Source organism: Pseudomonas sp. PSKL.D1, from assembly GCF_028898945.1.
In the GTDB taxonomy this organism is placed as follows: Bacteria; Pseudomonadota; Gammaproteobacteria; order Pseudomonadales; family Pseudomonadaceae; genus Aquipseudomonas.
Window position 1 is genome coordinate 4,216,839 of sequence record NZ_CP118607.1, and the last position, 224,597, is coordinate 4,441,435.

Here is a 224,597-nt window from a genome sequence, read left to right on the forward strand (position 1 = left end):
GCACAGCTCGATGGCGCGATCGACAGCGCCTTTGTTACCGGCAATAACTACCTGGCCTGGCGAGTTGAAGTTGACGGCGCTGACCACTTCGTCTTCGGCCGCTTCGGCACAGATTTCAACGACTACGGCGTCGTCCAGGCCGAGAATGGCCGCCATGGCGCCATGACCGGCCGGCACGGCCTCCTGCATCAACTGGCCACGGCGCTCGACCAGGCGAACGGCGTCTTTAAGGCTGATGCTGCCAGCGGCAACCAGCGCGCTGTATTCGCCCAGGCTATGGCCGGAGACGTAGGCTGGCTTGGCACCGCCCTCCTCCAGCCACAGGCGCCACAAGGCGATGGAGGCAGTCAGGATTGCAGGCTGAGTCTTGTCGGTTTGATTGAGCTTTTCTTCCGGCCCATTCTGAACCAGAGCCCACAGGTCGTAGCCCAGAGCTTCGGAGGCCTCCTTGAAGGTCTCGACGATCACTGGCTTTTCCGCGCCGAGCTCGGCGAGCATGCCCAGCGACTGGGAACCTTGACCAGGGAAGACGAATGCGAGGGATGCAGACATTGAACAAGCCCTTATGATCTTGTCATCGGATAGGGTGCGCCGAGCCATTGGCTGGGCACAGAATCTGAATGCTTGGATGAAGACGCAGACCAAGCGGTCACATTTAAGCACTTCATGGGCAAAATGCCTAAGGCAACAAATCTTCGAGGCGGCCATGCAGCCGCTGGGGCAGGTTTTCCTGAATCTCGATCAGCGCCCGCTGAATCGCACTCTGAAAGCCTTGCACCCCCGCCGAACCGTGGCTTTTGATGACGATGCCCTGCAACCCGAGAAAGCTCGCACCATTGTGCCGGGCCGGCGCCAGGTCGGCCTGCAGGCGCTTGAGCAGCGGCATGGCAACAGCCCCGGCAACACGTGACAAAGCGCCGCCCTTGAACAGTTTCTCAATGCGCGCGCCAATCATGGTCGCCAGACCTTCACTGGATTTGAGCAGGATATTGCCGACAAAACCGTCGCACACCACCACGTCGGCCTCACCCCGATACAGCCCGTCACCCTCGACGAAACCGATGTAATTGAGGCCGCGCGCGTTCTGCAGCAGCGTGGCAGCCAACTTGACCTGCTGGTTACCCTTGATGTCCTCGGTACCGATATTGAGCAGCGCCACACGCGGCCGCTGGACACCCAACGCCTGAGCCGCTACCGAGCCCATTACAGCAAACTGATAGAGGTTTTCGGCACTGCAATCGACATTGGCGCCCAAATCGAGCAACTGGCAGTAACCCGCCTGCGTCGGAATAGCCGCCACCATGGCAGGGCGGTCGATACCCGGCAACGTCTTGAGCACAAAACGCGACAACGCCATCAATGCCCCGGTATTACCGGCACTAACGCAGGCCTGAGCCCTGCCATCACGCACCAGTTCAAGGGCGATGCGCATCGACGAATCCGGCTTGCCCCGCAACGCCTGCGACGGCCGCTCATCCATCCCGACCACTTCACTGGCAGCCACAATTTGCAGGCGCGCGCGATCCGCAGCTGAAACGCCGCTAATCAGGTCTTCTAGAAGAGAGGGCTGACCGACGAGGGCCAAATGCAACGAGGGGGTAGCGGAAAGGCAGGCAATGCTAGCCTGAACAATGCTGCGGGGACCGAAGTCCCCGCCCATTGCGTCGATCGCGATGATCTGAGCGGACAAGGATTACTCGTCAGCGCCCTTGTCGACCACTTTGCGACCACGGTATACGCCTTCTGGCGAAACGTGGTGGCGCAGGTGTACTTCACCGGTGGTTTTCTCAACCGACAGTGCGTTTTCCGACAGAGCGTCGTGCGAACGACGCATGTCACGGGCAGAGCGGGATTTTTTGTTCTGCTGAACAGCCATAATTGATTAACTCCTAAACGTTTGGGTCACGCTTTAACTGCGCCAAAACACTGAACGGGTTGGACCGCGATACCTCGTCCTTGCTCGAGTCGGGCTCGTCTGCGCCCGCCGGCTGCTGGCATTCTTCCGGATGATGAGCAGGCACAATGGGCAAGGCGAGCAAAAGCTCCTCCTCGATCAAGGCCTGCAGATCCAAAGGATCTTCGCCCAGTTCCAGCACGTCATAGCCTTTCGGCAACGACTGGGTATTCGCACCCTCCTTCACCACGGCGTAAGTACATTCGCTGTGGATCGGCAGGGTGACCAGCTCAAGACAACGCTGGCAAACCATTTTGACTTCAACGTCCAGCTCGCTGTGGATAACCACCACGTGCTGTTCATCTCGTTCAAAATCGAACTTCGCCTGCACCGTACCGACATTGTCGGAAAGCGGGTCGCAGAGTCTTTCCAAATCAGCGAGTTGCAGCGAACCGTTAAGGGTTACGCCACGATCGGCTAATTTGCGCGGGTCAACGTGAGGTGGAATCGGGTCATTCAACATAGGCGCAGCATTCTAGGGATGCCCCCCGCCCCTGTCAAAGGAAATTCGGCGGCATCTCGCATGTTAGAATCGGGTTCAACTGATCAGGAGTCTACCATGCTTCCCTTGTTACTGGCTTCGAGCTCTGCTTATCGCCGCGAACTGCTGGCGCGACTGCGCCTGCCCTTCACCTGGGCAAGCCCCGACTTAGACGAGCGGCGGCTGGGTGACGAGCCGGCAGTGGAGCTCGTGCGCCGGCTGGCCAGGCAAAAGGCAGAGGCACTCGCAGCAACCCACCCCGAGCACCTGATCATCGGCTCCGACCAGGTTGCGGTGCTGGGCGAACAGATACTCGGCAAGCCACACACATTCGAACGGGCATGCGAGCAATTGCTGGAAGCCAGCGGGCAGCAGGTAACCTTCCTGACCGGGCTGGCACTGCTAAACACCGCCACTGGGCAGTGCCAGGTCGATTGCGTGCCGTTTACGGTGAATATGCGCGAGCTGAGCCGGGAGCAAGTGGAACGGTATGTGGCGGCCGAGCAGCCGCTGGATTGCGCCGGGAGCTTCAAGGCAGAGGGACTGGGGGTGAGTTTGTTTCAGAGCACCCACGGGAGTGATGCGACGAGCCTGATCGGGCTACCGCTGATTCGGTTGGTGGATATGCTGATGAAGGAGGGAGTGAGCATCCCTTAGCCAGACTTGAGATTTTTATTGCCCATGAGACCGAGCGCCGCCCACGCGGCGCATCGCGGTTAAATCCGCTCCTACAACGAAACGCGAACCCTGTAGGAGCGGATTTATCCGCGATGCGCCGCGTGGGCGGCGCTCGATCTCACAGACGACAAATACCTCAAGCCAAACTCAGCGCAACTGCGGCCCCTGGAACCCCATCCACATGGCAAGGTGCTCGGCCACACTCGCACCAATGCGCTTGGAGAACCGGTCAAAAGGCGACTCCTGGACGGTGTAGTCCACCAGGTCCTTCTCGCCGACAATCTCACGCGCCACGTAGCTGGCACTGCCCAGACCATCAACCAGGCCAAGCGCCTTGGCCTGCTCGCCCGACCAGATCAGACCACTGAACAGCTCCGGGTGCTCCTTGTCCTTCAGGCGCTCACCCCGCCCCTGCTTGACCATGGCGATGAACTGCTGATGGGTAGTATTCAGCACACCCTGCCAAAAGGCCTTTTCTTCAGGCTTTTCCGGCGAGAACGGGTCAAGGAATGCCTTGTGCTCACCGGCCGTATAGGTACGCCGCTCAACACCCAGCTTCTCCATCGAGCCAACAAAGCCATAGCCTGCCGCCGTCACACCAATGGAGCCGACCAGGCTTGCCTTGTCGGCGTAGATTTCGTCCGCGGCGCTGGCAATGTAGTAAGCGCCTGACGCCCCCAGGTCGGCAATCACCGCATAGAGCTTCTTGTCCGGGTACTCGCCACGCAGGCGGCGGATTTCGTCATACACATAACCCGCCTGCACCGGGCTACCGCCCGGGCTGTTGATGCGCAACACCACCGCCTTGGTTTTCGGGTCCTTGAAGGCTTCGCGCAGGCTCTTGACCAGATTGTCGGCACTGGCGGCCTCCTGGTCGGCGATCACCCCACGCACTTCCACCAGCGCGGTATGGCTACCACTGCGCGACGCAGCCTTGTCCATGTCCATCAACGGCGAGAACAAGGCCAGAACACCGAACAGGTAGACGAAGGTCAGCAGCTTGAAGAAGATCCCCCAACGCCGCGCGCGGCGCTGCTCCTGAACCCCCGCCAGCAAGGTCTTTTCCAGGAGTTTCCAGCTTTTGCGCTCTTCGCGCTCATCCGGCTCGGATTCTGGTGCTTTCCACTCGTCAGCCATGCTCACCTACCTTGGAATTGGAATTACGAATTACCCGCCAACCACTCGCGCAACTGGGAGAAATGATCAATACAAACCTGCGGGCCGAATTCGGCCAACGCCTGCAGCGACATGGCACCATAGCCCACCGCCACCGAATGCATGCCGGCATTGCTGGCCATCTGCAAATCGAACGCCGAGTCACCCACCATCAGCGCACGCTCAGGGCCGACACCACAATGCGCGAGGATTTCCTCCAGCATCAGCGGGTGCGGCTTACCCCGCGTTTCGTCGGCGGCACGGGTGATGTCGAAGAACTGCTCCCAGCCATTGGCTTTGAGCACCCGATCCAGCCCACGCCGCGCCTTGCCAGTCGCCACCGCCAAGCGATAACCCTGGGCGCGGAACGCATCCAGCGACTCAATCACGCCCTCGAACAAAGGCGAAGGCTGCTGATCAAGCGCCACATACACATCGGCATAGTGCTGACGAAAGGCTACAAGCTGAACAGGGTCAAGGTGCGGGTAGAGGGTTGAAATGGCCTCATCCAGCGCCAGGCCGATGATGCCCTTGATGGCACCCTCGTCGCTCGGCGCCTCACCCGCACGCGCCGCCGCAGCATTCATCGCCTCGACGATACGACCGATGGAATCGGCCAGGGTGCCATCCCAATCGAAGATCAACAGGTCATAGTTACTGTGGCGCACTCAAACGCTCCACTGTCTTGGCCCATACTTCGTCCACTGGCGCTTCCAGCTTGAGCTCGCCACCATCGGGCAACGGCACTGTCAGGGCGTAGGCGTGCAGGAACAGGCGCTTGCCGCCCAGCTCGCGAATCTCGCGGCTGAAGTCCTCGTCGCCATATTTGCTGTCACCGGCAATCATGTGCCCGGCATGCAACGCATGCACACGGATCTGGTGAGTGCGGCCGGTAATCGGACGCGCCTCGACAATGGTGGCGAACTCGCCGAAGCGGCGCAGTACGCGGAACAAGGTCAGCGCCTCCTTGCCCTCGTCATTGACCTCGACCATGCGCTCGCCGGAGCGCAGGTTACTTTTGAGCAACGGCGCATTGACCTGCTTCTTGGCGGTTGGCCAGTGGCCGCGCACCAGCGCCATGTAGCGCTTGTCCACGCCATCGCCGCGCAGGGCCGCATGCAGGTGGCGCAGCATGCTGCGCTTTTTGGCGATCATCAGCAGGCCTGATGTATCACGGTCCAGACGGTGCACCAGCTCGAGCTCCTTGGCATCCGGGCGCAACTGGCGCAGCGCCTCGATCACACCAAAGCTCAGGCCGCTGCCACCGTGCACGGCAATGCCGGAGGGCTTGTTCATCACGATCAGCGCCTTGTCTTCGTAGACGATGGCGGCCTCCAGGCGCTGCAACAGCCCCTGGGCAACAGGCGCAGGCTCGTCGCGCTCAGGCAGGCGCACCGGCGGCACCCGCACGATGTCGCCGGCCTGAAGCTTGTACTCGGGCTTGATACGGCCTTTGTTAACCCGCACCTCGCCTTTTCGCAGGATGCGGTACACCAGCGTCTTGGGCACGCCCTTGAGCGCCGTGATGAGGAAATTGTCGATGCGTTGGCCGGCAAGCTCCGGCGCGACTTCGATCAGCTGAACGCCGGAAGTCGGAGGGGTATTGGTCGTCATGGCGGGATCATAACAATTTTTTATGGAATTGAAGCACTTAATCATTGCTGCTATAGTCGCGAACGCCGCCAAAAGCGGCAGGCCAGCGGCACCAGGCCCTTAGCCGGTCCCTGACCAACGCAATTCTGCAGGACGCGAGGCCGTCCTACGGGGTTTTCGCCAGTTTACCGAATTGCCTGGAATCGCCACCAGCGCTGTGTAGAGAAGATCGAAAAAAAACGACAAGTGCGGTGTTTCACCTGCTTACCCGCTTCTTTTTGGCCCTCCTCTGCCCGCCCGTCGCTTCCACGCAACGCACGGCGAATGCTTCGGAAATACCTGCCTTGGACATGAATGGCGCCAGTGCGGTATCCGCGCTGGCGAAAAATGCAACCCGTTGCGGATTCAGCGCGCGGCAGCACCCGAATTATCAGGGATACGTGCAGGGTGGAGATGCACAGCCCTCGGTCCGTGTAGCAGATGCCCCAAAGCGTCCACGGCCGACGGTTGATTCCTCCTCCTGACTGAGTGCACGAGGCCCGCTTGGTTGATTCGGATTCCAATTCGAAACCACCGGGGCCTGGTAGGCACCGCAGCAAACAGGACGCGTCGTCGCGACAACGGCAGGCTGGGCAACCGGCTGGTGCCGAACGTTCTTCGACACGGGGGTGGCCCGGCCACCCTTTGCGCACCTTGGCACCGACCATGAGACGTCGTGTGTGCCGAACGCCGTTTCCGGCAGCCCGGAAACCGACGGTACAACATGAAAAGAATGCTGATTAACGCAACTCAGCCCGAAGAGTTGCGTGTAGCCCTGGTGGACGGCCAACGTCTGTACGACCTGGACATCGAGTCCGGCGCGCGTGAGCAGAAAAAGGCCAACATCTACAAAGGCAAGATCACCCGGATCGAGCCCAGCCTTGAAGCGGCCTTCGTCGACTTCGGCTCCGAACGTCACGGCTTCCTGCCGCTGAAAGAAATTTCCCGCGAGTACTTCAAGAAGGCGCCCGAAGGCCGCGTCAACATCAAGGAAGTGCTGAGCGAAGGCCAGGAAGTCATCGTCCAGGTCGAGAAGGAAGAGCGCGGCAACAAAGGCGCCGCCCTGACCACCTTCATCAGCCTGGCCGGCCGTTACCTGGTGCTGATGCCCAATAACCCGCGTGCCGGCGGCATCTCCCGCCGTATCGAAGGCGAAGAGCGCAACGAACTGCGCGAAGCCCTGAACGGCCTGACCGTACCGGGCGACATGGGCCTGATCGTGCGCACTGCCGGCCTTGGCCGCAGCAGCGAAGAAATGCAGTGGGACCTCGACTACCTGCTGCAGCTGTGGACCGCCATCAAGGACGCCTCCCAGGACCGCGCCGCGCCTTTCCTGATCTACCAGGAAAGCAACGTCATCATCCGCGCCATCCGCGACTACCTGCGCCAGGACATCGGCGAAGTGCTGATCGACAGCATCGATGCCCAGGAAGAAGCCCTGACCTTCATCCGCCAGGTGATGCCGCAGTACGCCAGCAAGGTCAAGCTGTACGAAGACAGCGTACCGCTGTTCAACCGCTTCCAGATCGAGAGCCAGATCGAGACCGCCTTCCAGCGCGTCGTCGACCTGCCATCCGGCGGCTCGATCGTCATCGACCCGACCGAAGCCCTGGTTTCCATCGACATCAACTCGGCGCGCGCCACCAAAGGCAGCGACATCGAGGAAACCGCCCTGCAGACCAACCTGGAAGCGGCTGAAGAAATCGCCCGCCAGCTGCGCCTGCGCGACATCGGCGGCCTGATCGTCATCGACTTCATCGACATGACCCCGGCCAAGAATCAGCGCGCCGTCGAAGAACGCGTGCGCGAGTGCCTTGAAGCCGACCGCGCCCGCGTTCAGGTTGGCCGCATCTCGCGCTTCGGCCTGCTGGAGATGTCCCGCCAGCGCCTGCGCCCTTCGCTGGGCGAAAGCAGCGGCATCGTCTGCCCGCGCTGCTCGGGCACCGGCATCATCCGCGACGTCGAATCGCTGTCGCTGGCCATTCTGCGCCTGATCGAAGAAGAGGCCCTGAAGGACCGCACCGCCGAAGTTCGTGCCCAGGTGCCGATCCCGGTCGCCGCGTTCCTGCTGAACGAAAAACGCAACTCGATCACCAAGATCGAGCTGCGCACCCGTGCACGCATCATCATCCTGCCGAACGACCACCTGGAAACCCCGCACTTCGAAGTCCAGCGCCTGCGCGACGACAACCCGGAAGTGCTGAACAACCAGTCCAGCTACGAAATCGCCGCAGCCGAAGCCGAAGAGGCGCCGCAGCCGACCGCCACCCGCACCCTGGTACGCCAGGAAGCCGCGGTAAAAACCGCACCGGCCCGCACCAACGCCCCGGCACCGGCCGCAGCCGAAGAGCAGGCACCTGTTGCCCAGCCGGCACCCGCGCCGAGCGTACCGGAGCCGAGCCTGTTCAAAGGCCTGGTGAAGTCGCTGGTGAGCCTGTTCGCAGGTAAAGAAGAGCCTGTCGCCGCCCAACCGGTTGCCGCCGAGAAGCCTGCCGCCGAGCGCACCCAGCGCAACGAAGAGCGCCGTAATGGTCGCCAGCAGAGCCGCAACCGCAATGGCCGCCGCGATGAAGAGCGCAAGCCGCGTGAAGAGCGTGCCGAGCGCGCGCCACGTGAAGAGCGCCAGCCTCGCGAAGAACGTGCTCCGCGTGAAGAACGCGCACCACGTGAAGAGCGCGCACCGCGCCAGCCACGCGAAGACCGCCGCGGCAACCGCGACGAGCGCCCTGTACGCGAACTGCGTGACCCACTGGACGCCGCTCCAGTCGCCCGCGAAGAGCGCCAGCCTCGTGAAGAACGCGCACCACGTGAAGAACGTGCTCCGCGTGAAGAGCGCGCACCTCGCGAAGAACGTGCTCCGCGTGAAGAGCGCGCACCTCGCGAAGAACGTGCTCCGCGTGAAGAGCGCGCACCTCGCGAAGAACGTGCTCCGCGTGAAGAGCGCGCTCCACGTGAAGAACGTGCCCCTCGTGAAGAACGTGCTCCACGTGAAGAACGCGCACCTCGTGAAGAGCGTCAACCGCGCCCACCACGCGAAGAGCGCCAGCCTCGCCCAGCCGAGGAGGCCGCCGAACAAGCTGCCGAGCTGGCCGAAGAGCAACTGCCGAACGAAGAGCTGCTGCAGGACGAGCAGGAAGGTGCCGATGGCGAACGCCCACGCCGCCGCTCCCGCGGCCAGCGTCGCCGCAGCAACCGTCGCGAGCGTCAGCGCAACGCCAATGGCGAGCTGATCGACGGTGGCGATGAAGACGGCAGCGACGAGCAACCACAACAGCACCAGGCTTCCGAGCTGGGCGCTGAACTGGCTGCCGGCCTAGCCGTAACCGCCGCTGTTGCCAGCAGCAACATCAGCGCCAATGCCGAAGCGCAGGCCAACCAGCAAGCCGAACGCGCCAATGCTGAAGCCACTGTTACTGAAACCCCTGAAGCCGCCCCGGCGGTTGAGCGGGTCGAAGTGGCCGAAGTCATCACCCAAGCCGAGGAAGTGGCCATTGCCCCTGCCGTTGAGCAGCCGGTGAGCGAGCCGGTGGTGGTCGCTGAAGCCACTGCAGAGCCTGTGGTAGAAATTGCACCACAGCCGGTTGTCGAAGAAGCCCCGGCCGCTGAGCCAGCAGCTGTAGAAACCCCAGTGGTAGCGCCAGCAGTAGAAGCCGCGCCGGTGGTTGTAGAAGCTGCGCCAGTCGTTGAGCAACCTGAAGCGGCGGTTGAAGCACAGCCAGAAGTGGTTGCAGCACCCGTGGTCGCCGAACCTGCACCGGTTGAAGCACCAGCCGTTGTGGAAGAAGCCGCCACCGTAATGCTGCCAAATGGCCGTGCACCTAACGACCCGCGTGAAGTGCGCCGCCGCAAGCGTGAAGCAGAAGCCGCAGCAGCTGCCAAGGCTGCCCAGGAAGCTGCCGAAGCGGCCAGCGAGCCAGCCCTGGAAACCGCCGATGAGCACAAGCCTCATCACGGTTGATCGCCAAGGCTGAATGAAAAAGCCCCGCCAGTTCACACTGGCGGGGCTTTTTCTTGGCCGGCTTTTTTGCTGATACCCGGATCCGCTCAGACCCAGCAGCGCGGCAATCAGTACAGGTTAGGCTCCATTTCCAGCTCAACGCCGAACCGCGCCCGGATGTCAGCCTGTATCCGCTGCGCAAGGCCGTGCAACTGCGCCCCGCTCGCCTGCCCATAATTGACCAGCACAAGCGACTGCAACCGATGCACCCCGGCATCGCCATCCCGATAACCTTTCCAGCCTGCCTGCTCGATCAGCCAGCCCGCTGCCAGCTTGACCTGGCCATCTGCCTGCGGGTATGCCACCACGTTCGGATAATGCGCGCGAATCTGCTCGGCCAGCGCAGCAGGCACCACCGGATTCTTGAAAAAGCTCCCGGCATTGCCCAACTCTGCAGGGTCCGGGAGTTTTTCCCGGCGAATGCTGCAGATCGCGTCGCTGATCGCTTGCGCGGTGGGCTGCTCAACGCCCTGCTCCAGCAGCCGCTGGCGCACCGGCCCGTAGTCCAGGTGTGCTTGCAAGGTGCGGCTCAAGGCAAAACGAACGCGCAGGATCAACCAGCGGCCCGGGTTTTGCTTGAACAGGCTGTCGCGGTAGCCGAACGCGCACGCTTGCAGGTCGAATTCACGCAGCTCACCGGTCTGGCGGTCCAACGCGGTCAAACCGGCGAACACATCCTTTATCTCGACACCGTAGGCGCCGACATTCTGCATGGGCGCTGCCCCGACCGTACCCGGGATCAAGCTGAGGTTTTCCAGGCCGCACAAGCCCTGCCCCAACGACCACTGCACAAACGGGTGCCAAGGCTCACCCGCCTCAGCCTCGACCACCACATGGCCATCCACGTCGCTGAGCACCTGGCAGCCACGGCTGGCCATCTGCAGCACCAGCGCATCGACGTCACGGGTCAGCAGCAGGTTGCTGCCACCGCCAATCACCAGCACCGGCAAATCACGCTCGGCCGCTTGCGCCAACGCCTCACGCACATCGGCATCCGTGTGCGCCTGGACGAAGTACCGTGCCTTAACATCGATGCCAAACGTGTTGTAGGGCTTGAGCGAGACATGCTCCTGCCAACGCACTGTCATAGCCGCCCCTTGATTTCCACGACCAGGTCACGGCAAGCCGCCTCGATCAGGTCCAATACCTGCTCGAAACCGTCTGCGCCGCCGTAGTACGGGTCGGGCACTTCATCAAGGGCCGCACCGTAGCGACGCAGGAACAGATCCAGCTCGCCTTTGGCCGCATGCGGGCGCATGGCCCGCAAGTTGGAAAGATTGCTCTCGTCCATGGCCAGGATCAGGTCGTATTCGGCGAAGTGCGCTGCCTTCACCTGCTGGGCACGCTGCTTCGTCAGGTCATAGCCGCGCGCCAGTGCCGCCTTGCAGGTGCGGCTGTCCGGCGCCTCGCCGACATGCCAGTCGCCGGTGCCGGCCGACGCTACATGCACGCGATCAGCCAAGCCCGCAGCCAGCAACTGATGGCGTAACACGCCTTCGGCGGTCGGCGAACGGCAGATGTTGCCCAGGCACACGAACAGAACGCGCATCAGGCCTCCAGCAAGCGCCGAACGCGCTCCAGGTCTTCAGGGGTATCGACGCCTACAGCCGGCGCCTCGATGGCGTCTTCCACATGGATGCGTACGCCGTGCCAAAGGGCCCGCAGCTGCTCCAGCGCTTCGGTCTGCTCCAGCCAGCAGGGGCCCCAGCTTACGAAGTCCTGCAGGAAGCCGGCGCGGTAAGCGTACATGCCGATATGGCGGCGGTACGGCACACCCTCAGGCAACTGGCTGCGGTCTTTGGCGAACACGTCGCGCGCCCAGGGCAGCGGTGCACGGCTGAAGCTCAGGGCCAGGCCGTGCTTGTCGCTGACTACCTTGACGGCGTTCGGGTTGAACACTGTTTCCGGCTCATGGATGGCTTCAGCCAAGGTAGCAATGCCGGCTTCAGGGTGGGCTGCCAGGTTGGCAGCCACCTGGTCGATGATCACAGGTGGAATAAGCGGCTCGTCACCCTGCACATTGACCACGATGGCATCCGCCGCCAAACCCAGCTTGGCAGCCACTTCAGCCAGGCGGTCCGTGCCCGACTCGTGGTCGGCACGGGTCATCAGCACTTCAGCGCCAAAGCCCTCACAGGCCTCGACAATGCTGGCATCGTCGGTGGCAATGACCACGCGGCTGGCGCCGCTCTTGCGCGCCTGCTCCCACACGTGCTGGACCATCGGCTTGCCGGCAATCAGTTGCAACGGTTTGCCCGGCAGACGCGTGGAGCGCAGCCGGGCGGGAATGACCACGGTGTAGTTCACGCTCATTTGTCCAGGCGCTCGTCGTCGGTCAGGGTGCGCGCTTCGCTTTCCAGCATCACCGGGATGCCGTCGCGGATAGGGTACGCCAGGCCCGCGCCCTTGCTGATCAGCTCGGTCTTGTCGGCGCTGAGCTTGAGCGGGCCTTTGGTGATCGGGCAGGCCAGGATGTCGAGCAGTTTGGTGTCCATGGGAGCTTCCTTGAGGCCAGATGGCCGGCAAATGAAAACGGGCTCAGGGCGTGCGATGCCCTGGCAGCAAGCGTTGCAACTGGTTGTCGAACCAATCGCTGAAGGCGGGTGTGGGCTGCGCGTCGACCGCCAGGTACCACCAGTCATCGCCTGCGAAGGCCCGGCATTTCACCGCGTCCTTTTCAGTCATGACCAGCGGCAGCGGCGGGCTGAACGCCAGGTTCTCGGCGCTGAACTGCGCATGGTCGGCAAACGGATGCGGCACCGGCTGCCAGTTTAGCCCTTGCAGGGTATTGAAGAAACGTTGCGGGTTACCGATGCCGGCCACCGCATGCAGGCGCTGGCCGGCCGGGAAGAAATCAAGGCCTTGGCGCTCACCGCTGCGCAGGTTGACCAATGCCGACGGCTGCAGGCCAAAGGCGAAGCCATCCGCGCGGTCGGCACTGGCGCCATTGAACAGCACCGCGTCCGCCTCTTGCAGGCGCTGCGCCGGTTCGCGCAACGGGCCGGCAGGCAGGCAACGGCCATTACCCAGGCCGCGGGCAGCGTCGATCAGTACTAGCTCAAGGTCCCGGGCCAGCCGGTAATGCTGCATGCCGTCGTCGCACAGGATCAGGTCCAGCGGCTCACTGGCCAGCAGTGCCTGCACGGCGCGTGAGCGGTCGGGGTCGATCATCAGTGGTACGCCGGTGCGCTGGACGATCAGCAAAGGCTCATCACCGGCCTGCCCGGCACTGTGCTGCGCCTCTACCCGCCAAGGCAACTGCGGCGGCTTGGCGCCATACCCGCGGCTGACCACCCCTACCTTCAGCCCCCGACTGCGACAGTGCTCGATCAACCACAGGATCATCGGCGTCTTGCCGGTGCCACCAATGGTGATATTGCCCACCACGATCACCGGCACCGGCGCGCGATAACTGGCGCTCTCACCACTGAGAAAACGCGCACGCTTGCGCAACACCACACGCCGGTACAAGGCTTCCAGCGGGCGTAACAGGGCCAGGGCCGGGTGGCCGGCATACCAGGCCGCCAGCAGGCGATCGCCCAGGGCCATCAAGGCGTCCCCTGCGCGGCCTCGACGGTGGTCATGCGCAGGTGGCTGAAGCCGAGCTTGCCGGCGGCATCCATTGCAGTGATCACCGCCTGGTGCGGGGTCTTGCCGTCTGCACTAATGGCCAGCGGCAGCGTATTGTCGCCACCGGACTCACGCTCGATGGCCTCGCTCAGGGTCGCCAGATCGCTCTTGGGCAGCAGGTGGTTGTTCACCGAGTACACGCCATCGGCGCTGATGGTGACTTCCACCAGCTTGTCCTGGTCCGCAGGTGGCTGCTCGGCACTGGCGGCCTCTGGCAGCTCGACGCGCAGCTGGGTTTCGCGCGTGAAGGTGGTGGTGACCACGAAGAACAGCAGCAGGACGAATACCACGTCGATCAACGACGCCAGGTTGATGTCGACGTTCTCCCGCTGGCGATTGCGCCGGAACTTCACGCCTTGCCTCCGGCCACTTCCACTTCACGGTCGCCCTGGATCACTTCCACCAGCTTGATGGCTTCCTGCTCCATGCCCACCACCAGTTCATCGATGCGGCGCAGCAGGAAACGGTGGAAGAACACCGCCGGAATACCAACCATCAGGCCGGCCGCCGTGGTCACCAGGGCCTTGGAAATACCGCCGGCCAACACGGCTGCGTTGGCGGTCATTTGCGACCCCATGAAGGCGCTGAAGATGTCGATCATGCCCAACACCGTACCCAGCAGGCCGAGTAGCGGGGCCATGGCGGCAATGGTGCCCAGGGTGCTGATATAGCGCTCCAGCTCGTGGATCACGCGCGAGGCGGCTTCTTCGATGCACTCTTTCATGATTTCGCGGCCATGACGCGAGTTGGCAAGGCCGGCGGCGAGGATTTCACCCAGCGGCGAGTCGGCGCGCAGGGCCTTGAGCTTGTCACTGGTGAGTTGCTTGTCCTTGATCCACATCCAGACCTGGCCCAGCAGGTGCGGCGGGGTCACGCGGCTGGCGCGCAGGGTCCACAGGCGCTCGACGACGATAGCCATGGCAGCGATGGAGCTCAGAATGATCGGCAGCATCATCCAACCACCGGACTTGACCAATTCCCACACAGTAAGCGCCCCTCTGAAAAATGGCCGCCACTCTACCATAGGCGCGCGGAGGGCTCATCTGCCGGAGGTCAGGGAATTACCGCTCGCGCCAGAAGCGTGCTTTGCCGCGCATGCCTTCCACACCCCCCTGGGCACCGAGCACCAAGCGCAACGCCCCCTGCTGCGCCGTGTCGTGAACCATCAGCCCATGGCGGCGGTAGCGCTCGATAACCTGTGCATGCGGGTGCCCGAAACCGTTGTTGCGCCCTCGCGAGATCATCACGCCACGCGGGGCAAGGGCGCCGATGAACGCCTCGGTGGAAGAGCTGCGGCTGCCATGGTGTGGGGCCTGCAACCAGTCGGCCGTCAACCCCGCGTTGGCAGCCAGCCAGGCACGCTCTGCACCCGCTTCCATGTCGCCCGCCAGCAACAGTCGCTCGCCCCGGGCCTCGACCATCAGCACGCAGGAGCGGTCATTGCTGCCCTGCCCCGCTGGCCACTGCCACAGCGAAAAAGACACCCCGTCCCATTCCCAACGTTGCCCACTCAGGCAAGGCTCGGCCAACGGCAGCGCCTGCGGCTCCCCCGCCAGCACCTGACGCACAGGCAACCCTTGGCGGATAGCCTCGGCACCACCCGCATGATCAGCGTGGGCATGACTGATCAACAGCACATCCAGCGCACCTACGCCAAGTTTGCGCAGGGTCGGCAGCACCACCCGCTCCCCCAGATCGTTACCACCGCGTGCGGGGCCTGCGTCGTAGAGCATGGCGTGATGGCGCGTACGCAGCAGGACCGCCAGCCCTTGGCCGACATCCAGGTGCCAGACCTCCACCTGCCCTTGCCCCACCGGCGCTTTGGGCACCCACAAGGCCAGCAGCATGACCCCACCCAGCCAGCGTAACGGTACGCCGGCAGGCAACAACAGCAACAGCGCGCCGAGACACACCAGCAGCCAGGCGCCCAACGGCAGAACCGGCGGCACCCAGGCAGGCTGCCATTGCGCCAAGACGGCCAGCACCCGAAACAGCACATCCAGCAGGCCACCCGCCACCCACAGCAGGCTGTCGCCAACCGGCGCCAGCGGCAACAACACCGTCCCCAGCAATGCCAAAGGCAACACCGCCAGGCTGACCCACGGCACCGCCAACAGGTTCGCAAAGGGAGCACTCAGGCTAACCGGCAACCCGGTCGCCAGCAGCACGGGCAGCAGGCCCACCGCGATTACCCACTGGGCACGCGTCCACACCTGCCAGGGCCGCCAGCCACCCAGCCGCGCACTGAAGCTGTAGAGCAGAATCGCCACTGCCGCGAACGACAGCCAAAACCCCGGCAGCAGCGCAGCCAGCGGTTCGGCGATCAATACGGCATTGAGCGCGAGCAACAACGGGACAACCGCCCCCACATGCCGAAACCGCAATCGCCAGGCCAGTACCACGGCCAGCATCAGGCAGGCGCGCTGCACCGGCACACCGCCACCGGCCAGCCAACCGTAAGCCAATGCCGCACTCATCGCCAAAGCGCAGGCACAAGGCAGCCACGGCAAGCCACGCGGCCACAGCCCCCAACGCGCCAAACCGGCAACCAGGCCATAAAGCAGGCCGGCGACAAGGCCGATGTGCTGCCCGGAAATCACCAGCAAATGCACCGTGCCGGTGGCCTGCAGCACTTGCCAGTCCTCCCGTGGTAACCCCGCACCGTCCCCCAGCACCAGCGCCGCGAGCGCCGCCTCACGCCCATGGGCATCAACCTGCGACAGGCGCTGGCGCAGGGCATCGCGTACGCCCGGTGACGCGGCGTCCAGCACCTGCCCGGCCTTCACCGTGCCGGTTGCGCCTGTGCGGCGAGCCAGCAATTGGGCCTCACGGTCCGGCCCATGCGGGTTAAGCAAACCTGCCGGGCGATGCAGCGTCACGGCCAGGCTCCAACGCTCGCCCGTGCGCACAGGCGGGCCGTCAAACCAGTTCAACAGCAGGCGTTGCGGCAGTGCGGCACGGCGCGAACTCGGGCCTTCCAGCTCAAAACGCATACCCTGCCCCGTTTGCGTCGGCAGGCCTGCCACCCGCCCCTCCAGCCACAGCGTTCGGCCATCCAGCTCGGCTGACAAGCGGTCGCTCAGCGCCTGCTGCGCCGACCAGCAGGCCCAGCAAAGGCCCAATACGAACAAACCGATCAGCCGCAGCCGCGTGAACAGGCAAAGCAGCCCGCCAGCCAGCAGCAAAGTCAGCCATCCGACCGATGGCAACGACGGCAAAAGCCCCAGGCTCAACAGCCCGAGTGCCAGCGCAAGCATCCCTGTGCGCATGAGATAGAGCTCCAGAAGCAGGATCGCTTACTGAGGCTTAGCGCAAATGGCGCCCAGGCTTGCTCAACAATTGTCACAAACTCTGAACGAGCCTGAGATGGAATCAAGGCATACTGCCCTGATCACTGCTCCGGGAGCCTACATGCCGCGCCGAATTTTCAAACGCTACATGCCGGACCCGACCAGCATTCGGGAACATAAGTCCTTACGCTTTTTCGGCAAGTTGCTACACGACCCCAATCTCTGGCACCTGAACCGCCATTCGGTGGCGCGGGCCATGGGCGTGGGCCTGTTCGCGGCGTTGATCCCCATCCCCATGCAGATGCTGCTGGCGGCGGCGCTGGCGATCCCGGTGCGGGGCAACCTGCCGATCGCCGTCAGCCTGGTGTGGCTGACCAACCCGCTGACCATGCCGCCGGTGTTTTTCGTCACTTACATGACCGGTGCCTGGCTGATGCAAATCCCGCCGCGCACACTGCCCGACGAATTGACCTTCGAATGGATCACCGACCAGCTCGCCACAGTGTGGCAGCCGTTTTTGCTTGGGTCGGTGGTGTGCGGGGTGGTGCTGGGCGTCGCGGCCTACTTCACCACCCTGTTGTACTGGCGCTGGTGGATTGGCCGGCAATGGCGCCGGCGCAAGCAAAGGGTTTCAGGCGCGCATGCCGCGGCCGCTGACCAGCAGGCGAACGCACACCAGGTAGAGCACCGCGGTGGCCACCAGCATGAAAGTGATCGCCGTACCAATGCTGATATCCGACACCCCTAGGATGCCGTAGCGGAACGAGTTGACCATGTGCAGCACCGGGTTGGCCAACGACACGGTCTGCCAGAACGGCGGCAACAGGTTGATCGAGTAGAACACCCCGCCCAGGTAGGTCAGCGGGGTGAGCACGAACGTCGGTATGATGGAAATATCATCGAAGTTGCGCGCGAACACCGCATTGACGAAGCCCAGCAGCGAGAAGATGGTCGCGGTCAGCAGCACCACCACAACGGTCACGCCCAGGTGATGCACCTGCAAATGGGTGAAGAACAGCGACAGCAAGGTCACGATCACCCCCACCGCCAAACCGCGCAGCACACCGCCCAGCACATAACCGACCAGGATGATATGTGGCGAAACGGGCGACACCATCAACTCTTCGATCGAGCGCTGGAACTTGCTGCCGAAGAAGCTCGACACCACGTTGCCGTACGAGTTGGTGATTACCGACATCATGATCAGGCCGGGGACGATGTACTCCATGTAGGTGAAGCCGCCCATGTCGCCGATCTGCCGGCCGATCAGGTTACCGAAGATGACGAAGTACAGGACCATGGTGATGGCCGGCGGCAGCAGCGTCTGCGGCCAGATCCGCAAGAAGCGCCGCACTTCGCGGTAGACGATTGTATTCAGGGCGACCCAGTTGGTGCGCAGTTCCACACTCATACGGCCACCTTTGACAGGTTCTTTTCCACCAGAGACACGAACAGCTCCTCGAGTCGGTTGGTCTTGTTGCGCAGGCTCTGCACTTCAATGTTCTGCAAGGCCAGTTGGCCGAACAGCGCGGTGATGCCGATGTCCTTGTCCACCTGCACCTCAAGGGTGTGCGGGGTCAGCAGGCGGCACGGGTAACCCTGCAGGGTCGGGGCCTGGGCCAGGTCCTGCTTCAGGTCAAGGACGAAGGTTTCGACGTGCAGCTTGCCCAGCAGCTTGCGCATGCTGGTGTTCTCGACGATGGTGCCGTGGTCGATGATGCCGATGTTGCGGCACAGCTGCTCGGCCTCTTCCAGGTAGTGCGTGGTCAGGATGATGGTGATGCCTTTCTGGTTGAGCTCGGTGAGGAAGCTCCACATCGAACGGCGCAGCTCGATGTCGACGCCAGCGGTGGGCTCGTCGAGAATCAGCAGGCGTGGCTCGTGGATCAGCGCACGGGCAATCATCAAACGGCGCTTCATGCCGCCGGACAGCGAACGCGACTGCACGTCACGCTTGTCCCACAGGCCCAACTGGGTCAGGTACTGCTCGGCGCGCTCTTTTGCCAGCTTGGGCGGGATGCCGTAATAGCCGGCCTGGGTCACGACGATGTCGAAGGTTTTTTCGAACTGGTTGAAGTTGAACTCCTGGGGCACCACGCCCAGGCAGCGCTTGAGGGCTGCCGGCTCGCGGTCCAGGTCATGGCCGAACACGTTCACCGTGCCACTGGTCTTGTTCACCAGGGTGGAAAGGATGCCGATGGTGGTGGATTTGCCAGCGCCATTGGGGCCCAGCAAGGCAAAGAAGTCACCTTCGGAAACGTCCAGGTCAATGCCCTTGAGGGCCTGGAAACCGTTGCCGTAGGTTTTGGTCAGCTGTCGGATGGACAGAGCGGAACTCATAGCGGGTCACGTACCGATTGGAAATGGTTCAGGACACGCCAGGCAAAGTCACTGGCGCAGTGAGTGCGGCCATGGTGCAAGGCCAGGCCGCACAAGTACAGTCACATCTATTGATAATGACTATCGAAGCAGGGTCAGGTGAGCGCGGTCATCACCGCCGCCTGGTAGGCAGGGCGCGCTTTCAGGCGCTCGTACCAGGCTTGTAGATGGTACATGGCCGGGCGCTCGATGGGCATTTCGTACCAGGCGTAGATGAAACTTCCCAGTGGGATGTCACCCATGCCGATCTGGTCACCGGAAAGGTACGGCTGCTTTGCCAGGCTTGCGTCGGCCATGGCCAGCAATTCGGCGCATTGCTTGTGTGCGGCGTTGATTGCCACCCAGTCTCGCTGGTCTTCGGGTGTACGCAGAAGGCCCCAGAACAGTGGGCGGAACGGGGCGGCAAACGATGAGGTGGTCCAGTCCATCCACTTGTCGGCCTGGGCACGCTGGCGCGGGTCGTCGATGTACCAGCCTTGCTCCTGGCCATACGCGGCGCACAGGTAGCGGACAATGGCATTGGATTCCCACAAGGTCAGGTCGCCATCTTCGATCATGGGCACCAGGCCGTTGGGGTTGCGGGCACGGTATTCGGGGTCGTTGACCACGCCGAACGCGCCGCCGGCGTCGATCGACTTGAAGTCCAGGCCCAGCTCGTGGGCGACCCACAGCGCCTTGCGCACATTGCTTGAATTCTTGCGGCCCCAGATCGTCAGCATGGCAATATCCTTATGAATGCGGAGGGGGTGAGTCTACTCCAGAGCTGTGTTGCCTGTACTGGCCTCATCGCGGCTAAAGCCGCTCCTACGGGCCTGAGCGGGTTCTGTAGGAGCGGCTTTAGCCGCGATGAGGCCGGTACTGCCAATACAAAAACATGCCCTGACAAATCCGCGCGAACTCCAACCACCCCAGCCTGTCACTGAAAAAGATGCCGTCTAAGCTCTGTGGGTCGGCTGTTCAAGCCCTTGGTTCCAAGGAGGACCGATTATGTTGCTGTTGTGGTTGGTGGTGCTGGTGATCGGCGCGGCGTACCTCACGCACCGGCGCCTGGCGCCGTTGCAGATACTGGGCATCATGGCGGCCTATGTGCTGCTGATGGGCATTTTCAGTAGCGCGCCGGGCTGGCTGCTGACGTTGATCTGGCTTGTGCTGGGGGTGAAGATCGCCCTGGTGGCGTTGCCGGAATGGCGGCGCAAGGTATTCACCGGGCGGGTGTTCCACTGGTTCCAGCGCACCCTGCCGCCCATGTCGCAGACCGAGCGTGAAGCCATTGAGGCCGGCACTGTGTGGTGGGACGGCGAACTGTTCAGCGGGCGCCCGGACTGGCGCACCCTGCTCGATTACCCCGCCCCCAAGCTGACCGATGAGGAACAGGCCTTCATCGATGGCCCGACCGAACAACTGTGCGCCATGGTCAGCGATTGGCAGATTGGCCAGGACCTGGACCTGCCACCGCAGGCCTGGGCGTTCATCAAAGAGCACGGCTTTTTTGCCCTGATCATTCCCAAAGAATATGGCGGTAAGGGCTTCTCGGCCTACGCCCACTCCCAGGTGGCGATGAAGCTGGCCACCCGCAGCGGTGACTTGGCCTCCACGGTGATGGTGCCCAACTCCCTCGGCCCCGCCGAGCTGCTGCTGCATTACGGCACCGACGAGCAGCGCAATCATTACCTGCCGCGCCTGGCCCGTGGCGAGGATATCCCCTGCTTCGCCCTGACCGGCCCGCTGGCGGGGTCGGATGCGGGCGCCATGCCGGATACCGGTATCATCTGCAAAGGCCAATGGCAGGGCGAAGAAGTCATCGGCCTGCGCCTGAACTGGGAAAAACGCTATATCACACTCGGCCCGGTCGCCACCTTGCTGGGCCTGGCGTTCAAGGCCTACGACCCCGACCATCTACTGGGCGATGAAGAAGAGCTGGGCGTCAGCCTGGCGCTGATCCCCACCAACACACCCGGCGTCGAGATCGGCAAGCGCCACCTCCCACTGGGCGCTGCGTTCATGAACGGCCCCAACAGCGGCAAAGACGTGTTCGTACCGCTGAGCTTCCTCATCGGTGGCCAGGCCATGCTCGGCAAGGGCTGGATGATGCTGATGAACTGCCTGTCGGTGGGCCGTTCGATATCCCTGCCTGCAGTGGGTACCGGCGCTGCCAAGTACACCAGCCTGGTGACCGGCCAGTATGCGAACATTCGCGAGCAGTTCAACGTGCCGTTGGCAGCTTTCGAAGGCATTCAGGAATCCCTGGCCCGCATTGGCGGTAACGCATGGCTGATGGACAGTGCCCGCCTGCTGACCGCAAAAGCCGTGGACCTGGGCGAAAAACCCTCGGTGCTGTCGGCGATTCTCAAGTACCACCTCACCGAACGCGGCCGCGAGTGCATTCAGCATGCCATGGACGTGCACGGCGGCAAGGGCATCATCATGGGCCCGAACAATTACCTGGGCCGCAACTGGCAGGGGGCGCCGATCTTCATCACGGTCGAGGGCGCCAACATTCTCTCGCGTAACCTGATGATCTTCGGCCAGGGCGCTATCCGCTGCCACCCGTTCGTGCTCAAGGAAATGGCCTTGGCCGGGCGCGAGGACCATCAGCAAGCGCTCACTGAATTCGACGACCTGCTGATGCGGCACATCATGTTCGCTGCCGGCAACGCGGCCAGTACGCTGATTTACAACCTGGGGCTTGGCCGCTTCGAGAAAGAGCCCGGTGATGCCTTGAGCCAGGGCTACTTCCGCGCCCTCAACCGCCAGGCTTCGGCCTTTGCCCTGCTGGCCGACCTGTCGATGATGCTGCTGGGCGGTGCCCTCAAGCGCCGAGAGCGGTTGAGCGCAAGGCTTGGCGATGTGCTCAGCTACTTGTACCTGAGTTCTGCCGCACTCAAGCGCTACCACGACCTGGGCTCACCCGAGCACATGCGCCCCCTGCTGCGCTGGGCGCTGGAAGAAAGCCTCGGCCAGGCAGAAAAAGCCCTCGACCGCCTGCTCGACAACTTCCCCAACCGTTTCGTCGGCTGTGCGCTGCGCGTGCTGGTGTTCCCGTTTGGCCGGCGCCATACCGGCCCCAGCGATGAACTGGACGCCGAAGTGGCCGCATTGATCGGCCGCAGCAAGGGCGACCCGGCGCTGGAAGAGTTGCTGGCCGGCTGCTTCAGGCCGCAGGCGGAAGGCGACCCGGTGGCCGCATTGCAACGGGCCAGCGACCTGCTGGATGAAGCCGTGCCGTTGCACAAGGCAGTGCATCAGGCGGCCAAGGAAGGCCGTTTGCAACCGGCACCGGGGCAATCTGTGATTGAGGCGGCAGTTGAAGTCGGCGTTCTGCAACCGGGCGAGGGACAACGGCTGCATGACGCGGAAAAAGCCCGGCGGGCAGTCATCGATGTGGATGCATTCGACAAGGCGCAACTGCTGCCTGAGCAGGGCAAAGTACGCTGAGTGAGGGCCTGGGTGGGGGCATGCCCCTCACCCCCTAACCGGCGTATACTCCGCCCCCGTTTCAACCACCTCGAGGACCGCCACCATGGCCAACCCCCATCTGGAATACCACCTGCAACTGCTCCACCACCTGCGCACCATTCTGGCAGCGCTGGGGGAAGCCGAGCAGGTACCGGAGGAAAGCCACGCCCTGTTCCTCGAACGCTTCGACGAACTGCTGACCCTGCTGCCGCAAGACCCACTGCAAAGCCAGTACCTGGGCCAGGACCTGATCTGCCAGGTGATTCAGCGCTACCCGCAAATCGCTCACCTGGTGCCCCGCGACCTGTTGTGGTTCTTTGGTGGCGATTGCCTGCACTTCATGCCCGACGATGAGCTGGACATGTACCAGCAGCTGGAAGAACGCCGCTATGAAGCCGAGCAAAATGGCGAGCCGTTCGACTGGAACATGGAGAAGCGTTTGCTGAGCGCGCAAGGCCCGGAAAGCACGCACTGACGGGCAGCAGTGAGAGAAAGTTGCGAGGAAGCAATCGCAACTTTCTCACCGCCGCCAGATAATTAACTGTTATTTGCAAACTCCCAAATCCCTACACAACAAAAAGAAACTTCCTACAAATACGCACTACACCTCTACAGGCGCAAAGCCTGACCAAATAAAAATCCAACACGCCAACACCCAAACCTACCCGCGAATAAAAAACATCCCCTTACATATCCGCACTCGACGCGCGACTGATTTTGCGCGCATGGTTTTTATCGGATGGCACCGAGCAAAACCTAAAAAACTAACATGTAGGACCGATCCTACAAAACAAACCCCCTCATTAAACACGCAATAAACATCACACTTACAAAGGACCACTAAAAACAACAACAAGGAGGCCAACACTCATGTCAAAAAGCACACACGACACTGAGCCCATGAGCACGTTATCGCTGAGAATCGTCAACCCCGACCAATTGCAACATGGCAGCCGTGCACGGCACCGCTTCGATCAAAGGGGCGGCACCATCGGCAGCGACAAAGCCTGCTGGCGCCTCATTGATCACGACAGGCAAATTGCCCCCATCCATTGCGAGATCCGCTGGATAGAGGGCCGGTTCTGTGTCATCGACCACAGTAACCAGACCTACCTCAATGATGAACGTCAAAGCCTTGGCCCGAGAAATCCAAGGAGCCTGCGCAATGGTGACCGGTTGCAACTCGGCAGTTGTTGCGTACAGGTACGTTTCGAACAAGGCCCGCCTCCAGAGCTGGCATTGAGGGCACTTCTAAACGCGCAGCCCAACGCGCTCGATGCCCTGTTGGCCGAGCCTGCTGCCGGCACTTGGCAACCAGACGCCTCCGACGCGCAACCCATCGCCGATATCTGCAGCGTATTCACTTCGCAAACCGAGCGCGACCCTCTGAAAGCGCTGGACGCAGCAACCGCTGGAGAGGCTTCGCAACAAGATCCGCTGCAATGCCTGATTACAGGAAAGCAGCCATGAGTCCCCTTACCTGATCAACGCCGAAGTTTCGCCCCCCCAAGATGCGTCCTCCAGCAATAGTTTGACGTCCGCATATTTATGCAGACTTTCGATGATGCACAAGGAACACCTATGCCTAACCAGTCTGATTTGCGATATAGCCTTCAACCCTTGGTGGGCAAGGCTGACTTCGAAGTCGTGTCGTTCAAGCTCGAAGAAACCTTGAGCCAGCCCTTTGTACTGGACCTGGTGCTGATCAGTTACACACACGAGGTGGACTTCGGCCACCTGCCCCGAGCCGAGGAGCACGCATGAGCATCAGCCAACTGATCGCCACCACCGTGGCCGAAGTCGCCCTGCCCCTCGACCAGTGCAATGCCTGTGAACGCCAGGGCTTGCCGATTCTGCCGCTGCGCAAGGCCCTGGTACCGTTCGCCAACCCGGCCGACAACGCCCGCATCGACACCCGCCTGGGCCTGCGCACCCTGCGCATGGGCTACCTCTACGTGTTGCTCGACCAAAGCATCTGGCAGGCCTACGAAGTCACCGAACACGGCCACCTGCGCCGCTTCAACCCCTACCAACCGCCGCCCGGCCCGCCACCCGCCCTGCCCGAACGGTGCGTGAATCAGGACCATGACGTACCGTCCTGCTTCCTCAACATCGACACCGCCACCTACGGCTCGGCCTGGGTCGCCTTCTCCAGCGATGCCTGGCCCGTCAGCGTGCTGGACGCCTACAAGAACGGCGCAGCCCCCGCTCACCGCTTCGAAGGGCTGGACCTGATTCAGGCCCGTAACAACCCTGAACTGCTGGGCATGGCCATGACCCCGGACAACCTGCAGGTTGACCGGCAGGTGTTCGAATACGCCCAGCAATTACCCGGCCCGTTCGACAGCGCGCACGGCTTCCACAGCCGGCTGCTGCGCAAGACCGCCTTGCGTGGTTTCGTGGTCAACGCCATGGCCGCGCACCAACTGGAGAACGGTGTGCTGGCCATCGTGCTCGACGACACCGTGGGCCTGGCACAGGAATACAACCATCAGCGCCTGCACGAGGTGGTCCAACGCCAGACCTGGCGCGAAGACCCCATGCGCGCCTACCAACTGCAAACGTCGCAGATCCTGCAGATCATCCGTGCAACCCACCGCGAGTGGGCGGCGCAGAAAATTATTCCCAGGCACGAGCCGCACACCGGCGATGGCCCACCCATGTTCAAAGGCGCGAGCGAAGAGTACCAACGCATGGTCGATGCCGCCCAGCAGGACAGCGACGACAGGCTGGAAGAGCGCTATGACGAACCCCGCCGCGCTGCCTTTCAGGCCGAGTACGAGCAGCAGGAGGCGGTATTCCAACAACGTATCGATCAGCAGGCACGGGCCTATGTGGCCCTCTGCGAAAGCCCCGCCTTCAGGCTGATCGAACAATACGACTATGACGGTACGAACCGTGATTCAGGCATCGCCTACAGCAAGACTATGGCCACCTGCCTGGCGGGGGGTGTCACTGAAGCACCGAGCGCGGAGCCCCGCCCGCCTGCACCGGGCACCACCGAAGCGCTCTGGCTGAAGTGGTTGCAGGATCCGGACAGCCCAGCCTACCGCGCCGTACTGATGCGCGATCGCCCCCTGCTGGAGGCGTTCCTGCCCAGCTTCTCCAGCACCGAACCCGTCAACTGGAATGACAGCGAAAAACTGTACACGGCGGTGAGCAAAATCATCACCAGTGATGACGTCGGCGTGCAGTTTCGCAACCAGCTCAGGCAGGCAGTTGCCGAAACCCTGGGGGCACTCAACGGTGCCAGTCAACGCCTGCAAGCCCAACTTGCCCCCGGCATTCAACAGGCCGTACGGCGCCTGAACAGTGCCACCCAGTTGCTCTACAACGGCGTGCACCTGGTAGAGCTGCAGGTGCAGATGAAAGTCAGCGAATACTACGCCCTGCAAAGCGCGTACCTACGCAAGATGCAGAACCAGGCCAGCCAGGCCATGGCCAAGGCCCGGGAACGGCTGATGCCCAGCCTGGATGACCTGAATGACGACCTGCTGCGTAGCGCGCGCAAGGTGACCCCGATCATTCAGACCGGGTTACTGAGCCTGGCCGTGCTCGATCCAAAGGTGGCGCACACCGTGATCAATGTCAGCCTCTGGGTCGAGGGCAAGGCCGTGGACCTGCATGAGCGGCTGACCAGGGAAGTGAAGCTCAACGTCAATCAGATGAGCCATGCGGCGCAATTGACTCTTGTCGATCTGAGTGTGGCTGCCGGTACATTGGAACCCGGCGCACGGCGGATGCTGGAGGGCATGAAGATCAGCGCTCAGCAGGCCTCACAATTGGTGCAGGAGAGTTTCACCGGGTTGCGCGGGGCGGCGGGGAGTTGGCAGTTCTTGCTGACGTTGGGAGGGATGTACCTGCTCAGTGACAGTCTTGGGAAGAACATGAAGAAGGCTGAGGAGGAGATCGGTCAGAAATCGCTTGAGGCAGTGATGGCGCTCTTTGGTTCGAGCCTGGGGATATTGGGCGGCGGGGTAGAGGTGGCTGGATTAATTATAAGAAACACCAAACCGAGCCTTTTCACGCGAGGCGAAAAAATAGTTAGGCTAGGTGCTGTAATTAGCGCTGCAGTTGGCGCCATTGACGTAATTCAGTCACTGATCGCTGCCAATCGCACACGTGCATCAGGAGATAAAACAGCATCCGAGTATTACATCTACGCTGCGATTGCGTCTTTATCAAGCACAGTCGCCGCATTAGTTGCAGTATCCGGAGCGGTAGTTCTAGGTTCATTGGGCTTTGCGATAGGCTTTGGGCTTGTGGCGTTCGGCTTTATCAAACTTGCTGAGCACAGCGAATCCAAACCGCTTGAGCGTTGGGCAATCCGTTGTCACTTTGGCAACGCCAATGAGACGCCTCGCATCCACTGGCCGTCGCCAGAATTTGCTGACATTGCAATTGCAGAATTGAATGCGGCAACGCTCGGTGTTTCAGGAGTTCTTGGTTTTCACGCCACCAGGCTGGATGCAAAGTCTATGATAGGCGGCATTGCCACCCAGGAGACGACACAATGGTTGGAATTTAGGTTCATACTTCCAAGCTTTAGTGAAGCGACCTCCAGCTACCACTGGACGTTAGTCGTTCACCGGCAGGGCGACGGAGAATTACCAGATCCCATCGGAGGCGAAATTGTCATAGATGAACGTATGCGCCCCCCGCCTACTGCAACGAGAACGTACAGCTCGACAGCGTTTACAACATCCCGCCCATCTCACCACAGTGATTACAGACCAGAAAGCCTGACTATCAACGTCGCCAACCAAACGGACAAAACTAGCAAAGAAAAAATAATCCACAAGGTTTTCACCGGAAAAATCGAGCTCGTACCGGACCCAGGAAAGCACAACATTTTAGCTGCTTCGCTGTACGTTTCATACTGGCCAAATCGAGACTTACCAGAATCTCATGCCGAGCTCGTTATTCAGGAATACAACAAATGACATCCCAACAGAAAGAGATCGGCTGGAAACATGACTTACCAAAGCTTGATAAAGCTTCCGAGCCCAGCAAATATATCAACCAAGCTTATCCACCACCCGACCATATCGACACAGTCTACATTGAATTTCCTCGCTCAACACTCAAGATAAGAGGACTTGCAATCATTGGATTTGGCATTGCATTATTACTTCTTTCTGCCAACCTAATACGCACGCTCACCGATGACTGGTTCTGGCGCGACTTAGAGCGCGCCTTTTTCATTACAGCCTTCTCCTTATTAGCCTATTTCTTGATCACCCCATACATTCGCATCGATATCGAACTACCCCGCAACGAACCGATACGATTCAACAGAGCCCGCAAGAAAGTCTATTTTTACCAATATCGATATGATCGCCTCAACCCATTAGGTCGCAAAAACTGGGGTATAAAGCCTGTAGCCTATAACTGGGACAACATCACTGCCGAAGTCTACCGCTTGGGCTATGGAGGAGACCGACATGAATCGATACGGCTGTCGATTCACGACCCCATAACGGACAAAATAATCGACCGCGTCTATTTCTCCGGCAACATAGAAGAAGGTAAAAAATGCTGGGAAGTCGTCCAGCTTTTCATGCAAAAAGGCCCCGAAGCTCTTCCAGAATTCATCTACGCCGCCAACGACTGGAGCAAGGAACCCTCCAACCCCTTCGAACGCATTGCTCCAAAAGTCCAATGGCCCATCGAAATGGACCTCGAATCCCGCACCGCCCCCTCCCCCGGAGAACACCCATGAGACCCGTCATCCTCGTAGGCCACACCCACGATTGCCCGATCCATGGTCAAAACTTCGTAGAAACCGGCAGCCCCCATTACACATTCAATGGCAAAGCCGTCGCCAGAGTCGGCGACCGCACCCGTTGCGATGCAGTCATTATCAGTGGATCCCCGGCGTTTCACATTAAGGGGGAAAGCTGTCGCCAGGCAAGGCGACCACACTGACCACGGTGGCACATTGAGCGAAGGGGAAGAGAGTTGGCTGCTGGAATGCCCCTGGCTAACCACAAGGATTTTTTAGTGGCCAGTTCCGATGCTCCACTCAATACCCGTTACGACGTAACCGAGCACAATGCCCATGGGTTGCCGGAAAACGGTGAAAAGATCTTCAAACTGCTAACGCGCCTCGAGCAGGAGCCAAAGCGGTTTCAGGATTCGTTGGAGTTCATCTACATCTGCCTATGCATGGGGCTGAGGGGCAAATATGCACTGAAAGCCAAAGGTGACGAACATCTGCAAGCAATGACTGAGGAACTGAGCGTCATCATCAGCGAACTACGCGGCCCTCCCCCCCGACCTGTTCCCCGACACGCTGCACAGTGTAATGTCTGACAAACCCCACTCACGCCGCATCTGGCCATGGTGGAGTCCACTAATGGTTGCAGCAGGGTTCATCAACTTAAATGCATTTCCGATGGACGAAAAAAAACGCCACCTCGTTAGAGATGGCGTTTTTCGATTTGGAGCGGGAAACGAGACTCGAACTCGCGACCCCGACCTTGGCAAGGTCGTGCTCTACCAACTGAGCTATTCCCGCAATTTGAAGCTTTACCGCTAATCGGCGTGAAGCGCCTTTACGACCTTCACCACCACTGCACCGTGCGAACGCCACAGTATTTAAACTGGAGCGGGAAACGAGACTCGAACTCGCGACCCCGACCTTGGCAAGGTCGTGCTCTACCAACTGAGCTATTCCCGCAAATGGCGTCCCCTAGGGGACTCGAACCCCTGTTACCGCCGTGAAAGGGCGGTGTCCTAGGCCACTAGACGAAGGGGACACACAACACTTTTCAGTGCACCAGCACATGAACCTCACGATTCAGACTGGATTTTCTTTTCCTGCCCCGCCGTTAAGCGCTGCCGGAGAAACTGGAGCGGGAAACGAGACTCGAACTCGCGACCCCGACCTTGGCAAGGTCGTGCTCTACCAACTGAGCTATTCCCGCATTGGCGTCCCCTAGGGGACTCGAACCCCTGTTACCGCCGTGAAAGGGCGGTGTCCTAGGCCACTAGACGAAGGGGACACGCTACAAGCATTACTGCCTGCTTTCACTCCCTGCCGCGTTTCGCTGTGTGCTTTACGCTGCAAGTGGCGCGCATTCTATGGATGGTTAGGGGAGGCGTCAACCCCTTTGTAGAAATTTATTTAAATCAATGACTTCGGCCCGTCTGCTTACCTTGCGAAAGCAGCGCCCAAGGTTTGGCGTTGCTTTTCTGACACACCCAACGCAAAGTGCCATCACTGGAGAAAATCCCCGCCGCGCCGACACAGTGCAACAAGGCGGGCCGGCGAGCCCTCTCCTACTACACTCTTCTATGTAAACCATTCTGATGAGGCGTTAACGGTGACACCACTTCTGATCACACTGCTCATCGTGGCGGGTATCGCGTTGCTGATCGTGATCGGCTACCTCAACAACGTGGTCGAGAACGGCAAGCTGGAACGCGCTCGGCTAAAGATAGAGCTGGCCGACCGCGTGCGCCGCTGTGGCGAAATCACCGAAACCTTCCCCGGGCAGTTCATGACCCCGGCGCTCAAGCTGCTGCTGGCGCGCCTGGAGCTGAACCTCAACCAGCGCCAGCTGGCGCTGGACAAGAACAATGCCGACCTTAAGGCGCGCATCGCCGAGCTGGAAGGCCAGATCGCCCAGGGCGACAAGATCCCGGTGAACAACCCGCCATCCCCCATACAGACCGAGGCCAAAGCCAAGGATGTGCGCTTCCTGCTGGAGGCGCTGCACGCACAGATCGTCAAAGGCACCCAGGAGAATGTCCTGCAAACGGCCGAAGGCAAGCACTGGGTGAAGGAAATCCGCCATATCCTGGTGCTGCTGCATATCGAGTTCTTCAACAACCTTGGCCAACAGGCCCTGCAACAGGAGCAGCCCGGCCAGGCGCGGCTGGCGTTCGAGCGCGGCGTGCAGTATCTGCGCAAACAGCCAGAGCCAAAAGTGTATGAAGAGCAGCTGACCTACCTGGAAAAACTGCTGGCGCGGGCGAATGCCCAAGTGCTGGACCAGATGGAACCGGCCGAGAATGAAGAGAACGAACTGACCCAAGGCCTCAAAACCGATGAGGACGAGACCTGGAAGAAACGCGTGATTTACGATTGACTCAGACCGGCCTCATCGCGGATGAATCCGCTCGTGCGTGAGCGAACCCATCCGCGATGACAGCAATCAGCAGTCAGTCAATTCCAGAAACACCGCCGCCAACCGCTCCAGCCCCACCTGATCCGCCTCGCTGAAGCGCGCCAGCTTCGGGCTGTCCAGGTCGAGCACGCCAATCAGCCTGCCCTCCTTCACCAGCGGGATCACCAGCTCACTGTTGGACGCGCTGTCACAGGCAATGTGCCCCGGGAACGCATGCACATCCTCAACCCGCTGGGTTTGTCGGGTAGCCGCCGCCGCGCCGCACACGCCCCTGCTGAAGGGGATGCGCACACACGCCACCTGGCCCTGGAACGGGCCCAGCACCAGCTCTTCGTTGCGGTTGAGGTAGAATCCCGCCCAGTTCAGGTCGTCCACCTGGTTGTACAAAAACGCCGAAAACTGCGCGGCATTGGCGATGAAGTCACGCTCGTCGGCAAACAGCGCCTGTACTTGCGCGGCCAGCAGGTCATAGCCGTCGAGGCCGGCGCCACTGGCATTAAGGTCGATCATTTATTTCTGCTCCAGCAATTGCAGCCCGACCCAGTAGCGGGCGAACTGATAGGCACAACGGCCATTACGGTTACCGCGGCCGGTGGCCCAGCGCACGGCAAGGATGTCGAGCTGTTCGTCACGTTGCCAGTTCAGGCCGGCAGGCCGGGCAAGCTGGCTGATCCAGTGCTCGACCACGTTCAGATAATGCTCTTGGTTGAAGGGGTAGAACGACAGCCACAGGCCAAAACGGTCAGACAAGGCAATTTTGTCTTCCACCGCTTCGTTGGGGTGCAGTTCGCCGTCGACCATCTTCCAGTTTTCATTGTCGCTCTGTTTTTCCGGCACCAGGTGGCGGCGGTTGGAGGTGGCATACAGCAACACGTTATCCGGCGCCTGCTCCAGCGAGCCGTCAAGCACGCTCTTCAGCACCCGGTAGTCGCCCTCCCCGGCTTCGAACGACAGATCATCACAGAACAGGATGAAGCGCTGGGGCAGCTTCTGCAGCTGCTCCACGACGCGCGGCAGGTCGGCCAGGTGGTCGCGCTCGATTTCAATCAGGCGCAGGCCGGCGGCGGCGTGTTCGGCCAGCAAGGCACGCACCAGCGACGATTTGCCGGTGCCGCGCGAGCCCCACAGCAACGCATGGTTGGCCGGCAGCCCATTGATGAACTGGTGGGTGTTGCGGCCCAGCTGATCGCGCTGCTGATCCACGCCTATCAGGTCGGACAGGCGAATGTCCAGGCTGACCTCCAGCGGCATCAGGTAACCGCTGCGGCCATCGCGCTGCCAGCGGGCGGCCAGGGTGGTGGCCCAATCGATCTGCGGACGGGGCGCCGGCAACAGGGGTTCGAGACGCGCCAGCACGGATTCGGCGCGTTCCAGGAAAGCATTCAAGCGAGCGTCCATGACGACTCCTACACATCAGATTCCAGGTGGCTGTGCCGGCCTCTTCGCGGCTAAAGCCGCTCCTACAGGGACTGCGCAATCCTGTAGGAGCGGCTTTAGCCGCGAAGAGGCCGGCACTGGCAATTGAGCATTCAAGGCTGAATGTTTGACAGACCCGCCAGCAGCCGAGATTGATCGGCTATGCTTGCGCAGCGCAAGGAACATGAAACCGGCTTGGGACTCATGGATATCAAGTTCACCAATCGCCTGTCATACAAGCAAGCCCGGTTGACAGTCCTGGTCGGCTTCATACTGGGAACATTGCTCAGTCTCATCCAGATCGGCATCGATTATGCCAGCGAAGACGCGTCCATCAACCGCGAAGTGCAGGCGTTGCTGCAAATCAGCCACAACCCGGCCTCGCGCATCGCCTACAACATCGATTCGGAGCTGGCGCTGGAGCTGACCCGGGGCCTGCTGCAATCACCGGCCATCTTCCGCGCGCGGCTGATCGACAACAATGAAACCGTGCTCGCCGACGTAGAGCGCGCCCGCGTGCAGGACCGCTACCGGCCACTGAGCGACTTTCTGTTCGGCGAGCACCGCCAGTTTCACGAACGCCTGCACCTGACGCACATGCCCGAGGAATACCTCGGCACCCTGTACCTGGACGTTGATACCTACGCCTTCGGCAGCCGCTTTCTGGACCGCGCCGGCGTCACGCTGCTCAATGGCTTTGCCCGCAGCCTGGTGCTCACGGGCATTCTGCTGGCACTGTTCTACATGATGCTGACCAAGCCTCTGGTCACCGTGATCGGCGCACTGAGCGGGCGCGACCCGCGTCAGCCCGGGCTGACCCGCCTGGACTGCCCCCATGGCCACGAACTGGATGAAATCGGCGTGCTGGTCAAGGTTGCCAACCAGCAGTTCGTCAGCATGGCCACCGAAATTCAGCAGCGGCGCAGTGCCGAAAACCGCCTTACGCACTACCTTAACGAGCTCGAAGACATCGTTTCGGCCCGTACCGACGAGCTAAAAGCCAGCAACAGCCGCCTCAGCCAGTCCAACCAGGAGCTGGACGAAGCCCGCCAGCGCGCCCTGGACATGGCCCAGGCACGTGCCGCCTTCCTGGCCAACATGAGCCACGAAATCCGCACCCCGCTTAATGGCATGCTGGGCATGATCGCCCTGGCGCTGGACAGCCCGCTGGCCAGCGAACAGCGCCAGCAGCTGTCTATCGCCCATGACTCGGGCAAGGTGCTGGTGGAATTGCTCAACGATATTCTCGACCTGTCCAAATTCGATGCCGGCCAGCTAGAGCTGGAACGCATTGCCTTCGACATGGGCGCCATGGTCGAGGACACCGCCAACCTGCTGTCACAGAACGCCGCGCAAAGCGTCGAACTGACCTGCCTGATCGCCGACAACTTCCCAAGCTCCGTACTGGGCGACCCCACTCGCGTGCGCCAGGTGGTGAGCAACTTGCTGTCCAACGCATTGAAATTCACCCGCTTCGGCCGCGTGGACGTATGCCTGGTCAGCATTGTCGGCGGTGTACGGCTGGAGGTGCGCGACACTGGCATTGGCATCCCCGAAGAAGCACAGACGCGGATTTTCCAGCCCTTTACCCAGGCCGGCGCTGGCATTACCCGCCAGTACGGCGGCACCGGCCTGGGCCTGGCCCTCACGCGTAACCTGTGCAAGGCGATGCGGGGCCACCTGCGTATTCACTCCGAGCCTGGCTTCGGCAGCCGCTTCACCGCCGAACTGCCCTTGCCCCCGCACACCGAAGCGATCGCGCCGCTACCCCTGCAGGGCCAGGTGGTGGCCTTGAGCAACGCCGGCAGTGGCCTGCACGAACTGCTGCAAGGCCTGCTGCCCGGTTGGGGGCTTGGTTACCAGCGCCATGACGACATCGGCACACTCGATGCCAATGCCATCGATTTGCTGATTACCGACGACCTGGATCACCTGTTCCAGATACGCCCATCACTGCAAGTCCCGATCCTGCTGGTAACCGCCTATGGCAATTTCCTGCCCGCGGAGCAATCCGCGCAACTGGCGCCGTTGCACCAGCTGGCTCGCCCGCTGGCACGCAACGCTTTGTACCAGACGCTACGCCGCACCTTGCAGGGCCACGCGCCCGAGCACCCGCTGGCCACCCCGCCCCTCAGCGCTGCCGAAAACCGGGCCCGTATCCTGTTGGTGGAAGACAACCCGGTGAACCAGATGGTGGCCAAAGGCATGCTGGCCAAGCTCGGCTGCCAGGTGCAACTGGCCACCCAGGGTGTGGAAGCGCTGGACTGGCTGGAGCAGGAAGACTTCGACATGGTGCTGATGGACTGCAACATGCCGGTGATGGACGGCTACGAAACCAGCCGGCGGATTCGCCAAAGCGGCCGCTGGCCAGAGCTGCCAATCGTGGCACTGACCGCCAACGCCATGCCCGAAGAGCGCGAACGCTGCCGGGCAGCTGGCATGAACGACTACCTGGCCAAGCCGTTTCGCCGTGAAGAGTTGCTGGCGCTGATCGACCACTGGGTGCCGCTTAGCGGCTGAGCAAGCGCTCGATATCGCCTTCCAGCGCCTGGGGCTTGGTGGTGGGCGCATAGCGCTTGACCGTGCCACTGGCCGGGTCGAGCAGAAACTTGGTGAAGTTCCACTTGATCTTCTGCGAGCCCAGCAGGCCCGGCGCACGCTGTTTGAGCTCGACAAACAGCGGGTGGGCGCCCGGGCCATTGACCTCGACCTTGCGGAACAGCGGGAAGGTCACGCCAAAATTGCGCTCGCAGAACTGCGCGATTTCGCGGGCCTCACCGGGCTCCTGCTTGCCGAACTGATTGCAAGGGAACCCCAGCACCACCAGCCCTCGTGCCTGATAGGCCTGCCACAGTTGCTCCAGCCCCTTGTACTGCGGGGTAAAACCGCACTGGCTGGCGGTATTGACCACCAGCACGGCCTTGCCGGCGAAATCGCCGAGCTTCTTGTGCTCGCCCGCCAGGGTGACGCACGGGATATCCAGCATCGATCCGGCCATCTCAGGCTCCGTCAGCGGGTTTGAAATCAAGGCACACCGAATTGATGCAGTAACGCAGGCCGGTGGGCGGCGGGCCATCAGGGAACACATGCCCCAGGTGGGCATCGCATTGTGCACAGGTGACTTCGGTGCGGATCATGCCGTGGGAGGTGTCGCGGATCTCGATCATCGCGCTTTCATCGATCGGTGCGTAGAAGCTTGGCCAGCCGCAACCGGAATCAAACTTGGTGCGCGCATCGAACAGCGGCAGGTCGCAGCAGATGCAATGGAAGATACCCGCGCGCTTTTCGCTGTTGTATTTGCCGCTGAACGGCCGCTCGGTGCCCTTGAGGCGGCACACCTGGTACTGCTCGGGGTCGAGCATTGCGCGCCATTCATCAAGTGTCTTGTCGATCTTTTGCATGGGTGGACCTCGGCAGGCTGAATTTCACCTCGCGCCGTCTTTTTTATAGCGCGGGTGGCACGTATATTAGTTGGCTTCGTGTGCAAGGCAGCAAGTCTGGCACCCGCGCCCCGCCCTTTCAAACCTTTCGACGGTGGCGCACCGCGTATTCTCAATCGGGATCACATCATGCAGTTCAGCAAATCGAACAAGCTCGCCAATGTCTGCTACGACATTCGCGGCCCGGTGCTCAAGCACGCCAAACGCCTGGAAGAGGAAGGCCACCGCATCCTCAAGCTGAACATCGGCAACCCGGCGCCGTTTGGCTTCGAGGCGCCGGATGAAATCCTTCAGGATGTGATCCGCAACCTGCCCACCGCCCAGGGGTACAGCGACTCCAAAGGCCTGTTCAGCGCGCGCAAGGCAGTGATGCAGTACTGCCAGCAAAAAGAAATCGAAGGCGTCACCATCGAGGACATCTACCTGGGCAACGGTGTGTCCGAGCTGATCGTCATGTCGATGCAGGCGCTGCTCAACAATGGCGACGAAGTGCTGATCCCCGCGCCGGACTACCCGCTGTGGACCGCTGCCGTGAGCCTGGCCGGCGGCAAGCCGGTGCACTACCTGTGCGACGAGCAGGCCGACTGGTTCCCCGACCTTGAAGACATCAAGGCCAAGATCACCCCGAACACCAAGGCCCTGGTGATCATCAACCCGAACAACCCCACCGGCGCCGTGTACTCCAAAGAGCTGCTGCTGGGCATGCTGGAGCTGGCGCGCCAGCACAACCTGGTGGTGTTTTCCGACGAGATCTACGACAAGATCCTCTACGACGAAGCCGTGCACATCAGCACCGCTTCGCTGGCCCCCGACCTGCTATGCCTGACCTTCAACGGCCTGTCCAAGTCCTACCGCGTGGCGGGCTTCCGTTCCGGCTGGCTGATCATCTCCGGGCCGAAGCACCACGCCCAGAGCTACATCGAAGGCATCGACATGCTGGCCAACATGCGCCTGTGCGCCAACGTACCGGCCCAGCACGCCATCCAGACCGCCTTGGGCGGCTACCAGAGCATCAACGACCTGGTGCTGCCACCCGGCCGCCTGCTGGAGCAGCGCAACCGCACGTATGAGTTGCTGAATGCAATCCCGGGCGTAAGCTGCGTGAAGCCGATGGGTGCGCTGTATGCCTTCCCGCGCATCGACCCGAAGGTGTGCCCGATTCTGAACGACGAGAAGTTCGCACTCGACCTGTTGCTGTCGGAAAAGCTGCTGATCGTTCAGGGTACGGCGTTCAACTGGCCATGGCCGGACCACTTCCGCGTGGTTACCTTGCCGCGGGTGGATGACCTGGAGGCGGCGATCGGGCGGATCGGGAACTTCCTGCGCACCTATACGCAGTGACTCTGGTCTGAGCGCCGCTCGCGCGGCGCATCGCGGATGAATCCGCTCCTACAGGCTTTTGTAGGAGCGGCTTCAGCCGTGATGGGCTGCACAGCAGCCCCGCTCACTTACATCCTGCAACGCTCTACCGCACAGCCCCCGCCAAATCCTCTGCCATACTCCGCCGTACACAGTTTGAAATAGTCGCCCGATTGAATCGGCACGCCAAGCCCCTTATATACCCCGCATACGCAACAAACCCATCCGTCAGGAGAACGTAACAACCATGATGCGCATTCTGTTGTTTGTAGCCACCAACCTTGCGGTGGTGCTGGTTGCAAGCATTACCCTGAGCCTGTTCGGCTTCAACGGGTTCATGGCCGCCAACGGGGTTGACCTCAACCTCAGCAGCCTGCTGGTCTTCTGCGCCGTGTTCGGCTTCGCAGGGTCCCTGGTTTCGCTGTTCATCTCCAAGTGGATGGCGAAGATGAGCACCGGCACCCAGATCATCACCCAGCCGCGTACTCGCCATGAGCAGTGGCTGCTGCAAACGGTCGAGGAGCTGTCCCGCGAGGCTGGCATCAAAATGCCCGAAGTGGGTATTTTCCCGGCTTACGAGGCCAACGCCTTCGCCACCGGCTGGAACCGCAACGACGCCCTGGTGGCTGTTTCCCAAGGCCTGCTGGAGCGTTTCTCGCCCGATGAAGTGCGCGCCGTACTGGCCCACGAAATCGGCCATGTGGCCAACGGTGACATGGTCACACTGGCACTGGTGCAGGGCGTTGTGAACACCTTCGTGATGTTCTTCGCCCGCATCATCGGCAACTTTGTCGACAAGGTAATCTTCAAGAACGAAGAAGGCCAGGGCATTGCCTATTACGTGGCGACCATCGTTGCCGAACTGATCCTGGGCATTCTGGCCAGCATGATCGTCATGTGGTTCTCGCGCCGCCGCGAGTACCGTGCCGACGAGGCCGGTGCACGGCTGGCCGGCACCCAGGCAATGATCGGCGCCCTGCAGCGCCTGCGCGTGGAGCAAGGCCTGCCGGTGCACATGCCGGACACCATGAAGGCCTTTGGCATCAACGGCGGCCTCAAGCACGGCCTGGCTGGCCTGCTGATGAGCCACCCGCCGCTGGAAGAGCGCATCGAGGCGTTGCAGCGCCGCGGTTGATAGCTGAACAGCAAGAAGGGCGACGTAAGTCGCCCTTTTTGTTTGCCTGTATCGGCCTCTTCGCGGGTATCGCAGTGCCTGTGGGAGCGGGTTTACCCGCGAAGAGGCCGGCAAAGGCTGTACAGCAATCAGAACTGCACGCGATATACCCGTTCAACCAGGCTGTTTACGCCCGCCTCAACAAATTTCGGACTCTCTGCGACAATCTCCTTCTCTTGTAATACATGCACCTCCCAGCCGGAAAAGTCTCGTACCTCTCCATCCCCCACGGAGAACGGCGGGCCAGCCATCATCGCCTGGTCATAGTCCAGGGTCACCAACAACCCTTGAACCCCGCCCGGCAGCACCTGCCCCAGTAACTTCATGTACTGCGCCCGCATCTGCGGTGGCAAGGCAATCAGCGCAGCACGGTCATAAACTCCCGTGCAATCGGCCAAATCCTCTGCCCGCAAGGCAAAAAAATCGCCACACCACAGTTCGATGTCACCACTGCGCCAGGCTTCGAATGCTCCCCGCTGCGTGACCTGCGCCTTCAGCCCCTGCTCACGGAAAAAGGCCTCCACCGCCCGCCGCGACAGTTCCACCCCCAACACCCGGTGCCCCTGCCCCGCCAACCACACCATGTCCAGGCTTTTGCCGCACAACGGCACCAGAACGCGGCTGCCCGCCGGCAAACCCAAGGCCGGCCAGTGCTGTTGCAGGTAAGGGTTGGCATTGGCCTGATGAAACCCGATCTGGTTATCCGCCCACTTGCGGTGCCAAAACGCCGCGTCCATGTTCACTCCTGATTTTTCGATAATTCGGGTATAAAACTTATATTGGATATCGATCGTTAACTGATCGAAGATGACTGCATCTTAACCCTCAGGACGCCACCATGCTGCCCAGCCTGTTCATTTCCCACGGTTCCCCCATGCTCGCCCTGCAGCCCGGCGCCAGCGGGCCAGCATTGGCCGCATTGGCCAATGCGCTGCCGCGCCCCAAGGCAATCGTTGTGGTATCGGCGCACTGGGAAAGCCGTGAGCTGCTGGTGACCGCAGGGGAGCACCCTGAAACCTGGCATGACTTTTACGGCTTTCCGGCTGCGCTGTATGCGGTGAAGTATCCGGCGCCGGGTGAACCGCAACTGGCTGCACAGGTTGGCGCGTTGTTGACGGCAGCAGGCCTGCCCGCGCGCCTGGACGCCCAGCGGCCCTTCGACCACGGCGCTTGGGTACCGCTCTCATTGATGTACCCGGACGCGGGCATTCCGGTGATTCAGGTTTCGCTGCCCAGTCAGGCCGGCCCTGCACTGCAGATCAAGGTGGGCGAGGCACTGGCGGCGTTGCGTGAGGAAGGCATCTTGCTGGTTGGGTCCGGCAGCATCACGCATAACCTGGGTGAGCTGGACTGGCACGCCGGGCCGGATGTGATTGAGCCTTGGGCGTTGGCGTTTCGGGATTGGGTGGTAGAGCGGCTGGGCGAGGATGATCGGGTGGCGTTGCTGGATTATCGGCAGTTGGCGCCGTTTGCGGTGCGTAACCATCCCAGTGATGAGCATTTGTTGCCGTTGTTTTTTGCCTTGGGAGCCGGAGGTAAATTTGGGGTGGTGCACCAGGGGTTCACCTTAGGGGCACTGGGGATGGATATTTACCGGTTCGACTGAAGATTGCCGGGGGCGCTTCGCGCCCCTTTCCGACCGGTCCGGCGTCCCGGCAAGGCCGCTCCCACAAGAGATCGCGCAGCTACAACTTCGCACAGGCAAAAAAATCCCCGACCTAAGCCGGGGATTTTTTATTGCAGCAAGATCAATCTTCGCGGTAGCGACGCAGCTTCAGCTGCTTGCCAGCAACGCGAGTGTCCTTGAGCTTGGTCAGCAGACGCTCCAGGCCATCTTCCGGCAGCTCGATCAGGCTGAAGCTGTCGCGCACCTGGATGCGGCCGATGGCATCACGCGCCAGGCCACCTTCGTTCAGGATCGCGCCCAGCAGGTTCTTGGCAGCGATACCGTCACGGGCACCCAAGGCAGTGCGGCAACGCACACGGCCTTCAGCCAGCGGCATCGGGGCACGGCGCTCGCGGTCACCACCACGGTCACCACGGTCGCTGCGCTCACCACGCTCAGGGCGCTCGCCACGCGGGGCAAAGCTCGGTACCAGCGGTTGCTCGCGCTCAACGGTCGCCAGGTCCAGCGCCTGGCCATTGGTGGCCTTGCGCAGCAGAGCGGCAGACAGGGCACGAGCGCTGCAGCCCAGGTCGGCAGTCAGGCGGTCGAACAGGTCGCCATGGGTGGCTTCCGCTTCGGCTACCAGCGGCGCCAGGCTGGTGGTCAGCTTCTTGATGCGGGCATCCAGCACAGCCTGGGCGTTAGGCAGACGCGCTTCGGCAACTTTCTGACCGGTAACGCGCTCGATCACTTGCAGCATGCGGCGCTCACGCGGGGTGACCAGCAGCAGCGCACGGCCATCGCGACCGGCACGGCCGGTACGGCCGATACGGTGCACGTAGGACTCCGGGTCGTACGGCATGTCGACGTTGAACACGTGGGTGATACGCGGTACGTCCAGGCCACGGGCAGCGACGTCGGTAGCGACGACGATGTCCAGGCGGCCATCCTTGAGCGAGTCGATCACGCGCTCACGCTGGTTCTGGGCGATGTCACCGTTCAGCGCGGCAGCCTTGTAACCTTTGGCTTCCAGTGCGGCGGCCAGGTCCAGGGTGGCTTGCTTGGTACGCACGAAGGCGATCAGCGCGTCGAACTCTTCCACTTCCAGCAAACGCAGAACAGCCGGGATCTTCTGGTCGGCGTGGACCATCAGGTGGGCCTGCTCGATCGCGGTAACGGTCTGGGTTTTGCTCTGGATCTTGACGTGCTTCGGCTCGCGCAGGTGACGCTCGGCGATGGAACGGATCGAAGACGGCAGGGTGGCCGAGAACAGCACGGTCTGGCGGGTGGCAGGGATGGCGTCGAAGATCACTTCGAGGTCGTCCATGAAGCCCAGCTTGAGCATTTCGTCGGCTTCGTCCAGTACCAGGTACTGCACGGTGGACAGGACTTTTTCGTCACGACGCAGGTGGTCGCACAGGCGGCCCGGCGTAGCGACGACGATTTGCGCGCCGTTGCGAATGGCACGCAGTTGTGGGCCCATCGGGGCACCACCGTAAACGGCCACCACGTTAACGCCCGGCATTTGCTTGGCGTAGGTTTCGAAAGCGGTGGCTACTTGCAGCGCCAACTCACGGGTTGGCGCCAGGATCAGGGCTTGCGGTTCGCGCTTGCTCACATCGATCTTGTTGAGGATCGGCAGGGCGAAGGCAGCGGTCTTGCCGGTGCCAGTCTGCGCCTGGCCGATCATGTCGTGACCGGCGAGGATGATCGGGATCGATTGTTGCTGGATGGCCGACGGCTCTTCGTAGCCGGTAGCCAGCACGGCAGCAACAATGTTCGGATTAAGATCGAGAGCGGCGAAGCCGCCGGTTTCCTGGGTCATGGGTCTGCCTCTAGGTGCATCCGCAAAGACCCATGCTCCAAAGCTGCACATGCCTTGAAAGACCGGAAGGTCACCCAGGCAGCTTTGGCGGCGGGGATTTGCGAAAACGATTGAATAAAGAAAACGTGGGAATGTCCGCCTAGCGGACCTGCAGCCGAAGCTGGACTCGGAGGATTTGCACCACCTGATTTTGCGGCCCGCTAAAAGACCGGCGCGTACTATACCCGAATTAACGGCGGGGAGTGAGTAATATTTTCTGATCCGACAGCCAGTATTCGGCCATCAAGCGGCGCCGGCTGAATCGTTTTTCCACCGACGCCCTGCCATGATCAAGTCGCTGGCCGAATCTGCCCGATCAACCCTTCAAGGCTGTAACCCAAACGCGGCGCCAACGCCTCGGCCCGTGCCCGCAAGCCATCCACGTCCAGCACCTGATCCAGGTCCGCCGGCACCAGCAGGATCACATTGCCCTCCTTCACCGGCAACTCCCAGTAATGCCGGTGGTACAACCCGCGCAACAGCGCCGCCCCCAGCGGTTTGCCGTCATCGGTGGCCCACTGGTTGATCACCAGCCAGCCACCAGGGTTGAGCTGCTTCTGGCAGTTGTCCAGGAAGTTCCACGCCAGGTGCGCCACCCCGGGCCCATGGTCGGTGTACAGGTCAACAAACAGCAAGTCGGCCCTTTCAGCGGTGGGCAACAGTTCAATGGCATCACCTACACGCACATAAAGCCGCGGGTCGTCGTCCAGCCCCAGGTATTGCATGGCCAGGCGCGGCACGTCCGGGCGCAACTCGATGGCTTCGATGTCATCCAGCGGCAAGAACTTCATGCACGCCTGGGTCAGTGTGCCGGCCCCCAGCCCCAGGAACAGCGCACTTTCAGGCTGCGCATGGCACAGCGCGCCCACCAGCATGGCGCGCGTGTAGTCGTATTCCAGCCAGCTGGGGTCTGCGGTGAACACGCAGCTCTGCTCGATGGCATCACCGAACTCGAGGAAGCGGTAATCCTCCACCTCGTACACGCTGATCACGCCAAAGGCGTCCTCGACCCGGGCCAACAGCCGCTCTTCCCGCTCCGTCGCCATGTACCTGCCACCTGCCCGCGCAAAAACGCGCATTGTCCGCCAACACCCCCGATGCAACAAGCGCGGCGCCACCTGATACCATGACAGGCAGCCCAAACCCCAACAATACCGAGCCTGTGATGAACCGACCGTGGAGCCCTGACAGCTGGCGTGCCCTGCCGATCCAGCAGCAACCGACCTACCCCGACGCCGCGCACCTGCTGAAGGTCGAGCAGACCCTGGCCAGCTACCCGCCGCTGGTGTTCGCCGGGGAAGCGCGCGAGTTGCGCCGGCAGTTTGCCGAGGTCACCGAGGGCCGCGCCTTTTTGCTGCAGGGTGGCGACTGCGCCGAAAGCTTTGCCGAGTTCTCCGCCGCGAAAATCCGCGACACCTTCAAGGTGCTGCTGCAAATGGCCATCGTCATGACCTTTGCCGCCGGCTGCCCGGTGGTCAAGGTCGGGCGCATGGCCGGGCAGTTCGCCAAGCCGCGCTCTTCAGGCGACGAAACCATCGGCAACGTCACCCTGCCCGCCTACCGGGGCGATATCGTCAACGGCATCGGCTTTGACGAAAAAAGCCGCATACCCGACCCGGACCGCCTGCTGCAGGCCTACCACCAGGCCACCGCCAGCCTCAACTTGCTGCGCGCCTTTGCCCAAGGCGGCTTTGCCGACCTGCATCAGGTGCACAAATGGAACCTGGACTTCATCGCCAACTCCGCGCTGGCCGACAAGTACCACCAGTTGGCCAACCGCATCGACGAGACCCTGGCGTTCATGCGTGCCTGCGGCCTGGACAGCGCCCCGCAACTGCGCGAAACAAGCTTCTTTACCGCTCACGAAGCCCTGCTGCTCAACTATGAAGAAGCCTTCGTGCGCCAGGACAGCCTGACCGGCGATTACTACGACTGCTCGGCGCACATGCTGTGGATCGGCGACCGCACCCGCCAGCTCGACGGTGCCCACGTCGAGTTCCTGCGCGGTGTGCACAACCCGATCGGCGTCAAGGTCGGCCCAAGCATGAACCCCGAAGAGTTGATCCGCCTGATCGACACCCTCAACCCCGCCAACGACCCGGGCCGCCTGAACCTGATCGTGCGCATGGGTGCCGGCAAGGTCGGTGCCCATCTGCCGGGGCTGATCCGTACCGTGGAGCGCGAGGGGCGCAAGGTGCTGTGGAGCTCCGACCCGATGCACGGCAACACCATCAAGGCCAGCAGCGGCTACAAGACCCGCGACTTCGCGCAAATCCTTGATGAGGTAAAGCAGTTCTTCCAGGTGCACCAGGCCGAAGGCAGCCACGCCGGCGGCATCCACATCGAAATGACCGGGCAGAATGTCACCGAATGCATCGGCGGCGCCCGGCCGATTACCGAGGACGCCCTGTCCGACCGCTACCACACCCATTGCGACCCCCGCATGAACGCTGATCAGTCGCTGGAGCTGGCCTTCCTGATCGCCGAAACCCTCAAACAAGTGCGGCGCTGAGCAATGCCCGGCGCAGCTGGCTGCCCTCTTCGCGGGGGCAGTTCAGTTGCACCCGTTCAAGCCCCAGCCACCCGGCCAGGCGCAGCAGGTTGACGGCCAGGGCGTGATAGCCCGCTTCATCCAGTGGCTGCGCTTCGGCATGCACCGCATGAACCGCCAATTGCCCTTGGGCGCGCTCAGCGCGCAGGTCCAGCCGGGCAGCGATGCGTTCGTTGTAGAGAAATGGCAGCACGTAGTAGCCATACACCCGCTTGTGGGCGGGGGTGTAGATTTCCAGGCGGTAGTGAAAGTCGAACAGCCGCTCGGTTCGATCGCGCTCCCACACCAGTGAGTCGAACGGCGACAACAGCGCACTGGCCTCGATACGCCGAGGGATGCGCGGCGTGCCAACGCAGTAGGCGGGCTGCTTCCAGCCTTGCACCTGTGCCACCTGCACACGGCCATCTGCCACCAGCTCGGCCAGCGCCGCCCTGCCCTGCGCCGGCTCCAGGCGAAAGTAGTCGCGCAGGTCACGTTCCGTAGCCACGCCCAAGGCGGTAGCGGCATGCAGCATCAGCCCCTGTTGGGCTTCAGCTTCGCTTGGCCGGGGCTGATCAAGGATGGCGCGTGGCAACACCTTTTCCGGCACGTCGTAAAGGCGCTCAAAGCCGCGCCGCCCGGCCACCGTGACCTCCCCGGCGGCAAACAGCCATTCCAGGGCGTGCTTTTCCTCGCTCCAGTCCCACCAGGGGCCGGCCCGCTCCTGGCGCGTGGACAAGCTACCAGCGCCCAATGCGCCTTGCTCGCGCACGGCCGCCAGCACGCGGGCGATGACATCCGGGCGCTCGCGGCCAAACTGTGCGAGCTGGCGGTAGATGCCACGGCCGTCGGCGGCGTGGGCCATGCGCCAGCGCAGCAGTGGGTAGAGGTTAAGTGGCAGCAGCGAAGCTTCGTGGCCCCAGTACTCGAACAGCTGGCGCCGTCGCCCCCATGCCAGCTGGTCGAGGGTGGCAGGGTCGTAATGGCCCAGGCGGGAGAACAGCGGCAGGTAGTGGGAGCGCACCACGGCGTTGACCGAATCGATCTGTACCACCCCCAGGCGTTGCAGCGTGCGTTTGACTGCGGACAGGGTCGGGTGAGATTGGGTTTGCTTGCCAAATCCTTGAGCGGACAAGGCCAGGCGACGGGCCTGGGTGATGGATAACTTGAGGGGCAAGCCTGGTCTCCTTGTATGGGTTGATCTGGCCTCATCGCGGCTGAAGCCGCTCCTACAGGGGTACACGATCACCTGTAGGAGCGGCTTCAGCCGCGATGGGGCCGGCAGATCCACACACTAACCTAGCTCATTTACGCAACGGATCATCCCAAAAATGCCGCTCGGCCTCTTGCTGGATATCCGCCCTACTCAACCCCAGGTCGTGCAATGTCGCATCACTAAGGCGGGCCAGTTCCTGGCGCTGGCGGTACAGTTCGTACCAGCGCACTGGCCGTTCGATGGCAGCGTGCCACAGCTGGTTCAGTGAAATGGCAGGTTGCTGGATGCTGCTGATATGACCTTTCATCGTGAAGCCCTCCGTGTTGATGGCTCCAGTGTCCCGCCAGGCTTAAGATCAATCCAACGAATGTTTCTGATGCCATGCATCTCGGAGATTGATGCAATGTCCCAGTACCAGAGCCTTGATGCCGACGTGCTGCGCACCTTCGTCGCCATTGCCGAACAGGGCGGTTTCACCCGCGCCGGGGAAGTAGTGAATCGCACCCAATCGGCGGTGAGCATGCAGATGAAACGGCTGGAGGAAGACATCCTGCAGCGTCAGCTGTTCGAGCGCGACGGGCGCCAGGTGCGCCTGACCGCCGAGGGCCAGGTGTTGCTCGGTTACGCCCGGCGCATCCTCAAGCTGCATGGCGAGGTGTTCAATACGTTGCGCATGCCGCATATGGTCGGCATGGTGCGCATCGGCACGCCAGACGACTACGCCATGCGCTACCTGCCGACCATTCTGTCGAGCTTTGCCCAGGCCTACCCGTTGGTGCAGGTGGAGGTGCATTGTGACTCGTCCAAACAACTGATGATGCGCACGGACCTGGACCTGACCATCGTCACCCGTGAGCCGGGCAACGAGGTCGGCCAGTTGCTGCGCCAGGAGCGGCTGGTGTGGGCCGCTGCAGAGGGGTTCTGCCCCCAGGAGCAACGGCCTGTGCCGCTGGCGTTGTTCAATACGGAGTGCTTCTGCCGCGCCTGGGCCTGCAATGCCCTTGAAGCACAGGGCATCGACTACCGCATTGCCTACACCAGCCCAAGCCTGGCGGCGATCTTTGCCATCGTCAGCGCGGGGCTGGCGGTGACGGCGCAGTTGCAGAGCGTGCTGACCAGCAACCTGCGTATCGTCAGCAAGAACGAAGGGCTGCCGCAGCTGCCAGTGGCCAATGTGATGCTATTGCGCAATGACCAGCAGCAATCGCCGATTACCGACTGCATGGCGGGCTACATCGTGGAGGGGTTCAAGTGAGCTGAGAGCGCTGTCCGCCCTTTTCCGACCGGTCCGGCGCCCCGGCAAGGCCGCTCCCACAGTGATCGCGCCAGCTTTGAGGTTTTATGCAAGACAGTTGCTCCACCACTGTGGGAGCGGCCTCGTGTCGCGAAAGGGCCGCAGCGCGGCCCCAGGTTTCTAAAGCTCAAACCCCAGCATCACCGCACACACCACCAGAAACACACAGAACATCGCCCGCAGTACTTTTTCCGGCAGGGCATGGGCCAATTTCACACCCCAGCTGATGCTCAGCAGGCCACCTACGGCCAGAGGTATGCCCACGCTCCAGTCAACACTGTGGTGCACGCCATAGGTGAGCAACGTCACCGCCGTACTCGGCGCCGCCAAGGCCAGCGACAGCCCCTGCGCCACCACCTGCGTGGTGCCGAACACGCTGGTCAGAATCGGCGTGGCCACTACCGCCCCGCCAACTCCGAACAACCCGCCCATGGTGCCGGCAAACCCGCCCAGCACACCCAACCATGGCCACGGATAACGCAGTTCGGCGCTAGGCGGTGACACCTTGAGGAACATGCGCGCCACGTTCCAGATGGCCAGCGCCACCAGAAACCCGACAAACCCCAGGCGCATGGACTGCGCATCGATGCCCACCGCCCAGATCGACCCCAGCCAGGCAAACAGCAGGCTGCACAGCGACAGCGGCAACGCGTGGCGCAGTTCGATGCGGTTGCGCTGGTGATAGCGCCACAGCGCCAGCAGCACGTTCGGCACCACCATCACCAAGGCCGTGCCTTGTGCCAACTGCTGATCCAGCCCGAACAACACACCCAGTGCCGGGATCGCAATCAACCCGCCACCGATGCCAAACAGCCCTCCCATGGTGCCCAACGCGGCGCCCAGCACGATATACAACAACCACTCGATCATCAGGGCCTCATCCGCCTGCGTTAACAATCCGAGCATGCTAACGATTGAAGGCTGGCGGGGAAACGCACAGCAACGCACAATGGCTGTGCGTTTTCCGCAAAAGCAAAGCCGCCATGAGCCCCGACATTCTTACTGATCAACTCAGCCTGTTTCTCGATGTGCTGGAAACCGGCAGTTTCTCCGCCGCCGCCCGCCGCCACCCACTGACGCCGTCCGCTGTGGCACGGCGCATCGACAACCTCGAAAGCGCCGTGGGTAGCCGCCTCTTCACCCGCAGCACTCATGCCGTGCGCGCCACGCCCGCAGGCAACGCCTTTGCCGAGCGCGCACGGCGCATCATCGAAGAACTGCGCCTGGCACGGGCCGAGGCGGTGTCGCTGAGCAGCGCGCCTGAAGGGCTGATTCGCATCGATGCGCCCGCTGCCTTCGGCCGCCGCCACCTGGCACCGGCCATCGCCGATTTTTTGGTGGCCTACCCTGGGCTGGACGTGCACTTGCGGCTGATCGACAGCTTTGTCGACCTGCACGGTAGCCACCTGGGCGAGGTCGACCTGGTGCTGCGCGCCGGCCCCCTGGCCGACACCCGCCTGGTCGCAACGCCGCTGGCGTACATGGTTCGCATCGCCTGCGCCAGCCCCGCGTACCTGGCCAGCCGCGGCATGCCCACGTGCCCGAGCGAGCTGCCCGGCCACGACGGCCTGGACTGGGACGGCCTCGCCCCGCCTTTCGCCTGGCGCTTCGAAGTGGCCGGCCAACCCCGCCTGTACCGCCCGTCACGCATGCGCATGGCCGCCAACAACGCCGAAACGCTGCTGTTCGGTGCCTTGGCCGGCCTGGGGATCGCCCACCTGCCTACCTGGCTGATCAGCGACTACCTGCTGCGCGGCGAACTGGTACCGCTGTTTTGCGACCACGGCCTGCCGCAGCCAGAAAGCAGTGGTATTTATGCACTGCGCCTGTCACATGAAACGAACTCTCGCAGCCGCTTGCTGCTCGAATTCCTCAAGAGCCGCTTCAGCCCCATCCCACCTTGGGACCTGGCGCTGCGCAGCGAGCTGCGCTGGCAATGAGCGCGCCAACCATCAGCGTGCTAAATTTCTTCATCACCGATATTCAAGGACCTGCATGAACGCCAACACCCAAGCCTCCTGCGACGAGCTGCTGCTGGACAACCAGGTCTGCTTTGCCCTGCACTCGACCTCGTTGCTGATGACCAAGGTCTACAAACCCCTGCTGCAGGCCCTCGGCCTGACCTACCCGCAATACCTGGCCATGCTCGTGCTGTGGGAGCGTGACGGCCTGACCGTGGGCGAAATCAGTCAGCACCTGCTCACCGACCCCGGCTCGCTCACCCCGCTGCTCAAGCGCCTGGAAAGCGAAGGCCTGCTCAAGCGCAACCGCAGCCGCGAAGACGAACGGGTGGTGCTCGTGCAGCTGACCGAAAAGGGTCGCACCCTGCAGCAACAGGCCAGAGAGGTGCCGCAATGCATCCTCAAGGCCAGTGGCATGGACCTGTCGCAACTGCAAAAACTGCAAACCGACCTGCTGAACCTGCGCGACAACCTGCAAAAAAACCTCTGATGGCTACGCTGTGAGATGCCCGTTCGGACGAGCGGTGAAAATTTATCTTGCGCGCAAACTAATTGAGCGCTAATTTAAATCCCACATCCACCGCGCCACAGGCGCACAGCACAATCGCGAGGTTCATCATGCAAAAGGTCACTCCCCTGTACATCGCAGAAGCCACCTCCACTGGCGGCCGCGACGGCAAGTCCCGCTCCAGCGACGGCAAGCTGGAAGTCAAGCTGAGCACCCCTAAGGAACTGGGCGGCGCTGGTGGTGAAGGCACCAACCCTGAACAAATGTTCGCCGCCGGTTACTCGGCCTGCTTCATCGGCGCACTGAAGTTCGTGGCCGGCCAGGAGAAAAAAGCCCTGCCCGCCGACGCGTCGATCACCGCCAAGGTGGGCATTGGCCAGATCCCGGGTGGTTTCGGCCTGGACATCGACCTGCACATCAACCTGCCAGGCCTGGCCCAGGCAGACGCCGAAGGGCTGGTGGAAAAGGCACACAAGGTTTGCCCGTACTCCAACGCCACCCGCGGCAACGTGGATGTGCGGTTGCATGTGACCGTGTAAGGCACGGCATTCAACAGGCATAAAAAAACCCGGCCAAGGCCGGGTTTTTTGTGCGCATCACAAGAAGAATTACTTCTTGGAACGGCCCTTGAAGGTGTTGTCGCGAGTGTCGATGTCGATCCACTCGTCGATCTGGATGAAGTCGGCAACCGAAATCTCGGTACCGTTCTTCAGTTTGGCAGGCTTCATGACCTTGCCCGAGGTGTCGCCGCGCGCAGCGTTCTCGGTGTAGACAACCTGACGGCTGATGGTGGTCGGCAGTTCAACCGATACCAGGCGGCCTTCGAAGAAGACGGCTTCGCAGATGTCTTCCATGCCTTCTTCGATGTACGGCAGAACGGCGTCGATGTCTTCGGCGTTCAGTTCGTACATGGTGTAGTCGGTGGTGTCCATGAAGGTGTACGAGTCACCGCTGATGAACGACAGGGTCGCTTCTTTGCGATCCAGGATCACGTCGTCCAGCTTGTCGTCCGCACCGTAAACGGTTTCGGTCTTGTAGCCGGTCAGCAGGTTTTTCAGCTTGGTCTTCATGATCGCGCTGTTGCGACCCGACTTGGTGAACTCGGCTTTCTGAACCAGCCACGGGTCATTGTCGATCCGCAGTACGGTACCGGGTTTCAGTTCTTTACCAGTTTTCATTACGAAGTATCCGAATCTGGATGGATTTATAAAAATCGAGGCCGCGTATCATAGCGAATTTCGGTAAAAGTGTACTAGCGCCTTGGCAAGGTCCGGCCGAGCGGCCTGCCGGGCAGCCCAATCTTCGGCATGCTGCTGCAGTTGCGCCCAATGTTTACGGGCCCCTTGCCAGGCCTGGCACATGTCCAGGTTCATGTTCCAGGCACGCCACAAAGCCAGCATCGCCTCTGCGGCGTCGTCCGACAGGCCCTGTCGATAATGGCTGAGGAACGCTTCGAGCTTTTCCCAGTGGGCATTTTCATCCTGGATGTAGATATGCCACAGCATGGGCTGCGCTGCCCACTGGGCGCGGACAAATGAATCTTCACCCCGCACCGCGTTGAAATCACAGCTCCACAGCAGGCGGTCGTAATCGTCCTGGCTGACGAACGGCAGTACCTGCACCGTCAGCGTGCCCCGCTGGTACACATCCCCCACGCTCAACGCCGCCTCGCCCAGCCAAGCCCCCAGGTCGGCAAGAATGCGCCCCTGCGGCACCAGCAAGTGGATGGGGCAGGTATCGGCCGCCAACGCATCCAGCCAGCTGCCCAACTGCGGGTTTTCGTAGGCAAACAGCGATATCAGCTGCGCATCGGGCACGGGGTGAACGCCAAGGCCCTGCAAAAAATCGGCGCGGGCCTGCCGGCATTGTTGAAACGCCTGACGCTGTGGCAGCAACGACGCCTCGCGCAAAAGCCCACCGGTTTTTTCAGTGAACCCCGGGAAGAAAAATACCTTGCGCAGGCCATTGGGCTGCGGCGATGGCAGGCCATGGCAACCTTCAACCCAGTCTTCGGCACTGAGGTAGTCGAGGTTCAGCCAAAGCGGCGCGGTTGCACGGGCACGCATGGCGTCGACATAGGCCGCCGGCAGTTGGCAGGCAAACGCGCCGATCACCAGGTCGCCTGGCTCCACCGGTTGCCAGTTGGCCGGCCAGTGGCGCACATCGACGCCCTGTTGCCACTGCCGGGCGGCCGAAGCATCGGCACCGGGGCACAGGCGCACAAAGGCATGCAGGTCATCCACCCACAGGCGCACCGCCAGGCCATGCTCGGCCACCAGCTGACGGGCCAGGCGCCAGGTCACGCCGATGTCGCCATAGTTGTCGACGACGGTACAGAAGATGTCCCAGGTGGCTTTCATACGCCTCACCTTGCCCGCGAAAAACCGCGAATTGTGCGCATTAATTGTCGCCGACAAAAGCACCTACGCTGAAAATCTGCCCGGTGCCATGCGACAATGCCCCCTCGCCCCACCCTGCCAGGAGGCTGCCATGCCCCGCCACCGTGAATTGAAGATCACCCTCAAACCGCTGCAGTTGATCCTCTGCGTGGCCTTTGGCCTGTGGTTGGGCGCAGTGGCGATTGCCTTGAGCCTGTGGCTGGCACTGCGCCTGTGGCCCGAGCAGGTGCAACCGGTGGCCCAGGCTGTGGCACCGGCCATCACCCAGCCGCCCGCCGCACCGGCGCCACCCACCGATGCGCAGGCCGAGATGTTTGAGCGGTACAAAGCGATTTTGCACAAACAGGAAGCCCAACAGGCCGCCGACGCCGCCCAGGGCAACCCCCGTAACCTGAACAGCCCCAAATGCCAGTTCTGGCTGTCGCAAAACCGCACCGCCCCTACCGACAAGAGCCAGGCCAACGTGCTGGAATTTTGCTACTGACCATGAACAAGACCGACCTGCTGCGCCGCATTGTCACCACGCTGGAAGCCGACATGGAGGTGCTGCGCCGCGCCGCCCAGACCGCCTACGAAGCCGCCACCGCCGAAGAGAACATTGCCGAGAACAAGTACGACACGCTAGGCCTTGAGGCATCGTACCTGGCAACTGGCCAGGCCAGGCGCACGGCGGAGATTCGCCAGGCGCTGCTGACCTACCAGCAGCTTTTGCTACGCGATTACGACCCGGCGCGCGGGGTGCAGGTGAGCAACCTGGTGACGCTTGAGGATGAGGACGGTGGGCAGCGGCGGCTGTTTCTGGGGCCTGAGGCGGCCGGCTTGAAGGTTGGCGAGGGCGATGGGCTGGTGACCGTGATCACGCCCAGGTCGCCACTGGGCCAGCAGCTGCTTGGCAAGAAGGTCGATGATGAGGTGAAGCTGGGGGCGCAGGTGCTCTTTGTGATCGAGGTTGCCTGAGAGGGCCTCTCGCGGATAAATCCGCTCCTACAGGTTATGCGGATAACCTGTAGGAGCGGATTTATCCGCGAGAGGCCCTCTCAGGCAACCTCTACCCCCCAGCCAACGCATCAAACCGCCGCGCCAGCCCCCGCTCTGCAAACTGCTCCACCACAAAATCAATAAACGCCCGGGTCTTGCCCGGCAACAGTTTGTGCTCGGCGTAATACAGGCTGATGTGCCCATCATCCACATACCAGTCCGGCAACACCCGCTGCAGGTGCCCCGCTTCCAGATAGGGCACGGCAAACGGCAAGCTCACCAAGGCAATGCCCAAGCCCTGCTGGGCCACCGCGCAGGCGGCGTCGGAATCGCTCATGGTCATTGCCTGGCGCAACACCAGCGGTTGCTGCGCCTGCCAGCGGCTGGTCAACGGCCACGAGCGCACTCGCCCGGTTTGCGGCGAGCGGATCAGAATCCCGTCATGGCGCTGCAGCGCCTCTGGGCCCTCAATCGGCGCATGCCGCTGCAGGTAACCCGGCGCTGCCACCAACACCCGGTGCGCCACCGTAAGCTTGCGCGCCACCACCCCGAGCGGCAGCTCGAAACCACCCCCAATGGCCGCATCGAAGCCTTGGCCGATCAGGTCCACCTGGCGGTTATCAAAGTGCCAGTCCGGCGTAATGGCCGGGTAACGTCGCAAAAACTCAGCCAGCAACGGCAGCACATACAGCCGCCCGAACACCGTGCCCATGCTTACGCGTAGCAACCCCGCCGGCTGCCCTTCGGCGCTGGCCAGGTTGGCGACTGCGTACTGGATGGTGCGAAAGCTGTCACTCACCTCGCCCAGAAAACGCTGCCCCGCTTCAGTCAAGGTGAGCTTGCGCGTACTACGCTGGAACAGCCTTACCCCAAGGCGCGCTTCCAGTTGGGCCACATGCTTGCCCACTGCGGCTGGGGTCAGGCTCAGGCGCCGGGCGGCTTCGGCAAAGCTGCCGACTTCGGCGCTGCGGATAAAACACTCAAGGGCGTTGAACGATTCGGTGGCCATGATTCACAACCAATAGTTCACTCTGCTGATAGTGATTGCCATCTTATCAGCAGGTAATCAACGGCCGATACTGCGCCCATCCAAGGCATTTGGCCTTGCTTCCAGCAGGAGATCAGCATGTCCAAGCAACTTACTCTCGAAGGCAAAGTCGCGCTCGTACAGGGCGGTTCCCGTGGCATTGGGGCTGCGATCGTACGGCGCCTGGCGCAAGAAGGCGCGAAAGTGGCCTTTACCTACGTCAGCTCCGCAGGCCCGGCCGAAGCGCTGGCCGAAGAGGTGAAAGCCGCCGGTGGCCACGCCCTTGCCCTGCGCGCCGACAGCGCAGAAGCCACCGCCGTGCAACTGGCCGTGGATGACACCGTGAAGGCCTTCGGCCGCCTCGACATCCTCGTCAACAATGCCGGCGTTCTGGCCGTGGCACCGGTGGCCGAGTTCGACCTGGCAGACTTCGACCGCATTCTGGCCGTTAACGTGCGCAGCGTGTTCGTCGCCAGCCAGGCCGCCGCCCGTTACATGGGCAAGGGCGGGCGCATCATCAACATTGGCAGCACCAATGCCGAACGCATGCCGTTTGCCGGGGGTGCCCCGTACGCCATGAGCAAGTCGGCACTGGTTGGCCTGACCCGTGGCATGGCGCGCGACCTGGGGCCACAGGGCATCACCGTGAACAACGTGCAGCCAGGGCCGGTGGACACCGACATGAACCCGGCCAGCGGCGAATTTGCCGAAAGCCTGATTCCGCTGATGGCCATCGGGCGGTATGGGCAGGCGGATGAAATTGCCAGCTTCGTGGCGTACCTGGCCGGGCCTGAGGCGGGGTACATCACCGGGGCCAGCCTGACCGCCGATGGTGGGTTTGCGGCCTGATTCACGTATTGTTTCGGCCTGTTGCGGCCCTATCGCGGATAAATCCGCTCCTACACAAATCCTGTAGGAGCGGATTTATCCGCGATAGGGCCCGTACAGGCTGCCCCCACTGCCAAGGACTGTAAATGACCACCCCCACCCTAAGCCGCGCCCTGATCCTGCTGATGGCCGCCGCCACCGGCCTGGCCGTGGCCAGCAACTATTACGCCCAGCCCCTGCTGCACAGCATCGCCGAGCAATTCGGCCTTACCACCGCCAGCGCCGGCGCCATCGTGATTGCCGCCCAGCTCAGCTACGGCGCCGGCCTGCTGTTGCTGGCCCCGCTGGGCGACCTGTTCGAACAACGCCGCTTGATCGTTGTAATGTCGGCCATCGCCACCCTGGGCCTGATCATCAGCGCCTGCGCCCCCAGCCTGCCCTGGCTGATTCTGGGCACCACGCTCACTGGCGTGTTCTCGGTGGTGGCGCAAATTCTGGTGCCCATGGCGGCCTCGCTGAGCGAGCCGCATCAACGTGGCCGGGCGGTAGGCACCCTCATGAGCGGCCTGCTGCTGGGCATTCTGCTGGCACGCACCGCCGCAGGCTTCATGGCCGAACTCGGCGGCTGGCGCGCTATCTATGTGCTGGCTGCCATCCTGATGGCCCTGACCGCCCTCGCCCTGTACCGCAACCTGCCCAAGCACCACAGCCATGCCGGCATGCAATACCCGGCGCTGATCGGCTCGGTGTTCCGCCTGTTCATCGAAGAGCCCGTGTTGCGCCTGCGCTCGCTGCTCGGCCTGCTGGCATTCAGCCTGTTCGGGCTGTTCTGGACCCCACTGGCCTTCTTGCTGGCACGCGAGCCTTACCACTATTCCGACGCAGTTATCGGCCTGTTTGGCTTGGCCGGGGCGGCGGGCGCGCTGTCGGCAAACTGGGCCGGGCGCCTGGCAGACCGTGGCAAAGGCCCGCTGGGCACAACCGTGGGCCTGGTCGCCCTGCTGCTGGCCTGGGTGCCCCTGGGTTTTGCCGAAACCTCGCTGCCAGCGTTGCTGGCAGGCGTGCTGGTGCTGGACCTGGCCGTGCAACTGGTGCATGTGAGCAACCAGAACGCGGTGATTGCCCTGCGCCCTGAAGCCCGTACACGCCTGAATGCCGGTTACATCACCTGCTACTTCATCGGCGGTGCGCTAGGCTCGTTGCTGGGCACGCAATTGTTCCAGCATCAGGGCTGGATGGGCATCGTGGTGGCGGGCTTGATGATCGGCATGTTGGCGCTGGTGGTTTGGGGGCTGGCCAGCCGATCGCGACCGTTCACCACATACCCTCCGTCGCCTGCTCGTTGACTTGCCCGCCCCCAGCGGCGCTCAGTAGGCGCTGACCAATGCCCTTCTTCGACAGGACGACTCGATGACAAGACTCACGGTGCAATCCGGCGATTTCTTGCAAGGTGAAGGCGAGTTTCGCAATGGATCGCTCACACTCAAGACCCCCCGCAGCCCTTCGCCCGGCGAGCGGATTTCCCTTGCCCGCATCACCGACCTGCAGCTGGCCAGCCTGGAATCCAGCCGCAACCTGGGCAGCGCGCTTGGCTGGGGCGTGGCCGGCGCCCTGGTGGCCGGGCCCTTCGGTTTGCTGGCCGGGCTTTGGCTGGGCGGCAAGGAAGAGGAAGCAACCTTCCTGGCTACGTTCAAAGATGGCCGCAAGCTGATGGCCATCACTGACGGCAAGACCTGGTCGAAAATTGATGACAGCTGGCGGCAACATAAGCATCCGGGGAACACGGACAGAGGGTAGACTGGCGCCTTTTTGTCGGCCCTTACCGCCCCATCGCGGGGCGGTACGGGCGTGCCCAAGGACCCCAGCATGCCCCTGCCCCACCCCCGCCTGCCCCTGAGCCTGCTCAGCCTGGGCCTGGCCCTGCACAGCGCCCACAGCCCGGCTGAAGACAGCATCTCGCTGGCGCCGGTGCAGATCAACGACACCTACAACACCGAGGGTTACCTGGCGCGTGAGGCTGCGGTAGGCGGCTTCCAGCCCGCGCCGCTGCTCGACACCCCGGCGTCCATCAGCGTGTTCAGCCAGCCCCTGCTTGAAGACCGCCAGGTGCGCCTGCTCAGCGAAGTGCTGCAAAGCGACGCCTCGGTTGGCGAAAGCTATGCCCCCATCGGCTATTACGAAAACTTCAATGTGCGCGGCTTCGAGCTCAACGCCGCCAGCAGCTACCGCATCAATGGCCAGACCATTGCCGGCGAACAGAACGTGGCGCTGGAGAACAAACAGCAGGTCGAACTGCTCAAGGGCCTGGCCGGATTGCAAAGCGGCGTATCGGAGCCCGGCGGGCTGATCAACTATGTAACCAAGCGCGCAGAGGACGTACATAGCGTCACACTGGCCACCAACGAACAAGGCGAGCGCTACCTGGCCACCGACCTGGGCGGCTGGTTCGGCAGCGAACGGCAGTTTGGCCTGCGCGTGAACCTGGCCCATGAGGACATCCGCTCCTACGTCGACCACGCCGACGGCAAACGCGATTTCGCCTCGCTGGCCTTCGACTGGCAGATCAGCCCCGACGCCACCCTGCAACTGGATGCCGAATACCAGCACCGCGAACAGCGCTCGGTGCCCGGCTATCAGCTGCTCGGCGGCAGCCAGGTGCCCCACGGCATCGACCCGGATGACCGGCTGGCCTACCAAAGCTGGGCCAAGCCCGTGCAAACCGACGCGCTGAACCTGGGCGGGCGCTTCGCCTACCGCTTCAACGACAGCTGGACCGGCACCTTGAGCGCCTCGCGCAGCCAAGTGGTGATCGACGACTACAGCGCCTTTGCCTGGGGCTCCAGCGAAGGCGCCTACTTCGGCAGCAACGGCGACTACGACATCTACGACTTCCGCAGCCCCGACGACACCCGCCGCACCGACGAAGCCCAAGCCATGCTTGATGGCCACATTGACGCCCTGGGCGTAGGCCACGACCTGACGGTAGGCGCCAGCGCCCAACGCCGCACCCTCGACCAGCGGCCCTACTACAACGAGTGGCTGGGCACCGGCAACATCTACACCGGCGCACCGGCGCTGGAGCCTTCGGACAAAGCGATCGACGCCAGCGAACGCCGCCTCGACAGCCGCCAGTACGGCCTGTTCATCAGCGACCGCATCACCTTCAACGAGCAATGGCAAACCGTGCTTGGCGCCCGCGAAGTGCGCCTGGACGAGCAAACCTGGGATGAAACCGGCCTTGCCGGGCGCCACACCCGCCAGTACCAGCTGCTGCCCAATGCCGCGCTCATCTACAAACCGCGCACCGACACCACGCTGTACGCCAGCTATGCCAAAGGCCTGTCGGCCGGGGGCACGGCCCCGTGGTACGCCAACAACGCGGCCGAAATCCTCGCCCCCACCCTGTCACACCAACTGGAACTCGGCATCAAACGCGATTGGCAAGGCATGAGCTTCAGCGCCGCACTGTTCCAGATCCGCCAGGCGTACCAGTACGCACGCCCCGAAGACGATGGCACCTTCACCTACGTGCAGCAGGGCCAGCAAAAGAACATCGGCCTGGAGCTGGGTGCCAGCGGCCAGGTGACCTCCAACCTGCAGTTGCAGGCCAGCGCAGCGGCAATACGTGCCCGGGTGAAAAACAGTGGCACCGACGCCTATGAAGACCACCAGGCCATCAACGTGCCACGGCTGCGCGCAGCGCTTTACGCCGACTACAGCTTGCCGGTGCCAGGCCTGGCGCTGCTGGGCGGCGCGCGTTACAGCGCCAGCAAGTACGCGAGCCAGTCGGGCAACGTAGAGGTGGGTGGTTATACCGTGTTCGATATCGGCAGCCGTTACCGCACGCGCATTGGCGGTTACGACACCGTACTGCGTCTGACCGTGGACAACGTCTTCGACAAGCGCTACTGGCGGGATGTGGGGGATTACCTGGGCGACAATTACCTGTTCCAGGGCGCGCCGCGTACGGCGCGGTTGTCGGCTTCGGTGAGTTTCTAAGCCGTTCACCGCACTCTGTAGGAGCGGATTTATCCGCGAACCAGCCGGTGCGGTGCTTGGCACCGGCTTTGCCGGTGATCGCGGATAAATCCGCTCCTACAATGGCCAGCGTAGCCTGCAAGATTTGAAGCCACTCAAAAGCAAAAAGCCCCTGCGCTTTTCAGCACAGGGGCTTTTCGGAATGTGGCGGTGAAGAAGGGATTTGAACCCTTGATACGATTTCTCGTATACACACTTTCCAGGCGTGCTCCTTCGACCACTCGGACACTTCACCGTTTTCTCTTCAAGCTGTTCAGCCTGTCGAGGCGCGCTAATTTAGTAGAAGACCTTTTCCTTGGCAAGCATTTTTTTCAGTTTTTTCATGTATTTATGCCAACCCACTGAAAATCCGGGGTTAGCAGGGCAATGCTGCCAATCTCTACTTCGCTTTTACCGGCCCCAGCCCCCCTGCCCCGACAATGCAAGGCATGGCGCCCGCCCGCTGACTGGCTGGTCAGCCTTGCTGCTTTACCTGGCCTGCCGCGCTGGGTAACGTCATCGCCACGCCACCCAAAGGACTCTGTCATGAGCGAGCTCATCACCTACCACGCCGAAGACGGCATCGCCACCCTGACCCTCAATAACGGCAAGGTCAACGCCATCTCGCCCGACGTGATCACCGCCTTCAATGCCGCCCTCGACCGTGCAGCGCAAGAGCGCGCGGTGGTGATCATCACCGGCCAGCCGGGCATCCTCTCCGGCGGGTACGACCTCAAGGTGATGACCGCCGGGCCCAAAGAAGCAGTCAGCCTGGTCACCGCCGGTTCAACCCTGGCCCGCCGCCTGCTCTCGCACCCGTTCCCGGTGATCGTCGCCTGCCCGGGCAACGCCGTGGCCAAAGGGGCCTTCCTGCTGCTGTCGGCGGACTACCGCATCGGCGTCGAGGGGCCGTACAAAATCTGCCTGAATGAAGTGCAGATCGGCATGACCATGCACCACGCCGGTATCGAACTGGCCCGCGACCGCCTCACCCGCGCTGCATTCCAGCGTTCGGTGAACAATGCCGAGGTGTTCGACCCGCACGGTGCGCTTGAGGCTGGCTTCCTCGACAAGGTGGTCCCGGCCGAACAACTGCACGAAGCTGCCCTGGCGGCTGCGCGCGAATTGAAAAAGCTGAACATGCTGGCGCACAAGAACACCAAGCTTAAAGTGCGCAAAGGCCTGCTGGACAAGCTGGAAGAGGCGATTGTGCTGGATCAGGGGCATATGGGTTGATTCTGGATCGTAGAGCGCCGCTTGCGCGGCGCATCGCGGATGAATCCGCTCCTACAAGGGCAGTGCATCACCTGTAGGAGCGGATTTATCCGCGATGCGCCGCGCAAGCGGCGCCCAATGGTTTGCCCCACACAGTGCACAGCCGTACACTGCGCCGCGACTGTCTGGTGTGAGTCGTACCATGCTTTACTCGCTTCGCATGCTCCTGCTGGCCCTGCACTTCTTGCTGGCAAGCGCCTTTGGCCTGCTGATCGGCCTGCTGCGCCCTTTCAACCGTGACAATAGCCGCATTTTTGCCCGCCTCTACAGCCTGCCGGCCACCTGGCTGATGCGCATCAAGGTCAAGGCTGAAGTCGGCCCGCTGGCCGACCAGCCCCCGGGCTGCGTGATCGTCGCCAACCACCAGTCCAACTTCGACCTGTTCATCCTCGGCCGCGTGGTGCCGCAACGCACCGTGGCGATCGGCAAAAAGAGCCTGGGCTGGATCCCGCTGTTCGGGCAGCTGTTCTGGCTGGGTGGCAACGTGCTGATCGACCGCCAGAATGCCTACCAGGCGCGCAGGGCCATGCAGCAAACCACCCGCACGCTGCAGGCCGACACCTCGATCTGGATTTTCCCGGAAGGCACGCGCAACCCCTCGGAGCAACTGCTGCCGTTCAAGAAAGGTGCGTTCCACATGGCCATCGAAGCCGGGGTACCGATCGTGCCGGTGTGCGTCAGCCGCTACACCCACCGCCTGAGCCTGAACAGCTGGCGCCAGCGCACGGTGATCGTGCGCTCGCTGCCACCTATTGCCACCACCGGCCTGAGCCTGCAAGACCTGCCGGCACTGATCGAGCAATGCCGCACGCAGATGCAGCATTGCATCGACCGCATGGAACATGAATTGCCCACTCCATAGGTTGCCCTCACGCCGTTGACCGCCCAAGCTGTAACCCGTGTACAACCGAACAAGTGGATAACCATGGGTCGAGTCGTGGCATCAGCGGTGTATGCCGCAGGCAGAAAAGTTACCAACATCAGCATCGATGAAGGCAGCGAATGGGCGCGCAAGCCGGGGCATTTCGTGTGGATCGGCCTGGAAGAGCCCAACGCCGAGGAACTGGCCAACCTGCAGTGCCAGTTCAACCTGCACGAGCTGGCCATCGAAGACGCGCTGGAGAAGCACAGCCGGCCCAAGCTGGAAACCTTCGGTGACGCGCTGTTCATCGTCACGTATTCGCCGGTGCGCCACGAGGGCAAGCTGGAGTTCATCGAAACCCACATCTTTGCCGGCAACGGCTACATCATCACCTGCCGCAATGGCCATTCCAAATCCTATGCATTGGTGCGCCAGCGCTGCGAAGCGCGGCCGCTGCTGTTGGAGCATGGCGAAGATTTCGTGCTGTATGCGCTGCTGGATTTCGTGACCGAAAACTACCAGCCGGTCAGCGAGGCGATTCATGGCGAAATCGAAGAGCTGGAGCAGAGCGTGCTGGGCGGTTCGCTGCAGGACGAAGACATCCGTCGGCTGCACAGCCTGCGCCGCGACATCCTGCGCTTGCGCCGCTACGTGGCACCGATGCAGGAGGTCAGCGAAGAGCTGCAACGCCTGAGCTTCCCGTTCATCGACAAGAACATGCGCCCTTACTTTCGTGACGTGCAAATCCACGTGACGCGGCAAATGGAAGACCTGGCAGGCATTCGCGACATCGCCAGCCAGACCATCGAAATCGGCATGCTGCTGGAGTCGTCACGGCAAAGCATCGTGCAGCGCAAATTTGCTGCGTGGGCGGCGATCCTGGCGCTCCCTACGGCGATTGCGGGGGTTTACGGGATGAACTTCCAGAACATGCCGGAATTGACCTGGCACTACGGGTATTTTGCGGTGCTGGGGGTGATTGGGTTGGGGTGTGCGGGGTTGTTTGCCAGCTTCAAGAGGTCGGGTTGGCTTTAGAATGCCGGGGCCTGCTGCGCAGGCCCCGGGGTAATCACGCCGCCGGTTGCTGGATAAACCGCATCATCCACTCGCCCACCAAATCCCCCTGGTGCTCACTGGCCAGGCTGGCGACGGCCTTGTGGTACACCTCATCCCCCAAGAACTCTTGGCGCGCATCCAGCAGCGCCCGCGAATACTCATGCACGAACTCCGGGTGGCCCTGGAAACACAGCACCTGGTCGCGAATGTGGTACGCCGCATTCGGGCAGAAGTCGCTGGAGGCGATCACCGTGGCCCCCTCCGGCAACGCGGTCACCTGGTCCTGATGGCTGATCAGCAAGGTCAGCTCGGACACTTCAGGGTCCATCCACGGCGCATGCGCCGCCAGCGAGTAGCGGTGGATGCCCACGCCCCAGCCCTTGTCGGCCCGTTCTGCTTTGCCGCCCAGGGTCAGCGCCAGCAACTGATGGCCGAAACACACGCCCAGCAGCTTTTCGCCACGCTCGTAAAGTTTGAGCAAGTAGGCCTTCAGCGTCTGAATCCAGGGGTCGGTGCCAAACGAGTCCGCCTTGCTGCCGGTGACCAGGTACGCATCGAAACGCTCGCCATCCGGGGGGTAGTCGCCGTTCATGACGTTGTACACACGAAATTCAGCTGCGATCGGCTGACGCGAGAAGAGCTGCTCGAACATCCTCCCGTAGCCCTGGTACTGCGCGGTCAACTCCGGTCGCAGGACATCGGTTTCAAGGATGCAGATGCGTAACGACATAGGGATAGTCCTGAACGACATGGGTGGAAATCTGATGTAGAGACTGACGCGAAAGCCACGTACAAGCAAGTAGGCTGCACTGACGAACGGTCACATTTTGTCGGACTGCGCCCTGTAAACACAAAGCGGTCTAGGAAGCGGTTGCGAATCTAATGGCCCATGGCCTCATAGCCGAAAACACGGAATTTGTTACATGCATAGAAGAAAGCGTTCTGAAACAGTGATGACGCACCCCCTACTGTTGGTTGTATACGCACTAACAAGAGGCAATCACAACAACCAGTAACAGGTACCACTGTGATCGACCCGAAACGCGACAGGGAAGCCAACGGGTATTCAGGAATAACAACAAGAAGGCGGTCCGCCATGTTCAGACAATCGAAACTTCGCCAAGCTGGGCTCATTCTTTTTGCCACGACTTTGCTGCTGATCTTGCCGAACCTGACACGTTTGTTCGGATGACAGTAGCGGTGGCCTCAACGGGCAGCGCACAGGTAACCTTCCAGCCCTGATGGTTGGAGATTGCCCATGCGCCACTGCCTGGCCCTGTTAGCCCTTTTACTGAGCTTGCCGCTATCGGCGGCGCAACTGCAGCTGGAGTTGGGCGATGGCACACGCCAATTCGACAGCGCGACCCTGCTCAACCACCCACAAGCCCGCGATATCAGCATCGAGCAGGACGTGGCCTACAAACGGCCCATGCATTACCGCGCCGTGCCGTTGGCCGCCCTGCTCCCCGGCATCAAGGCAGACGACCACCTGCAGGCGGTGGCGCTGGACGGCTTTGCGGCAGAAATGCCCGCCGGGCCACTGTTGCAGGCTGGCCCTGCGCAAGCCTGGCTGGCGGTTGAAGACCCAGCCAAGCCGTGGCCTGCGCTAGGCAACGGCAAGCCCGGCGCGGGGCCGTTCTACCTGGTGTGGACCAACCCGCAAAGCAGCGGCATCCGCCCGGAACAATGGCCCTTCCAGATCGCCACGATTCGCCGCCTGGCCCCCGTGGAACAACGCTTCCCGGCACTGTTGCCAGCCCCGGAACTTCCCGCCACTGACCCCGTACGGCAAGGGTTTGCGCTGTTTCAGCAAAACTGCCTGGTGTGCCACCGGTTGAACGGCGCGGGGGATGCGCAGTTCGGGCCGGATTTAAACGTGCCGCATAACCCGACCGAGTATTTTCAGCCAGCCTTCCTGCGCCAGTACATTCGCGACCCGCAAAGCCTGCGGCAATGGCCGCAGGCGCGGATGCCGGGGTTTGCCGAAAGTGTGTTGAGCGAACAGGAGCTGGATGCGTTGTTGGCGTATCTGGCGCATATGGCTGGGCGTAAGCCTTGAGATTGGGGTGGCTGCATCGCGGATAAATCCGCTCCTACAAGCACGGGTTCATCCGCGATGACCGCGATGACTACCCTGTAGGAGCGGACTCATCCGCGATAAACCCAACACAAATCCGTCAGGCAATCGGCCGCTCATGCTTCACGCCCCACCCTTCCACCTCACCACCACACGGCAGCACCACCTGCTCAAACGCCTCTTCAAAGTCGCCAATCCCACCGTAGGTGGCATACATGACCTTGCTCAGCTCCAGGTGCCACCCGCCATCGTCCATTTCCCACACCTGGGCATTGAGCGATTCGCCACGAAACTGCCCGGCTGCCCGTCGTGCCCCGGCTTCGTCCGGGAACACGGCATAGAACTCGATGGGGTGAATGCGGGTGAAATCAAAACCGCCAGCTTTCATCTGGCGCAGGACATTGCTGCTGATATCGTCGTTCTGGCTGCTCATGAATCGTCCTCCCGAATAATGCGATGGATAGACTTTCCGTGCACTACGCACCTGCCCACAAACAGGCAGATCGAGCTGATGCAAGACGCGAATTGAACAGGTACAGGCCCGCAGAAAAGGCCAGTGCCTCCCACCAGCGTAGTGCCTGGCATGGCACTACGCCAACCTGTGGGTCAGGAAGCTTCCTGAATACGGGTGATGACCACGCCGTTCTGCTCCTTCAGCCAGCGTGCCGTGGGGGATGGCGCTCGGTCCTGGAAGTCGTTGAGGTCCAGCTCGTCCATGACCGGAAACAGATGCGAACGAATGGCGCGTGCCGCGTCCTCTTCGCTGGGGCACTGTTCGCTGTGCAGCAGCAATGTGGTTGGCTCGCCCTTCTGGTCGGCAAAAATGACTTCCCACTCTTTCATTGAATAGCCCTCAATCAAAGAACATCGGGTGTGTGTTGCGCCTGTAAATGCTTGACCATTGGGCTGGGGGTTTGTTCAGTCTGTGAGGGCCTGTCGCAGATAAATCCGCTCCTGTAGGAGCGGATTCATCCGCGATAGGCCGTCACACAATTACTTCGGCGTACCGTGCACCACGCCAGCGGTGTTATCCAGCAAGCTCTTGGTCGCCGTCTGGATATACGCCTCAAGCTGCTTGAGCATCTGCGGCTGGTCCGGGCTTTCGATCAGCTCGGCCTTGAACTCGCTGCCCAGCTGGTAGCGGTACAGGCGCGGGGTCATGTCCTTGGATTCGATCAGGATGCGGTCACCCTGCACCAGGCCCACGATCTGCTCGCTGCCCGACGGCTTGATCATGCCCACGCCCTGGTCACCCTCAGGCAGGTTGAGCAGGTCGCGGCCCCAGCACTGGTGGCGAACCTGGCCACCCAGGCGGCCCATGATGGTCGGCACGATGTCGACCTGGGTACCCACGGTGTGGTTGACCGCGCCGAACTTCTCCTGAATGCCCGGGGCAATCAGCAGCAGCGGCACGTTGAAGCGGCCCAGGTCCAGCTCGGTGACCTGCTGGTGGTTGCCGAAGCCATGGTCGCCGACGATGACGAACAGGGTGTCCTTGAAGTACGGCTCCTTGCGCGCCTTCTCGAAGAACTGGCCCAGCGCCCAGTCGGAATAGCGCATGGCGGTCAGGTGCTCGTCCAGGCGGCCCTGGCCGGTGACCTTCTCGACCGGCAGGTCTTTGGGCAACGCATACGGCGTGTGGTTGGACAGCGTCTGCAGCAGCGCGTAGATCGGCTTCTTGCCGTCGTGCTTGGCCAGTTCCTGGTTGCCACGGTCGAACATGTCCTGGTCGGACACGCCCCAGGTCGGGTCGGAGAACACCGGGTCGACGAAGTCGTTGCGGCCAATGAACGTGGTCATGCCCTGGTTGCCGAAGAACCCGGACTGGTTGTCCCAGGCGAAGTCGCCGTTGTACACGTACACATCGTCGTAGTCACGGGCGCTGAGCAGCGCCGGCAGGCCCGACAGCTTGTGGCCACCTTCCGGGGTCTGCATCAGGTATTCGAAGCCCGGCAGGTTCGGGAAGCAGGCCATGGTGGCGAACATACCCTGGTGGGTATGGGTGCCGTTGGAGAAGAAGCGGTCGAACAACAGCCCTTCCTTGGCCAGCTTGTCGAAATACGGGGTGATGTTGTTCGGGCTGCCCAGTGCGCCTACCGAGTGGCCGGCGAAGCTTTCCATCAGGATTACAACGACGTTCTTGATCGGCAGAGTGCGCTCGGCCGGCGGCACGAAGTCGCGGCGGATGGCGGCCTCGTCGGCATCGACCAGGGTGTCGTGCGGCGTCAGCACCTGCTCGCGCACGGTCTGGGTGGCCAGGTTTTGCTCCAGCACCGGCTTCCACAGGTTGGCGCGGTCTTCACCGAAGCGGCTCTTGGCGGCGTCGATCAGGGTCAGCGTGCCGTTCAGGCCCAACTGGTTGACGAAGTTGGAATCGGTAGTGAAGGCATCACCCCAGCGCATCGGCGGGCCCTGGCGCAGGGTGCCACGGGCGGCGACCACGGCCACCAGCAAAATCACCATGAACACCGCCAGGCGGTTGTACCACGGGGCAACCTGTTGCACGCCGTTGCCACGGGTCAGGCGGTCGATGCCCTTGAACAGCAGGCTCAGCAGCCAGGTGCCGACCAGCCACGCCAGGATATAGCGCACCACCGGGAAACCGTACCAGAGCATGCTCATCACGGTTTTCGGGTCTTCCTTGATGTACTGGAAGACCAGGCCGTTCAGGCGCTGGTGGAATTCGCGGTAGAAGTCCATCTCCATCAGGCCCAGGAACATCACCACGCTGGCGGTGAGGGTGAGCCAGAAGCGGAAGAACCCGCGCCGGGCCATGGCCCACGGGCTGAGAATGGCCAGCAACAGCGGAATGCTGATGTACACCACTACCCGCAGGTCGAAGCGCAGGCCGTTGAAGAAGCCCTCGGCGACGGTGGAGTAAGGGGTGTCGCCGATCATGTCGCTGTTGTAGACCAGCAGCGCAAGGCGCACCAGGCTGAGCATCAACATGATCACCAGGCCGCTGAGCAGCGTGTAGGCCAGGTGCGATTTCAAGGTCGGCGTATAAGCTCGCGCGCCCTGTTGCTTCAAGGCATCCGTGTTAGCCATGAATGGAGAGGTCCTAGGATTGCGGTTTGCGGGGTGGCGCTGGGCATAGACCAACGCAGCATTGTGCGGGTGCGGATTCTGTTTAAACCAATGTGAAAATTTTGTCACGAGGCTATTGCGACGTTTTTCCGCTCAACTGCGCTGGTTGCCACGGGGGCCGGCGATGGCCCAGATAATCAGGCCTACCACCGGGAACAACGCGATCAGCAAAATCCACACGAGCTTGATGGCGACCGCGCTGGCGCTCTTGATTACCTGCAAGGCCGCCCAGATCATCAGGGCCAGGAGCGCCAGGCCGACCACGCTGTTAAAGGTTGAACCCATGGCAAACACCTCGCATAGCCCTGTGGGAGCGGCCTTGTGTCGCGAAAGGGCTGCGCAGCAGCCCCGGCAATGTTGTGTCAAAGCCGAAATCCTGGGGCCGCTCCGCAGCCCTATCGCGACACAAGGCCGCTCCCACAGGGATCGCGCCAGCTTTTAGAAATTGAGTAAGACAGCTGCTCCCACAGGGCAGTGTGCGATGCTCAGACGTGCACCGCGACCTTCAAGGCCTCCAGCGCCGGCTCCGCCTTGATGCCCACCTCGGCAGCCAACTCCAGCACCCGCGCCAGGTCGTGCTGCCCCACCATCACCATCTGCAGCTCGTCATCCAGCAACTGGCTGAAGTTAAGCAGTACATAGCCGCCCGCCTCCTTGTTCAGCGCGCCCATCTGCACCTGGATGCGGTTGAGCGCCGTCAGCGGCTCGGTACGCGCCAGTTGCTTGGGCTTGAGGGTAAACGGCACGCTCTTGTCGAACGAATCGCTGATTTGCTGGAACAGGTCCTGGTAGCTGTCGGCCTGGAATACCACGGTGTCCGGCAGGCTGCCGAGCACCACCCACTCACCCAGCGGGATCGGGAAGCTGTCGTCGTAATTGACGTCGGGGTTGGCGGCCAGGAAGGCGGCCGGGTCGGCGTAGGCCTGCGCGGCCTCGTCGGCGATGCGCTCGATGTCCTCGTCACGCATGCAGCCAGCGGCGATGAGGCGGATGAATTCGAGCAACTGGTTTTTCATGAACGGGGCCTGCGGCAGGTGAAAAGGCGCCAAGAATAGCCGCAAATGCCCCCGGGTGGTTAGCCGGCCAACGCTTGCAGGCGGGCCGAAGTGTCTACCGCGCCCATGGTTTGCGCCGCCATCAGCGCGGTGGCGCCACGGGCATCCTGATGCGCCGGGTCGGCGCCCTGAGCCAGCAGGTAGTCAAGGATTTCGCTGCGATTGAACATGGCCGCCAGCATCAGCGCGGTACGCCCGTCCTGCGCGGCAGCGTCCACCGGCACGCCGTTTTCCAGCAGCAGGCGGATCATCGCCAGGTCGCCCTTGAAGGCGGCACCGGCTATCGGCAACTGGCCATTGTCGTTGGCAATCAGCGGGTCGGCACCGTGGGCCAGCAGCACGCTCACGGCGTCGTGGTGGCCATGGTAGCTGGCCAGCATCAGCAGGGTGTCGCCCTTGTGGTTGCGCAGGTTCACCGGCAGGCCGCTGGCCAGCAGGCGCCCGAGCATTTCGGCATCGCCCTGGCGCGCCCGCTCGAACACTTGCTCGGCAAAGGCCGCGGTTTCGTCGTCGGTCATGGTTGGCATCTTGAACCTCCTGGCATTAAAAGTTGCCCAAGTGTTTGTCAGGCAAGGCCAGCGGGTCAAAGGTTCAGAATCTATCGGGGCGATAGACCGTGCAAAATGCACTGTGCAAAATGCCCGACCTTGCAGGCTGCACGATGCCGCTTCTGCAAAACGCAGGCAAACCCCTGTATTTATTGAGTTTTTCAGCCACCGAGGTTCTGGCACGGTCACTGCAACCATCAACTCACGTCTGCCCAAACAACAGCCAGGAGTTGCTATGGACCTCATTCAGGAAAAATTCGTCTCGGTGTTCTCGGCTTACAAGGTGGCCACCCAGGCCCGCCCGGATGGTGGCGTGCTGCTGACCTTGCGTGCTGCCGACGGCAAGGTGACCCGCCGGGTGCTGACCTACCAGCAACTGCACAGTGCCGAGCAATTGTCCTGGGCGATCAGTGCCATTCGCCGCGACCTGGCGGAACAGGCCAGTGAGCTGCCTGTGATTGGCATGCTGCAGAGCCAGCAGCGGTTTGCGTTGCCTACCTATCGCTGAGTTTTTCTGTACCGGCCTTATCGCGGATAAATCCGCTCCTACAGGGGGACTGTTGTAGGAGCGGATTTATCCGCGATGAGGCCGGCACAGCCATTAAAATTCGTCGATCCCGGCAAACAACCGCGCCGTTTCATCCCCGGTAAACCGCACGCGCTGGTCATTGCCAAACACGCGCAACGCCACGCAGAACGGGTTATCCCCAAACTCCACCCAACGCCGCACACCCGCCGGTACCACCAGCTGGTCACCCTTCTCACACAGCACCGTATACACGTAATCCCCCAACCGCAGCCCAACCTGGGCACGGCCACTGACCACCGCAAACACTTCCTGCGCGTCGTACACATGCTCATCGCGCATATCCACTGGCTCTGCCTCGCCCCCGTCGCGGTTGAGCACGGTATACGCCTGGCTGCCATGGGCCGTCATCAGTTGGTCGAGGTAAGCACGGCATGCGCCCAGCACGTCGTCTTCGGCACTGCCCGGCCGCACACGCACTTCAAGCGGCGCATGTTCAAGCTGTACACCCTGCTCGGCCAAGGTAGCGGCGATGTCGTCGTGGTGAGTCAGCACCTTGTTCGGCAAGGCCGGGCTGGACGGGTGAAATACACAAAGGATGCTCATCTGCGGCGTGTCCTGGTCGAATTCGAACAAATGGCAATGATAACGGCTGCCGCCAGCGCTGCGGCACTGGCCATACCAAAGGTGAAGGATGGCCCCAGCAGTTTCCAGCTGTAGCCCGAATACAAGGCCCCCAATGCCCCGCCGGTGCCCGACAGCGCCGCGTACAGCGCCTGGCCCTGGCCCTGCTGACGGGCGCCGAAGCTGCTTTGCACAAAGGCGATGGAAGCGGCGTGGAAGCAGCCAAACGTGGCGGCGTGCAGCAACTGTGCGCCCACCAGCACCGCCGGGTCACCGGCCAGGTTACCCAGCAACAGCCAGCGCAGGCCCGCCAACAGGAAGCTGACCAGCAACACGCGCTCCACGCTGAACCGCGCAAACACCCGGCTCATGGCCATGAACATCAGCACTTCGGCCACCACACCCAGCGCCCACAGCAAGCCGATGGCCCCCCGGGCGTAACCCAGGTGCTCCAGGTGCAGGGTGAGGAAGGTGTAATACGGCCCGTGGCTCAGTTGCATCAGCGCCACACACACGTAAAAGGCAATAACCCCCGGCGCCCGCAACTGGCGCAAAAAGCCGCCGGCATCTGCCCGCTCGCCCTGCTCCACCGGCTGGGCATTGGGCACCCACAGGCTGGCGGCCACGATACCGCCCATGATTGCTACCAGCGCCACCGGGTAGATGTCCAGGCTTAGCCATTCGAACAACCGCCCCAGGCCGACCACGGTGAGGATGAAGCCAATCGAGCCCCACAGGCGCACCTGGCTGTAGCGGGACGTTTGCCCGTGCAGGTGGGCCAGCGTGATCACTTCAAATTGTGGCAGTACCGCATGCCAGAAGAAGGCGTGCAGGGCCATTACCAGCGCCAGCCAGGCGTAGCTCTTGCCGAAGAAGATCAGCGAAAACGTGGCCAGCGTGCACAGCGCGCCCAAACGCACGATCAGCAGGCGCTGGCCAGTGCGGTCACCCAGCCAGCCCCACAGGTTGGGGGCCACGCAGCGCATCAGCATGGGGATGGCCACCAGCTCGCCAATGCGCGCCGGGGGGAAGCCCAGGTGGTCGAAGTACAGCGCCAGAAACGGGGCGGTGGAGCCCAGCAGGGCGAAGTAGAAGAGGTAGAAGCTGGACAGGCGCCAGTAGGGGATTGGGGGCATCAGGGGGCCTTTGGGGGGCTTGTGCGGGCCTCATCACGGCTGAAGCCGCTCCTGCAGGGGCGTGCGAAAACCTGTAGGAGCGGCTTTAGCCGCGAAGAATGCGAATCAGAGCTGGCCCAACACCGGGGTATTCACCTTCACATCGGCATTCTGCGCACGGTGGCGCAGCAGGTGGTCCATCAGCACGATGGCCATCATCGCCTCGGCAATCGGCGTGGCACGGATGCCTACGCACGGGTCGTGACGGCCCTTGGTGATCACCTCCACAGGGTTGCCGTCCACGTCAATGGAGCGGCCCGGGGTGGTGATGCTGGAGGTTGGCTTCAGCGCCAGGTGCGCAACAATCGGCTGGCCCGAGCTGATGCCGCCCAGAATGCCGCCGGCGTTGTTGCTGAGGAAGCCTTCCGGGGTCAGTTCGTCACGGTGCTCGGTGCCACGCTGGGCAACGCTGGCAAAGCCCGCACCAATTTCCACGCCCTTGACCGCGTTGATGCTCATCAGCGCATGGGCCAGTTCGGCGTCCAGGCGGTCGAAGATCGGCTCGCCCAGGCCCGGCATCACGCCTTCGGCCACCACGGTGATCTTGGCGCCCACCGAGTCCTGGTCGCGGCGCAGTTGGTCCATGTAGGCCTCAAGTTCCGCCACTTTGCCCGGGTTGGGGCTGAAGAAGGCGTTTTCTTCCACCGAGTCCCAGGTCTGGAACGGGATTTCGATCGGGCCAAGCTGGCTCATGTAGCCACGTACGCGGATACCCTGGGTAGCCAGGAACTTCTTGGCAATGGCACCGGCCGCCACGCGCATGGCGGTTTCGCGCGCCGAGCTGCGGCCACCACCGCGGTAGTCGCGGGTGCCGTACTTGTGGTGGTAGGTGTAGTCGGCGTGGGCCGGGCGGAACAGGTCCTTGATGGCCGAGTAGTCCTTGGACTTCTGGTCGGTGTTGCGGATCAGCAGGCCGATGGAGCACCCGGTGGTGCGGCCTTCGAACACGCCGGAAAGGATCTCCACTTCGTCCGGTTCCTGGCGCTGGGTGGTGTGCCGGCTGGTGCCGGGCTTGCGCCGGTCAAGGTCGAGCTGCAGGTCGGCCAGCGAAATTTCCAGGCCGGGCGGGCACCCATCGACAATGGCGACCAACGCCGGGCCATGGCTTTCGCCAGCGGTGGTGACAGTGAACAGCTTGCCGTAGGTATTGCCGGACATGGACGCTCCGCGAGTCTGCCTGAATTGAACGAAAGCACGCAGTATACAGATGCTTTGGCTGCCTGTGCGGGCCTGAGCGAACCTTCCCGTAAACATTGGGTCAAACCGGTCATCTCCCCCATGCAGTACCCCATGATGTCGCGCCTAGCCGCCCTCTTCTTCCTGCTGTTCACCAGCCTGGCCCACGCCGCCGCCCCCACCGTGCTGCAACGCCCCATCGACCTGGACACCGGCCAGGGCGTGCTGCACGGCAGCCTGCTGTTGCCGCAACAGGCCACCCCGCCCCCGGTGGTGCTGATCATCGCTGGCTCCGGCCCCACCGACCGCGACGGCAACAACCCGGCCGCCGGGCGCATCGACAACCTCAAACGCCTGGCCCTGCTGCTGGCCAACGAGCACATTGCCAGCGTGCGCTACGACAAGCGCGGCGTGGCTGCCAGCCAGCCCGCCACCCCCGACGAACGCGACCTCAGCGTTGAGCAGTACGTTGCCGACGTGGTGGCCTGGAGCCACAAACTCAAGGCCGACCCACGCTTCGGCCCGTTGATTCTGGTGGGCCACAGCGAAGGCGCGCTGATCGCCAGCCTCGCCGCGCAGCAAGCCGGCGCCAGCGCAGTGATCACCCTGGCCGGCAGTGGCCGCCCGCTGGCCGACGTGATCCACGAGCAACTGGCCCGACGCTTGCCCCCGGCACAACTGGCCCGCAGCAGCGCCCTGCTTGAGCGCCTGCAGGCCGGGCAAACCAGCCTGGACGTACCTGCGCCGCTGCGCCAGGTGTTCCGCCCCAGCGTGCAGCCCTACCTGATTTCGCTGCTGCGCCAGGACCCGGCCAAAGCCTTCGCCCGTCTGCCCATGCCGGCGTTGATCGTGCAGGGCCGCAACGATGTGCAGGTGGACGTGGCCGATGCCCAGCTGCTCAAGGCTGCCAAGCCCGATGCGCAGCTGGTGCTGATTGACGGCATGAACCACATGCTGCGCATCAGCCCCAAGGAAATGCGCCTGCAACGCGACAGCTACCTCAACCCCGAGCTGCCGCTGGCCCGCGAGCTGGGTGAGCGCATCGTCACCTTCATCCACCAGTTGCCATCCGCCTGAGGGGCAACGCACACGGGGGCTCACGTACCGGCCAAGGCTGCCGATACGCTCGGTAATGGCCCGCATGTGAGACCCCCTGATGACCGAAACCTCCGCCGCCGTCGAGCCGGCCGAAGAGCCGCAAGCCCCGGAAAGCGTCGCCCTGCCCTGGGACGACCTGGCTGTCGAACACTTCCAGCTGCTGCGCCTGGCGGCCCTGCCCACCGACCGCAACAGTGGCGCCCGCCCATTGCGTTTTGTCGAGTTCGGCTATGCCGAACGCCACGACAAGGCCCACAGCCTGCTGCGCATGGAAATCCGCCTGCCCGGGCAAAAAGTGCGCAAGGAACAAAACCTGCTGGACATTCGCGTTGACCATGCCGAACGGCGGGTGCGCATCGGCAGCGACAGCGGCCTGCAACTGGAGCCGCTCAACCGTGGCCTGGGCCGCTTCCTGATGGGCCAGGCGGTGCAATGGCTGCAGCGGCGGTGGTCGCATTACCACCTTGAAGGCATGGCGCTGCCCAACAAGGACGCGCTGAACGAGGACACCCGCCTGCGCCGTGACCGCTTCCTGAGCGCTACCGGCATCGAGGTGGAATATGCCGACCCGCAACACCTGAAGGGGCGCACGGTTGAAGCCACCGTGGGCCAGCTCAAGGGCGGCTGGAACACCGAGAAAGTGCAGCGGGTGGATATGCTGGAGGCGGCGGGCATGCTGCAGCAGGCCGAGCAGCATTTGCTGGAGAAAGAGGCGCAGTTGCGCGAGCGGGACGAGCGTGTGGCCAAGTACCGGCGCGAGGACAGCGGGCTGCGGTTTACCATCACCTGTTTGGTGGCGTTTGCGGTGTTTCAGGCGGGGTTGTTGATCTGGATTGCTACGCGGTAGGCAGGAGCAACTGTCTTGTATAAAACCTAAAAGCTGACGCGATCACTGTGGGAGCGGCCTTGTGTCGCGAAAGGGCCGCGCAGCGGCCCCGGCAATATCTGCTGCGAAGCTGCAATCGATGGGGGCGCTACGCACCCCTTTCGCGACACAAGGCCGCTCCCACAGGGCCGGCGCTACATCAGAGGGTCACACCCTGGCCTTGAACAATTCCTGATGCTGCCGGCACTGCTCGGCCGTCAGCATGAACACCCCGTGCCCGCCGCGCTCGAACTCCAGCCAGGCAAAGTCCACTTCCGGGTACAACGCCTCAACGTGCACCTGGCTGTTGCCCACTTCAACAATCAGCAAGCCCTTGTCGGTCAGGTGGTCGGCCGCTTCGGCCAGCATGCGCCGCACCAGGTCCAGGCCGTCGTTGCCGCAAGCCAGGCCCATTTCCGGCTCGTGGTGGTACTCGGCCGGCATGTCGCCGAAGTCTTCGGCATCCACATACGGCGGGTTGGACAGGATCAAATCGAACCGCTGCCCCGGCAAACCGGCAAAACCATCGCCCTGCACGGTGTACACGCGTTCTTCAAGGCCATGGCGCTCGATGTTCTGGTTGGCAACTTCAAGCGCCTCGAACGACAGGTCCGCCAGCACCACTTCAGCCTCCTGGAACACTTCGGCCGCGACGATGCCAATGCAACCCGAACCGGTGCACAGGTCCAGAATGCGCGCAGGCTCGGCACCCAGCCACGGCTCGAAGCGTTTCTCGATCAGCTCGCCAATCGGCGAGCGCGGCACCAGCACGCGTTCGTCCACGATGAACGACATGCCGCAGAACCACGCCTCGCCCAGCAGGTACGCAGTGGGCACGCGGTCTTCGATGCGGCGTTTTAGCAGGTGCTGCAGGCGCACGCGCTCGTCGTCTTCGAGCTGGCAGTCCAGGTAGCTGTCGGCCACCTCCCATGGCAGGTGCACCGCACCCAGCACCAGCAGGCGGGCTTCGTCCCAGGCATTGTCGGCACCGTGGCCAAAAAACAGCTCGTGCTCGTGGAAGCGGCTGACCGCCCAGCGGATATGGTCGCGCAAGGTGCGCAGACGGGATGTGATCACGGGGTACTCCTATTCAGACTGTACAAAAGTCTAACAGCCCAACCCGCATATTTGTTCGCCGTCGGCACCCTGCAGCCCGCCACAGGCCAATAACCACGCTGCTTGCGATGTCAACCATTCCCATTGGCGCCAAGGCAAGGGAGAATAGGTATACAAAAGCCCTACCCAAGGAGCCATTGATGTCCGTTCCAACCACGATGTTCCGCCTCACTGGCCGCGACTACCCGCCGGCCAAGCTGAGCCAAGCCAGCCTGATTGTCATCGATGCGCAAAAAGAGTACCTCAGCGGTCCGCTCGCGCTGTCGGGCATGGACGAGGCCGTGGCCAACATCGCCAGGTTGCTCGACGCCGCCCGCAAGGCGGGCCGCCCGATCATCCACGTCCGCCACCTCGGTACCGTTGGCGGCCGCTTCGACCCGCAGGGCCCGGCAGGTGAGTTCATCCCTGGCGTAGAGCCACGCGACGGTGAAATCGTCATCGAAAAGCGCATGCCCAACGCTTTCAAGAACACCAAGCTGCACGAAACCCTGCAAGAGCTGGGGCACCTGGACCTGATCGTCTGCGGCTTCATGAGCCACTCCAGCGTCAGCACCACCGTGCGCCGAGCCAAGGACTATGGTTATCGTTGCACCCTGGTGGAAGACGCCTCGGCGACCCGCGACCTGGCCCTGAAAGACCGCGTGATCCCGGCTGCGCAGATCCACGAATGTGAAATGGCCGTGATGGCCGACAACTTCGCCTGTGTCGCCCCCACCGCCAGCCTGATCTGAGCTGGCGGAACCACAGGGCACGGCGCAGGTCCTATTCCGGCTACCCACAGAGGACATCGGAATGAAGCTCAAAGGCAGTTTCGACGCCAAGCGCCTGCGCCCGCGCCAACCGCGCAACTGGGGCGCGCGGCTGGCGGCCGGCCTGTCGGCGCTGCTCGCCACCCTGGGCGTGCTGTTGACCATGGCAGGCGTTGCCGGCCTGCTGGGCAACTACGCCGCCCTGGCCGAACTCAATGCCAACCGCCCACTTGCCGCCACCTTCACGGTGGGCGGTTTGCTGTTGCTGTACTTAGGCGTGCGCTTCTGGCGGCGCAGCCGCATTCGCCTGCGCCGCGGGCGTGAGCTTAACCTGTCGCCGCATTTGATGAAGAAGCATGACTGACAATCTCATCGCGGATAAATCCGCTCCTACAGGCCACACTAATACCCTGTAGGAGCGGATTCATCCGCGATGAGGCCGGCCCAGACAACACAAAGCCCCCCCACTCGCGTAAACTCCGCCCCCCACGTGGAGGCAACATGCAAGACGACGACTTTTCCCTGTTCAGTGCCGAAGTGCGCGGCGTCAAGCCGATCAAGCACGACCGTGCCGACGTCGGCAAACCCAAGGCCGACCGCAAAAAACTGGCCGGCCTGCGCCAGAACGCCACGGTGCGCAGTGACCAGACGCTGGTGATCGACGGCCTGTCCGACCAGTTTGTCATCGACGTGGGCGCCGAAGACGAGTTGATGTGGCGCCGCGACGGCGTGCAGGAAACCCAGATTCGCAAACTCAAGCTCGGCCAGATTGCCTTTGAAGGCAGCCTCGACCTGCATGGCATGAGCGTGGAAAAGGCCCGCGAAACCCTGTGGGCCTTCATTGCCGAGGCCACAAGCCTTGAAGTGCGCTGCGTGCGCGTCACCCACGGCAAGGCCGCGCGCCTGGACGGCAAGCGCCCGATGATCAAGAGCCACGTCAACACCTGGCTGCGCCAGCACCCGCAAGTGCTCGGTTTTACCTCCTGCCAGGCCCGCCACGGCGGCACCGGCGCGGTGTACGTAATGCTCAAACGAACCATGATGGAAGGCCGCGACGAATAACGCCGCGCTTGCAGCGCAGGCGTTGCCGCCGTAACCTTCCTTTTTTGCGATTTTACCCACAGGTAGATACATGTCCCTGGAACAGAACTACACCGAGATCCTCAGCCAGCTTGGCGAGGACGTCTCCCGTGAGGGCCTGCTCGACACGCCCAAGCGGGCTGCAAAGGCCATGAAATACCTTTGCCGCGGTTACGAGCAGACGCTGGAAGAAGTGACCAACGGCGCCCTGTTCACCTCCGACAACAGCGAGATGGTGCTGGTCCGGGACATCGAGCTGTACTCGATGTGCGAACACCACATGCTGCCGTTCATCGGCAAGGCCCATGTGGCCTACCTGCCCCAGGGCAAGGTGCTGGGCCTGTCGAAGGTCGCGCGCATCGTCGACATGTTCGCCCGCCGCCTGCAAATTCAGGAAAACCTCAGCCGCCAGATCGCCGAGGCCGTGCAGCAGGTTACCGGTGCCGCCGGTGTGGCCGTGGTGATCGAAGCCAAGCACATGTGCATGATGATGCGCGGTGTCGAGAAGCAGAACTCGACCATGCTCACCTCGGTGATGCTGGGCCAGTTCCGCGAGAACGCCGCCACCCGTGCCGAGTTCCTCAGCCTGATCAAGTGATCGGCGCGTGACACAAGCCGGCCCATCGTGGTCGGCTTTTTATTTTCAGGAGTTGCCCATGATCGTCAAAGCCTTGCGGGTCGGCCTCGGCCAGCTCATCGTGTTCGGCGACTGGATCAGCCGCCCGGCCAAGCGCAAGCGCGATGCCGCCGCCCAGGCACGCGTCGAGCAAGAAGCCAAGGGCCTTGCGCTGTACCAGTTTCATGCCTGCCCGTTTTGCGTGAAAACCCGGCGTACCCTGCACCGGCTGAATGTGCCGGTGGCGCTGCGTGATGCCAAGAACGACCCGGTGCACCGCCAGGCGCTGCTGGAAGGTGGTGGGCGGGTGAAAGTGCCGTGCCTGCGCATTGAAGAGGCAGGTGAAGTGACCTGGATGTATGAGTCCAAGGCGATTATTGCCTACCTGGACAAGCGCTTCGCCTGAACACGCGTTGTTGTGTGTGTATGTGTGTGGGAGCGGCCTTGCGTCGCGAAAGGGGTGCGAAGCGCCCCCAGTTTTCAGCTTCGCAGCAGAGATTGCCGGGGCCGCTTCGCGGCCCTTTCGCGACACAAGGCCGCTCCCACACACAAGCAAGCAAACAGCGCGCCTGGCTGATTATTCCACCATCGGCACATGCCGCGGATGGCTGGCCACACGCTCCAGCCAAGCCTGCACCGCCGGATAATCCTTCAACTCAAACCCACCTTGCTGCGCCACGTGGGTATAGGCATACAACGCCACATCGGCAATCGAATACTGCTCCCCCACCAGGTACGGCGTCATCGTCAACTGCCGCTCCATCACCTTCAGCGCCTTGTACCCGCCTTTGTGCAGCTTGCGGTACTCCTCCACGCGCTCGTCCGGCAGCCCCAGGTAAAACTGGATGAACCGCGCCACGGCAATGTACGGCTCATGGCTGTACTGCTCGAAAAACTGCCACTGCAGCACCTGGGTGCGCAAACGTGGCTCGCTGGGCAGGAACTCGCTGCCATCGGCCAAATAGTTGAGGATGGCGTTGGACTCCCACAGGTAGCTGCCGTCTTCAAGCTGCAGCACCGGCACCTTGCCATTGGGGTTCATGGCCAGGAACTCGGGCGTTTCGGTCTCGCCCTTGAGGATGTCCACCGGGTGCCATTCATACGGCCGGCCCAACAGGCTCAGCATCAATTTGACCTTGTAGCAGTTGCCCGACTGATAGTCGCCATACACCTTGTACATCGCCCCTCCCTCCCGTGCAGTTGCACTTGCCTGCCCAATAGTTGGCGACTGTACGGCTAAAAGCAATGCCTGCTGTATGGCAAGGATCAAGCCGGGCCGCGTTAGGCTGAAAAAAATGCTTACACATGGACAAGGACTCACCCCATGACCGATGCCACCTCCGCACGCCTGCGGCCCCTGGCAGACACCTCCCCGTCGGCGGTGGTCGCCGGCTTCATCGCCATGCTCACCGGCTACACCAGCTCGCTGGTGCTGATGTTTCAGGCCGGCCAGGCGGCGGGCCTGACCACGGCGCAAATTTCATCGTGGATCTGGGCGCTGTCCATCGGCATGGCGGTGTGCAGCATCGGCCTGTCCTTGCGCTACCGCACCCCGATCACCGTGGCCTGGTCCACGCCTGGCGCGGCGCTGCTGATCACCAGTCTGGGCGGCGTGAGTTATGGCGAGGCCATCGGCGCCTACATCACCTGTGCCGTGCTGGTGCTCATCTGTGGGCTCACCGGCAGCTTCGAGCGCCTGGTCAGGCGTATTCCGGCCTCGCTGGCGTCTGCACTGCTGGCCGGCATCCTGTTCAAGATCGGCAGTGAAATCTTCGTGGCAGCCCAGCACCGCACCCTGCTGGTGTTGGGCATGTTCTTCAGTTACCTGCTGGTCAAGCGCCTGTCGCCGCGCTACTGCGTGCTGGCCGCCTTGCTGGTAGGCACGGCGCTCAGCGGTGCGCTGGGCCTGCTGGACTTCAGCCACTTCCAGCTGGAAGTGGCCACCCCGGTATGGACCACGCCCAGCTTCTCGCTGGCGGCCACCATCAGTATCGGCATTCCGCTGTTCGTGGTGGCCATGACCTCGCAGAACATGCCCGGCGTGGCGGTGCTGCGCGCCGACGGCTACCAGGTGCCTGCCTCGCCGCTGATTTCGGCCACCGGCTTTGCCTCGCTGCTGCTGGCGCCGTTTGGCTCGCACGGGGTCAACCTGGCGGCGATCAGCGCGGCCATCTGCACCGGGCCGCATGCCCATGAAGACCCGGCCAAGCGCTATACAGCGGCCGTGTGGTGCGGGATTTTCTACGGGGTTGCCGGGGTGTTTGGCGCCACGCTGGCGGCGTTGTTTGCGGCGCTGCCGAAAGAGCTGGTGCTGTCGATTGCCGCACTGGCGTTGTTCGGGTCGATCATGAACGGGCTGAGCGTGGCCATGGGCGAGGCGCGGGAGCGGGAGGCGGCGTTGATTACCTTTATGGTAACGGCTTCCGGGTTTACCTTGTTTTCCATCGGGTCGGCGTTCTGGGGGATTGTGGCGGGGGTGTTGACCCTGCTGATCCTGAATCCACGCCGCTAGTGGTTAACCTGTGCGGGCCTCATCGCGGATAAATCCGCTCCTACACACCGATCCCCTGTAGGAGCGGATTTATCCGCGATGAGGCCCGCACAGGCCACCTCACAACCGGAAATGCCCCACCATGCCCTTCAAATCACTGCCCAACTGCGCCAGCTCGATACTCGACCGGGCATTGTCCTGCATCGCCAACGCCGCCTGATCAGCACTGCCGCGAATTTGCGTAACGCTGCGGCTGATCTCTTCCGCCACCGAACTTTGCTGTTCCGCCGCTGCCGCAATTTGCTGGTTCATTTGCTGAATCAACCCCACCGCCACGGCAATGCTGCCCAATGCACTTTCGGTTTGCAGCGCATCAGCCACCGCCAGGCGCACCAGCTCGGTACTGCCGCGAATCTGCGCCACTGACTGCTGGGCATTGCCGCGCAGGCTGGCCACCAACCGCTCGATCTCTTCGGTGGACTGGCGAGTGCGCCGCGCCAAGGCCCGCACCTCGTCAGCCACCACCGCAAAGCCCCGCCCCTGCTCCCCCGCCCGCGCCGCCTCGATGGCAGCATTGAGCGCCAGCAGGTTGGTTTGCTCGGCCACGCTCTTGATCACCTCCAGCACGTCGCCGATGGTGTGGATTTCGGCACTCAGGCTGTCGATACCGGCGCTGGCCGTTTCCGCCGCCTCGGCCAATTGCTCGATGCGCTGCATGCTCTGGCGCACCACCTGCTGGCCCGATTCCACCTTGCCGTCGGCCGCTTGCGCCGCCTGGGCGGCTTCTTCAGCATTGCGCGCCACGTCATGCACGGTAGCGGTCATCTGCTGCATGGCGGTGGCCACTTGCTCGGTTTCTTCCTTCTGGCTGCCCACTTCGCGGTTGGTCTGCTCGGTCACCGCCGACAGGGCCTGGGCGCTGCCCGCCAGTTGCTCGATACCCTGCTGCAAGCCGCTGACCACGCCCGAAAGCCCCGCAGCCATCTGCTGCATGGCGTGCATCAACTGGCCCACTTCGTCCTTGCGCTGGGCGTCTGCCTCCAGGCTCAGCTCACCGGCTGCAATGCGCTGGGCCCGGCTGATAACCCGCTTGAGCGGGCCGACCACGGCGCGGGTGATCAACCAGGCCGCCAGCACGCCCGCCAGCAACGCCAGGGCAGTGGCCACGGCGATGGCAGCGGTGTTACGCGCCAACTCACCCTGCATGGCCTGCTGCCGGGCAGCGTAGGCTTCGTTCACCTGCTGGGTAACCTGCTCGGCACGGGCCTGCAACTGGGCTTTGATGCCTTGCTCCTTGCCTAGCAAATCGGTGTACTCGTTCAGCTTTTCAGAGAAGCTGCCAATGTGCCCGGCCACCTCGCCCAGCACACTCTGGTAACCGGCATCAGTGACGCTTGCCTTGAGTTGCTCCACCAGCTCGGCGGCTTCCACGGTCTGGGCAATACGCCCCTGGCTGGCGCCCTCTTCGCCCTTGCGGCTTTTGTCCAGGCGCACCCGCGCTTCGTCCATGGCCTGCAGCATCAGCCGCGACACCTGCGCCACCTGCCCGGCCTGGTCGAGAAATTCGCTGCCTTGCTGGCCTTGTGACTGCTTGAGGGTGTAGGCGCCGTCATCGGCCAGCCCGGCCTGCAGCACATCCAGGTTGTTGGCCACGCTGGACACCGACCAACTGGCCATATCCAGCGCCAGCTCCTTGGCCTGCACGGCCTCCACAAACGCATCGAACGCCTGGCCATACGCGGCAAGGTCATCCTCGGTGGCTGCCAGTGCGGGTAGCCCTTTGGCGCGCTCGTTCAGGTTTTGCAGGCCCGCGCGCAAGGCCTCGGCCTCCTTGATATCAGAGCGCAAGGCAAACGCCTGTTCATGCTGGCGCAACCTCAGCAGGTCGGTGTTGAACTGGCTCAGTTCACGCAAGCCATCAAAGCGCTGGCCCACCCCCTGCAACGCTGCCACGCCAATGGCCGCTACCGCCAAGGTCAGCAGCAGCACCAGGGCAAAGCCCAGCCCCAGCTTGCGGGCCATGCCCAGGTTGGCCAGCACACCTTGCCTGGTCGCACTCATCGCCTATCCCCCTTCACCTTGCAAGGTTTACCCGAGGGCCAAGCGTGGCAACGTTGCCAGCCTGCTAACAAGAGGTTGACGCCAGAATGGTGTCAATTGGCTATGTGCGTGTCGCTTTCAGGCCGATGGAGGTCGCCCTGCGTGCTGAAGAAAGGCCTGCGCCCGGTGGTCCTGCCCGTAGGCGACATTGATGCGCAGCCATTCACTGCTGGCGCCCTGGTAATCGAAGGCGCTGCCCGGGGTCAGCAACACGCCGTGCTCCACCGCCAGCCGCTCCAGGCTGGCAAAGTCGCGCCCCGGCACCCGCGCCCAGACGAACATGCCGCCGTAAGGTTCGCAGAACACCTGCCAACCGTACTGCTCCAGTTGCCCAAGCAGTTTGGCCATGTGTTGCGCCAAGCGCACCCGCAAGCGTTGCACGCTTTTGCGGTAGCTGCCGTTGGCCAGCATCTGCCCCACCACCTGCTCCACGAAGCGCGACGTGCCAATGCCGCTGACCATCTTCAGTTCGGCCAGCCGCGCCAGCAGCGGCGCATCGGCCACCACGTAGCCCACCCGCAGCGAGCTGCTGAGGGTTTTGGAAAAACTGGCCATGTAAATCACCTGTTGCGCGCTGTCGAGGGTGGCCAGGCGCGTGGCCGGGCCGTCCTGAAAATCGGCATAAATATCGTCTTCGATGATGCGCAAGCCGTGTTCGCGGGCCAGTTCCAGCAGGCGGTAGGCAACCTGGGGCGACATGCTGGTGCCGGTGGGGTTCTGGTACAGGCTGTTGATGAACAGGCAGCGCGGGCGGTGCTCGGCCAGCAGGCGTTCGAGCACCTGCAGGTCGGGCCCGGTTTGTGTGCGCGGCACCGGCAGCATATGCACCTGGTGCTGGCGCAGCAGGTTGTACAGGTTGTAGTAGCCCGGGTTTTCCACCAGCACCGTGTCGCCCGGGTTTAGCAGCGCACGCACCAGCAGGTCTAGGGCGTGGCTGGCGCCGTGGGTGGTGAGGATGCGCTCGGGGCCGGCGTTGATGCCCAGTTGCACCAGGCGCTTGTAAATGTGCTGGCGCAGGCTGGCCAGGCCCAGCGGCGGGCAGTAGTCGAACAGGTCTTGCGGGTTGCCACGGCTGACCTGGCGGATGGCATGGGCCAGGTCGGTGTCGGCGCGCCAATTGCTGGGTAGCCAGCCGCAGCCAAGTTTGAGCAGGTTGTCGTGGCCTTCGCGAAACTGCCGCCAAGTGCCGTCGCCGGCCTCGCCCCACACCGGCTGGTCTTGCTGGGCCAGGCCGGGTTTGCGCTCGGCGACGAAAAAGCCGGTGCCATGACGCGCCTCCAGCCAGCCGCTGGCGACCAGGCGGTCGTAGGCTTCGATCACGCAGGACGCGCTGATGGCCTGGTCGCGTGCCAGGGTGCGGATGGACGGCAGCCGGGTGCCGGGGCGCAGGCGCTGGTGTTCGATCCAGGTTTGCAGCTGGTTGGTGAGTTGCTGCACCAAGGGGGTGGGGCTTTGGCGGTCCAGGGTGAGGTGCATGGCGTTAGGTGTTTGGTGGTTTTGAGCGAACAGTTAAGCTTAAATGGGGGTGGGGGTGTTTCTTGTTGCGGGGGTGGGCTGAATTGGATGATGGCTGTGCGGGCCCTATCGCGGATAAATCCGCTCCTACAAAGACCCGTGTAGGAGCGGATTTATCCGCGATGAGGCCGGCCCTGAAAACACACAAACCCCAGGACCACCCACCATGCTCAAACTGGCCTTCGCCCTGTGCCTGATCACCTTGGCCGTCAACCTGCAGGCCCCGCTGTACACCGCCTACGCCGACCTGTCCGGCCACGGCGCCGCCGCCACCGCGGTGGCCTTCTCCGCTTACGTACTGGGCGTACTGCCCGTATTGCTGGCCCTGGGCGGCCTGGCCGACCGCGTTGGCCGGCGCCCGCTGATTTGCGCCGCGCTGGTGCTGTCGATGGTCGCCACCAGCCTTACCCTGCTCGTGCCCAGCCTGCAAACACTAGCGTTCGCCCGCCTGCTGCTGGGCCTGGGCACCGGCCTTGCCACCGCCACCGCAACGGCCTACATGGGCGAGCTGATGGGCGAAGGCAGCGTCGCCCGCGCCGCCAACTGGGTTACCGCCAGCACCTCGCTGGGCTTTGGCCTGGGCGCTGCGCTGACCAGCCTGTTTTTGCTGCCAGGCCCCAGCCTGACGCCTGGCAGCCTGCCCTTGCACCTGCTGCTGGCCATTGCCGCGCTGCTGTTGGTGTGGCGGCTGCCCGACCCACGCCCCAAACAGCGCAGTCCCATGCTGCGCCTGCCCTGCTACCCGCGTGGCAGCCTGCCGTACGGGCTGGCCATTTTGCTGGCGTGGGCCTGCACCGGGCTAGTCATTGCCCTGCTGCCCGGCATCTTGCGCCAGCATGGCATGAGTGAATGGTCAGGGTTTTCGACCTTTTGCGTCACCAGTTGCGGGTTGCTGTTCCAGCCGCTTGCCCGGCGCATGCACCGGGTGAAGGCGGTGCTGCTGGGGTTGGCGATTTTGCCGTGCAGTTACGGGCTGTTGGCCTGGGGGGCGGATCAGGGGCAGTTGGCCCTGGTGTTGCTGGGCGCGGTGGCGGCCAGCAGCGCTTGCTATGGGTTTATCTACCTGGGGGGGCTGGCAGCGGTGAACGAGCTGGCGGGCAGTGAAAAAACGCGGGGCAGTGCCGGGTTCTTTCTGCTGGCGTATCTGGGGTTCAGCTTGCCGGTGATTGTGACGGGGGTGTTGAGTGACCGGTTGGGGACGCAGATGGCGCTGCTGCTGTTTGGCGGGGTTTTGCTGCTGGGGTGTGTGGCGGTTGCTTTGGGATTGATGGTGGCTGGGCGGGCCTCATCGCGGATGAATCCGCTCCTACAGGAGTCCAGCCTGTAGGAGCGGATTTATCCGCGATGAGGCCCTCAGCTCAAATCGCCGTAGCCCCGCCATCCACCGCCAAACTGTGCCCGGTGGTAAACGCCGCCCCGTCACTGCACAGGTACAACACCGCGCTGGCAATTTCCTCGACCTTGCCGATGCGCCCCACCGGGTGCATGGCAGCGGCGAACTCCGCCTTGCGCGGGTCAGCCTCGTAGGCGCGGCGGAACATGTCGGTGTCGATCACGGCCGGGCACACGGCATTCACCCGGATGCCCTTTTTTGCGTACTCGATGGCCGCCGATTTGGTCAGGCCAATCACCGCATGCTTGGACGCGGCGTAAATGCTCATTTTCGGCGCCGCCCCCAGCCCCGCCACCGACGCGGTGTTGACGATCGCCCCGCCGCCCTGGGCCAGCAGCAGCGGCAACTGGTACTTCATGCACAACCACACACCCTTCACGTTCACGCCCATGATGGCGTCAAATTCCGCTTCGCTGCCCTCCGCCAGGCGGCCCTGCTCGATCTCGATGCCGGCATTGTTGAAGGCGTAATCCAGGCGGCCGAAGGTTGCGATCACCTGCTCGTGCAAGCGGCGCACCTCGGCGTCGCGGGTCACGTCGCAGGCCACGAACAAGCCTTCGCCACCCGCTTCACGGATCAACGCCAACGTGGCTTCGCCGCCGGCTGTATCAAGGTCGGCCACGACCACTTTCAGGCCTTCACGGGCAAAAGCCAGCGCGGTGGCGCGGCCGATGCCGGCGGCGGCGCCGGTGACCAGGGCTACCTGGCCAGAGAAGGTCATGCTCATGCTGTGTGCTCCTGACAGTAATGGCGAAAGAGTGTAGTCAGGCCGCCATGGCGCTGGGCAGCATCATCAAGGCAACGGTTGGGCTACCATGCTTACCAGTGATTTTGCGGACCCGCGCCCATCAGCGCGCTAAATTAACCCACCGCCTACCGCCAAAAGGAACTGCCATGAGCCACCCCAACCGCCGCTTCCTGCTCACCCAACGCCCGGTCGGCGCCGTGCGCCGCGACAACTTCACCTTCGAAACCGTACCCGCCGCCGAGCCTGCCGACGGCCAGATCCTGGTACACAACAAGTACCTGTCGCTGGACCCGGCCATGCGCGGCTGGATGAACGAAGGCAAGTCCTACATCCCGCCCGTGGGTTTGGGTGAAGTCATGCGCGCCTTGGGCGTAGGCGAAGTGGTCGCATCCAACCACCCGGACTACAAGCCAGGCGACCATGTGAGCGGCGCCCTGGGTGTGCAGGACTACTTCACCGGCACGCCCCAGGGCCTGCACAAGATCGACCCCAACCTCGCCCCCCTGCCCCGCTACCTCTCGGCACTGGGCATGACCGGCATGACCGCCTATTTCGCCCTGCTGGACGTTGGCCAGCCCAAGGCCGGCGACACCGTGGTCATCTCTGGCGCCGCCGGTGCCGTGGGCAGCATCGTCGGGCAAATTGCCAAACTTAAAGGCTGCCACGTGGTCGGCATTGCCGGTGGCGCGCAAAAGTGCCAGTACTTGAAGGACGAGCTCGGCTTCGACGGTGTGATCGACTACAAGGCCGAAGACGTGCTGGCCGGCCTGAAACGCGAATGCCCCAAAGGCGTGGACGTGTACTTCGACAACGTCGGCGGCGACATCCTTGATGCCGTGCTTACCCGCATCAACTTCAAGGCCCGCATCGTGATTTGCGGCGCCATCAGCCAGTACAACAACAAAGAAGCGGTCAAAGGCCCGGCCAACTACCTGGCCCTGCTGGTTAACCGCGCGCGCATGGAAGGCTTTGTGGTGATGGACCACGCCAAGGACTACGGCAAGGCCGCGCAGGAAATTGCCGGCTGGCTGGCCACGGGCAAGGTCAAGAGCAAGGAAGACGTGGTGGAGGGGCTGGAGACATTCCCCGAGACATTGCTGAAGCTGTTTAGCGGGGAAAACTTCGGCAAGTTGGTGCTGAAGGTGTAATCAGGCCACACGCCCTCCTGTAGGAGCGGATTTATCCGCGAAGCAGCCGACGCGGTGATGGCACCGGCTGCGCCGGTGTTCGCGGAAAAATCCGCTCCTACAGGTAATGCGTCCGCGCCAAGCACTGCCACTGCAAATCTTGTAAGATTCCCCTTCGCGCCTCAAAGGATTTGCAGAAAAGACCATGATCAAGATCACCCCGACCATCGAGTGCTCCAACACCGCCCCGTTCGTACTGTTCGGCGGCATCAACGTACTCGAGTCCGAAGACCTCGCCCTCAAGGCCTGCGAAGAATACGTGCGCGTCACCCAGAAGCTGGGCATCCCCTACGTGTTCAAGGCCAGCTTCGACAAGGCCAACCGCTCGTCCATCCACTCCTACCGTGGCCCGGGCATGGAAGAAGGCCTGCGCATCTTCGAAAAGGTTAAAGCCACCTTCGGCGTCCCGATCATCACCGACGTGCACGAAATCCACCAGTGCGCCCCGGTGGCCGAAGTGGTCGACGTGCTGCAACTGCCCGCCTTCCTGGCCCGCCAGACCGACCTGGTCGTAGCCCTGGCCAAAACCGGCAAGCCGGTGAACATCAAGAAGCCGCAGTTCCTCAGCCCGTCGCAAATGCAAAACATCGTGCACAAGTTCAACGAAGCCGGTAACGACCAGCTGATTCTGTGCGACCGCGGCACCTGCATGGGCTACGACAACCTCGTGGTCGACATGCTCGGCTTTGGCGTGATGAAAAAAACCTGCAACAACCTGCCGATCATCTTCGACGTGACCCACGCCCTGCAAAACCGCGACCCGTCCGGCGCTGCCTCCGGTGGCCGCCGCGAGCAAGTGGTCGACCTGGCCCGCGCCGGCATGGCCGTTGGTTTGGCTGGCCTGTTCCTGGAAGCCCACCCCAACCCGGACCAAGCCAAGTGCGACGGCCCAAGCGCCCTGCCGCTGGACAAGCTGGAGCCGTTTTTGGCCCAGATCAAAGCGCTGGACGACCTGGTCAAAGGCTTCCAGCCGCTGGTGATCGCGTAAGGCCAACGCCAGTGAAAGGGGCCGGTTCAGGATCGTATCCGGCTCCTTGTGTTGCAGGGTCCAACCAAGCAGCTATACCTGTAAAAAGCCAGCGCTTCCACGCCCCAGAGTCGCCTCAAACCCTCTGTTTGCCGGCCGGAAGCCTGCGCCGTAGTGCTACGGATAGCCGTTTGCCAGATGGATCACTCCTTTCAACTGAAAACCCTGCTTACGAAGAAAACCAGACAGTGCAAAAGTAGGCGTGCCACACACGCATTACATGAAACGATTTCCAGCTAGGGGTTATCCATGCCTGCTCCGAGTCACGAAGTTACCGACACTCCGCTGGTAACAGTGATCATCGCATCCTACAACCACGCACGTTACATCGAGGCCAGCATCAACAGCGTCCTCAACCAGACCTACAAGCACATCGAACTGCTGGTGATTGACGACGGCTCGAAAGACGATAGCCCCGCCGTGCTCAAGCGCCTGCAGGCGCAACACGGGTTCGACCTGCACTTTCAGGCCAACCAGGGCCTGGCCCGCACACTCAATGACGCGATCGCCCGCGCCAAGGGCAGCCTGATCGTGCCGTTCGGCTCCGATGACATCATGCTGCCCCACCGTATTGCCACCCAGGTGGCGTACATGAACGGCAAGCCCGAAGTGGGCGTTTGCTCGGCCAACATCGAAACCATCGACCAGGATGGCAAGGTGATGGGCGCACGCGAGCAGCGTGGCCGCAACTTGCCGTTCCGCCGCCTGGACTTCGATGACTTGTTCCTGGACCGCAAGCCGGGCCCCATGGCTGCAACCCTGATGCTGCGCCGCGAAGCGCTGGAGAAAGTGGGCGGCTTCAATGCCGACATCCGCCTGGAAGACGTGTATATCGAACTGTCGATCGCACGGGCCGGCTACTTCATCGATGTGCTGGGTGAGGTGCTGGCGCAATACCGCGACCATCCCACCAACACCTTCAAAAACGGCCGTTTCATGGTGGATAACGTGCTGCGAACCCTGGCCGTGTTCCAGGACCACCCGCAGTACGAACAGGTGTGCATGAAGTTTCGTAACTCCATGATGCTGAAGTACGCCAACCGCGACAAAGCCCTGGCCCGGGAATTACTGGGGGCAATCCCCCTCAAGTACTGGAACCGTAAGACCTTGCGCGGTATCTGGCGGCTGATCAGCTCTTAAACGGCTTGCCCTCGTTTGCCGAGGGCCAACCATTGGCCATACACCAGGGCCATCGGGATCCAGATCAGGAACCAATGCTCCTTGGGGCGTGACATGAAGGCATTGCCCTCTGTAAGGCCCGAGGCAAAACCGAAGACCAGCCAGGCACCCGCAAGCACCACACCCGGGTGCTTGCGATAGGCCCAGCAGAAGTACATGGCCAACCCATACAAGGCCATCCACAACACCAAACCAACAACCCCACCTGCATACAGCACACCCAACTCGATGTTGTGCGGGTCGGCCAGTGTGCGCTCCATCCCCGGTACCACCACCGTCATGGCCGTGTCGTAGCCATGGCCAAACCAAGGGTGCTCACCTATCTGGCGCAGCGATTCCATCCAGATGGCAGGGCGATAGGACACGCCACGCTGGGTGATGGCTTCGGGGTAGACCAACGCCACGGCAACCACTGCAATGGCAATGGTGCCGACAGCAAGCAAACCACGCCGGCGATCACCCACGATCAGCAACCATCCCAGTGCAGCCGACAGGCCGACCAGCGGGGTTCTGGAGCCCGTTGCCAAAATGGCGGCGCCCAGTACAAACAGGCAGGCCAGCGCAACCGGGTTCAGCGCACGCTGGCCCTGAAACCAGAACACCAACCACACCGCCGCGAACGCCCCCAGCACATGCGCCGTGAGCAATGGGTTGTACAACGCGCCAAAACCGTCCAGGCGCATGGCACCCGCAGGCAGCAAAACAGCCACGAAGTAGATGAGCGAAATACCCGCCGCCGTTGCTGCCACCAACGCTGCCAGGCGCACGCACTGGGTAAGGGTGACCGAGGCATGCAGGGCGATGATCCCCGCCGAAAGCAGCAGCATGGTGATGTACAACGGCCGCTTCAGCAAACTGCCCACTGAGTTTTCAGTGTCGGACCAGGCAATGGTCAGCATCGTGTAGGCACTGAACACAAGAAAGGCCATGAACAAGGGGTTGTTCGCCAGGTCTTTGAGCATTCTGGGTTGCAGCAACAGCGCCACCAGGGTCGGGGCCGCCAGCAACACATAAAACAGCTTGTGGTACAGGGTACGGTCCCAGGCCCAGAACATGCCTGTGAGGATGACCAACCAGCCCAGCGGCAGGATATAGCTGTTGATGACGCGCGCCACCTGACGTGACGGAGACCTTACGGATACATCGGCGGACATCTAACGCCCTCTGGCAATGAATACATGCAACCCCAGCCCGCGAATTCGCATCGAACCCGCGAGCCCTTTCTTCATATCACCAATTTGCACCTAGTGGCATGACAGCCGTCGAAACAGCTCAGCCCTGGATCTCGGCCACTACCGCCGCCAGTGCCTTGGCAGGGTCTGCTGCCTGGCTGATCGGGCGCCCGATTACCAGGTAATCCGAGCCAGCGTCCAGAGCCTGGCGTGGGGTGAGGATACGGCGCTGATCGTCCTGGGCGCTGCCTGCCGGGCGGATGCCTGGGGTAACCAGCTGCAGCGACGGGTGCGCGGCTTTGAGCGCCGGTGCCTCCAGGGCCGAGCACACCAACCCGTCCATGCCCGCCTTCTGGGCCAGTGCCGCCAGGCGCAGCACCTGCTCTTGTGGGTCTACATCCAGGCCAATGCCGGCCAGGTCTTCACGCTCCATGCTGGTAAGCACGGTCACGCCAATCAGCAACGGCTGCGGGCCGCTGCGCTTGGCCAGCTCTTCACGGCACGCCGCCATCATGCGCAGGCCGCCGGAGCAGTGCACGTTGACCATCCACACGCCCATTTCGGCCGCGGCCTTAACCGCCATGGCGGTGGTGTTGGGGATGTCGTGGAATTTAAGGTCCAGAAACACCTCGAAGCCCTTGGCGCACAGGGTTTCGACAATGCCCGACGCGCTGCTGGTGAACAGCTCCTTGCCCACCTTTACCCGGCACAGGGCAGGGTCGAGCTGGTCGGCCAGTTGCAGGGCGGCTTCACGGGTAGGAAAATCCAGGGCGACGATCAGGGGCGTCTGGCAGGCGGACATGGGCGAGGGTCTCTGTGGCAAGTCGAAAACGGCGCGCATTGTAAACGAAGTGGCACAGGCTTTGGGCACCGCTCCTATAATTGAACCAACGGATACGGCATTTGCTCAAAATGTGTACAAACCCCGAAGGAGAACGACAATGCCCTGGTATGCCTGGCTGATACTGATAATAGCCCTCGGCTCGATTGTCGGCGGGTTGATGATGCTGCGGGACACGGCCAAAAAGCTGCCGCTGACCGAAGAGCAATTGCGCAAGGTGCATGAACGTAACGCCGAGGCCGATGCCAAGGATGCGCAAGACCGTTGAGGCACGATCGCGGGCGGTGCGCTGCCCGCGAACAGGCGCCCGGCCCGATTACTCCACCATCACCTTGGCGCGGTTACGTTCCAGTAATGCGTTGCCAATCCCCTTTATCTCCAGCAATTCATCCACCGTTTGAAACGGCCCGTGAGCCTCGCGGTAAGCCACGATCGCTTCGGCCTTGGCCTTGCCGATGCCGTTGAGCTCCCGCTGCAAGGTTGCCGCATCGGCCGTGTTCAGGTTAAGCCGAGCATCCGCTGCCTCCATCTGGCTTACCACCGGCACCGGCTCCTTCACCGCCTCTGGCGTGGCATGCACGGCAAACGAAATCCCCGCGAACAACGGCAACAGCAGGTAATTGAGTACGGTATTGCGCATAACGGTCACTCCTGTGAGTTGGGTTTGCTTGCAGCGGTTTCCGTCGCTGCACCCTCACGCTAGCCGCTAAGGCCCAACCTTCCCACCCCGCAATCGTTACCGAATCTGAAAAGATCGAGCACCGCTGTGCGGCGCATCGCGGATAAATCCGCTCCTACAGCCATGCGCGCCACCTGGTAGGAGCGGATTTATCCGCGATGCACCGCACAGCGGTGCCCCTCTCAACACTTCCCCCCAAAACCCGACATACGGCATCTCCCACAAAAACCCCCGCTCCAACTCCAACATGAAACACGATCAACGGCGAAAACCCCCGCATAACCGGCAGGAACTTTCTGCCCGAATCATGGTATTGCCTTGACGCTTATGCCATGCGGCGCTTAACCTCGCGTGCCTTAGAACATGGAAGTCTCCGGAACACACCCGGGCAAATTGCCTACGGGTTCGGGCCTTTCCTGAAGATGAATCCGGCGTGCCTAGGCGCGCTGCTTTGCTTTGCGGTAAACATCTTGAAGCCTCGTTCCTCCCTCCAGATCCAAAAGTCGGTCATCTTCGCCCTCGTGCTGCGTGAAGCCCGCTCCCGCCTCGGCGACCGCCGCATGGGCGCCGTGTGGCTGCTGCTCGAACCCATCGTGCACCTGCTGATCTTCTCGTTGCTGTTCGGCTTGCTGCGCGGGCGCACCGTTTCGGGCGTGGAATACCCGGTGTTCATCCTGGTGGGCATGGCGCCGTTCCTGCTTTACCGCAACACCGCCCTGCGCCTGATGGACAGCCTGCGCGAAAACCGCTCGCTGTTTGGCTACAAGCAGATCAAACCCCTCGACACCTACGTGGCCCGGGTGATCGTCGAAACCTGCATCGCCGCTACCGTGTACGCCATCCTGGTGTTCGGTTTTGCCTGGTACGGCTTCGACATGTCCATCCACAGCCCGCTGCAATGGGTAGCCACGCTGGCGCTGGGCCTGTTGTTCGCCTTCGGCCTGGGCATGCTGCTGGCGCTGGTCACCCACGCCCTGCCCAGCCTGAAAATCGTCATCCGCATGGCGTTTTTCCCGCTGTACTTCATTTCGGGCGTGCTGATGCCAGCCGCCTACCTGCCCCAGGCCATGATGCCGGTGCTGCTGCTCAACCCCTTCCTGCACATCCTCGAGCTGATTCGCGCCGAGGTGCTGCCGCACTACACCCCGGTCGATGGCGTGTCCGTTACCTACGTAGTCGCCTTCACCCTGGTGCTGCTGTTCCTTTCGCTGGGTGCCTACCGCGCCCGCAGGATGCACCTGATTTCCACCAAGAACGGTTAACGGCAGGCCACCCGTGTTCGAGCTTAGAAACGTTACCAAGTCGTACCTCACGCCCAATGGCCGGCGGTATGTGTTCCGCAACCTGTCGCTGGCCATCCCGCCCGGCAAGAACATCGGCCTTATCGGGCGCAACGGTGCTGGCAAGTCCACCCTCATGCGCCTGCTGGGCGGTGCAGACGTGCCCGACTCCGGCACCATCGTCACCGACCGCAGCATCTCGTGGCCGGTGGGTTTGGCTGGTGGCTTCCAGGGCAGCATGACAGGGCGCGACAACATCAAGTTCGTGTGCCGCGTGTACGGCGCCACCGGCGAGGCCATGCGCGAAAAAATCCGCTACGTGCAGGAATTTGCCGAAATCGGCGACTGGATCGACGAACCCATCAAAACCTACTCCTCCGGCATGCGCTCACGCGTGGCCTTTGGCCTGAGCATGGCGTTCGACTTCGATTACTACCTCATCGACGAAGTGATGTCGGTGGGTGATGCCCAGTTCAAGCGCAAGTGCGCCGACGTGTTCAAAGAGAAGTTGCAAAAGTCCAACGTGGTGCTGGTAACCCACTCCATGCCGGAAGTCGAAAAACTCTGCGACATCGTGCTGCTGGTGCGTGACGGCGCCATCCAGGTGTACGAAGACGTCGCCGAAGGCATCAAGGCCTACAACAGCTGACCCACCCTCTTCCACTTACAGCAGCACCGTTCCACATCAAGGATGCATCCAATATGAGCAGTACGGGTAACAAGAAGGGCTGGCGCCTGGCGTTGGCCATGGTGGTCCTGCCAATGATCCTGGCGGGCGTTTACTACGGCGTGTTTGCCGTTGACCGTTTTGTAAGCTCCGCCCAGGTGGTGGTGCGCCAGGACGGCAACAACCAGGGCGCCCAGGTGCCCGGCCTGGCCACCCTGCTGACCGGCGCCAACCCCGCCTCGCGTGAAGAAACCCTGTACCTGCGCGAATACATCACGTCGATGGACATGATGCTGCTGCTGGAAAACAAACTGCACTGGATTGAGCAATACGCCGCCCAGCGCAGCGACGTGTTCTTCTGGCTGGACAAAGACGCCCCGCGCGAAGACCTGCTTGAGTACTACCAGCGCATGGTCAGCGCCCACTACGACGAAACCACCGGCCTGCTGCGTGTAGAGGTGCAAGCCTTTACCCCGGAGCTTTCCGAGCAGATTTTGCGCGTAATCCTGCAGGCCAGTGAGCACTTCGTGAACGAAGTGAGCCACAACATTGCCCGCGAGCAAATGAAGTTTGCCCAAGGCGAACTGGAAAACGCCCGCCAGAACTACGCCAAGCGCAAAACCCAGCTGCTGACCTTCCAGAACGACAACAAGGTACTGGACGGCGGCAACACCGCGCAAAGCCGCGCCACCATCATTGCCGACCTTGAAGGCCAGTACACCAAAGAGCAGGCCGCCCTGACCGAAATCAGCTTCAAGCTGCGCGCCGATGCACCACAAGTGCGCCAGCAAAAGCAAAAGGTAGAGGCCATTACCCAACAGCTGGCCAAAGAAAAACGCCTGCTGGTGTCGTCGCCGCAAGGTTCGCAGCTGAACGTGGTTGCCTCGCGCTACCAGCAGCTCACCCTGGACGCCGGCATTGCCGAAGAAACCTACAAAACCGCCGTGGCCGCGCTGGACAACGCCCGCATCGAAGCGAGCAAAAAAATCCGCACGCTGGTCACCGTGGTTAGCCCCAACACCCCGCAACTGGCCCTGTACCCAGAGCGTTGGTACAACCTGGCAACCATTTTGCTGGGCCTGCTGATGCTGTACGGCATCACCCGCTTCATTCTGGCTTCGATCGAGGATCATCGTGATTAAATCCCTGGCTGTGTCCAAACGCGTCAACCTCAAACTGGCCGCACTGGCCCTGGCCACCCTGGGCCTGGCCGGCTGCGGCGGCACCCTGTCCGGTGCCGGCCCGTACAAGGGCGAGATCGAGAGCAAGAACGAGGCGTACAACCTCGTCGACATCAACGCCACCACCATTGCCCCGTACATGTTCGGTGCAGCCCGCCCTGCCCTGGCCACCGTCACCAAGCCGGTATCGGCCGAAGTGCGCCTGGCCTCGGGTGACGTGCTGAACGTGCTGATTGCCGACACCGCGCCAGAAGGCTCCGCCCTGTTCGCCCCCCTGGCCACCGGCGGCACCCAGCTGAAAACCCGCGTCGACACCCAAGGCATGATTTCGCTGCCGTACGTGGGCCGCCAGTTTGTGGCCGGCATGACGCTGAACCAGGTTGAGCAGATGATCCGCGCCAAGCTCAAAGGCATCACCACCGACGTGCAAACGCACGTAGAGCTGGTGGGTGACCTGTCTGGCTCGGTGCTGGTAGCCGGCGCGGTGAAAACCCCGGGCCGTTTCAGCACCCTGCAAGGGCCGCTGACCCTGCTGGACGCTGTTAACCAGGCAGGCGGGCCGGTGCTGGAGCCGCACCTGGTGAACGTGACCGTGCGTACCGGTAGCCAGGTGCAGCAGTTCAACTATGAGGACGTGCTGGCCGGCAACAACATGGTGCTGCGCCCGAACTCCGAAGTGGTGCTGGACCGTGCGCGTCAGCGGTTTGTGGCGATGGGGGCTGTGGGTGAGCCTGGGTTGAAAGACCTGCCGAGCCAGAACACCAGCCTGCTGGATGCGCTGGGTAGCGTAGGTGGGTTGCGTGAGCAGAATGCGAACCCTGAAGGGGTGTTTGTGTTCCGCATGGCGGATGCGGCTAATGGCAAGCCTACTGTGCTGCGGCTGAACATGCGTGATCCGGCGGCGATTTTCTATGCGCGGCAGATTGCGGTTAAGCCGGATGACACGATTTATGTGACCAACGCGGCGGTGTATGAGTGGCAGAAGGTTATTTCGCCGATTGTACAGACGATGTTGCTTGGTCGCGCCACTGGCGCTTATAACTGATCAATTACTCACTGAGTATTCAACGGATTAGCCAGCCTCCTACATGAGGCTGGCCAGAAGCTGCAGGGACTTCCAGGTGCTAAACCAAATTTATCTGACCGCCGATTTCCTCGCCACCAAGGAAAGCGAACAGTCAAACAATATTCGCTGGTTCATCGACATTCTCAAACGTCCACTTCAACAAGCGACTGGCCTGAATGGCCAAGAGTTTAAGAGTGCGATCTCAGAAAAAAATGGCTTTGTCAGAAGCCGATTTTTTGATGAGTCCGGCATTCAGTTTGACCCTAGCGAAATGCAGTTTGACTATAACGCTGAAATTGTCAGCGACCAGTCCATTAGCTACCTCAAAGAATTTATTTCGGAACAAACGCTTGTAATTGGCTACGAACTCTCGCATGCCACTCGCACAGTTCTCGATCGCGCAAATATCACTTACATAGATATTTGGCTCCACCCAGTTCGCTACTTGGATGATGTGCTCTTTGCCTTCTTCTCCAATAATGAAGCAATAAACTCTTCGCTCAAAAGCTTCAACATGAGCGAGAACACATACTACTCGTATGCTGATCGACTTCGCGTTCAAAACTATCGTGGCTTCAGACGCGCCAAGCTTGACCTGCAAGACAACTCTGCATTGTTTGTAGGGCAAACGCTGTATGACAAGGCCATTTCTCTTAACGGCCGTATGCTTTCGCTTTTAGATTTCAAAGAGAAATTCTCTGAGCTCTGCAGCACACATGATCACGTCTACTACAGCAGACACCCTTTCGTTAAATCTGGCGATGAAGAAGTCATTTCATTCATTCAAAGATACAACAACGTTACAATCACTGAGGCACCTACATACTTCCTGCTCGCATCTGACGAAATTAAAACCGTAGCATCAATCTCTTCGTCGGTTGTTCATGAAGCGAAGTATTTTTCAAAAAACACTGAATTCTACTTTAGACCCGTAATCAAAATCGGCAATGAAGAAGACTGCTACTCATCTATATTCCAAGCATTCATGTTTGCACACTTCTGGGCTGATATCCTTTCCCCAGTGCTCAGTGTAAATTCTGTAGAAAAAACCGAGTACAACGATAGCAAAGATAAAATCCGGGATATGCTATCGTTCTACTGGGGATACAGAAATATTGACAAACTAGAAAGCTTGAAGCAGACCGTAGGTGCCCTCTACGAAAAAAAAAATAATGTAACCCCTATCAAGTCGATTGCTGCGGCCACCGACTGGCGCGCAGCAATCGATAAGGCCAGCGTAGTATCGTTCGATATTTTCGATACGCTAATCACTCGTAAGTACTACTTCCCGACTGATGTTTTCGCGTTCGCTGAAAATGATGCGCGCAAAGTAACCAACGGTAAAGTAAGAAACTTCCGAAACAATCGAATCTCCACTGAAACGAAGGTCAGAGAAGCCAAGCGACTATTGACAGGCGCTCAAGAAGTCACCACCGCCGAAGTCTATGTCGAGTTGCAACGCACCTATGACCTGACAGACAGCGAGCGAGACGATCTTCTCAAGCTGGAGTTGGCGCATGAGTTCCAGATCAGCACTAGACGAGATGCTGGCTGGAGGATGTACAAGTATGCTCAAAAAATGGGCAAAGAAATAATTGCAGTGTCTGACATGACACATGACCATCAATTTATCTGCTCACTGCTAGACAAAAGCGGATATACAGGACTCACTAAAGTCTATGTGTCATCTGATTATGGACTCAGAAAACATGAAGGCGAACTTTTTGACCACGTCATTACTGATCTAAAGGTCGGGCGCAGCGATGTAGTCCACATCGGTGACAATCCTCACGGAGACCTGAAATCAGCAGCAGAAAAAGGCCTCAATAGCATTCTGCTCCCTAGGTCAAGCGTGAACCTTGAAAAAGCAGCAGGTTATACGCATTTTATTCAAGAATTGAAAAGCTCTAAGACCGAGTTTGACTGTATACTTTTCTCAAAAATTGCGAGAAAGTTTTATGACAATTCCGCAACAGAAGTAAAACCTAAAACGCTGTTCAGCGGAAGCGCTTTTAACCTCGGCTTCGTCGGCATGGGCCCTGCTATTACAGGCTTTGCAACTTGGATTTATTCTCAAGCGAAGTCTGCCGGAATCTCCGACATTTACTTCTTGTCCCGCGATGGTTTGATCGCGAAAAAAGTTTACGACACGCTATTCTCAGACCAACTGGACGCTCCTAAATCGCACTACATCTATGCATCGAGACGTGCCGCAAGGGTTTCCTCAATATATTGTCTTGCAGACATCTACGAAATTGCCAGCAAGCACATTTACGCCACAACGATCGGTCAATACCTATGGAGCAGGTTCGGGCTAGTAGAAGGGTCCGTTATCGCAGAAACACTTCAACAGTTTGGCTTCACTGATGAGTCTCACCCAATCGGTGCCAAATCAGACAAAAGTGCAATTCAGGATCTCTTAACTTTCCTGGCAAACGATATTTTGCTAGCTGCAAAGACCGAACGAGAAAACTATATTCGCTATCTGAATGACAACGGCGTTAGCGCCTCTAAGTCTTGCGCATTGGTAGATATTGGATATGCAGGCTCTATGCAGGCGGCCCTCCAGCGCATCACAGGAAAGGACTTCCTCGGTCTATATTTCGCCACTTTTTCCACAGCAAGAAATGAAGCGCTAGATGTATCCAGCATGAAAGGGTACGTAACCAACCTTTCCCCTGCTAATGGAACCGCCCATGGCATTCAAACTCATAGGTTCATCTATGAGTCTTTGTTCTGCGCGTCTCATGGATCGTTTGTCTGCATCAAAGAAAACAACTCTCAGCTTGAGCCTGTATTTGATGACGGCGACAAAGATGAAGTACGCGACCGACTCATCACTCAAGTACACGGCGGCATTGAAGCATTTGCCTACAACCTTAAACTTGAAACCTCAGATATTTCGGCTTTAAAAATCGAGCCAGAATCTGCCACACGAATTTTTGATTACTGGTTGAAGTCCCCTACAATCGATGATGCACTCATTCTTGAGGGGCTACGCTTCCACGACCCTATCGCACCGAACTTAGAGCGCTTTGTAGTTCCAATGCGGGAGGACAGAGCTGCCCCTAATATTGGTAAGGTTTGTGTCTGGCCTGAGGGCTTAAGAGCTATTCAGCGTTTAAAAGGGCCGAGCACGTCAAACGCTGGAGTCACAAATTCCGCAGCTCCGAAAGCGGCTACATCCAAAATCGCCACGACCGACACCCTGCAGAACGAAGTCGGCATAGACAGAAAAGCATTGCGGCCGACTAAACGAAATCTGGTCACTTGGCTGATTCACCCGATTGAATCACGAATCATCCTAAAAACTTGCTCCACGAAAAAAGTAGAGAAGTATATTCGAGATCGAAAAAAATTCTTTGAGGACGCTAAAAAGCCCCTCGTCAGAAAATACGGAAGATATTCCACGCCATTCTTCTCATAATAATTAAACCTTACTAATCGGGAGAGTGAATTCTCTCCCGCTCGAGGTAGCGATGAGTAGCTTTTCAAAAATCACCGGCATCGAAAATAACTCAATCTCCGTTGGATCCTCATCTAAAATCCATGTTGATTGCGCAGTGGAGTTCAAAAAATTCCATAATGGCAGCGGCGGAGATAACAACCTCGTCCAGATTGGCGACAACTGCAATATCCGACTTTTAAAAGTCTCAATCCAGGGCATAGGAAACAAGCTTATAATTGGGGATAACTGCAAGCTTAATGGCGCGTTAAACATCGGAATAATTGGAACAAATAGAACGGTAACCATTGGCAGCAATTGCACCATCAACGGTGCATTTATAAACTGCAGAGATGAAGACATAGTCATTGGCAATGACTGCCTCTTCTCCAACGAAATTAAAATCCGCTCTTCGGACGCACACAAGATTTTTGACGCAGCTACGAAAGAACAAATCAACTCCCCTAAATCCCCGGTAACTATCGGAAACCATGTTTGGGTCGGCCAAGGTGTTTTTATTGGAAAAAATGCCGCCATTCCTGACGGATGTGTAGTGGGCACTCGCGCAGTTATCACCAAAAAATTCGAAGAACCCAACTGCATTATTGGTGGAATCGGTGGTCGAGTAATACGGCAAGGCATTTACTGGGAACAGTAAACGCTAATAGATTTCGCTTATTAAATTTGTAGGCAGCAGCTTTTTGAAAATCACTCCAGAAATTCAGTGCTCCAACTCCACCCCCTTCGTCCTGTTCGGCGGCATCAACGTGCTCGAGTCCGAAGACCTCGCCCTCAAGGCCTGCGAAGAATACGTGCGCGTCACCCAGAAACTGGGCATCCCCTACGTGTTCAAGGCCAGCTTCGACAAGGCCAACCGCTCGTCCATCCACTCCTACCGTGGCCCGGGCATGGAAGAAGGCCTGCGCATCTTCGAAAAGGTTAAAGCCACCTTCGGCGTCCCGATCATCACCGACGTGCACGAAATCCACCAGTGCGCCCCGGTGGCCGAAGTGGTCGACGTGCTGCAGTTGCCCGCCTTCCTGGCCCGCCAGACCGACCTGGTCGTAGCCCTGGCCAAAACCGGCAAGCCGGTGAACATCAAGAAGCCGCAGTTCCTCAGCCCGTCGCAAATGCAAAACATCGTGCACAAGTTCAACGAAGCCGGTAACGACCAGCTGATTCTGTGCGACCGCGGCACCTGCATGGGCTACGACAACCTCGTGGTCGACATGCTCGGCTTTGGCGTGATGAAAAAAACCTGCAACAACCTGCCGATCATCTTCGACGTCACCCACGCCCTGCAAAACCGCGACCCGTCCGGCGCTGCCTCCGGTGGCCGCCGCGAGCAAGTGGTCGACCTGGCCCGCGCCGGCATGGCCGTTGGTTTGGCTGGCCTGTTCCTGGAAGCCCACCCCAACCCGGACCAAGCCAAGTGCGACGGCCCAAGCGCCCTGCCGCTGGACAAGCTGGAGCCGTTTTTGGCCCAGATCAAAGCGCTGGACGACCTGGTCAAAGGCTTCCAGCCGCTGGTGATTTCGTAAGTTTTGGCATCAAGGACCGTGAACATGGCAGCTTCTGAACAACGGGTCGCAATCGTCATTCCGGCACGCTTCGGCTCTACCCGCCTGCCGGGTAAACCGCTGGCCGATATTGCTGGCAAGCCAATGGTGCAGCACGTTTACGAGCGTGCGCTTCAAGTGGGTAACGCACAGGTGGTGGTTGTCGCCACCGATGATGAACGCGTTGCCGAGGCAGTGAAGGGTTTTGGTGGTGTATGCGTGATGACCTCGCCAAACCACCCTTCCGGCACCGACCGCCTTGCAGAAGTGATGGCGCAGGTTGAGGCGGACATCTACATCAACCTGCAAGGTGATGAACCGCTGGTGCGCCCTGCCGATATCGAAGCACTGGCAGCCGGCATGCTGGCGGATGCCAGCGTCAATGTGGGCACCCTGTGCCACCCCATCGACGCGCACGAAGCAACCAACCCCAACACCGTGAAAGTGGTGCTGGCGGGCAATGGCAATGCCCTGTACTTCAGCCGCTCGCCCATCCCCTACCCTCGCGACAGTGAAGCGGCCACTTACCTCAAGCATGTGGGCGTGTACGCCTACCGCCGCGAAGTGCTGGCCGAGTACGCCAACCTGCCGCAGCCGATGATGGAGCATGCCGAGAAGCTGGAGCAACTGCGCCTGATGGCGGCGGGTTACTGCATCCGCGCCTACGTAGTCGAGCCAACTGGCCCGGGTGTTGATACACCAGAGTGCCTGGAGCAAGTGCGTGCGCTGATGACTGGCCAAACCCCTGCGCCGAAGCCAACGCTGGCGGACATTTGCTTGGTGATTACCGATGTGGATGGCGTGCTGACTGATGGCGGCATCTACTACGACGCGACCGGTGAATGCCTCAAGCGCTTCCATGTGCGTGACGGCATGGGCATGCGCTTGCTGGAAGAGAATGGCGTGCGGGTGGCGGTGCTGTCCGGGCGGGATTCGGCGACCCTGCGCAAGCGTGTGGCGGACCTGGGTGTCACGCTTTGCCAGTTTGGTGTGAAGGACAAGCTTGCGGCGTGTAACCAACTGATGGCCGAGGCTGGGGTTACGGCGGAGCAAACGGCCTGCATTGGCGACGACTGTATCGACCTGCCTGCATTTGCGGCTTGCGGGATGGCGTTTGCCGTGGCGGATGCGCCGGTTTACGTCAAGGCGGCTGCGACGCAAACCCTGACGTCTGCAGGTGGCACTGGAGCGTTCCGCGAGGTGGCTGATGCCATTCTGGTTGCCCAAGGTAAGGAGGCGGTGCTGGGTAGCGCTGCGGGCTACGCCAAAGTGATGGCGAAGATGGCGCAGTAGCTTGCCTACACCCCGACCATGTTCGGGTTGGAATGCCCCGCAGCCGGCCAAGTGATACCACTTGGCCGGTTTTTTATAGGGTATTTCCGGCAAGCCGCAAGCCATTTCGGATAATTTTGCACCTTGGAAAATATGCTCACAATTGAAGCTCAAACAGCAGCCCTCTAACAGGTGACAAGGCACACTCACACCCTTAATGTATGGCCTTCGATATCACTCAGTAAACGGGAGCATCCCATGATTCAATTTGAAGAGGCCATAGGAGTGGCCAGGGAGAACGTGACAAAGCTCGTAAGAAGCGCAATTAATATTGAGCTGGAGGGCGCGATAATTTCTGATGATGCGAAACAGTACGAAATCACTTTCAGCTATGACTTGAACACTTCGAATGATAACCCTATCGCCAGCGGCTTCAAGGAAAGCAACCTTAGAACGCTCGCCGATTTGTTGAGCAAACGCAAAGAATACAAGGTGTTTCTTGTAGACAGCCAATCGGGAAGCTTCAAAGGTTTCAAAAGCCAGAAAGAGGCCTGACCCATGAGCAATGGCAAGCTGATAGTCGATACCAACCTACTGCTGCTACTGGTGATTGGCGCTGTAGAAGGTGGTAGGCACATAAAGCGCTCAGGCAGACTTAATGCTTACACCGAGTCCGACTTTCAAAACATTACCGAAGTGATGAAAGGCTTCAACGACATCTACATCACACCCTACATTGCCACTGAAGTCTCCAATCTTATCGATCTCAGTGGCCGTGCTTATGAAGCAGCACTGGACATTGCCAGAGCATTATTCAGAAGCTTCAAGAAACTAGATTGCGACATTGATAAAGACTGCGCTCCGTCAATTTTCCTACGCTACGGGATTACCGATACGTCGCTAACAATTCTCGCCAGTGATTTCACGATATTGACGAATGATTCGAGGCTGCTTGATCCGTTGTATACGGCATGCCCGGATAACGTATTGCCCTATGCTTTCGTCAAAGCCAGCCGGTCCAGACGCTGAGCAGTAGCGTTTGGACCAGCCTTGGCCATTTGGCTCTTCAGTGAATCAGTCGAAAATCTCGACCACCCCGACCACAGCCCCGTCAGCATCCGTCACCGCCAACGCCCGAATCTTGTTATCGAGCATATAAGCCTCAGCCTCCGAAAGCTGCGCGTCTTCCAGAATGGTATGCGGCGTAGCCGTCATAAACTGCGCAACCGTCTCACCCACCACCGCTTTGTTATCCACCAAAGCACGGCGCAGGTCACCGTCGGTCACGATGCCAACCAGTTTGTCGTCATCCATCACCACCGTCAGGCCCAAGCGGCTGCGGGTCATCACCAGCAGGCAATCATGGAAGCTGGTGCTCGGCGAAACCACAGGCGCCGGCGAGTGCATCACGTCACGCACGCGGGTGAGCAGTTTGCGGCCGAGGCTGCCGCCGGGGTGGTAGCGTGCGAAGTCCATGGGTTTGAACTGGATGGCTTCGATCAGCGCTACGGCCAGTGCGTCGCCCATGGCCATGGTGGCCAGGGTGGAGGTGGTAGGTGCCAGGTTGTTCGGGCAGACCTCGCGCTCTACCGAGATGTCCAGCCAGATGTCTGCGTGCTTGGCCAGCGTGGACTTGCCGTTGCCGGTCATGGCGATGATTTTGTTGCCGAACGAGCGCAGGCTTGGGATGAGCTTGATCAGCTCTTCGGTTTCGCCGCTGTAGCTGATGAGAATCAGCACGTCGATGGGCTTGAGCATGCCGAGGTCGCCGTGGAAGGCTTCGGCGGGGTGCAGGAAGAAGCTTGGGGTGCCGGTGGAGGCGAAGGTGGCAACCATCTTCTGGCCGATGAGGCCGGATTTGCCCATGCCGCAAACGACGGTGCGGCCTTGGCAGCCGAGGATGAGTTCTACAGCGCTCTGGAACTCGCCGTCGAGGCGGTCGGCGAGGTGGGTTACGGCCTGTGCCTGGGCGATTAGGGCTTCTTTGGCGATGGTGAGGTGATTCATTTTCGTCCCTGACGACAGCAATAAATGCGAAGCGGCGAATGTTACGGTTTTTGGGTGGTGAAGCAAAGCGGTGGTGGGTGGGTTTGGGCGGTTTGTGACCGGTGGGTTTTGGACGGGGCCTTGGGTGTGGCACCGGCTTTGCAGGTGATCGCGGATGAATCCGCTCTCATGGAACTGCACATAACGTATTGAACTAGCAGGGGACATGTGGGAGCGGCCTTGTGTCGCGAAAGGGCTGCGAAGCAGCCCCGGCAATTTATGCTTTTGTGCCGACATTTCGGGGCTGCTTTGCAGCCCTTTCGCGACACAAGGCCGCTCCCACAGGATGCGCGACACACATGCGGCCCCAGTTCTTTCTGCGACAGCGCAGCCCGGATGGGCTGGGTAATTTCCTACAGGGGGCGCGGCGATGCCGCTCGGTGAGTATTCCTGCGTGATCCTCGGACATTTCCTACAAGTCTGGGGTGGAGGTAACGATTGCAGGGAAATATCCTACGGCATCTGTCGACAGGCGTCTGATTGTTCCGGGGAAGCCCGCCCTTTAGGCTTTTGCAGGTCGCTGGTGGTTCAGCGATCGGGTGTGGAAACCCGTACAAGCATTTTGGATTCTGTCGTTAATGGCGGCTGTACGCGGGAGGCCTCGTGCCTACCGAGTTTTCCTGAATGCACTCGGGTTTCCACCCCGCGTACCGCTGCCACCCTTCCTGTGGAACGGAGGGGTGGCGTGCATAAGCGTTCAGGAGTTGCTATGAAAAAGATCGTCCCCGATCCCCCTCACCTTTTCGAATTACCCACCGGTAAATCCCTCTCCAACGCCATCAGCGAAGGCATCGTTCCGATGGAGCACGTGCTGGCCAACGCCGCCCACTACCTGATGTTCGCCTACAGCGACTGCCGCGCGGCCCTGCATCATTTGAACGAAGAAAGCGCCCCCGAAACGCTGATGAGCGGCCTGCGCGCCATCCAGATTGCCTGGGGGCAGGTGGATGCGCTGGAGATGGCAGTGCAGCGGACTACCGAACTGCAATGAACAGGGGTGGCAACATGAGTAATGACGAAAACAAACCCGCCACCACTGTTGGCAAAACCCAGTTTTACCAAGGGCCGGGGCTTAGCCAGCCGCTGTTTTGCATTGCGCCGGGCATCCCTTGCCAGCATGCGCGGGAACAGGCCTCGGAATTGCTGGGGTATGTGCGGGACATGATCTTGACCGGGGTAATGGAAGAAGACCCGCAGTTGCTCTGGGCTTCACATTATTTGAGCGCGATGGCCAAGGCGTTGCTGGATGATGCTGAGTTGGGGATGAAGAAAGGGTAATGGTGTTTGCTGCTTGGGGCGCTCCTACACCAAGCCCTTCGGCTGAATGACCACAACGTCCGTGGCTTCTAACTCGCCGGTTATGCCCACCTTGGGTTCGTAATGCACTTGCTGCCCAACCTTCAGCGTCCGTGTGCCAGACCTGAGGCCCATGGGCAGCACCCACAGTTCTTTGCCGTGTGGCACGCTGATCGAGCCACAATGTTTTACTTCATCGAAGTACTTCACCGTTCCGATAGGCATGCGTGCACCTGGGCATTGCGGACGTCTGCTGCTTGCAGGCCTTTGTACCAAGGCACTATCTCAAAACACACCCACTGCCCTGGCTTCAGAACCCTGGGTTCTATCTGGATGGCGGTGTATTGCACGAAGATATCTTCGTAACCTTCGCTCGGTGCGATAAATCCAAAGCCTTTGGCGGCATCAAACATTTTTACTTGCCCGTTAGCCACGATTTCCACCTCGGTTGGTGCTCCTTCTGGCCTATCTTCGCCAAGTGTGAATAACCGCGAAACTGGCATTTTTATCAGGTTGACTAACGCGGGCGTGTTTATGGGAACGTCGAACTGCGGCCTGTAGTGCAACGCGGGGGTGGCACCGGCTTTGCCGGTGATCGCGGCTGAAGCCGCTCCTACACGAGATGGGGTTGAGTTATTGGCGAGGATTCCTGCGATGGCCTCAGACGTTTCCTACAGGCTTGGGGTGGAGGTATCGATGGCAGGGAAATATCCTACGGCGTCTGTCGATAGGCGTCTGATTGTTACGGGGAAGCCAGGCCTCTAGGATTTCCGGGTCGCTGGTGGTTCAGCGATCGGGGTGTGGAAACCTTGTGCAGTACATATGGTTGCCGTCGATATGACAGCTGTACGCGGGAGGCCTTCTGGCCTACCGGGTTTGCCATATGCCTGGTTTTCCACCCCGTGTGCAGCTGTCACCCTAATGTGTGGAAACGGATGGGTGGCACTTAATCAATATGGTGCCAACTATGAAAAAGATCGTCCCCGATCCCCCTCACCTTTTCGAACTACCCACCGGTAAATCCCTCTCCAACGCCATCAGCGAAGGCATCGTGCCGATGGAGCACGTGCTGGCCAACGCCGCCCACTACCTGATGTTCGCCTACAGCGATTGCCGCATGGCCCTGCATCATCTGAACGAAGAAAGCGCACCCGAAACGCTGATGAGCGGCCTGCGTGCCATCCAGATTGCCTGGGGGCAGGTGGATGCGCTGGAGATGGCGGTGCAGCGGACTACCGAACTGCAATGAACGGGGGTGGCAACATGATTACTGACGAGGACATACCTGCCACCACTGTCGGCAAAACCCAGTTTTACCAAGGGCCGGGGATGAGCCAGCCGCTGTTTTGCATTGCGCCGGGCATCCCTTGCCAGCATGCGCGGGAACAGGCCTCGGAATTGCTGGGGTATGTGCGGGACATGATCTTGACCGGGGTAATGGAAGAAGACCAGCAATTGCTCTGGGCTTCGCATTATTTAAGCGCGATGGCCAAGGCGTTGCTGGATGATGCGGAGTTGGGGATGAAAACAGGGTAAAGCGCCTGCATTGGTGTTTGCTGCATGGGCGCCGCTTGCGCGGCGCATCGCGGCGGCGATCAGGCGTCAGCCAAGGAACACATCAGGATTGACACCGAAGCGGTCCGCCAGCGCCCGGATCTGGCGAACGTTGAGTTTGCGCTTGCCCGACAGCAGCTGGGAGACGGTCGACTGGCTACCGACCTCGGGCAGGTCGCGCTGGCTGACCCCGTGCTCATCCATCAGGGAACGCAGCACCCCAATACCGGAGGCCTCGGGGATGGGAAAGTGCTTCTTATCGAAGTCGCTGATCAGGTTGGCCATGCACTGCACCAAGCCATCCAGCGGGTGCCCTTCGTCATAACCGGTAATCTCTTGCAGCTCGTCGAGCGTAGCCACCAGCTTGTCGTAGGCAGCCTCATCTTTTGGCGGGCTGAGCAGAGGCGCCACGAAGGCCCAGTGGTCGATGGCAGTTTTTACCAGAGTACTCATATTCAATCCTCACTTGGCCACCACTTCCACGATGCGCTTGTCTGTCACCATGCGCATGCAAGCTCCTTGATTCGTTTTTGCAATTTAGCAAAGGCTACAGTTGATCTCGGGTGATTGAAAATTCGGATACAAGGCGGGCAAGTGTCGCACGCTGACGACCAGTTGTTACCGACCTGTGCCCGTCGCGGCTGTCCAACGTTGCGGTGGACCCGCACTCATAGAACAAATGTGATTTCACGATGCGTCTGTAGGAGCGGCCGAGGCTCTCAGCGAGATAGGCGGTTTGGCCAGTTAGATGTTAGCGGGCTGGGCGTAGTGGGAAATGATGAGCGCAGCGAACAACAAGATGTGAATGACCAACTGGGTTACCAGTAACCGTTTCAACCGGGGCGGGAAGCGTTTTACTTCGTCCAGGTCAATCAAGCCTCTGCGCATGAACACACCGGGCATGGCCAACACCATGGAGATCAAGCCCGTGCGCATCACCTTGCCCATCAAACCGGCGTACTGAAAAGTAGTTTTGTTGCCGGTCACGAAGGCGCAATTAGCCAGCAACGCTTCAAAGCGCTCGGTGTACTTGTGCGCCACATAGGCTTGCACGATCAGGGCTATCACCATGGGTACGATGATCAGCCCTGCAATCAGCCCTGGGTGGATGCCATTCACGCTGCTACCTCATGCCAAGAAGGGCCTTGTTCCCTATAGGGTGCAATTTTTCGTTGTACATCAGCAAGCTATCCCGCAGCATACCCCTCCCCCACAGCTAAAAATGGACACACGGCTGCTGCCCGTTCGGATGCCATGACTGCCCCTTCCAGCCCGCCCGCTACGAGCAAAACGCTCTACCGCTGGCAACGGGCCCCACTCGCACACCACCTGCACGCGCTGATGCCCCAATGGGCCGGTCAGGCGCTGGATATCAGCAGCCAGGACTTGGCGTCCAATGCCTCGTTCGTGAATTACGTGCGCCATCACCGCTTCACCTGCCCGAGCACCGGGCAGCCGGTGGAGGTGGTGGAAAAGTCGATTCGCAAGGTGGCCTTTCTGGGTAGCCAGGAGGCGCGTTTTCACCGGGCCGAAGGGTTGCTGGCGGGCAGCACGCAATTCCGTTACCCGGCGTGCCTTGGGGTGGTAGAAACGCCCTGGGAAAGTTTGATCTTCACCGAATTCGTGCGCGGCAAGCCGCCGCGCATGCATGCCATTGCCCGGCAACTGGCGCTGGGCATCGCCGAGCTGGAAGGGCTTGGGCATGCCTGGCTGCAGGCGCAGCCGGCGGGCAAGGCGCCGCTTTTGTGGAGCATGGACTTCTTCCGGCCGTGGTTTTTACTGCGCCCGCGCTTCAACTTTGCCCGGTGCCTGCCGGGGCTGGCGCAGCTTGGGCGCCAAGACGCGCGCTTTGCCGGGTTGGCGGAGCGGTTTGCGGTGTTCGGGCCGTTAACCCGCAAACTGGCCGCCGAGGCCAAACGCAGCCCGCGGTGCATCAGCCATATGGATTACCTGCGCAAAAACCTGTTCGTCGACAAGGGGCAACTGCACCTTATCGACTGGAGCGAGGTGAAGGTCGGGCGGGTCGGGTTTGACGGTGGCGCGTACCTGGGCAGTTTGTTCCGGCGCAAGGACACGGCGGTGTTCCTGGCGGCGCAGCAGGAGTTTGTAACGGCGTACCGCGAGGCGCTGGGGCCGCAGTTTGATGGCGAACAGGCGCTGGGCAATTTGCGCTACGTGTTTTTGCTGACGGCGCTGTACCACTGCTTGCGGCCGGAAACGGTTGCGGAATACCGCGAGCGGGAGCGGATGGGGTTGCTGCGCGAAAAATACGAGTATTTGCTGGAGTTGGCGAATACCTAGCGCCACCCGGCAGGCGCCTGGCCAGGCAAAAAAAAGCCCGGCCGCAAAGGCCGGGCACACACACCCAAAGGAGCAACAAACAGGTGTCAGGGTTGGGAATGCTTTGACGCTCAGGCCACTGCCGCCAGCTTGGCCTTGGCCTGGTTCAGGCCCTTCTCGAAAAAGTCACCGCTCATGTTCAGGCCTTCGGCGTGGATGAAGTTCACATCGTGAATGCCGATAAAGGCCATCACCTGGCGCAGGTACGGTTCCTGGTGGTCGCTGCTGGCACCGGCGTGGATGCCGCCACGGGCAGTCAGCACGATGGCGCGCTTGCCGGCCAGCAGGCCTTGCGGGCCGGTTGGGGTGTACTTGAAGGTGATGCCGGCACGCAGCACGTGGTCCAGCCAGGCCTTGAGGGTGCTGGGGATGGTGAAGTTGTACATCGGCGCTGCCATCACCAGCACGTCGGCAGCCAGCAATTCATCAGTCAATTCGTTGGAACGTGCCAGCGCTTCAAGCTCGGCGGCGCTGCGCTGCTCTTCGGGCTTCATCCAGCCACCCAGCAGGTCGGCATCCAGGTGAGGCACCGGGTTTACCGCCAGGTCGCGCACGGTGATTTCATCGGCCGGGTGCGCCGCTTGCCACTGCTGGATAAAGTCACGGGTCAGTTGACGGGAAACGGAATCCTGCTGGCGGGCGCTGCTTTCGATGATCAGTACGCGGGACATGGGGTGCCTCCATCGGCAAAAAGGGTTGCGATTCGATGGAGGTGAGATTAAGGCTTGACCTATCGATAAAAAAGCGTAAAAAGTGGGTTCAATCTATCGATTAATCCGTTTTATTCCGCTTTGCAGTCCAGCGCGATGCGCAGCTTGAGGATCTGCCGGTTGAATTTGGCGGTTACGTCTACGCTCTTGCCCGCCGGCACATTCACCCGGCGTACCCGTGGTGCTTCGGGGCCGTTGCGGAATGTGACCTTGCAGGCCGCCGGCACTTGCCCGTAGTTGTTCAGGGTAATGGCACCAATATCGTAGGACGTGTCGTAAGCGTTGTAGTCCAGCTTGACCCCGGTCAGTTCCTTCTCCACATCGATGGGGTAAGCCATGGCCCCTAGGGGCAGGCACATCAGTATTGCCGCACAACATTTCTTCATGGGGCGCTCTCCTTGAAAGAGCGCAGCTTAGGACAACAGGAGCCAAAGATGAAAGCGCCGCGCGTAACCCTGGATCAGTGGCGAACCCTGCAGGCAGTGGTCGATCACGGGGGGTTTGCCCAGGCTGCCGAGGCCTTGCACCGGTCGCAGTCATCGGTCAGCTACACGGTGGCGCGCATGCAGGAGCAACTGGGCGTGCCGCTGCTGCGCATCGACGGGCGCAAGGCGGTGCTCACCGAAGCCGGCAACGTGCTGCTGCGCCGCTCGCGGCACCTGGTGAAGCAAGCCAGCCAGCTGGAAGACCTGGCCCACCACATGGAGCAAGGCTGGGAGGCCGAGGTGCGCGTGGTGGTCGATGCCGCCTACCCCAGCGCCCGCCTGGTGCGCGCCCTGGCGGCGTTCATGCCGCAAAGCCGGGGTTGCCGGGTGCGCCTGCGTGAAGAGGTGTTGTCAGGCGTGGAAGAGGTGATGCACGAAGGCATTGCCGACCTTGCCATCAGCAGCTACAGCATCGGCGGCTACCTGGGCACCGAGCTGAGCGCAGTGGAGTTCGTCGCCGTGGCCCACCCCGAGCACAGCCTGCACCGCCTGGGCCGGGAGCTGACCTTTCAGGACCTGGAAAGCCAGTTGCAAGTGGTCATCCGCGACTCGGGCCGCTCGCAGCCCCGCGACGTGGGCTGGCTAGGTGCCGAACAGCGCTGGACCGTCGGCAGCCTGGGCACCGCCACCACCTTTGTCAGCAGTGGCCTGGGCTTTGCCTGGCTGCCCCGGCACATGATCGAACGCGAGCTGCGCGAAGGCGTGCTCAAGCCCCTGCCGCTGGACCAGGGTGGCAGCCGCCACCCACTGTTCTACCTTTATTCGAGCAAAGAGAAGACCCTGGGCCCGGCCACACAGATCCTCATCGACCTGCTGCGCAATTTTGACACCGCGCCGCTGGACGTGCCCTTCGCAGCCCCCCCACAAGCCTGAGAGGACCGCGCCCATGGCCTATTTCGAACACGAAGGATGCGCGCTGCATTACGAGGAATATGGCCAGGGCGAGCCCCTGGTGTTGCTGCATGGCCTTGGCTCCAGTTGCCAGGACTGGGAGCTGCAGGTGCCCGAGCTAAGCCGTCATTACCGGGTGATTTTGATGGACATCCGTGGCCACGGCCGCTCCGACAAGCCCCGCGACGGCTACCACATCGCCACCTTCAGCGCAGACCTGCTGGCCCTGCTGGAGCATTTGCAAACCGGGCCGGTGCATTTCGTGGGCCTGTCGATGGGTGGCATGGTGGGTTTTCAGTTCGCCGTTGACCACCCGCAGTGGCTGCGCAGTTTGTGCATCGTCAACAGCGCCCCCGAGGTGAAGCGCCGCACCCGCAGCGACTGGCTGTGGTGGCTCAAGCGTTGGGGCCTGGCGCGCATCCTGAGCGTTGAAACGGTCGGCAAGGGGTTGGCCGAGCGCCTGTTCCCAAAACCCGGCCAAGCGGACCTGCGCGTGAAGATGGCCCAGCGCTGGGCGCGCAACGACAAACGCGCCTACCTCAAAAGCTTCGACGCCATCGTCGACTGGGGCGTGCAGGAACGCATCGGGCAAATCCGCTGTCCCACGCTGGTGATCGCCGCCGACCACGATTACACCCCGATACAACTGAAAGAGCGCTATGTGGCCCTGATGCCCAATGCCAGGCTGGTAGTCATCGACGATTCCCGGCACGCTACGCCCCTCGATCAACCCGAGGTTTTCAACCAGACTTTGCTGCAGTTTCTGGCAGCCGCCTCCACCTCTCAAGGATCTTTGAGCCCATGCTGAAAAAACTCCTGCTCACCGCCTGCTCGGTTGCCTTCGCCACCAGCGTCATGGCCTCCGACAAGACCCCGCACGTATTGCTGGACACCAGCTTCGGCCAGGTCGAAATCGAGCTCAATGCCGAGAAGGCGCCGGTCAGTACCAAAAACTTCCTTGAGTACGTTGACAGCGGCTTCTACAACAACACCATTTTCCACCGTGTGATTCCGGGCTTCATGGTCCAGGGCGGTGGGTTCACCGAACAGATGGTGCAGAAAAATACGAATGACCCGATCCGCAACGAGGCCAGCAACGGCCTGCAGAACACCCGTGGCACCTTGTCGATGGCCCGCACCTCGAACCCGAATTCGGCCACCAGCCAGTTCTTCATCAACGTGGCCGACAACGACTTCCTCAACCCGGGCCGTGACGCCGGTTACGCCGTGTTCGGCAAAGTGACCAAGGGCATGGAAGTGGTCGACCAGATCGTCAATTCGCCCACTACCGTGAAAAAGGGCATGCGCGATGTACCGGCAGACCCGGTATTTATCAAGTCGGCCAAACGCATCGACTGACCGCAGGCTTCACAGGGACGTGAAACCGCCTGGGGCCGGGTAGAACAGGAGTCTTGTCACCCATGCTGTACCGCCGTTTCGAACAACTGATCGATATTTTCCGCGACGCGCCCAGCGAGTCGCCGCCCACCCAGGTATGGCCGTTTTACCTGTATTACCTGCGCCAGGTGTGGCCAAGCTTCCTTGCCCTGCTGGTAGTGGGGTTGGTGGCGGCACTGATCGAGGTGGCGATGTTCAGCTACCTCAGCCGCATCATCGACCTTGCCCAAGGCACGCCCAATGCCAATTTTTTCAGCGAGCACAGCGGCGAGCTGATCTGGATGCTGGTGGTAGTCCTGCTATTGCGGCCGATCTTCTTTGGCCTGCACGATTTGCTGGTGCATCAAACCATCAGCCCCGGCATGACCAGCCTGATCCGCTGGCAAAACCACAACTACGTGCTCAAGCAGAGCCTTAACTTTTTCCAGAGCGATTTTGCCGGGCGCATCGCCCAGCGCATCATGCAAACCGGCAACTCCCTGCGCGACTCCGCCGTGCAGGCGGTGGACGCGCTGTGGCACGTGCTGATCTACGCCATCAGCGCGCTGGTGCTGTTCGCCGAGGCCGACTGGCGCCTGATGCTGCCGTTGCTCACCTGGATCGCCGCCTACATCGGCGCGCTTTACTACTTTGTGCCACGGGTGAAGGAGCGCTCGGTGATCTCAAGCGATGCCCGCTCCAAGCTGATGGGGCGCATCGTCGATGGCTACACCAACATCGCCACCCTCAAGCTGTTTGCCCACACCGACCACGAGCAACAGTACGCCCGCGAGGCCATTCGCGAGCAAACCGAAAAAACCCAGCTGGCGTCACGGGTGATCACCAGCATGGATGCGGTCATCACCACCCTCAACGGGCTGCTGGTGGTGGTGACCACCGGGCTTGCGTTGTGGCTGTGGAGCCAGTCGCTGATTACCGTGGGTGCCATTGCCCTGGCCACGGGCCTGGTGATCCGCATCATCAACATGGCCGGGTGGATCATGTGGGTGGTCAACGGCATTTTCGAGAACATCGGCATGGTCCAGGACGGCCTGCAAACCATCGCCCAGCCGGTGACCGTGACCGACAAGCCCCAGGCGCCTGCGCTGAAGGTTACCCGTGGCGCGGTGCATTTTCGGGATGTGGACTTCCATTACGGCAAGGCCAGCAACGTGATTGAAGGGTTGAACCTGAACATCCGGCCGGGTGAAAAAATCGGACTGATCGGCCCGTCCGGGGCGGGCAAGTCGACCCTGGTCAACCTGCTGCTGCGGCTGTACGACGTGCAGGGCGGGCAGATTTTGATCGACGGGCAGGACATTGCCAGCGTAAGCCAGGCCAGCCTGCGCGCGCAGATCGGCATGATCACCCAGGACACCTCACTGCTGCACCGCTCGATCCGCGACAACTTGCTGTATGGGCGCCCGGGTGCCAGCGAGGCGGCCTTGCACGAGGCGGTGCGCCGTGCGCGGGCTGACGAGTTCATCCCGCAGCTTTCCGATGCTCAGGGCCGCACCGGCTTTGATGCGCATGTGGGCGAGCGTGGCGTGAAGCTGTCGGGCGGCCAGCGCCAGCGCATTGCCATTGCCCGGGTGCTGCTTAAAAATGCGCCAATCCTGATCATGGACGAAGCCACATCGGCGCTGGATTCGGAAGTCGAGGCCGCGATTCAGGAAAGCCTCGAAACGCTGATGCAGGGCAAGACCGTCATCGCCATCGCCCACCGGCTGTCCACCATTGCCAAGATGGACCGGCTAGTGGTGCTGGACAAAGGCCGGATTGTCGAGAGTGGCAGCCACAGTGAATTGCTGCAGCAGCGGGGGCTATATGCCCGGTTGTGGCATCACCAGACCGGCGGGTTTGTAGGCGTGGACTGATTCCGGTGACAACGCAATCCTTGTAGGAGCGGATTTATCCGCGATGCAGGCGACGCGGTGGCTGGCACCGGCTGTGCCGGTGATCGCGGATAAATCCGCTCCTACAAGGCCTGCCGGTAGGGCAACATTTGCCGGGCCTCTTCGGCATACGCGCGTACGCCTTCCCGCTCCTGCTCCAGAAAATCCCCCACCGCCCGCCGTAATCCCGGGTGCAGCAGGTAATGCCACGAGCGCGTCAACACCGGCTCAAACCCCCGAATCAGCTTGTGCTCACCCTGCGCCCCGGCATCAAACCGCTGCAGCCCTTCGGCAATCGCAAAGTCCATGCCCTGGTAAAAACACGTCTCGAAATGCAGCCGGTCAAACTCATCCAGGCAACCCCAGTAGCGCCCAAACAGGCTGCTACCACCCACCAGGCTCAAGGCCATGGCCACATCTCGCCCACCCTGGCGCGCCATCACCACACGCAGCGCCTCGGGCATGCGTTCGGCCAGCAGGCTGAAAAACTCGCGCGTCAGGTAGGGTGCACGCCTGCGCACTGCGTAGGTGTTGGCGTAACACCGGTACACAAAGTCCCACTGCGCCTCATCCAGTTCGCCCCCTCGGTACCAACGGAAGTCGATGCCCTGCCCCGCCACCTGCTCACGCTCTTTGCGCATCTGCTTACGCTTGCGCGAGCTCAAGGTGTCGAGAAAGTCCTGGAAGTCCCGATACCCAGGGTTACGCCAGTGGAACTGACACCCCACCCGCTCCATCCAGCCGGGCAAGCCGGCCATCTGGGCGTCCAGCGCGGGGTCGGTGAAGTTGATGTGCGCGCCAGACAACCCGCCTTTGCTCAGGTACTCGGGCAATGCCTGCAACACCAGCAGCCCGTCCGCCGGGTCAGCCGCCAGCAGGCGCGGCCCGCTCACCGGGCTGAACGGCACCGCTCCAAGTAACTTGGGGTAGTAGGCAATACCGGCACGCTCGCAGGCATCGGCCCAGCCGTGGTCGAACACGTATTCGCCAAACGAGTGCCATTTGCGGTACGCCGGCAGCAACGCACGCACCTGCCCGTCACGCTCCAGCACCAGGTGCTCGGCGGCCCAACCGGTGGCCGGGGCCACACTGGTGCTGTCTTCCATGGCGCTCAAAAAGGCATGGCGCAAGAACGGTTGGCCGTCAGGCACCAAGGCATCCCAAGTCGCCGCTGGCAGGTCACGCAGGTGGGCAAGGCTGTAAAGGCTGGTCACGTTTTCGACTCGCTGTGCGAAGGGTTCAGTATTACGGAACTCGCTGTTTTTACTCAATTACTTAACCGCAGTGCCACTAATTAGACATTATTCTGTCATTCGCCCCCGCAATACTTGCGCCTGTTTTCCGGAACCCCAGAACCTGTCTATTCAGGCCCTTTCCGGCGACATGCCAACATGGGGGCGGGCGCTGAGCCTCCCCAAATTTTTCAAGTAGGGAGAACCTTATGCGTCTTGTTTCTACACTTACCGGAGTGAGCCTCACCGGCCTGATGCTGGCTCTGAGTACTCCGGCCAGTGCTGCTGTCGACGCCAAGCTGCTCGAAATGCTCCGCGCCAACGGCTCGATCAACCAGGCGCAGTACAACGAACTGCAGGGCGACCTGGCCCAGGAAACCAAGGAAAAGGCCACTCAGAAAGCCCAGTCCGAGCGCATGAGCTCCTTCGAACAGAAAGTGGCGTGGGCCGCCAAGACCCAAGTCAAAGGCGATGTGCGCCTGCGTTACGAAGACGTCAACGTTGACGACCCGAACAGCAGCAGCGGCAACCAGGACCGCCAGCGCGTGCGTGCCCGCGTCGGCTTCTACAGCGAAATCAACCCGCAAGTGGACGCTGGCGTGCGTATTGCCACCGGCAGCAGCGCCGACCGCCGCTCGACCAACCAGAGCTTCGACAACTACTTCGACAAGAAGTCGCTGTGGGTTGACCTGGCGTACCTCGACTGGCACCCCACCGCCATCCCCAACCTGCACCTGATTGGCGGCAAGATGCAACAGCCTTGGGTGAACATGGGCGACATCATCTGGGACAGCGACATCAACCCGGAAGGCGTGGCCGCTACCTACAAGGCTGACCTGGGCGGTGCCGAAGTGTTCGCCAGCGCCGGCCAGTACACCCTCAAGGACAACGTTGACGGCGACGGCGTGCAGTACAAGCACGACGCCCAGGTGTACCACGCTCAGCTGGGTACCAAGTTCGCGCCGGTTGATGCGCTGAAAGTCACCGTGGGTGCGAGCATCTACGGCTACGACAACGATAAAGAAGCCGCCATTCTGCAGTCGTTCGGCAACACCACCAACGAGTTCAACCTGGTGGAAGGCTTTGGCCAAGTCGACTTCACCGGCTTTGCCATCCCACTGTCGGCCTATGGCCAGTACGTGAAAAACACCGAGAGCACCGACGGCGAAGACCAGGCCTGGCTGGCGGGTTTGAAGACCAAGGTTGGCGCCTGGAGCCTGGACTACAACTACCGCGACGTGCAGCGTAACGCGGTGGTCAGCCTGTTCACCGACTCCGACTTCGGCAACGGCTACACCGGTTCGCGCGGCCACAAGTTCAAGGTGGGTTACGAAATCGACAAGAACTTCTCGCTGGGCGCGGCTTACCTGATGGCCAAGACCGACCTGTCGCAGCTGCCTAACAGCAATGCTGATGTAGACACCCTGCAGGTGGATTTGGAAGCTAAGTTCTAAGCTACCTGGTCTGCTTCAAAGCAAAGCGGGAAGTGCCGACCCCATCCGGCGCTTCCTGCTTTTTTTTGGCGCCGCTGTCGCGCCGCATCGCGGATGAATCCGCTCCTACACGCAATCCTTGTAGGAGCGGATTTATCCGCGATGAGGCCCTCAGCGCTTACGCAAAATCACACTACCAATCGAATACCCGGCACCAAACGAACTCAGCACCCCCAGCGACCCGGTGGCCAAGTCATCCTGGTACAGGTGGAACGCAATCACCGACCCCGCCGAACTGGTATTGGCATACCGGTCCAGAATCACCGGCGCATCTTCCACCGCCACATCACGCCCCAGCAGCTTCTTGACGATCAACTGGTTCATGCTCAGGTTCGCCTGGTGCAACCAGAAGCGCTTCACGTCGGACGGCTGCAGGCTCTTCTCGCCCAAGTGCTTGCCGATCACGTCGGCCACCATCGGGCAAACTTCCTTGAACACCTTGCGGCCTTCCTGCACGAACAGTTTGTCGCGCGCGCCCTCACCCTCTTCCGCTGCCCGGTTCAGGAAGCCGAAGTTGTTGCGGATGTTGTTGGAGAACACGGTGGTCAACTTGGTGCCCACGATGTCGAACTGGTGCTTTGAGGTTGCCAGGTCGGCACGCTCCACCAGCACGGCAGTGGCGGCGTCACCAAAAATGAAGTGGCTGTCGCGGTCACGGAAGTTCAGGTGCCCGGTGCAAATTTCCGGGCTCACCACCAGCAAGGCACGGGCCTGGCCCAACTGCACGCTGTTGGCGGCGGTCTGGATGCCGAAGGTGGCAGACGAGCAGGCCACGTTCATGTCGAACGCAAAGCCTTCGATGCCCAGCGCCTGCTGCACTTCGATGGCAATGGCCGGGTACGGGCGCTGCAGGTTGGAACAAGCGACGATCACGCCGTCCACATCGGCTGCTGTGCGGCCAGCGCGTTCCAGCGCCTGGCGCGCCGCAGCCACGCCCATTTCGCAGAGGATCGACTGCTCTTCATTGGTGCGCTCTGGCAACCGTGGTTTCATGCGCTGCGGGTCGAGGATGCCGGCCTTGTCCATGACAAAGCGGCTTTTGATGCCCGAGGCCTTTTCGATGAACGCCGCATCCGAAAGCGGCGCTGCCTCAACCTCGCCACGCTCGATGGCGGCGGCATTGTCGCGGTTGAATTGCTCCGCCCAGGTGTTGAACGAGGCTACCAGTTCTTCGTTGGAAATGCTCTGGGCCGGGGTGTACAGGCCGGTGCCGCTGATCACGACGTTATGCACGGTCGTTCCTCTGGTAAAAGGCCATCGCCACGGGGCGCTGGCTGGAATAATGGCACTTTAGTGCCAAGTCGTAGGCAAGGGCAGCTCCCGAAGAAGCGGGCTGGCCCCGCGAAGGGCCGCAACGCGGCCCCCGAAATTGCACCAATATTGCCACAACTTCGCGCGGTTAGGCTTCCACCTGCGCCCACTGTTTACTGAGACGCTTGTCGGAAATCGCCACTTTGGTGCCCAACTGCTGGGCAAACAACGACACCCGGTATTCTTCCAGCAACCAGCGGTACAGGGCCAGTTGCTCGTCGCGCTTGCCCTCCTGGGCATGCTTGTCGGCGCGGGCCTTGTACTGCGCCCACAAGTTGCCCAGCTCACCGCTCCACACTCGGTCCTTTTGTACCTGGGCGCCCAGCTTTTCAAGGCGCAATTCCACGGCTTTGAGGTAGCGCGGCAATTCCTTGAACCACACCCCCGGCGTTTCCCGCACAAAGCCCGGGTACACCAGGTTGGCGAGTTGTTGCTTGATGTCGTTCAGGGCAACGGCCTGGCTCAAGTCGATCTTGCCCTTGAAGCGCTTTTGCAGGCCATGCCACAGCTTGAGCACTTCCAGCGTCTGGCGCGCCAGGCGTTCGGCATGCTCGGCCCAGCTGCCACGCTTGCGTTCGGCAAGCCCGGCCAGTGCTGCACCGTCGCGCGGCAAGGTGGCTTCGCCTTCGAGGATGCAGCTGTCGAGGCTGGCCAGCAGAATGTCTTCAACCAGCGCATCGATACGGCCCAGCTCACGGTACAACAGGCCCAGCTCGGTCAGGCCTGGCAACTTGCCGCGCAGGTATTTGGCAGGTTCGGCCAGTTGCTGTAGCAGCAAGCGTTGCAACGCCCGGCGGTGCTGGAACTCGGCTTCGGCCTGGGTCGAGAACCGCCCTTCGCGCACCGTGCCGCCCTCTTCGACCAGGGCCGGGTAAACGGTCATCGACAGCCCGGCGATCTTTTGTTGCGCGGTTTGCTTCACTTCGCTGAAGGCTTTGGCCTGCACTGGCTGCTCGCTCTTTTCGTTGCGCGGCACCGCCAGTGCGGCCTGGCTGGCGGCGGCAAAGCGCGCCGTCAGCTCGGCCAGGTCGCGGCCTTCGCCCAGGAACTTGCCCTGGCCATCGACCACCTCGATGTTCATGCGCAGGTGCCCTTCCACCAGGCTGATGGATTCTGCCCAGGCTTCGTCCGACACCCGCGCACCGGTCATGCGCAGCAGTTCCTGGCCCAACGCCTGCGGCAGTGCACCTTGGCCAAAGGCCATGCGCGCCAGCGATGCCTTGACGAAGTCCGGCACCGGCACAAAGTTTTTGCGCAGCGCCTTGGGCAGGTTACGTATCAGCGCCACGCACTTGGCTTCCAGCAAGCCCGGCACCAGCCATTCCAGGCGCTCGCCCGGCAGGCTCGGCAACAGCGGCGCTGGCACCCGCACGGTAACGCCGTCACGCGGGTGGCCCGGTTCGAAGTGGTAGCTCAGCGGCAGGCTCAGTTCGCCCACCTTGAGGCTGTCGGGGTACTGCGCGGCGGTGACTTCGCTGGCCTCGCGGGCCAGTACGTCTTCTTCGCGCATGATCAGCAGGTTGGCGTCCTTCTGGCTGCCCATGCGGTACCAGCTGTCGAAGGTCGCGGTCTGGTGGATCTCTGCCGGCAAGCGCGCTTCGTAGAAGGCGTACAGGGTTTCTTCGTCGGCCAGAATGTCACGCCGGCGCGCCTTGGCTTCCAGTTCGTCCAGTGTCTCGAGCAGGCGCTTGTTGGCCGACAGGCATTTGGCCCGCGACTGGATTTCGCCACCCACCAGCGCCTCGCGGATGAACAACTCACGGGAGGTTACCGGGTCGATGGGGCCGAAGTGCACCGGGCGGCGGCCTACCAGAATCAGCCCGTACAGGGTAATTTGCTCGTAGGCCACCACTTGCCCGCGCTTTTTCTCCCAGTGCGGTTCGAAGTGGTTTTTCTTGACCAGGTGGGTGGCCAGCGGCTCGATCCAGTCGGGTTCGATCTTGGCCACCATGCGCGCGTACAGCTTGGTGGTTTCCACCAGTTCCGCGGCCATCACCCAGGCCGGGCGCTTGCGGCCGATGCCCGAGGACGGGTGCACCCAGAAGCGCCGCTGGCGCGCGCCCTGGTAATCGCCTTCTTCGGTTTTGTGGCCGATCTGGCTGAGCAGGCCGCTGAGGATGGCCTTGTGGGTTTTCTGGTAGTCGGCCGGTTCTTTGTTCACCGACAACTGCAAGTCACGGCAAATCAGCGCCAGCTGGCGGTGGGCATCACGCCATTCGCGCAGGCGCAGGTAATTCAGGAAGTTCTTGCGGCACCAGTTGCGCAGCGGGTTGGCCGTCAGGGCCTGGCGCTGTTCTTCAAAACCACGCCACAGGTTGACCAGCGCGGCGAAGTCCGAGTCCACGTCCTTCCACTGGGCGTGGGCCTGGTCGGCGGCCTGCTGGCGCTCGGGCGGGCGTTCGCGGGCGTCCTGCACCGACAGCGCACTGGCCACGATCAGCACTTCCTGCAGGCTGCCCTGGCGGGCGCCTTCGAGCAGCATGCGGCCCAGGCGCGGGTCGATCGGCAGGCGCGCCAGTTGGCGGCCCAGCGGCGTCAGCTGGTTCTCGCGGTTGACCGCCGACAGTTCCTGCAACAGGTTGAAACCGTCGCTGATGGCCTTGCCGTCTGGCGGCTCGATGAACGGGAATGCGTCGATGGCGCCCAGGCGCAGGTGCAGCATCTGCAGGATGACCGCCGCCAGGTTGGTGCGCAAAATCTCGGGGTCGGTGAACGCCGGGCGGCCGTTGAAGTCGTCTTCGCTGTACAAGCGGATGCAAATGCCCGGTTCTACCCGGCCGCAGCGGCCCTTACGCTGGTTGGCGCTGGCCTGGGACACCGCCTCGATCGGCAGGCGCTGAACCTTGGCGCGGTAGCTGTAGCGGCTGATGCGGGCGGTGCCGGTGTCAATCACGTAGCGGATGCCCGGCACGGTCAGCGAGGTTTCCGCCACGTTGGTGGCCAGCACCACGCGGCGCCCGGCATGGCTCTGGAAAATGCGCTGCTGCTCGGCCGGTGACAGGCGTGCGTACAGCGGCAGGATTTCGGTATGGCGCAATTGCGCCTTGCGCAGGATTTCGGCGGCATCGCGGATTTCCCGCTCGCCGGGCAAAAACACCAGCACATCGCCCGGGCCTTTGCCCTGGCCGCGTTCGTGCTGGGCAATCTCGTCCAGGGTGGCAAGAATCGCCTGGTCGACGGTGAGGTCGTCCTCGATCTGGTTGCCCTCTTCGTCCTGCTCGCTGGTAAGCGGGCGGTACCAGGTTTCCACCGGGTAGGTGCGGCCAGACACCTCGATGATCGGCGCGCCGTCAAAGTGTTTGGAGAAGCGCTCCAGGTCGATGGTGGCCGAGGTGATGATCAACTTCAAATCCGGCCGGCGGTGCAGCAGGGTCTTGAGGTAGCCGAGCAAAAAATCGATGTTCAGGCTGCGTTCGTGGGCTTCGTCGACGATGATCGTGTCGTAGCGCTCAAGAAAGCGGTCATGCTGGGTTTCGGCCAGCAAAATGCCGTCGGTCATCAGCTTGACCAGGGTGTTGGCGTCGCTCTGGTCCTCGAAACGTACCTGGTAGCCCACCAGGCCGCCCAGCGGCGTGCCCAGCTCCTCGGCCACCCGCGCCGCCACGCTGCGGGCGGCAATACGGCGGGGTTGGGTGTGGGCGATCAAACCGTGGCTGCCACGCCCCAGTTCCAGGCAGATTTTCGGCAACTGGGTGGTCTTGCCCGAGCCGGTTTCGCCGGCAATCACCAGTACCTGGTTTTCGGCCAGGGCCTTCTTGATTTCGTCACGCTTGGCCGCAATCGGCAGGCTGTCGTCGTAACGGATGTGCGGCACGCTCTGCTGGCGCGCGGTGACCTGGGCGCAGGAGGCCTGCACCTTTTCCACCCACTGCGCAAGCTTGGCCTCGTCAGGGCGCTTGCGCAGTTCATGCAACTGCCGCCGCAGGCGGTGGCGGTCGGCAATCATGGCGTGGTCGAGGTTTTGCAGGAGCTTGTCGATGGCGTGGTCAGTCATGGGGCTTTTTAGTGGTGCGGGCGTAGGGCCAGCTTTTTCATGATCGGCATTTGGGTAGGGGGGGATTGTCGCAGATTTGCCGGGCATTTGCTGGCCATGCTGGCCTGTGGGAGCGAACGTCCGGTCAGCCTCGACGTACACGTAGCCGTCGGCAGACTGCCGTTTTCGGAAGGGTCAAGCGCTAGGCGGGGTCACTGAACACTTCGAATGAACCGGACGTAATTTCTCTGAACCCAGCGTCCCGGTCCAGCACCACATTTTCAAATGTACCTTTGTAGTGGTTGAGTTCCGAAGACGTCAGTACCAGCGTACCTTCAATCGCCCAGATATCGCCACTGATGCCCAGTGTGACTTTCGGGAAGGGGTCGCTGAAGCGATGTTTTACCCCTACTTCCAAATCGTCAAAGAAACCAACATTGAGATTCAGGTCCTGAGGATGCACGCCATTCCTGGAACCTACGATAACGACATACCCCGAGCCTGCGCCCCGCCATTCGATTTCGTCGGCCTTGAACTCAACATGTTTGTCGCCTATCAAAGAGGCAGTTAAATAATTACTTTTCTGCCTGGATGAGAGTTTTTTACCCTGCTTGCCCGAAGCCCCGGCTAACTTCTTCAACTCACCTGCAGTTCTATTCCGATCACTCGCCATTTTCCTACCCTCGCCGTTATTAACCGCACGTGCAGTCAATTATTGGCACCTCATCAATCTTGATAACTGGCATAGTTATCAGTTAACAAGAGGGCCCTGCCAAGGCAGTAAAGCCACGGTGGCAACACAAATGTTTAGCCATTCCCAACGTAAACGTTGCCATTCACTGCTTTAATAACCCTTGAGCCGCATGTGAGTATCAAAGGCATGACCCCCGTCCAGCCCATCGCCCCACCGGTATCCCGCCCTTCGCTTGCGAAGGCTCGGACCCGCGCCGGGGAAAATCCGCTGGTCCACATCATCCTCGCCTTCTGGGCCCTGTGGCACTGCCGTCACGCGCGCCCACCGGATATTTCGCTCACGCCTTTGTGACAAAGCCTGGCCGTCGTATGGCCGTTTGACCCAATAGGGCCGCTTGCCTGCGCGGTGGCCCTGCGTGCCCGTGAGCGAATCCACCATGCACTTTGCACCTGTAGAGCAAGCCCAGCGTTTTCTGGACGAAAACCCTGATATCGAACTGTTCGAGCTGTTCATCCTCGACGCCAACGGCGTGCCACGCGGCAAGCTGTTGCACCGCGACGAACTGCTGGCGGTGTACCAAAGCGGCCGCCCGCTGCCCAGCACCATCCTGGGCCTGACCCTGAACGGCGACGACGTGGAAAACTCCGGCCTGGTGTGGGACGTGGGCGACATCGACTGCCGCGCCTACCCGCTGCAAGGCAGCCTGGTGCGTTTGCCATGGCGCCGCGTGCCGACCGCCGCCGTGCAGGTGAGCATGCACCCCAGCGAGGGCCTGCCGGCCAGCGTGGCCGACCCGCGCCATGTGCTGGTGCGCACCATCGATGCGCTCAAGGCCGATGGCTACTACCCGGTGATGGCCTGCGAGCTGGAGTTTTACCTGCTGGACCAGAAGCGCGACGCCCAGGGCCGCCCGCAACCGGCGCTGGACAACGACGGCGGCCGCCCGCGCAGCACTCAGGTGTATGGCCTGCGTGAGCTGGAACAGATCGAGCCGTTTTTGGCCGACCTTTATGCAGCCTGCAAGGCCCAGGGCATCCCTGCCCGCACGGCGATTTCCGAATACGCCCCCGGCCAGGTGGAAATCACCCTGGAGCACGGCGACGCTCTGGAGGCCATGGACCAGGCCGTGCGCTACAAGCGCTTGGTCAAAGGCATCGCCCATGCCCACGGCATGCAAGCGTGCTTCATGGCCAAGCCGTTCGCCAACCTGGCCGGCACCGGCATGCACATGCACCTGAGCCTGGCCGACCGTGACGGCAACAACCTGTTCGCCAGCGACGACAAGGCCGGCACGCCGCTGCTGCGCCAGGCGGTGGCCGGCATGCTGCGCCACCTGCGCGAGTCGCTGTTGCTGTTTTGCCCCAACGCCAACTCGTTCCGCCGCTTCCAGGCCAACAGCTATGCACCGCTTGCGCCGACCTGGGGCGTGGACAACCGCACCGTGAGCCTGCGCGTGCCGGGCGGCCCGGCCAACAGCCGGCATGTGGAGCACCGCATCTGCGGCGCCGACGCCAACCCGTACCTGGCCGCTGCCGCGATTCTTGCCGCCAGCCACCGTGGCATCCGTGAACAACTGGACCCGGGCGCCCCCGTCGAGGGCAACGGTTACGCCCAGGCCACCGAACACCTGCCCACCGACTGGCTCACCGCCCTCGACGCGCTGGAGCGCTCGGAGTGGGCGCGCGAAGCCTTGGGCGAGGCCTTCCTTGGGGTTTACCTGAAGGTAAAACGCGCTGAGTACCGCCAGTTCATGGCCGAAGTCAGCGAACAGGACTGGCGCTGGTACCTGCACCAGGCCTGACCCCAATTTCAAAAGAACAAGGAACACCCCATGAACGCAGCAGTAAACAACGGCCCGGCCCAGCGCGCGCCGTCCTATTACAGCGCCTCGCTCAACGACCACACCGAGTACCCGCAACTGAAGGGCACGGTGCAGGTCGACGTGGCCATCATCGGCGGCGGCTTCACCGGCGTGGCCACGGCGGTGGAGCTGGCTGAACGCGGCCTGAAGGTGGCGGTGGTGGAAACCAACCGCATCGGCTGGGGCGCCAGCGGGCGCAATGGCGGGCAGGTCACAGGCAGCCTGTCGGGCGACGAGGCCATGCGCACCCAGATGCGCGACCGCCTGGGCAGCGAGGTGGATGACTTCATCTGGCACCTGCGCTGGCGCGGGCACCAGATCATCGAACAGCGGGTGGCCCGGTATGGCATCGATTGCGACCTCAAGCGCGGCCACCTGCACGCGGCCATGAAGCCTTCGCACCTGAACGAACTGCGCGGCTTTCAGGCCGAAGCCCAGCGCCGTGGCATGGGTGACCAGGTGCAACTGCTCGACCGCGAAGCCGTTGCCCAACACTTGCAAAGCCCGCTGTACCTGGGCGCACTCAAGAACCTGCGCAACCTGCACTTGCACCCGCTGAACCTGTGCCTGGGCGAAGCACGCGCGGCCCAGTCGCTGGGTGCACTGATTTTCGAGAATTCCGAAGTGCTGGACATCGTCCATGGCCCGCGCCCGGCCGTGGTCACGGCACACGGCCGGGTGGAAGCGCGCCAGGTGATGCTGGCCGGCGACGTGTACCACAAGCTGGAAAAACGCCAGCTCAAGGGCAAAATCTTCCCGGCCATGGGCGGCATCGTCACCACCGCACCCTTGGGTGAGCTGGCCGAGCAGATCAACCCGCAGGACCTGGCAGTGTACGACTGCCGCTTCGTGCTCGATTACTACCGCCTCACGGCCGACAAGCGCCTGCTGTTCGGTGGTGGCGCCAATTACTCGGGCAAGGATTCACGCGATATCGAAGGTGAGCTGCGCCCCTGCATCGAGCGCACCTTCCCGGCGCTTAAAGGCGTGCCCATCGAGTTCCAGTGGAGCTGCGCGATGGGCATCGTGGTCAACCGCATCCCGCAGTTGGGCAAACTTTCGGACAACGTCTGGTATTGCCAGGGGTACTCGGGGCACGGGATAGCCACCAGCCATATCATGGGCGAGATCATGGCCGAAGCCTTGACCGGGACGCTGGAGAAATTCGATACCTTTGCCCAGTGCAAGCACATCAAGGTGCCGATGGGGGATTTGCTGGGGAATCCGCTGTTGGCGGCGGGGATGTGGTACTACCAGATGCTTGAAAAGTTACGCTGATCACGCGGACTCTGTGGGAGCGGCCTTGTGTCGCGAAAGGGCCGCAAAGCGGCCCCAGGATTACAGCTTCGCAGCTAAGATTGCCGGGGCTGCTTTGCAGCCCTTTCGCGACACAAGGCCGCTCCCACAAGGGGGTCAGGCGATTTTCTTCAGGCCCTGTTTTTTCAGCTCTTCATCGCGCAATTCACGGCGCAGGATCTTGCCAACGTTGGTGGTTGGCAGCGCGTCGCGGAACTCGATGTAACGCGGCACCTTGTAGCCGGTGACGTTGGCACGCATGTGCTCCATCACCTGCTCTTTGGTCAGGGTCATGCCCGGCTTGACCACGATGAACACCTTGATCACCTCACCCGACTTCTCGTCCGGCACGCCGATGGCGGCGCACTGCAACACGCCCGGCAAGCCGGCCAGCACGTCTTCGAGCTCGTTCGGGTACACGTTGAAGCCCGACACCAGGATCATGTCCTTTTTGCGGTCGACAATGCGCATGTAGCCGTCCTGCTGGATCACGGCGATGTCGCCGGTTTTAAGCCAGCCATCACGGTCGAGGATTTCAGCGGTGGCGTCTTCGCGCTGCCAGTAACCCTTCATCACCTGCGGGCCCTTGACGCACAATTCGCCCACTTCACCCAACGGCAGCTCGTTGCCGCTGTCGTCGATGACCTTGCACAGCGTCGACGGCACCGGAATACCGATGGTGCCGACCTGATTGGCCTCGGCCGGGTTCACCGCCGCAACAGGGCTGGTTTCGGTCATGCCGTAGCCTTCGCAGATGGCGCAACCGGTAACGGTCTTCCAGCGCTCGGCCACGCTCAACTGCAGCGCCATGCCGCCGGACAGCGTGATTTTCAGCGCCGAGAAATCCAGCGCACGGAACGCTTCGTTGTTGCACAGGGCCACAAACAGGGTGTTCAGGCCAACGAAGCCGCTGAACTTCCACTTGCCCAGCTCCTTGACCATGGCCGGCAAGTCGCGCGGGTTGCTGATCAGCACGTTGTGGTTGCCAATCAGCATCATCGCCATGCAATGGAAGGTAAACGCATAGATGTGGTACAGCGGCAGCGGGGTGATGAGGATTTCGCAACCCTCATGCAGGTTGGAACCCATCAGCGCCCGGCACTGCAGCATGTTGGCCACCAGGTTGCGGTGGGTGAGCATCGCGCCCTTGGCCACGCCGGTGGTGCCGCCGGTGTATTGCAGCACGGCCACATCGTTGGGCTGCGGGTTGGCTTCGGTAACCGGCTGGCCCTTGCCCAGTGCCAACGCGTCATTGAAGCGCACGGCACGCGGCAGGTTGTAGGCCGGCACCATCTTCTTCACGTACTTGATCACGCTGTTGATCAACAGGCGCTTGACCGGCGGCAGCAGGTCGGCCACTTCGGTGACGATGACGTGCTTGACCTGGGTCTTGGGCACCACCTTTTCGGCCAGGTGGGCCATGTTGGCCAGGCACACCAGGGCCTTGGCGCCGGAGTCGTTGAACTGGTGCTCCAGTTCCCGCGCGGTGTATAGCGGGTTGGTATTGACCACTATCAGGCCGGCGCGCATGGCGCCGAACACGGCTACGGGGTATTGCAGGACGTTGGGCAGCTGTACGGCGATTCGATCACCGGGCTTCAAGTCGGTATGCTGCTGCAGCCAGGCGGCAAAGGCACCGGACAGCGCATACAATTCGCCATAGGTGATGGTTTTGCCCAGGTTGCTGAAGGCCGGTTTGTCGGCAAAGCGTTGGCAGGACTGCTTGAGTACTGCCTGGATGTTGGCAAATTCGTCAGGATTGATTTCCGCCGTAATCCCGGCTGGGTACTTATCCTTCCAAAAATGTTCGATCATGGAAGCCCACTCCTTAGCAACAGCGAAGTTCATGTACGCGTCGATGCGCTTATTATTGATATGTGATGGTGGTTCGTTGCAAACCGAATCATCTGAAAGCGCGCCGAGAGTAGCAGCTTTGCCAGGGGTCGCCTAGAGGCCAAAACAGGCCTCATGGTCACAAAAATGACTCAATGAACAATACAGGTCATTTTTAGAGTAATTATCCAAAATGTCGCGAAAACACCTGTAGGAGCGGATTTACCGAGACGTCGGACCGCCGCGATGGGGCGCGCAGAGCCCCCGGCGATCTGTTTGAGAGTTGTGGGGGGGCGCTGTGCGCCCCATCGCGGATGAATCCGCTCCTACAGGGGACCGCGTCAGTGTCAGGCGATGTCGCGCAATTCGCGCCGCAAGATCTTGCCCACCGGCGTCATTGGCAGGGACTCACGCACCACAATGTGCTTGGGCACCTTGTAACCGGTGAAGTTGGCTTTGCAGTAGGCCTTGAGTTCATCCACGTTCACCCCGCCCTCCCGCGCCACCACAAACAGCTTCACCGCCTCGCCGGAACGCTCGTCCGGCACGCCGATTGCCGCGCAGTTGGCCACTTGCGGGTGGCCCATAATGACGTCTTCGATTTCGTTGGGGTACACGTTGAAGCCCGAGACGATGATCATGTCCTTCTTGCGGTCGACGATGCGGGTAAAGCCGTCCGGGTCAATCACCGCAATGTCGCCGGTCTTGAACCAGCCTTCGGCATCCAGGGCCTGAGCGGTGGCTTCAGGCTGCTGCCAGTACCCCTTCATCACCTGTGGCCCTTTGATGCACAGCTCGCCGCGCTCGCCCAGCGGCAGTTCGTTGCCGTCGTCATCGATCACCTTGAACGCCGTGCCCGCCACCGGGATGCCCACCGTGCCCAGCCGCGCCAGCTGGCCGTAGGGGTTGGTGCTGGCCACCGGCGAGGTTTCGGTCAGGCCATAGCCTTCGACGATGCGGCAACCGGTCAGGCTCTCCCAGCGCTCGGCGGTGGCCTTCACCAGCGCGGTGCCGCCCGAGTTGGTTACCTTCAGTGCGGAGAAATCCAGTTGCCTGAAGCCCGGGTGGTCCATCAATGCCACGAACAGGGTGTTCAGCCCCAGCAACGCCGAGAACCTCCACTTGCCCAGCTCTTTGATAAAGCCCGGGATATCCCGCGGGTTGGTGATCAGCACGTTGTGGTTGCCGGTGACCATCATGCACATGCAGTTCGCGGTAAAGGCATAGATGTGGTACAGCGGCAGGGGCGCGATCATTACCTCCTGGCCGTCCTTGAGCAGCTTTTGCCCATCCGGGCCGTGCTGCGAGAAGCACGCCAGCACCTGCAACATGTTGGCCACCAGGTTGCCGTGGGTGAGCATGGCGCCCTTGGCCAAACCCGTGGTGCCGCCGGTGTATTGCAGCACGGCAATGTCATCAAGGCTGAGCGATACCGGCTTGGGCGCCTGGCCGCGCCCCTCGCGCAGCACCTGTTTGAACGCAATGGCTTGCGGCAGGTTGTAGGCCGGCACCATCTTCTTGACCTTGTCGACCACGGTATTGATCAGCCAGCCTTTGGCCGCGGGCAGCAGGTCGCCCATCTTCGCTTCGATCAGGTACTCGATGCCGGTGTCGGGCAGCACCTCCTGCACACGCTTGCCGAACATGTTCAGGTACACCAGCGCGCGGGCACCGGCGTCCTTGAACTGGTGGCGCATCTCGCGCTCGGTGTACAGCGGGTTGGTGTTGACCACGATCAGCCCGGCGCGCATGGCGCCGAACACGGCAATGGGGTACTGCAACACGTTGGGCATCTGCACGGCGATGCGGTCGCCCGGCTTGAGGTCGGTGTGCTGCTGCAACCAGCAGGCAAACGCCGCCGAGTGGCGCTCCAGGTCGGCATAATTGAGTGTCACGCCCAGGTTGCTGAACGCCGGGCGGTCGGCAAAGCGCTTGCAAGAGCGCTCGAACACCTCGACCACCGAGCTGTACGCGTGGATATCGATGGTGGAAGGTACGCCATCCGGGCGTTTGTCATTCCAGAAGTCGGCTTGCATTTATTATTGTTCCTCTGCCTTGACCTGCTTGATCCCTGCCTTGCTTGCCATACGGCAAGAAAGCGTTGAACCGACGTTAGCAGGTAAGTTGAAGGTGGCATACACGCCAAGTGCCGCCATTAACATTGTGAATCTTATTTGTGCCCTTCCTGCAATCCGCGCGGTTGTGCATACACTGTGCGCGTACCCTTCGCGCAAAGGATTCGCCATGCCCCACGACGCCTTCTGGCTGCCTGCCAGCGAGCATTGCAGCCTCTACGTGCACCAGTGGCTGCCGGCCGGGCCGGTGAAGGCCGTGGTGTTGCTGGCCCACGGCATGGCCGAGCATGCCGGGCGCTACCAGCGCCTGGGCCACGCCCTGAGTGATGCCGGCTATGCGTTGCTGGCACCCGACCTGCGCGGCCATGGCCGCACCGCCGAGCTGGGCAGCCTCGGCCTGTTCGCCCGGCAACATGGCTGGAATGCCCTGCTTAACGACCTCGCGCTGCTGGCCCAGCACTGTGGCCAGCAGTACCCGGCTACGCCGGTTTTCCTGTTCGGCCACAGCATGGGCAGCTATATCGCCCAGGCTTACCTGATGCACCACAGCGCCAGCCTGCACGGTGCCATCCTCAGCGGCTCCAACTTTCAGCCGGCCGCGCTGTACCGCAGCGCACGCCTGATTGCGCGCCTGGAAAGCTGGCGGCAGGGGCCGCTGGGCAAGAGCGCGCTGATCGAGTGGCTGTCATTCGGCTCGTTCAACAAAGCCTTCAAACCCAACCGCACGGCGTTCGACTGGCTCAGCCGCGACCCGGCAGAGGTGGACCTGTACGTGAATGACCCGTTGTGCGGCTTTCGCTGCAGCAACCAACTATGGCTGGACCTGCTGCAGGGCCTGGCGCAGATCAGCCAGGCGAAAAACCTGGCGCAGATCGATCCGAACTTGCCGTTGCTGGTGATTGGTGGACAATGTGATCCGGTGAGCGTCGGCAAGCGTCTCACCCGTCTGGCCGACGCCCTGCGCGCGACCGGCAATCGACATGTACAGCTGCGCGTCTATCCTCAAGCGCGGCACGAAGTGCTCAACGAACTCAATCGGGACGAGGTCACCGCCGACATTCTCGCCTGGCTGGAGCAGGCGCTGGCCCTTGGCCGCCCTGCCCGCAGCGAATGATTGGCGCCCTCGCCCGCCTTTTAAGGAAGCCCCGATGACCCAGGTCACCAACACGCCTTACGAAGCCCTTGAAGTCGGCCAGAAGGCCACCTACGAGAAGTCCGTCGAAGAACGTGACATCCAGCTGTTCGCCGCCATGTCCGGTGACCACAACCCGGTGCACCTGGATGCCGAATTCGCCGCCAAAAGCATGTTCCGCGAACGCATTGCCCACGGCATGTTCAGCGGCGCGCTGATCAGCGCCGCGGTAGCCTGCACCCTGCCTGGCCCTGGCACCATCTACCTGGGCCAGAAAATGAGCTTCCAGAAGCCGGTGAAGATTGGCGACACCCTGACCGTGCGCCTGGAAGTGCTCGAGAAGCTGCCGAAGTTCAAGGTGCGCATCGCCACCAATGTGTACAACCAGAACGATGAGCTGGTGGTCGAGGGCGAGGCCGAGATCCTGGCGCCGCGCAAGCAGCAGACCGTCGAGCTGGTATCGCCGCCGAATTTTGTGGCTAGCTGACTCGGCGAAATACCCCTTGTAGGAGCGGCCTTGCCGGGGCGCCGGACCGGTCGGAAAGGGCCGCGAAGCGGCCCCGGCAATTTCTGCGGCGAAGCTAAAATCCTGGGGGCGCTTCGCACCCCTTTCGCGACACAAGGCCGCTCCCACAAAGGCCGCGCCTACAAAGCCTGCAGGCGCCGTTCTATATGCCGCCGCTCCGGCTCCTGCCGGGTCAATGCCAGCGCCTGCTGCCAGGCCTGCCGCGCCGCTTCAACATGCCCCAGCTGAAAATGCAGCTCGGCCAGCGCGGCATGGGCCAGGTGATAATCCCGTAACTCCCCGGCTGCCAGAATCGCCTGCACCTCCCGCAACCCCACCAGCGCCCCATCCCGCCGGGCCAACGCCACCGCCCGGTTGAGCGCCACAACCGGCGACGGCCAGTGCCGTTGCAACACATCGTACAGCCCGACAATTTCCGCCCAGTCCGTCGCCTCGGCCGATTCCGCCTCGGCATGCACTGCCGCAATCGCCGCCTGCACGGTGTAGGCGCCGAATGCCCGGCTGCGCAGCGCCAGCCGAACCAGTTCGCAACCTTCCTCGATCTGCTCGCGGTCCCATAGGCTGCGGTCTTGCTGGTCAAGCAGCACCAGATTGCCTTCGGCATCCGTACGGGCACGCTGGCGTGAGGCCTGCAGCAACATCAGCGCCAGCAGCCCGACAACCTCCGGCTCTGGCAGCAACTGCACCAGCAAACGCCCAAGGCGGATGGCCTCATCGGTCAAATCCTGTTGCAGCAATGCCTCGCCCGAAGACGCCGAATACCCTTCGTTGAACACCAGGTAAATCACCCGCAACACGCTTTCGAGCCGTTCGGGCAGCTCTTGCATCTCCGGCACCTGATACGGAATGCGCGCTTCACGAATCTTGGCCTTGGCGCGCACGATGCGTTGGGCAATGGTTGCAGGGGCCTGCAGAAAGGCGCGCGCAATCTGCTCGGTGGTCAGGTCGCACACTTCGCGAAGGGTCAGCGGCACTTGGGCGTCCGCCGCCAACGCCGGGTGGCAGCAGGTAAAAATCAGCCGCAATCGGTCGTCGGCCAGCAATTCCTCTTCGCTGGGGTCCTGGCCTTGCCCGTCGATCAGCATGATCAGGTCTGCCTGGGAGCGGTCAAAACGTACCCGCCTGCGCAACACGTCAATGGCCTTGAAACGGCCAGTGGATACCAGCCAGGCCCGCGGGTTGGCGGGGATGCCGTCACGCTGCCAGCGTTCCACGGCAATGAAGAAGGCATCATGCATGGCCTCCTCAGCCAGGTCGAAGTCCCCCAGCAGGCGGATCAGCGTTGCCAGGATGCGCCGCGAATCACGCCGGTACACAGCCTCCACCTCGGCGCGCACCTGCGCCAGCGCCGCCATCAGTCAGGCATCCGCTGGGTCACCACCTCCACCAGGCGGTCCAGGCTTTCTCCCCAGCCTTGGTGAAAGCCCATTTCTTCATGGGCCTGGGCATCGGCGGCGCTCCAGTGCCAGGCACGCGCGGTGTAGCGGGTTTTGCCGTGCTCGTCGTCGAAGGTCACCACGGCAGTCATGAATGCCCTTTCGGACGGCACCCAGCCGGGGCCGAACGCATCGGTGAATACCAACCGCCTGGGTGCGGCAATTTCCAGAAACACGCCTTGGGTGGGGAACTCGCTTCCGTCGGGGGCGCGCATCAGGGTGCGGAACAGCCCGCCAACCCATAACTGCATTTCGCACTCCGGGGTGGTCATGCCATGCGGCCCCCACCATTGCATCAGCCACTGGGGCTCGGTCCAGGCACGGAATACTTTGCTGGGCGGTGCGTCGATCAGGCGGCTGATGGCCAGTTCATGTTTATGATCCTTGGGTTGTTCCAGCGTCATTCTTGTTGTTCTCCGCGTGGTTCAAGGTTGCAGGTCGCGCACCGGCCGCACTTCAACACTGCCTACCCGCGCGGCCGGTATGCCCTTGGCGATATTCAGGGCCTCATTCAAGTCCCGGGCATCCACCAGGTAAAAGCCTGCCAATTGCTCTTTGGTTTCGGCGAAGGGGCCGTCGGTGAGGCTCATCTGGCCACCGCGCATGCGTACCGTGGTGGCCGTCTGCACCGGTTTGAGCGCTTCGGCGGCCAGCATGCGCCCGCTGCCGTGCAGCGATTCGGCGTAGGCCATGCACTCGGCGTCTTCAGGGCTGTCGGGCAAGCTGTGCAGCAGCCCCTCGTCACAATAGACCAGGCACAGGTATTTCATGGTCGTCTCCAGGCATTGGCAAAGTGCGTTTGGCGATAGTGGCTCAGGGTTTGAGATCGAACAGTGCTTTCTGGGTTTCCATGTCGAACGGTGCCGACCAGTGTTCGTGGATCACCTGCCATTTACCGCCCGACTTGCGGTAGCCGACGGTCGCGCGCATGAAGCCACATTGGCTTTCGTCATCGCCCGGGCCACAACGGTTGAGCCAGTGGGCCAGGCCCAGGTCGCCATCGGCATGCACGGTAAGTTGGGCAAGCTCGAACACCATCGGGCCTGTGCAGAAGCTCATGCACATTTCCCAGTGCTTCTGGTAGTTGGCCTTGCCCTTGAACTGCAGTTCCTTGATGGCATCGAAGGCGACGATGTCGTCGGCGTAGGGTGCGGTGATGCCGGGGATGTCGCGGTCGCGTACGGCCTGCATCCAGGTGTCGATGAGCTGGCGGATTTCGTTTTCGGCGGTGGTGTTCATCGGGTGATCCTCCGGGCGTTCCTGAAAGGTGTGGCACAGGTTTGGCCTGTGCCTTCAACCTTTGGTCGAACGGTAGCCGGGGAAATCGACAGGGCAGTGAATTTATTTCCGCTGCAGGGGGATCCAGATTTCCATCACCGCGTCAGGGTTCATGGGGTTGAACACTGCCGGATAACGCTCGAACAGCGCAGCATGGGCCTGCTGCTCACCCGACTGCGCCAGCCACTGAAATGCCCCATCGAACGTCCCCTTCAAACCCTGCAGGCTGCCACGGTGCTCGAACACCGCGTAGTGCCGAGGCTCCAGGCTCAGCGTGATGAAGCCATCAGGCAGGCCAAAAGTGTCGACCACCTCAACGCCTGCCAGGTAGTCGAAACCGCCCTGTTCGTCGGGGTGGTAGCACACACCGTAGCCATCCTGCCCGTGCTGCCCAGGCACTTTGCCCATGTACGGCCCGAAACGCTGCCACAACAAAGGCAGGCCACTGAGGTCGCTCATACTGAACCGTTCGGCAAAACCGGCCAGGGTCAATGCCCGGCCATCCTCTATCCGTGCGGGGGTCAAGGCCATGTCAGTTGCTCCACAGTCAATCGTTGGTGCGATAGCGTAGCCCAACCGTGCACCACGAAAATTGACCTAGAGCGGTGGGCTGGCAAGGATAAACTCGCGATACCCCGAAATCACCACATAAACCGCGAAATAGCAGAAGATCGCCGCCGACAGCAAATACGACCAGGTCAGCAGACGGTCGCCGAGCAGGCGCCCGCCATGGCTGGCAATGCTGCACAGGCCCATGCACCACACGAGCCCTGCGGCGAAGAACCCACTCAGGAACAAGCCCGCGTCCACCATGCTGCCGCCCCCGGAGCGGGAAATCAGTACCCCGCCCACCGCGGCAAACCAGAGAATGGCGGTAGGGGATGACATGGCCAGGAAAATCCCGCGCAAAAACTCGCGCCAGCCCGACTCGATGACCACCTGCCCCTGCGCCTCCATGTGCCCGCCCCGCCAGGCCGCCAGCAGCATCTTCACGGCGAACCACACCAACATGGCCGACCCGCCCACCCACAAGGTCCAACGCACGGCTTCGAATTGCAGCAACACGGTCATGCCGGCCAACGCCGCCACGGCGTAAACCAGGTCACCGACACAGGTGCCCAGGCCCAGCCAGAAGCCTTTGAGGAACCCCCGCTGCATGGCCAGCGTGATCATCGCGATGTTGGCCACGCCAATATCCAGGCACAGTGAAAGGCTCAGCAAAAATCCATTTGAGAACGGCATTGGAAGCTCGACTTCGTGTTGAGGAAAGCGCCACTGCAGCGGGGGGGGCGCGGGCTGCAGTGTAACGAAAATGACGATCCTTTCTCACTCACTTGGCCGACAGCGCACAGGCCTCAGGAAACTTCGCGGTCCGCGAGCACATTCGCATACCGCTCACGGTCCACATTCGCCCCGCTCAACACCACCGCCACCCGCTTGCCGGCCTGGCGCCCACGCTCCTGCATCAATGCCGCCAACGCCGCCGCACCTGCGCCCTCAGCGGTGTTATGCGTGGCTTCGTGATACACCCGCATGGCATCGGCGATTTCTTCATCGTTGACCCGCACGATCCGGGCGGCATGTTGCTGCACCAAGGCAAAAGCATCGGGGTGAGGAACGCGGCAGGCCATGCCGTCGGCGAAGGTGTCGGCGGTGGCGGTGGCGGTAGTGACGATGCGGCCCTGCTCGAAGCTTTGGGCATAGGCATCGGCGGCACTGGAGACCACACCGACGATCTCTGTTTGCAAGCCCAGCAGATTGCGCGCCTGGATCAGCCCACAGATGCCCGAGCCCATGCCAATTGGCACATACACGCAATCCAGGCCCTGTACCGCTTCGAACAGTTCCAGGGCATAGGTGGCCACGCCGCGCACCAGCTCCGGGTGGAACGACGGCACCATGTCATAGCCCAGTTCATCAGCCAGGCGCGCTGCCTCTTCACGGGCCACGTCGAAGTCCACGCCGTGTTCCACCAACTCGGCGCCCAGCGCTCGCATGGCGGCATTTTTCTCTTGCGAATTACCCTCGGGCACCACGATCACCAGCGGTATGCCCGCCTGGCGCGCCGCCAGGGCCATGCTCTGGCCGTGGTTGCCGCGGGTGGCCGTGACCAGCCCGCGGGGTGGTGTGCCGCTGGCCAGCAGCGAGCGCACATACACCAGGCCGCCGCGCACTTTGAATGCGCCGGTGGGGGCGTGGTTTTCGTGCTTGACCCAAACCTGGCAACCCACCCGTGCGGCCAGCAATGGCCAGGTGTGCTGCGGGGTGGCGGGAACGTGCTGGTGGACGAATGCAGCGGCTTCACGCAGGGCGGCAAGGTCGAACATGGTGGTCATCCTTCATCGGTATGAGGTTGATCCGATCCTAAGTGCCGGGCATTGTATGGGTAAAACCTTATATTGCATGGGTGGCAATTTCGTGTGGATCCCCGAACTGGCCGACGACGGCCAACCGCGTTATCTGGCGCTGGTCGATGCCATCGCCAGCGCCATCGAACGCGGCACGCTCAAGGTGGGCGAGCGCCTGCCACCCCAACGGCGTTTGGCCTGGAAGCTCGGGCTCAACCCCAGTACCACCCAGCAGGCCTACCGCGAAGCGGCTGCACGCCACTTGGTGGCAGGCGAAGTCGGGCGCGGCACTTATGTGCTGGCGGGTAGCCGCGAGGCCACGTTGTTTCGCCTGAAGCAACCTGACCGGCAACGTGAGGTCATCGACCTGTCGACCAACGTCCCCGCCGTCGACCCCTCCAGCGCCGACCTGCACGGCAGCCTGCACGCCCTGCTCGGGCACGGGCATACCGGCTTGCTCGATCATTACCTGAGCCATCAGCAGTTGCTGCTGGGGCGGCTGCAAGGCGCCCGCTGGTTGGCCAATCGCGGCCTGGCGCTGTCGGCGGAGCAACTGCTGGTGTGCGGCGGCGCCCAGCAGGCACTGACGCTACTGCTGCAGTCGTTTTGCCAAGCCGGTGAACCGGTGTTGCTCGAAGCCCTGACCGCCCCCGGCATCAAGGCCGCCTGCCGCCAACTGCGCCTGCCGGTGCATGGTGTGGCACTGGACGCCCAAGGCCTGCGCCCGGATGAACTGGACCGGGTCGCCCGTGCCAGTGGTGCACGGGTGCTGGTGACCACGCCCACCCTGCACAACCCGACCGGGTCGAGCATGGGCGACGCACGCCGCCGGGCGATTGCCGACGTGGTGCAGCGGCTGGGGTTATTGGTCATTGAAGATGATGTGTACGGCGCCCTGAGCAACCATGCGCCGCTTTACCCGCTGCTGGGCGAGCGCGGCATCCTGATCAGCAGCTTGTCCAAGACCGTGGCGGCCGGCTTGCGCCTGGGCTGGATCGTGGCCAGCCCGCACGTGCTGGAGCAGGTTGACCCCCATGCCGGCGCCAGCCACTGGCCGGTTTCGCCATTGAACCTGCAGATTGCCTGCCAGTGGATCGAAGACGGCACGGCGGCGCGGCGTTTGGCCTGGCAGCGTGCGGAGGTTGCCGAACGCTGGCGCCTGGCGCGCAAGGTACTCGGGGATGCATTGCTCGATGCCAGCGCGCCGTCACCCCATGTGTGGGTGGCTGCAGCGCAGGGCGCGGAGCGGGTGGTGGAGGCGTGCCGGGCACAGGGGGTGGAAGTGGTACCGGCGAGTGTGTTTGCGATTGGCGCGAACCAAGTGCCGGCGGTGCGTATCAGCCTGTCGGCGGCAGGGAGCCGGGCCGAGCTCAAACGCGGGCTGGATATCGTGACGCGCGCTCTGTAGGAGGTGTGTCGTGTATCCTGTGGGAGCGGCTTTAGCCGCGAAGTAGACGACGCCGTGCCTGGCACCGGCTTCGCCGGAGTTCGCGGCTAAAGCCGCTCCCACAGGTCCCTGCTAATTCAATACGTTATGTAGCGTCAGCCCTGCTCGCAACCCTCACCCATGGCGCGATACTGAATGGTGTGCACCTGGCCTTGATGGTCTTCATAGGTCATGGTCGCAGGCACCACTTCGCAAACATTGGGGATGGTCGACAGGTTGATCACCCGTTTGATGTCCAGGTTCATGGAGTAGTCGTACTGCTGGGCCACAGGCTCGGTGGAGACAGGTTTGGCCTCGTCTGCGAGGGCGAACGAAGACATACCGACCAATGCAAGAATCAGTAGTGGTTTCATGGGGGTTGGCCTTTAAATCAATCAAGCTGATCGATTGACTTCTGATGCCGTCAATGGCGCGGAGAAGTTGTCATCAACTGCGAAGATGACACGAAGTACCGATCCCGCTTCGTCGTACTGCCAGTGGGAATGGTTAAAAGTCTACTCCCCGATCGGAATAGTTGAACCCCGAAGTCGGATATTCACCCTTGCGGCAATTGCAACAATCTGCGACAGAATTGCGGCAAAATACTGCGCTAGAGCCAACCAACGGGTTTTATGAAAGATCCCTCATGCACCTGCATTTCACGCAACTGACCGGCCTTGAACGCCGCCTGCTGGACAACTTCTACCGCGAGCACGGTTCACGCATGCGTGCCGCCAGTGATGGCGCGCTATGGGTGGCGCGCCATAACGGGCTTATCGCGGGCCTGAGCCTGAGCCCGGTTGCGGGTGGCTACTGGCTGACAGGGCTGTTTGTCGCCCCTGAGCAACGGAACAGAGGTGTGGCAGCAGGCTTGCTCGATGCTGCGCTTGCACAAACCGATGGCCCCACATGGCTGTTCTGCCACCCCGACCTCACGCCCTTCTACCAGCGCCTGGGGTTTGAGCATGCGGCCCATCTGCCCGAAGCACTGGCCGCGCGCCTGGCGCGCTACCAGCGCAGCAAGCGGCTGGAAGCGCTGGTACGCGTTCAGTCGTCGCTGGCATCCAGCCCCGGGAACAGCACCTCGGTGTAGCCGAACTTGGCAAAATCCTGGATACGCGACGGGTAAAGCCGGCCGATCAGGTGGTCACACTCGTGCTGCACCACGCGGGCGTGGAAGCCGTCAGCCACACGGGCGATGGGGTTGCCCTGCGGGTCGATGCCCTCGTAGCTGATGTGCTTGTAACGCGGCACCACCCCACGCAAACCTGGCACCGACAGGCACCCTTCCCAGCCATCCTCCACTTCAGTGGACAGCGGCGTGATCACCGGGTTGAGCAGGATGGTTTGCGGCACCGGCTCGGCGTCGGGGTAGCGCTCGCTGCGTTCGAAGCCAAAAATCACCAGTTGCAGGTCAATGCCGATCTGCGGCGCAGCCAGCCCCACACCGCCCACATGGCGCATGGTTTCGAACATGTCGTCGATCAACTGCTGCAACTCGACGCTGCCGATCAGGTGGGCGGGTACCGGTGGGGCAACACGGAGCAGGCGCTCGTCGCCCATTTTGAGGATGTCACGGATCATCGCGGGTTCGGCTCGGACGGTTGTGGCTCGACCGGGTGTTCATGGCCAAGCACGGTCAAGGTTTCCTTGGGCTTGTTCCCCTCGAAATCCTTCTCGCCCGGGTTTTTGCCTTCGGCAGACATGTGTTCGATCACCGCGTTCATCTCCGCGCCCAGCAGCAAAACGGCCGCAGAAATGTAGAAGTACAGCAACAACACGATGATCGCACCGATACTGCCATACATCGCGTTGTAATCGGCAAACGTCTTCACGTAGTAGGCAAAACCGAGCGAGGCGATGATCCACACCACCACGGCCAGTACCGACCCAGGGGTGATGAAGCGAAACTTCTGTTTCACATCGGGCATCACGTAGTAGATCAGTGCCACCGCCACCATCATCAGGATGATGATCGCCGGCCAACGCAGGATGGTCCACACCGTGACCACCACTTCCTGCAGGCCCACCTGCGAGGCAATCCACTCCATCACCTGCGGGCCCAAAACCATCAATGCAGCGGCGGCCAGCAGCATGCCGGCAATGCCGACGGTGTAGATGACCGACAGCGGAATGCGCTTCCATACCGGGCGCCCTTCGGGCACATCGTAGGCGGCGTTCATGGCGCTCATCATCAGGCGCACGCCGGCCGAGGCGGTCCACAGGGCAATCACGATACCCACCGACAACAGCCCGCCTTTGGACTGCTGCAACTGGTCAATTACCGGGTTTACCTGTTCCAGCGCCTGGGGCGGCAACACCAGCTCCGACTGCAGGCGCAGCCAGGAGAAGAAATCGGGCAAATGCAGAAAACCGATCAGGGCAATCAGGAACAACAGGAACGGGAACAGCGAAAACAGCATCTGGTAGGCCAGTGCAGACGCATAGGTGGACATCTCGTCATCGAGAAATTCCTGGACGGTACGTACCAGCACGCGGTGCAGGGGCAAACCGCGCAGGTCGGGGAAAATCATAGCGTCTCCTTTCGCCGCTTGATCAAGTACAACTGGGAAGTCTAATAGACCACGGGGCCGCTGTACTGCTCCCTGCCACTTTTCAGAATTTGACTACAACGGTTGGTGTAGGAGCGGCCTTGTGTCGCGAAAGGGGTGCGAAGCGCCCCCACCAATTGCAGCTTCGCAACCAATATGGTCGGGGCCGCTCTGCGGCCCTTTCGCGACACAAGGCCGCTCCTACAGGAGGCAAACAGCATGAGTTACGGCTTTTTGACCGCATCCTTGACGTTGCCCTTGATCTGCTGGGCCTCCCCCTTCAGCTCCTGGGCCTTGCCCTCGGCGCGCAGCTTGTCGTTGTCGGTCACCTTGCCAATCCCTTGCTTGACGTTCCCAATCGCTTCATTGGCCAGGCCTTTTGCTTTGTCTTTAGTGCCGCTCATGGCAAATCTCCTGCAAATGGAGACACGAAAATCGTGTCGACAGAAGGTGGACCCACCCCCTGACGCAGGAGTTTCAACAGATTTGCCCGGCGGTGAATGAGCGGGCGAATACCGCACCGAATCAGCGCTGCCACGCTGCACCGCAAAGGGCGGCTGACCTAGAATCCCTGCCAAATTGCACCCATAAAAACAACAGCTTCCGGATACCCGCCCCATGCGACTGATGCCTCTGTTCGCGGCTCTGCTGCCGCTGCTTCCCTTGCCCGCTCTGGCCGCCGCACCGGCCAGTGAAACCCTCAAGGTCGACCGTTACAACGACGACGGCCAACCCGGCACGCTGCGCTGGGCCATCGAAACCAGCAACCAGAACCCCGGCCACTACCGCATCGACATTGCCGCCGTCGGCCAGCCGCCCTACGTCATCCGCCCTGCCCGCCCCTTGCCGGAAATCAAAGGCCCGGTGGCCATCACCGGCCTGCCATGGGCGCGCGATGGCCAGTACATTGCCATCGACGGCTCCGGGTATATCAAGGACGAAGGCAAGCGCACCTGCCCCGGCGCCCTGCCCGGCCAGTTCGGCACCAACGTGCGCACCACCACCAACCCGGGGCTGGTGCTGCGCGACACCCAGGGCGTGCACCTGAGCGGCCTGGAGGTGCGTAACTTCTGCATCGGCATCCTGGTCAACCGCGCCAGCAACAACGTCATCGAAGACAACCGCATCGTCGCCAACAAAGGCGGGGCCGGGGTGATGCTCACCGGCGACGACGGCGCCGGTAACCCCACCGCCACCACCACGGTCAACAACAAGGTGCTGCGCAACCAGCTGGTCGACAACGGCGACGGCCTGGAGCTGACCCGCGGCGCGGCCTTCAACCTGGTGACCGACAACCTGTTCCGCTCCACCGACGCCAACCCCGAGCCGTCCCAGGGCATCGAAATCCTGCTGGGCAACGACAACACCGTGGTGCGCAACCGCTTCGAGAACTACTCCGACGGCCTGCAAATCAACTGGGGCAAGCGCAACTACCTGGGTGCCAACACCTTTACCGGCAACTCCATCGGCGTGAGTGTCACGGGTGAAGGCAACATGCTCGATGGCAACCTGATCCACGGCAACCGCATTGGCGTGGCCCTGCGCCCCGAGCCGGACGTTAACGCCACGCGCCTGACCGGCAACCGCATCTGGGGCAACAGCCGCGACATCCGCCGCTGCGAGGCCGGTGGCTCGTGCGTGCCAGGCCAGCGCACAGGCGCCATCATCTTCGGCGTGCCGGCCCAGGCGCATGCGCTGTACGTGGGGTCGCGCGGGGTGGGTGCGGACCTGGCCAAGCAGGACCAGGCAATCATTTGCGATGGCAAAGGTGAACCCAAGCCCTGCCAGCCGCTGCCCAACCATAACCAGCAGGCGCCCAAGCTGATCGCGATTGAAGGCAATGTGTTGCGCGGTGAGGTTCAGGGGCCGGCGTCGAGCCTGTTGCGGGTCGAGGTGTTTGGTAACACCGAGGCTGACGGGACCGAGGCGCAGCAGTACCTGGGCGAGGTGCTGGTGAACAGCGATGCCCAAGGGCGCGCGCGGTTTGCCCAGCCGCTGGAAGGCGCCGCCGGGTTGCGCAGCTTTACGGCGACGGTGACGACGGCGGATGGCGCAACTTCGGAACTGAGCCTGCCGGTTCGGCGGTGAAACCGTCGACAGGCACAGCGCCACCCGTCACAATGCAGCCCTAACCAAGCGTCAACCCGCAGGAACCTGCATGAAACTCGACAAACCCGCCGCCATCGCGCGGCGCAACCAAGCGCTGGCCAAGCCCGTACTGACCAGCGCCAACACCCTGTTCGCCATCCTCGACCGCAAACGCAACCTGTGGTGGTTCGAAGTGCCGGTGGCCCTGCTGCGCAAAGGCCAGCCCGACTGGGTCAACCTGCTGCTGCACACCCCGGAAAGCGACGAGTTGCAGCACCTGAAGGTGCCAACCAACTTCCTCAAGGCTCACCAGGAGCAAATGGAAGTGCGCAACCCCGGCAAGCGCCGCTCCACCATCAGCCTGGCCCTGAGCGCCGACCGCGACTCGCTGCTGCGCGACACCCGCCCGGGCGGCGAGCAGCTCGACTTCAGGGCATTCGTGCAGGCCTGATCAGGCCTTTTCGATCCGGTCGTCATGGATGACGATGCGGCCCTGCTTGAACAACGCCCCAATGGCCTTCTTGAAGTTGCCCTTGCTGACGTTGAACATGCGGCTGATCACCTCCGGGTCGCTCTTGTCGCACACCGGCAGCACGCCACCGGCCTCTTCCAGGCGTGCCATGATCTGCTCATGCAGCCCTTCGGCCAACGCCTGGCCCACCGGCTGCAGGCTCAGGGAGATCTTGCCGTCGTGGCGCACTTCCTTGATGTAGCCCTTCTCTTGCATGCCCGAACGCATGAACTTGAACACTTCGTTCTTGTGGATCAGGCCCCAGTGGCGGTTGTTGATGATCGCCTTGAAGCCCATGGGCGTCTGCCCGGCTACCAGCAGTTCCACCGGCTGGCCAACCTTGTAGTCCGCCGGGGTGCGGTCCAGGTAACGGTCCAGGCGCGAGGTGGCGGTGATGCGGCGGGTGCGCTTGTCGAGGTACGCGTGCACCACGCAGTAGTCGCCGATCTTCAGCTGGCCGGTTTCTTCCGAATACGGCATCAGCAAGTCCTTGGACAGGCCCCAGTCCAGGAAAATGCCGGCACCGTTGATGTCCTTGACCTTTAGGCTGGCGAACTCGCCCACCTGCACCTTGGGCTTTTCGGTGGTGGCGATCAGTTGGTCTTCGCTGTCCAGGTAGATGAACACGTTCAACCAGTCGTCGACCTCGGTTTCGGCATCCTTCGGAATGTAACGCCCGGGCAGCAGGATTTCGCCGTCGGCACCGCCGTCCAGGTACAGGCCGAATTCCACGTGTTTCACGATTTGCAAACTGTTGTAACGCCCAAGCAGAGCCATTTCGAATGTTCCTCAAGACAAGGCGGCTATTCTACACCTGAAGCCACCGAAGGGATCAGCACATGCCTGCACGCCTTTCCAAAGCCCTGTTCATCGCCATCGGCTTAGCCCTGGCCCTGGCAGCCTGCAGCCGGATTGACCTGGCCTACCGCAACCTCGACCGCCTGGTGCCGTGGTCGCTGGGCGATTACCTGGACATGAACGGCGAGCAAAAGGCATTACTCGACGAACGGTTGAAGCAACACCTGGCCTGGCACTGCAAGACCCAGCTCCCCGGCTACCTCGACTGGCTCGACCGGGTTCGCAACATGGTTGCCGAAGACCAGGTGACCGACCAGGCGTTGCAACAGCGTACCCGTGAAGCGCGCCAGGCGATTACCCGCGTGACCGAAGAAATCACCCCATCTGCCACCGAGTTGCTACGTGGCATGAGCGATACGCAGGTCATGGAAATGCGCGAAGCCTTCCGTGAAGACATCAGCGAACGCCGCAAGAAGTATGTGGATACGCCCCTGCCGCAACAAATCACCCGCCGCGCCGAACGCATGGAAAAACGCCTTACGCCCTGGTTCGGCGAACTCAATGCCGCCCAGCGGCTGCGCGTGCTTACCTGGTCCCAGGCCCTGGGCGACCAGAACCGCGACTGGATTGCCAACCGTGCCCATTGGCAGCAGCAGTTGATGTTGGCCATGGACCAACGCAGCGATGCCAGCTTTGAACCGCGCCTGGCGCAGTTGCTGCAGCGCAAGGAAAGCCTGTGGACGCCGGAGTATCGGGTTGCCTTTCAGAACAGTGAGCGGCAGGCGCGCAGCCTGATGGTTGACCTGATGCAGCAGAGCACGCCGGCGCAGCGACAGTTTCTGGAAGACCGGCTGGCCAAGGTGCGGGCGGATTTCAGTGGGTTGAAGTGCATGATGCGATGATTGTGGTTGCCTGTGCGGGCCTCTCGCGGATAAATCCGCTCCTACAGGGATCGCGTGTAGGAGCGGATTTATCCGCGAGAGGCCCGCACAGGCAACCACAATCATCGCCCCTTGCGCCTATAGGGAAACACATCAATCACCTTCCCCTCCCGAATGCTCGCCTGCAGCCCCTTCCAGTAATCCGCGTCATACAACTCCCCATGCAACTTGCTGAACAACCGCCGCTGGCCAATATCGGCAAACAAAAACGGCGGAAACTCCTCGGGGAACACATCATGCGGCCCGATCGAATACCACGGCTCGCCCGACATCTCGTCTTCGGGGTAACGCGGTGGCGGAATGTGGCGGAAGTTAACTTCGGTCAAATAACTGATTTCGTCGTAGTCGTAGAACACCACCCGGCCATGCCGGGTAACGCCAAAGTTCTTCAACAGCATGTCACCCGGGAAGATATTCGCCGCCGCCAGCTGCTTGATGGCCATGCCGTAGTCCTCCAGCGCTTCCAGCACCTGGGCCTCGCTGGCCTGCTCCAGGTAAAGGTTGAGCGGGGTCATGCGCCGCTCGGTCCAGCAGTGGCGGATCAGCACCGTATCGCCCTCCAGCGCCACGGTGGACGGCGCCACTTCCAGCAACTCGGCCAGGCACTCCGGCTCGAACTTGCCACGCGAGAAGCGGAAGTCGGCAAACTCCTGGGTATCGGCCATGCGCCCGACCCGGTCGACGCTTTTTACCAGGCGGTATTTGTCGATGACGGTGGCACGGTCGACGGTTTTGGACGGCGAAAAGCGGTCTTTGATGATCTTGAACACCGTATTGAAGCCCGGCAGCGTAAATACGCTCATCACCATGCCGCGCACCCCGGGGGCCATGATGAAGCGGTCGTCGCTGATGGCCAGGTGGCTGATCAGGGCACGGTAAAACTCCGACTTGCCGTGCTTGTAGAAGCCGATCGAGGTGTACAACTCGGCAATGTGCTTGCCCGGCAGAATACGCTTCAGGAAATTGACAAACTCCCCCGGCACCGGCACATCCACCATGAAATACGAGCGGGTGAAGGAAAAGATGATCGACACTTCTGCCTCATCGGTAATCACGCCATCGGCCTCCACACCATGGCCCTCGCGGTGCAGCAGCGGGATCACCAACGGCCATTGTTCGTCGGTATTGTGCAGGCGCCCGACCAGGTAGGCGCCCTTGTTGCGGTAGAGCACCGGCAAGAACAGTTCCAGCGCCAGCGCCGGGTCTTTGCAAACCCAGTCCGGCAGGCTGTTGCGCAACTGGTCTTCGAGGCGGGCGATGTCGCCTTCAAGGTCGCCATAAGTGAATGCGTGGTAGGCAAAGACTGCCCTGAGCAGGCCACTGAGGCCACCGTCCGGCGTGTAGGTGCGGGTTTGTGTGGCGCGTGCATGGCTGCGGATCGAAGGGCGGGTGGTGTGGATGAACATGCAGCCGTCGCTGATCTGGTCGTGGCTGAACAGGCTGCAGAACAGCGAGTTGTACCAGGTTTCCGACAATTCATCGTCCAGGCGCGGGTCGATCAGGCGGATGTAGGCACTTTTTACCAGGGGCCATTGCTCTACATCCAGCAGCACATCATCGTCGAAGGCGTCGCGCATGTAGCCATTTACCTCGCCGACCTTTTTTTCATAAAGGTTGATGCGGGCAGCGGCGGCGCGCTGGATGTCCTGCCAGCGCGCCTGCACGAAGCGCTCGCGAGCGCCGAGGGTGATGCGCTGGAAGTGTTCACGGTAGCTGTCGAAGCCATCGAGGATCATCAGGGCGATTTCGCCGGCGGGCCAGTGCTGGGTCATGGCGAGGCGCCTCGGTGCGGGGTGAGATAGACAGCTTAGTGCATGGTTGGAGTTATTTGGTGGGGCGAAGATCGCGCGCCGCCCGCGCGGCGCTCGCGGATAAATCCGCTCCTACAGGGTTCAGCGGCGCATGTGTAGGAGCGGATTCATCCGCGATGCGGCGCATCGCGGCGCTCAATCTGACAAACAACCCGATTACGCACTGGCGTACACTGCCGCCCTGCCCTGTACCCGGAGACCCCCGTGAGCCCCATCGCCCTAGCCCGCCTGCTGACCCTCGCCGCCGTCTGGGGGGCGAGCTTCCTGTTCATGCGTATCATCGCCCCCGAACTGGGCACCGTGCCCACCGCCTTCTTCCGCGTTTCCATCGCCTGCCTGGGCCTGATTGCCATCCTTGCCGCCGCCCGCGTGCGCTGGGACTTTCAGGGCAAGCTTGGCGCCTGCCTGGTGCTGGGCATGATCAACTCGGGCATCCCGGCCACCTTCTATTCCGTGGCCGCACAGGTACTGCCCGCGGGCTACTCGGCCATTTTCAACGCCACCACACCGCTGATGGGTGTGCTGATCGGCGCACTGTTCTTCCGCGAAGCCATGACATTGCCCAAGCTGTGCGGCATCTTCCTCGGCCTGTTTGGCGTGGGCATCCTCAGCGGCGCCGGCCCGGTGGCGCTGGACATGGCCCTGGTACAAGGCGCCCTGGCGTGCCTGGCCGCCACCACCTGCTATGGCTTTGCGGGTTTTCTGGCCCGGCGCTGGATCAGCGGCCTGGACAGCCGCCTTTCAGCGTTGGGCAGCATGCTCGGCGCCACGCTGATGATGACGCCGCTGTTCGCCTGGAGCGCGCTGACCCAGCCACCGGCCAGCTGGGGTGGTTGGCAGGTGTGGCTGTCGCTGCTGGGGCTGGGGCTGGTGTGCACGGCGTTTGCCTACATCCTGTACTTCCGCCTGCTGGCGGAAATCGGGCCTGTGAAAGCCAGTACGGTAACCTTCCTGATTCCGGTGTTCGGGGTGTTGTGGGGGGCGTGGTTGCTGGATGAATCACTGTCGATGGGGCACTTGTATGGCGGCGTGTTGATTGGCCTGGCGCTGTGGCTGGTCCTCAAACCCGCACGCCAGGCTTGACCGCCTTTTGTGGGAGCGGCCTTGCCGGGACGCCGGACCGGTCGGAAAGGGCTGCGCAGCGGCCCCGGCAATATCGGCTGCGAAGCTGCAATCGATGGGGGCGCTTCGCACCCCTTTCGCGACACAAGGCCGCTCCCACAGGAATCGCGTCAGCTTTTAGGTTTTATACAAGACAGTTGCTCCCACAAGAGCAGTGCTGTTTCGCCTGTGAAACCTCGGTTTTAGCCGTTACCCAAAATGCCCAACAGCCTCGCACAGGCACACACCCGTGCGCGGTTGCTGGGCATTTTTGTGCCACATAAAAAACCATGTTTTATATATGAAACAACAGAAAAATCTTATTGAACAACTAACCAATTAATAAATAACGACTTTTTAAATAAATATCAGAACTGTCACAACTGGCATTGTTCATGCACTAAACGGCGTATCACCTATAAAACAGACCAGAGACCCCTCCCATGGCTGTGAAAGAGATGTACGCAATCGCCCCGCAGTGGCAAGTGCCGCACTCCAAGGATGACCCGGCGCCCACGGAAATCGAATTCCGCAATGTCGGCAAGGCGTTCCCCGCCAAGGGCCAGAGCGATGCCCCGTTTGCCATCCGTAACGTGAACTTCCGCATCCGTCGTGGCGAGGTGGTTTCGATCATCGGCCCGTCCGGCTGTGGCAAAAGCACCATCCTCAACATGGGTTCGGGCCTGTACAAGCCCACCGAAGGCGAAGTGCTGGTCAGTGGCGAAAAGGTCAACGGCCCGGTGAACAAAGTCGCCTTCATGCTGCAAAAAGACCTGCTGATGCCCTGGCGCAGCATCCGCCGCAACGTCGAGCTGGGCCTGGAAATCCAGGGCATGCCGGCCGCCGAGCGCAAGGCGATTGCCGAGGATCTGCTCAACCGCTGCCACCTGCAAGGCTTTGCCGACCACTACCCGTTCCAGCTGTCCGGTGGCATGCGCCAGCGCGCCGCCCTGGCCCGCACCCTGGCCATTCAGCCGGAAGTGCTGTTCCTCGACGAGCCGTTTTCGGCCCTCGACGCGCAAACCAAGATGATCCTGCAGCAAGACCTGGCGCGCATGCTGTTCGAAGAAAAAAAGACCGCACTGTTCATCACCCACGACCTGGTCGAGGCCATCGCCCTGTCCGACCGCCTGCTGGTGATGAGCGCCCGCCCCGGCACCATCATCGAAGAAATCGAAATTGACCTGCCGCACCGCGACAACCCGCTGGAGCGCCGCAAGCTGCCGGAAATCGGCCCGCTGGCCGGCCGCCTGATGGAACTGCTCAAGGTCGGCGAAGACCACGACCTGCACTGACCGACGCCCCACACATCGATTCGGGAGTTAGCATGTTTAGCACTCATTTCAAGCGCGTGGCCCACGCCGCGATGGCGGCCCTTGCCCTGAGCCTGGCCGCCCAGGCCCAGGCCGAACCGACCAAGGTCACCTACCTGTTGCCCGCGCCACCGAGCCTGCCGGCGTTCGCGCCATGGATCATCGCCAAGGAAAAGGGCTACTACCAGGCACAAAACCTGGACCTGACCTTCATTGCCGCCAAGGGCGGGGTTGATGTAGCCAAGCAGATCGGCGCCGGCAACGCGCTGGTCGGCGGTGCCATTGGCGACACGCCCATCATCGTGCGCCCCAACGGCATCCCGGTGCGCGCCGTGGCCGTGCTGGGCGGCGGCGGCGTGACCATGATCGCCACCAATGCCGGCGAAAACATCCAGTCGGTCAAACAGCTCAAGGGCAAGACCCTGACCGTGATGTCCTACTCCGACACCACCTACTACGCCCTGCTCGCTTCGCTGCGCAAGGCCGGGCTTAGCAAAGACGACGTCGACATCCAGGCCGCCGGCCCCTCCGGTGTGTGGCAGCTGTTTTCGGCCAACAAGGCCCAGGCCATGGCTGGCGTGCCTGATTGGGTGGTCAATGCCGAGGATGCGGGCCTTAAGTACGCGCTGATCCCTCGCGATCAGGTTTTCGAAAGCATGGCCCAGGCCATCCTCGCCTCGGACGATGCCATCGAGCACCACCCGGAGGTAGTGCGCGGCGTGGTCCAGGCCACCTTGCGCGGTCTGCAGGACATCATCGACGACCCCAAAGCCGCCGCCGCCAGCTTCGCCCGCGCGGTGCCGGCCTACGCCGGCAAGGAAGCCTCGCTGGAGAAAACACTGCGCCTGTACGTGGAGTACGTCTACGCCGGCCAGCCAGTACTCGGCCGCATCGACCCGGCGCGCCTGGATGCAGTGCGCAAGTTCTACGTCAGCGAAGGCATCGTCACCCGCGAACCCAAGCTCGACGAGCTGTACAGCAACCAGTTCATCGAAACCACGACCGCGGCCAAGTGACGCCCGGCAATAACAAGGTAACCGCCCGATGAGAAACCTCAACCCTTCCGTGGCCGGCAGCGTTGGCTTGCTGGTCCTGTTCCTGGCGCTCTGGCAATGGGGCCCTGGCCTGGTCGGCATGCCCGAATTCGTGATGCCGCAGCTGAGCCGTGTGGCCCACGAAAGCCTGCTGATGTGGCAGTCCGGCAACCTGCTGGAACACACCCTGATCACCGCCTTCGAGATCATCGTCGGCTTTGCCCTCGGTGCGCTGCTGGGCGTGGCCATCGGCGTGTCGCTGGGCCTGTCGCCTTCGGCCGAAGCCATGCTGTCGCCCTACATCCTGGCGTTGCAGATCGCACCCAAGGTGGCCTTCGCGCCGCTGTTCGTGATGTGGCTGGGCTACACCATCTACCCGAAGATCCTGATCGCCATCCTGATCGTGTTCTTCCCGGTGATGATCAACGTGCTGTCGGCCATCCGCACCGTCGACCCCGACATGATCAACCTGGTGCGCACCATGAACGCCAGCCGCTGGCAGATCTTCCGCCTGGTGGAGTTCCCCTCGGCCATGGCCGCGCTGTTCTCGGGCCTGCGTATCGCCTCCACCCTGGCGGTGATCGGCGTCACCGTCGGCGAGCTGGTGGGCGGCAACCAGGGCCTGGGCTTCCTGCTGGTGGACGCCGAAGGCCAGGGCAACACCGCCGGCGTGTTCGTGGCCATCGTCATGCTCACCCTGATCGGCGTGCTGGCTTACGGCGCCGTGGTGTGGGCCGAGAAGCGCGTACTGCACTACCTCCCCAAAGCCATGCTGAGTACCCAATGATGAGTGCATTCAACAACCTGCTCGCCGGCCGCCGCGTGCTGGTCACCGGGGGCGCCCGTGGCCTGGGCTATGCCTTTGCCCAGGCCATCGCCCAGGCCGGTGCCCGGGTGGTGATCGCCGATGTGCTGGCCGGCCGTGTGCAGCAGGCTGCCTGCGAACTGAGCGGCATGGGCCTGGACGTCAGCGGCGTGTCGCTGGACCTGGCCAGCCCCGAATCCATCGACGCCTGCATCGAACGCACCGTCAAGCGCCTGGGTGGCCTCGACGGCCTGGTCAACAACGCCTCGATCACCAACTCCGGCGGCAAGAGCTGCGAAGAGCTGGACATCGAAACCTGGGACCAGGTGATGCAGGTGAACGTGCGCGGCACCTGGCTGATGACCCGCGCCGCCCTGCCGGCCCTGCGCGAAAGCGGCCGTGGCGCGGTGATCAACCTGGCCTCCGACACGCCGCTGTGGGGCGCGCCCAATCTGTTGGCCTACGTGGCCAGCAAAGGCGCGGTGATTGCCATGACCCGCAGCCTGGCCCGCGAGCTGGGCAGTTCCAACATCACCGTCAACGCCATTGCCCCCGGCCTGGTGCTGGTCGAGGCCACCGCCTACGTGCCCGAAGCCCGCCACCGCCTGTACACCGAACAACGGGCCATCCAGCGCCCGCAACTGCCCGATGACGTCAGTGGCGCGGTGCTGTTCGCCCTGTCCGACCTGTCGCGCTTCATCACTGGACAAACCCTGCCGGTCAACGGCGGGTTCGTCATGCCTTGAGCCAAGGAGACCGATCATGACCGACCTTTCCCAACAGCAAGACGCCCCGAAAAGCTGGGACCGCCCCGCCGACGCCGACCTCGCCAGCTGGATGCAAACCCGCATCGCCCGCTACGAAACCCGCCGTTACGACTGGGACGCGCTGAAGTTCCAGGCCGACTACGACCCCAAGTTCCGCCGCGCGCAGATGCGTTACGTGGGCACCGGCGGCACCGGCGTGGGCAGTGACATGAACACCATTCCCTCGGAGCACTTCACTTTCTCCACCATGGTCATCCCGGCCGGCCACGAAGGCCCGCCCCACCTGCACACCGACGTCGAAGAAGTGTTCTTCGTGCTGCGCGGCAAGCTCAAGGTAATCATCGAGAAAGACGGCGAGCGCTTCGAAACCGTGCTGACCGACCGCGACCTGATTTCCGTGCCGCCAGGGGTGTACCGCGAAGAGATCAACATCGGCGATGAAGACGCACTGATGTGCGTGATGCTCGGCGCCAAGAAGCCGGTAACCCCGACCTACCCGCCAGCCCACCCGCTGGCCTCGATCAAGCGCGGGTAAGCCAATGACGCCGCTCATGCCCAACCTCGACCTGCATTTTGCCGAGCGCCTGCTGCGCCTGGACGGCGCCCAACTGGCCGTGCGCCAGGCCGGCAGCGGCGAAGCCGTGGTGCTGCTGCACGGCATCGGTTCGGGCGCGGCGAGCTGGCTGCAAGTGGCCACGGGCTTGAGCGAGCGTGCCCGGGTGATTGCCTGGGATGCGCCGGGGTATGGGCAGTCCACGCCACTGCCCATGGCCGCACCCCGTGCCAGCGACTATGCCGCGCGCCTGCTGCAGGCGCTGGATGCCTTGGGCGTGCAGCGCTGCATGCTGGTGGGCCACTCCCTTGGCGCGCTCACCGCCTGCGCCTTCGCCCGGCAGCACCCGCAGCGGGTCAGCCGCCTGGTGCTGCTGAGCCCGGCACGCGGTTATGGCGCCGAGCCGGAACAAGGCCAGGCGGTGCGCGCCAAGCGCCTGCACAGCCTGGAGCAACTGGGCATCGAGCAGATGGCCCGCGAGCGCAGCGCCCATTTGCTGTCTGCCAATGCCAGTGCCGAAGCGCTGGCCTGGGTGCAGTGGAACATGGCCCGGCTGCAGCCTCACGGCTATCGCCAGGCCATCGAACTGCTGTGCGGCGATTACCTGCTGCGCTACACGCCCCTGGCCGTGGCCTGCGACGTGCACTGCGGCAGCGCCGACGGCATCACTCGCCCCGAAGACTGCCGCGCCCTGGCTGATGCACTGGGCGCCCCGTTCCACCTGATTGCCGGCGCCGGCCATGCCTGCGCCATCGAACAACCCGACACGGTGACGGGCCTGCTGGCCCGCGCCCTGGACGCCTCTTTAACAGGTAGCGCGCCATGAACGAAATGGACAACTTGAAGGACAACCAGGACAAGTACATTGTCCCCGGCCTGGAACGCGGCCTGCTGCTGTTGTGTGAATTCAGCCGGCAAAACCGCACCCTGACCGCCCCCGAGCTGGCCCGGCGCCTGTCGCTGCCGCGCTCGACCATCTTCCGCCTGCTGACCACCCTGGAAACCATGGGCTTCGTCACCCGCAGCGGCAACGAGTACCGCTTGGGCATGTCGGTGCTGCGCCTGGGCTTCGAATACCTGGCCTCGCTGGAACTCACCGAACTGGGCCAGCCGCTGCTGGCACGCCTGTGCGACCACCTCAACTACCCCAGTAACCTGGTGGTGCGCGACGGCCGTTCGATCGTTTACGTGGCCAAGGTTTCGCCGCCTTCGGTGTTCTCCAGCGCAGTCACTGTCGGCACCCGCCTGCCGGCCCACGCCACCGTGCTGGGGCGCATCCTGCTGGCCGACCTGAGCCTGGCCGAACTGCGCGAGCTGTACCCGGAAGAGCATTTGGAACAGTACTCGCCGTGCACGCCGAAAACCGTGCTGGAACTGTTCAACCTGGTGCAGGCCGACCGCCTGCGCGGTTTTGTGAGCGGCGAAGGCTTCTTCGAATCGACCATCTCCACCGTGGCCGCACCGGTGCGCGATGCCAGCGGCCAGGTGGTGGCAGCGCTGGGTCTGACCATCCCCACCGTGCAGATCGGCCACGTTAATTTCGACAACCTGCTCGGCCAGGTACGCGGCAGCGCCGATGAGCTGTCGCGCCTGCTCAACTACCGGCCCGGCAGCGGCCACGTCACCGCACTGATGAGGGACTGAAATGAACCCCTATCAACTTCAAGGCAGCACGGTGATCGTCACCGGCGGCTCGTCCGGCATCGGCTACGCCTGTGTCGAACTGCTGCTCGAAGCGGGCGCCCGCGTAGCGTTTTGCGGGCGCAACGAAGACCGCCTGCGCAGCGCCGAAGCGAGCCTGCGTGAACGCTTCCCCGAAGCGCAGTTGCTGGCACAGGTGTGTGATGTGCTGAACGCCGCCTCGGTGCAGGCCTTTGCCGCCGCCAGCCTGGCCGCGCTGGGCCCGGCACAGGTGCTGGTGAATAACGCCGGCCAAGGCCGCGTATCGACGTTCGCCGACACCACCGACGACGCCTGGAACGAAGAACTGCAGCTGAAGTTCTTCTCGGTGATCCACCCGGTGCGCGCCTTCATGGCGCAACTGCAAAGCCAGGCCAACGCGTCGATCGTTTGCGTCAACTCGCTGCTGGCCAGCCAGCCCGAGCCGCACATGGTCGCCACCTCCGCCGCCCGTGCCGGGCTGAAAAACCTGGTGCGCTCGATGGCCTTTGAATTCGCCGAACACGGCATCCGGGTCAACGGCATCCTCATTGGCCTGGTGGAGTCCGGCCAATGGCGCCGCCGCTTCGAGGCCCGTGAAGAACGCGAGCTGGACTGGTCGCAATGGACCGCGCAGCTCGCCCAACGCAAGCACATTCCCCTGGGCCGCCTTGGCCTGCCGAAAGAAGCGGCGCAGGCCATCCTGTTCCTCGCCTCGCCCCTGTCGGCCTACACCACTGGCAGTCATATCGATGTATCCGGAGGCCTGTCCCGCCATGCGTAACGAAAACACCGTCACCGTCGGTGCCGTCATCACCGCGTTCCTCGAACAATGCGACGTAAAAGCCGCCTTCGGGGTGATCTCGATCCACAACATGCCGATCCTCGATGCCTTTGCCGTGCGCGGCAACATCCGCTTCGTGATGGCCCGCGGTGAGGCCGGGGCCACCAACATGGCCGATGCCTACGCCCGCAGCAGCGGTGGCCTGGGCGTGTGCCTGACCTCCACCGGCACCGCCGCCGGCAACGCTGCCGGGGCCATGGTCGAAGCGCTTACCGCCGGCACCCCGCTGCTGCACATCACCGGGCAGATCGAAACGCCGTACCTGGACCAGGAACTGGCCTACATCCACGAAGCCCGCGACCAGCTGACCATGCTCAAGGCGGTGTCCAAGGCGGCGTTCCGCGTGCGCAGCGTGGAGACCGCACTCAGCACCCTGAAGCTGGCCGTGCAAACCGCCATGACCGCCCCCACCGGGCCGGTGAGCGTGGAAATCCCGATCGACATCCAGTCGGCGTTCATCCCCATGCCCACCGACCTGTCGCCGCTGCCCATCCCGGTGGCCGCGCCCGCCGCCGAAGCGCTGGACCTGGTGGCCGAGCGCCTGGCCAGCGCCCGTCGCCCGCTGCTGTGGCTGGGCGGCGGCGCCCGCCACGCCGGTGCGCAGGTCAAGCGCCTGCTGGCAATGGGCGTGGGGGTGATCACCTCTACCCAAGGCCGTGGCGTGGTCAACGAAGACGACGAGCGCTGCCTGGGCGCGTTCTCGCAAAACAAGCTGGTCGAAGGCTTCATGCAAACCTGCGACGCCCTGGTAGTGGCCGGCTCGCGCCTGCGCAGCAACGAAACCTTCAAGTACGCCCTGAAACTGCCGCGCACCACCCTGCGCATCGACGTCAACCCGGCCATCGAAGGCCGCAGCTACCCCAGCGACCTGTTTGTTTGTGGTGACGCAGCCCTGGCCCTGGAAGGCCTGGCCGACCGCCTGCAAGGCCGCCTGAACGTCGACCCGGGCTTTATCGACGAACTCAAGGCCGTGCGCGCCGAGGCGCGCCAGCAACTGGTCGCCGACCTGGGGCCGTATTCGGCCATGGTCGAACAGTTGCAGGCCCAGACCGGGCGCAACTTCACCTGGGTGCGCGATGTGACCCTGTCCAACAGCATCTGGGGCAACCGCCTGCTCAACCTGTACCACCCGCTGGCTGGCGTGCACGCGCTGGGGGGTGGCATTGGCCAAGGTTTGGCGATGGGCATCGGTGCGGCGGTGGCCGCGGCCGAGACCGCCCCGGGGCGCAAGGTATTCGCCCTGGCCGGTGACGGTGGCTTCATCCTCAACCTGGGCGAACTGGCGACCCTGGTGCAGGAAAAGGCCAACGTGGTGATCCTGCTGATGAACGACCAGCGCTACGGCGTGATCCGCAATATCCAGGACGCCATCTACGGCGCCCGCCACGCCTACGTCGAGCTGCACACGCCCGATTACAGCAAGCTCGCCGAATCCCTCGGCCTGCGCCACGGCCTGGTCAAAGACCTCAAGGACTTCGGCACCGTACTCGGCGGCGCGCTCAACGAAAGCGGCCCGTTCCTGCTGGAAGTGGACATGCTCAGCGTAGGCGGTTTCGCCACCCGCTTTGCCGGCCCGCCCAACAGCGAAACCAAGGCGCAGAAGGCCACGGCCTGAGGACTCCGCCATGCTCAACATCACCATGATCGGCTGTGGCGCCATCGGCGTGGCCGTGCTCGAACTGCTGGAAAAAGACCCGCAGCTGCGCGTGGACGCGGTCATCGCCACCGCCGACTCAGTCGGCCTAGTCGAGCAGCGGCTGGCCAGCTTCGGCCAGCCGCCGCGGGTGCTCACCGCCCTGCCCGCCGACGCCCGCCCCGACCTGCTGGTCGAGTGCGCCGGCCACAAGGCCATCGAGGAACACGTGCTGCCGGCGCTTGAGCGCGGCATCGCCTGCCTGATCGTCTCGGTCGGCGCGCTGTCCGAGCCCGGCCTGGTCGAGCGCCTGGAGGCTGCGGCGGCGCGGGGCAACACCCGCATCGAGCTGCTGCCCGGTGCCATCGGCGGCATCGATGCGTTGTCGGCCGCCAAGGTCGGCGGGCTGGACGCGGTGGACTACATCGGCCGCAAACCGGCGCGGGCGTGGAAGAACACCCCGGCCGAACAGGTGTGCGAACTGGACGCGCTGCTTGAGCCGACGGTGATCTTCCAGGGCAGCGCCCGCGAAGCGGCGCAGCTGTACCCGAAAAACGCCAACGTGGCCGCCACCCTGTCGCTGGCCGGCATCGGCCTGGACCGCACCCGGGTCACGCTGATCGCCGACCCGCTCAGCGAAGAAAACGTCCACCACTACGAAGCCCGTGGCGCCTTTGGCGGTTTCGAGATGAGCCTGCGCGGCAAGCCGCTGCAGGCCAACCCGAAAACCTCGGCCCTGACCGTGTACAGCGTGGTGCGCGCCCTCGGCAACCACGCCCATGCCATTTCCATCTAGGGAGCTGCCCATGACTCTGGAACAGACCTTGCCCATTTGCGTCGCCGGCACCTGGCGCCTGGGCGGCGGCGAGCGCTACGCCACCAGCTACCCCGCCACCGGCGAGCCGGTAGCCTGGCTCAACGCCGCCAGCCTGGACGACGTCGAAGCCGCCGTGCAGGGCGCGCACCAGGCCTTTTTGCACAGCGGTTGGGCCCAGCGCAAACCGCACGAGCGCGCCGCCGTGCTGTACCGCATCGCCGGGCTGATTCGCGAACGCGCCGAGGAACTGGCGCAGCTGCAACGCCAGGACAACGGCAAGCCGATCAATGAAACCCGCGCCTTGGTGGCCAGTGCGGCGGGCACCTTCCAGTTCTTCGCCGCTGCCTGCGAAACCCTGGAAGAAACCATCACCCCGTCACGCGGCGATTTCGTCAGCATGAGCGTGTACGAGCCAATGGGCGTTGTGGCGGCCATCACGCCGTGGAACTCGCCGATTGCCAGCGAAGCGCAAAAAGTTGCCCCGGCCCTGGCCGGCGGCAACGCGGTGGTGATCAAACCGGCAGAAATCACCCCGCTGCTGGCCCTGCAACTGGCACAGATTTGCGAGGACGCCGGGCTGCCCAAAGGGTTGATCAGCGTGCTGCCGGGCAAGGGTTCGCTGTTGGGCGATGCGCTGACCCGCCACCCGCTGGTCAAGCGCGTGTCGTTCACCGGCGGCACCCGCACCGGCAAGCACATCGCCCACATCGCCGCCGACAAGATGATGCCGGTGTCGCTGGAGCTGGGCGGCAAGTCGCCGACCATCGTGCTTGACGATGCCGACCTCGACCACGCCGTGGCCGGGGTGCTGTACGGCATCTTCAGCTCGTCGGGCGAGGCCTGCATCGCAGGGTCGCGCCTGTTCGTGGCACGCGCCCTGTACGAGCCGTTCATGGCCCGCCTGACTGCTGCCGCCGCACAACTGCGGGTGGGCGACCCGGCCGACGAGCGCACGCAGATGGGCCCGCTGATCAGCGCCGGCCACCGCGAATCGGTGGAGCGCTACGTGGCGCTCGGCCTGGCCGAAGGTGGCCGCCTGCGCCTGGGTGGCGAGCGCCTGAGCGGCGGCGCATTCGACAAGGGCTACTTCTACCCGCCGACCATCCTCGAAGGCCTGGGCAACCACCAGCAGGTGTGCCAGGAGGAAATCTTCGGCCCGGTGCTGGTAGCCCTGCCCTTCGACAGCGAAGAAGAACTGTTGCAGCAGGCCAACGACAGCCTGTACGCCCTGGCTGCCGGCATCTGGAGCCGCGACTACAAGCGCGCCTGGGCACTGGGCCGCAAGCTCCAGGCCGGCACGGTGTGGATCAACACCTACAAGCAGTTCTCCATTTCCACCCCGTTCGGCGGCTGGCGTGACAGCGGCCTGGGCCGCGAGAAGGGCCGGCTGGGCATCCTGCAGTACATGGAACAAAAGAGCCTCTACTGGGGCATGAACGATCAGCCGCTGGCCTGGGCCGGCGTGGAGGCAACGCAATGAGCGTACTGGGCATCGACGAAGTCACCTACGGCGTGGAAGACCTCGCCACCTGCGCGCGCTTTTTCGCCGACTGGGGCCTGACCCAGGTCAGCGAACAGCCCGACGAGGTGATCTTCGAAACCCTCAACGGCTGCCGAGTGGTGTTGGCCTCCATCGACAAACCCGGCCTGCCGCCGGCCATCGAGCCTGGCTCGACCGTGCGCGAGGTGGTGTGGGGTGTGGCCAGCCAGGAAGACCTTGCACTGTACAGCCAGCGCATCGCCAACGACCCGGGCTTTGTAGAGGGCAACGGCCGCATTGGCTGCACCGACCCCAACGGCCTGGCCATCCGCCTGCAGGTTACCCGCAAGCGCCCGCTGGATATCGAGTGCAGCGGCCATAACACCTGGCAGACCAAAGGCCGCATCAACAAACCGGCACCGGTGTATGACCGTGCCACGCCGATTGAAGTGGGCCATGTGGTGTTCTTCGTCAAGGACGTGAATGCCTGCGAAGCCTTCTACCACGAGCGCTTCGGCTTCCAGGCTTCGGACCGCTACCCCAACCGCGGCGCGTTCCTGCGCACCGCCGAGGAAGGCGGCCACCACGACCTGTTCATGCTGCAGCTGCCGGCCCCGCGCGCCGGGCTTAACCACGTGGCGTTCACCGTGCGTGACCTGCACGAAGTGTTCGGCGGCGGCATGCACATCTCCCGCTGCGGCTGGGCCACCGAGATCGGCCCGGGCCGCCACCCGGTGTCGTCGGCGTTCTTCTGGTACTTCAAGAACCCGGCCGGTGCGCTGGTGGAGTACTACGCCGATGAAGACCAACTGACCGGCGAGTGGCAGCCACGCGAATTCGAGCCGGGCCCTACGGTATTCGCCGAATGGGCGATTGCCGGCGGCATCGACGGCAATACCCGGCGCCAGCAGCACGTTGAAGCGCCGCAAGGCAAATTCCTCACCGACAAACCAAAGAACAATTGAGGTGCACCCCATGACCACGACCGAGGTTTACCTGCAACCGCACCAGGCGCGCAAACGCCCCAACACGCCGTTCGAAGACCTGCTGGGCGACTCCATCGAGCGCGCCTACGGCAATGGCGTGAGCGAGCTGGGCGAACTCCTGGCCCACCTGAACCTGGCCGGCCCGCCCTGCCCGCTGACCAGCGGTGAGTGGACCGAAGACGCATTCAAAAACCTGATGGCACGGCTGGGCGAATGACCCGCTGGAGGTAGAACAAGATGAACATGCACGTAACCGTCGACCCTGTTGAACAACACCTGGCCAATGGCCTGAAAGACCTGTGGTTCCCGGTATTGCCGTCGGAGCTGCTGGGCGAGAAGCCCGTTTCGATCCGCCGCATGGGCTACAAGATCGCCCTGTGGCGCGACAACGATGGCAGCGTCCACGCCCTCGAAGACCACTGCCCGCACCGTGGCGCGCCGCTGTCCCAGGGGCCGGTGCTGGGTGACCGCCTGCAGTGCCCGTACCATGGCGTGGAAGTGCGCTGCGACGGCACCGTCACCAAGGTGCCAGGCAGCCCTGGCTGCAAGCTCGAAGGCAGCCGCCCGACGCGGATGTTCCACACCCGCGAGGCGGCTGGCGCGATCTTCCTGTTCAATGCCACCGACCCGCACCTTGAAACACCGCCCGAGCTGGTACTGCCCGAGCAACTGACCTCGCCCGAGTGGAGCAGCTTCCTGTGCTACACCGAGTGGAAAGGCGATTACCGCTACGTGCTCGACAACGTCATGGACCCGATGCACGGCACCTACCTGCACAAGATGTCCCACTCGATGAGCGAGGGCGAGGCCACCGCCAAGTTCGTCACCCGCGACACCGAGCAGGGCTTCTTCTTCGAGAAGGAAGGCCAGCGCGGGGTCAACTTCGACTGGACCGAATTCCTCGACAACGGCTGCCACTGGCTGCGCCTGGAAATCCCCTACCCGAAAACCGGCGGCCCGGGCGGCAACTTCACCATCATCGGCAGCTACACCCCCAGCAGCCGCGCCTTGTCTGCCGTGTTCCACTGGCGCGCCCGGCCGCTGACCGGCTGGCAGCGCGACACCTGGCGCTTTCTCTACAAAAACCGCCTGGAGGCGCGCCACTGGGCGGTGCTGGAGCAAGACCGGGTGTTGCTGGAGTTCATGGAGTTCGAGGCCAACCAGCGCGAAAACCTGTACCAGCACGACCTGGGCGTGGTGCGCCTGCGTCGTTACCTGAAAGGCAAGGCCAAGGAACAGCTGGCCCTGATCGAAACCAAGCAACTGGGCTGAGGTGACCGATGTCCAATTCCTCCACCATCAGTGCCCTGGTGCACACCCTGCGCCATGAAGCCGACGGCATCATCAGCGTAGAGCTGCGCCCTTGGGGCGACACGGTGTTCGCGCCGTTCGAGGCCGGTTCACACATCGACCTGCACCTGCCCAACGGCCTGGTGCGCAGCTACTCGCTGCTGAATTCGCCGAGTGACCAGGGCCGTTATGTGGTCGGCATCCTGCGTGACCGCGCCAGCCGCGGCGGTTCGCGCTACGTGCACGAGCAGTTGCGCGTGGGCAGCCAGCTGCAGATCAGCCAGCCGCGCAACAATTTTGCCCTCGACACCCGCGCCAGCCATAGCGTGCTGGTGGCAGGCGGTATCGGCATTACGCCGATCTACTGCATGTTCCGCCAGCTGCTGGCGCTGGGCCGCTCGGCCGAGCTGATCTACTGCGCCCGCTCGCGGGCCGAGGCGGCGTTGCTGGAGGACATCGCCGGGCTGAACGCCAAGGTGGTCTACCACTTCAACGACGAGAAAGGCGGGCTGCCGGACTTGGCTGCTTATCTCGGTGGTCGTGCGAAGGACACACACTTCTACTGCTGCGGGCCGACGCCCATGCTCGATGCCTTCGAGCAAACCTGCGAACAGCTGGGGTATGCCAACGCGCATATCGAGCGGTTCACGGCGGTGGAGGTAGCGGCATCGGAAGAGGCCCAGGACAGTTACAGCGTGGAGCTCAGCCGGTCGGGCAAGACCGTGCAGGTGGAAGCGGGCCTGAACCTGTTGGACGTGCTGCTCGAAGCGGGTTGTGACATCGAACACAGCTGCCGCGAAGGGGTGTGCGGGTCGTGTGAAACACGGGTGCTGGAGGGAGACGTGGACCATCGGGACGGGGTGCTGACCAAAGCCGAAAAGGCCGCGAACAAGTCGATGATGGTGTGTGTGTCCGGGTGCAAGAGCCGGCGGTTGGTGCTGGATCTTTAAGCATGCCACGACATTTCTGACGCCCTTGAGATCGAGCGCCGCCCGCGCGGCGCATCGCGAATAAATTCGCTCCTACATTTTTTGCAACGTGCCGAACCTGTTACGCCATGGTTGCCTGCCTTTGTAGGAGCGGATTTATCCGCGATGCGATCATCGCCCCACCCAATGCACTTTCGTTAATAACAAAAAAACCCGCAATCAAGGGCGACGCTCCCTTATTGCCTGCGAAAAACCACTTAACCTTGCAGGGCATGGCATGAACAGATACGTGATTAGCCTCAGTCTTATTCTCGGTAGTTGTGCAAGCTTCGCGTCAGAACCCGGCCCCGCCGCCCCCGACCAACCACCCGCCGTTAAAAAACCGTTCCCCCATGTTGCCTGGCACAGCGACGATGCCCAGAGCAGCCTGGACATCGGCGGCGCACTGCGTATCAACTACCGCGACGAACACTGGGACACCACCGAGAACAACGGGCGCTTCCTGTTCGATACCTTCCGGCTGGATGTACAGGCGACCCATAAACAGTTGTTCAGTGATGTCGGCTACTGGTTTCAGGATGACGGCAAGCGCTCCATCGACCGTGGCTATGTCGGTTACCGCTTCAGCCCCCAGGCCAACCTGCAATTGGGCGCGCCCTTCAAGCCGTTTGGCCTTGAGCCGTACCCGCAATTTGGCTGGAGTTACCATATCCCGTTCTTCATGGGTTACGGCGTCAGCGCCGGCACGGGCCTGAAATACAGCTACAAGGACGCCCAATGGGACCTGCAACTGGGTTACTTCCCACGCATGTTGCCGTCGGGCATTCGCTATTCGCCGGAAGTTGGCCGTTACAGCGACCTGGACGACAACGCCGTGCCCTTCACCCAGTCACGCCAGGACAACGAAAAGCGCAACCAGGTCAACGCCCGCGTCGCCCGCACCTTTACCGGCGAAGGCTGGAAGACTGAATTGGGCGCTTCGCTGGCCGCATCCGAACTGTACAACGCCACCACCCGCGATGACGGCGACTATTGGGCCGCCGGGGTTCACGCCTTGGTCAACCAGGGGCCATGGACTGTCACCGGCCAAGCCATCCGCTACGAGTACGACCCAAAGAACCCGGCCGGCGTGAGTGACGATGCCGTGCTGATGGGCGGCAACGGCCTGACCCCGGCGTACCTGATTGCCTCCAAGGCCACCATTGCAGCGCTGAACGTGGGTTATGACGTGTTTACGCCGAAGCTTGGGCAACTGAAGAAGATCAAGCTCTACACCGACTACAGCCGCATGATGAAGGACGAAAGCGGCTGGGACGATTCGCAAATGTTCACGGTGGGTGCGCAGTTTCTGGCCATGCCGATCATGGCGTGGGTCGATTTTACCTGGGCGCGCAATGCCAACCCGTTTGGTGGGGCCGAGAACGGTACCGGGTGGACCAGTACCAGTTCGGTGGGCAGTAATGACTGGTATTACCGGACGAACATCAATATTGGGTATTACTTCTGAGGGTTGAGCGCCGCTACGCGCCGCATCGCGGATAAATCCGCTCCTACAAGTGATCGGCGTGTAGGAGCGGATTTATCCGCGATGCGGCGCGCAGCGGCGCCAATCTCCGCAAACCGCATTACAATGCTCGCCCCATCCCATACGTAACCCGCCATGCCCCCTGAACACCCCCCAGCCCACCAAATCGTGCTCTGGCAACTGGAGCAGGACGCCCAAGGCTACCCCCCTGCCTCGGTCGAAGGCTTGTGGGTCAGTTACAGTGAACGCGGCTATCAGGTCGACAGCATCCCGTTCTATGCCTACGGCATTGCGCCCGGTGACATCATCAGCATTTGCAATGACGACGAGCGCGTCTGGTTCGACAGCCTGCTACACAACGGCGGCGCCACGGTATTGCGTATTCTGGCCAAGGCCCCCGATACACTGGAGCAGATCCGCGAGGCCATGGAAGACTTCAGCTGCAACTGCGAAGCCCAGCAGGCCACAAAGATGCTGGCCGTCCAAGTCCCGCCCGGCCAGCCGCTGGACACCCTGCTCTACTACCTGCTGACCCAGCGCGCAGCCGGCACCCTGGACTTCGAAGAGGGTGTGCTACGCCACACCATCCCCGAAGAATTCCGCTAAGGCTCAGGCCTCGGCCAACCGCGCCGCCGGCTTGCGGAACACAAACAGCAAGCCGACCACGATCAGGCTCATGCCCAGCAGGCTCAGGGGTGCAAGGCGGTTACCGAAGATCAGAAAGTCCATCACTGCGGTCACCGCCGGCACCAGGTAGAACAGGCTGGTGACGTTGACCAGGTTGCCCCGGGCAATCAACCGGTACAGCAGCAGGGTCGCCAGCAACGACACCACCAGGCCCATCCACAGCAGCGCACCGACGAAGCCGCCGGTCCAGTCCACGTGCAGCGGCTGCAACGGGGCGAACACCGCGCACATGGCAAAGCCCGCCAGATACTGCAACGGCAACGTCCCCATCGGTTTGTCGGTAATGCGCTTCTGCAGGATCGAGCCAAAGGTCATGCTGGCCAGCGCCAGCAAGGCGAACAGCATGCCAAGCAGCGAAACGCCGCCGAGGTTGATGCCTTGGTACACCACCATCACCAGCCCGCCGAGCCCCAGGCCCAGGCCGAACAACCGGCTCCAGGAACGCTGGCGCTCCATTAGCACCACGGTGAGGATCGGTTGCACACCCATTACCGTGGCCATTACGCCGGGAGTGACGTGGGTGTTGAGTGCCAGCAGGTAGAAGATCTGGTAGGCCCCCAGCAACACGCACCCGGTACCGAGTGCACGCGCAATGGCGGCCGGTGTGCGTGGCCAGCGCAGGCCCAGCAACGGGCCGATCAGCAGCAACCCGGCAAGCGCTAGCGCGGAACGTAACAGCAAAAAGGCGAAGGGGCTGGCGTGGGCCAGGCCCAGTTTGGAAACGATTGCCCCGCTGCTCCACAGCAGGACGAACAGGCTGGTGGTGGCCGCCGAGGCCACGGATGCTTTGGTAAGGACAGACATGTATTGCCACCTGTATTCGGTGCGAATAGCCGAACGGAAGGCGTGAACTTCAGCGAGGGAAGTGGCCGACCGTGTTCAGTAGGTTGCGTACGTGCGGGTGCTTAAACCGGCACGACCACGCAAGGAGGCGGAGCTACGCCGCCTACAACGCCACTGACAGGTGGTGGGTAGTGACTGATCATGGCCGGCTGCTGGCTGCCACGCACGACCATGCCCGCGACTGGCGCGATGGCTGGAACCGTGATGGTAGGGATGGCGGGCATGAGCAGGTCTTTTGGAAGTTGAAGTCTGGACTATAGCGGTGGATTCATGCTGTTACAACCACCGTTTGGGAGCAACTGTCTTGTATAAAACCTAAAAGCTGACGCGATTATTGTGGGAGCGGCCTTGTGTCGCGAAAGGGGTGCGTAGCGCCCCCATCGATTGCAGCTTCGCCGCCGATATCGCCGGGGCCGCTTTGCGGCCCTTTCGCGACACAAGGCCGCTCCCACATAGCCCTGCGTAAATCAGAACAACCAGTGATAAAGCAGGTAAGCCACCACCACCGCCAACACCGGCCGCAAAACGCGGTAGGCCTTGGGGTTGGCGCGTTTGAACTGTTTCACATGGGTGCTGATTTTGTTGCTGAACCGCTTGCTCCAGGCATAAGCCTGGTTGATCCCGCCCACGCGCTCGTCGTCGGTGTTCTGCGGCGCGGTGGCGCGGCCGAGGAAGGCGCTGACCTTGCGGTTGATGCGGGTCATCAGCGGGCTGCTCAGCGGGCGCTCGATGTCGCAGAACAGAATCACCCGGGTCATGTCGGTCTCGTTCTTCACCCAATGCACGTAGGTTTCGTCGAACATCACGTCTTCACCATCGCGCCAGGCATACTCCTGGCCATCGACATAGATGCGGCAGGCGTCGGAGTTCGGTGTAGAAAGGCCCAGGTGGTAGCGCAAGGAGCCGGCGAACGGGTCGCGGTGCGGGTTCAGGTGGCTGCCCCCGGGCAGCAACGCGAACATGGCGCCCTTGACGTTGGGGATGCTGCTGACCAGCTCCACGGTTCTTGGGCACAGGGCTTCAGCCGAGGGCAGCGGTTTGTCGTACCACTTCAGGTAAAAGCGCTTCCAGCCCTTCTTGAAGAACGAGCCAAAGCCTGCATCGTTGTCTTTTTCGGCGGCGCGGATGTAGCCCTCGTCGAACAGGCGCATGGCTTCTTCACGGATGTCCTGCCAGTTGTCCTTGAGTACATCCAGCTCCGGGAAGCGCTGGCGGTCCAGGTAAGGCTTGGACGGCACACCGGAGAACAGGTACATCAACGCGTTGTACGGGGCAAACAGCGCCGAATGGTTGACGAACTGGCGCAGCACCGGCAGGCGCGCCTTGCCGCGCAAATGCACGAACAACACGCTGCCGAAAAACACCAGCAAGACGCCAGCCTTGGCGACGAAGGAAAAGGTCATGCAACACTCCTTGCAAAGCAACAGGCCAGCGCTGCCTGCTGCTGACGAAAATCATCCGGCCATCATAAACCCATCACGCGCCGGTAAAAACAGCCTGAACGGGATGGGTCTATTAAAGATTTTGTAATAAACCGGGCTGCCGAGTGTTGCTTCGGGTCAGCTTACTGCTGGTTTTCCTGCTCGCTGAACATGTCGGCGAACAGCATGCTCGACAGGTAGCGCTCGCCGGAGTCCGGCAGAATCACCACGATGGTCTTGCCCTGCATCTCTGGCTTCTCGGCCAGGCGCACCGCTGCCGCCATGGCCGCGCCACAGGAAATACCGCACAAAATGCCTTCTTCCTGCATCAGGCGGATGGCCATGGCCTTGGCTTCGTCGTCGGTCACGGTTTCGACCTGGTCGACGATCGACAGGTCGAGGTTTTTTGGCACAAAGCCCGCGCCGATGCCCTGAATTTTGTGCGGGCTGGGCTTGAGCTCTTCACCTGCCAGGGTTTGGGTGATCAGTGGGGACGAAACCGGCTCCACCGCCACCGACAGGATCGACTTGCCCTGGGTGTTCTTGATGTAACGCGACACGCCAGTGATGGTGCCGCCGGTGCCGACGCCAGCCACCAGCACGTCGACCGCGCCGTCGGTGTCGTTCCAGATTTCCGGCCCGGTGGTCTTTTCATGAATGGCCGGGTTGGCCGGGTTGTCGAACTGGCCCGGCAGGAAGTACTGGGCGGGGTCGGAGGCGACGATTTCGTTGGCCTTCTCGATGGCGCCCTTCATGCCCTTGGCCGGCTCGGTCAGCACCAGTTCGGCGCCCAGGGCCTTGAGCACCTTGCGACGCTCCAGGCTCATCGACGCGGGCATGGTCAGGATCAGCTTGTAGCCACGGGCGGCGGCGACGAAGGCCAGGCCGATGCCGGTGTTGCCGGAGGTGGGCTCGACGATGGTCATGCCCGGCTTGAGCTTGCCGTTGCTCTCGGCGTCCCAGACCATGTTCGCGCCGATGCGGCACTTGACCGAATAGCCCGGGTTGCGCCCCTCGATCTTGGCCAGAATGGTCACGCCGCGCGGGGCGATGCGGTTGATCTGTACCAGCGGCGTGTTGCCGATGGAATGGGCGTTGTCGGCGAAGATACGGCTCATGGCGGTGTCCTTGAACATGAGAAGCAGGGAAAGATATCAAGGGTATGCCTGGGCCGGTGGCCAGTAAAGCGCGCAAGTGTGACGGGGCATTCAGGGACTGAATACCGGGTCTGCGTTTGCAGTGGGCCGGGTGCGGGTTATAGTCGGGGGCAAATCAATAATCATGCATTGTTTGTGCGGGCCTCATCGCGGATGAATCCGCTCCTACAGGGCTATGGTGCCTGTAGGAGCGGATTTATCCGCGATGGGGCGGCACAGGCCACCCGAAGAGGAACCCCCGATGAAGTTCGAAGGCACCCGCGACTACGTCGCCACAGACGACCTGAAACTGGCGGTCAACGCGGCCATCACCCTCGAACGCCCATTGCTGGTCAAGGGCGAGCCGGGCACCGGCAAGACCATGCTCGCCGAGCAACTGGCTGCCTCGTTCGGTGCCCGCCTGATCACCTGGCACATCAAGTCCACCACCAAAGCCCACCAAGGCCTGTACGAGTACGACGCGGTCAGCCGCCTGCGCGACTCGCAGCTGGGCGTGGACAAGGTGCACGACGTGCGCAACTACCTGAAAAAGGGCAAGCTCTGGGAGGCCTTCGAGGCCGACGAGCGGGTGATTTTGCTGATCGACGAAATCGACAAGGCCGACATCGAGTTCCCCAACGACCTGTTGCAGGAACTCGACAAGATGGAGTTCTACGTCTACGAAATCGACGAGACCATCAAGGCCAAACAGCGGCCGATCATCATCATCACTTCCAACAACGAGAAAGAACTGCCCGACGCCTTCCTGCGCCGCTGCTTCTTCCACTACATCGCCTTCCCCGACCGCACCACCCTGCAGCAGATCGTCGATGTGCATTACCCGAACATCAGCCAGTCGCTGGTCAGCGAGGCGCTGGATGTGTTCTTCGACGTACGCAAGGTGCCGGGGCTGAAGAAAAAGCCGTCCACCTCCGAGCTGGTCGACTGGCTCAAGCTGCTGATGGCCGACAACATCGGCGAAGCGGTGCTGCGTGAGCGTGACCCGACCAAGGCCATCCCGCCGCTGGCCGGCGCGCTGGTGAAGAACGAGCAGGACGTGCAGCTGCTTGAGCGCCTGGCGTTCATGAGCCGGCGCGGCAACCGCTGACAGGAGCCGGCCATGCTGCTGAACCTGTTCAACGAAATGCGTGCAGCCAAGGTGCCGGTGTCGGTGCGCGAGCTGCTCGACCTGCTCAATGCCCTGCAAAAACGGGTGATCTTCGCCGACATGGACGAGTTCTATTACCTCGCCCGTGCCATCCTGGTGAAGGACGAGCGGCATTTCGACAAGTTCGACCGGGCGTTCTCGGCTTACTTCAAGGGCCTGGAAAACCTCGACCGGCACCTGGAAGCGCTGATCCCTGAAGACTGGTTGCGCAAGGAGTTCGAACGGTCGCTGACCGATGAGGAACGCGCGCAGATCCAGTCACTCGGTGGCCTCGACAAGCTGATCGAAGAGTTCAAGAAACGCCTGGAAGAACAGAAGGAACGCCACGCCGGCGGTAACAAGTGGATCGGCACGGGTGGCACCAGCCCGTTCGGTTCAGGCGGTTTCAACCCCGAGGGCATTCGCGTGGGCGAAGCCGGCAAGCGCCAGGGCAAGGCCGTGAAGGTGTGGGACCAGCGCGAGTACAAGAACCTCGACGACCAGGTGGAACTGGGCACCCGCAACATCAAGCTGGCCCTGCGCCGGCTGCGCAAGTTCGCCCGTGAAGGAGCCGCCGAAGAGCTGGACATCGACGGCACCATCGACCACACCGCCCGTGACGCCGGGCTGCTGAACATCCAGATGCGCCCCGAGCGGCGCAACACGGTCAAGCTGCTGTTGCTGTTCGACATCGGCGGTTCGATGGATGCCCACGTCAAAGTGTGCGAAGAACTGTTCTCGGCCTGCAAGACCGAGTTCAAGCACCTGGAGTATTACTACTTCCACAACTTCATCTACGAGTCGGTGTGGAAGAACAACCTGCGCCGCACGTCGGAGCGGTTCTCCACGTTCGACCTGCTGCACAAGTACGGCGATGACTACAAGGTGGTGTTCGTCGGCGACGCGGCCATGGCGCCTTACGAAATCACCCAGCCGGGGGGCAGTGTCGAGCACTGGAACGAAGAGGCCGGGTATGTGTGGATGCAGCGCTTCATGGAGAAGTTCAGGAAGATCATCTGGATCAACCCGTACCCGAAACAGGCCTGGGATTACACGGCGTCGACCCATCTGGTGCGGGATTTGATCGAAGACCGGATGTTCCCGCTGACCTTGCAGGGGTTGGAGGACGGGATGCGGTATTTGTCGAAGTAATAGTTAGCCTGGGCTGGCCCCATCGCGGATAAATCCGCTCCTACAGGGTGAACTGCGGCCCTTGTAGGAGCGGATTTATCCGCGATAGGGCCCGCACAGACTACCGCCAGCTCTCTTTAACCGCCTTGCGCCGCCCACCGAGGATCACCCAGCCAATCCCCAGCAACAGGCTTTCAACCACAAAGGCCAACACAAACCCCGCGCCAACCCCCCAGCCAATCGCCTCGGGCACCAGCAAAATCTGGTAGCTGTAACCCTTCAAGGTTTCCTCACGCAATTGCGGGTCGGGCTGGGCCAGCACATGCCAGGTACGGCTCACCCACGAGCCTTGCAGCGCCTGCCACTCATCCTCCAGCAACTGATTGCGGATCATCAGGCTTTCGATGCTGTTGGCATCGCTGACAAACACCGGGTCGTCACTGGTGCGGTAATGCCGCAACAGCGCCTGCAGGTCGCCATTGAAGAAGCGCTCGGCCGTTTGCTTGAAGCCGTCCAGCGCCTGGCGTGATTCAAACAGGTGCGCCTCGACCCGCTGGCTGTAGTCCTTGACCAGCCCGGGCACCTGGATACCGGCCAACAGGCCGAACGTGAACAACAGCAACCGCAGGTAACTTCTGAACATGCAGCGTCCTTAGCTCTGGCCTTGCGAAACGCATTCTCCGTGCCGCCACAGTGCCCATTGGCCGGGCTCGTAACGTTCCCAGGTCTCGTTTTCGGTCAAGGCTTCGGTGGCGATTACCGTGACCACGTCGTTGGGGGTGGTTTCGGTATGAAAATCGACAATCAGGTCGACATCTTTAAGGCGTGCAGCACCAAAGGGCGCGCGCCGGGTAATGTGGACCAGCTTGGTGGAGCAGAAGCAGAACAGCCAGTCGCCATCGCTGAGCAGGCAGTTGAACACGCCTTTGCCGCGATACTCGGCACAGGCTTCGACCAACACCGGCAGCAGCTGTTCCACCTCGACAGGTTCCGGGAAGGCTTCGCGCACGCGGTTGAGCAGGTCGCAGAAGGCCGCTTCGCTGTCGGTGTCGCCCACCGGGCGGTAGAAGCTGGCCTTGCCCTTGAACTCGCCCAACTGGCCGTTGTGCGCGAAGCACCAGTTGCGGCCCCACATTTCGCGCACGAAGGGGTGGGTGTTGGACAGGCATACCCGGCCCACGTTGGCCTGGCGGATATGGCCGATCACCACTTCGCTCTTGATCGGGTAGCGTTGCACCAGGTTGGCCACTTCCGACTCGCTGCTGGCGGCCGGGTCCTGGAACAGGCGCAGGCCGCGCCCCTCGTAAAAGCCGATGCCCCAGCCGTCCCGGTGCGGGCCGGTGCGGCCACCGCGCTGCATCAGGCCGGTGAAGCTGAAGACGATGTCGGTAGGGACGTTGGCGCTCATGCCCAGCAGTTCACACATGCTCAGCCCCCTTTACAGACGTGGTTCGACCCGGCCGCCCGCAGGTGCGGCAGGGGGTGGGTCATCGCGGTAGCGGCTGCGACGTTCGGCAACCAGCGGGCTGTCGCTGGTGACCTGCTCATCTTCCGCCGCGCGGCGCTTGGCTGCCGCCTCGGCCTGCTCGCGGCGCTCGCGGGCGCGTTTTTCCAGCGGCCAGCGGATCAGCACGAAAACGATGTACAGGATGAAGGCAAACAGGCCGTACATGGCGAAGTCGGAAACAGCGCGCCAGGCGTTGTTGCCGACCTTGAAGGCCACATCCAGCGCAGTGATGGCGATGGCCGGGGCAACCGCGTCCTTGGCCGGGTCGACGACGGTCGGGGTCAACAGCAATACCGCCAGGATCACCCGCAGCGGCTCGCGCAACCAGCGCCACATCCAGCCGGTGAGCTTGAAACCCACCAGCAGGCAGCCCAGGGCGGCAACGGCGTAAAGGCCCCAGGCGAGGGTATAGTCGTTCTCGGTCATGGTGTTCGTGCAAGCCAGGCAAAGAGACGCCTATGATAAACACTTTTCCGGGCGCAGACAGCGTCTACCTGTCCCGGCGCCTTCGCGGCCCAAGCATAGCCACCACAGAGATTCCAGATGCCCAGCAGACCCCAGCCCCCCGTCGCCCGCCAGGTCCAGGCCGCAGATCCGTACGCCTGGCTGCAAGATCGCGACACCCCCGAGGTGCTCGCCTACCTGCAAGCGGAAAACGCCTACCAGCAAGCGTGCCTGGCCGACCAGGCGCCTTTGCGCGAGCAGCTGTTCGAAGAAATCAAAGGCCGCATCCAGGAAACCGACCTGTCCCTGCCCTCCCCTTGGGGCCCGTACCTGTACTACACCCGTACCACCGCCGGTGACGAGTACCCGCGTCATTACCGCTGCCCGCGCCCGGCGGACGACTCCAACACCGTGGATGAGGCCCAGGAGCAGTTGCTGCTCGACCCCAACGCCCTGGCCAACGGTGGCTTCCTGTCGCTGGGCGCGTTCAATGTCAGCCCCGACCACCGCCTGCTGGCCTACAGCCTGGACACCAGTGGCGACGAAATCTACACCCTGTACGTCAAGGACCTGGCCACCGGCAACGTGACCACCCTGCCCTTCGACGACTGCGACGGCAGCCTGACCTGGGCCAACGACAGCCAGACACTGTTCTTTGGCGAACTGGACGACACCCACCGCCCCTGGCGCCTGCGCCGGCATACGCTGGGCGAGGCCACGGCGCGGACGGTGTTCGAAGAGCCCGATGGCCGCTTCTTCCTGCATTGCTACCGCGCAAGCTCCGAACAACAGCTGGTACTGCTGCTCAACAGCAAGACCACCAGCGAGGCCTGGGTACTCGATGCCCACACCCCGCACGCGGACTTCACCTGCCTGGCCCCCCGCGAAGAAGGCCACGAGTACTACCCGGACCACGGCCAGCTCGACGGCCAGTGGCGCTGGTTTATCCGCACCAACCAGGACGGCATCAACTTTGCCCTGTACCAGGCGCCCGACGCACCGGTGCCAAGCCGCGAACACTGGCAACTGCTGGTGGCGCACCGCGAAGACATCATGCTCGAAGGCCTGAGCCTGAACGCCAGCGCCATCAGCCTGAGCCTGCGCGAGGGCGGCCTGCCGATCATCGAAGTGCGCCCGCAAGGCCTGACCAGTTACCGGGTGGAGTTACCCGATGCGGCCTACAGCCTGTACGTGCAGGACAGCCTGGAGTTCGCCAGCCACCGCATCCGCCTGCGCTACGAAGCCCTCAACCGCCCGGCTCAGGTTCGCCAGCTGGAACTGGCCACTGGCATGCAGCAGGTGCTCAAGCAAACCCCGGTGCTGGGCCCGTTCGACGCTGATGATTATGTCAGCGAGCGGCTGTGGGCCACCGCAGCCGACGGCACCCGCGTGCCGGTCAGCCTGGTGCGCCGCCGCCAGGACCTGGGCAAGACCGTGCCGCTGTACCTTTACGGCTACGGCGCCTACGGCGAAAGCCTCGACCCATGGTTCTCCCACGCTCGCCTGAGCCTGCTGGAGCGCGGCGTGGCCTTTGCCATCGCTCACGTGCGCGGCGGTGGCGAACTGGGTGAAGCCTGGTACCGCGCTGGCAAGCAGGAGCACAAGCACAATACGTTCGGCGACTTCATCAGCTGTGCCGAGCACCTGATTGCCGAAGGTGTCACGGCATCGGATCGCCTGGCCATCAGCGGCGGTAGCGCCGGCGGCCTGTTGATGGGCGCGGTGCTCAACCTGCGGCCCGAGCTGTTCCGTTGCGCCATTGCCGAAGTGCCGTTCGTCGATGTGCTGAACACCATGCTCGACCCTGAGCTGCCACTGACCGTCACCGAGTACGACGAATGGGGCAACCCTGAAGAGCCTGAGGTATATGCGCGGATCAAGGCCTACGCGCCCTATGAGAACGTCTCGGTGCAGGCTTACCCGGCCATGCTGGTGGTGGCCGGCTACAACGACAGCCGTGTGCAGTACTGGGAAGCGGCCAAGTGGGTGGCGAAGCTGCGTACCCTCAAGACCGATGACAACCTGTTGCTGCTCAAGACCGAGATGGGCGCGGGGCATGGTGGCATGAGCGGGCGCTACCAGGGGCTGCGGGATGTGGCATTGGAGTATGCGTTTGTCTTCAATGAGCTGGGCGTGGTGTAAAACGCGTTTTTTGTTGTCATAGGCGAGGGCTTTGCCCTCGATCGCGGATAAATCCGCTCCTACACGGCCCCCTGTAGGAGCGGATTTATCCGCGATGGGCCGCAAAGCGGCCCCAACAACGCCAACCGAAGAAGAACAACACATGCCCGACCCAACCCACCTGAATGCCGAAATCCGCGACATGCTCATGGACTGCGGCCAGTTCGACGCCCTGCAGCCCGGCGACTTCCACACCGCCGCCGGCTATTTCAGCCTGGCCACCATGAGCGAGGGCGAAACCATCTTCAACGAAGGCGACGCCGGCACGTTCATGTGCATCCTGCACCACGGCGTGGTGTCGGTACGCAAGACCGATGGCAACGGTATTCAGGTGGAAATCGCCACCCTGCGCAGTGGCCGTGCATTCGGCGAAATGGCCGTGCTCGACGGCGAACGGCGCTCGGCCACCTGCGTGGCGGCCAGCGACTGCCAGCTGCTGACCCTGGGCAAGGATTCACTGGAAAAGATGCTCAACGACGCCCCGCGCATCGCCGCGCGCATCATCCGGGCGCTGGCCGTGGCTCTGTCCAGGCGCCTGCGCATGCAGGATGGCCAACGGCTCTCGCTTTAGTCTTCTGCCTCCACCGGCTTTGCCGGCTCCTGCCGCAAACCCGGCAGCGGCTGGTCCTTGGGCGGCCCCGGCACCGGCATGGGCGGCAGCAGCGGCGCGCCGGGCTGGCTGTCGTAGGCCTTGGGTGGCGTGCTGGGGGTAATCTGCGGGTATGGCGTGGGCGTTGCCGTGCCGGGGGCGCCGGGCACGGGCGTAGTAATGCGTGGCGGCGTGCCGGCCGCCTGGGCGGTGGAGATGCCGGCTACCAGCAGCGCGGCAAAAATCGCATGCAACATCATCAACCTCCTGTCGGGAAGCTTCTTACAGGCTATGCCCATTTCGTGTTTTTCGCCTGTCCGCCTGGCCTGCAAGCGCGCTAGACTCAATGGCATAACCGTCGTCATCTGCCTGATCAGAACAAAGGAAACACCATGAGTTCGGCTTCCACTTCCGCCGCCACCGCCCGCCTCGACCGCATCCTTGCCGATGCCAAGCGCGACAAGGAGATGGGCTACCGCGACAAGGCCCTGAAAATGTACCCGCACGTGTGCGGCCGCTGCGCCCGTGAGTTTTCCGGCAAGCGCCTGAGCGAGCTGACCGTGCATCACCGTGACCACAACCACGACAACAACCCCCAGGACGGCTCCAACTGGGAACTGCTGTGCCTGTACTGCCACGACAACGAGCACTCGCGCTACACCGACCAGCAGTACTTCAGCGACGGCTCGCTGAGCACCCCGAGCATCGCCAAGGCCACCCACAACCCGTTCGCGGCCCTGGCCGGCATGCTGAAAAAAGACTGACCGTCGAAAGCCGCCCCGCTGCTGCCGGCAAGCCCGTATAATCGCGCCTTTTTGCGAAGGGCCCCGGCACGTGGCTAACAAACGGTACAGCTGCATCGGCCTGTTCAACCCCAAGTCTGCAGAGAACGTCGGTTCGGTGATGCGTGCTGCGGGTTGCTACGGCGTCAACTCGGTGTTCTACACCGGCAAACGGTACGAGCGCGCGCGTGACTTCGTCACCGACACCAAGCGCGTGCATTACGACATTCCACTGATCGGCATCGACGACCTGCAGCGCATCATCCCGCTTGGGTGCACGCCGGTGGCTGTGGAGTTGGTGGATGGCGCAAGGCCACTGCCTGAGTACACCCACCCGGACCGGGCGATCTACATCTTCGGGCCTGAGGATGGCTCGCTGAGCGAGGAAGTGCGGGGGTGGTGTGAAGAGACCATCTATATTCCGACCGAGGGTTGCATGAACCTGGCGGCGACGGTGAATGTGGTGCTGTATGACCGGTTGGCCAAGGGGTTGAATACGCGGTCGGGGCCGAAATTCAAGTAAAACAGGCTGCCAGTGATGTCGCCTGCACCGGCCAATCGCGGATGAATCCGCTCCTACAGGGGGTTGCATTCCGTCTGTAGGAGCGGATTTATCCGCGATGAGGCCGGCACAGGTAACACCAAGGTGCCGAACTCCGTCAGAACAGCACCGGTCTTGCTCAGGTCACGAAGCGTTGATCCAGATGGTCTTCAGCTCCGTGTACTGGTCGTGGGCCCAGATGGACTTGTCGCGCCCACCAAAGCCAGACTCCTTGTAGCCACCGAACGGCGTCGAGGCATCGCCTTCGCCGAAGCAGTTCACGGTCACCACGCCCGCGCGGATTTCACGCGACAGGCGCAGCGCATTGCGCAGGCTGCCGGTGTAGGCCGAGGCGGCCAGGCCGTAGATGGTGTCGTTGGCCAGCTCGATGGCTTCATCGATGGTCTCGAAGCTGGTCACGCTCAGCACCGGGCCAAAGATTTCTTCCACGAACAGCTTGTTGTTGCGGGCCACGCCATCGACGATGGTCGGCTGCACGAACACGCCCTGCTCGGTCTCACCGCCCTGAACGATACTGAGCTTGTGCTCGGCGGCGTATTCCAGGTACGACTTGACCTTCTCGAAGTGCGACTTGCTGACCATGGCGCCCAAGCGGTTGTCAGGGTCGAGTGGGTCGCCCAGCTTCCAGTCCTTCAGGTGCTTGCCAATCAGGCCCAGCAGCTCGTCTTTGACGTCTTTGTGCACGATCAGGCGCGAGGAGGCCGAGCAGTTCTCGCCCATGTTCCAGAACGCACCGGCGGTGACGAACTGGGCCACTTCGTCGAGGTCTTCGCAGTCGTTCATGACCACGGCCGGGTTCTTGCCACCCAGCTCCAGCACGATGCGCTTGAGGTTGGACTCGGCGGCATACTTCAAGAACAGGCGGCCGGTGTCGGTGGAACCGGTGAAGCTGACCATCGGGATGTCCATGTGGCGGCCAATGGCCTCGCCCACTTCACGGCCACCGCCCGGCACCAGGTTGAATACGCCCGCCGGGATGCCGGCCTCGTGGGCCAGCTCGGCCACACGCAGGGCGCTCAAGGTCGTTTCCTTGGCCGGTTTGACCACGATCGAGCAACCGGCAGCCAGCGATGGGGCGATCTTCCAGGCCAGCATCAGCAGCGGGAAGTTCCACGGCAGCACCAGGCCGACTACGCCGATGGCTTCGCGCACCACCATGGTCACGGCGGCGTTGCCGGTGGGGGCAGTGTTGTCGTAGATCTTGTCGATCAGCTCGGCGTGCCAGCGGATGGTGTGGATGGTTTCCGGCACGTCGACATTCTGGCACTCGCTGACCGGCTTGCCGCTGTCGAGGCTTTCCAGCACGGCCAGTTCATGGGCGTTGTCTTCCAGCAGTTGAGCAAACTTCAGCAGGATGTGCTTGCGCTCGCCCGGCTGCAGCTTGGCCCACGCACCGTCTTCGAACACGCGCTTGGCGGCGGCCACGGCGACGTTTACGTCATTGACGTCGCAGGCGGCCACTTCAGCCAGTTGCTTGCCGGTGGCCGGGTTGGTGGTGACGAACGTCTTGCCCGAGATCGCATCGCGGAACTCGCCGTCGATGAACGCCTGGGTACGCAGTTGCAGGTCGGCGGCGATGGCCGCGTATCGGGCCTTGCTCAGCAATTCGGCCATGTTCATGCCCCCCCGGTGATGTGTGCGACGGCGCGCTTGAGTTCAGTGACAACCCCCTGCAGTGCCTGCTTCTCGTCAGCGTCCAGTTCGGACAGCGGCTTGCGCACACCACCGGTTTTCAGGCCGTTGAGGGCCACGCCGTACTTGATCGACTGCACGAACTTGCCACCTTCCAGGAAGTCCATCAGCGGCATCATGGCGCCCATGATCTTGCGGGCTTTGTCGAAGTCCTTCTCGATCACGCAGGCCTCGTACAGCGCCACGTGCTCGCGCGGGATGAAGTTGGAGCCGGCGCACACCCAGCTTTTGGCGCCCCAGGCAAAGAATTCCAGGGCCTGGTCGTCCCAGCCGCACGACAGCTGGATGTTCGGGCGCTGGATGGCCAGCCGGTGCAGCTGGGCCATGTCGCCGGAGCTTTCCTTGATGGCGACGATGTTTTTCACATCGGCAACGGCATCGAAGAACTCCTCGCCCATGCTCACGCTCATGCGGCCCGGGTAGTTGTAGAGCATGATCGGCAGGCCGGCGGCGGCGTCCACGGCTTTGACGTGTACGGCGATTTCCTGCTGGGTTGGCAGCGCGTACGGCGGGGTGCCCACCAGCAGCGCGTCTGCCTTGATTTCAGCAGCGTGCTTGGCGAAGGCCACGGAATCTTCGGTGCGGATGGCACCGGTACCGATGATCAGTGGCAGGCGGCCGTTCAGCACGTCCTTGGCCTGGGCGGCCAGTTCAAGGCGCTCCTGGGCGGTGTGGGCGTAGTACTCGCCGGTGGAGCCGCCAATGATGACGCCGTGGATTTTCGACTCGACCAGGTATTCGAGCACGTCGGCGAACGCCGCCTTGTCGATCGAGCCGTCCGCAGCCAGCGGGGTGACTGCCGGGGTGTAGATGCCTTCGAATTTCACGGTAGGTTCTCCAGTGCGTTGATCAGTGTTGTAAAGGCCACGGCGGATCGACGCCGTGGCGAGTCGTACGGAAAAGTCAGCCCAGCGATGCAGCCTGTTGCAAGTTCAGCGAGCGGGTTTCGGGGGCCAGGGCGACGGAGAAGGCCAGGCCGACGAAGGTCACGGCAGCGGCGGCGTACATCGTGGCGCCGATGCCATAGCTGTCGAGGGCGATGGGCACCAGCCAGGTACCGACGGCGGCACCGACCCGCGACATCGAAGTGCCCACGCCCACGGCGCCAGCACGGATTTCGGTAGGGAACAATTCGTTGGGGTAGACCAGCTGCAGCACCTGGGCGCCGCCGATGAACAGCGCATAGGCACCGAACAACACCAGGATGAGCATCTCGTTACCGTTGCTGAAGGCGCCCAGCCCCAGCAGGGCCAGGCCCGACCAGAAGAAGCTGTGCAGCAGTGTGGTGCGCCGGCCAATGGTGTTCAGCAAACGGGTACCGATGATGCAGCCGACCACGAACAGGAAGGTGATGGCGATCGAACCGATCGAGGCCCAGTCACCCTTCAGGTTAAGCGCGCCCAGCACTTTCGGCGCAAAGGCGTACACGGCGAATACCGGGATGACCGAGCAGGTCCAGAACATGGTGACGAACAGCATGCGCTTGCCATAGCCGGAGTGCAGCAGGCTGAGGAACGACAGTTTGCGGGTCTTGGGCTCCTCCGGCAGGTTGCGCAGGGAGAACGCGTCGCCATACACATCCTTGATCACCTGCTCGGCTTCGGCGGCGCGGCCCTTGCTGATCAGCCAGCGCGGGGATTCCGGGGTGCCCAGGCGGATGGCGAACAACAGTGCGCCAATCACCGCGGCACTGGCCAGCACCAGGCGCCAGGCCTCGTCGCCCCCATGACGCAGGATGGCTTCACCAACCAGGTAGGCGGTGGCGGCACCGGCAAACCACAGCACGGTCAGGGTCGCCAGGCGTGGGCCGCGGTTTTTCTTGGGCAGGAATTCCACCAGTAGCGAGGTTGCCACCGGGTACTCGATGCCAACCGCAATGCCGATGGCAAAGCGCAGCAGGAACAAGGCAAGTGCCGACTCCACCCAAAACTGTGCGACAGACGACAGGATGAACAGGGTCGGGCCAACGAAGAACACGCGCTTGCGGCCAAAGTGGTCAGTCAGCCAACCACCGAAGAAGCCGCCGAAGAAAATCCCGATCAACGCCGAGGCGGCGATCATGCCCTGCCAAAAACTGGTCAGGCTCAGGCCTGCCGACATCTGCACCATGGCCACGCCGATGATGCTCAGCACATAACCATCGACGAACGAGCCGCCGCCAGAGCGCACGGTCAGCCACTGGTGAAAACGGTTGATCGGTACATCTTCAATCGAAATATTCGGACTTGTCATTGTTGTTCCTGCCACTTCATCTGCATGTACGAATTCAAGGCGAGTGCGGCCGCGACACTGAATAAAACATTCAGCCCCGGGTGATCGGCGTACTCTTCCCGACCATCAAATTCGGGCAAAGGGTGCCCGTGCCGGTTAAATAAGCCCGGCGTAAAAAGTGTTATGGCCTAACGTCGAATCAGATCAGCTCTCTTTGCCGGCGCGCATTTGCCCCCACATCAGGTTGGCGTTCAACCCCAAAGAAACCAGGGGCTGCGGCGGATTTGCACAAGGCCCTGGGGCATTGAGCAAAAACTCGATAAGTTCGTTTTTGTCACCGGCGAGCCAGTCAGCCAGCAACTTGCCGGTGACGGTGCCGCGTGTAACCCCAAGGCCGTTACAGCACAGCGCACCAAATACATTGGGTGCCAACTTGCCAAAAAAGCCCATGTGGTTACGCGACAGCGCAAGTGCACCGCCCCAGGTATATTCAAAGTTCACGTCCGGCAGCATCGGGAAGCGCCGGGCAAACGATTCGCGGTGGCGTTGCACGAAACGTTGCAGGTATTTGGCATTGCTGCGCCCGTCCGGGTTGTAGCTGAAGCTGTTGCGCACCAGCAGGCGGTTGTCGACGGTGCGGCGCAGGGTGGTACCGAACGGGTCCGCCGGGATCACGCCCCAATAAGGCTTGCCGCCCAGGCGCGCTTGCTCGTCCTCGGTCAGCGGGCGGGTGATGCTGCCGTAGGTGAATACCGGCAGCATGCGGCCCTTGAGAAAGCCGAAGCTCATGCCGAACGCGTTGGTGGTGAGCACCAGCTTGTCGGCAGTGATGGCGCCGTTGGCGTGGCGCAGCAGCACTTTGTTGCCGTATTCGACGTCGGTGATGGGGGTGTTTTCGTAGAGGGAAACGTTGGCTGGCAGGCTGTCGGCCAACCCTTTGACCAGTGCAGACGGTTGCAGCAGCGCCGTGCCGGGGGTGAACAGGCCCTTGCGGTAGAAGTGCGTGCCGATGTGCTCGGGCAGGTCGCGCCCTTCGATCACTTCGTAGGGCTGGCCGAGCTTGTCCAGGCCACGACGATAGGCGTCGAGCACCGCAATGCCACGGTCTTCGATGGCCGCCTGGTACTTGCCACAATGGCGGAACTGGCAGTCGATGTCGAACTGGTCGATCAGTTCCTTGAGAAACGACTGGCCGCCCAGGTTGAGCTTGAGGATGGTCTTGGCGATGTCGATGTCACCGATGTAATCCTCGGCCCCGATGTCGTGGGGCAGGTCGATGGCAAAACCGGCATTGCGCCCGGAGGTGCCATAGCCAACTTCCTGGGCCTCGATCAGCACGATTTCGTCATTCGGGAAGTTCGTCGCCAACTGGCGTGCCGCCGCAAGCCCTGTGAAGCCTGCGCCCACCACCACCCAGCGCGCCTGGCTGTGGCCTTTGTGGGCCGGCCTTGGCGTGCGGGTTTTGCTCAGGTGGTACCAGCCACAGGTGGCATCATCGGCGGGTAACGAACTTATTCTTGTCATGTCACTAACCTGGATCGTCGTGTTGTCGAGTGGTCAGCGCCTGCGGCGGCGACCGGGTAACTCATATCTGAATCGGTACATCCAGCCCTTGTGGCGCGGCGTACTCGGCCATGCGCCGGCGCGACAGTTCAAAGTGCTCGCGCACCAGTTGCCCGGCAGTTTGCGGGTCACGGCCTTCAATGGCCTGGATCATCTGCTCGTGCTGCTCGCAGGCCAGTTCCAGGTCGCGCTGCATGTCGTCGGTGGTGGGGTGGCGGTAGAAAATCTTGCCCAGCCGGGTGTGGTCGATCAGCAGGCGACGCAGGCTTGGCAACAGGTAGTCGTTGTGCGCCATCTTGCCGATTTCCAGGTGGAAGGCGTCGTTGTGGAGCACGCGGTTTTCCACGTCGCGCTCTTCGATGGCCTGGCGGAACTGGGCCTGGATGCCCTTGAGCACTTCGATTTCGGCTTGGGTGGCGTTGGTCGCGGCCAGCTGGGTAGTGGCGATGTAGATCAGGGGCGCGGCGACGAAGAAGCTGTGCAGCGAATCGTGGTTCATGGCGGCCACGCGCGGGGCGCGGTTGGCCTCCAGCTCGATGTAGCCTTCGGCGGCAACCTGGCGCAGCAGTTCGCGAACCGGCGGGCGCGACAGGCCGAACTCATCACACAGGGCCAGTTCATCCACCACCGCGCCTGGCGCCAGCTCCATGCTGAGGATACGGCGGCGCAGGGCTTCGGCAAGGACGGCCTTGCGGTCCTGCGGCACTTCTGCACTGAGCGGTTGAACGGTGGCTTTCATGGCGGCCTTCTTTATTGTCATAGCGCTGTGTCTACTATTTGTATAACGACTATAGGGCACTGTTAGACAATGTGTCTACAGCATTTTCGATGAACGGTGAAATCACTGGAAAGCCCGGGTTTGTTGGCTTTTAGGGACATCAGGGGGGAGATTAAACACGCTGGGGGCTGCATTGCCAAACGTGACAGGAAATTGTCCGGATGAGACATGGCGATATTTTGTGTCGGGCGTGAGATCGGGCGCCGCATCGCGGATAAATCCGCTCCTACCGCATACCTGTAGGAGCGGATTTATCCGCGATGCGCCGCGCAGGCGGCGCTCGAACCTCATCAAACCGCTGCCAACGCCTCCCGCCGCTCATGCCGCCGGCTGCTGATGACGCCCAAAATCAGAATCACCACCGCCAGCGCCAAGGTCAGCGACACCTCCATCCGGTGCTTGGGCATCACGAACATCGTCCCCAGCGCAAACACGATGAACCCGATCACCGCATAGGTCAGCCATGGGTACAGCCACATCCGGAAGGCAATCTCCACATTCTGCCGCTGCAACAGGGCACGCATGCGCAGTTGCGAGAAGGCGATGGCCAGGTATACCAGCAAGGCAATCGAGCCAGAGCTTGCCAACAGGAAGGCAAACACCTCGGCAGGCGCGAAGTAATTGACGACAGTGGCCAGCATGCCGATCAACGTGCTGCCAATCACCGCCGCACGCGGCACACCCACTTTGGACGTGCGCTGGATAAAGCCCGGCGCATCGCCCCGCTTGGCCAGCGAATAAAGCATTCGCGACGAAATATAGATCGAAGAATTCAGGCAACTGGCCACCGCTACCAGCACCACCATGTCAACCAGCAGCTTGGCATACGGAATGTTCATGATCTCCAGCGCCCGCTGGTAGGAGCCCTGCACCGGCAGCAAGGGGTCGTTCCACGGCACCACCGAGATGATCACGAAGATCGACAGCAGGTAGAACACGCTGATGCGCCAGATCACCGAACGGGTAGCCTTGGCGATGTTGCGGGCCGGGTCTTTGGACTCGGAGGCGGCAATGGTCACCGCTTCAGTGCCCAGGTAGCTGAACATGGTGGTGAGCAAGGCGCCGATGATGGCGGTCCAGCCGTTGGGCATGAACCCGCCCTCGGTTTCCAGCAGCAGTGGCAAACCACTGACTTCCCGCCCAGGCAGTACGCCGGCCAGGGCTGCGGCGCCCAAAGCGATGAACGCAACGATGGCAATCACCTTGAGCATGGCGAACCAGAACTCGAATTCGCCGTACTTGGCCACGCTGAACAGGTTGGTGGCGGTCAGCAGCACGGTCATGCTCAGGGCAAAGAACCAGGCATCGATGTGCGGGAACCAGTTGTTGAGCACCACGCCGGCGGCGATGGCTTCGATGGGGATCACCAGCACCCAGAACCACCAGTACAACCAGCCGATGGTAAACCCGGCCCAGCGCCCGATGGCGCGGTCTGCGTAGGTGGAGAAGGAGCCGGTGTCGGGGCTGGCGACGGCCATTTCACCGAGCATGCGCATCACCAGCACCACCAGCGCCCCGGCCAGTGCGTAGGCGACAATGGCTGACGGGCCCGCGGCGGCAATGGCATGACCAGAGCCGATGAACAACCCGGCACCGATCACCCCGGCGATGGAAAGCATGGTCACATGGCGTTGCTTGAAGCCTTGGGCCAGCTGGTTGCCGGCGCCGTTCGCGCTTGTCGTTGTCATCCTGATCCCTGCTGTTGTTTTCTTTGTGGGGGGGACGTGAAGCTCCTGGGTCGAAACCCAGCGTGGATGAGCTTCGCGCCTGGTCACGGTAATGCAGCCGGGTACGCAGCCAGTTGCCTGAATCCGCCAGGAACATGACCAGACATGACCCAGTACCGCCTGGCAGCCGGAATGAACCCATGCGAGGCCGGGGCGGTCGGCTGCTTACACATCACAGGGAGGGCTTGCCATGCTTGATCGTCATGTTGAAGACCACAATGTGCATGGGCTGGAACGGGTCGGTTCACTGGCCGGCGGGGCGCTGATGTTCAGCAAAGGGCTGCGCCACGGTGGCTTTATTGGGCTATTGCAGATGGTCGTGGGCGGCCTGGCCGTGGCGCGCGGCATCAGCGGGCACTGTGCGACCAAGGCGTGGTTCCAGGACCATCGGCAGGAGTACTTGCGGTTGCGCTCGGATATTCAGCGCAGTGCGGCGGAGCTGGAGGCGTTGAAGCGCAGTGCGCGGGCGGCTACGCGGGGGTTGGGGTGGTTGGGGATTAGGGGGTTTCCTGTACTGGCCCCATCGCGGATAAATCCGCTCCTACAGGGTAACGTTGCGCCTGTAGGAGCGGATTTATCCGCGATGAGGCCAGTACAGGTTAATCCAGCACCTTGCTCTGCAACACCTCGGACCGCCGCCCCAGCACGTTCTCGCTGATCTGCACGAACTCCGCAGTGCTGACACTCGGAAGGCGCATCAACGCCCGCGCCACGTCATCGAGCGAGCGCTTGGACTGGGTATGTATGCGGATCTCCTTGTCCAGCGCCTGCAGCAGCAACACGCCACGGGCCACCTGCGCCGGGCTGGCCCGCTCGGCTTTGAGATTGGTGACCTTGGCCCCCTGCTTCTGCAAACGCGCCAGCCATACCTGGTAACGGTCGTCACTCACGCCCCCAGCGCGGCGCAGCAACTCATTGGCGTAGTAATCGGTCAGACTCTCGCCAAGCCAGTCGCTCTGCTTACCGACGCGAATCTGCGCAAACAGCTGCACCAGTTCACGCAGCAACGGGCTGCTGCCACTCTCGCTGACCATCGGCCGGCCGCTGTGCAGGTACAACGAACCATGTGCTGCCATGGCACCGCGCCACATGCCATCGCGGGCGCCGATCAACAGCAGTTTGGGCGGGTTACGTGGGAACACGGCCTGCAGGTGTGGCCACACAAAGGTCAGCAAGGTCAGGCTGTCCATGCGGCGCATGCCCTGCCCCACCGGCGCGGCCACGGTCACGTCGGTTTCGCCCAGGCGCGCACGGCGGCTGCCCAGGTCGCCCGCGAGCATCCATCCGGTGGGGCGGTCGAACAGGCGCGAAACGTTATCGATGCGGAACTTGTCCTTGCCGATGCGTGGCCAGGCGGTTTCGATGCTCTTCCAGCCTTCGGGCAGGTCAACCGACAGGCGGGCCACCAGCTCGGTGCCATCCTGCTGGTCCAGCCTTGCGGGCGGCACCAGTTGGTCACCCTGGAACAACGCCCAATGGGTAGTGATGCGTGAGGTATACGCGCCGCTGCGCTGTTGCTGGTCGAGTTTTACCCGATAACTGAGGCTGGTTTTGCCCGCCGCGGGGTGCCACACGCCACGCTGGCCCTGCTCCTGCCACTGGCCGTCGGCCTGAAAGCCACTGTAGGCACCGGCCTTGCCCAGGTCGAAATCCAGGCTGCGCACGGCGCTGCCTTCAGCCAGGGTCAGGCGCACCTCGGCCTGGCCGCTGGCAGGTAACAGGCGCACTTGATAGTCGAGGTCGACCTTTTTCGCCCAGGCCGGTGAACTGGCCAACAACCCCAAAAGCAGCAACAACTGGCAACGCATACAGAAACTCCTTGTTCCCCAGCGGCGACGGCCCGTGCCGCTCAGCTGGCGCGAAAGATCAGGTGGTCTTCCCAGTCGTCTTCATCCACGTCGTGTTCACTGAGCATACGCCCCGACTGGGAAATGCGCTGTTCATGCACCTGCTTGCGGTCACCACAGACCAGGTGGTGCCAGGCGGGCAGGTCCTTGCCTTCGCTGACCAGGCGGTAGCCACAGGTGCTGGGCAGCCACTTGAACTGGTCGGCCTTGCCCGGGGTGAGCTGGATGCAGTCGGGCACGTGGGCGAAGCGGTTGGGGTAGTCGCTGCACTGGCAGGTGTCCAGGTCGAGCAGTTTGCAGGCGATGCGCGTGTAATAGACGCTGTTGTCGTCCTCGTCCTCAAGCTTTTGCAGGCAGCACAAGCCGCAGCCGTCACACAGCGACTCCCATTCTTGCGGGCTGAGTTGTTCGAGGGTCTTGCGCCGCCAGAATGGCGCGGTGTCGGCGATCATCACACGGGTTTCCTGCATGGCTCTTGAGGCCGCGGCACGCGGCGGCGCCAGTCTAGAGCCTGGCCTTCGGCAACGCCATACCGCTTGTCAGTGGCGGGTGGACGCAGTAGCGTTCGGTCTTTCCCCTTCATGTTGCAGGAGCAGCCATGAGCGCCACCCCCCGCGTTGCCGATTACGCCATCAACGAGCAGTTCATTAACCGCTGGTCGCCGCGGGCCTTCACCGCCGAGCCGATCAGCGAAGAAACCCTGCTGAGCTTCCTGGAGGCCGCACGCTGGGCGCCCTCGGCCTACAACTCGCAGCCGTGGCGCTTCTTGTATGCCCGCCGCGACACGCCGAACTGGGAGCGCTACCTGAGCCTGCTGGTGCCGTTCAACCGTAGCTGGGCGCAGCAGGCGTCGGCGCTGGTGCTGGTGATGTCCAAGACCACTTTTGCCGCACCGGGAGCCAGCGAAGAAAAGCCGGCGCTGTGGCACACCTTCGATACCGGCTCTGCCTGGGGGCACATGGCGTTGCAGGCGAGCATCAGCGGCTGGCACACCCATGGCATGGCCGGGTTTGACCAGGAACTGGCGCGCAAGGAGCTGAAAGTGCCGGAGGGCTATGTGCTGCATGCGATGGTGGCGATTGGCAAGCTGGGGGACAAGGCCAGCCTGGATGAGGCGCTGCAGGCGCGGGAAGTGCCTAGCCCGCGTCGGCCGTTGAGTGAGTTGGTGGCGGAGGGGGATTTTAGCCTGTAGTCATCCTGTGCCGGCCTTATCGCGGATAAATCCGCTCCTACACGAAACCCTGTAGGAGCGGATTTATCCGCGATAAGGCCGGCACAGCCACTACCAATCAATAACCCCGCGCGAAATCCACTTCCCCACGCAACCCCTGCCCCGCTGCATACCCACGCACATTCTCGACAAACAACCGCACCATCGCCTTCGGCGAGGTGGGCGCGGAGCTGTGCCCGGTGAGTAACAACCCCCACGCGGTCCAGAACGGATGGCGCTGAGGCAGCGGCTCCTGCCGGCACACGTCGATCACCGCCCCCGCCAGGTGCCCCTGCTTCAGGGCCTCGACCAGGTCGGCATCGACCACCGCCACCCCGCGCCCGGCATTGATGAACAGCGCCGTGGGCTTGAAGCGCTGGAACAACGCCGCGTCATACAAGTCGTGGGTGGCAGGCGTGTCCGGCAGCAGGTTGAGCACATAATCCACCTGCTCGACCATGCGCGGCAGGTCGGCCAGGCTCGCTACTTCAACGAAGGGCACCTGTTCCCGGGCGCTGCTGGCAATGCCATACAACGTCACGCCAAACGGCAGCAAAAATTCGGCCACGCGTTGGCCGATGTCGCCGGTGCCAACGACCAGCACCTTGCGCCCTTCCAGCGAACAGCCGGGGCGGTCATCCCAGCGGCGCTCGACCTGGCTCACCAGACGCGACAGCACTTCGCGCTCATGGCCCAGCATGTAGGTCAGCATGTACTCGGCCATCACCTGGCCAAAGATGCCCACAGCCCGTGTCAGGCGGTAGTCGCGCGGCAACCCCTCGGCCAGCAGCGGCGTGATCCCGGCCCAGGTCGACTGCATCCACGCCGGTTTGTGGCCCTGGCGCAGCAGGCTGGCCAGCAAATCCGGCTGGCCCAGCCACACCGGGCAGCCCGGTGCCTGGCGGGCCAGTTCGGCGGAGTCACCACTGGTGACGATGTGCACATCCGGGGCGGCTTCGGCCAGCAGTTCGGCGTAATGAGCATATTGCTGCTCGGCAAGCAGAACGCGCATGGTCAAGCCGGGTCGTTACGGCGCAACAACTCTTCGGGCAGGTGCTCGATGTAGTCGTCATCCGGTGGCGGCATCTGCAGGTGGTAGCCCTGATTGTCGAGGTTTTCCAGCACCTTGGTGATGTCTTCGCGGGCCAGCTTGCGCTCGGGGCTCAGCACCAGGTCGAAGGCGTGCACGGGGGTGCCGAAGTACGGCAGCAGTGCTTCGGGCACACGCTCCAGGCCATCGGCCTTGAGCACGTAGAGGTACATTTCGTTCTTGCGGGGGCTCTTGTAGATCGAGCAAATACGTTTCATTGGGTCTCTCCGGCACCTGCCAAATCATCCAGCAGGGCCTGGCCCATCCGCTCACGGCGCCAGCCGCGCAGCGAATCGGGCAATTGATAGGGGCCGTTGGGGTAGCCGCTTTTAAGCAGGGCTTCCAGGGCTTTTTTGCGCAGCATCAGCTCCGGGGCGATGCCCAGACGCTCGCCTTCGGCCTGGCCGATGGCGCGCAGGCGCTTGAGGATGCCAGAGGCTTCGATCGGCAGCGGTTCAGGCTGGGCAGGCGGCCACTGCTCGGAAGGTACACTACCGGCGCGCTTGATCAGCTCAAGCAGGAAAGCGCCGTCCTGACGGATGGTACGCGGGTGCATTTCTTCGATCTTGGCCAGCGCCGAGAGGTTGTCTGGCTGGCTCTTGGCCATTGGCCACAAGGAATGTTCCTTGAGGATGCGGTTGCGCGGCACGTCACGGCTGCGGGCTTCACGCTCGCGCCAGGCGCACAGTTCGCGCAACACGGCCAGTTGCTGGCGGCTGAGCTTCCAGGCCAGCTTGACGTCACGGTACAGCGTTTCAGGTTCGACTTCGCGGCGCAGGGCCGCCACCAGTTCGGCGCCGTCTTCCAGTACCCAGGCGTACTTGTCGTCGGACAGCCGCGGGCGCAAGGCGGCAAACAGCTCGGCCAGGTGCACGGCATCTTCGGCGGCGTAGCTCACCTGCGTTTCCGACAGCGGGCGTTGCAGCCAGTCCGAGCGGGTTTCGCCCTTGGGCAGCTCGATACCCAGCACTTCCTGCACCAGGCGCGAGTAGCCCATGGAGAAGCCCAGGTTCAGGTAGCCCGCCGCCAGTTGCGTATCGAACAGCGGTTGCGGCAGCTTGCCGGTCAGGCGCAGCAGCACTTCAAGGTCTTCGCTGCAGGCGTGCAGCACCTTGACCACACCGCTGTCGTCGAGCAGCTCACCCAGCGGTTGCCAGTTCTTGATCAGAAGCGGGTCGATGAGAAAGGCACGCTGGCCATCACCGACCTGCACCAGGCCGGCCTTGGGGTAAAAGGTGTCGACCCGCATGAATTCGGTGTCGACGGCTACGAAGGGCAGTTCGCGCCAGCTCCGGCAGTGTTCGGCCAGGGTCTGGTCATCACGGATCCAGTGAATTTCGATGGCCACGAGGCTCTCCCACTAATATTGCCGCGCAGTATATACGGCGCGGGCCCTGCGGGTGAAACCTGCGCCTTCCCTGGTACGGACGAACGGCCTCAGCGTTTGGCCGCCAGCCACGGCCGACAACTGGCGAACATGTCCAGCGACTGCTGGTAGACCTCGGTGTGCACTTGCAACAGGCCGAGCATGGAGTGGAACAGGTTGTCCTGGGACAGCGGCGCATCGCTGAGCCTGGCCAGGCAGTCGGTGTCCAGGCCGAAGTCCGCCTTGTAGCTGTCGGAGAACCACACCAGCAGCGGCACGTGCTTCTGCTGGTCGGGCGCCATCATGTAGGGCGTGCCATGCAGGTACAGGTTGTACTCACCCAACGACTCACCGTGGTCGGACAGGTAGATCATTGCCGTGTCGACCTTGTCCTGCTTGCTGCGCAGGGTATCGATGAGTGTAGCCAGAACCTTGTCGGTGTAGGCCAGGGTGTTGTCATAGCCGTTGATGATCTCCTGCTGGCTGCACTGGTTCAGCGCGTTGCTGCGGCACACCGGGGTGAAGCGCTCGTTGCCCGCGGGGTAGCGCTTGAAGTATTCGGGGCCGTGGCTGCCCATCTGGTGCAGCACCAGCACGGTGTCCTTGTCGAGGTTGTCGATGAGCTCGCCCAGGCCCTGCAGCAGGATTTCGTCATGGCATTCGCCATTGGCGCACAGTTGCGGGTCTTTGAGGTTACTGACGTCAATGAACTGCACCCTGTCGCAAGTGCCCTTGCAGCCCGACTGATTATCGCGCCACTGCACGGCCAGGCCTGCGCGCTGAAGGATGTCCAGCAGGCCTTCGCGGTTCTTGGCCACGCGGGCGTCGTATTCCTTGCGTGGCATGCCCGAGAACATGCACGGCACCGACACGGCGGTTTCAGTGCCGCAGGAATGCACGTCCGAAAACGCCAGCAGGTCCTTTTCCTTGGCCAGATTGGGTGTGGTATCACGGCTGTAACCCAGAACACCGAAGTTCTCGGCGCGGGCACTTTCGCCGACCACCAGCACCGTCAGCGACTTGCGTTCGTGGTGCTGCCAGGCCGCATCACGGCGGGCATCTTCGGCATAGGCCTGAAATGGCCGGGCAGCCGTGCCGACACGTTCGCTTACATAACCGATGGAGGCACCCACGATATTGCTTGGGGTAAGCATCAGGCGCAGTTCGTGGTGGTTGCGAAACAGCGACGACAGCCCTTGGTAATTGACCAGCGCCACCGAACCCACGGCCACCACGCAAGCGCCACTGACCACCAGCTTGCCGAGCACTTCACGGTGCCAGGCACGGTAGGCAATCGGCGCTTTCCACAACAGCACCGAGGGCAATACACCCAACAGCAGGATATAACCGGCAAACTTCAAAGACAGTAAGTCACGCACTTCCGCAACGTTGGTTTCTGCCATGTTGCGAAACATGCCGGCATCTATTAGCACGCCGTACTGATTCATGAAGTAAGCCACCCCGGCGCCACTCATGAACAACACAATCAACAGCGGTTTCAGCACATACCGGAATGCAAACAACGTCAACACCAGGTTAAATGCAAACAGCATCATCACAGCGAACGCCAGGCTCAGCCAAAGGCCCGTAAGCCCTGGGGGAACGATCTGCTGCAGGTGCTGCCATAAAAACAGGTTGAAACCGATCAGCAGGTAAAGGCTGGCCAGCAGCGTGACCCATTCGGCCCGCAGGTTCTTAAGTATTGGCATTGGCAAAAAAAACCAAAGGAAAAGTTGGCGAGACTTTAAAAAGCGCCACATCAATTTTATGTGAAAAAGACGCCAACAAATCCGTGACACACCGGCTTTCACCGATTAAATCAAATTCATTCAGCCGCCATTCAGCCTGACGCGCCATGCCCCGCCCGGCAAAGGCGGCTATCCTCAAAGGTCAGGACCTTTACGACAACCCTGACAGAGGTGAAGAAATGCCAGTTCCGCATGATCTGCTCGCTGACCTGCACGTTACCGCTGAAGCATTCCAGGCACTCATAGACAAGGACCAGACGCTGCATGCGCTGCACAAGGAATACAACGCCAAGGACAAAGAGGTGGTGGCTGCCGAAGGCAATGGCACCAATGATGAGGCGGTCAACCGCCTGCGCAAGGAACGGTTGCTGATCAAGGACAAGATCGAACGGATTATTCATCCGCCGAAAGCCTGATGGATCTTTACTGAATCGAATGGCCCTATCGCGGCTAAAGCCGCTCCTACAGGGGCAGCGCATCACCTGTAGGAGCGGCTTCAGCCGCGATAGGGCCAGCAACCATTACACCGCAGCCAGCGCCCTGCCCAGGTCGTCAATCAAATCCCCACAATCCTCGATCCCCACCGACAACCGCAGCAGGTTCTCGCTGATGCCCATCTCGCCCTTCTGCGCCGGGCTCAGTGAGTTGTGCGACATGCTCCACGAGTGGTTGATCATGCTTTCCACCCCGCCCAGCGAATCGGCCAGCACGAAGATTTGCAGCGCATCGACCAACCGGTTGAGCGCCGCCCGGTCGCCGCCTTTGACCTTCATCGCCACCACTGCCCCGCCCGCGCGCATCTGGCGCTTGCACAGTTCATGCTGTGGGTGGCTTTCCAGCCCCGGGTAGAACACCTGCTCGACCTGCGGGTGGTTTTCGAGGAAGCGCGCCACCTGCAGCGCGTTGGCGCACTGGCGCTCCATGCGCACATCGAGGGTTTTCAGACCGCGCAGGGCCAGGTAGCAGTCAAACGGCCCCTGAATCGCACCTACGGCCATGCTGATTTTGCGCAGGCGGGCATGCAATTCCTCGTTGGCCGCCACCACCACGCCGCCGGTCAGGTCGGAATGGCCACCGATGTATTTACTCGCCGAGTGCATCACCAGGTCCACGCCCAGGGTGATCGGGCGCTGGTTCCACGGTGAGCAGAAGGTGTTGTCGATGCAGGTGAGGATGCCGCGCGCGCGCGCCAGGTCGCACACGGCCTTGATGTCGACCAGATGCAGCAACGGGTTGGTGGGCGACTCGATCCAGATCAGCTGCGTCTCGGGCTTGATGGCGGCGGCCACGGCGTCGATGTCGTTCAGGTCGACATAGGTGGTGGTCAGGCCCGAAGTGCGCCCGCGGTAGTCTTCAAGGATGCGGAAGGTGCCGCCGTACACGCCGTTCATCACCACCACGTGGGCGTCCTTGGGCAGCAGTTCCAGCACCGTGGCCGTGGCGTTTACACCAGACGCACACGCCACCGAGCCCACGCCCTCTTCCAGCGCCGCAACGCAGGACTCGTAGGCATGCCGGGTGGGGTTGCCGACGCGGCTGTAGGCGTATTCCGGGTTGTCGTCCAGGCTGCGCTTGATGTACGAACTGGCGGTGTAGATCGGCGGGAAGATCGCGTTGTCGGCGACGCTGAACTGCTCGCCGGCGTGGATGGTACGGGTGGCAAAGTTGCGCGGCTTGTCGGACATGGTCAGGCCCATTGGCAGAAGTAAAGCCGCCACTATCGCATAACCACGCGCGGAAATTTTTCTGGCTGTGGGGTAATCTGGGGAAAATTTTTCTGCCCGGTTAGCAAACGACATGGACAGCTTCGACCAGCACATCCTCACCCTGCTCCAGCGCGATGCCTCGCTTTCGCTGAAGGACCTGGCCGAAGCGGTCAACCTGTCCACCACACCCTGCTGGAAGCGGGTCAAGCGGCTGGAAGAGGACGGTTACATCCTCGGCCGCGTGGCCCTGCTGGACCCGGAACGCCTGGGGCTTGGGCTGACCGTGTTCGTGCAGCTGAAAACCCAACGCCACGACGCGGCCTGGCTGGAGCAGTTTGCCGCGACGGTGAAGGGGTTTGAGGAAGTGATGGAGTTTTACCGCATGTCCGGGGATTGGGATTACATGTTGCGGGTGGTGGTGGGGGATATCGCCGCTTATGACCGGTTTTACAAAAAGCTGATTACCAGCACGGACGGGTTGTCCAACATCACCTCCAGTTTTGCCATGGAGCAGATGAAGTACACCACGGCGTTGCCCGTGCATCGGTGATTGTCTGTGCCGGCCTCTCGCGGATAAATCCGCTCCTACACGCACCCTGTAGGAGCGGATTTATCCGCGATGAGGCCGGCACAGGCAACAAATCACTCCGCCGCCTGAACCACCTCAATCCGGCTCCCCACCCGCGCCTTCTCCAACCGGATGGCCACAAACTTCGACGTCGGCGTATACGTCCCCTCCCCATAACTCTCCAACGGCACCAGCGGGTTGGTCTCGGGGTAATACGCCGCCGCCTGCCCGTCCGGAATGTCGTACGGCACCAGCCGGAACCCGGATACCCGCCGCTCCACGTTGTCCTCCCACAGCGACACCAAATCCACCTGCTCGCCCGGCTCGAAGCCCAGGCGACGAATGTCCGCCTCACTGACAAACACCACTTCACGCAGGCCGAACACCCCACGGTAACGGTCGTCCAGCCCGTACAACGTGGTGTTGTACTGATCGTGCGAGCGCATGGTCTGCAAAATCAGGTCGGGCTTGTCGCCACGGGCCAGCACCTTGGCGTTGACCAGGTGCTCGGGCAATTCACTGGCAGTGAACCGTGCCTTGCCCGTGGCCGTGCGCCAGCTGCGCTCGGCTGCGCTGTTGCCCAGGTGGAAGCCGCCGGGGTGCTGCAGCCGTTCGTTGAAGTTGGCAAAGCCCGGGATCACATCGGCGATCATGCTGCGAATGCGCGCATAGTCGGCCACTGCATACTCCCAGTCGATCGGCTTGTTGCCCAACGTGGCCTTGGCCATACCGGCAATGATCCACGGCTCCGAACGCATGTGCGCCGAGCGCGGGCGCAGTTGGCCATGGGAAAGGTGCACCATGCTGAACGTGTCTTCCACGGTTACACCCTGCGGCCCGCTGGCCTGCATGTCGATCTCGGTACGGCCCAGGCACGGCAAAATCAGGGCATCACGCCCGGTGACCAGGTGCGAGCGGTTGAGTTTGGTGGAAATCTGCACAGTCAGCGCACAGTTGCGCATGGCCGCGTGGGTGCGGGGGGTGTCTGGCGTGGCTTGGGCGAAGTTGCCGCCCAGGCCGATGAACACCTTGGCCTGCCCCTCTTCCATGGCTTTGATCGCCAGCACCGCGTTGTGCCCGTGGGCGCGCGGCACACGGAACTGGAAGCGTTTTTCCAGTGCGTCAAGCAAGGCATCCTTAGGCTTTTCGTCGATACCCATGGTGCGGTCGCCCTGCACGTTGCTGTGGCCGCGCACCGGCGACAGGCCGGCACCAGGCTTGCCGACGTTGCCGCGCAGCAGTTGCAGGTTGACGATTTCCTGCACGGTCGGCACCGAGTGACGGTGCTGGGTAACACCCATGGCCCAGCACATGATCACCCGCTCGGCTTTACGGTACATGCGCGCCGCCAGCTCAATCTCGGCCAGGGTCAGGCCTGACTGCTCGACGATATGTTCCCAAGTGGTGCCATCAACAGCCGCCAGGTAGTCGTCCACACCACTGGTGTGCGCGGCGATGAAGGCATGGTCGAACACGGCAGGTTCGCCCTTGGCCTGGGCTTCGCGCTCCCATTGCAGCAGAAACTTGGCCATGCCACGCATGGCCGCCATGTCACCACCCAGTGCCGGGCGGAAATACGCCGTGTTGGTAGGTTCGGAGCCGTTGCTGAGCATCTCGAACGGGTGCTGCGGGTGCTGGAAGCGCTCCAGGCCCCGCTCCTTCAGCGGGTTGAAGCACACCACCTGGGCGCCCCGCTTCACCGCTTCGCGCAGCGGTTCGAGCATGCGCGGGTGGTTGGTGCCGGGGTTCTGGCCAATGACGAAAATCGCGTCGGCCAGTTCCAGGTCGTGGAATACCACGGTGCCCTTGCCCACGCCGAGGGTTTGCGACATGCCCGCGCCGCTGGCCTCGTGGCACATGTTCGAGCAATCGGGGAAGTTGTTGGTGCCGTAGGCCCGCACGAACAGCTGGTACAGAAACGCCGCTTCGTTGCTGGCCCGGCCAGAGGTGTAGAACTCGGCCTGATCGGGCGACTCCAGCGCCTGCAGGTGCTGGGCAATCAGGGCAAAAGCGTCTTGCCACGACGTTTCGACATAGTGGTCGGTGGCCGCGTCGTAGCGCATGGGGTGGGTCAGGCGGCCCTGGTATTCGAGCCAGTAGTCGGTCTGCGCGGCCAGGGCGCTGACGCTGTACTTGGCAAAGAAGGCCGGGTCCACCGAGCGCCCGGTGGCTTCCCAGTTGACCGCCTTGGCACCGTTTTCGCAAAACTTGACCATGTCGCTTTCCGGCGACTCGCCCCAGGCGCAGCCGGGGCAGTCGAAGCCGCCGTTCTGGTTGGTCTTGAGCATGGCCCGCAGGTTCTTGAAGGCGTTTTCGCTGCCCAGCCAGCTCTTGGTTACGCTTTTGAGCGCCCCCCAGCCGGCGGCGGGGCCTTTGTAGTCCCTGATGTGTTGGTCCTGGCTCATGCGGTTGTTCCTCGCGCTCGGTGCTTTTTATCAGCCTATGGAGCGCGGCATGGGGGCGTCCAATCGAAATGTCTTACCCCGTGATAGGTGGTTTCGATCATCGGTGATAGAGCCCATTGATCAAGCGGTCAGACAAAGCAATTTGACGCCCCCGCGGCCAGGTTATAGCTTGGAGATGAGCCCCAACCTGCCAACGAGCGCGAACGTGGAACAGCCCAGCCGGCCCCTGATCGACGGCTTCAACCGGAAAATCGACTACCTGCGGATGTCGGTCACGGACCGCTGCGACTTCCGTTGCGTGTACTGCATGGCTGAAGACATGCAGTTTTTGCCGCGCCAGCAAATCCTCAGCCTCGAAGAACTGTTTCAGGTAGCCGAGCGCTTCGTCGCCCTGGGCACCCGCAAAATCCGCCTCACCGGTGGCGAACCGTTGGTACGCCAGGGCATCGTCGACCTGTGCGGGCGCATCGCCGCCCTGCCCGGGCTGCGCGAACTGTGCATGACCAGCAACGGCTCGCAACTCGGGCGCCTGGCCCAGCCACTGTTCGACGCCGGCCTCACCCGCCTGAACATCAGCCTCGACAGCCTGGATGCCGCCCGCTTCAAGCAGCTGACCCGTACTGGTGACCTTGAACAGGTGATAGCCGGCATCGACGCCGCGCGCCGGGCCGGCTTCCGGCGCACCAAGCTCAACTGCGTGGTGCTCAAGGGCCGCAACGACCATGAGCTGGTCGACCTGGTGCGCTTTGCCATCGAGCGCGAACTGGACATCACCTTCATCGAAGAAATGCCCCTTGGTGTGATCAGCGAGCACGAGCGCGGCGAGTCGTTCTGCTCCAGCGACGAGGTGCGCGACCGCCTGGCCGAGCATTTCACCCTGGTCGAATCGACCGAATCCTCGCAAGGCCCGGCCCGCTACTGGCGCCTGGCCGAAGCGCCACACACCCGGGTGGGCTTCATTTCGCCCCACAGCCACAACTTCTGCGCCACCTGCAACCGCGTGCGGCTCACCGTGGAAGGCCGGCTGCTGCTGTGCCTGGGCAACGAACATTCGATGGACCTCAAGCAAGTACTGCGCGCCCACCCCGGCAATGCCGAGCGGCTGGAAAAGGCCATCCGCGATTCGCTGCACCTCAAGCCCTACCGCCACCACTTCGAAGTGGGTGGCGAGGTGCAGATCCTGCGCTTCATGAACATGACCGGCGGCTAAGCGGCTGCCTCTGGATTTCCATGATCGTTCACCCCCGCCCCGATGTGCTGCGCGTGCTGTTCACCCTGAAGGGTTCGATCGTCAAGCGCATTGCCTTGCGCTGCCTGATGGTCACATTGCTGGCAGCGCTGATCGTGCTGGTAGAGCGGCACTTCCCGGCGTTTTTCTACCCGGTCAGCGCCACGCCGTTCACCCTGCTCGGGCTGTCGCTGTCGATCTTCATGAGCTTTCGCAACAACGCCTGTTACGACCGTTGGTGGGAGGGGCGCAAGGCGTGGGGCAAGCTGATTATCGAAACCCGCTCTTTCGTGCGCGAAAGCGTGGTGATCAGTGATAAAGCACTGCGCGCCGAACTGCTGCGCAGCCTGTGCGGCTTTGCCCATGCGCTGAACGCACGGCTGCGCGGTGAAGACGAACTGCGGGCAGCCCGGCCCTGGCTGGCTGAAGGCGCGCCAATGGTGGCGCATAACGTGTGCGACGGCATTCTGCGTGATATTGGCGGGCGCTGCTCACAGCTGGCCGAGCGCCAGCAGATCAGCGAATGGCGCTACACCCTGCTGGAGCAGCGCCTGGCGGGGCTGACGGAGGTGCAGGCCACCTGCGAGCGGATCAAGGGCACGCCGCTGCCATTCCCCTACACGTTGCTGCTGCATCGCACGATTTACATTTTTTGCCTGCTGCTGCCGTTTGCCCTGGCTGAACCGCTGGGGTGGTTGGCACCGTTGTTCACCACCATCGTGGGGTACACGTTTTTTGGGCTGGATGCGATCGGCAACGAGCTGGAAGACCCGTTCGGGCGGGACGAGAATGACTTGCCGACTGATGCCATGGTGCGCACGGTGGAGCGGGATGTGCTGGGGGCGTTGGGGGTTGAGGCGCTGCCGCCGGCGTTGTTGCCGGTGGATTATGTGTTGAGTTGATGGGCCTCATCGCGGATGAATCCGCTCCTACACGCGCGATACCTGTAGGAGCGGATTTATCCGCGAGAGGCCGGCACAGGTCAACCGCGGCTTTCGCAGGCAGCAATGGCCTTCAAATGCTTCACAAAATTGCAGGGCCGATGCCGCGCATCCAGTTGCTCCACCAAAATCCCCTCCCAGGCCGTACGGCATGCCCCGGTCGACCCTGGCAGGCAACACACCAACGTACCATTGGCCAACCCCGCCAACGCCCGGCTCTGCACGGTCGAGCTGCCGATATCCAGGATCGACAACGCCCTGAACAATTCGCCAAACCCATCCACATGCCGGTCCAGCAGGCAATGCACCGCTTCCGGCGTGCTGTCGCGCCCGGTAAACCCGGTGCCCCCGGTAATCAGCACCACCTGCACGTCATCATCGGCAATCCAGGTGGCCACCTGGGCGCGGATCTTGTACAGGTCGTCCTTGAGCAGCGCCCGCGCCACCAGGCGATGGCCCACCTCCACGGCCCGGCTGGCCAGCAGCTCGCCAGAGGTGTCATTGTCGTAGGTACGGGTATCGCTTACCGTCAGCACGGCGATGTTCAGCGGTACAAAGACCGCGTCGGCTTGGACACGCACATTAGAACTCCTTCAAAGGCCTGCCCGCCACGCTAGAAGCAAACCGGGCCAGCGTCCAATCGATACGGCGTACTGGCCAATCAATGACATCTATCGCAGACGTGGGTTAAGGTCTGCACAACCCGACGCCAGGCACGCCCATGGACATCAAGCAGCTCAAGTTCCTCATCGCCCTCGACCAGACCCGGCACTTTGGCCAGGCCGCCGCGCTGTGCCACATCACCCAGCCGACCTTGTCCATGCGCCTGCGCAACCTGGAGGACGAGCTGGACCTGGTGCTGGTCAAGCGTGGCCAGCGTTTTGAGGGGTTCACCGAAGCTGGCGAACGCATCCTGGCCTGGGCACGTACGCTGCTGGCCGCCCACGACGGGCTGCAGGCCGAGGCCGCCAGCTGCCGTGGCCAGGTGGTCGGCAGCCTGCGCATCGGCAGCGTGCCGCTGGCCAGCTTCAACCCCATGCACCTGCTGATGCCCCTGCGGGAAAAATACCCCGAGGTGCAGTTTCAGCTCAGCTCGCACAGCACCGAGCAAGTCATGGACGGCCTGAGCCGCAACCAGCTTGACCTGGGCATCTGCTACCTGGACCAGGTCAACGCCAGTTTCTTCGAAGTGATCGAACTGGGCACCACCACCATGGGCCTGCTGCACGACACCCGCCACTTCGGCTTCGATGCCACCGAGCTGCGCTGGGACGCCCTGGCCGGCATTCCGCTGGGGCTGCTGAGCAAGGGCATGCATTACCGCCAGTCGCTGGACCTGAGCTTTCGCAGCCGCGGCCTGGAACCCCTGGCCGTGCTGGAAAGCGACTCCAGCTTCCAGCTCATCCAGGCCATCACCGCCGGCGTGTGCTGTGCAGTGATGCCGCTGGGCTGCGGCCTGGAAGACCTCAGCGAGCACCTGCGCATCATCCCCATCGCCGACGCCAGCATCCACAGCCCGGTTGGCCTGCTGTTGCGCCGCAGCGAGCCACGTTCGGCGCTGGCCGAGCAGTGCTTTGCCGAAGCCCGGGCGCTGTTTCAACCCGTCGCCTGACGGTACTGCCTGGGGGTGAAACCGGTGAGTTGCTTGAACTGCCGGCTGAAGGCGCTGTGGTCGGTATAACCGCAACGCAACGCCACCTCGGTGATCGGCAAGTCGCTGTGCAGCAACCGGTGAGCATGCTCCAGGCGCGCCTTGTGGATCATCTGCCGCGGCGTGAGGTGGAACACCCGCTTGCAATAGCGCTCCAGCTGCGCCACGGAAATCCCGGCGATGCGGGTCAGTTCGCCCAGGCTGATTGGCTGGTGAAAGTGGTTGCGGATGTGTTCGTCCACCGCGGCCAGGCGTTGGTAGGCGGGGTGGGTGTCAGCGGCTGATTGCAAGTCCACCGAAATGCCCACCAGGCCGATGATCTGGCCGGCCTGATTGTACAGCGGGCGCTTGTGGGTCAGGCACCAGCCGGGTTCGCGGCTGCCGTAGAGGTGCAGTTCCAGCTGGTCTTCCAGCACCAGGCCATCCTTCAGCACGCGGCGGTCCTGCTCGGTGTAGCCGGGGCCCAGCTGGGCCGGGAACACCTCGGCGCTGGTCTTGCCCAGCAGCGGGTCCAGGCGCTTGAGGCCGCAGCGCTGGACCAGGGTGGTGTTGGCCAGCACGTAGCGGGCCTGGCAATCCTTGATGAAGATGGCGGCGTTGGGGATGGCGTCCAGGATCGGCAACAGCAGGGCGACGCCGGCCAGCAGGGTTGCCAGATTGGCGGGGCGGTGCTGGTCGAGGGACTGGTACAGCGTTGCCAGGGGGGTATGGGGCATCTGCAGGATCTCGCCGGGTTTGCTGGCCTCATCGCGGATGAATCCGCTCCTACAGACCGGCGTGAACCTGTAGGAGCGGATTCATCCGCGAGAGACCAGCAGCCTACCCACCCCCTCCCACAGGCCGCTACCCCTTTTCTACAACTGTGCCGATTTCGTCACCCCCTCTGCAGAAAACCATCAAGAACCCCCACCCCGTTCCGCGCCACTCTATGCCCCACGCAAGCCGCCCCACACCTACAAGAGCGCGGCCACAAGCCGCACCTCGTGACATCAGACCTGCCTATCCAATAACCAACAAAAAGGCGAACCCATGTCAGGCAAATTCAAGAAACAGCTGTCATTGCTCGACCTCACCTTCATCGGCCTTGGCGCCATCTTCGGCTCCGGCTGGCTGTTCGCCGCCAGCCACGTGTCGGCCATCGCCGGCCCGGCCGGTATCCTCTCGTGGTTCCTCGGCGGTTTCGCCGTGTTGCTGCTGGGCATCGTCTACTGCGAGCTCGGCGCCGCCTTGCCGCGTGCCGGTGGCGTGGTGCGCTACCCGGTGTACTCCCACGGCCCACTGCTCGGCTACCTGATGGGCTTCATCACCCTGATTGCCTTTTCCAGCCTGATCGCCATCGAAGTGGTCGCCTCACGCCAATACGCCGCCGCGTGGTTCCCGGGGCTGACCAAGGCCGGCTCCAGCGACCCCACCGTGCTCGGCTGGCTGGTGCAGTTCGCCTTGCTGGGGCTGTTTTTCTTCCTCAACTACCGCAGCGTGAAGACCTTCGCCAAGGCCAACAACCTGGTCAGCGTGTTCAAGTTCATCGTGCCGCTGCTGGTGATCGGCGTGCTGTTCACGTTCTTCAAGCCGGAAAACTTCGAGGTTCAAGGCTTTGCGCCGTTTGGCCTGTCGGGCGTGGAAATGGCTGTATCCGCTGGCGGCATCATTTTCGCCTATCTGGGCCTGACGCCAATCATTTCGGTGGCCAGCGAGGTGAAGAACCCGCAGCGCACGATTCCGATCGCCCTGATCCTGTCGGTGCTGCTGTCCACCGCCATCTATGCCCTGCTGCAACTGGCGTTTCTCGGCAGCGTGCCAACCGAAATGCTGGCCAATGGCTGGGCCGGGGTCACCAAGGAACTGGCCCTGCCCTACCGTGACATCGCCCTGGCACTGGGCGTGGGCTGGCTGGCCTACCTGGTGGTGGCCGATGCGGTGATCTCGCCCAGCGGCTGCGGCAACATCTACATGAACGCCACCCCACGGGTGATCTACGGCTGGGCGCAGACCGGCACTTTCTTCAAGTGCTTCACCCGCATCGACGAGCAGTCCGGCATCCCCCGCGCCGCCCTGTGGCTGACCTTTGGCCTGTCGGTGTTCTGGACCCTGCCGTTCCCGTCGTGGGAAGCGCTGATCAACGTGGTGTCCGCCGCCTTGGTACTGAGCTACGCCGTGGCCCCGGTCACTGTCGCCGCCCTGCGCCGCAATGCGCCAGACATGCCGCGCCCGTTCCGGGTCAAGGGCATGGGTGTGCTGGGCCCGCTGTCGTTCATCATCGCCGCACTGATCGTGTACTGGTCGGGCTGGAAGACGGTGTCGTGGTTGCTCAGCCTGCAAATCGTGATGTTCGTGCTTTACCTGCTGTGCGGCCGCTTTGTGCCTACCCAACACCTGTCGCTGGCGCAGCAGGTGCGCTCATCGGCCTGGCTGATCGGCTTCTACGCCGTGACCATCCTGCTGTCCTGGCTGGGCAGCTTCGGTGGCCTGGGTGTTATCGGCCACCCGCTCGACACCGTGGTCGTGGCCGCCTGCGCCTTGGGCATTTACTACTGGGGCGCCGCCACCGGCGTGCCAGCTCACCTGGTGCAGCTGGAAGGCGAGGATGAGAGCGAGGCCGCCAGCGACGCTTACACCGGCCACCGCCCTGCCGCCGTTGCCTCCTGACCTTTAACGAACGGACACGCCCATGAAACAGATCCACGTCATCGACTCCCACACGGGCGGCGAACCCACCCGCCTGGTAATGAGCGGCTTCCCGCAACTGCAGGGCCGTAGCCTGGCCGAGCAGCGCGACGAGCTGCGCGAGCTGCACGACCACTGGCGCCGCGCCTGCCTGCTGGAGCCACGCGGCAACGATGTGCTGGTGGGGGCGCTGTACACCCCGCCAGCATCGCCTGGCGCTACTTGCGGGGTGATCTTCTTCAACAACGCCGGCTACCTGAACATGTGTGGCCACGGCACCATCGGCCTGGTGGCCTCGCTGCAGCACCTGGGCCTGATCAAGCCTGGCGTGCACCTGATCGACACCCCGGTCGGCCAGGTCAGCGCCACCCTGCACGAAGACGGCGCCGTCACCGTCGGCAACGTGCCCTCCTACCGCTACCGCCAGCAGGTGCCGGTGGACATGCCTGGCCATGGCGTGGTGCACGGCGACATCGCCTGGGGCGGCAACTGGTTCTTCCTGGTTTCAGCGCACGGCCAACGTATTGCGCTGGACAACCGTGAAGCGCTTACCGACTACACCTGGGCCCTGCTCAAGGCCCTCGAAGCCCAAGGCATCACCGGCGAAAACGGCGCCCCCATCGACCACGTCGAACTGTTCGCCGACGACCCCGAGGCCAACAGCCGCAACTTCGTGATGTGCCCCGGCAAGGCCTACGACCGCTCGCCCTGTGGCACCGGCACCAGCGCCAAGCTGGCCTGCCTGGCCGCCGACGGCAAGCTCGAAGCAGGCCAGACCTGGGTACAGGCGAGCATCACCGGCAGCCTGTTCCAGGGCCGTTACGAGTGGGAAGGCGAACGCATCCGCCCGTTCATAACCGGCCGCGCCCACATGACCGCCGACAGCACCCTGCTGATCGACGAAACCGACCCTTTCGCCTGGGGCATCTGACCCGGCGCATTTCCCACTGAACACTGAAGGAGTGACACCATGACCCGTAACATCTTCACCGGCTGCATGCCCGCCCTGATGACCCCGTGCACCGCCGAGCGCACCCCCGACTTCGACGCGCTGGTGCGCAAGGGCAAGGAACTGATCGATGCCGGCATGAGCGCCGTGGTGTACTGCGGCTCGATGGGCGACTGGCCGCTGCTGACCGAGGCCGAGCGCCAGGAAGGCGTGGCCCGCCTGGTGGCTGCCGGTATCCCGACCATCGTCGGCACCGGCGCGGTGAACACCCGTGAAGCGGTATCCCATGCGGCCCATGCGGCCAAGGTGGGCGCTGCCGGCCTGATGGTGATCCCGCGCGTGCTGTCGCGTGGCGCTTCGCTGATTGCCCAGAAGCACCACTTCTCGGCCATCCTGGCCGCCGCGCCAAAACTGCCGGCCGTGATCTACAACAGCCCCTACTACGGCTTCGCCACCCGCGCCGACCTGTTCTTCGAACTGCGCAGCGCCTTCCCCAACCTGATCGGCTTCAAGGAGTTTGGCGGTGGCGCCGACCTGCGCTACGCCGCCGAGCACATCACCTCCAAGGACGAAGACGTCACCCTGATGGTTGGTGTCGACACCCAGGTGGTGCACGGTTTCGTCAACTGCAACGCCACAGGGGCCATCACCGGTATCGGCAACGCCCTGCCCCGTGAAGTGCTGCAACTGGTGAGCCTGAGCAAGCAGGCGGCCAAGGGCGATGCAAAAGCCCGCCGCCTGGCGCGTGAGCTGGAGTCGGCGCTGGCGGTGTTGTCGTCGTTCGATGAAGGCTGCGACCTGGTGCTGTACTACAAGCACTTGATGGTACTGAACGGTGACAGCGAGTACGGCCTGCACTTCAACGAGACCGATGTGCTGACCGATGCCCAGCGTAATTATGCCGAGCAGCAGTATGGGTTGTTCCGCAGCTGGTATGCGAACTGGTCGGCTGAGCAGAACATCGCCTGATAATCAGGCGCCACTGTCCTTGTAGGAGCGGATTTAGCCGCGAAGCAGGCGACTCGGTGCATGGCACCGGCTACGCCGGTGATCGCGGCTGAAGCCGCTCCTACAAGGGGCGGTGGCGCGGCCTGATTCTGAACTTTACCTAAGGACGCCCCCATGCCCCTCACCGGCAACCTGCTCATCGGCCAGCGCGCCATACCCGGCACCCGCGCAGCGACCCACGCCATCAACCCGGCCACCAACCAGCCCCTCGAACCCGCCTACCACGGCGGCACCGGCGAACACGTGGCCCAGGCCTGCGCACTGGCCTGGGCGGCATTCGACCGTTACCGCGAAGCCTCGCTGGAACAGCGTGCGAATTTTCTTGAAACCATCGCCACGCAGATCGAAGCGCTGGGCGATGAACTGATCGACCGCGCCGTCGCCGAAACCGGCCTGCCCCAAGCGCGCATCCTTGGCGAACGCGGCCGCACCTGCACGCAACTGCGCACCTTTGCCCGCGTGGTACGCAGCGGCGAATGGCTGGACGCACGGGTCGACAACGCCCTGCCCGATCGCCAGCCGCTACCACGCCCGGACCTGCGCCAACGCCAGATCGCCCTGGGCCCGGTGGCGGTGTTTGGCGCCAGCAACTTCCCGCTGGCCTTCTCGGTAGCCGGTGGCGACACCGCTTCGGCACTGGCCGCCGGCTGCCCGGTGGTGGTCAAGGCCCACGGTGCCCACCCGGGCACCAGCGAGCTGGTCGGCCAGGCCGTGGCCCGCGCCGTGGCTGAGTGCGGCCTGCCCGAAGGCGTGTTTTCGCTGCTGTACGGCGCTGGCCGTGAAGTGGGCATTGCGTTGGTCAGCGACCCGCGCATCAAAGCGGTGGGCTTCACCGGTTCACGCAGTGGTGGCATCGCCCTGTGCCAGGCGGCGCAGGCTAGGCCAGAGCCAATCCCGGTGTACGCCGAAATGAGCTCGATCAACCCGGTTTTCCTCTTTGACGCCGCCCTGCAAGCCCGTGGCGAAGCCTTGGCACAAAGTTTTGTTGCCTCTTTGACCCAAGGCGCCGGCCAGTTCTGCACCAACCCCGGCCTGGTGATCGCCCGCCAAGGGCCGGCCCTGCAACGCTTCATCGATTCCGCCAGCGAGCATGTACAGCAGGCGGCTGCGCAAACCATGCTCACCCCGGGTATCTTCAGCGCCTATGAGGCAGGCGTCGGCGCCCTGGCCGAAAATGCCCACGCACGGCTCGCCGCCAGCGGCAAACCACAACAGAGCCCCAACCAGTGCCAGGCTCGCGTGTTCATCACCCAGGCCACAGCATTCCTGGCCGACCCCGCGTTGCAGGCCGAGGTGTTCGGTGCCGCTTCGCTGGTGGTGGCGTGTGACAACGATGAGCAGATTCGCCAGGTGGCCGAGCATCTGGAAGGCCAACTCACCGCCACCCTGCACCTGGACGACGCCGACCTCGACAGCGCCCGCAAGCTGCTGCCTACGCTGGAACGCAAAGCCGGGCGCATTCTGGTCAACGGCTGGCCGACCGGTGTGGAAGTGTGCGATGCGATGGTCCATGGCGGGCCGTTCCCGGCCACCTCCGATGCCCGCGGTACCTCGGTCGGTACGGCGGCCATCCTGCGTTTCCTGCGCCCGGTGTGCTACCAGGACTTCCCGGATGCCCTGCTGCCCGAGGCCTTGAAGCACGGCAACCCGCTGCACCTGCGGCGTTTGCTCGACGGCCAACGGGAAGCCTGACCATGGTTGAAGCGCCAGAAACCGATATCGCCGTGGTCGGCGCCGGCATCGTCGGCGTCGCCTGCGCCCTGCAACTGGCCCGCCAGGGCCGCAAGGTGCTGCTGATCGACCGCCAGGCGCCCGGCCACGGCGCCTCCTATGGCAACGCCGGGCACCTGGCCACCGAGCAGGTGTTCCCCATCGCCGACCTGTCGATCCTCAAGCGCTTGCCGCGCATGCTGCTCGACCCCATGGGCCCGCTGCGGCTGGACTGGAAGTACCTGCCCAAGGCCCTGCCGTGGTTCACCCGCCTGCTGCTCAACCTGCGCCCGGCGCCGTTCCAGCGCAGCGTAGCGGGCATTCGCGTACTGAACAAAGGCAGCCTCGGGGCCTGGCAGCGGTTGCTGGGGTCGATCGGGCGCAGTGACCTGTTCAAGGAAGATGGCTCGCTGCTGGTGTACGAACGGCCGGAGTCGCGCGAGGGGCTGCTGGCATTGCGCGCCCGCATGCAGCAACAAGGGGTGCCCGTGGACCTGTGGTCAGCCGATGAGGTGAATGCGGCAGCCCCCCAGTTGAACCCATCGATGCTTGGCGGGCTGTTCTTCCCGCGTACCGGGCACTTCATTGACCCGTACCGGGTAGTGAGTGAACTGTTCGAAGCGGCCAGGGCCTGTGGCGTGCGCTTCATGCGTGCCGAGGTCAGTGGTGGCCAGTTGCACACTGCGGGGGTGAGCCTGACGAGCGACAGCGGCAGGATCGATGCGCGTCAGGTACTGATCAGTTGTGGCGCCCATTCGGCAAAGCTGACCACCGCCCTGACCGGCAAGGCGGTGCCGCTGGATACCGAGCGGGGGTATCACCTGATGCTGCCGGGCGAACATGAGCGGTTGCCATTCGCGGTCACTTCACTGGAGCGCAAGTTCATCATGACGCCGATGGCCGATGGCCTGCGGCTGGCCGGTACGGTGGAGTTCGCCGGGCTGGATGCGCCACCGAGCATGCAGCGGGCGTGGCAGTTGCACCGCTTGAGCCAGGGGCTGTTCAGGCAGGACTTGAGTACAGAAGGAGCGACGCCGTGGATGGGGTTCCGGCCATCGCTGCCGGATTCATTGCCGGTAATTGACCGGGTGTGTGATGGGCGGGTGTTGCTGGCGTTCGGGCATCAGCACCTGGGGCTGACCCAGGCGGCGGTGACGGCGCAGTGGGTGGGGGATTTGGCGGAGCGGCCAGCCGGGCACCAGACCGCAGTTTACCGGTTGGACCGGTTTTGAGTTCGGGGGCTGCCGCGCAGCCCCCGGCATTCTTCAGCGATACCGCTCAAGCCAATGCGCATACGGCGCCGGCAAGGTCCAGGACGCCTTCTCCACCCCCAGCTCCTTGGCCGCGAAATACGCCCAGTGCGGGTCCGCCAGGTGCGCACGCCCCACCGATACCAGGTCCAGTTGGTTGGCCTTCAACGCGCCTTCAGCCAGCTGCGGCGTACCAAAGCCCCAGGCCGAGGTCACCGCAATGCCCGCCTCGCGGCGCACACGCTCGGCAATCGGCCCCATGAATGCCGGGCCCCACGGGATGTTGGTTTCAGGGATGGTGAAGCCGACGCTGACGCTCAGCAAATCCAGGCCACCGGCCTTGAACATGCGCGCCAGTTCGATGGACTCGTCCAGGGTCTGCTCATCACGCCCGTCATACTCCAGCACGCCAAAGCGTGCGGTTAGCGGCAGGTTCTCCGGCCACACTTCACGCACGGCGGCCAGGGTTTCCATCAGGAAGCGGGTGCGGTTCTCGAAGCTGCCACCGTAAGCATCGGTACGTTTGTTGGAGTGCTCGGAGAAGAAGCTTTGGCCCAAATAACCGTGGGCGAAGTGCAGCTCAATCCACTCAAAGCCCGCATCGCGCGCGCGGCGGGCGGCATCGACGAAGTCCTGCTTGACCCGGGCGATGTCGTCCAGGGTCATTTCACGCGGCGTTTTTGGCAAATGAGCGCCAAAGGCGATGGCCGAAGGGGCGATGGTGTCCCAGCCACGGGCATCATCGGCGGCAATGTGGTCGTCACCTTCCCAAGGGCGGTTGGCGCTGGCCTTGCGCCCGGCGTGGGCAATCTGGATGCCCGGTACCGAGCCGGCTGCCTTGATGGCCTTCACCACCGGCACGAAGGCCTGGGCATGGGCATCGCTCCAGATGCCGGCGCAGCCGGGGGTAATGCGCCCTTCCGGCGCCACGGCAGTAGCCTCGACCACCAGCAGGCCGGCACCACCACGGGCCATGCTGGCGTAATGCACCTGGTGCCAATCGTTGAGCATGCCGTCCTCGGCCATGTACTGGCACATCGGCGGAATGGCGATGCGGTTGCGTAGGGTAATGTCCTTCAGCGTGTAGGGCTGGAACAGTGCAGACATGAGAAAAAACTCCAAGGGTTGTCCGAATACGATTGTTCGATCATATTCGAACTATGGCAATTTGTGAAACCCCCGTTATCATGGCGACCATGCGAGCCTACAAACACCCCAACCCTGAAGACCTGATTCTCGAGCGCGTGCTCTACGCCCTCTGCGACCCTGTGCGCCTGGAAATCGTCCGCCACCTGGCCGGCGTGGCCGAGGCCAGTTGCGGGGAGCTGGACGGTGGGCGGCCGAAGTCGAGCATGTCGCATCACTTTCGTGTGCTGCGGGATGCGGGGTTGGTGCATACGCGCAATGTGGGCACTACGCACATGAATTCGTTGCGTAGCGAAATGCTGGATGAGCGCTTTCCCGGGTTGCTAGGCAGCATCCTGCAGCAACACTGACGCCGCCTGTGGGAGCGGCCTTGCCTTGAGGTAAGCACTGAAGCTGTAGGAGCGGATTTATCCGCGAAGAGGCCGGCACAATCGGCACAAGACAGTTGTTCCCACAGGCGACGCAAAAAAAAACCACGAGGTCTCCCTCGTGGCTTTTCGATCACAACCTGGCGGCTTACAGCGCCATGTCGTTCTCAGGCTTGCTTTCCAGCGGCGTGGTCACGCCAGTGGTGGTGCCGACGCTCTGGTCGATCACCGGCGGCTTCTCCAGCTGCAGGATTTCGGCAGTGTAGTTCCACTCTTTTTGAGTGGCAGCGGCCGAATCGTTCAGCTTGGTACCGTAGCTCGGGATGATCTCTTTGATCTTGGCCTGCCACTCTGGGGTAGCGACCTTTTCCTTGAACACGGTTTCCAGCACGTTCAGCATGATCGGCGCAGCGGTCGAAGCACCAGGCGATGCACCGAGCAGGCCGGCGATGGTGCGGTCTTGCGAAGCCACAACCTCGGTGCCCAGCTTCAGCACGCCGCCCTTCTCTTCGTCACGCTTGATGATCTGCACGCGCTGGCCAGCCTGCCACAGTTTCCAGTCTTCCTTCTTGGCGTTCGGGAAGTAGGTGCGCAGGGCTTCGAAGCGGTCGTCGTCAGACTGCATCAGCTGGCCGGCAAGGTATTCCACCAGCGGGTACTGGTCGATACCCACGCGGGCCATCGGCCACACGTTGTGGGTGGTGGTGCTGCTCAGCAGGTCCAGGTACGAGCCGTTCTTCAAGAACTTGGTCGAGAAGGTGGCGAACGGGCCAAACAGGATCACGCGCTTGCCGTCCAGCACGCGGGTGTCCAGGTGCGGAACCGACATGGGTGGCGCGCCAGTGGAGGCGATGCCGTAGGCCTTGGCCATGTGCTGCATGGCAACGGTCGGGTTCTCGGTTACCAGGAACGAACCGCCCACCGGGAAGCCTGCGTATTCCTTGGCTTCAGGAATGCCCGACTTCTGCAGCAGCTTCAGTGCGCCACCGCCGGCACCGATGAACAGGAACTTGGCATCGGTGACCGACTCGGTGCCGTCCTTCAGGTTCTTGTACTCGACGCGCCACGAGCCGTCTTCGTTGCGGGTGATGTCCTGGACTTCGCTGGACAGCTTCAGGTCGAACTTGTCCTGGGTCTTCAGGTGGCCAACGAACTGGCGGGTGATCTCACCGAAGTTGACGTCGGTGCCGATCGGCGTCCAGGTCACGGCCAGCTTCTGGTTAGGGTCGCGGCCTTCCATCATCAGCGGGACCCACTTGGCGATCTGCGCGTGGTCCTCGGAATACTGCATCGGGCGGAACAGCGGGCTGGCCTGCAGGGCGTCGTAACGCTTCTTCAGGAACTTGATGTTGTCATCGCCCCAGACGAAGCTCATGTGCGGGGTGGTGTTGATGAACGAGTGCGGGTTCTTCAGCACGCCCTGGCGCACTTGCCAGGCCCAGAACTGGCGGGAGATCTGGAACGATTCGTTGATCTCGATGGCCTTGGAGATGTTGACGTTGCCGTCTTTGTCTTCCGGGGTGTAGTTCAGCTCGGCCAGCGCGGAGTGGCCGGTACCGGCGTTGTTCCAGCCGTTGGAGCTTTCTTCGGCCACGCCGTCCAGGCGCTCGACCATCTCCATCGACCAGCTTGGCTCCAGCTCGTGCAGCCACACGGCCAGGGTGGAGCTCATGATGCCGCCGCCGACCAGCAGCACATCGACTTTCTTGGTTTCTGCGGCGTGCGCTTGCATGAAGCTCGCGGCAACAGCCAGACCCAGCAGGGTCTTGCCAGCTTTCTTGAACATTGATTTATTCCAGTCAGTAGAACGGAGGGGGCTGTGGCTAACCCGGGTATTCCATGTTCTTCAGCGCAGGCTTTTTGTTGATCATTGTTCAGCAGCCAGAGAACCAGAAAACGCCCCAGCCTTTTGTCGAATTGACCGACAAGGCTGAATCGTTTCGCCGATTGTAACTGAAATGCCAGCACAAAAACGAGCGTCAAGACGGCAGGTTGTCCCAGTGGCAGGTTGTCACGCCGCACCTGACCGCAGATGGCAAAGCGCGATACCCTACGGGCCTGCCCACGCACTGCCCAAGAGGAATTCCCCATGCTCGGCGTCACCGACTACGGCGCGTTCGTCATCGCCTTCATCATCGTGCTGGCCATCCCCGGCCCCGGTAACTTTGCCCTGATCACCGCCACCGGCAAGGGCGGCATCAAGGCGGGCATGGCGGCGACTTGCGGGGTAATCCTCGGTGACCAGGTGCTGCTGTGGCTGGCAGTGGCGGGCGTTGCCACCCTGTTGGCGGCCTACCCTGCAGCCTTCCACGTGGTGCAATGGGCCGGCGCGGCCTACCTGGCGTACCTCGGCATCCGCATGCTGCTGAGCAAACCCGGCGCGCCGCGCACCAGCCGCATGGACAACGGCCACTTCCTGCGCCAAACGATGATGATCACCCTGCTCAACCCCAAGGCGATCATGTTCTACATGGCGTTCTTTCCGCTGTTTGTCGACCCGGTGAAGCACCAGGGGCTGGTGACATTTGGTTTTCTGGCGGCGACCGTGGCGGTGGTGACGTTTTTGTATGGGTTGATTGCCGTGGTGCTGACCCATCACCTGGCCGAACGCATGCGTGCCAACCCGCGGATCGCCAACCTGTTCGAGCGGTTGGCGGGGGCTTGTTTGGTGGGGTTCGGGATCAAGCTGGCGGCGATGCGTTAACGCAGGGCTGTATTGCCTGGAGCGGCCCTATCGCGGATGAATCCGCTCCTACAAGGGCGGTGTAGGAGCGGATTCATCCGCGATAGGGCCAGCACTAACGACGCCCCCGGAAGTATTCACTGAGAAACTCCACCGTCACCTTCACCTTCGCCGAGTTCAGCAACGGCGAGGTATGCACCGCCCAGATGTCAGCTGCCTGGAAGTAGTCGCCAAGCACGTGTACCAGTCGCCCGGCTTGCAAATCTTCCCGGATATCCCACATCGACCGCAGCAGGATGCCGCGCCCGTCCAGGCACCACTGGCGGGCAATTTCGCCGTTGTTGGTCGACAGGCTGCCGGTCACCTTCACCGTCTCGGGGCCTCTGGCGCCGGTCAGGTTCCACACGCCAAACGGGTGATCGCGCTCCTTGATCACCAGGCAGTCGTGCTGGCCCAGTTCCGGTAACGATGCCGGCGTGCCACGTGCGTCCAGGTACTCAGGGCTGGCGCACAACACCCGGTGATTCTTTGCCAGCGGCTTGGCAATCACATGAGGTGAAATGTCGTTGCCGACGCGAATGTCGAGGTCGACGCCCTCCTCCACCAGGTCCACCAGGCGGTCCTGAATGTCCAGACGAATGTCCAGGCCGGGGTAACGCACCGCCAGTTCCGCCAACGCCGGCGCCACCATCCGCCGCCCAAGGCCGGGGCTGCTCACGACCCGCAACAGGCCGCTGGGTTCGCCATGCAACGTGTCGATCTCATCCCCCAGCTGGCTCACCTGATACAACAACTGCTGCGCCCAGCGGCTCACCCGCTCGCCATCGTCGGTCAGGGTGACGTTGCGGGTGGTGCGGTGCAGCAGGCGCAAGTTCAGGTCTTGCTCCAGGCCACGAATACGCTTGCTGACAAACGCCGGAGACATGCCAAGCTCGTCCGCGGCGGCCGTGAAGCTGAAGCGGCGGGCGACCAACAGGAAGACTTTCAAGTCGTGCAGGCTGGGCAGATTGTTCACGATTCAGAAACCAAGTTTCCACAGAAGCGCTGATTTTGTCCGATTTGAATACGATTAGCCTAGTGCTTCCTTCATTGCACAGAGCACCTGCCCATGACCACCAAACCTTTTCGCATCGCCGCCATCCCGGGCGACGGCATCGGCCTTGAAGTGTTGCCAGAAGGCATCCGGGTATTGGAAGCCGCCGCGCACAAGCATGGCCTGGCGCTGCAGTTCGACACCTTCGAATGGGCCAGCTGCGACTACTACCTGCAACACGGCAAGATGATGCCCGACAACTGGGCCGAGCAACTCAAGCAGTACGACGCCATCTACTTCGGGGCCGTAGGCTGGCCCGACAAGGTTCCTGACCACATTTCCCTGTGGGGTTCGCTGCTCAAGTTCCGCCGCGAGTTCGACCAGTACGTGAACATCCGCCCGGTGCGCCTGTTCCCGGGCGTGCCGTGTGCCCTGGCCAACCGCAAGGTCGGCGACATCGACTTCGTGGTAGTGCGGGAAAACACCGAGGGCGAGTACTCGTCGGTGGGCGGCATCATGTTCGAGAACACCGAAAACGAGTTTGTCATTCAGGACTCGATCTTCACCCGCCGTGGCGTCGACCGCATCCTCAAGTACGCCTTCGAGCTGGCGCAAACCCGTGAGCGCAAGCATGTGACCTCGGCCACCAAGTCCAACGGCATGGCCATCAGCATGCCCTATTGGGACAAGCGCACCGAAGCCATGGCGGCAAACTACCCGGCGGTCAGCTGGGACAAACAGCACATCGACATCCTGTGCGCGCGCTTCGTGCTGCAACCCGACCGCTTCGATGTGGTGGTGGCGTCCAATCTGTTCGGCGACATCCTCTCCGACCTGGGCCCGGCCTGTGCTGGCACCATCGGCATCGCGCCATCGGCCAACCTCAACCCCGAGCGCAACTTCCCGTCGCTGTTCGAGCCGGTGCACGGTTCGGCACCGGACATCTTCGGCAAGAACATCGCCAACCCGATTGCGATGATCTGGTCGGGGGCGATGATGCTGGAGTTTCTGGGGCAAGGTGATGAGCGCTACGTGGCAGCCCATGACGATATCCTCGCGGCCATTGAAGCGGTCATTGCCGAAGGCCAGATCACCCCTGACATGGGCGGCCAGTGCTCCACCCAGGAAGCGGGCGATGCCATCGCTCGGCGGGTGGCGGCACGCTGAACCTGAACGCTGCAACCCGGCAGTGCTGCCGGGTTGCAGGCAATGCCACTAGCCGCCCAGCGGATACTCGATGGCCAGGCGTATTTGATCGGCGTCCAGTTCAGCCTGGGCCGTGTTGCCGCGGTGCACCGCGTGGCGCAGGGTGATCGCCAGATTGCGCGCCGGCCCCGACTGCACCACGTACTTGGCTTGCAGGTCACGCTCCCAGTGCCGGCCATCCTTGCCATAGCCAAGCCAACTGTAACCGCCGGACGGATCCATGTGGCTGCCATCGATGCCGCTACCACGCACATACAGCGCCGAGAACGACAAACCCGGCACCCCATAGGCGGCCATGTTCAGGTCATAACGCGCCAGCCACGATGCTTCCTGCGGGGCGTTGAAGTCGGAAAGCGCCACGGCATTGCTGAGAAAAATCGCACCGCGCGTCACATAGTCGAACGGCGTGTCGCCATCGATCTTCTGATAACTCACCCCAAAGCTGTGGGCGTTGTAGCGGTAGGTGGTGAGCAGGCTCCAGCTGGTGTTGTCAATTTCCCCGGACAGCGACTTACCGGTGTCCTGTGTGCGATACAGGTTCAGGTCGAAGGTGAGTTGCTGTTGCTCGCTCAATGGCAAGGTGTAAAACAAACCAAGGTAGTGCTGGCGCCACGAGTCTTCGTATTTGCCACTGAACACACTGGCCGTCAGCCCCTCCAGCGCCGAGGTACGCGCGCCGACCAGTTCATAGCGGTCGCCCTGCCGGCCATTCGAGTAGTTGACTACAAAGCCCCGGTCATGGCTGTTGGCGTTGCGGTCGGTGCTTTCATTGAAACGGCCGGCGTAGAGGGTGGTTTTGGGCAGCTCACGGCTGCTCAGGAACCAGCCGGTGGCGGTTTCCGGCAAAAGGCGGCTGTCGGAGGATGAGAAGATGGGCGTCTTGACCCGTTGCTCGCCGTAACGCAACTCGGTCGACGACACCCGCATTTTCACCGCCGCGCCACCACGGCTGAATTCGCGCTTGGGGTGGCCGTCGTTATCAATGGCCAGCAGCCGGGCCTTGCCGGCCCGGCCACCCCCGCTGTCCAGTTCACGGCCAATGTAAAGATGGCCATCCAGGCCGAAGCCGACAGTGCCGGTGGTAAAGCCCGAGCTGAAATCCCCCATCAGCCCGTAGGCGGCTTCTTCAGCCAGGTCGCTGCGCTCAGCCCTGGGTTTATAGGCGTTGCGTGCGCCGTTGCTCACGGCACCATGGCGGTAGTCTCGGCGGTCGTACAGTACTCGGTTGAACAGGCTCCACTGGCTGTCGGCCACGAAGCCCTTGCTGTTGTCCTGCTCCGAAGCGTGGGCAAGCAGGGACTGCCCACCCAACGCCACAATCAAGGCGGGTGTCGAAATGATCTTCACGATGAACTCCCGGAAAACTGCCGATCCACAACGAAGGCGCCCGCCTGGCAGGCGCCGTTTACGTATCAGAGGTATTTGAGCCAGGCAATGTCGCGGCGGCGCTGCTTGAGGTTGGCGAACCAGCGCGTAGGGAAGAACAGCGCCACGCCCAGAATCACGCTCCACAGCCACACGGCCGGCAGGTCGTCAAAGCCGTAATAGTTGCCCTGGTTAGTGCCCCATACGGCAACCGCCAGCAGGTACATGGCCTTGAGCACATACAGGTGCAGCAAGTAGAAAAACATCGGCGCACCGCCGTACACCGCCAGCTGCGCAGTGGACCAACGGTCCTGCAGCCGCTCGAACAGTGCCAGCAGCAAAAGGCCAAGGCCCAGGGTGGGCATCAGGAACATCAGTGATGGCGGGTATTTGGTAGCGCTCATGAAGCTCATGAAGGTGCGCAGGGCATCGCCGGTGTGCACCCACGGTTTTTCGCCATACACGTTGAGGTAGCGGATGAACACGAAGGCCACCAGCACCCCGGCACCCAGTTTCACCAGGCGTGCAGCGCGCTCGGCCGGTGCCATATCCTTGCCAAACCACGGGCCGATGCCCCAGCCCAGCAGAATCACGCCGATCCACGGCAACACCGGGTAGGTGGTGCGCGCACGGGTAAAATCGGTCAGCTCGATGAACACGCGCTGATGCAGGATCGACCAAGGCACGAAGAAGGGCGAATCCGGCCCCACCACCACGCCGTCGAGCAGGTTGTGCCCGGCCACGATCACCAGCCCCGCCACCACCAGCCAGCTGCGTTTGAAATGCAGCAGGCCGGCCAGCACGATCATGCAGATACCGATGCACCAGATCACCTGCAGCCACAGGGTTTTAGGCGGGAACTCGGCGTTCCAGGCAAAGCACACCACGGTCAGCTCCAGGATCACCAGGAACAGGCCGCGCTTGAGCAAGAAGATCGACGTCTCCTTGAGGGTATGTTTCTGGCTGTAAAGGTAGGCCGACAAGCCCGTCAGGAAGATGAACACCGGTGCACAGATTTCGCTGAGCATACGGGTGAAATACAGGTCGGGGGTGACGCTCAGGGCGTCGATGGGGTCGGTGACCTGCCGGTGCAGCAGGAACGTTTCCCGCACATGGTCCACCAGCATGCACAGCATCACGAAACCGCGCAGGGCATCGATGGCCAGCATCCGGGTATTGACCACCACGGCAGCCGCCGGGCGCGCAGAAGCCAAGGCTCCCACCCGCCCCGTCACTTCAGAAGTAAGGGACATATGAGTTACTCACGTTGTCGAGCATTGATCGAAAGCCCGCCAGAACGGCCGGGGTCTGCAAACCGTTGCGGTTATTCGGACGCTTTGGCCAACCGTGCCTTTTCGGAAGCAGGCAGTTGCGAGGGCGCGCGTGGCAAGGGCGCCTGGCCGGTATTGCGGTAGAACGACAAGGTCGAGCTGTAGCTTTTTACGTCATAGCTTTGCGGCTGCTGCTGCGCGTCCAGGCGCTGGCCGGGGGCGGTCACCTTGTATTCGGCAGCCACCACATAGGTGCCCTGCCAGGGCAGCTCGAAGCTCACGTTGCCGTTTGCATCTGAGGTTTGGGTGAACACCTGGCCAGAGCCGGTTTCCAGCAGCACGTTCTGGTCGGCCAGTGGTTTGCGCAGGTAGAACACCTGGAACTGTGCGGTGTTACCGCTCGCTTCCCCAGTCGGCACGATGTCCAGGTCCAGCTCAGGCTGGCGTTGGCGCAGGTCACCGACCCAGCGGGTGGCGGGGGTCCAGTAAGCCTTGAGGTTCTTGCCCTGCTCGTGCAGTTCGAAAATCGGGTATTGCAGGTCTGCCGCCAGCAACGTGTCCTGCGGGGCTGGCTGATGTGCAACGCTAAACGCATCGCGTTGCTGCGCCAGCGCTGTGCTGCCCTGTGCCGACCAGCCCTTCAGTGCCTGGAAGCGATCCAGCCCGCCCGGGGTCACTTCAAGCACGTTCTTGTCATACTCGCCGTAGCGCAGCACCAGCGCCTGTGGCGAGGTGGGCTCGAACCAGATCTGGTGTGCTTGCGCGCCACCGATGCCACTCAACAACCCGTACCCCAACAACAGTGCCGAGAACCTTTTTTTCATTCGCGGATACCTGTGCCTTCGATGGATCCATACTCCCGGCCAATACCCGGGAGCGCCCTGTCCTGCCAGATGAATTACACCCCAGGGCAAAATGAAATTTGTTTCATTTTCATAACCGGCAGGCCCATGAAATTTCGTTTTGGCACTGCAAACAGCGTTAAATGCGGCCTGCGCCAGGCTGGCGCGCAGGGCGTTGTGTTGGGAGGGAAATGTGCACTGACGGTGCAGGCGCTATTGATTGCCTATGCGGGCCTCTTCGCGGAGGCACGCACAGAAACAGGAAGGGGATATCAGTGGCGCAGGAGCTTGCGCAGGGGCACGCCTTCTTTCATCACAGGCGATTTGATGACGATGTAGCTGAAGTACTTGGCAATGCCGATGTTGCGGTCCAGCAATTCTTCGACCACTTCCTGGTAATGCTGGATGCTGCGGGTCATGAAGCGCACCAGATAGTCGTAGCCACCGCTGATCAGGTGGCATTCGAGCACTTCGTCGACCAGCCGGATGTTCGATTCGAACTTGGCGAAATCTTCGCGCTTGTGGTCACTGAGCGACACCTCAGTGAATACCGTCACCGACTCGGTGATCTTCGCCAGGTTCAGGTGCGCCTTGTAACTGGAGATGAACCCGGCCGCCTCAAGCCGCTTGACCCTTTGCAGGCACGGGCTGGCCGACAACCCCACGGCGTCGGCAAGGCTGACGTTGGTCATGCGCCCGTCTTTTTGCAATTCGACCAGAATATTGATGTCGATCCGGTCCAGCTTCAGCATTCCTTCCATGCCACGCCTCTTTGTTACTGCCAGGAGTAGGCCAATCTACCTGCAAAATCAGCGCCGTAATGCAATTTGATGCTGGCGCACCAAGTCGGCCATGCTGCTGATGCACACATCGGCGGTGCATGGCTGGCGATGGTCCAGGCGCGCGCGGCGGATCAGGCACAACCCGGCCGATGCCGGTGCCTGGGCCGGCTCACGCGACAGCAGCAATGCCTCGCTGGGTTCAACGCCCAAGTCTCTGAGCCAGTGCGACTGGTCCAGCGGGTGCGCTGCAGAGGACAACAAGTCGTCCGGCTCCAGCCCCAGCCGCTCGCACAGCTGCCCACGGTCCTCGATGTTGCGGTCCACCAGCACCAACAGGCGATAGAACTTGCGCAGGTACAGCATGGCCCCGGGCGCATCCTCGAACAGCGGCCAGTAAGGCACCGAGCGGGCGAAAGTCAGGCTCTCCTCCCAACTGGCCTTGCAGCCCAGCCGCTCGGCGATATGACGATGGGCAAAACACAGCATGCCGCTGTAACCCAGTTCATCGAAACGCGGCAGCAGTGAACGCATCACCGCCTTGTAATCGGCCAGCAGTGCGGCCCGCTCCGGCAGTTGCCGGCGGCCTTCGAACAGCGGCTGCAAGGCCGTCCATACGCCCGAGTCGCGGTCCACCAGCACTTCATCGCAATCGATCAGCAACACGCGGTAGTCAGTCAGCGCCATGACGATCGTAAACCTCCTGTGCAACGGTCATCGAATCAAGCGCCCCAAGCCGGCATTAGCCTGCACGGCTCGGGGCACGCGGTTCATTTTTCGATCAAGACGCATGCCAACGCTGTGTCGAGAATGCTCAAGGCTTCATCAACCTGCGCTTCGCTTGTCACCAAAGGTGCCAGGAACCGCACTACGTTGCGGTGTACGCCGCACTTGATCACCAGCAAGCCGCCGGCGCGCGCCTGGTCGATGATGCGTTGGGTGAGGTCTGCATCAGGGCTGGCCTGGGCATCGTCCTTGACCAGTTCCATGGCGACCATGAAACCGGTGGCCCGCACATCGCCGATCTGCCGGTAACGCGCCTGCAACGCCAGCAGGCCGTCACGCAAGCGTTCGCCCAGTTGCTGGCCACGTTCCACCAGCCCGTCGCGGGCATAGGTGTCGATTACCGCCAAGGCAGCGGCGCACGCCAGGGCGTTGCCGCCATAGGTGCCGCCCAGGCCGCCCGGCAACGGTGCATCCATGATCTGCGCGCGCCCCACCACGCCCGAAATGGGCAGGCCACCGGCAAGGCTCTTGGCCACGGTGACCAGGTCGGGCTGTATGCCGGAATGCTGGAAGCCGAACATTTTGCCGGTACGGCCAAAGCCGGTCTGGATCTCGTCGCAAATCAGCACGATGCCATGCTGCTCGGTGAGTGCGCGCAAGGCCTGCATGAACTCGACGGGCGCAGCCAGGAAGCCACCATCGCCCTGCACCGGTTCGATGATGATTGCCGCCACCCGCTCTGCTGCAACCTGGGTGGCGAACAATTCATGCAGCGCCGCCAACGCCATCTCGGTGCTCACCCCACGGTAGGCATCAGGATAGGGCGTGTGGAATACCTCGGGTGCGAATGGCCCGAAGTTCTGCTTGTAAGGCTGGCTCATGCCGGTCAGGGTCGTGCCCAGCAACGTGCGCCCGTGGAAGCCACCGCGAAACGCGATCACCGCCGAACGCTGGGTGTGGGCGCGGGCAATCTTGATGGCGTTTTCCACGGCTTCGGCGCCTGAGGTGAAGAACACCGCCTTGTGCGCCTGCTCACCGCCAATCAGGGTCGACAGCCGCTTGGCCAGTTCGATGTAGGGCTGGTACGCCACCACCTGGAAACACGCGTGGGAAATCCGCGCCAGTTGCGCCTGCACGGCGGCGACCACAGCGGGGTGGTTGTGGCCGATGTTGAGCACGCCGATACCGCCCACAAAGTCCAGGTAACGCCGGCCATCCACGTCCCACAGCTCCGAGCCCTGAGCCCGGTCGATCACCACCGGGTGGGCGGTAACGATACCGCGGGGCACGTACTGGTCACGTTGATGCAACAGGTGAGGGGCTTCGTCTACTTTACTGTTCATGGCATTTTCCATTGAGGTGCCGAGCAATCGGCAGGTGGCTGCGATGCAATCAGGTTAAAGGCTCGCCGAAGCCGACTTAGCCGAACTTGCCTGCCGAGAAACCCGGATCGACTGTTTTCACCCCTGCAAACGGCAGAATCCATCAGCCCCCCAACGCACCGCCGAATCTGCTGGCAGCCCCGCGATTGCAGAGGCCGCAAGCCGCTTGCCAGGGCGCTTTCGACAGATCGTGCTACGTGGCTCAGGCATGATGAAGGCCACTCTCAAACGTCTCAGGAGCTGTACATGGCCCTGCTCTACAAAGCCGACCCCGTGCGCGGCGAACACTGGAAAGCGCTGTTTGCCGAGCACGCGCCAGGCATCGATTTTCGTATCTGGCCCGACATCGGTAACCCCGAAGACATCGAGTACCTCGCTGCCTGGTTGGCACCGGATGACCTCGAACAGACCCTGCCCAACCTCAAGGTGTTGTTCGCCCTCTCGGCCGGCGTCGACCAACTAGACCTGAGCCGCATCCCGGCTTCGCTGCCCGTGGTACGCCTGCTGGACCCTGGCATCAGCCAAGGCATGAGCGAGTACGCCTGCTTTGCGGTCATGGCGCTGCACCGTGACATGCTGCGTTATCGTCAGCAGCAGTTGCAGGGGCAATGGCAGGCTCACCGACTGGTGCCCGCGGCCAATCGGCGTATCGGGGTGATGGGGTTGGGGCGCCAGGCGCAGCATATTCTGTCGAGCCTCAAGCCCTTCGGCTTCGCCCTGTCGGGCTGGGCCCGCAGCCAGCACCAGATAGAGGGTGTCACCTGCCACGCCGGCACCGCGCAATTGCCCGCGTTCCTGGCCCAGTGCGACATCCTGCTGTGCGCCCTGCCCCTGACCGAACACACCACGGGCATTCTCAACCACGAGTTGTTCGAGCACCTGCCCCCGGGCGCGGCGCTGATCAACATGGGCCGTGGCGGCCACTTGGTGGAACAGGACCTGCTAAGTGCGCTGGACAGCGGCCAGCTAAGCGCCGCCGTGCTGGATGTGCTGCAACAAGAGCCGGCCAGCCCGCAACACCCGTTCTGGAAGCACCCGAACATTCTGCTGACCCCACACATCGCCGCCATGACCCAGCCCGAAAGCGCCTTCCCCAACCTGCTGGAGAACATCCGGCGCTTCGAACGTGGTGAAGCCATGCAGGGCCTGGTCGACCGCAGCCAAGGCTATTGAGCTTCAATGGGCAACGCCCGGGCATGCTCGCCCGGCGTCGCCTGCACGGTGGCCTTCAGAGGCCACCCACGTGAAACGCCTTGACCTCCAGGTACTCGTCCAGCCCCAGGCTGGAACCTTCGCGCCCCAGCCCTGATTGCTTGATCCCCCCGAACGGCGCCACTTCCATGGAAATGATGCCCGTGTTCAAGCCGACCATGCCGAACTCCAGTGCCTCGCCAAAACGCCAGGCGCGGCTGAGGTTCTGGGTGAAGTAATAGGCGCCCAGGCCATAGGGCGTGGCATTGGCCATGGCCAGCGCCTCGGCTTCGTCGTTGAAGCGCATCAACGGCGCGACCGGGCCAAAGGTTTCTTCATTGGCCAGCAGCATGCCGGCGTGGGCATCACCCAGCACGGTTGGCTGCACGAACTGCTGGTCGGCCTGCACGCTGCCACCGCACAAAAGCGTGGCGCCTTTGCTCAAGGCATCGTCGATGTGGCGGGCAACCTTGTCCACCGCCGCCGCGTTGATCAACGGGCCGATGGTCACCCCGTCCTGCAGGCCATTGCCAACCTTGAGCTTGGCCACCTCCTCCACCAACCGCTGGGCAAAACGTGGATAGATGCCGTTTTGCACCAGAATGCGGTTGGCGCACACGCAGGTTTGCCCTGCGTTGCGGAACTTGCTTTGCATCACCCCCGCCACGGCCTGCTCAAGGTCTGCATCATCGAACACGATGAAAGGTGCATTGCCCCCCAGTTCAAGGCTCAGGCGCTTGATGTGCTCGGCGCTCTGGCGCATCAGCAGGCGGCCGACCGCCGTGGAGCCGGTGAACGAAATCTTGCGCACCGCAGGGCTTTCGGTCAGCGCCTGGCCAATGCCCGTCGGCATGCCGGTGACCACGTTGAACACCCCCGCCGGGATGCCGACCCGCTCGGCCAGCACCGCCAGCGCTAGCGCCGACAGCGGCGTGAGGTCGGAGGGTTTGACGATGATCGGGCAACCTGCCGCCAGCGCCGGCGCGCACTTGCGGGTGATCATGGCGTTGGGGAAGTTCCAGGGGGTGATCGCGGCGCACACGCCCACCGGTTGCTTGATGGTCATCACCCGGCGGTCATCACTGGGTGCGGGCAAGGTCTGGCCATAGGCGCGGCGGGCTTCCTCGGCAAACCATTTGACGAAGCTGGCGCCATAGCGCACTTCGCCTTTGGCTTCGTGCAGCGGCTTGCCCTGCTCGCGGGTCATGATCAGCGCCAGGTCGTCGAGGTTGTCGAGCATGGCGTGGTACCAGCGCTCCAGCCGCTGCGCACGCTCTGCCGCCGGCACCGCCCGCCAGGCCGGCCAGGCCCGTTCAGCGGCCTCGATGGCACGTTGGGTTTCGGCTGCCTGTAGCGCTGGCACATGGGCCAGGCATTCGCCGGTGGCCGGGTCCAGCACCGCCAGCGTGGCACCCTCATCGGCGCTGATCCATTGGCCGTCGACGTAGGCATGTTCCACCAGCAGGCTGGGGTCTTTCAGTTGGGCTTTGAGCATGATCGAGTCCTGTTCCGAGACACTTGCCAGTCTATGCAGGTGCCCTGGAAGAGGATGCTGAAAGCGCGGTGGCAGCAGCGGCAGATGCTGAAATTTGCCACCGCACGGCAGGCTCTACTGCTTGAGCGAGGCCAGCAGCCGCTGCAGAAACTGATCACCGGCCTCCAGTTGGCTGAGCGTGATGAACTCATCCGGCTTGTGCGCCTGCTCGATCGAACCTGGCCCGCACACCACCACCGGTACATCCAGCCGGTTGGCGAACAAACCGCCTTCAGTGCCGAACGACACCTTGATATGTTGGGTATCCGGCGCCGCAAAACTGTGCAGCAGGCGCACCGCCTCGACGCTGGGGTGGGTATCCAGCCCCGGGTACTCGTTCATCAGCTCGATGTCGATGGCAGCAGCTGCCGACACCTGCTTCGCCTCACGCACCAGCGCCTCGGCGCGCTCGCGCAACTCACCGAGCAACAGCTCGGGGTTGTCGGCGGGCAAGTTGCGGAACTCGAATTCCAGCGTGCAGCGGTTGGGCACGATGTTCAGCGCCTTGCCGCCATCAATGCGGCCGATGTGCACGGTGCTGTAGGGCACATCGTAGCCATCGTCCCGGGCGCCCTGCTGCTGGATGCGCTGCTGGCTCTGGCGCAGCACCGTCATGAAGTCGCTGGCCAGGTGGATGGCGTTGACTGCCTGCGGTGCCAGCGAGGAATGTGCCTCCTGCCCGTGGCAGCAGACGTGGTACGAACTCTTACCCTTGTGGCCTACCGCAAACTGCATCTGCGTGGGCTCACCGACCACACACAGGAACGGGCGCAACGGGGCCAGGTCGAGCACATCCAGCAAGCGCCTTACGCCCACGCAGCCGATTTCCTCATCGTGCGACAGCGCCAGTTGCAAGGGGCGGCTCAAAGGTTGCCGCGCCGCCTCGATCAGGGTGTCGATGGCCAGTGCGATAAAGCCCTTCATGTCGCAGGTGCCACGGCCATAGACGCGCCCGTCGCGGACCGTGGCCTCGAATGCCGGCAACGTCCAGGCCTGGCCGGCAGCGGGCACCACGTCGGTGTGGCCCGACAACACCACACCGGGTACCTCGCGAGGGCCGGTGCTGGCGAACAGGTTGGCCTTGCGGCCGCTTTCGTCCTTGACGATCAGCGACTCGATACCATGGCTGGCCAGCAGATCACGCACGTAATCGATCAAGGCAAGGTTGGATTCGCTGGACACGGTGTCGAACG

Annotated in this window: 223 protein-coding genes, 6 tRNA genes and 4 pseudogenes (2 of these 233 cut by a window edge); 115 read left to right on the forward strand and 118 right to left on the reverse strand. The window is 62.3% G+C overall.

Annotated elements, in window-relative coordinates; translation table 11 throughout:
* From fabD to PVV54_RS18615, 4 genes are all read right to left on the reverse strand, one after another.
* On the reverse strand, nt 1-552 hold the 5' portion of the coding sequence (gene fabD, locus PVV54_RS18600) for an ACP S-malonyltransferase (protein WP_274906655.1). 387 nt of this gene lie to the left of the window's left edge; 552 of the gene's 939 nt are visible here — the first part of the coding sequence; its start codon is at nt 550-552; its stop codon lies beyond the left edge, outside the window.
* 127 nt (nt 553-679) lie between these two features.
* Nucleotides 680-1,690, reverse strand: coding sequence for a phosphate acyltransferase PlsX (gene plsX, locus PVV54_RS18605; RefSeq protein ID WP_274906656.1), 1,011 nt, complete (start codon nt 1,688-1,690; stop codon nt 680-682).
* Nucleotides 1,691-1,693: 3 nt separating this feature from the next.
* On the reverse strand, nt 1,694-1,876 hold the full coding sequence (gene rpmF, locus PVV54_RS18610; RefSeq protein WP_003247154.1) for a 50S ribosomal protein L32: 183 nt from the start codon (nt 1,874-1,876) through the stop codon (nt 1,694-1,696).
* Between the two features lie 13 nt (nt 1,877-1,889).
* Nucleotides 1,890-2,417, reverse strand: a complete 528-nt coding sequence (locus PVV54_RS18615; RefSeq protein WP_176512232.1) for a YceD family protein — start codon at nt 2,415-2,417, stop codon at nt 1,890-1,892.
* Nucleotides 2,418-2,513: 96 nt separating this feature from the next.
* Here PVV54_RS18615 and PVV54_RS18620 point away from each other — a divergent pair, with 96 nt between their 5' ends.
* A complete protein-coding gene (locus PVV54_RS18620) occupies nt 2,514-3,092 on the forward strand; it encodes a Maf family protein (protein WP_274906657.1) in 579 nt (192 codons plus the stop codon).
* A gap of 168 nt (nt 3,093-3,260) precedes the next feature.
* Here PVV54_RS18620 and sppA read toward each other — a convergent pair whose 3' ends face one another.
* The 3 genes and pseudogenes from sppA to rluC form a co-directional block, all read right to left on the reverse strand.
* On the reverse strand, nt 3,261-4,250 hold the full coding sequence (gene sppA / locus PVV54_RS18625; RefSeq protein WP_274906658.1) for a signal peptide peptidase SppA: 990 nt from the start codon (nt 4,248-4,250) through the stop codon (nt 3,261-3,263).
* Nucleotides 4,251-4,256: 6 nt separating this feature from the next.
* A pseudogene (locus PVV54_RS18630) lies at nt 4,257-4,936 on the reverse strand (HAD family hydrolase).
* On the reverse strand, nt 4,923-5,882 hold the full coding sequence (gene rluC / locus PVV54_RS18635; protein ID WP_274906659.1) for a 23S rRNA pseudouridine(955/2504/2580) synthase RluC: 960 nt from the start codon (nt 5,880-5,882) through the stop codon (nt 4,923-4,925). The pseudogene PVV54_RS18630 and the gene rluC overlap by 14 nt, the downstream one beginning before the upstream one ends.
* Before the next feature lie 742 nt (nt 5,883-6,624).
* Here rluC and rne point away from each other — a divergent pair.
* Nucleotides 6,625-9,858: a ribonuclease E gene (gene rne / locus PVV54_RS18640; protein ID WP_274906660.1), complete on the forward strand. Its 3,234-nt coding sequence runs from the start codon at nt 6,625-6,627 to the stop codon at nt 9,856-9,858.
* 107 nt (nt 9,859-9,965) lie between these two features.
* On the opposite strand, the gene murB is transcribed toward rne, so the two are convergent.
* The 8 genes from murB to PVV54_RS18680 form a co-directional block, all read right to left on the reverse strand.
* The gene (gene murB / locus PVV54_RS18645; protein ID WP_274906661.1) at nt 9,966-10,985 is read right to left on the reverse strand and encodes a UDP-N-acetylmuramate dehydrogenase; all 1,020 of its coding nucleotides are present in this window, start codon (nt 10,983-10,985) and stop codon (nt 9,966-9,968) included.
* Nucleotides 10,982-11,446, reverse strand: a complete 465-nt coding sequence (locus tag PVV54_RS18650) for a low molecular weight protein-tyrosine-phosphatase (protein WP_274906662.1) — start codon at nt 11,444-11,446, stop codon at nt 10,982-10,984. Before PVV54_RS18650 ends, murB begins: the two co-directional genes overlap by 4 nt.
* Nucleotides 11,446-12,210, reverse strand: coding sequence for a 3-deoxy-manno-octulosonate cytidylyltransferase (gene kdsB, locus PVV54_RS18655; RefSeq protein WP_274906663.1), 765 nt, complete (start codon nt 12,208-12,210; stop codon nt 11,446-11,448). Before kdsB (PVV54_RS18655) ends, PVV54_RS18650 begins: the two co-directional genes overlap by 1 nt.
* On the reverse strand, nt 12,207-12,392 hold the full coding sequence (locus PVV54_RS18660) for a Trm112 family protein (protein WP_003247142.1): 186 nt from the start codon (nt 12,390-12,392) through the stop codon (nt 12,207-12,209). Before PVV54_RS18660 ends, kdsB (PVV54_RS18655) begins: the two co-directional genes overlap by 4 nt.
* Before the next feature lie 43 nt (nt 12,393-12,435).
* The gene (gene lpxK, locus PVV54_RS18665) at nt 12,436-13,446 is read right to left on the reverse strand and encodes a tetraacyldisaccharide 4'-kinase (protein WP_274906664.1); all 1,011 of its coding nucleotides are present in this window, start codon (nt 13,444-13,446) and stop codon (nt 12,436-12,438) included.
* Nucleotides 13,446-13,880, reverse strand: a complete 435-nt coding sequence (locus PVV54_RS18670) for an ExbD/TolR family protein (protein ID WP_274906665.1) — start codon at nt 13,878-13,880, stop codon at nt 13,446-13,448. The genes lpxK and PVV54_RS18670 overlap by 1 nt, the downstream gene beginning before the upstream one ends.
* Nucleotides 13,877-14,512 (reverse strand): MotA/TolQ/ExbB proton channel family protein, encoded by a 636-nt coding sequence (locus PVV54_RS18675; RefSeq protein WP_016391244.1) that lies wholly within the window; start codon nt 14,510-14,512, stop codon nt 13,877-13,879. Before PVV54_RS18675 ends, PVV54_RS18670 begins: the two co-directional genes overlap by 4 nt.
* A 76-nt stretch (nt 14,513-14,588) precedes the next feature.
* Complete coding sequence (locus tag PVV54_RS18680; protein ID WP_274906666.1) at nt 14,589-16,796, reverse strand: DNA internalization-related competence protein ComEC/Rec2; 2,208 nt, start codon at nt 16,794-16,796, stop codon at nt 14,589-14,591.
* A gap of 142 nt (nt 16,797-16,938) precedes the next feature.
* Between PVV54_RS18680 and PVV54_RS18685 the strand changes: the two genes are divergently transcribed.
* Nucleotides 16,939-17,565, forward strand: coding sequence for a DUF2062 domain-containing protein (locus tag PVV54_RS18685; protein ID WP_274906667.1), 627 nt, complete (start codon nt 16,939-16,941; stop codon nt 17,563-17,565).
* Here PVV54_RS18685 and PVV54_RS18690 read toward each other — a convergent pair.
* The 3 genes from PVV54_RS18690 to PVV54_RS18700 all read right to left on the reverse strand — a co-directional run bounded on the left by PVV54_RS18690 (nt 17,449) and on the right by PVV54_RS18700 (nt 19,915).
* Nucleotides 17,449-18,228, reverse strand: coding sequence for an ABC transporter permease (locus PVV54_RS18690; protein WP_274906668.1), 780 nt, complete (start codon nt 18,226-18,228; stop codon nt 17,449-17,451). The genes PVV54_RS18685 and PVV54_RS18690 overlap by 117 nt on opposite strands.
* Nucleotides 18,225-19,157, reverse strand: a complete 933-nt coding sequence (locus tag PVV54_RS18695) for an ABC transporter ATP-binding protein (protein WP_274906669.1) — start codon at nt 19,155-19,157, stop codon at nt 18,225-18,227. The genes PVV54_RS18690 and PVV54_RS18695 overlap by 4 nt, the downstream gene beginning before the upstream one ends.
* Before the next feature lie 134 nt (nt 19,158-19,291).
* Nucleotides 19,292-19,915 (reverse strand): glutathione S-transferase, encoded by a 624-nt coding sequence (locus PVV54_RS18700; RefSeq protein WP_274906670.1) that lies wholly within the window; start codon nt 19,913-19,915, stop codon nt 19,292-19,294.
* Nucleotides 19,916-20,183: 268 nt separating this feature from the next.
* On the opposite strand from PVV54_RS18700, the gene PVV54_RS18705 reads away from it, so the two are divergent.
* The 8 genes from PVV54_RS18705 (at nt 20,184) to icmH (ending at nt 28,967) form a co-directional block, all read left to right on the forward strand.
* Nucleotides 20,184-22,631 (forward strand): acyl-CoA dehydrogenase, encoded by a 2,448-nt coding sequence (locus tag PVV54_RS18705; protein ID WP_274906671.1) that lies wholly within the window; start codon nt 20,184-20,186, stop codon nt 22,629-22,631.
* 85 nt (nt 22,632-22,716) lie between these two features.
* Nucleotides 22,717-23,127 (forward strand): PA2817 family protein, encoded by a 411-nt coding sequence (locus tag PVV54_RS18710; protein WP_274906672.1) that lies wholly within the window; start codon nt 22,717-22,719, stop codon nt 23,125-23,127.
* Between the two features lie 425 nt (nt 23,128-23,552).
* The gene (locus PVV54_RS18715; RefSeq protein WP_274906673.1) at nt 23,553-24,122 is read left to right on the forward strand and encodes an FHA domain-containing protein; all 570 of its coding nucleotides are present in this window, start codon (nt 23,553-23,555) and stop codon (nt 24,120-24,122) included.
* Nucleotides 24,123-24,233: 111 nt separating this feature from the next.
* Nucleotides 24,234-24,416 carry a hypothetical protein gene (locus PVV54_RS18720; protein ID WP_274906674.1) on the forward strand — a complete coding sequence of 61 codons (183 nt, stop codon included), beginning with the start codon at nt 24,234-24,236 and terminating at the stop codon, nt 24,414-24,416.
* The gene (locus tag PVV54_RS18725; protein WP_274906675.1) at nt 24,413-27,595 is read left to right on the forward strand and encodes a T6SS effector BTH_I2691 family protein; all 3,183 of its coding nucleotides are present in this window, start codon (nt 24,413-24,415) and stop codon (nt 27,593-27,595) included. Before PVV54_RS18720 ends, PVV54_RS18725 begins: the two co-directional genes overlap by 4 nt.
* Entirely contained in the window at nt 27,592-28,374 is a 783-nt protein-coding gene (locus PVV54_RS18730; RefSeq protein ID WP_274906676.1) for a DUF6708 domain-containing protein, read from the forward strand. Before PVV54_RS18725 ends, PVV54_RS18730 begins: the two co-directional genes overlap by 4 nt.
* Complete coding sequence (locus tag PVV54_RS18735; RefSeq protein WP_342456600.1) at nt 28,371-28,580, forward strand: PAAR domain-containing protein; 210 nt, start codon at nt 28,371-28,373, stop codon at nt 28,578-28,580. Before PVV54_RS18730 ends, PVV54_RS18735 begins: the two co-directional genes overlap by 4 nt.
* A gap of 75 nt (nt 28,581-28,655) precedes the next feature.
* Nucleotides 28,656-28,967, forward strand: a complete 312-nt coding sequence (gene icmH, locus PVV54_RS18740) for a type IVB secretion system protein IcmH/DotU (RefSeq protein ID WP_274906677.1) — start codon at nt 28,656-28,658, stop codon at nt 28,965-28,967.
* A 129-nt stretch (nt 28,968-29,096) separates the two neighbouring features.
* Here the strand turns inward: icmH and PVV54_RS18745 are convergent.
* From PVV54_RS18745 to PVV54_RS18765, 5 genes are all read right to left on the reverse strand, one after another.
* Nucleotides 29,097-29,172, reverse strand: a tRNA-Gly gene (locus tag PVV54_RS18745).
* An 86-nt stretch (nt 29,173-29,258) separates the two neighbouring features.
* Nucleotides 29,259-29,334, reverse strand: a tRNA-Gly gene (locus PVV54_RS18750).
* 3 nt (nt 29,335-29,337) lie between these two features.
* A tRNA-Glu gene (locus PVV54_RS18755) sits at nt 29,338-29,413 on the reverse strand.
* A gap of 92 nt (nt 29,414-29,505) precedes the next feature.
* Nucleotides 29,506-29,581 (reverse strand) — tRNA-Gly (locus tag PVV54_RS18760).
* A gap of 2 nt (nt 29,582-29,583) precedes the next feature.
* Nucleotides 29,584-29,659, reverse strand: a tRNA-Glu gene (locus PVV54_RS18765).
* 321 nt (nt 29,660-29,980) lie between these two features.
* Here PVV54_RS18765 and PVV54_RS18770 point away from each other — a divergent pair.
* A complete protein-coding gene (locus tag PVV54_RS18770; protein WP_274906678.1) occupies nt 29,981-30,748 on the forward strand; it encodes a hypothetical protein in 768 nt (255 codons plus the stop codon).
* A gap of 66 nt (nt 30,749-30,814) precedes the next feature.
* Here the strand turns inward: PVV54_RS18770 and PVV54_RS18775 are convergent, their stop codons facing one another.
* Complete coding sequence (locus PVV54_RS18775) at nt 30,815-31,297, reverse strand: GAF domain-containing protein (RefSeq protein ID WP_274906679.1); 483 nt, start codon at nt 31,295-31,297, stop codon at nt 30,815-30,817.
* Nucleotides 31,298-32,185: an ATP-binding protein gene (locus PVV54_RS18780; protein ID WP_274906680.1), complete on the reverse strand. Its 888-nt coding sequence runs from the start codon at nt 32,183-32,185 to the stop codon at nt 31,298-31,300.
* Nucleotides 32,186-32,365: 180 nt separating this feature from the next.
* Here PVV54_RS18780 and PVV54_RS18785 point away from each other — a divergent pair, with 180 nt between their 5' ends.
* Entirely contained in the window at nt 32,366-34,723 is a 2,358-nt protein-coding gene (locus PVV54_RS18785) for a hybrid sensor histidine kinase/response regulator (protein ID WP_274906681.1), read from the forward strand.
* Here PVV54_RS18785 and PVV54_RS18790 read toward each other — a convergent pair.
* Nucleotides 34,713-35,201 carry a glutathione peroxidase gene (locus PVV54_RS18790; RefSeq protein ID WP_274906682.1) on the reverse strand — a complete coding sequence of 163 codons (489 nt, stop codon included), beginning with the start codon at nt 35,199-35,201 and terminating at the stop codon, nt 34,713-34,715. The genes PVV54_RS18785 and PVV54_RS18790 overlap by 11 nt on opposite strands.
* Before the next feature lies 1 nt (nt 35,202).
* On the reverse strand, nt 35,203-35,604 hold the full coding sequence (gene msrB / locus PVV54_RS18795; protein ID WP_274906683.1) for a peptide-methionine (R)-S-oxide reductase MsrB: 402 nt from the start codon (nt 35,602-35,604) through the stop codon (nt 35,203-35,205).
* A gap of 168 nt (nt 35,605-35,772) precedes the next feature.
* Between msrB and PVV54_RS18800 the strand changes: the two genes are divergently transcribed.
* Nucleotides 35,773-36,984: a pyridoxal phosphate-dependent aminotransferase gene (locus PVV54_RS18800; RefSeq protein WP_274906684.1), complete on the forward strand. Its 1,212-nt coding sequence runs from the start codon at nt 35,773-35,775 to the stop codon at nt 36,982-36,984.
* Between the two features lie 265 nt (nt 36,985-37,249).
* Complete coding sequence (gene htpX, locus PVV54_RS18805) at nt 37,250-38,137, forward strand: protease HtpX (protein WP_274906685.1); 888 nt, start codon at nt 37,250-37,252, stop codon at nt 38,135-38,137.
* Nucleotides 38,138-38,265: 128 nt separating this feature from the next.
* On the opposite strand, the gene PVV54_RS18810 is transcribed toward htpX, so the two are convergent.
* Nucleotides 38,266-38,913, reverse strand: coding sequence for a thiopurine S-methyltransferase (locus tag PVV54_RS18810; RefSeq protein ID WP_274906686.1), 648 nt, complete (start codon nt 38,911-38,913; stop codon nt 38,266-38,268).
* Nucleotides 38,914-39,014: 101 nt separating this feature from the next.
* On the opposite strand from PVV54_RS18810, the gene PVV54_RS18815 reads away from it, so the two are divergent.
* Nucleotides 39,015-39,782 (forward strand): DODA-type extradiol aromatic ring-opening family dioxygenase, encoded by a 768-nt coding sequence (locus PVV54_RS18815; RefSeq protein WP_274906687.1) that lies wholly within the window; start codon nt 39,015-39,017, stop codon nt 39,780-39,782.
* Between the two features lie 142 nt (nt 39,783-39,924).
* Here PVV54_RS18815 and PVV54_RS18820 read toward each other — a convergent pair.
* Nucleotides 39,925-41,641 (reverse strand): annotated as a pseudogene (locus PVV54_RS18820) (DEAD/DEAH box helicase).
* Nucleotides 41,642-41,936: 295 nt separating this feature from the next.
* A complete protein-coding gene (locus PVV54_RS18825; RefSeq protein ID WP_274906688.1) occupies nt 41,937-42,692 on the reverse strand; it encodes a spermidine synthase in 756 nt (251 codons plus the stop codon).
* 119 nt (nt 42,693-42,811) lie between these two features.
* On the opposite strand from PVV54_RS18825, the gene PVV54_RS18830 reads away from it, so the two are divergent.
* Nucleotides 42,812-44,158, forward strand: coding sequence for a class II 3-deoxy-7-phosphoheptulonate synthase (locus PVV54_RS18830; RefSeq protein ID WP_274906689.1), 1,347 nt, complete (start codon nt 42,812-42,814; stop codon nt 44,156-44,158).
* Here PVV54_RS18830 and PVV54_RS18835 read toward each other — a convergent pair.
* The gene (locus PVV54_RS18835) at nt 44,139-45,353 is read right to left on the reverse strand and encodes a winged helix-turn-helix domain-containing protein (protein ID WP_274906690.1); all 1,215 of its coding nucleotides are present in this window, start codon (nt 45,351-45,353) and stop codon (nt 44,139-44,141) included. The genes PVV54_RS18830 and PVV54_RS18835 overlap by 20 nt on opposite strands.
* A 127-nt stretch (nt 45,354-45,480) precedes the next feature.
* The gene (locus tag PVV54_RS18840; protein WP_274906691.1) at nt 45,481-45,699 is read right to left on the reverse strand and encodes a DUF1127 domain-containing protein; all 219 of its coding nucleotides are present in this window, start codon (nt 45,697-45,699) and stop codon (nt 45,481-45,483) included.
* Nucleotides 45,700-45,795: 96 nt separating this feature from the next.
* Between PVV54_RS18840 and PVV54_RS18845 the strand changes: the two genes are divergently transcribed.
* Entirely contained in the window at nt 45,796-46,647 is an 852-nt protein-coding gene (locus PVV54_RS18845) for a LysR substrate-binding domain-containing protein (protein ID WP_274906692.1), read from the forward strand.
* Between the two features lie 159 nt (nt 46,648-46,806).
* On the opposite strand, the gene PVV54_RS18850 is transcribed toward PVV54_RS18845, so the two are convergent.
* Complete coding sequence (locus tag PVV54_RS18850; protein ID WP_274906693.1) at nt 46,807-47,556, reverse strand: sulfite exporter TauE/SafE family protein; 750 nt, start codon at nt 47,554-47,556, stop codon at nt 46,807-46,809.
* A gap of 113 nt (nt 47,557-47,669) precedes the next feature.
* On the opposite strand from PVV54_RS18850, the gene PVV54_RS18855 reads away from it, so the two are divergent.
* The 3 genes from PVV54_RS18855 to PVV54_RS18865 all read left to right on the forward strand — a co-directional run bounded on the left by PVV54_RS18855 (nt 47,670) and on the right by PVV54_RS18865 (nt 49,694).
* Nucleotides 47,670-48,626: a LysR family transcriptional regulator gene (locus tag PVV54_RS18855; protein WP_274906694.1), complete on the forward strand. Its 957-nt coding sequence runs from the start codon at nt 47,670-47,672 to the stop codon at nt 48,624-48,626.
* Between the two features lie 55 nt (nt 48,627-48,681).
* On the forward strand, nt 48,682-49,137 hold the full coding sequence (locus PVV54_RS18860; RefSeq protein WP_274906695.1) for a MarR family winged helix-turn-helix transcriptional regulator: 456 nt from the start codon (nt 48,682-48,684) through the stop codon (nt 49,135-49,137).
* 128 nt (nt 49,138-49,265) lie between these two features.
* Nucleotides 49,266-49,694, forward strand: a complete 429-nt coding sequence (locus PVV54_RS18865; protein ID WP_011532840.1) for an organic hydroperoxide resistance protein — start codon at nt 49,266-49,268, stop codon at nt 49,692-49,694.
* Nucleotides 49,695-49,763: 69 nt separating this feature from the next.
* On the opposite strand, the gene efp is transcribed toward PVV54_RS18865, so the two are convergent.
* Both efp and earP read right to left on the reverse strand, forming a co-directional pair.
* Entirely contained in the window at nt 49,764-50,333 is a 570-nt protein-coding gene (gene efp / locus PVV54_RS18870; RefSeq protein WP_274906696.1) for an elongation factor P, read from the reverse strand.
* A gap of 48 nt (nt 50,334-50,381) precedes the next feature.
* Entirely contained in the window at nt 50,382-51,515 is a 1,134-nt protein-coding gene (gene earP, locus PVV54_RS18875; protein ID WP_274906697.1) for an elongation factor P maturation arginine rhamnosyltransferase EarP, read from the reverse strand.
* A 130-nt stretch (nt 51,516-51,645) separates the two neighbouring features.
* Between earP and PVV54_RS18880 the strand changes: the two genes are divergently transcribed.
* Nucleotides 51,646-52,038, forward strand: coding sequence for a hypothetical protein (locus tag PVV54_RS18880; protein ID WP_274906698.1), 393 nt, complete (start codon nt 51,646-51,648; stop codon nt 52,036-52,038).
* A gap of 2 nt (nt 52,039-52,040) precedes the next feature.
* Nucleotides 52,041-52,511 carry a GreA/GreB family elongation factor gene (locus tag PVV54_RS18885; protein ID WP_274906699.1) on the forward strand — a complete coding sequence of 157 codons (471 nt, stop codon included), beginning with the start codon at nt 52,041-52,043 and terminating at the stop codon, nt 52,509-52,511.
* Nucleotides 52,512-52,602: 91 nt separating this feature from the next.
* On the opposite strand, the gene PVV54_RS18890 is transcribed toward PVV54_RS18885, so the two are convergent.
* Entirely contained in the window at nt 52,603-53,541 is a 939-nt protein-coding gene (locus tag PVV54_RS18890) for a LysR family transcriptional regulator (protein WP_274906700.1), read from the reverse strand.
* Nucleotides 53,542-53,658: 117 nt separating this feature from the next.
* Between PVV54_RS18890 and PVV54_RS18895 the strand changes: the two genes are divergently transcribed.
* The 4 genes from PVV54_RS18895 to PVV54_RS18910 all read left to right on the forward strand — a co-directional run bounded on the left by PVV54_RS18895 (nt 53,659) and on the right by PVV54_RS18910 (nt 58,386).
* Nucleotides 53,659-54,408 (forward strand): 3-oxoacyl-ACP reductase family protein, encoded by a 750-nt coding sequence (locus PVV54_RS18895; RefSeq protein WP_274906701.1) that lies wholly within the window; start codon nt 53,659-53,661, stop codon nt 54,406-54,408.
* 125 nt (nt 54,409-54,533) lie between these two features.
* Nucleotides 54,534-55,733 (forward strand): MFS transporter, encoded by a 1,200-nt coding sequence (locus PVV54_RS18900; RefSeq protein WP_274906702.1) that lies wholly within the window; start codon nt 54,534-54,536, stop codon nt 55,731-55,733.
* Nucleotides 55,734-55,797: 64 nt separating this feature from the next.
* The gene (locus PVV54_RS18905; protein WP_274906703.1) at nt 55,798-56,184 is read left to right on the forward strand and encodes a hypothetical protein; all 387 of its coding nucleotides are present in this window, start codon (nt 55,798-55,800) and stop codon (nt 56,182-56,184) included.
* 69 nt (nt 56,185-56,253) lie between these two features.
* On the forward strand, nt 56,254-58,386 hold the full coding sequence (locus PVV54_RS18910; protein ID WP_274906704.1) for a TonB-dependent siderophore receptor: 2,133 nt from the start codon (nt 56,254-56,256) through the stop codon (nt 58,384-58,386).
* Between the two features lie 184 nt (nt 58,387-58,570).
* Here PVV54_RS18910 and PVV54_RS18915 read toward each other — a convergent pair.
* Nucleotides 58,571-58,660 (reverse strand) — tRNA-Ser (locus PVV54_RS18915).
* 290 nt (nt 58,661-58,950) lie between these two features.
* Between PVV54_RS18915 and PVV54_RS18920 the strand changes: the two genes are divergently transcribed.
* The 3 genes from PVV54_RS18920 to PVV54_RS18930 all read left to right on the forward strand — a co-directional run bounded on the left by PVV54_RS18920 (nt 58,951) and on the right by PVV54_RS18930 (nt 61,576).
* Nucleotides 58,951-59,640, forward strand: coding sequence for a crotonase/enoyl-CoA hydratase family protein (locus PVV54_RS18920; RefSeq protein ID WP_274906705.1), 690 nt, complete (start codon nt 58,951-58,953; stop codon nt 59,638-59,640).
* A gap of 181 nt (nt 59,641-59,821) precedes the next feature.
* Nucleotides 59,822-60,541 (forward strand): lysophospholipid acyltransferase family protein, encoded by a 720-nt coding sequence (locus PVV54_RS18925; protein WP_274906706.1) that lies wholly within the window; start codon nt 59,822-59,824, stop codon nt 60,539-60,541.
* Nucleotides 60,542-60,604: 63 nt separating this feature from the next.
* Entirely contained in the window at nt 60,605-61,576 is a 972-nt protein-coding gene (locus PVV54_RS18930; protein ID WP_274906707.1) for a magnesium and cobalt transport protein CorA, read from the forward strand.
* Between the two features lie 34 nt (nt 61,577-61,610).
* Here the strand turns inward: PVV54_RS18930 and PVV54_RS18935 are convergent, their stop codons facing one another.
* A complete protein-coding gene (locus PVV54_RS18935) occupies nt 61,611-62,327 on the reverse strand; it encodes an amidotransferase (protein ID WP_274906708.1) in 717 nt (238 codons plus the stop codon).
* Nucleotides 62,328-62,855: 528 nt separating this feature from the next.
* On the opposite strand from PVV54_RS18935, the gene PVV54_RS18940 reads away from it, so the two are divergent.
* Nucleotides 62,856-63,656 (forward strand): cytochrome c, encoded by an 801-nt coding sequence (locus tag PVV54_RS18940; RefSeq protein ID WP_274906709.1) that lies wholly within the window; start codon nt 62,856-62,858, stop codon nt 63,654-63,656.
* Nucleotides 63,657-63,774: 118 nt separating this feature from the next.
* Here the strand turns inward: PVV54_RS18940 and PVV54_RS18945 are convergent, their stop codons facing one another.
* The 6 genes from PVV54_RS18945 to PVV54_RS18970 all read right to left on the reverse strand — a co-directional run bounded on the left by PVV54_RS18945 (nt 63,775) and on the right by PVV54_RS18970 (nt 68,343).
* Entirely contained in the window at nt 63,775-64,107 is a 333-nt protein-coding gene (locus tag PVV54_RS18945; protein WP_274906710.1) for a ribonuclease E inhibitor RraB, read from the reverse strand.
* 173 nt (nt 64,108-64,280) lie between these two features.
* Nucleotides 64,281-64,517 carry a hypothetical protein gene (locus PVV54_RS18950; RefSeq protein WP_274906711.1) on the reverse strand — a complete coding sequence of 79 codons (237 nt, stop codon included), beginning with the start codon at nt 64,515-64,517 and terminating at the stop codon, nt 64,281-64,283.
* 150 nt (nt 64,518-64,667) lie between these two features.
* The gene (locus PVV54_RS18955) at nt 64,668-66,722 is read right to left on the reverse strand and encodes an LTA synthase family protein (RefSeq protein WP_274906712.1); all 2,055 of its coding nucleotides are present in this window, start codon (nt 66,720-66,722) and stop codon (nt 64,668-64,670) included.
* 132 nt (nt 66,723-66,854) lie between these two features.
* The gene (locus PVV54_RS18960; RefSeq protein WP_274906713.1) at nt 66,855-67,046 is read right to left on the reverse strand and encodes a PLD nuclease N-terminal domain-containing protein; all 192 of its coding nucleotides are present in this window, start codon (nt 67,044-67,046) and stop codon (nt 66,855-66,857) included.
* Between the two features lie 200 nt (nt 67,047-67,246).
* Nucleotides 67,247-67,777, reverse strand: a complete 531-nt coding sequence (locus tag PVV54_RS18965; RefSeq protein WP_274906714.1) for a hypothetical protein — start codon at nt 67,775-67,777, stop codon at nt 67,247-67,249.
* A gap of 59 nt (nt 67,778-67,836) precedes the next feature.
* Nucleotides 67,837-68,343, reverse strand: a complete 507-nt coding sequence (locus PVV54_RS18970) for an ankyrin repeat domain-containing protein (protein WP_274906715.1) — start codon at nt 68,341-68,343, stop codon at nt 67,837-67,839.
* 256 nt (nt 68,344-68,599) lie between these two features.
* On the opposite strand from PVV54_RS18970, the gene PVV54_RS18975 reads away from it, so the two are divergent.
* Nucleotides 68,600-68,872, forward strand: coding sequence for a DUF3509 domain-containing protein (locus tag PVV54_RS18975; protein WP_274906716.1), 273 nt, complete (start codon nt 68,600-68,602; stop codon nt 68,870-68,872).
* A 93-nt stretch (nt 68,873-68,965) separates the two neighbouring features.
* Here PVV54_RS18975 and PVV54_RS18980 read toward each other — a convergent pair whose 3' ends face one another.
* The 3 genes from PVV54_RS18980 to aroC all read right to left on the reverse strand — a co-directional run bounded on the left by PVV54_RS18980 (nt 68,966) and on the right by aroC (nt 71,847).
* Complete coding sequence (locus PVV54_RS18980; protein WP_274906717.1) at nt 68,966-69,496, reverse strand: oxidase; 531 nt, start codon at nt 69,494-69,496, stop codon at nt 68,966-68,968.
* Complete coding sequence (locus PVV54_RS18985) at nt 69,493-70,650, reverse strand: MFS transporter (RefSeq protein ID WP_446731422.1); 1,158 nt, start codon at nt 70,648-70,650, stop codon at nt 69,493-69,495. Before PVV54_RS18985 ends, PVV54_RS18980 begins: the two co-directional genes overlap by 4 nt.
* A 105-nt stretch (nt 70,651-70,755) precedes the next feature.
* Nucleotides 70,756-71,847, reverse strand: coding sequence for a chorismate synthase (gene aroC, locus PVV54_RS18990; protein ID WP_274906718.1), 1,092 nt, complete (start codon nt 71,845-71,847; stop codon nt 70,756-70,758).
* A gap of 132 nt (nt 71,848-71,979) precedes the next feature.
* Here aroC and PVV54_RS18995 point away from each other — a divergent pair, with 132 nt between their 5' ends.
* The gene (locus PVV54_RS18995; protein ID WP_274906719.1) at nt 71,980-72,942 is read left to right on the forward strand and encodes an alpha/beta hydrolase; all 963 of its coding nucleotides are present in this window, start codon (nt 71,980-71,982) and stop codon (nt 72,940-72,942) included.
* A 79-nt stretch (nt 72,943-73,021) separates the two neighbouring features.
* Entirely contained in the window at nt 73,022-73,810 is a 789-nt protein-coding gene (locus PVV54_RS19000) for a hypothetical protein (protein ID WP_274906720.1), read from the forward strand.
* Nucleotides 73,811-73,996: 186 nt separating this feature from the next.
* On the opposite strand, the gene prmB is transcribed toward PVV54_RS19000, so the two are convergent.
* Entirely contained in the window at nt 73,997-74,905 is a 909-nt protein-coding gene (gene prmB, locus PVV54_RS19005; protein WP_274906721.1) for a 50S ribosomal protein L3 N(5)-glutamine methyltransferase, read from the reverse strand.
* 179 nt (nt 74,906-75,084) lie between these two features.
* Between prmB and PVV54_RS19010 the strand changes: the two genes are divergently transcribed.
* The 5 genes from PVV54_RS19010 to PVV54_RS19030 all read left to right on the forward strand — a co-directional run bounded on the left by PVV54_RS19010 (nt 75,085) and on the right by PVV54_RS19030 (nt 77,795).
* A complete protein-coding gene (locus tag PVV54_RS19010) occupies nt 75,085-75,675 on the forward strand; it encodes a cysteine hydrolase family protein (RefSeq protein ID WP_274906722.1) in 591 nt (196 codons plus the stop codon).
* A gap of 61 nt (nt 75,676-75,736) precedes the next feature.
* Complete coding sequence (locus tag PVV54_RS19015) at nt 75,737-76,057, forward strand: hypothetical protein (RefSeq protein ID WP_274906723.1); 321 nt, start codon at nt 75,737-75,739, stop codon at nt 76,055-76,057.
* Nucleotides 76,058-76,194: 137 nt separating this feature from the next.
* The gene (locus PVV54_RS19020) at nt 76,195-76,755 is read left to right on the forward strand and encodes a Smr/MutS family protein (RefSeq protein ID WP_274906724.1); all 561 of its coding nucleotides are present in this window, start codon (nt 76,195-76,197) and stop codon (nt 76,753-76,755) included.
* Between the two features lie 70 nt (nt 76,756-76,825).
* Complete coding sequence (gene folE, locus PVV54_RS19025; protein WP_274906725.1) at nt 76,826-77,371, forward strand: GTP cyclohydrolase I FolE; 546 nt, start codon at nt 76,826-76,828, stop codon at nt 77,369-77,371.
* A gap of 58 nt (nt 77,372-77,429) precedes the next feature.
* Entirely contained in the window at nt 77,430-77,795 is a 366-nt protein-coding gene (locus tag PVV54_RS19030) for a glutaredoxin family protein (RefSeq protein WP_274906726.1), read from the forward strand.
* Nucleotides 77,796-77,966: 171 nt separating this feature from the next.
* Here the strand turns inward: PVV54_RS19030 and PVV54_RS19035 are convergent, their stop codons facing one another.
* Complete coding sequence (locus tag PVV54_RS19035) at nt 77,967-78,569, reverse strand: glutathione S-transferase family protein (protein WP_274906727.1); 603 nt, start codon at nt 78,567-78,569, stop codon at nt 77,967-77,969.
* A 144-nt stretch (nt 78,570-78,713) separates the two neighbouring features.
* On the opposite strand from PVV54_RS19035, the gene PVV54_RS19040 reads away from it, so the two are divergent.
* Nucleotides 78,714-79,901, forward strand: coding sequence for a benzoate/H(+) symporter BenE family transporter (locus tag PVV54_RS19040; protein WP_274906728.1), 1,188 nt, complete (start codon nt 78,714-78,716; stop codon nt 79,899-79,901).
* Nucleotides 79,902-80,000: 99 nt separating this feature from the next.
* On the opposite strand, the gene PVV54_RS26640 is transcribed toward PVV54_RS19040, so the two are convergent.
* The 3 genes and pseudogenes from PVV54_RS26640 to PVV54_RS19050 form a co-directional block, all read right to left on the reverse strand.
* The gene (locus PVV54_RS26640) at nt 80,001-80,882 is read right to left on the reverse strand and encodes a methyl-accepting chemotaxis protein (RefSeq protein ID WP_446731472.1); all 882 of its coding nucleotides are present in this window, start codon (nt 80,880-80,882) and stop codon (nt 80,001-80,003) included.
* Between the two features lie 27 nt (nt 80,883-80,909).
* A pseudogene (locus PVV54_RS26645) lies at nt 80,910-81,941 on the reverse strand (methyl-accepting chemotaxis protein); the annotation flags it as partial.
* Between the two features lie 117 nt (nt 81,942-82,058).
* Nucleotides 82,059-83,456, reverse strand: a complete 1,398-nt coding sequence (locus PVV54_RS19050) for an aminotransferase-like domain-containing protein (protein WP_274906730.1) — start codon at nt 83,454-83,456, stop codon at nt 82,059-82,061.
* A 205-nt stretch (nt 83,457-83,661) separates the two neighbouring features.
* Here PVV54_RS19050 and PVV54_RS19055 point away from each other — a divergent pair, with 205 nt between their 5' ends.
* Nucleotides 83,662-84,822: an MFS transporter gene (locus PVV54_RS19055; protein ID WP_274906731.1), complete on the forward strand. Its 1,161-nt coding sequence runs from the start codon at nt 83,662-83,664 to the stop codon at nt 84,820-84,822.
* A gap of 31 nt (nt 84,823-84,853) precedes the next feature.
* On the opposite strand, the gene PVV54_RS19060 is transcribed toward PVV54_RS19055, so the two are convergent.
* Nucleotides 84,854-85,615: an SDR family oxidoreductase gene (locus tag PVV54_RS19060; protein ID WP_274906732.1), complete on the reverse strand. Its 762-nt coding sequence runs from the start codon at nt 85,613-85,615 to the stop codon at nt 84,854-84,856.
* Nucleotides 85,616-85,782: 167 nt separating this feature from the next.
* Here PVV54_RS19060 and PVV54_RS19065 point away from each other — a divergent pair, with 167 nt between their 5' ends.
* The 3 genes from PVV54_RS19065 (at nt 85,783) to PVV54_RS19075 (ending at nt 88,990) form a co-directional block, all read left to right on the forward strand.
* On the forward strand, nt 85,783-86,784 hold the full coding sequence (locus tag PVV54_RS19065; protein WP_274906733.1) for an NADP-dependent oxidoreductase: 1,002 nt from the start codon (nt 85,783-85,785) through the stop codon (nt 86,782-86,784).
* Between the two features lie 184 nt (nt 86,785-86,968).
* On the forward strand, nt 86,969-87,811 hold the full coding sequence (gene kdsA, locus PVV54_RS19070; protein WP_274906734.1) for a 3-deoxy-8-phosphooctulonate synthase: 843 nt from the start codon (nt 86,969-86,971) through the stop codon (nt 87,809-87,811).
* A 288-nt stretch (nt 87,812-88,099) separates the two neighbouring features.
* Complete coding sequence (locus PVV54_RS19075; protein ID WP_274906735.1) at nt 88,100-88,990, forward strand: glycosyltransferase family 2 protein; 891 nt, start codon at nt 88,100-88,102, stop codon at nt 88,988-88,990.
* On the opposite strand, the gene PVV54_RS19080 is transcribed toward PVV54_RS19075, so the two are convergent.
* Both PVV54_RS19080 and pyrF read right to left on the reverse strand, forming a co-directional pair.
* Nucleotides 88,987-90,183 carry an O-antigen ligase family protein gene (locus tag PVV54_RS19080; protein WP_274906736.1) on the reverse strand — a complete coding sequence of 399 codons (1,197 nt, stop codon included), beginning with the start codon at nt 90,181-90,183 and terminating at the stop codon, nt 88,987-88,989. The genes PVV54_RS19075 and PVV54_RS19080 overlap by 4 nt on opposite strands.
* Before the next feature lie 118 nt (nt 90,184-90,301).
* Nucleotides 90,302-91,003, reverse strand: coding sequence for an orotidine-5'-phosphate decarboxylase (pyrF, locus tag PVV54_RS19085; RefSeq protein WP_274906737.1), 702 nt, complete (start codon nt 91,001-91,003; stop codon nt 90,302-90,304).
* A gap of 139 nt (nt 91,004-91,142) precedes the next feature.
* Here pyrF and PVV54_RS19090 point away from each other — a divergent pair, with 139 nt between their 5' ends.
* The gene (locus PVV54_RS19090; protein ID WP_003252762.1) at nt 91,143-91,310 is read left to right on the forward strand and encodes a DUF2897 family protein; all 168 of its coding nucleotides are present in this window, start codon (nt 91,143-91,145) and stop codon (nt 91,308-91,310) included.
* A gap of 48 nt (nt 91,311-91,358) precedes the next feature.
* Here PVV54_RS19090 and PVV54_RS19095 read toward each other — a convergent pair whose 3' ends face one another.
* A complete protein-coding gene (locus tag PVV54_RS19095; protein WP_274906738.1) occupies nt 91,359-91,682 on the reverse strand; it encodes a ComEA family DNA-binding protein in 324 nt (107 codons plus the stop codon).
* A gap of 509 nt (nt 91,683-92,191) precedes the next feature.
* Between PVV54_RS19095 and PVV54_RS19100 the strand changes: the two genes are divergently transcribed.
* From PVV54_RS19100 to PVV54_RS19145, 10 genes are all read left to right on the forward strand, one after another.
* Nucleotides 92,192-92,983, forward strand: a complete 792-nt coding sequence (locus PVV54_RS19100; protein WP_274906739.1) for an ABC transporter permease — start codon at nt 92,192-92,194, stop codon at nt 92,981-92,983.
* A 13-nt stretch (nt 92,984-92,996) separates the two neighbouring features.
* Nucleotides 92,997-93,650: an ABC transporter ATP-binding protein gene (locus PVV54_RS19105; RefSeq protein WP_274906740.1), complete on the forward strand. Its 654-nt coding sequence runs from the start codon at nt 92,997-92,999 to the stop codon at nt 93,648-93,650.
* Nucleotides 93,651-93,703: 53 nt separating this feature from the next.
* Nucleotides 93,704-94,810, forward strand: coding sequence for an ABC transporter permease (locus PVV54_RS19110; RefSeq protein WP_274906741.1), 1,107 nt, complete (start codon nt 93,704-93,706; stop codon nt 94,808-94,810).
* Entirely contained in the window at nt 94,803-95,894 is a 1,092-nt protein-coding gene (locus PVV54_RS19115) for a polysaccharide biosynthesis/export family protein (RefSeq protein ID WP_274906742.1), read from the forward strand. Before PVV54_RS19110 ends, PVV54_RS19115 begins: the two co-directional genes overlap by 8 nt.
* 76 nt (nt 95,895-95,970) lie before the next feature.
* Nucleotides 95,971-99,342, forward strand: coding sequence for an HAD-IA family hydrolase (locus PVV54_RS19120; protein WP_274906743.1), 3,372 nt, complete (start codon nt 95,971-95,973; stop codon nt 99,340-99,342).
* A 52-nt stretch (nt 99,343-99,394) separates the two neighbouring features.
* The gene (locus tag PVV54_RS19125; protein WP_274906744.1) at nt 99,395-100,018 is read left to right on the forward strand and encodes an acyltransferase; all 624 of its coding nucleotides are present in this window, start codon (nt 99,395-99,397) and stop codon (nt 100,016-100,018) included.
* A 43-nt stretch (nt 100,019-100,061) separates the two neighbouring features.
* Nucleotides 100,062-100,901: a 3-deoxy-8-phosphooctulonate synthase gene (gene kdsA / locus PVV54_RS19130; protein ID WP_274906745.1), complete on the forward strand. Its 840-nt coding sequence runs from the start codon at nt 100,062-100,064 to the stop codon at nt 100,899-100,901.
* Between the two features lie 24 nt (nt 100,902-100,925).
* Nucleotides 100,926-102,212 (forward strand): 3-deoxy-manno-octulosonate cytidylyltransferase, encoded by a 1,287-nt coding sequence (kdsB, locus tag PVV54_RS19135; protein ID WP_274906746.1) that lies wholly within the window; start codon nt 100,926-100,928, stop codon nt 102,210-102,212.
* 237 nt (nt 102,213-102,449) lie between these two features.
* Entirely contained in the window at nt 102,450-102,746 is a 297-nt protein-coding gene (locus tag PVV54_RS19140; protein ID WP_274906747.1) for a hypothetical protein, read from the forward strand.
* Nucleotides 102,747-102,749: 3 nt separating this feature from the next.
* A complete protein-coding gene (locus PVV54_RS19145; RefSeq protein ID WP_274906748.1) occupies nt 102,750-103,220 on the forward strand; it encodes a hypothetical protein in 471 nt (156 codons plus the stop codon).
* A 45-nt stretch (nt 103,221-103,265) separates the two neighbouring features.
* Here the strand turns inward: PVV54_RS19145 and PVV54_RS19150 are convergent, their stop codons facing one another.
* Nucleotides 103,266-104,198, reverse strand: coding sequence for a KpsF/GutQ family sugar-phosphate isomerase (locus PVV54_RS19150; protein WP_274906749.1), 933 nt, complete (start codon nt 104,196-104,198; stop codon nt 103,266-103,268).
* Nucleotides 104,199-104,946: 748 nt separating this feature from the next.
* On the opposite strand from PVV54_RS19150, the gene PVV54_RS19155 reads away from it, so the two are divergent.
* Together PVV54_RS19155 and PVV54_RS19160 are read left to right on the forward strand one after the other, a co-directional pair.
* Nucleotides 104,947-105,228 carry a hypothetical protein gene (locus PVV54_RS19155; protein WP_274906750.1) on the forward strand — a complete coding sequence of 94 codons (282 nt, stop codon included), beginning with the start codon at nt 104,947-104,949 and terminating at the stop codon, nt 105,226-105,228.
* A 14-nt stretch (nt 105,229-105,242) separates the two neighbouring features.
* On the forward strand, nt 105,243-105,515 hold the full coding sequence (locus PVV54_RS19160) for a DUF3077 domain-containing protein (RefSeq protein WP_274906751.1): 273 nt from the start codon (nt 105,243-105,245) through the stop codon (nt 105,513-105,515).
* Between the two features lie 24 nt (nt 105,516-105,539).
* Here the strand turns inward: PVV54_RS19160 and PVV54_RS19165 are convergent, their stop codons facing one another.
* Together PVV54_RS19165 and PVV54_RS19170 are read right to left on the reverse strand one after the other, a co-directional pair.
* A complete protein-coding gene (locus PVV54_RS19165) occupies nt 105,540-105,758 on the reverse strand; it encodes a hypothetical protein (RefSeq protein ID WP_274906752.1) in 219 nt (72 codons plus the stop codon).
* Nucleotides 105,740-105,976: a cold shock domain-containing protein gene (locus PVV54_RS19170; RefSeq protein WP_274906753.1), complete on the reverse strand. Its 237-nt coding sequence runs from the start codon at nt 105,974-105,976 to the stop codon at nt 105,740-105,742. Before PVV54_RS19170 ends, PVV54_RS19165 begins: the two co-directional genes overlap by 19 nt.
* A gap of 524 nt (nt 105,977-106,500) precedes the next feature.
* Here PVV54_RS19170 and PVV54_RS19175 point away from each other — a divergent pair.
* Both PVV54_RS19175 and PVV54_RS19180 read left to right on the forward strand, forming a co-directional pair.
* Complete coding sequence (locus PVV54_RS19175; protein ID WP_274906754.1) at nt 106,501-106,782, forward strand: hypothetical protein; 282 nt, start codon at nt 106,501-106,503, stop codon at nt 106,780-106,782.
* A 14-nt stretch (nt 106,783-106,796) separates the two neighbouring features.
* Nucleotides 106,797-107,069, forward strand: coding sequence for a DUF3077 domain-containing protein (locus PVV54_RS19180; RefSeq protein WP_274906755.1), 273 nt, complete (start codon nt 106,797-106,799; stop codon nt 107,067-107,069).
* A gap of 66 nt (nt 107,070-107,135) precedes the next feature.
* Here the strand turns inward: PVV54_RS19180 and PVV54_RS19185 are convergent, their stop codons facing one another.
* Together PVV54_RS19185 and PVV54_RS19190 are read right to left on the reverse strand one after the other, a co-directional pair.
* Nucleotides 107,136-107,540, reverse strand: coding sequence for a helix-turn-helix domain-containing protein (locus tag PVV54_RS19185; protein ID WP_274906756.1), 405 nt, complete (start codon nt 107,538-107,540; stop codon nt 107,136-107,138).
* 291 nt (nt 107,541-107,831) lie between these two features.
* On the reverse strand, nt 107,832-108,206 hold the full coding sequence (locus PVV54_RS19190) for a hypothetical protein (RefSeq protein WP_274906757.1): 375 nt from the start codon (nt 108,204-108,206) through the stop codon (nt 107,832-107,834).
* A gap of 222 nt (nt 108,207-108,428) precedes the next feature.
* On the opposite strand from PVV54_RS19190, the gene PVV54_RS19195 reads away from it, so the two are divergent.
* Entirely contained in the window at nt 108,429-109,388 is a 960-nt protein-coding gene (locus PVV54_RS19195) for a phosphotransferase (RefSeq protein ID WP_274906758.1), read from the forward strand.
* Between the two features lie 110 nt (nt 109,389-109,498).
* Here the strand turns inward: PVV54_RS19195 and PVV54_RS19200 are convergent, their stop codons facing one another.
* Entirely contained in the window at nt 109,499-110,098 is a 600-nt protein-coding gene (locus PVV54_RS19200; RefSeq protein ID WP_274906759.1) for an FMN-dependent NADH-azoreductase, read from the reverse strand.
* Nucleotides 110,099-110,208: 110 nt separating this feature from the next.
* Nucleotides 110,209-110,523: a 3-phosphoglycerate kinase gene (locus tag PVV54_RS19205; protein WP_274906760.1), complete on the reverse strand. Its 315-nt coding sequence runs from the start codon at nt 110,521-110,523 to the stop codon at nt 110,209-110,211.
* 48 nt (nt 110,524-110,571) lie between these two features.
* Between PVV54_RS19205 and PVV54_RS19210 the strand changes: the two genes are divergently transcribed.
* The 4 genes from PVV54_RS19210 (at nt 110,572) to PVV54_RS19225 (ending at nt 114,767) form a co-directional block, all read left to right on the forward strand.
* Nucleotides 110,572-111,495, forward strand: coding sequence for a LysR family transcriptional regulator (locus PVV54_RS19210; protein ID WP_274906761.1), 924 nt, complete (start codon nt 110,572-110,574; stop codon nt 111,493-111,495).
* A gap of 13 nt (nt 111,496-111,508) precedes the next feature.
* On the forward strand, nt 111,509-112,321 hold the full coding sequence (locus PVV54_RS19215; RefSeq protein ID WP_274906762.1) for an alpha/beta fold hydrolase: 813 nt from the start codon (nt 111,509-111,511) through the stop codon (nt 112,319-112,321).
* The gene (locus tag PVV54_RS19220) at nt 112,315-112,872 is read left to right on the forward strand and encodes a peptidylprolyl isomerase (RefSeq protein WP_274906763.1); all 558 of its coding nucleotides are present in this window, start codon (nt 112,315-112,317) and stop codon (nt 112,870-112,872) included. Before PVV54_RS19215 ends, PVV54_RS19220 begins: the two co-directional genes overlap by 7 nt.
* 62 nt (nt 112,873-112,934) lie before the next feature.
* On the forward strand, nt 112,935-114,767 hold the full coding sequence (locus PVV54_RS19225) for an ABC transporter ATP-binding protein (RefSeq protein ID WP_274906764.1): 1,833 nt from the start codon (nt 112,935-112,937) through the stop codon (nt 114,765-114,767).
* A gap of 101 nt (nt 114,768-114,868) precedes the next feature.
* Here PVV54_RS19225 and PVV54_RS19230 read toward each other — a convergent pair whose 3' ends face one another.
* The gene (locus tag PVV54_RS19230; protein ID WP_274906765.1) at nt 114,869-115,999 is read right to left on the reverse strand and encodes a GNAT family N-acetyltransferase; all 1,131 of its coding nucleotides are present in this window, start codon (nt 115,997-115,999) and stop codon (nt 114,869-114,871) included.
* 227 nt (nt 116,000-116,226) lie between these two features.
* Here PVV54_RS19230 and PVV54_RS19235 point away from each other — a divergent pair, with 227 nt between their 5' ends.
* Nucleotides 116,227-117,471 carry a putative porin gene (locus PVV54_RS19235; RefSeq protein WP_274906766.1) on the forward strand — a complete coding sequence of 415 codons (1,245 nt, stop codon included), beginning with the start codon at nt 116,227-116,229 and terminating at the stop codon, nt 117,469-117,471.
* Between the two features lie 150 nt (nt 117,472-117,621).
* Here PVV54_RS19235 and PVV54_RS19240 read toward each other — a convergent pair whose 3' ends face one another.
* From PVV54_RS19240 to PVV54_RS19250, 3 genes are all read right to left on the reverse strand, one after another.
* Nucleotides 117,622-118,743, reverse strand: a complete 1,122-nt coding sequence (locus PVV54_RS19240) for a beta-ketoacyl-ACP synthase III (RefSeq protein WP_274906767.1) — start codon at nt 118,741-118,743, stop codon at nt 117,622-117,624.
* Between the two features lie 166 nt (nt 118,744-118,909).
* Entirely contained in the window at nt 118,910-122,815 is a 3,906-nt protein-coding gene (gene hrpA / locus PVV54_RS19245) for an ATP-dependent RNA helicase HrpA (protein WP_274906768.1), read from the reverse strand.
* A 181-nt stretch (nt 122,816-122,996) separates the two neighbouring features.
* Nucleotides 122,997-123,506, reverse strand: a complete 510-nt coding sequence (locus PVV54_RS19250; protein ID WP_274906769.1) for a hypothetical protein — start codon at nt 123,504-123,506, stop codon at nt 122,997-122,999.
* 418 nt (nt 123,507-123,924) lie between these two features.
* On the opposite strand from PVV54_RS19250, the gene PVV54_RS19255 reads away from it, so the two are divergent.
* Nucleotides 123,925-125,289, forward strand: a complete 1,365-nt coding sequence (locus PVV54_RS19255) for a glutamine synthetase family protein (protein ID WP_274906770.1) — start codon at nt 123,925-123,927, stop codon at nt 125,287-125,289.
* Between the two features lie 30 nt (nt 125,290-125,319).
* The gene (locus PVV54_RS19260; protein ID WP_274906771.1) at nt 125,320-126,627 is read left to right on the forward strand and encodes an NAD(P)/FAD-dependent oxidoreductase; all 1,308 of its coding nucleotides are present in this window, start codon (nt 125,320-125,322) and stop codon (nt 126,625-126,627) included.
* A 135-nt stretch (nt 126,628-126,762) separates the two neighbouring features.
* Here the strand turns inward: PVV54_RS19260 and fadD1 are convergent, their stop codons facing one another.
* Together fadD1 and fadD2 are read right to left on the reverse strand one after the other, a co-directional pair.
* A complete protein-coding gene (fadD1, locus tag PVV54_RS19265; protein WP_274906772.1) occupies nt 126,763-128,460 on the reverse strand; it encodes a long-chain-fatty-acid--CoA ligase FadD1 in 1,698 nt (565 codons plus the stop codon).
* Between the two features lie 365 nt (nt 128,461-128,825).
* Nucleotides 128,826-130,514 carry a long-chain-fatty-acid--CoA ligase FadD2 gene (fadD2, locus tag PVV54_RS19270; RefSeq protein ID WP_274906773.1) on the reverse strand — a complete coding sequence of 563 codons (1,689 nt, stop codon included), beginning with the start codon at nt 130,512-130,514 and terminating at the stop codon, nt 128,826-128,828.
* A gap of 208 nt (nt 130,515-130,722) precedes the next feature.
* On the opposite strand from fadD2, the gene PVV54_RS19275 reads away from it, so the two are divergent.
* Nucleotides 130,723-131,667 carry an alpha/beta hydrolase gene (locus PVV54_RS19275; protein ID WP_274906774.1) on the forward strand — a complete coding sequence of 315 codons (945 nt, stop codon included), beginning with the start codon at nt 130,723-130,725 and terminating at the stop codon, nt 131,665-131,667.
* 34 nt (nt 131,668-131,701) lie between these two features.
* A complete protein-coding gene (locus PVV54_RS19280) occupies nt 131,702-132,172 on the forward strand; it encodes a MaoC family dehydratase (protein WP_274906775.1) in 471 nt (156 codons plus the stop codon).
* A 158-nt stretch (nt 132,173-132,330) separates the two neighbouring features.
* On the opposite strand, the gene PVV54_RS19285 is transcribed toward PVV54_RS19280, so the two are convergent.
* The 7 genes from PVV54_RS19285 to PVV54_RS19315 form a co-directional block, all read right to left on the reverse strand.
* Nucleotides 132,331-133,566 (reverse strand): RNA polymerase sigma factor, encoded by a 1,236-nt coding sequence (locus PVV54_RS19285; RefSeq protein ID WP_274906776.1) that lies wholly within the window; start codon nt 133,564-133,566, stop codon nt 132,331-132,333.
* Nucleotides 133,566-134,051 (reverse strand): SRPBCC family protein, encoded by a 486-nt coding sequence (locus PVV54_RS19290; protein ID WP_274906777.1) that lies wholly within the window; start codon nt 134,049-134,051, stop codon nt 133,566-133,568. Before PVV54_RS19290 ends, PVV54_RS19285 begins: the two co-directional genes overlap by 1 nt.
* A gap of 21 nt (nt 134,052-134,072) precedes the next feature.
* A complete protein-coding gene (locus PVV54_RS19295) occupies nt 134,073-134,417 on the reverse strand; it encodes a YciI family protein (protein WP_274906778.1) in 345 nt (114 codons plus the stop codon).
* A 43-nt stretch (nt 134,418-134,460) separates the two neighbouring features.
* Complete coding sequence (locus tag PVV54_RS19300) at nt 134,461-134,886, reverse strand: YybH family protein (RefSeq protein ID WP_274906779.1); 426 nt, start codon at nt 134,884-134,886, stop codon at nt 134,461-134,463.
* A 102-nt stretch (nt 134,887-134,988) separates the two neighbouring features.
* Complete coding sequence (locus PVV54_RS19305) at nt 134,989-135,456, reverse strand: GyrI-like domain-containing protein (RefSeq protein WP_274906780.1); 468 nt, start codon at nt 135,454-135,456, stop codon at nt 134,989-134,991.
* Nucleotides 135,457-135,522: 66 nt separating this feature from the next.
* Nucleotides 135,523-136,167, reverse strand: a complete 645-nt coding sequence (locus PVV54_RS19310; protein ID WP_274906781.1) for a LysE family translocator — start codon at nt 136,165-136,167, stop codon at nt 135,523-135,525.
* A 113-nt stretch (nt 136,168-136,280) separates the two neighbouring features.
* Nucleotides 136,281-137,252 (reverse strand): threonine dehydratase, encoded by a 972-nt coding sequence (locus PVV54_RS19315; RefSeq protein WP_274906782.1) that lies wholly within the window; start codon nt 137,250-137,252, stop codon nt 136,281-136,283.
* A 91-nt stretch (nt 137,253-137,343) separates the two neighbouring features.
* On the opposite strand from PVV54_RS19315, the gene PVV54_RS19320 reads away from it, so the two are divergent.
* On the forward strand, nt 137,344-138,681 hold the full coding sequence (locus PVV54_RS19320) for an aminotransferase-like domain-containing protein (protein ID WP_274910463.1): 1,338 nt from the start codon (nt 137,344-137,346) through the stop codon (nt 138,679-138,681).
* A gap of 134 nt (nt 138,682-138,815) precedes the next feature.
* On the opposite strand, the gene PVV54_RS19325 is transcribed toward PVV54_RS19320, so the two are convergent.
* Nucleotides 138,816-139,073, reverse strand: coding sequence for a DUF2790 domain-containing protein (locus PVV54_RS19325; protein WP_274906783.1), 258 nt, complete (start codon nt 139,071-139,073; stop codon nt 138,816-138,818).
* A 272-nt stretch (nt 139,074-139,345) separates the two neighbouring features.
* Between PVV54_RS19325 and PVV54_RS19330 the strand changes: the two genes are divergently transcribed.
* Nucleotides 139,346-139,792: a GNAT family N-acetyltransferase gene (locus tag PVV54_RS19330; RefSeq protein WP_342456602.1), complete on the forward strand. Its 447-nt coding sequence runs from the start codon at nt 139,346-139,348 to the stop codon at nt 139,790-139,792.
* Here the strand turns inward: PVV54_RS19330 and def are convergent.
* From def to PVV54_RS19345, 3 genes are all read right to left on the reverse strand, one after another.
* Nucleotides 139,747-140,283 carry a peptide deformylase gene (gene def, locus PVV54_RS19335; RefSeq protein ID WP_274906784.1) on the reverse strand — a complete coding sequence of 179 codons (537 nt, stop codon included), beginning with the start codon at nt 140,281-140,283 and terminating at the stop codon, nt 139,747-139,749. The genes PVV54_RS19330 and def overlap by 46 nt on opposite strands.
* A complete protein-coding gene (locus PVV54_RS19340) occupies nt 140,280-141,233 on the reverse strand; it encodes a YihY/virulence factor BrkB family protein (protein WP_274906785.1) in 954 nt (317 codons plus the stop codon). Before PVV54_RS19340 ends, def begins: the two co-directional genes overlap by 4 nt.
* Nucleotides 141,234-141,475: 242 nt before the next feature.
* A complete protein-coding gene (locus PVV54_RS19345) occupies nt 141,476-141,655 on the reverse strand; it encodes a CsbD family protein (protein ID WP_274906786.1) in 180 nt (59 codons plus the stop codon).
* Between the two features lie 214 nt (nt 141,656-141,869).
* Between PVV54_RS19345 and PVV54_RS19350 the strand changes: the two genes are divergently transcribed.
* Both PVV54_RS19350 and PVV54_RS19355 read left to right on the forward strand, forming a co-directional pair.
* On the forward strand, nt 141,870-143,339 hold the full coding sequence (locus PVV54_RS19350; protein WP_274906787.1) for a right-handed parallel beta-helix repeat-containing protein: 1,470 nt from the start codon (nt 141,870-141,872) through the stop codon (nt 143,337-143,339).
* A 70-nt stretch (nt 143,340-143,409) separates the two neighbouring features.
* Nucleotides 143,410-143,790 carry a hypothetical protein gene (locus tag PVV54_RS19355; RefSeq protein WP_274906788.1) on the forward strand — a complete coding sequence of 127 codons (381 nt, stop codon included), beginning with the start codon at nt 143,410-143,412 and terminating at the stop codon, nt 143,788-143,790.
* On the opposite strand, the gene PVV54_RS19360 is transcribed toward PVV54_RS19355, so the two are convergent.
* On the reverse strand, nt 143,791-144,627 hold the full coding sequence (locus tag PVV54_RS19360; protein WP_274906789.1) for a CvfB family protein: 837 nt from the start codon (nt 144,625-144,627) through the stop codon (nt 143,791-143,793).
* Nucleotides 144,628-144,689: 62 nt separating this feature from the next.
* Between PVV54_RS19360 and PVV54_RS19365 the strand changes: the two genes are divergently transcribed.
* Nucleotides 144,690-145,550 (forward strand): DUF6279 family lipoprotein, encoded by an 861-nt coding sequence (locus tag PVV54_RS19365; RefSeq protein WP_274906790.1) that lies wholly within the window; start codon nt 144,690-144,692, stop codon nt 145,548-145,550.
* A 101-nt stretch (nt 145,551-145,651) separates the two neighbouring features.
* Here the strand turns inward: PVV54_RS19365 and aceK are convergent, their stop codons facing one another.
* Nucleotides 145,652-147,361 carry a bifunctional isocitrate dehydrogenase kinase/phosphatase gene (gene aceK, locus PVV54_RS19370; RefSeq protein ID WP_274906791.1) on the reverse strand — a complete coding sequence of 570 codons (1,710 nt, stop codon included), beginning with the start codon at nt 147,359-147,361 and terminating at the stop codon, nt 145,652-145,654.
* A gap of 243 nt (nt 147,362-147,604) precedes the next feature.
* On the opposite strand from aceK, the gene PVV54_RS19375 reads away from it, so the two are divergent.
* The 18 genes from PVV54_RS19375 to PVV54_RS19460 all read left to right on the forward strand — a co-directional run bounded on the left by PVV54_RS19375 (nt 147,605) and on the right by PVV54_RS19460 (nt 164,742).
* Nucleotides 147,605-148,483, forward strand: coding sequence for a DMT family transporter (locus tag PVV54_RS19375; protein WP_274906792.1), 879 nt, complete (start codon nt 147,605-147,607; stop codon nt 148,481-148,483).
* 476 nt (nt 148,484-148,959) lie between these two features.
* Nucleotides 148,960-149,796 (forward strand): ABC transporter ATP-binding protein, encoded by an 837-nt coding sequence (locus PVV54_RS19380; protein WP_274910465.1) that lies wholly within the window; start codon nt 148,960-148,962, stop codon nt 149,794-149,796.
* A gap of 71 nt (nt 149,797-149,867) precedes the next feature.
* On the forward strand, nt 149,868-150,830 hold the full coding sequence (locus PVV54_RS19385; RefSeq protein WP_274910466.1) for an ABC transporter substrate-binding protein: 963 nt from the start codon (nt 149,868-149,870) through the stop codon (nt 150,828-150,830).
* A 28-nt stretch (nt 150,831-150,858) separates the two neighbouring features.
* Nucleotides 150,859-151,635, forward strand: a complete 777-nt coding sequence (locus tag PVV54_RS19390; RefSeq protein ID WP_274906793.1) for an ABC transporter permease — start codon at nt 150,859-150,861, stop codon at nt 151,633-151,635.
* Nucleotides 151,632-152,399, forward strand: coding sequence for an SDR family oxidoreductase (locus PVV54_RS19395; protein ID WP_446731423.1), 768 nt, complete (start codon nt 151,632-151,634; stop codon nt 152,397-152,399). The genes PVV54_RS19390 and PVV54_RS19395 overlap by 4 nt, the downstream gene beginning before the upstream one ends.
* 16 nt (nt 152,400-152,415) lie before the next feature.
* Nucleotides 152,416-152,955: a cupin domain-containing protein gene (locus PVV54_RS19400; RefSeq protein WP_274906794.1), complete on the forward strand. Its 540-nt coding sequence runs from the start codon at nt 152,416-152,418 to the stop codon at nt 152,953-152,955.
* A 16-nt stretch (nt 152,956-152,971) separates the two neighbouring features.
* Complete coding sequence (locus PVV54_RS19405; protein ID WP_274906795.1) at nt 152,972-153,799, forward strand: alpha/beta fold hydrolase; 828 nt, start codon at nt 152,972-152,974, stop codon at nt 153,797-153,799.
* Between the two features lie 5 nt (nt 153,800-153,804).
* Nucleotides 153,805-154,617: an IclR family transcriptional regulator gene (locus PVV54_RS19410; protein WP_274910468.1), complete on the forward strand. Its 813-nt coding sequence runs from the start codon at nt 153,805-153,807 to the stop codon at nt 154,615-154,617.
* A 1-nt stretch (nt 154,618) separates the two neighbouring features.
* Nucleotides 154,619-155,416, forward strand: coding sequence for an SDR family oxidoreductase (locus tag PVV54_RS19415; protein ID WP_274906796.1), 798 nt, complete (start codon nt 154,619-154,621; stop codon nt 155,414-155,416).
* Nucleotides 155,409-157,091, forward strand: coding sequence for a thiamine pyrophosphate-binding protein (locus PVV54_RS19420; RefSeq protein ID WP_274906797.1), 1,683 nt, complete (start codon nt 155,409-155,411; stop codon nt 157,089-157,091). The genes PVV54_RS19415 and PVV54_RS19420 overlap by 8 nt, the downstream gene beginning before the upstream one ends.
* 10 nt (nt 157,092-157,101) lie before the next feature.
* The gene (locus PVV54_RS19425; protein ID WP_274906798.1) at nt 157,102-157,905 is read left to right on the forward strand and encodes an aspartate dehydrogenase; all 804 of its coding nucleotides are present in this window, start codon (nt 157,102-157,104) and stop codon (nt 157,903-157,905) included.
* 10 nt (nt 157,906-157,915) lie between these two features.
* Entirely contained in the window at nt 157,916-159,406 is a 1,491-nt protein-coding gene (locus PVV54_RS19430) for an aldehyde dehydrogenase (RefSeq protein ID WP_274906799.1), read from the forward strand.
* Nucleotides 159,403-160,371 carry a VOC family protein gene (locus PVV54_RS19435; RefSeq protein WP_274906800.1) on the forward strand — a complete coding sequence of 323 codons (969 nt, stop codon included), beginning with the start codon at nt 159,403-159,405 and terminating at the stop codon, nt 160,369-160,371. The genes PVV54_RS19430 and PVV54_RS19435 overlap by 4 nt, the downstream gene beginning before the upstream one ends.
* 10 nt (nt 160,372-160,381) lie before the next feature.
* Complete coding sequence (locus PVV54_RS19440) at nt 160,382-160,609, forward strand: recombinase-like helix-turn-helix domain-containing protein (RefSeq protein ID WP_274906801.1); 228 nt, start codon at nt 160,382-160,384, stop codon at nt 160,607-160,609.
* Nucleotides 160,610-160,629: 20 nt separating this feature from the next.
* Nucleotides 160,630-161,664, forward strand: a complete 1,035-nt coding sequence (locus PVV54_RS19445) for an aromatic ring-hydroxylating oxygenase subunit alpha (protein ID WP_274906802.1) — start codon at nt 160,630-160,632, stop codon at nt 161,662-161,664.
* Nucleotides 161,665-161,672: 8 nt separating this feature from the next.
* Nucleotides 161,673-162,632: a PDR/VanB family oxidoreductase gene (locus PVV54_RS19450; RefSeq protein WP_274906803.1), complete on the forward strand. Its 960-nt coding sequence runs from the start codon at nt 161,673-161,675 to the stop codon at nt 162,630-162,632.
* Nucleotides 162,633-162,888: 256 nt separating this feature from the next.
* The gene (locus tag PVV54_RS19455) at nt 162,889-164,118 is read left to right on the forward strand and encodes a hypothetical protein (protein ID WP_274906804.1); all 1,230 of its coding nucleotides are present in this window, start codon (nt 162,889-162,891) and stop codon (nt 164,116-164,118) included.
* Nucleotides 164,119-164,271: 153 nt separating this feature from the next.
* Nucleotides 164,272-164,742: a DUF4265 domain-containing protein gene (locus PVV54_RS19460; RefSeq protein WP_274906805.1), complete on the forward strand. Its 471-nt coding sequence runs from the start codon at nt 164,272-164,274 to the stop codon at nt 164,740-164,742.
* Between the two features lie 3 nt (nt 164,743-164,745).
* Here the strand turns inward: PVV54_RS19460 and PVV54_RS19465 are convergent, their stop codons facing one another.
* The 3 genes from PVV54_RS19465 to PVV54_RS19475 all read right to left on the reverse strand — a co-directional run bounded on the left by PVV54_RS19465 (nt 164,746) and on the right by PVV54_RS19475 (nt 167,069).
* Complete coding sequence (locus PVV54_RS19465; protein WP_274906806.1) at nt 164,746-165,627, reverse strand: DMT family transporter; 882 nt, start codon at nt 165,625-165,627, stop codon at nt 164,746-164,748.
* Between the two features lie 101 nt (nt 165,628-165,728).
* A complete protein-coding gene (locus PVV54_RS19470) occupies nt 165,729-165,890 on the reverse strand; it encodes a hypothetical protein (RefSeq protein ID WP_274906807.1) in 162 nt (53 codons plus the stop codon).
* Between the two features lie 243 nt (nt 165,891-166,133).
* Nucleotides 166,134-167,069, reverse strand: a complete 936-nt coding sequence (locus PVV54_RS19475; protein WP_274906808.1) for an aspartyl/asparaginyl beta-hydroxylase domain-containing protein — start codon at nt 167,067-167,069, stop codon at nt 166,134-166,136.
* On the opposite strand from PVV54_RS19475, the gene PVV54_RS19480 reads away from it, so the two are divergent.
* A complete protein-coding gene (locus PVV54_RS19480; protein WP_274906809.1) occupies nt 167,068-167,196 on the forward strand; it encodes a hypothetical protein in 129 nt (42 codons plus the stop codon). The two genes, PVV54_RS19475 and PVV54_RS19480, sit on opposite strands and share 2 nt — an antisense overlap.
* A 34-nt stretch (nt 167,197-167,230) precedes the next feature.
* Here PVV54_RS19480 and cysK read toward each other — a convergent pair whose 3' ends face one another.
* Nucleotides 167,231-168,205 carry a cysteine synthase A gene (gene cysK / locus PVV54_RS19485; RefSeq protein ID WP_274906810.1) on the reverse strand — a complete coding sequence of 325 codons (975 nt, stop codon included), beginning with the start codon at nt 168,203-168,205 and terminating at the stop codon, nt 167,231-167,233.
* Nucleotides 168,206-168,485: 280 nt separating this feature from the next.
* On the opposite strand from cysK, the gene PVV54_RS19490 reads away from it, so the two are divergent.
* Together PVV54_RS19490 and PVV54_RS19495 are read left to right on the forward strand one after the other, a co-directional pair.
* On the forward strand, nt 168,486-169,331 hold the full coding sequence (locus tag PVV54_RS19490) for an AAA family ATPase (RefSeq protein WP_003254658.1): 846 nt from the start codon (nt 168,486-168,488) through the stop codon (nt 169,329-169,331).
* A 12-nt stretch (nt 169,332-169,343) separates the two neighbouring features.
* Nucleotides 169,344-170,522, forward strand: a complete 1,179-nt coding sequence (locus PVV54_RS19495) for a vWA domain-containing protein (protein WP_274906811.1) — start codon at nt 169,344-169,346, stop codon at nt 170,520-170,522.
* Nucleotides 170,523-170,622: 100 nt separating this feature from the next.
* On the opposite strand, the gene PVV54_RS19500 is transcribed toward PVV54_RS19495, so the two are convergent.
* The 3 genes from PVV54_RS19500 to PVV54_RS19510 are packed head-to-tail and all read right to left on the reverse strand — an operon-like array spanning nt 170,623 to nt 172,434.
* Nucleotides 170,623-171,144, reverse strand: a complete 522-nt coding sequence (locus tag PVV54_RS19500) for a DUF2937 family protein (protein ID WP_274906812.1) — start codon at nt 171,142-171,144, stop codon at nt 170,623-170,625.
* 9 nt (nt 171,145-171,153) lie between these two features.
* A complete protein-coding gene (locus PVV54_RS19505; RefSeq protein ID WP_274906813.1) occupies nt 171,154-171,927 on the reverse strand; it encodes a class II glutamine amidotransferase in 774 nt (257 codons plus the stop codon).
* Between the two features lie 12 nt (nt 171,928-171,939).
* On the reverse strand, nt 171,940-172,434 hold the full coding sequence (locus PVV54_RS19510; RefSeq protein WP_274906814.1) for an MFS transporter: 495 nt from the start codon (nt 172,432-172,434) through the stop codon (nt 171,940-171,942).
* Nucleotides 172,435-172,551: 117 nt separating this feature from the next.
* On the opposite strand from PVV54_RS19510, the gene PVV54_RS19515 reads away from it, so the two are divergent.
* The gene (locus PVV54_RS19515; RefSeq protein WP_274906815.1) at nt 172,552-174,594 is read left to right on the forward strand and encodes a S9 family peptidase; all 2,043 of its coding nucleotides are present in this window, start codon (nt 172,552-172,554) and stop codon (nt 174,592-174,594) included.
* 142 nt (nt 174,595-174,736) lie between these two features.
* Nucleotides 174,737-175,204 (forward strand): cyclic nucleotide-binding domain-containing protein, encoded by a 468-nt coding sequence (locus PVV54_RS19520; protein ID WP_274906816.1) that lies wholly within the window; start codon nt 174,737-174,739, stop codon nt 175,202-175,204.
* Here the strand turns inward: PVV54_RS19520 and PVV54_RS19525 are convergent.
* Nucleotides 175,201-175,479 carry a hypothetical protein gene (locus PVV54_RS19525; RefSeq protein ID WP_274910469.1) on the reverse strand — a complete coding sequence of 93 codons (279 nt, stop codon included), beginning with the start codon at nt 175,477-175,479 and terminating at the stop codon, nt 175,201-175,203. The two genes, PVV54_RS19520 and PVV54_RS19525, sit on opposite strands and share 4 nt — an antisense overlap.
* 135 nt (nt 175,480-175,614) lie before the next feature.
* On the opposite strand from PVV54_RS19525, the gene PVV54_RS19530 reads away from it, so the two are divergent.
* Both PVV54_RS19530 and PVV54_RS19535 read left to right on the forward strand, forming a co-directional pair.
* The gene (locus PVV54_RS19530; protein ID WP_274906817.1) at nt 175,615-175,986 is read left to right on the forward strand and encodes a YajD family HNH nuclease; all 372 of its coding nucleotides are present in this window, start codon (nt 175,615-175,617) and stop codon (nt 175,984-175,986) included.
* 70 nt (nt 175,987-176,056) lie between these two features.
* Nucleotides 176,057-176,527, forward strand: coding sequence for an RNA methyltransferase (locus PVV54_RS19535; RefSeq protein WP_060510325.1), 471 nt, complete (start codon nt 176,057-176,059; stop codon nt 176,525-176,527).
* Between the two features lie 162 nt (nt 176,528-176,689).
* Here the strand turns inward: PVV54_RS19535 and PVV54_RS19540 are convergent, their stop codons facing one another.
* The 6 genes from PVV54_RS19540 to gabP all read right to left on the reverse strand — a co-directional run bounded on the left by PVV54_RS19540 (nt 176,690) and on the right by gabP (nt 184,498).
* Nucleotides 176,690-178,180: an aldehyde dehydrogenase gene (locus PVV54_RS19540; RefSeq protein ID WP_274906818.1), complete on the reverse strand. Its 1,491-nt coding sequence runs from the start codon at nt 178,178-178,180 to the stop codon at nt 176,690-176,692.
* A gap of 2 nt (nt 178,181-178,182) precedes the next feature.
* Nucleotides 178,183-179,085, reverse strand: a complete 903-nt coding sequence (locus PVV54_RS19545) for a dihydrodipicolinate synthase family protein (protein ID WP_274906819.1) — start codon at nt 179,083-179,085, stop codon at nt 178,183-178,185.
* Nucleotides 179,086-179,161: 76 nt separating this feature from the next.
* Entirely contained in the window at nt 179,162-180,490 is a 1,329-nt protein-coding gene (locus PVV54_RS19550) for an MFS transporter (protein ID WP_274906820.1), read from the reverse strand.
* A gap of 183 nt (nt 180,491-180,673) precedes the next feature.
* The gene (locus tag PVV54_RS19555) at nt 180,674-181,993 is read right to left on the reverse strand and encodes an NAD(P)/FAD-dependent oxidoreductase (protein WP_274906821.1); all 1,320 of its coding nucleotides are present in this window, start codon (nt 181,991-181,993) and stop codon (nt 180,674-180,676) included.
* Nucleotides 181,994-182,054: 61 nt separating this feature from the next.
* Entirely contained in the window at nt 182,055-182,771 is a 717-nt protein-coding gene (locus tag PVV54_RS19560; protein ID WP_274906822.1) for a GntR family transcriptional regulator, read from the reverse strand.
* A 329-nt stretch (nt 182,772-183,100) separates the two neighbouring features.
* Nucleotides 183,101-184,498 carry a GABA permease gene (gabP, locus tag PVV54_RS19565; protein ID WP_274906823.1) on the reverse strand — a complete coding sequence of 466 codons (1,398 nt, stop codon included), beginning with the start codon at nt 184,496-184,498 and terminating at the stop codon, nt 183,101-183,103.
* A gap of 229 nt (nt 184,499-184,727) precedes the next feature.
* Here gabP and PVV54_RS19570 point away from each other — a divergent pair.
* Nucleotides 184,728-185,021, forward strand: a pseudogene (locus PVV54_RS19570) (DUF2892 domain-containing protein); the annotation flags it as partial.
* Nucleotides 185,022-185,136: 115 nt separating this feature from the next.
* Here PVV54_RS19570 and PVV54_RS19575 read toward each other — a convergent pair.
* Both PVV54_RS19575 and PVV54_RS19580 read right to left on the reverse strand, forming a co-directional pair.
* Nucleotides 185,137-186,345, reverse strand: a complete 1,209-nt coding sequence (locus tag PVV54_RS19575) for a hypothetical protein (RefSeq protein WP_274906824.1) — start codon at nt 186,343-186,345, stop codon at nt 185,137-185,139.
* A gap of 41 nt (nt 186,346-186,386) precedes the next feature.
* Nucleotides 186,387-186,836, reverse strand: coding sequence for a YcgN family cysteine cluster protein (locus PVV54_RS19580; RefSeq protein WP_274906825.1), 450 nt, complete (start codon nt 186,834-186,836; stop codon nt 186,387-186,389).
* 146 nt (nt 186,837-186,982) lie between these two features.
* On the opposite strand from PVV54_RS19580, the gene PVV54_RS19585 reads away from it, so the two are divergent.
* Nucleotides 186,983-187,576 carry a nitroreductase family protein gene (locus PVV54_RS19585; protein ID WP_274906826.1) on the forward strand — a complete coding sequence of 198 codons (594 nt, stop codon included), beginning with the start codon at nt 186,983-186,985 and terminating at the stop codon, nt 187,574-187,576.
* A gap of 97 nt (nt 187,577-187,673) precedes the next feature.
* Here the strand turns inward: PVV54_RS19585 and PVV54_RS19590 are convergent, their stop codons facing one another.
* The 5 genes from PVV54_RS19590 to PVV54_RS19610 all read right to left on the reverse strand — a co-directional run bounded on the left by PVV54_RS19590 (nt 187,674) and on the right by PVV54_RS19610 (nt 191,937).
* Entirely contained in the window at nt 187,674-188,606 is a 933-nt protein-coding gene (locus PVV54_RS19590) for a D-2-hydroxyacid dehydrogenase (protein WP_274906827.1), read from the reverse strand.
* A gap of 2 nt (nt 188,607-188,608) precedes the next feature.
* A complete protein-coding gene (locus PVV54_RS19595; protein WP_274906828.1) occupies nt 188,609-188,902 on the reverse strand; it encodes a YcgL domain-containing protein in 294 nt (97 codons plus the stop codon).
* Nucleotides 188,899-190,032, reverse strand: coding sequence for a ribonuclease D (gene rnd, locus PVV54_RS19600; protein WP_274906829.1), 1,134 nt, complete (start codon nt 190,030-190,032; stop codon nt 188,899-188,901). Before rnd ends, PVV54_RS19595 begins: the two co-directional genes overlap by 4 nt.
* Nucleotides 190,033-190,121: 89 nt before the next feature.
* Complete coding sequence (locus PVV54_RS19605) at nt 190,122-191,759, reverse strand: phosphoethanolamine transferase (RefSeq protein ID WP_274906830.1); 1,638 nt, start codon at nt 191,757-191,759, stop codon at nt 190,122-190,124.
* Nucleotides 191,746-191,937, reverse strand: a complete 192-nt coding sequence (locus PVV54_RS19610; RefSeq protein ID WP_274906831.1) for a hypothetical protein — start codon at nt 191,935-191,937, stop codon at nt 191,746-191,748. Before PVV54_RS19610 ends, PVV54_RS19605 begins: the two co-directional genes overlap by 14 nt.
* A gap of 40 nt (nt 191,938-191,977) precedes the next feature.
* Here PVV54_RS19610 and PVV54_RS19615 point away from each other — a divergent pair, with 40 nt between their 5' ends.
* Nucleotides 191,978-192,214, forward strand: coding sequence for a YdcH family protein (locus PVV54_RS19615; RefSeq protein WP_274906832.1), 237 nt, complete (start codon nt 191,978-191,980; stop codon nt 192,212-192,214).
* A 105-nt stretch (nt 192,215-192,319) separates the two neighbouring features.
* Here the strand turns inward: PVV54_RS19615 and PVV54_RS19620 are convergent, their stop codons facing one another.
* A complete protein-coding gene (locus tag PVV54_RS19620; protein WP_274910470.1) occupies nt 192,320-193,495 on the reverse strand; it encodes a trans-sulfuration enzyme family protein in 1,176 nt (391 codons plus the stop codon).
* 100 nt (nt 193,496-193,595) lie between these two features.
* Here PVV54_RS19620 and PVV54_RS19625 point away from each other — a divergent pair, with 100 nt between their 5' ends.
* Nucleotides 193,596-194,054, forward strand: coding sequence for an Lrp/AsnC family transcriptional regulator (locus tag PVV54_RS19625; RefSeq protein ID WP_274906833.1), 459 nt, complete (start codon nt 193,596-193,598; stop codon nt 194,052-194,054).
* Between the two features lie 92 nt (nt 194,055-194,146).
* Here the strand turns inward: PVV54_RS19625 and PVV54_RS19630 are convergent, their stop codons facing one another.
* The gene (locus PVV54_RS19630; protein WP_274906834.1) at nt 194,147-196,477 is read right to left on the reverse strand and encodes an FdhF/YdeP family oxidoreductase; all 2,331 of its coding nucleotides are present in this window, start codon (nt 196,475-196,477) and stop codon (nt 194,147-194,149) included.
* Nucleotides 196,478-196,682: 205 nt separating this feature from the next.
* Here PVV54_RS19630 and moaA point away from each other — a divergent pair, with 205 nt between their 5' ends.
* On the forward strand, nt 196,683-197,687 hold the full coding sequence (gene moaA / locus PVV54_RS19635; protein ID WP_274906835.1) for a GTP 3',8-cyclase MoaA: 1,005 nt from the start codon (nt 196,683-196,685) through the stop codon (nt 197,685-197,687).
* A gap of 20 nt (nt 197,688-197,707) precedes the next feature.
* A complete protein-coding gene (locus PVV54_RS19640) occupies nt 197,708-198,607 on the forward strand; it encodes a bestrophin family protein (RefSeq protein ID WP_274906836.1) in 900 nt (299 codons plus the stop codon).
* Nucleotides 198,608-198,687: 80 nt separating this feature from the next.
* Here the strand turns inward: PVV54_RS19640 and moaB are convergent, their stop codons facing one another.
* Complete coding sequence (gene moaB / locus PVV54_RS19645; RefSeq protein ID WP_274906837.1) at nt 198,688-199,227, reverse strand: molybdenum cofactor biosynthesis protein B; 540 nt, start codon at nt 199,225-199,227, stop codon at nt 198,688-198,690.
* Nucleotides 199,228-199,367: 140 nt separating this feature from the next.
* On the opposite strand from moaB, the gene PVV54_RS19650 reads away from it, so the two are divergent.
* On the forward strand, nt 199,368-200,258 hold the full coding sequence (locus PVV54_RS19650; protein ID WP_274906838.1) for a LysR family transcriptional regulator: 891 nt from the start codon (nt 199,368-199,370) through the stop codon (nt 200,256-200,258).
* Here PVV54_RS19650 and PVV54_RS19655 read toward each other — a convergent pair.
* Nucleotides 200,243-201,013: an AraC family transcriptional regulator gene (locus tag PVV54_RS19655; protein ID WP_274906839.1), complete on the reverse strand. Its 771-nt coding sequence runs from the start codon at nt 201,011-201,013 to the stop codon at nt 200,243-200,245. The genes PVV54_RS19650 and PVV54_RS19655 overlap by 16 nt on opposite strands.
* Nucleotides 201,014-201,326: 313 nt before the next feature.
* Between PVV54_RS19655 and PVV54_RS19660 the strand changes: the two genes are divergently transcribed.
* The 5 genes from PVV54_RS19660 to PVV54_RS19680 all read left to right on the forward strand — a co-directional run bounded on the left by PVV54_RS19660 (nt 201,327) and on the right by PVV54_RS19680 (nt 207,860).
* A complete protein-coding gene (locus tag PVV54_RS19660; protein WP_274906840.1) occupies nt 201,327-202,943 on the forward strand; it encodes an APC family permease in 1,617 nt (538 codons plus the stop codon).
* A gap of 22 nt (nt 202,944-202,965) precedes the next feature.
* On the forward strand, nt 202,966-203,892 hold the full coding sequence (locus tag PVV54_RS19665) for a 4-hydroxyproline epimerase (protein WP_274906841.1): 927 nt from the start codon (nt 202,966-202,968) through the stop codon (nt 203,890-203,892).
* 39 nt (nt 203,893-203,931) lie between these two features.
* Nucleotides 203,932-204,879: a dihydrodipicolinate synthase family protein gene (locus PVV54_RS19670; RefSeq protein ID WP_274906842.1), complete on the forward strand. Its 948-nt coding sequence runs from the start codon at nt 203,932-203,934 to the stop codon at nt 204,877-204,879.
* Between the two features lie 153 nt (nt 204,880-205,032).
* Nucleotides 205,033-206,610 (forward strand): aldehyde dehydrogenase (NADP(+)), encoded by a 1,578-nt coding sequence (locus PVV54_RS19675; protein ID WP_274906843.1) that lies wholly within the window; start codon nt 205,033-205,035, stop codon nt 206,608-206,610.
* Nucleotides 206,611-206,612: 2 nt separating this feature from the next.
* Entirely contained in the window at nt 206,613-207,860 is a 1,248-nt protein-coding gene (locus PVV54_RS19680; RefSeq protein WP_274906844.1) for an NAD(P)/FAD-dependent oxidoreductase, read from the forward strand.
* Between the two features lie 33 nt (nt 207,861-207,893).
* Here the strand turns inward: PVV54_RS19680 and xenA are convergent, their stop codons facing one another.
* Complete coding sequence (xenA, locus tag PVV54_RS19685) at nt 207,894-208,985, reverse strand: xenobiotic reductase XenA (RefSeq protein ID WP_274906845.1); 1,092 nt, start codon at nt 208,983-208,985, stop codon at nt 207,894-207,896.
* A 53-nt stretch (nt 208,986-209,038) separates the two neighbouring features.
* Between xenA and PVV54_RS19690 the strand changes: the two genes are divergently transcribed.
* On the forward strand, nt 209,039-209,374 hold the full coding sequence (locus PVV54_RS19690; RefSeq protein WP_274906846.1) for an ArsR/SmtB family transcription factor: 336 nt from the start codon (nt 209,039-209,041) through the stop codon (nt 209,372-209,374).
* Nucleotides 209,375-209,540: 166 nt separating this feature from the next.
* Here PVV54_RS19690 and mqo read toward each other — a convergent pair whose 3' ends face one another.
* Entirely contained in the window at nt 209,541-211,178 is a 1,638-nt protein-coding gene (mqo, locus tag PVV54_RS19695) for a malate dehydrogenase (quinone) (protein ID WP_274906847.1), read from the reverse strand.
* 303 nt (nt 211,179-211,481) lie between these two features.
* Between mqo and PVV54_RS19700 the strand changes: the two genes are divergently transcribed.
* Nucleotides 211,482-212,096 (forward strand): LysE family transporter, encoded by a 615-nt coding sequence (locus PVV54_RS19700; RefSeq protein ID WP_274906848.1) that lies wholly within the window; start codon nt 211,482-211,484, stop codon nt 212,094-212,096.
* 94 nt (nt 212,097-212,190) lie between these two features.
* On the opposite strand, the gene PVV54_RS19705 is transcribed toward PVV54_RS19700, so the two are convergent.
* Nucleotides 212,191-213,090, reverse strand: coding sequence for a LysR substrate-binding domain-containing protein (locus PVV54_RS19705; protein WP_274906849.1), 900 nt, complete (start codon nt 213,088-213,090; stop codon nt 212,191-212,193).
* A gap of 93 nt (nt 213,091-213,183) precedes the next feature.
* Between PVV54_RS19705 and PVV54_RS19710 the strand changes: the two genes are divergently transcribed.
* Entirely contained in the window at nt 213,184-214,275 is a 1,092-nt protein-coding gene (locus tag PVV54_RS19710; RefSeq protein WP_274906850.1) for a tartrate dehydrogenase, read from the forward strand.
* A 48-nt stretch (nt 214,276-214,323) separates the two neighbouring features.
* Here the strand turns inward: PVV54_RS19710 and PVV54_RS19715 are convergent, their stop codons facing one another.
* From PVV54_RS19715 to gabT, 6 genes are all read right to left on the reverse strand, one after another.
* Nucleotides 214,324-215,652: an OprD family porin gene (locus PVV54_RS19715; protein ID WP_446731473.1), complete on the reverse strand. Its 1,329-nt coding sequence runs from the start codon at nt 215,650-215,652 to the stop codon at nt 214,324-214,326.
* A 74-nt stretch (nt 215,653-215,726) separates the two neighbouring features.
* Nucleotides 215,727-216,848, reverse strand: a complete 1,122-nt coding sequence (locus PVV54_RS19720) for a DUF1624 domain-containing protein (protein WP_446731474.1) — start codon at nt 216,846-216,848, stop codon at nt 215,727-215,729.
* Between the two features lie 155 nt (nt 216,849-217,003).
* Nucleotides 217,004-217,774, reverse strand: coding sequence for a DUF4198 domain-containing protein (locus PVV54_RS19725; protein ID WP_274906853.1), 771 nt, complete (start codon nt 217,772-217,774; stop codon nt 217,004-217,006).
* A gap of 290 nt (nt 217,775-218,064) precedes the next feature.
* On the reverse strand, nt 218,065-218,553 hold the full coding sequence (locus tag PVV54_RS19730; RefSeq protein ID WP_274906854.1) for an Lrp/AsnC family transcriptional regulator: 489 nt from the start codon (nt 218,551-218,553) through the stop codon (nt 218,065-218,067).
* 48 nt (nt 218,554-218,601) lie between these two features.
* The gene (locus PVV54_RS19735; protein WP_274906855.1) at nt 218,602-219,258 is read right to left on the reverse strand and encodes an HAD family hydrolase; all 657 of its coding nucleotides are present in this window, start codon (nt 219,256-219,258) and stop codon (nt 218,602-218,604) included.
* Nucleotides 219,259-219,341: 83 nt separating this feature from the next.
* The gene (gabT, locus tag PVV54_RS19740) at nt 219,342-220,640 is read right to left on the reverse strand and encodes a 4-aminobutyrate--2-oxoglutarate transaminase (protein WP_274906856.1); all 1,299 of its coding nucleotides are present in this window, start codon (nt 220,638-220,640) and stop codon (nt 219,342-219,344) included.
* A gap of 285 nt (nt 220,641-220,925) precedes the next feature.
* Here gabT and PVV54_RS19745 point away from each other — a divergent pair, with 285 nt between their 5' ends.
* The gene (locus PVV54_RS19745; protein WP_274906857.1) at nt 220,926-221,852 is read left to right on the forward strand and encodes a 2-hydroxyacid dehydrogenase; all 927 of its coding nucleotides are present in this window, start codon (nt 220,926-220,928) and stop codon (nt 221,850-221,852) included.
* Between the two features lie 55 nt (nt 221,853-221,907).
* Here PVV54_RS19745 and PVV54_RS19750 read toward each other — a convergent pair whose 3' ends face one another.
* Both PVV54_RS19750 and argE read right to left on the reverse strand, forming a co-directional pair.
* Nucleotides 221,908-223,365, reverse strand: coding sequence for an NAD-dependent succinate-semialdehyde dehydrogenase (locus PVV54_RS19750; protein ID WP_274906858.1), 1,458 nt, complete (start codon nt 223,363-223,365; stop codon nt 221,908-221,910).
* 114 nt (nt 223,366-223,479) lie between these two features.
* Nucleotides 223,480-224,597: the 3' portion of an acetylornithine deacetylase gene (gene argE / locus PVV54_RS19755; RefSeq protein ID WP_274906859.1), read on the reverse strand. It continues 40 nt past the right edge of the window; the window shows 1,118 of its 1,158 coding nt (coding positions 41-1,158); the start codon falls outside the window, past its right edge; its stop codon occupies nt 223,480-223,482.

Bases quoted from the DNA above. Each gene is read 5' to 3' on its own strand.
- PVV54_RS19415 (WP_274906796.1), top strand. From the start codon at position 154,619: ATGAACCCCTATCAACTTCAAGGCAGCACGGTGATCGTCACCGGCGGC.
- PVV54_RS19725 (WP_274906853.1), bottom strand. From the start codon at position 217,774: ATGAAAAAAAGGTTCTCGGCACTGTTGTTGGGGTACGGGTTGTTGAGT.
- PVV54_RS19050 (WP_274906730.1), bottom strand. From the start codon at position 83,456: ATGCACCTCACCCTGGACCGCCAAAGCCCCACCCCCTTGGTGCAGCAA.
- PVV54_RS19650 (WP_274906838.1), top strand. From the start codon at position 199,368: ATGGACATCAAGCAGCTCAAGTTCCTCATCGCCCTCGACCAGACCCGG.
- PVV54_RS19160 (WP_274906751.1), top strand. From the start codon at position 105,243: ATGAGTAATGACGAAAACAAACCCGCCACCACTGTTGGCAAAACCCAG.
- PVV54_RS19380 (WP_274910465.1), top strand. From the start codon at position 148,960: ATGTACGCAATCGCCCCGCAGTGGCAAGTGCCGCACTCCAAGGATGAC.
- PVV54_RS19450 (WP_274906803.1), top strand. From the start codon at position 161,673: ATGTCCAATTCCTCCACCATCAGTGCCCTGGTGCACACCCTGCGCCAT.
- xenA (WP_274906845.1), bottom strand. From the start codon at position 208,985: ATGTCTGCACTGTTCCAGCCCTACACGCTGAAGGACATTACCCTACGC.
- PVV54_RS19175 (WP_274906754.1), top strand. From the start codon at position 106,501: ATGAAAAAGATCGTCCCCGATCCCCCTCACCTTTTCGAACTACCCACC.
- PVV54_RS19660 (WP_274906840.1), top strand. From the start codon at position 201,327: ATGTCAGGCAAATTCAAGAAACAGCTGTCATTGCTCGACCTCACCTTC.
- PVV54_RS19210 (WP_274906761.1), top strand. From the start codon at position 110,572: ATGAAAGCGCCGCGCGTAACCCTGGATCAGTGGCGAACCCTGCAGGCA.
- PVV54_RS19010 (WP_274906722.1), top strand. From the start codon at position 75,085: ATGTCCGTTCCAACCACGATGTTCCGCCTCACTGGCCGCGACTACCCG.
- kdsB (WP_274906746.1), top strand. From the start codon at position 100,926: ATGGCAGCTTCTGAACAACGGGTCGCAATCGTCATTCCGGCACGCTTC.
- PVV54_RS19290 (WP_274906777.1), bottom strand. From the start codon at position 134,051: ATGACGCTGGAACAACCCAAGGATCATAAACATGAACTGGCCATCAGC.
- PVV54_RS19110 (WP_274906741.1), top strand. From the start codon at position 93,704: ATGAGCAGTACGGGTAACAAGAAGGGCTGGCGCCTGGCGTTGGCCATG.
- PVV54_RS19350 (WP_274906787.1), top strand. From the start codon at position 141,870: ATGCGACTGATGCCTCTGTTCGCGGCTCTGCTGCCGCTGCTTCCCTTG.
- PVV54_RS18970 (WP_274906715.1), bottom strand. From the start codon at position 68,343: ATGCCAACCATGACCGACGACGAAACCGCGGCCTTTGCCGAGCAAGTG.
- PVV54_RS19430 (WP_274906799.1), top strand. From the start codon at position 157,916: ATGACTCTGGAACAGACCTTGCCCATTTGCGTCGCCGGCACCTGGCGC.
- PVV54_RS19670 (WP_274906842.1), top strand. From the start codon at position 203,932: ATGACCCGTAACATCTTCACCGGCTGCATGCCCGCCCTGATGACCCCG.
- PVV54_RS19500 (WP_274906812.1), bottom strand. From the start codon at position 171,144: ATGTTCAGAAGTTACCTGCGGTTGCTGTTGTTCACGTTCGGCCTGTTG.
- rne (WP_274906660.1), top strand. From the start codon at position 6,625: ATGAAAAGAATGCTGATTAACGCAACTCAGCCCGAAGAGTTGCGTGTA.
- rluC (WP_274906659.1), bottom strand. From the start codon at position 5,882: ATGACGACCAATACCCCTCCGACTTCCGGCGTTCAGCTGATCGAAGTC.
- PVV54_RS19575 (WP_274906824.1), bottom strand. From the start codon at position 186,345: ATGCGTTGCCAGTTGTTGCTGCTTTTGGGGTTGTTGGCCAGTTCACCG.
- hrpA (WP_274906768.1), bottom strand. From the start codon at position 122,815: ATGACTGACCACGCCATCGACAAGCTCCTGCAAAACCTCGACCACGCC.
- PVV54_RS19580 (WP_274906825.1), bottom strand. From the start codon at position 186,836: ATGATCGCCGACACCGCGCCATTCTGGCGGCGCAAGACCCTCGAACAA.
- PVV54_RS19090 (WP_003252762.1), top strand. From the start codon at position 91,143: ATGCCCTGGTATGCCTGGCTGATACTGATAATAGCCCTCGGCTCGATT.
- PVV54_RS19255 (WP_274906770.1), top strand. From the start codon at position 123,925: ATGCACTTTGCACCTGTAGAGCAAGCCCAGCGTTTTCTGGACGAAAAC.
- PVV54_RS18690 (WP_274906668.1), bottom strand. From the start codon at position 18,228: ATGAGTGTGGAACTGCGCACCAACTGGGTCGCCCTGAATACAATCGTC.
- PVV54_RS19155 (WP_274906750.1), top strand. From the start codon at position 104,947: ATGAAAAAGATCGTCCCCGATCCCCCTCACCTTTTCGAATTACCCACC.
- PVV54_RS19540 (WP_274906818.1), bottom strand. From the start codon at position 178,180: ATGGCCGAATTGCTGAGCAAGGCCCGATACGCGGCCATCGCCGCCGAC.
- PVV54_RS19690 (WP_274906846.1), top strand. From the start codon at position 209,039: ATGGCAATTTGTGAAACCCCCGTTATCATGGCGACCATGCGAGCCTAC.
- PVV54_RS19700 (WP_274906848.1), top strand. From the start codon at position 211,482: ATGCTCGGCGTCACCGACTACGGCGCGTTCGTCATCGCCTTCATCATC.
- PVV54_RS19315 (WP_274906782.1), bottom strand. From the start codon at position 137,252: ATGTTCGACCTTGCCGCCCTGCGTGAAGCCGCTGCATTCGTCCACCAG.
- PVV54_RS19330 (WP_342456602.1), top strand. From the start codon at position 139,346: ATGCACCTGCATTTCACGCAACTGACCGGCCTTGAACGCCGCCTGCTG.
- PVV54_RS19080 (WP_274906736.1), bottom strand. From the start codon at position 90,183: ATGTCCGCCGATGTATCCGTAAGGTCTCCGTCACGTCAGGTGGCGCGC.
- PVV54_RS19365 (WP_274906790.1), top strand. From the start codon at position 144,690: ATGCCTGCACGCCTTTCCAAAGCCCTGTTCATCGCCATCGGCTTAGCC.
- PVV54_RS19745 (WP_274906857.1), top strand. From the start codon at position 220,926: ATGGCCCTGCTCTACAAAGCCGACCCCGTGCGCGGCGAACACTGGAAA.
- PVV54_RS19495 (WP_274906811.1), top strand. From the start codon at position 169,344: ATGCTGCTGAACCTGTTCAACGAAATGCGTGCAGCCAAGGTGCCGGTG.
- PVV54_RS19605 (WP_274906830.1), bottom strand. From the start codon at position 191,759: ATGCCAATACTTAAGAACCTGCGGGCCGAATGGGTCACGCTGCTGGCC.
- PVV54_RS18695 (WP_274906669.1), bottom strand. From the start codon at position 19,157: ATGAGTTCCGCTCTGTCCATCCGACAGCTGACCAAAACCTACGGCAAC.
- PVV54_RS18905 (WP_274906703.1), top strand. From the start codon at position 55,798: ATGACAAGACTCACGGTGCAATCCGGCGATTTCTTGCAAGGTGAAGGC.
- PVV54_RS18830 (WP_274906689.1), top strand. From the start codon at position 42,812: ATGAACCGACCGTGGAGCCCTGACAGCTGGCGTGCCCTGCCGATCCAG.
- PVV54_RS18960 (WP_274906713.1), bottom strand. From the start codon at position 67,046: ATGGGTTCAACCTTTAACAGCGTGGTCGGCCTGGCGCTCCTGGCCCTG.
- PVV54_RS18920 (WP_274906705.1), top strand. From the start codon at position 58,951: ATGAGCGAGCTCATCACCTACCACGCCGAAGACGGCATCGCCACCCTG.
- PVV54_RS18845 (WP_274906692.1), top strand. From the start codon at position 45,796: ATGTCCCAGTACCAGAGCCTTGATGCCGACGTGCTGCGCACCTTCGTC.
- PVV54_RS19655 (WP_274906839.1), bottom strand. From the start codon at position 201,013: ATGCCCCATACCCCCCTGGCAACGCTGTACCAGTCCCTCGACCAGCAC.
- PVV54_RS19530 (WP_274906817.1), top strand. From the start codon at position 175,615: ATGAGTTCGGCTTCCACTTCCGCCGCCACCGCCCGCCTCGACCGCATC.
- aceK (WP_274906791.1), bottom strand. From the start codon at position 147,361: ATGACCCAGCACTGGCCCGCCGGCGAAATCGCCCTGATGATCCTCGAT.
- PVV54_RS19355 (WP_274906788.1), top strand. From the start codon at position 143,410: ATGAAACTCGACAAACCCGCCGCCATCGCGCGGCGCAACCAAGCGCTG.
- PVV54_RS19140 (WP_274906747.1), top strand. From the start codon at position 102,450: ATGATTCAATTTGAAGAGGCCATAGGAGTGGCCAGGGAGAACGTGACA.
- PVV54_RS18650 (WP_274906662.1), bottom strand. From the start codon at position 11,446: ATGCGCGTTCTGTTCGTGTGCCTGGGCAACATCTGCCGTTCGCCGACC.
- pyrF (WP_274906737.1), bottom strand. From the start codon at position 91,003: ATGTCCGCCTGCCAGACGCCCCTGATCGTCGCCCTGGATTTTCCTACC.
- PVV54_RS19405 (WP_274906795.1), top strand. From the start codon at position 152,972: ATGCCCAACCTCGACCTGCATTTTGCCGAGCGCCTGCTGCGCCTGGAC.
- mqo (WP_274906847.1), bottom strand. From the start codon at position 211,178: ATGTTCAAGAAAGCTGGCAAGACCCTGCTGGGTCTGGCTGTTGCCGCG.
- PVV54_RS19150 (WP_274906749.1), bottom strand. From the start codon at position 104,198: ATGAATCACCTCACCATCGCCAAAGAAGCCCTAATCGCCCAGGCACAG.
- PVV54_RS18855 (WP_274906694.1), top strand. From the start codon at position 47,670: ATGAGCCCCGACATTCTTACTGATCAACTCAGCCTGTTTCTCGATGTG.
- PVV54_RS19125 (WP_274906744.1), top strand. From the start codon at position 99,395: ATGAGTAGCTTTTCAAAAATCACCGGCATCGAAAATAACTCAATCTCC.
- PVV54_RS19340 (WP_274906785.1), bottom strand. From the start codon at position 141,233: ATGATTTTCCCCGACCTGCGCGGTTTGCCCCTGCACCGCGTGCTGGTA.
- folE (WP_274906725.1), top strand. From the start codon at position 76,826: ATGTCCCTGGAACAGAACTACACCGAGATCCTCAGCCAGCTTGGCGAG.
- lpxK (WP_274906664.1), bottom strand. From the start codon at position 13,446: ATGGCCCTGGGCGATCGCCTGCTGGCGGCCTGGTATGCCGGCCACCCG.
- PVV54_RS19395 (WP_446731423.1), top strand. From the start codon at position 151,632: ATGATGAGTGCATTCAACAACCTGCTCGCCGGCCGCCGCGTGCTGGTC.
- PVV54_RS19300 (WP_274906779.1), bottom strand. From the start codon at position 134,886: ATGAACACCACCGCCGAAAACGAAATCCGCCAGCTCATCGACACCTGG.
- PVV54_RS19360 (WP_274906789.1), bottom strand. From the start codon at position 144,627: ATGGCTCTGCTTGGGCGTTACAACAGTTTGCAAATCGTGAAACACGTG.
- PVV54_RS18735 (WP_342456600.1), top strand. From the start codon at position 28,371: ATGAGACCCGTCATCCTCGTAGGCCACACCCACGATTGCCCGATCCAT.
- PVV54_RS19445 (WP_274906802.1), top strand. From the start codon at position 160,630: ATGAACATGCACGTAACCGTCGACCCTGTTGAACAACACCTGGCCAAT.
- PVV54_RS19295 (WP_274906778.1), bottom strand. From the start codon at position 134,417: ATGAAATACCTGTGCCTGGTCTATTGTGACGAGGGGCTGCTGCACAGC.
- PVV54_RS19710 (WP_274906850.1), top strand. From the start codon at position 213,184: ATGACCACCAAACCTTTTCGCATCGCCGCCATCCCGGGCGACGGCATC.
- PVV54_RS19480 (WP_274906809.1), top strand. From the start codon at position 167,068: ATGCAACACTCCTTGCAAAGCAACAGGCCAGCGCTGCCTGCTGCTGAC.
- PVV54_RS19470 (WP_274906807.1), bottom strand. From the start codon at position 165,890: ATGCCCGCCATCCCTACCATCACGGTTCCAGCCATCGCGCCAGTCGCG.
- PVV54_RS19195 (WP_274906758.1), top strand. From the start codon at position 108,429: ATGCCCCAATGGGCCGGTCAGGCGCTGGATATCAGCAGCCAGGACTTG.
- PVV54_RS19560 (WP_274906822.1), bottom strand. From the start codon at position 182,771: ATGAAAGCCACCGTTCAACCGCTCAGTGCAGAAGTGCCGCAGGACCGC.
- earP (WP_274906697.1), bottom strand. From the start codon at position 51,515: ATGAAAGCCACCTGGGACATCTTCTGTACCGTCGTCGACAACTATGGC.
- gabP (WP_274906823.1), bottom strand. From the start codon at position 184,498: ATGACAACGACAAGCGCGAACGGCGCCGGCAACCAGCTGGCCCAAGGC.
- PVV54_RS19420 (WP_274906797.1), top strand. From the start codon at position 155,409: ATGCGTAACGAAAACACCGTCACCGTCGGTGCCGTCATCACCGCGTTC.
- PVV54_RS19515 (WP_274906815.1), top strand. From the start codon at position 172,552: ATGCCCAGCAGACCCCAGCCCCCCGTCGCCCGCCAGGTCCAGGCCGCA.
- PVV54_RS19460 (WP_274906805.1), top strand. From the start codon at position 164,272: ATGCCCCCTGAACACCCCCCAGCCCACCAAATCGTGCTCTGGCAACTG.
- PVV54_RS19260 (WP_274906771.1), top strand. From the start codon at position 125,320: ATGAACGCAGCAGTAAACAACGGCCCGGCCCAGCGCGCGCCGTCCTAT.
- PVV54_RS18620 (WP_274906657.1), top strand. From the start codon at position 2,514: ATGCTTCCCTTGTTACTGGCTTCGAGCTCTGCTTATCGCCGCGAACTG.
- PVV54_RS19385 (WP_274910466.1), top strand. From the start codon at position 149,868: ATGGCGGCCCTTGCCCTGAGCCTGGCCGCCCAGGCCCAGGCCGAACCG.
- PVV54_RS19055 (WP_274906731.1), top strand. From the start codon at position 83,662: ATGCTCAAACTGGCCTTCGCCCTGTGCCTGATCACCTTGGCCGTCAAC.
- PVV54_RS19015 (WP_274906723.1), top strand. From the start codon at position 75,737: ATGAAGCTCAAAGGCAGTTTCGACGCCAAGCGCCTGCGCCCGCGCCAA.
- PVV54_RS19410 (WP_274910468.1), top strand. From the start codon at position 153,805: ATGGACAACTTGAAGGACAACCAGGACAAGTACATTGTCCCCGGCCTG.
- PVV54_RS19075 (WP_274906735.1), top strand. From the start codon at position 88,100: ATGCCTGCTCCGAGTCACGAAGTTACCGACACTCCGCTGGTAACAGTG.
- PVV54_RS19475 (WP_274906808.1), bottom strand. From the start codon at position 167,069: ATGACCTTTTCCTTCGTCGCCAAGGCTGGCGTCTTGCTGGTGTTTTTC.
- PVV54_RS19490 (WP_003254658.1), top strand. From the start codon at position 168,486: ATGAAGTTCGAAGGCACCCGCGACTACGTCGCCACAGACGACCTGAAA.
- fadD1 (WP_274906772.1), bottom strand. From the start codon at position 128,460: ATGATCGAACATTTTTGGAAGGATAAGTACCCAGCCGGGATTACGGCG.
- PVV54_RS19455 (WP_274906804.1), top strand. From the start codon at position 162,889: ATGAACAGATACGTGATTAGCCTCAGTCTTATTCTCGGTAGTTGTGCA.
- PVV54_RS18810 (WP_274906686.1), bottom strand. From the start codon at position 38,913: ATGGACGCGGCGTTTTGGCACCGCAAGTGGGCGGATAACCAGATCGGG.
- rpmF (WP_003247154.1), bottom strand. From the start codon at position 1,876: ATGGCTGTTCAGCAGAACAAAAAATCCCGCTCTGCCCGTGACATGCGT.
- PVV54_RS19550 (WP_274906820.1), bottom strand. From the start codon at position 180,490: ATGACAAGTCCGAATATTTCGATTGAAGATGTACCGATCAACCGTTTT.
- PVV54_RS19040 (WP_274906728.1), top strand. From the start codon at position 78,714: ATGACCGATGCCACCTCCGCACGCCTGCGGCCCCTGGCAGACACCTCC.
- PVV54_RS18980 (WP_274906717.1), bottom strand. From the start codon at position 69,496: ATGAGCATCCTTTGTGTATTTCACCCGTCCAGCCCGGCCTTGCCGAAC.
- msrB (WP_274906683.1), bottom strand. From the start codon at position 35,604: ATGCAAAAGATCGACAAGACACTTGATGAATGGCGCGCAATGCTCGAC.
- PVV54_RS19165 (WP_274906752.1), bottom strand. From the start codon at position 105,758: ATGCCTATCGGAACGGTGAAGTACTTCGATGAAGTAAAACATTGTGGC.
- PVV54_RS19680 (WP_274906844.1), top strand. From the start codon at position 206,613: ATGGTTGAAGCGCCAGAAACCGATATCGCCGTGGTCGGCGCCGGCATC.
- PVV54_RS18790 (WP_274906682.1), bottom strand. From the start codon at position 35,201: ATGGCCGGATCGATGCTGGATATCCCGTGCGTCACCCTGGCGGGCGAG.
- PVV54_RS18800 (WP_274906684.1), top strand. From the start codon at position 35,773: ATGCAGTTCAGCAAATCGAACAAGCTCGCCAATGTCTGCTACGACATT.
- PVV54_RS18705 (WP_274906671.1), top strand. From the start codon at position 20,184: ATGTTGCTGTTGTGGTTGGTGGTGCTGGTGATCGGCGCGGCGTACCTC.
- PVV54_RS19060 (WP_274906732.1), bottom strand. From the start codon at position 85,615: ATGAGCATGACCTTCTCTGGCCAGGTAGCCCTGGTCACCGGCGCCGCC.
- PVV54_RS18815 (WP_274906687.1), top strand. From the start codon at position 39,015: ATGCTGCCCAGCCTGTTCATTTCCCACGGTTCCCCCATGCTCGCCCTG.
- PVV54_RS19630 (WP_274906834.1), bottom strand. From the start codon at position 196,477: ATGAGCCAGGACCAACACATCAGGGACTACAAAGGCCCCGCCGCCGGC.
- PVV54_RS19185 (WP_274906756.1), bottom strand. From the start codon at position 107,540: ATGAGTACTCTGGTAAAAACTGCCATCGACCACTGGGCCTTCGTGGCG.
- PVV54_RS18985 (WP_446731422.1), bottom strand. From the start codon at position 70,650: ATGCCCCCAATCCCCTACTGGCGCCTGTCCAGCTTCTACCTCTTCTAC.
- PVV54_RS18720 (WP_274906674.1), top strand. From the start codon at position 24,234: ATGCCTAACCAGTCTGATTTGCGATATAGCCTTCAACCCTTGGTGGGC.
- PVV54_RS19585 (WP_274906826.1), top strand. From the start codon at position 186,983: ATGAGCGCCACCCCCCGCGTTGCCGATTACGCCATCAACGAGCAGTTC.
- sppA (WP_274906658.1), bottom strand. From the start codon at position 4,250: ATGGCTGACGAGTGGAAAGCACCAGAATCCGAGCCGGATGAGCGCGAA.
- fadD2 (WP_274906773.1), bottom strand. From the start codon at position 130,514: ATGCAAGCCGACTTCTGGAATGACAAACGCCCGGATGGCGTACCTTCC.
- PVV54_RS19735 (WP_274906855.1), bottom strand. From the start codon at position 219,258: ATGGCGCTGACTGACTACCGCGTGTTGCTGATCGATTGCGATGAAGTG.
- PVV54_RS19510 (WP_274906814.1), bottom strand. From the start codon at position 172,434: ATGACCGAGAACGACTATACCCTCGCCTGGGGCCTTTACGCCGTTGCC.
- htpX (WP_274906685.1), top strand. From the start codon at position 37,250: ATGATGCGCATTCTGTTGTTTGTAGCCACCAACCTTGCGGTGGTGCTG.
- PVV54_RS19555 (WP_274906821.1), bottom strand. From the start codon at position 181,993: ATGACAAGAATAAGTTCGTTACCCGCCGATGATGCCACCTGTGGCTGG.
- PVV54_RS18685 (WP_274906667.1), top strand. From the start codon at position 16,939: ATGCCGCGCCGAATTTTCAAACGCTACATGCCGGACCCGACCAGCATT.
- PVV54_RS18840 (WP_274906691.1), bottom strand. From the start codon at position 45,699: ATGAAAGGTCATATCAGCAGCATCCAGCAACCTGCCATTTCACTGAAC.
- PVV54_RS18935 (WP_274906708.1), bottom strand. From the start codon at position 62,327: ATGTCGTTACGCATCTGCATCCTTGAAACCGATGTCCTGCGACCGGAG.
- def (WP_274906784.1), bottom strand. From the start codon at position 140,283: ATGATCCGTGACATCCTCAAAATGGGCGACGAGCGCCTGCTCCGTGTT.
- PVV54_RS18725 (WP_274906675.1), top strand. From the start codon at position 24,413: ATGAGCATCAGCCAACTGATCGCCACCACCGTGGCCGAAGTCGCCCTG.
- PVV54_RS19285 (WP_274906776.1), bottom strand. From the start codon at position 133,566: ATGGCGGCGCTGGCGCAGGTGCGCGCCGAGGTGGAGGCTGTGTACCGG.
- PVV54_RS19235 (WP_274906766.1), top strand. From the start codon at position 116,227: ATGCGTCTTGTTTCTACACTTACCGGAGTGAGCCTCACCGGCCTGATG.
- PVV54_RS19465 (WP_274906806.1), bottom strand. From the start codon at position 165,627: ATGTCTGTCCTTACCAAAGCATCCGTGGCCTCGGCGGCCACCACCAGC.
- PVV54_RS19145 (WP_274906748.1), top strand. From the start codon at position 102,750: ATGAGCAATGGCAAGCTGATAGTCGATACCAACCTACTGCTGCTACTG.
- PVV54_RS19065 (WP_274906733.1), top strand. From the start codon at position 85,783: ATGAGCCACCCCAACCGCCGCTTCCTGCTCACCCAACGCCCGGTCGGC.
- PVV54_RS19180 (WP_274906755.1), top strand. From the start codon at position 106,797: ATGATTACTGACGAGGACATACCTGCCACCACTGTCGGCAAAACCCAG.
- PVV54_RS18775 (WP_274906679.1), bottom strand. From the start codon at position 31,297: ATGATCGACCTTAATGCCAGTGGCGCCGGCCTCGACGGCTATGACCTG.
- PVV54_RS19590 (WP_274906827.1), bottom strand. From the start codon at position 188,606: ATGCGCGTTCTGCTTGCCGAGCAGCAATATGCTCATTACGCCGAACTG.
- PVV54_RS18860 (WP_274906695.1), top strand. From the start codon at position 48,682: ATGAACGCCAACACCCAAGCCTCCTGCGACGAGCTGCTGCTGGACAAC.
- PVV54_RS19035 (WP_274906727.1), bottom strand. From the start codon at position 78,569: ATGTACAAGGTGTATGGCGACTATCAGTCGGGCAACTGCTACAAGGTC.
- PVV54_RS18945 (WP_274906710.1), bottom strand. From the start codon at position 64,107: ATGAGCAGCCAGAACGACGATATCAGCAGCAATGTCCTGCGCCAGATG.
- PVV54_RS18865 (WP_011532840.1), top strand. From the start codon at position 49,266: ATGCAAAAGGTCACTCCCCTGTACATCGCAGAAGCCACCTCCACTGGC.
- PVV54_RS19625 (WP_274906833.1), top strand. From the start codon at position 193,596: ATGGACAGCTTCGACCAGCACATCCTCACCCTGCTCCAGCGCGATGCC.
- PVV54_RS19225 (WP_274906764.1), top strand. From the start codon at position 112,935: ATGCTGTACCGCCGTTTCGAACAACTGATCGATATTTTCCGCGACGCG.
- PVV54_RS18880 (WP_274906698.1), top strand. From the start codon at position 51,646: ATGCCCCGCCACCGTGAATTGAAGATCACCCTCAAACCGCTGCAGTTG.
- PVV54_RS19595 (WP_274906828.1), bottom strand. From the start codon at position 188,902: ATGAAACGTATTTGCTCGATCTACAAGAGCCCCCGCAAGAACGAAATG.
- PVV54_RS18710 (WP_274906672.1), top strand. From the start codon at position 22,717: ATGGCCAACCCCCATCTGGAATACCACCTGCAACTGCTCCACCACCTG.
- PVV54_RS19675 (WP_274906843.1), top strand. From the start codon at position 205,033: ATGCCCCTCACCGGCAACCTGCTCATCGGCCAGCGCGCCATACCCGGC.
- PVV54_RS19215 (WP_274906762.1), top strand. From the start codon at position 111,509: ATGGCCTATTTCGAACACGAAGGATGCGCGCTGCATTACGAGGAATAT.
- PVV54_RS18700 (WP_274906670.1), bottom strand. From the start codon at position 19,915: ATGCTGACGATCTGGGGCCGCAAGAATTCAAGCAATGTGCGCAAGGCG.
- PVV54_RS19720 (WP_446731474.1), bottom strand. From the start codon at position 216,848: ATGCTGGCCATCGATGCCCTGCGCGGTTTCGTGATGCTGTGCATGCTG.
- efp (WP_274906696.1), bottom strand. From the start codon at position 50,333: ATGAAAACTGGTAAAGAACTGAAACCCGGTACCGTACTGCGGATCGAC.
- murB (WP_274906661.1), bottom strand. From the start codon at position 10,985: ATGACAGTGCGTTGGCAGGAGCATGTCTCGCTCAAGCCCTACAACACG.
- PVV54_RS18660 (WP_003247142.1), bottom strand. From the start codon at position 12,392: ATGGACACCAAACTGCTCGACATCCTGGCCTGCCCGATCACCAAAGGC.
- PVV54_RS19390 (WP_274906793.1), top strand. From the start codon at position 150,859: ATGAGAAACCTCAACCCTTCCGTGGCCGGCAGCGTTGGCTTGCTGGTC.
- PVV54_RS18715 (WP_274906673.1), top strand. From the start codon at position 23,553: ATGAGCACGTTATCGCTGAGAATCGTCAACCCCGACCAATTGCAACAT.
- PVV54_RS18995 (WP_274906719.1), top strand. From the start codon at position 71,980: ATGATGTCGCGCCTAGCCGCCCTCTTCTTCCTGCTGTTCACCAGCCTG.
- PVV54_RS19640 (WP_274906836.1), top strand. From the start codon at position 197,708: ATGATCGTTCACCCCCGCCCCGATGTGCTGCGCGTGCTGTTCACCCTG.
- PVV54_RS18895 (WP_274906701.1), top strand. From the start codon at position 53,659: ATGTCCAAGCAACTTACTCTCGAAGGCAAAGTCGCGCTCGTACAGGGC.
- PVV54_RS19305 (WP_274906780.1), bottom strand. From the start codon at position 135,456: ATGGCCTTGACCCCCGCACGGATAGAGGATGGCCGGGCATTGACCCTG.
- PVV54_RS18890 (WP_274906700.1), bottom strand. From the start codon at position 53,541: ATGGCCACCGAATCGTTCAACGCCCTTGAGTGTTTTATCCGCAGCGCC.
- PVV54_RS18825 (WP_274906688.1), bottom strand. From the start codon at position 42,692: ATGGCGACGGAGCGGGAAGAGCGGCTGTTGGCCCGGGTCGAGGACGCC.
- PVV54_RS18850 (WP_274906693.1), bottom strand. From the start codon at position 47,556: ATGATCGAGTGGTTGTTGTATATCGTGCTGGGCGCCGCGTTGGGCACC.
- PVV54_RS19440 (WP_274906801.1), top strand. From the start codon at position 160,382: ATGACCACGACCGAGGTTTACCTGCAACCGCACCAGGCGCGCAAACGC.
- PVV54_RS19425 (WP_274906798.1), top strand. From the start codon at position 157,102: ATGCTCAACATCACCATGATCGGCTGTGGCGCCATCGGCGTGGCCGTG.
- PVV54_RS18615 (WP_176512232.1), bottom strand. From the start codon at position 2,417: ATGTTGAATGACCCGATTCCACCTCACGTTGACCCGCGCAAATTAGCC.
- PVV54_RS18965 (WP_274906714.1), bottom strand. From the start codon at position 67,777: ATGAAAAACCAGTTGCTCGAATTCATCCGCCTCATCGCCGCTGGCTGC.
- PVV54_RS18780 (WP_274906680.1), bottom strand. From the start codon at position 32,185: ATGGACGCTCGCTTGAATGCTTTCCTGGAACGCGCCGAATCCGTGCTG.
- PVV54_RS18910 (WP_274906704.1), top strand. From the start codon at position 56,254: ATGCCCCTGCCCCACCCCCGCCTGCCCCTGAGCCTGCTCAGCCTGGGC.
- PVV54_RS18975 (WP_274906716.1), top strand. From the start codon at position 68,600: ATGGACCTCATTCAGGAAAAATTCGTCTCGGTGTTCTCGGCTTACAAG.
- PVV54_RS19310 (WP_274906781.1), bottom strand. From the start codon at position 136,167: ATGCCGTTCTCAAATGGATTTTTGCTGAGCCTTTCACTGTGCCTGGAT.
- PVV54_RS19615 (WP_274906832.1), top strand. From the start codon at position 191,978: ATGCCAGTTCCGCATGATCTGCTCGCTGACCTGCACGTTACCGCTGAA.
- PVV54_RS19665 (WP_274906841.1), top strand. From the start codon at position 202,966: ATGAAACAGATCCACGTCATCGACTCCCACACGGGCGGCGAACCCACC.
- PVV54_RS19325 (WP_274906783.1), bottom strand. From the start codon at position 139,073: ATGAAACCACTACTGATTCTTGCATTGGTCGGTATGTCTTCGTTCGCC.
- PVV54_RS18940 (WP_274906709.1), top strand. From the start codon at position 62,856: ATGCGCCACTGCCTGGCCCTGTTAGCCCTTTTACTGAGCTTGCCGCTA.
- PVV54_RS18925 (WP_274906706.1), top strand. From the start codon at position 59,822: ATGCTTTACTCGCTTCGCATGCTCCTGCTGGCCCTGCACTTCTTGCTG.
- PVV54_RS18785 (WP_274906681.1), top strand. From the start codon at position 32,366: ATGCTTGCGCAGCGCAAGGAACATGAAACCGGCTTGGGACTCATGGAT.
- PVV54_RS19435 (WP_274906800.1), top strand. From the start codon at position 159,403: ATGAGCGTACTGGGCATCGACGAAGTCACCTACGGCGTGGAAGACCTC.
- PVV54_RS19525 (WP_274910469.1), bottom strand. From the start codon at position 175,479: ATGTTGCATGCGATTTTTGCCGCGCTGCTGGTAGCCGGCATCTCCACC.
- PVV54_RS19730 (WP_274906854.1), bottom strand. From the start codon at position 218,553: ATGGAAGGAATGCTGAAGCTGGACCGGATCGACATCAATATTCTGGTC.
- gabT (WP_274906856.1), bottom strand. From the start codon at position 220,640: ATGAACAGTAAAGTAGACGAAGCCCCTCACCTGTTGCATCAACGTGAC.
- PVV54_RS19030 (WP_274906726.1), top strand. From the start codon at position 77,430: ATGATCGTCAAAGCCTTGCGGGTCGGCCTCGGCCAGCTCATCGTGTTC.
- PVV54_RS19020 (WP_274906724.1), top strand. From the start codon at position 76,195: ATGCAAGACGACGACTTTTCCCTGTTCAGTGCCGAAGTGCGCGGCGTC.
- PVV54_RS19505 (WP_274906813.1), bottom strand. From the start codon at position 171,927: ATGTGTGAACTGCTGGGCATGAGCGCCAACGTCCCTACCGACATCGTC.
- PVV54_RS19280 (WP_274906775.1), top strand. From the start codon at position 131,702: ATGACCCAGGTCACCAACACGCCTTACGAAGCCCTTGAAGTCGGCCAG.
- kdsB (WP_274906663.1), bottom strand. From the start codon at position 12,210: ATGAGCGTGAACTACACCGTGGTCATTCCCGCCCGGCTGCGCTCCACG.
- PVV54_RS18680 (WP_274906666.1), bottom strand. From the start codon at position 16,796: ATGCGCACAGGGATGCTTGCGCTGGCACTCGGGCTGTTGAGCCTGGGG.
- PVV54_RS18950 (WP_274906711.1), bottom strand. From the start codon at position 64,517: ATGAAAGAGTGGGAAGTCATTTTTGCCGACCAGAAGGGCGAGCCAACC.
- PVV54_RS18900 (WP_274906702.1), top strand. From the start codon at position 54,534: ATGACCACCCCCACCCTAAGCCGCGCCCTGATCCTGCTGATGGCCGCC.
- PVV54_RS18730 (WP_274906676.1), top strand. From the start codon at position 27,592: ATGACATCCCAACAGAAAGAGATCGGCTGGAAACATGACTTACCAAAG.
- PVV54_RS26640 (WP_446731472.1), bottom strand. From the start codon at position 80,882: ATGCACGCCATGCAGCAGATGGCTGCGGGGCTTTCGGGCGTGGTCAGC.
- cysK (WP_274906810.1), bottom strand. From the start codon at position 168,205: ATGAGCCGTATCTTCGCCGACAACGCCCATTCCATCGGCAACACGCCG.
- PVV54_RS19345 (WP_274906786.1), bottom strand. From the start codon at position 141,655: ATGAGCGGCACTAAAGACAAAGCAAAAGGCCTGGCCAATGAAGCGATT.
- PVV54_RS19205 (WP_274906760.1), bottom strand. From the start codon at position 110,523: ATGAAGAAATGTTGTGCGGCAATACTGATGTGCCTGCCCCTAGGGGCC.
- PVV54_RS18930 (WP_274906707.1), top strand. From the start codon at position 60,605: ATGGGTCGAGTCGTGGCATCAGCGGTGTATGCCGCAGGCAGAAAAGTT.
- PVV54_RS18885 (WP_274906699.1), top strand. From the start codon at position 52,041: ATGAACAAGACCGACCTGCTGCGCCGCATTGTCACCACGCTGGAAGCC.
- PVV54_RS19620 (WP_274910470.1), bottom strand. From the start codon at position 193,495: ATGGGCCTGACCATGTCCGACAAGCCGCGCAACTTTGCCACCCGTACC.
- PVV54_RS19520 (WP_274906816.1), top strand. From the start codon at position 174,737: ATGCCCGACCCAACCCACCTGAATGCCGAAATCCGCGACATGCTCATG.
- PVV54_RS18955 (WP_274906712.1), bottom strand. From the start codon at position 66,722: ATGGCTAACACGGATGCCTTGAAGCAACAGGGCGCGCGAGCTTATACG.
- PVV54_RS19220 (WP_274906763.1), top strand. From the start codon at position 112,315: ATGCTGAAAAAACTCCTGCTCACCGCCTGCTCGGTTGCCTTCGCCACC.
- PVV54_RS19275 (WP_274906774.1), top strand. From the start codon at position 130,723: ATGCCCCACGACGCCTTCTGGCTGCCTGCCAGCGAGCATTGCAGCCTC.
- PVV54_RS19400 (WP_274906794.1), top strand. From the start codon at position 152,416: ATGACCGACCTTTCCCAACAGCAAGACGCCCCGAAAAGCTGGGACCGC.
- kdsA (WP_274906734.1), top strand. From the start codon at position 86,969: ATGATCAAGATCACCCCGACCATCGAGTGCTCCAACACCGCCCCGTTC.
- PVV54_RS19200 (WP_274906759.1), bottom strand. From the start codon at position 110,098: ATGTCCCGCGTACTGATCATCGAAAGCAGCGCCCGCCAGCAGGATTCC.
- PVV54_RS19000 (WP_274906720.1), top strand. From the start codon at position 73,022: ATGACCGAAACCTCCGCCGCCGTCGAGCCGGCCGAAGAGCCGCAAGCC.
- PVV54_RS19095 (WP_274906738.1), bottom strand. From the start codon at position 91,682: ATGCGCAATACCGTACTCAATTACCTGCTGTTGCCGTTGTTCGCGGGG.
- PVV54_RS19750 (WP_274906858.1), bottom strand. From the start codon at position 223,365: ATGCTCAAAGCCCAACTGAAAGACCCCAGCCTGCTGGTGGAACATGCC.
- aroC (WP_274906718.1), bottom strand. From the start codon at position 71,847: ATGTCCGGCAATACCTACGGCAAGCTGTTCACTGTCACCACCGCTGGC.